Below are 230,686 nucleotides of genomic sequence, written 5' to 3'. Positions count from 1 at the left end.
CCCAGGCCGGAGAACCGATCCCGGCGGGGATCATAGACGGTAGCCGGTGGTTTGAGCGCAGCGAACACCACCGGAAATCCACAACGTATCGGCGACAAATGGACCGCGGAGCGGCCCCAGAAGGTAGCCGGTGGTTTGAGAGTAGCGAACACCACCGGAAAACCGATGCCATCAAAATCACCGCCCACAACGGGGTCGCACCTCGATCTGCGATCCCTCCGGGATCACCACGCGTTTCTGACGCAGCATTCCGGAGGTGCGCCGCTGCGCGACGACCTCCGGCTACCTTCTTGCATCCCTTCGGGATCGTCGCATCGGACGCAACCGCACGAGCATTCCACGGGCCGCACCAACGTCCCAACAGCCCATGGACCGCGGAGCGGCCCCAGGAGGTAGCCGGTGGTTTGAGCGTAGCGAACACCACCGGAATCCCAACGACCATCAAATCACCGCCCCCAACGGGGTCGCACCTCGATTGCCCTCGCGGAGTGTCACAATCATTAAAATCGGCCGGACGCTCGATGGGGAGCAAACGTAAACCGATAGATAAGCAAGGTGTGAAGCGAACGAGAACAAACTCACGTCAAATCCTCAATCCGCTGCAACAAATGATGCATTCTCTTGCAAAGAGTCATGCCGCGATCGTCATCGCCTGCATCGTTTCGGTAGCAGGAATCCTCTCGGTCAGGGCTGATGAGAGGCGGGCCTTCTGTGACGATGCGGCGCATTGTTGTGTCGATCCGGCGGGAAAAGACATCTGTGCACGGGAATACTTTTTGGGGGACTGGTGCGGCATCCGTCCTTGCCTGCAAGATTCCGGTATCACTCCGTTTCTCTATTACGATTCGATCACTGCGGCGAATGTTGACGATGGAATCGAAGCGGACCAGGACTTTACCGGGCAGGTTTACGCGGGTGCCGATCTCGATCTGGATACCCTGCTGGGATGGAACCGCACGACGTTGAAGATCTCCACGGTCCAGCGGCACGGCGACAGCATCAGCCCGTCGGTCGGCGGAATCTACGACCCGATGTGTATCTTCGGAGGGCAGGTCCTGTTCCTGTACCAGCTTTGGCTCGAGAGAGAGGTATGCGACAACTGGGCGATCAAAGCAGGTCGCGTCTCCGCAGACACCGATTTCTTGAACGATGGTCTCTACCGATATTCGCTTAGCACAGCGATCAACGGCCCTATTCGCGCCACGCTTCTGGAAAGCACGGTCACGTCGTTTCCGTTTCCTGTTTGGGGTGGCCGCGTCAAATACACGCCCGACGACAAACATCAATTCCAAGTCGGCGCCTATCAGATCGGCGACGGCATGTTCGATTTCACCAAACATGGGCTCGACTTCAGCATCCGCAGCGACGATGGCGTTTCGATCCTGATGCAATACGACTGGACGTCGACGATTTGCGAACGTCCAACGCATCTTTTTGTCGGAGCGGTCAACTCCTTTTTCGAATTCGACAACCACGACGGCGTGGGAACCACCGACTACGTGCTGCGGGTCTATGCGCATCTCGCGGTCGAGGTGTTTCCCAATCTGACAGTTTTTGGTTTCGCTGCCAATTCCGAACAGGATGAGGTCGCGTTGACGCCGCTGCAAATCAGTTTCGGCATCAACGGCAAGGGAATGTTCTCCAGTCGCCCCGACGACCACACGATGTTCTTTGCAACCTGTGGTGATCTCAGCCACGACTATGGCGATTCGATCGGTGAAGCTGTCGACCACGAAATCGTCTACGAAGTGGGGCATCGATTCCAGATCTTGCCCTCAGCCTACATCCAGCCAGCATTGCAATACATCGTCACCCCCGGCGGCACCGGCGATATTGCGAACAGTACGGTCGTGGGCGCGTGGGTCGGCGCCACCTTTTGATATCACCGAACGGTATGGTGCCTATGCATACATCACGTGAACTCAGCGTTCTCAGCGCCTCTGCGTTTCAAAATGAGCGCCTTCAAATCCGCGAGGGCATCAACCCGCCGCACTGTTGCCCCAGCGGCTGCGGAGTGCGTCGAGCAAGACGGCGACGACGATTACGCTGCCGGTGATGATCTGCTTCATCGGGTCGGAGACGCCGATCTGAGCTAGCCCGGTTTGTAGGACGGCGATGATCAACACGCCCAAAAACGAATTGATCACGTTGCCCCGGCCGCCCATCAGGCTTGTGCCGCCGATCACGCAAGCGGCGATCGCGGAGAGTTCGATGCCGATCGCAGCGTTGGGGTCGGCTGTCGATAATCGCGAAGCATAGGTTAATCCGGCCATTCCACACATCACGCCGCTGATCACAAACACACCGATCGCATACGGTGCCGGGCGGACTCCCGACATTCGAACCGCTTCTTCGTTGGTCCCGATCGCAACGCAGTAGCGTCCAAAAACGGTCCGCGTCAGCAGCAGTTGGCCTCCGACGACCGCGGCGATCGCCATCAGGAAGGCGGGCGACAGCGAGAGCCCTGCGATCGGCTGACCGATCGATTCGACGGCCGATCCGATGTATTTGGTTTGCGAATGCGTAACCAGCTTGGTCCCGCCCCGAGCGATCTCCAACATCCCCAGCGTGACGATAAACGACGGGATTCTTGCCAGCACCGAGACACAACCGTTAAACAATCCGCAGGCCGCCCCGGCCAGGATGCAGAACGGAATCGACGCCCACAGCGACCACTGCCAATCGACCATCAACGCTCCCAGGACGGCGGAAGAGAAGGCCAGGATCGAACCGACCGAAAGGTCGATCCCACCGACGACCAGGACCAACGTCATTCCAACGGCGACCAGCGTTAGGTCGGGAATCTGGTTGGCGATCGAGATGAAGGTGCGGGTTTGCAGGAAGTTTTCGCTCGACAACGCGAACACAACAATCAGAAACGCTAGCACGCCAAGCAGGCCGGCGTATTGGATCAACGATCGATAGGCGACTGTGTTTTTCATCAAACGGTGGTTGTAGGGGTGGTTGAGGCAGCTTGCGCCGCAACAGGCTTTCGGCGATCGATTCGATCAGCCGACAGCAACGGAGCTTGGGGATGCAAAGGCGGCTTGCATGATCTGTTCAGTCGACCAGTCGCCGCGAGCGAAACTGGCGACCAGTCGGCCCGCCGACATGACGGCGATTCGGTCGCAGGTTTCCATCAGTTCTTCCAGGTCGCTGCTAACGATCACCAGCGACTTTTCATCGCGAGCCAATGTTTCGAACAGCCGATAGATCCGCCGCCGTGCGGCGACGTCGATCCCTCGCGTCGGTTCGTCGAACAAAAAGATGTCGGCATCGCGAACCAGCCACTTCGCTACCGCAACCTTTTGCTGGTTGCCGCCGCTCAGCGTTCCAACGGTCTGTTCGATGCTGGTGCAACGGGTCTCCATCGACTCGCGCATCCGATCGGCCATCTGCCGCTCGGCGGCACCGCGAATCCATCCGCCTGCGGAGAAGAGTGTCTTCATCGAGGCGAGCGTTGTGTTGGCGCGGATCGATTGGGAAAGGAGCAGTCCGTTTTCCTTGCGGTCTTCGGTGACCATCGCCAATCCCGCCGCTACGGCATCGCTCGGATCGGCGAACCGTCGCGGTGCAGCTTCGTCGTTCAAGTAGACTTCGCCAGCGTCGGCCCGATCGGCGGCGAAGATCAGACGCAGCAGTTCGGTTCGCCCGGCACCGACAAGGCCGGCGATTCCGAGTCGTTCGCCGCGATGGACCGAAAACGAAACGTCGCGAACCCAGCGGCCGCGCGACATCCTTTCGACTCGCATCGCAACCCGATCGGTTTGGTGCGACGCGAAGTCGTCGGCCGCCTGTTGCTGCGTAGTTTCCCCGGTCATCAGATCGACCATCGCATCGCGGTCGACATCGGCGGTCGGCCGCGTGCAGATGAACTTTCCATCGCGAAGGACCGTGATCCGGTCGGAGAGCCTCGCGACTTCGTCCAACCGATGCGAGATGTAGATGATCCCGACGCCCTGCTGCCGCAGTTTGTTCAGCCAAGTGAAAAGCGTTTCCGATTCGCCCGCGCTCAACGCCGCTGTCGGTTCATCCAAGATCAGCAGGCGGCAATCGCGGTCGAGCGCCGTGGCGATCTCGATCATCTGCTGCCGCCCGACGCCCAATGAACCGGTGATCGCGTGGGTGTCGATCTCTTGCAATCCGAAGCGATCCAAGGCGATGCGGGCGCGGCGATGCAGTTCGCCGCGATCGACGACGCCAAACCGAGCGGGCAGGCGGCCGATCATGATGTTTTCAGCGACCGAGAGCGTGGCGATCTGGTTCAGTTCCTGTTGGACGATCTGCACACCCGCCGCTTCGGCCGCCCGCTTTCCCTGGGGCGAATAGACCCGGCCGTCGATCTGCATCGATCCCGAAGTGGATGCGGTCAGGCCGGCGATGATCCGGCACAGCGTGCTTTTGCCCGCCCCGTTGGCTCCCAACAGCGCATGGATCTCGCCAGGGTGGAAATCGATCGACACATCGTCCAAGACCTTGACCGCATAACGTTTGGTCAGACTTCGGACCGAAAGCAACAGCGGGGCACTCACTGCGACAACGACTCTTTCGTGACCAGATCGACAGGCGTCTGCACGTCTTCGGTCGCCGCGGCCGGATCTGCGAGGATCTTCAACGCCGTCTCGATTCCGAAGACCGCCAGTTGGTCGCCGTGCTGGTCGGCCGTCGCCAGAACCTTCTCCTCGCGGATCAATTGCTGGACCGCGCCGATGTTGTCGAAACCGACAACCAGGACCTCGCCCGTTTTGCCAGCCGACTTGATCGCCGCCACAGCTCCCAGGGCCATCGAATCGTTGGCCGCCAGGATCGCTTTGATCTGCGGATGTTCGCTGAGCATCGAAGCGGCGATCGTATTCGCCTTGTTCGTTTCCCAATCGGCCGATTGGCTGGAAACGATTTCGATTCCCGCCTGCTTCATCGCCGCTTCGAATCCCAGTCGCCGCTGGATGCCGTTGAAGGCGGTCGTCTTTCCTTCGAGGATCGCGACCTGATCCCCTTCGGCGAGTGATGCCGCTAGTAGATCGCCGACCTGTTTTGCGCCAGCTTGGTTGTCGGGACCAACAAACGGAATCGTTACCTGTTCGGACTTCAGCACTTCGGCATCCAGGCGATTGTCGATGTTGACGACAACCACGCCGGCCTGGCGAGCTTTGCGAAGCGCCGGGACCAACGCTTTGGAATCGGCTGGAGCGATCACGATCGCGTCGACGCCCGCGGCGACCATCTCATCGACCAACGCAACTTGGCGGCCGAGATCGGATTCGTCTTTGATGCCGTTGACCAACAGTTCGTATTGATCGCTGTTCGCCTGTTGATGCGTTTCGGCTCCCTTTTCCATCGTCGAAAAGAATTCGTTCGCCAGCGACTTCATCACGAGCGCAATCCGCGGCTTACCCGCCGCCGCGGGATCGCCGGAATCGTTTGTCGCGGTTTTGGAAGAGCATCCGCCCGCCAGCGTCATCAGTGAGGCGAGCGTCAGGATCAGCGGAAGGGAGCGTCGTTTGGTCGGTTTCATGATTTTTGACTTTGCAAGATTCGATCGATTTCAGTTCGTGTCGGCATGCCCGGCTGGGCTCCGGGACGCGTCGCCGCCAAGGCGCCGGCGACAGCCGCAAAACCGGCGGCTTCAAACAGGTTGGCTCCTTCGGCGATACGGACCGCCAACGCGCCGGCAAACGCATCGCCAGCGGCGGTTGTGTCGACCGGATCGATCGGCGTCGGGGCGATCCGCCGAGTCGTCGTCCCATCGCTGGCGACGGCGCCGCGGGACCCAAGCGTCAGGATCACCTGCCGGGCTCCGCGAGCGTGCAGGCTGGCGATCGCGCGGTCGATCTCTTCGTCGCTTGAGACCGGATGCCCGACGATCGCTTCGGTCTCCGATTCGTTCGGACAGATCAGATCGACTCGCAGCAACGCGTTGTCCAATTCAGCTGGCATCGGCGCGGGATCCAGCACGATCGTGACTCCCGCCTGTCGAGCGACATCGATCGCGGCTTGCACGGTTTCGAAAGGGACTTCCAATTGCAGCATCAGCACATCGGCGGTGCGGATCCGATCGGCAAACGCCGCGACGTCGTCGGGAGTCAGCTGCGCGTTGGCACCGGGGACGGCAACGATCGAGTTTTCGCCACTGCTTTCGACAGCGACGATCGCCAGCCCGCTGGGCGTTTCCGTTGTGGGGAGCACGCCATCCGTAGCGACCTGTTCGCGTTGCAGGTTCTCGACCAAGCGGCTCGAAAACGCATCGTCTCCAACGCGTCCGATCATCGACACGCTGCCGCCAGCTCGGGCAGCGGCGACAGCTTGGTTGGCCCCTTTGCCGCCGGGAACCTCCGCCGACGAATCGGCGATGATCGTTTGCCCCGGCCGCGGCAACTGGTTGCAGCGGATCATGAGATCCATGTTGATCGAACCGAGGACCACGATCTGTGCTCCGCGATTTGTTGCCTCAGGCGTGCTCATTGCTTCGGCGGCTCGCTGGACAACAGAACCAAGGTTTCAACGACGCGCAGCTTCTGGGCGTCGGTCAGCGTCAGATATTGATGCAATCCATCTTCGGCGGGAGCGAAGGTTGTCAGGCCATTATCGGCGACGGTGACGGTTCCGCGTGGGGAGAGTCCGAAATAATCGCGGTTGGGCCGGACGGCTTGCAGGACGCTGGTCAGATCCCAGGTCGGTCGATTGTGGGGCGGCGGATTGTAAGCGATGTAGGCTTCGGCCAGCGGATGATGCGGCACGTATCCGTAATCCTGCTCGATGCTTTCGTGCGGATAAGCGACGGCTAGCCCGATTTCAAAACCGCTCCAGAGGATGGGCGTTGGCCAATCATTGGCGAGCGATTGAGCTGCCGGAATGTCTTTGACGATGTTGTATTCTTTGTGATCGTATTTGCCTTTCGATCCAGAGATCTGAGTGAACGCGCCAGCCATCGCCGAGACTAGGCGGACCTTCTTTTTGACAAGTGCCATGCCGTCCAGCGGGCTCACGTCGTCCGGTTTTGACTTCAGCAGATCTGCCAGGTTCGTCGAAAAGCCGACTTGAGCGATCACAACGCTGCCATCCTCTGCGTCGGCCAGCGTCTTTCGCAAGACAGTCACCGCGTCGGGAGCGTCTTTGCCCGATCGCAGGTCGTGTGGGAAACGGAATTCATCGCCATCTTTGATCGATGCCAAGCCGTTGAATCGCCCGGTGCCAGGCGTCACGCCGCTGCGGCAGACGCCGATCGGAATCTCTCCCCGTCCATAAAACGTGTTGACCGCATCGGTGAAGGGAGCGGCCATCGGATCGTCTTTGGTGATCGTCACGGCAAGCAGTTCGCACTCGCCGCGAGACTGCAGCGAATGGATCATCCCCAACGCCAGCACATCGTCGACGTCGTTACCGATGTCGGTGTCGAAGATCAGCGGCACCGGACGCTTTACATCGTCGGCATTCGATACAGCCGGCAGACAGCACAACGATGCCATCATCAGCGAAAAGGCGAGATAGCGGAAACGATCGATCATCATGGGAAGAACCTCTGGGGTGTCGGATTTCGTAGCGTTCAACGTTGGGGCGGTTCGCTGGACAGCAGGACCAGCGTTTCGATCACGCGGAGCTTTTGGTCCTCGGTCAGCGTGAGGTATCGGTGGCGGCCGCCGGCCGACGGTGTGAACTGGGTCGATCCATCGTCGGCGACCGCAACGCTGCCGGGCTGGGAGATACCAAAGTAGTCGCGATTGGGGCGAACGACTTGCAGCACGCTGGTCAAATCCCAGGTGGGGCGATTGTGCGGCGGCGGCAGGAAGGCGACGTAGGCTTCGGACAGCGGATGATGTGGCACGTAACCGTAATCCTGCTGGATGCTTTGGTGCGGGTAGGGGAGCGAGATGCCGATCTCGTAACCGCTCCATAAAAGTGGAGTCGGCCAGTGGTGAGCGACCGTTTGCGCCGACGGGATGTCTTTGATGATGTTGTATCCCTTGTGATCCTTCAGCCGCCCGACCGCTTCGGCGGGCTTAGGGAATGCGCCAGCCATCAACGACAACAGGCGGACCTTCTGTTTGACAAGAGCTTCTCCGTCCAACGGGCTCGCGTCGTCTGGTTTTGATTTCAGCAGGTTCGCCAGGTTGGTCGAAAAGCCAACTTGAGCGATCACCACGCTGTGATCGTCCGCCGCAGCCAACGTCTCTCGCAAAACCGAGACCGCATCGGGAGCATCGTCTCCCGATAAAAGATCGTGCGGGTAGCGGAGCCGCTCGCCATCTTTCTGCGTCGCCAGTTGCGTAAACCGCCCCGGTTCGGGAGTTTTTCCACTGCGGCAGACACCGATCGGAATCTCTCCCCGCCCGTAAAACGTATTGACGGCATCGGCAAACGGAGCGGCCAGCGGATGATCTTTGGTGATCGTCACGGCCAACAGCTCGCACTCGCCGCGCGACTGCAACGCATGGATCATCCCCAGCGCCAACGCATCGTCGACATCGTTGCCGATATCGGTATCGAAGATCAGCGGCACCGGCCGCTTTTCATCGCCAGCAGCTAACGCGGGTAAGGCAACGGTCCAAGCCAACATCAGCGTGGCGACGGCGCATCGAAAACAATCGAACATCAGGTGGGAAACTTTCCAGGGGACGGAGGCGTAGTGGTTGGATCAGCATTGCAATCGGATCACCAAGGGAAGATTGGCTCCTCTTGGCAGTCGGACGTGACAGTATAAAACCGCCGCCACCAAAATGCCATCGCGTGATCGCAGTTGCCGAACGCGAAACCCTATTTCCATCGGGGCATTCCCTGCCTCTCTACTCTCGTCCTTTCCACCCGGCGATCATTCAGACTCCATCATTCTGCCAACCAGAGCATCGTTTGGCCCAATCTCACAAGCATCTGTTGCTGCGGCTTCGGACGATCGCACGCGCGGCCCGATGGGCACGCGGTTAAACAAAAAACGAAGGCCGTTTGGCGCGGGGGTGTCGCGGTGTCGCCTGGGTAACGTTGTTTTGCCGCCAAATCGGGTGCGAACGTTTTTCCACAACAACGGTCAGTGTAGGTGTTGTTCTTGTATCTAGGACAACAACCACGCCCCAAAAATTGAAGCTGTTACGAGCGGGAGTTAACTGATGGAATCGCTGGAAGAGAAGCTGCAAATGTTGCGTGAGAAGTATCCGTTGGTTCCTCATACGTCGGCCGGACAAATGTGGTCGTCGGTGCGGCGCATGAAAGCGGAAAAGGAGCTAGGGATTCCGATCGACCGCCGCACAGGATTTGCGTTTTCAATCGAGTCGGGGTTAGCCGCGAATCAGATGCAGGAGGAAGCGTGGGAGGAGTTTTACGCTGGGCTGTGCGATGACCTCCACCAGCGGTTTCCCGAGTTGTACCGGAGCATTTTTCGCGATGCCGCCGATGCAACCTAACCGCACCGCTCCGTCCCAACGCAGATCGCCCGAGATGCACAAGCGTGCGTGATTCACACGTCGACGCGGACGTTGCCGAGCAAGAGCAAAGCGATTGGGGGATCGTTGCCGATCCGTGGTTTGAACTTGACGGCGGCGGCTTTTTCGCCAGGGGCACGGTGGCTTGGGGTTTGCTTCGTCTGCATCATTGTGTTCGACACGTGCGATAGCTCATGGTACAAAACACCTCCCGGTGCGATTTCCAGGAGGTCATTTGTGACACACACCAAACCCTCGTCTCGTCTTTCATCAACGCTTCGCGCGACGGAGATCTTTCGCGCTCATGGCGGCATGATGAGGATGGCCGATGCCGTGCGGGTGGGGATCAGTCGTCGAACACTCTACCAAATGCGAGACTCTGGACAGCTGGAGCAGCTGGCCCGAGGTCTCTATCGGATCGCAGACCTGCCGCCGCTAAGCGAACCCGACCTAGTCACGGTCGCACAGAAGGTCCCCCAGGGAGTCGTCTACCTGATTTCAGCACTCGCGTTTCATGGGCTGACGACGCAGATTCCGCATGAAGTATGGATCGCGATACCGCGCAATAGCGAACCGCCTCGGCTGGCCTTTCCTCCGACGCGAGCGGCTCGGCTCAGCGACATCGCCTATCAACTTGGGATCGAAATGCAAAATTGCGATGGCGTGACCGTGAAGGTCTACTCTCGCGAAAAAACGCTCGTTGATTGTTTCTGTCGCCGAAACGAGATCGGACTCGATGTCGCGATCGAAGCGGTCAAGGCATACCGGACTCAGAAGCGGACCAACTTTGACTTGGTCATGGATTACGCCAAGAAGCTACGAGCGGCAAAGACGATGCGGCCCTACCTGGAGGCGTTGCTGTGACGCGCGATCTGGCAGCGTCTGTTCGCGGGCGTCTGCTTCGTCAGGCAAAAGAATCTGGCCGCCCGCTGCAAGAATTGCTTCAGTATTTTGCGATGGAACGCTTCTTGTTCCGGTTGTCTCGATCGGAGCACGTCGATCGTTTCGTTTTGAAGGGAGCGCTCATGTTTCGTGTTTGGGGCACACCCCAGACACGTGCGACGCGCGACATCGACCTGCTGGCTCGGGCCGACAATTCAGTCGACTCGATGACACAGATCATGCGGTCGGTTTGCGAACATGCGGTTGCACCCGATGGCGTTATATTTCACGGCGAGAGCGTGCAAGGCATCGCGATCAAAGAAGATGCCGACTACTTAGGCGTACGCGTGACGTTTCTGGCGACGATTCAAAACGCTCGCTTGCCGATGCAAATCGATATTGGGTTTGGGGACGTTGTGAACCCAGCGGCAAAAACGATCGGCTACCCCGCAATGCTCGACTTTGAACCGGCCAAGCTGATCGGCTACCCGCGAGAAACCGTGGTCGCTGAGAAGTTTGAAGCCATGGTCAAACTCGGGCAACTCAACAGTCGCATGAAAGACTTCTACGACATCCTTATCTTGTCCCGGCAGTTTGCCTTCGATGGCGAGTCGCTTGCCACAGCGATCTCCGCGACGTTTCGAAATCGAGCGACGACGGCCAAGGCGAATCCGCCGGCATTCTCCAATGAGTTTGCCAATGATCCAGGGAAGCAAATCCAGTGGGCCAGCTTCATTCGCAAATCCAAGCTTTCGGTTGTTCCCGATGCTTTAGCTGACGCGATTCGTGAGATCGCTGGTTTCCTGAACCCCATCGCAAAAGCAATCGAGTCAAACGAGCCTTTCGCCGCCACCTGGTCTCCCGGCTCCGGATGGATTAAGTCGCAACCGCCCGCCAGCAGCGGGTAGGGCTGTTGGAGGGACAGAGTGAATTTTTGCTGGTGCCGACATCGCTTGCCGTGGATGGTTGGTGGCGGGCTCCGCGGCGACGTGGGCTGTGGCAGAATTGTCCCACGAGAACGCGGGCCCCGGCGATGTTCTGTTGCGATTAGAATACGGTGCCGCGTCTTTAGTATTGCTTCACGTTGGTCGTCTTTCGCTCCGCGAAAGTACGCCCGGGAAACAACGCTACTTTCGCGGAGCGAAAGGCGACCAACCCCAGGCCTGCCCTCTTATTAGAACTGCAACGGGACCCCAACGATGAAGCCCACCTTCCTGCGAACCGTCTGCCAATTGGCGAGCTGCGTTTTTGCTACCGTCATCTTCGCTCAGGCCTTGGTCGCCGCCGACGCGGCGCGGCCCAATATCGTTTACATCCTGGCGGACGATCTCGGATACGGCGATCTGAGTTGTTACAACGAGCAGTCGAAGATACCGACGCCCAATGTCGACCGCTTGGCGGCAGAAGGGATGCGTTTTACCGATGCCCACACGCCGTCGGCGGTCTGCACGCCGACGCGTTACGGAATATTGACGGGACGCTATTGTTGGCGAACTCGATTGACCAAGCGCGTGCTCGATGGACTCGATCCGCCGCTGATCGACGCCGATCAAGTAACGGTTCCCGGCTTTCTTCGCGATCATGGCTACAGCACTCACTGCGTCGGCAAGTGGCATCTGGGAATGCAGTTTACCGATCGGGAGGGCAGGCCAGTGCCAGCCGTTTCGGTCGATCGACGATTTCCGCCGCGACCTGGGCGCGATGTCGATTACGAACAACCGATCACCGGCGGTCCGGTCGACCGCGGGTTTGATTCCTACTTTGGAATTTCGGCCTCTCTAAATATGCCGCCGTTGTGTTTTCTGCGCGACGACCGTCCGGTGATCGTGCCGACGATCGATTCGCCTCGCATGAAGACCGAATTCATTTCGGTCGATGCCGGGATGCGGTCTCCCGATTTCACGATCGCCAGCGTCATGCCGCGGCTGGCGGGCGAAGCGACCGACTGCATTCGGCAAGCTTGCGAAACTCCCGACACGCCCTTTTTCCTCTACCTGCCCCTCACCTCACCTCACCTGCCCGTCGTCCCCAATCAAGAGTATCTGGGGCTCAGCCAAGCCGGACTCTATGGCGACTTTGTTGTCGAGACCGATGCGTTGGTCGGCGCGGTGCTCGATGAGCTGGATCGCTGCGGGATCGCCGACAACACACTTGTCATTTTTACGTCGGACAACGGCGGTCTTTATCACGCCTGGGATGCTGCCGAAGCTGACGATTTGAAACACTACCGTCCCAGCAAACGGGGCGAGTCGGTTCGAGCGATGGGGCATCAGGGGAACCGGCATCTGCGTGGCACCAAAGCAGATATCTGGGAAGGTGGCCATCGCGTGCCGTTTGTCGTTCGCTGGCCAGGGAAGACGCCGGCGGGAACTGTCAGCGATGAATTGATCGAGTTGACCGATCTGATCGCCACCTGCGCGGCGATGCTTGGTAAACCGCTACCCGAGGGTGCGGGGCTCGACAGCTTTAACGTCCTGCCAGCGATGCTAGCCGCCAAGCCACCGCAACCGGTTCGCGAATTTGCAGTCCATCATTCGCTGTGGGGGCATTTTGCGATTCGCCAAGGTCCGTGGAAGATGATCCCGCAACGCGGTTCGGGCGGCTTTACCCGCCCGCGAGAAATCGATGTCAGCAAAGAGGGAGGCCCTGCTGGGCAGTTGTACCACTTGGCAGACGATCCCTCCGAAACCAAGAACCTCTGGGATCAGTATCCTGAGATCGTGGCGGAGCTGAAGTCGCGTTTGCGACAGATCCAAGGTGATGACGTCGCGCGGTGAACTGCAGAGGGTCGTCTTTCGCTCCGCGAAAGAACGTCCGAGAGGCACGCTATTTTCACGCAGCGAAAGGCGACGTTCCAAAAAGCTCGCGGCGGCTTGCATTCTCGACCACTCTGGGACACGCTGGGTGAATCATGATTGAAAATCCAACATCCCACCGAGAAGAAACATCGGAAGCGTGTGAAGCTCCCGATATCGCTGCGCATCTGCAGCTTGTCCGCCAACAACTGCTGAGCGCCCGCGGCGATCAAAAACACTGGACCGGCCGCTTGGCAGCTTCATCGCTGTCGACAGCGACGGCGATCAGTGCGCTGTCGGTCTTCAGCCGCGTCGGCGACGATGAACTTGCGGTGTCGGCACGCGATGCGGTTGCCAAGGGGCTGGTTTGGTTGGATGCCGCGCAAAACGAAGATGGCGGGTTTGGGGATACCGATCGCAGTCCGTCGAACATCGCGTCGAGTTTTTTGGCGTTGGCAGCCTGGCATCTTGGTGACGATCCGTCCAGCCGAACCGAAGCGATCGCGCGGCTGCAGAAATACATCGACGGCGAAGGCGGCTGGGCTGGGCTGAAGCGACGCTATGGTCGCGACAAAACCTTTGTCGTTCCGATCCTCTCGAATTGTGCGATCGCCGGCTTGGTCCCCTGGTCGCGCGTTCCCGCCTTGCCCTTTGAACTGGCGGCGTTTCCGCAGAGCATGTATCGGTTTGTGCAGATGCCGGTCGTCAGCTACGCCATTCCTGCCTTGGTTGCGATCGGGCAAGCTCGTTACCAGCACGCCGGCACCTGGAATCCGATCACTTGGTTGGCACGAGCCGCCACCCGCGGCAAGACGCTGGACGTGTTGCAGAAGATGCAGCCTGAAAGCGGTGGCTATCTGGAAGCGACGCCGCTGACAAGTTTCGTTTTGATGAGCCTGTCGTCGATCGGGCATGCTCAACATCCCGTCTGCCGCGACGCTGTAAAATTTCTGTTGGGCAGTCAGTTGCCCGACGGCAGTTGGCCGATCGACGAAAATCTGGCCACCTGGATCACTTCGCTTTCGATCGGTGCGTTGGGGAAGTCGAGTGCGAACGAACTGGCGCAGTTTGTCGACGACGGGACGCTCGACTGGCTGCTCAGTTGCCAGTATCACGAGCGGCATCCGTTCACCGGCGCCGATCCGGGCGGTTGGGGTTGGACCGATCTCAGCGGAGCGGTTCCCGATGCCGACGACACGCCGGCGGCGATCCTGGCGATCTCCAAGATCCAAGCGTCGGTCGATCTCGATTCCGCGCGGCGGCAGCAATTGGCGGACGCTTCTTTTGCGGGAGTCCGTTGGCTGTTGGGACTGCAGAATCGCAACGGCGGCTGGCCGACGTTCTGCCGCGGTTGGGGCAAGTTGCCTTTTGATCGCAGCGGCAGCGATCTGTCGGCGCACGCGATGCGGGCGCTACATGCTTGGCGAACATCGCTCGAGGGCGAGGCTGGCGGAGAGCCAACTGTCGAACCCGCCGAATTGCAAAAAATAAAGCGGGATGTCGCAGCGGCGATCGAGCGGGGGTTCGCCTATCTCCAAAAGACGCAGCGAGACGATGGCAGCTGGCTGCCGCTGTGGTTTGGAAACCACGACCTTCCCGACGACGAAAACCCCTACTATGGAACCGCTCGCGTCCTGCTGGCCTATCGGGAACTGGGCCGCGACGAAACTTCGGCCTGCCGCCGGGGTTGGGATTTCCTAGTGAAAACACAGAACGCCGATGGTGGTTGGGGCGGCGGCGCGTCGGTCGGCGACTGGTTGCGACAGCGCGGATTGCCCGATCGAAACGCTGAAACGGGAGAATTGATCAGCAGCAGCGTTGAGGAAACGGCGGTTGTCGTGGAAGCTCTGTCCGGGAGTGGCTATCCGCCCCACCGAGCAACTATAATCGAAGGCGTCCGATTCCTGTGTGATGCTGTCGACGCTGGTCGATGTGAGCATCCCTGGCCGATCGGATTTTATTTTGCGAAACTTTGGTATCACGAACAATTGTATCCGCTGGTCTTTACGACCGCCGCGTTGGGACAGGCCCAGCACGTCCTGAAGCCTGCCGAATCTAGTCGTTGACGCCACCTGCCACCTGCAAAATGATGCATCGTCCCGCCTGCTAGCCCGATCTGCACCGAAGAAGAACTGACGAGGAAAGCCTTTGTCCACTGTTACGCCCCCCGCCACGGTCGCTTCCGATGCTGAAAACCTCGCGTCAAAAGATGGTCGCCGAAAACGGCGCCGCAGCACCGGGCACTTAAAAATCGTTCCCGAGACGCACGAACTGCGGCAGCGGCTGCGCGATCGTTGTCGCGAGGTCGCGGCGAAGTTCGACAAGTCGACGCCGATGACCAAAGACGAGATGGAGACCGTCTCGCGCGGCCTGCTGGCTGAGATGGATATGCCCGAGGGCTATCTGGGCTGGATCATGGTCGTGTTGAGCAGCGAGTACTGGCGCGATCAGGTCGCCGGGGTGCCGCACAGCCGCCGGTTGTTCCTGCTGCCCCACTGCCTCAAGCACGCCGAGGGTTGCCCTGCCGATTACGACGAATTTGGCATGAACTGCAAGACCTGCGGTGCCTGTTCGATCGCCGACTTCCGGACCCGAGCCGAAGAGCTGGGGCATCGCGTGCTGGTCGCCGAGGGATCGCCGATCGTGATGAAAATCATCGTCAGCGGATATGTCGATGCGGTTGTTGGTGTCGCTTGTTTGAATGTGTTAGAGAAAGCGATCGACAAGATCTTGCTGGCTGGTATCCCGTGCATGGCGGTGCCGCTGTTGTCGAGCGATTGCCGCAACACAAGCGTCGATGAGGATTGGGTCCGCGAGATGGTGATGTTGGAACATCGCGAACCTCAGCAGAAGACGCGGTCTTATGTTCACCTGTTGCGCGGCGCGGCGGATATCTTTGAACCCGAACAGCTACAGAATTTGGTCCCCAAGTTGCGCGGTGAACTCTCGCTTCGGCAGATCAAAGAAAAATTGCACGACGGCAGCGACGCACTTGTCGGAATCGATCCGATCGCCGCGACCGAAGCTCTTGGGTTGGACTTCGTCTCTCGCGGTGGAAAGTACGCGCGGCCGTTCATCACGCTGGCGGCTTACGATGCGTTGACTGGCGACGGAGCGACCGAAGCGGGAGGCGCCGACGTGGTTGCCAAGATCCCCGACGGCGTCAAACGGGCGGCGCTGTGTATCGAAACGTTCCACAAGGCGAGCTTGGTCCACGACGACATCGAAGACGACGACACGTTCCGTTACGGCGAGCAATCGGTTCACAAATCGCATGGCATCCCGACGGCGATCAATGTCGGAGATTATCTGATCGGGCTCGGATACCGCTTGGTCGCCGGCGAAACCAAGACGCTGGGCCCCGCCGCGGTCGCCGATGTCTTGCACTGCCTGTCCAACGCTCACACGCGATTGTCCGAAGGCCAGGGAGCGGAACTTGTGTGGCGCGATAATCGCGACAAACGACTGAAACCTATCGATGCCTTGAAGGTCTACGCGCTCAAGACCGCACCGGCTTTCGAAGCGGCGCTCTACAGCGGCGTTCGGTTGGCTGGCGAAGCGGAAGCGTATGAAGAACCGATTCGCGGCTTCTCGCGAAACCTCGGCGTCGCTTTCCAGATCCTCAACGATCTGAAGGATTGGCAAGGAGATGCGGACAACAAACTGGAAGCTGGCGGCGACGTCTTGGGCGGACGGCCGACGCTGTTGTGGGCTCTGGCTCTGGCTTCGTTTGATGCCGACGACCAAGCGAAACTGCTCTCGATGGCTTCGGCTGATTGCGGGCTGACTGATTCGCAGCGGATCGCCACGGTCCGGACGCTGTACAACAAAGCGAAAGTTTTTGATCAGGCGAGTCGCTTGGTCGACAAGCATCAGCAACGGGCCGAAGAGATCGCCGACGCGATTGAGCCCGAACCGCTGCGTCGGTTGTTGTACCACTTGGTCGATACCGTTTTGGAACGCCCCAGCGAATCGGCGGTGCCGCTGGTTTCGATCAGCAGCTCGCTGCCGATCACTGCTCCAACAAAAGCGTAAGCGATCGATGCGGAGGGTCGCCGTGGAGGGCGGCTCTCGATTCGACCGATGGCCCCATTCCTGCTTCACTCACTGGAAAACCTGTGACATCAGAAATTGCCAACCTGCCGCCGTCGGTCGACTTACACGCTCTGATCGCGCTCTTCTATGACCGCAGCGAAGATCTCGGCGCGTTCACGCAACAGCCGGCCGAAGCGCTGCCGCCGGCGTATCAGCAATTGTTGGCGCACCATGCCCACATGACGGTGACGGTCGAGCGGTTTCACAACTCGTTGGTCGACGTGCACGTTCACCGCACCGACACCGACGAAAATCGTTACGCCCGCGAGATCACGTTGGCACGGCAGAGCGATGGCGAGGTCGTTCAATATGGAATCGTGCGATTGAACCACGAATATCTGGAGCCGCAGGTTTGGAAGGAGATCGCCAGCGAAGAGATCCCGCTGGGCCGTGTGCTGATCCAACACAACGTGCTTCGCGAAGTGGTGCTCGAAAAATTGTGGCGCGTTCAATGTGCCCCGCCATTGGCCCGGTTCCTGAACGTTTCGCCCGGCGACATCGTCTACGGCCGCACCGCGATGATCTTCTGCAACAAAGAACCCGCGATCGAGCTGTTGGAGATCGTCGTCGCATAAGGGGCGTCGCGGCCCACTCTTAAGCTGCTTCCCAATAAGAAGCCCAAAGCCGATCAGGGCATTGTTTCACGTTGCCTTATCGTTTCGAGAAACGAATCGTGTGCCACGGGCTTTGCCCGTGCTCCCCAAGCAGCACTGGCAGAGCCAGTGGCACACCGAACCATCCCAGCCACAAAGCCGGTCGAGCTAGCAAGCTCGGACTCGGCAGGCATCGTTTCACGTTCTCTTATCGTTTCCAGAAACGAGTCGTGTGCCACGGGCTTTGCCCGTGCTCCCCGGCGGCACTGGCAGAGCCAGTGGCACTCCCAATCATCTCAGCAACAATGCCGATGGAGGCAGCAAGCCTGGAGGGGCTGGGCATCGTTTGATATTGCCTTATCGTTTCGAGAAACGAATCGTGTGCCACTGGCTTTGCCCGTGCTCCCCAAGCAACACTGGCAGAGCCAGTGGCACTCCCAATCATCTCAGCAACAATGCCGATGGAGGCAGCAAGCCTGGAGGGGCTGGGCATCGTTTGATATTGCCTTATCGTTTCGAGAAACGAATCGTGTGCCACGGGCTTTGCCCGTGCTCCCCAAGCAACACTGGCAGAGCCAGTGGCACTCCGAACCATCCCAGCCACAAAGCCGATCGAGCCGGCAAGCTCGGACTCGGCAGGCATCGTTTCACGATCTTTTATCGTTTCGAGAAACGAATCGTGTGCCACGGGCTTTGCCCGTGCTTCCCAAGCAGCACTGGCAGAGCCAGTGGCACCCTGAACCATTCCAGCAACAATGCTGATAGAGCCAGCAAGCCTGGAGGGGCTGGGCATCGTTTGATGTTGCCTTATCGTTTCGAGAAACGAATCGTGTGCCACAGGCTTTGCCCGTGCTCCCCAAGCAGCACTGGCAGAGCCAGTGGTACACCGAACCATCCCAGCCACAATGCTGATAGAGCCAGCAAGCCTGGAGAGGCTGGGCATCGTTTGATGTTGCCTTATCGTTTCGAGAAACGAATCGTGTGCCACGGGCTTTGCCCGTGCTCCCCAAGCAACACTGGCAGAGCCAGTGGCACTCCGAACCATCCCAGCCACAAAGCCGATCGAGCCGGCAAGCTCGGACTCGGCAGGCATCGTTTCACGTTCTCTTATCGTTTCCAGAAACGAGTCGTGTGCCACGGGCTTTGCCCGTGCTTCCGGCAGCACTGGCAGAGCCAGTGGCACTCCCAATCATCTCAGCAACAATGCCGATGGAGGCAGCAAGCCTGGAGGGGCTGGGCATCGTTTGATGTTGCCTTATCGTTTCGAGAAACGAATCGTGTGCCACAGGCTTTGCCCGTGCTCCCCAAGCAGCACTGGCAGAGCCAGTGGTACACCGAACCATCCCAGCCACAAAGCCGATCGAGCTAGCAAGCTCGGACTCGGCAGGCATCGTTTCACGTTCTCTTATCGTTTCCAGAAACGAGTCGTGTGCCACGGGCTTTGCCCGTGCTCCCCAAGCAGCACTGGCAGGGCCAGTGGCACGCCCAACCATCCCAGCAACCATGCTGATAGAGCTCGAAAGCCCCGTCGGGCGAGCAATCCACTCGATTCGGTTTCGTGCTAACATGGAAAAGGTGAGGTCGGCATGATGGAATCGAGGATGAAAACAGCTCTCGGTTGGGTCCATGAACAGCAACGCCTCTTAAATCGCCGCGAATAACCGCCACTCTAGAGAAGACGTTTGCCAACCGAAAAACACCGTCGTGTTCTGATCTGTGGAGCGACCGGCTATGTCGGCGGGCGGTTGGTGCCAGAGCTTTTGAATGCCGGGTATGAGGTGCGGTGTCTGGTCCGCAGCCCCGAGAAGCTGCGGAGATTCCCGTGGTCTCAGCACGAGCGACTAGAGGTGATCCAGGGCGATCTGGAGGAGACGGGAACGGTGCGCCGCGCGGCGAATCAGACCGACGCGGCGTATTATCTTGTCCATTCGATGATCAGCGCCGGAAATGAATATGCCCAGCGCGATCGCGAACTGGCGACTCAGTTCATGCAAGGGATCGAGGGGGCCCGCTGCCAGCGGATTATCTATCTCGGCGGGCTTGGTGAAATGGGAGCGGACCTCAGCAAGCATCTGCACAGTCGCCGCGAGGTGGCGGAGATCTTGCAGAGCGGCGACGTTCCGGCCACTGTCTTCCGAGCGGCGATGATCATCGGTTCCGGCTCGGCATCGTTCGAGATCTTGCGGTATCTTGTCGAACGACTTCCGATCATGATCACGCCCAAGTGGGTCAAGATGGAGACGCAGCCGATCGCGATCCGCGACGTCCTTCGCTACCTGGTGCAGTGCTTGCAGGTTCCCGAAACCGCCGGACGCGTGATCGATATCGGCGGGCAGGATGTCTATTCGTATCAGCGGTTGATGCAGATCATGGCCGCGTCGTTGGAGTTGCCGCGGCGGGTGATCCTGCCGGTTCCCGTCCTGACGCCACGGCTCAGTTCCGCTTGGATCTCGTTGGTCACCCCCGTCAACGCTCGGATCGCGAGACCGTTGGCCGAAGGGTTGCGGAATCGAACCGTATGCCGCGACGACGATGCGCAATCGTTGATGCCGGGGCCGCTGTTTAGTGTTCGCGAAGCAATCGATGCCGCTGTTGGCAAGCTGCGGTCGGGCGAGATCGAGACCTGGTGGTCGGCGGCTGGCGAGATGCCAGGCGATCCCGAGTGGTCGGGAGGAACTGTATTTGAGGACCAGCGAACCGCAACCGTCGCCTCTTCAGCTGACGCAACCTTCGCAGCGCTCAGCCGAATCGGTGGACAGACCGGGTATTGGGGTGCCGATTGGTTGTGGTGGCTGCGTGGCTTGATGGACAAAGCGATCGGCGGCCCAGGACTGCGCCGCGGTCGGCGCCATCCGGATCAGCTGAACTATGGCGAAGCTGTCGATTTCTGGCGCGTCGATGGCTATGAGCTGCCGACCTGGTTGCGGCTGCGGGCGGAGATGAAGTTGCCGGGAGAAGCGGAGTTGGAGTTCCGCGTCGAGCCGATCGACGACAACGCGTGCAAATTGATTCAGACCGCTCGCTTTCGACCACGCGGCCTGCTCGGACTGGCCTACTGGTACGCAGTCCTGCCGCTGCATGCGTTTGTCTTTCCTCGCATGCTGCGTGGTATCTGCCGCGATGCCGAATCCGATCGGCAAACCGTCGACGCTTCGGCGGTAGATGAAGCTTGATGCCCGCCGTTTAAGAGAGTGCCCGATCGTAGGCTATGCTGCCTGACGCGACGCAGTGGCGGTGGCGTTTGAGGCGCGAGGTGATTCTCGCAGCGGAGTCCAGAAGGGGACGGCAAACGCTTTCATGCAGTGATGGCAACGAGCGAACTTGCACAACAACAGCCGCGAACTCCAGGAGTCACGACTTCGGCTCCGATAGATGCTTGAGGTAGAACCGCAGCGTTTGCACGAAGTCGACTTTTTCGACATGGATATGTTGGCTCCAACTTTGCCTCGAAGAAGGTAAGCGAGCTATTCCGATTCAGCCCTAACGGGAGGATCGGCTCGATCGCCTCGGTTGTTGAAACGAATCGCGAACATTCGTCCGGCATTGTGTCGAACGGAAGATATGTCCTTCGGGTCGGCGAAATTAAGCAAGCAGTCCGTGTTTAACTTGGTGTTGTGCGGTGCAGACAATTCGTGTCTGCAGTTGGTCGCGGCGCGAGTTGTAACCGTGTGGGCATTTCGAGAGTTGTTCGTGCTCTTGATATGGCGGAGCGAGCCATTTCGGATGGCCTCGTTTTCCCGCCGCGCCGCAACGCCGGAAACTAGAGATTATCGAGGAGTTCCCGCAAGCGACGGACAGCGCGGAGGTATCGCATGCTGGCGGCCGCCGGTTGCAGTCCCAAGACCTCGGCGACCTCCTGGTTCGACAGGTATTCAAAGTGACGCATCAGGATGATCTCGCGTTCGTTGGCATCCAGTTGGTCGATCGTTGCTTCGACGCGCTTCGTCAATTCCGACTGGATCGCCGCCGCGGCCGGCGTCAGTTCGGGATCTTGCAACTGGACAATCATTTCCATTGTCGAGCGATCATCGGCGACCGGTCCCACGATCGATTGCTCGCGATCCATGCTCCGTTTGGCGCTGCCACGATGGCGACGATAGGTGTCGATCATGTGATCCCAGGCGATCTGGCGCAACCACAGATGGAACGACATCGAGGGATTCGCCAGGTAGTCGGTCAGCCGCGTGCTCGCTTCGGTCAAGACATCCTGGACGACGTCGCTTACATCGACTCGCTGTTGGACGCGGCGGTCCAATCGCATCTGGACCAACCGCCGCAGGGCACTGCGGTGACGTGTGAACAAATCGTTGGTGGCCTGTGCGTTCCCGTCGCGAACACCTTGCAGAAGTTCCCCTGTCGGATCGCTCGCTGGCCAAATCGATTTACCCATCGTGCACCTCCACCTCGTCGCTCCACCGCACCACTTCGCCCGACCGCACCTCGACCACTTCGCCATCGTCGCGGCGGACCCGCAGCGCTCCCTCGCCATCGATCCCCAAACAGACGCCTTGCAGGGTTTGCCCTGCGGTCTCGATTGCGACGCGGCGACCGCGCAACAGGCAGACTTTGGAAAAATCGTCGGCGATCGCGGCCGAATCGGTGCGCCATGCCGCGATCCGCAGCGCGATCCGATCGATGATCTCGGGCAGGATCGCAAAGGTTTCGACAGCGTGATCGGCGTAGTCGCGGATCGAACGCGCCCGCTGCCGGACCTCTGGGGGCGCCTTGGTCAAATCGGTCGCAACATTCAGTCCAATCCCGATCACGACGTGGTCGTTGTCGCGGCCTGCGGTTTCGATCAACACGCCCGCCACCTTGCCGCCGGCAAGATAGACATCGTTGGGCCACTTCAGCTGCACGGCGACCGGTTCGACGACTTCGCCGACCACGTCGCAGACGGCCAGTCCGGCTACCAGTGCCAATTGCGGCCAACGGGTTCGGTCGACAGCCAGTTGCGGGGCGGCGAGCATCAGTGAGAAGGTGAGCGTTCCCGAATCGGAGAACCAGCTGCGGCCCAACCGGCCGCGTCCTTGAGTTTGCGATTTGGCAACGATCAGCAGCGGCGTCGGCTGGTCGGCTTGGTCGGCTATCGATTTGGCGAGCCGATTTGTCGAATCGACTTCCGGCACCCAGCGAATCGAGCGCAGCCAACCGCTCCGCGACAACAGCTGCAACACAGCGTCGGGGCCCTGCCAATCCACCTGCATCGATTCGCGATCCTGCGACAAAACACTACCCGATAAAGCGAAGAACTGGAAAAAGGGGAAGCCGACTTTGCGATCATACCAAATCGAACGGCGCAGCAGCACTTGAAGGATTTGGCGACAACGATAAGATAGAGCCCAGCCTAAGTGCCACGCCCCGTTCGTCTAGTGGCCCAGGACGCTGCCCTCTCACGGCGGTAACAGGGGTTCGACTCCCCTACGGGGTACTTCGTGCAATTTTCCCAGTGTTTTTGAGCTATCTGTAGCCAGAAACACTGGGTTTTTTTGTACCTCAATTGCTGTAAATGCCTGGGAAATAGCATCAATGTTCCCACCGGTGTTCCCACGGCGCTCTTTGTTTGGCGGGTTTTCGTCCTTGGGGGAGCTTTCTGCCCCGTTGGCTGTGTTTTGCTTGGCTCGCTCCCAATGTTCTGGGGTGACTTGCAGGTAGTGGGCCTCGGCCGTTTTGCCATCGTGTCCCAGCCATTCGTTGATTGCGTGGTTAGGATAGAGTTCTTCTAGCTCGGTCCGTCGGGTCGATCGCAACTGCTGCAATGTCTTAGGCCAGCAATTCCCAACGCCAACCACTCGCTCGATGTGCTTTCGCATCAATGTGGTCATGCTAGCAGCGTCGGAAAAGTGCTGGATAATCCTGCCTGGTCCCTTGGGGGCATTCTGGTAGGCCGCCCGCAGGAACGGTTCGGCCTCGAACATTGGACATTCTCGGTAGCCCGTTTTTAGCGAATCGATCAAAAGTCGTGAACGCTCCCAGTCGATCCAGTCCCACGTTGCAGAATAGACTTCGCAGCGTCTCAGCCCAATGAAGCGGGCCATCGCAAACGTCAGGGTGATATCGCCATCGGGCAGCCCCTCCAGGACGCGGGCAGTCATCGCGGCATCGACGAAGAATTGTCGCGTTCGGTCGACACGCATACCCTTGGGTGGTCGCTCTTGCGTCAGCTTCGTCGCTGGTGACTCCGACAACAGTCGATCATCCACAGCGGATTGAAAGAACTTGCGTGCTCGCTGGATATGCTTGTTGCGATTCGACAGTGCCAGCCCTTCGGCTTTCATGTGCCGGTGCCAGCGGTCAAGATCCGCAGGCGTGATGTCGATAAGCCTCGTCGAGTTCCCAAGGAAGCCAGTGAGCCACTGTTTGGTCTGCAAATAGTTTTTTTGGGTGTTCGCAGCAGCGTCAACCATGTTGTCGATGAATCGCTGTAGGAATGGCTCCAACAGCTTGTCGGCGTCTGTGCAAGATCTCGTGTTGCCGGTTAGGATTTCTAGCTTGAGAAGCTTGTCTCGCAGCTTGCCGGACAACTCGTTTGCCCAAATTTCTGTCGCCGAGTCCAATCGCAATCCGGTCTCGGCAGTTCGGATCAGCTCTGACACATGCCGAAAGATGGTCTCAGCGGATCGCTTGGACATTTTCCCCAGCCACAAGCCACGCTGCTTCTGTGCTGCAGTGTCGCGCCAACGAATCTTCCAGCCGGGCCGATCGCCCTTTTGTTGATGTAGTGATGTCATCGTGTCAATCTCCTGTAGATCGTCCTGAAGGTGAAAACGCCAACGGCAGCCGCTCAGGATGCGGTTTTCGGGAGCTACCCTAGCCGTGGCAAGTTTGAATCTATGGCGTCTGCTTCACGTTCGTCAAGCAGAGTCAACCTGTACGTCCAAAAACTTCGAAACGATATGCAGTTCGACTTGTAAGCACAGCGACGGTGGTTTGGTCTAGGGCTTGCCAGCATGAACCGACTGGTTTCAGTCTGTGCTTGGACACGCCAGCTTCGACTGCCTTGAATATTTCGAAGGAGTTGTTGCTGTTGCTGTGATGTCTGAAACGCCTTGCTCGGTAAACTTCGTAAATTTCGAATTGAAAAACATCGGCAACGCCCATCCACGTTCACCGTCTCGCCATTTGGCAAAGTACAGCTCACACTCGGGGTCGTCGGGGTACTCACGGTGGATGAATGTAACACTGTGGGCATCTTGCTCGATTGCTCCGGTTTCTTTCAGGTGGGACAGCTTAGGGCGTTCTGATCGCTTTCCTTGCTCGGCTTGTCGGTTTAATTGGCAAAGCAGAACCAACGCAATGTTCAGCTCTCGTGCCAACAATCGCAATTGCCGAACGCAATGGGTGTAGTGCAGGTAGTCCGTTTCGTTGTTGCCCCGTTCCCGTCCGATACAAGACAGATAATCAACAAACATTACGTCCAGTCCTGTTTCGTTGCGTTGCACTTTCGCGATGCCGCGCAATTGATTGACGGTCATGCCGGAAGCGTCTTGAATCGTCAACGGCAACGGCTCAAATCCTTGCACAGCTTTCTCCACCTTTTCCCGTTCCGAGTCTCGCATCTTTCGATTCGATAGAATCTTACTATTGACGTCAGCTCTTGCGGCCAAGGAGCGTTCCGCGATCTCAGACACTGCCATTTCCATCGACGCGAACAGAACTTGGTAGTTCAGTTCCGCCATGTTCTCGGCCATGTTCAACCCTAAGCTGGTTTTGCCATCCGATGGCCTTGCTGCGATAACATGCAGGGCACCACGCCGCAGCCCGCCTTGCTTGCGGTCGAGACCATCGAAACCGGTCAGGATCTTTGGCTTGTCGTTGGAAGTGGCATTTCGGATCGATTCAATCACGTCACCATAGGCGTCACCGATCGTTCTTCTGGTGACGCTCGACGAAAGACGTGAGTCGATCGCCACCAAATCAGATTCGAGTGCGGCTCGAACATCCGTTGCGGCGATGTCGTCCAGTTCCCGTAGACGTGTTGTAAGTGATGCCCTCAGCTGACGATCGATTGCTGCATCGCGTACGTCGCGGGCGTAGCCTTCCAGGTTTTCGGCCGTCCCGCCAGCTGATAAACGTTCAAAGCCAGCCGTCCCACCAATCGCGTCGTAAACGCCGCAAGCTTTGGCCTTGGAAATAACACGGGCATGGTCACTGACGCTTGTCTCGGCGTCGTTCAGGCGGCATAGGAGAGAGTACAGCTCTCCCCAGCCACGTTCGGTTAGGAAGTCTCCTTCACTGACGATCTGTTGAGCTTTCTCAATCGCTTGGCTGCCGCCATCCATACATGCCGCACATAGGCCAATTTCGGCTTCTTCGATCCGTTCTATCGACTGTTTCACAGCAGCACCTCTTCGATTTCAGCAGGGAGTTTGCATGGACTTTCGCTGTGATTCGAACCATCTTCAAGTACAGCGTCGTAACCGCCACTCTTTAGCCAGTTGGCCGGATAAGGACAGTACCGCCCCTTCTCACGCCCCAGCGGCGCAAACGTCAGCGTCCGATCAAGCAAGTACTTCAACGCTTCGTCTCGATTTCCAAATCGCTCAGCAAGTGCCTTAACCGCTTTTGGGAACGCTGATGCAGCATCGTTGGGCTTATCGTCCCGAGGGTAAAGCTCGAACCATATTTGAAATTCAACGGACCGGCCGAAGCGCTCTGCGTTGTTGAGAGTCTTGTCCGGATGGTTGGAATACTTCGCAAGAAAATCACTCGTCATGTGTTGTTCCTTTGTTGTTGTCTGTTGTTGGGTAGGGTCGTTTTGACCTGCCTTCTCCTTCTTTTGGACCCGCCTTTGGCGATTTTTCGACCCGCCTTTCGGATCTATTGGTGGTTCGTTTTGGCTCGCCTTTGTGGCAACTCGATAGATTGCGTTCTGCCCCACGAAGCCACCGCCAATATGTTCAACGAGTTCAGCTGCTTTCAAGGAAGCAATCGACTTGCGGACGTTATCGCCGTGAATTCCAGTAAGTTCGTGAATCGCCTTCGTGCCGGGAAACGCTGTGCCGTTTCGGTCGGCGTGCATTGCAATCGCGGCAAAGACCGTGACATCTCTGAATGTGATTTGGCCCTCAGTTCGGGCAATTAGCACACGCTCAGGAACGAGTGCATAACGGTTGCTCATTCGATGCCCTCCTGCCCGCAGCGCACTTGAGTGCACTGCGAGGTAGTTGCTGGACCGATCGTGCGATACTGGTCAGCTGAAGGAACGTCGGAGGGCAAATTCGCAACGATCCCATTGCCGGTGGTATCAACTGTCATGATTGGTACTCTCGGCGTCGTGGTTTCCGGCTGGTAACGCCGCGATCACAGCAGCTGGTTCAAACAGCCGACGCTTACCGATCAACTTGCTAGGGATCACGCCATCGCGAACCAACGAGTCCAATTTGGGAACGCTGATCCCCAGCAGTTCCGCCTGACGGTGTCGGTCGACAAGGCTTGGCTGTTGGCTCGCAGCGTGGACGAGGGACGTGATCGCCTTGACCACATCCGCTGTGATTTCGGCGCGAAGTCGGTTGCACAAGTCATCCGCCCATTTATCGAAATTAAGAGGCATCGTTCTGTGCCTCCTGTTTAAACAGCCAGTCTGCTGTCACGATGCCGTACTCCTTAAGTTCAGCAGCAACTGCATTCATGAGTACTTTGTCGCCTGCGGCCACCGCTCCTCGCAGAATGCGAATCAGCGTGGCGATTTTTTGCCCGTCTGTTGGGACTTTTGTTTTTTGAACCATGGTTGGGTCCTCCTTATATAAGTCCCAGCCCATGGCTTCCGAAGCGAGCGTTTCCCCCAGCAGGAAACCAAGAAAGCGTTATAAGGATTTTCGACCAATAAAAAAATCTACAGTTTCCACGGAAACCAACCGCTCATTCCTGCACCCGTTTCGGTATTTCATTATGCGTGCCCAGGCTCCGTCTTGCAGCTCACTAGTTTTCTGAAGTGTCTTCTTTGAAAAAGAATGCTGCAGTGTCTTCAGTTCATGGAGCCACTCCGATTGCGACCAGTGAAGCCGTGTTTCATCTTCATCTAGCATCTTATTCATGATAGCGCTACAGCGCACGTGGGCTGGGGCATCAGCCGCCACCGCAATCAGAGTTGAAAGGTTATTGTCAACTAGCGATTTCAGAATCTCTTGTTGGAGCACTACATCTGGGTGAGATTGAGTAACGCTGGGATCTTTCGGTTCATCTTGCTGGACGGTGTCCGGAATTAAGCTCTGCAAGAACAGCCAAATCTTTCGACGTTTCGATTCATCCAGCTCGTCTTCAACGTAAGACTTGAGCACTTCAGCTGATATCGCCCCCTGATTCAGCATCGATGCCTTTTTGGGAAAAGGCGAGACTCCAAAGTCATCGTTGCTTCCTCGCGTTCCAACGATTGCCAGGCACCATGCCGCTGCAACTTTTTCATCAACCACATGTGGAGATAGCACCAGGCTTCGTTCGACTAAGGGTGTGTCGTGAAACTCAGTGTGTGCCGCGCGGGCCAGCTTGAGTAACCGCTTACGCCCTTCAGCATTCGTTTCTAAAGTTCGGGATATCATGCTTGCAAGCTCGTTCAGTGAAGCAACCGGCTTATCCATCGGAATCTCTGTTTGGAAGAAGGACCTGTCACGTCCTGGCAATACGCGAACGTTTTAGTGCCGGGACCGTGAACCGAATAACTTTCGGCTATCGAGCTTCTGATATTACGATGTCGAGGCCGGAGCGCGAACGGCGGGAACGCAGGTTTGACACGCTGTCAACGGAGCGGCAACGTGTCAATTCACAAGCTGTTGTCAACTGTTGAAGACTGTTTCTAAATCTGTCGCTGCTAGAAGCCGTGTTGCGTTTGTGATCAGCGGGGCCATCCAGCCCAGAGTGCGCCCGCTTGTTCCAAAACCAACTTCGTTGCTTCGCTGTCCAAGTCGGGCGGATACCCGTGCTGCTTGAGAATCCTAAGGACATGGCGGCGGATGTTATCTGTGACGGCTGATTCCAACCGACGCTTCATTTTGAATGATTTATTACCCAGCCGATTGAAGTGACCGAAGCGCCTCATACAGTCTCGCCGGGCCGAGCAAGATATCGGTTAGGCCGCGCTGGGTCTCGGGGTTGTTGAGAGCTTGGGTGCTCATCTCCGTGTGGGCGTCGAAGGCGTTGATGATGGCTTCGATCAGTTCGGTTTTCAGATCCGGAGAGTTGGCGAATTGTTCTTTTGTGTTGCTGGAGGCTTGTTTGATCAGGATTTCCGATTCCAGTAATTTCCCTAGGATCACGTTGTTCACGTAGACCAGTTTGTCGTTGTCGGTCAGGTCGCCTTTGAACAGGTCGTTCACCTTCTGAATGATCTCCGCTAGGTACGCCTTCTCCTTTTCGCGAACCATCCCGCTGCCCGCTTCGCTCATCGGCTTGAGTTCGGGATAGGCTTGGTCGGCCAGTTTCATCGCCTGCTTCCCTTTGTCGCGTAGTGTGTGATGCGTCAGTACCACTTCGGACAGGTCCACCCCGTCGCGCTCACGTCCGAATTTCAGCAGCCGAATCAGGTACTTAAAAAAGATGAATCGTTTCTCAAAGTCGGTGTTGCCGTAATCGAAGATCTGCGACAGGAAGGTGTACGCGCTCTGATAGGTCGTGACGTCGGTTCGGAACATCAGCAACGCGTTTAACTTGTCTTTAGCCGCTTTGGCTGCGGGTTCGTCCTTCTGTTCCTCAGCTTCCAGGATGGCCAACTTGGCAGCAGCGTATTGCCGCAACAACCGATCCGCCACGGGAGCGATAGCGGCATCGAGTTGCTTTTGCTTGGCGTTGGGATCGAGTTGGATCGCGACGACTCGCTCGATTTCGGGTTCATCGTAATGTTGGTAGCCGTCCAATTTCGTCCGCAGATTCAGGATGATGTTTGGATCGGTCACATCCTCCAGCGTCGCGCGGGTGAAGTAGGTCTTGAACGCTTTGAGGATCTCATCGGGATCGTTTACGAAATCCAGGACGTAGGTCGTCTCCTTTTTTGACAGCGTGTCCGAATAACAGCGATTCAGTCGCGACAAGGTTTGCACCGCCTGAATCCCATCGAGGCGTTTGTCGACGTACATGCCGCACAGCAACGGCTGATCGAATCCGGTCTGAAACTTGTTCGCAACCAGCAGGATCTGGTAGGCGTCCCCCTTAAAGGCCTCGCGGATATCGCGGCCCTTGAGATCGGGGTTCATTTCCGTGCTGGTTTCCTTGAACGGCTCGGGGCCCGACTCCTTGTCGGAGACTTCGCCCGAGAAGGCGACCAGCGATTGGATCGGATACGCTTTCTGTTTCAGGTACTTATCCAGGGCCAATTGCCAGCGAACTGCCTCCAATCGGCTGCCCACCACGACCATCGCTTTGGCTTTGCCCGCCAACAACGGAGCGACGGTTTCCCGGAAGTGTTCGACGACGATCTGGACCTTCTGCGAGATGTTGTACGGATGTAACCGCACCCACCGCATGATCCCCTTCATCGCTTCGTCGCGTTGCACCTCTTTGTCGTTCCATTCCTTGCCGCCATTGGCCAGCTTGAACGCGAGCTTGTACGAGATGTAATTTTGCAGCACGTCCAGAATGAAGCCCTCTTCGATCGCTTGCTGCATCGAATAGACGTGGAACGGTTCGGGCAGATTGTCTTTCCCTTTGGGCTGTGTCGGATCGGGAACACGACCAAAGGTTTCCAGCGTCTTCGGTTTGGGAGTTGCCGTGAAGGCGACGTAGGTGATTCCGGCATCGTTGGCATTGGCCGCCATCTGCGACGTCAATAGATCCTCGGTGCTGATCTCCCCACCGTCTTCGAGATCCTTCAGCTCTTCCGCTGACAACACCTGCTTCAGCTTCGATGCCGCCTGGCCGGTCTGCGATGAATGGGCCTCGTCGGCGATCACCGCAAACGTCTTCCCTTCGGTTGCCATCAGCTCGCGGACCGCCGCCAATGCAAAGGGGAACGTCTGGATCGTGCAGACGACAACCTTCTTGTCTCCCGAGAGCGCTTCGGCCAATTCAGCACTCTTGCTCCCTTGGTTGCCTTTGATCGTGGCAACCACGCCGCTTGTCCGTTCAAAACTGAAGATCGCCTCCTGCAGCTGCCCATCGATCACGTTGCGATCCGACACGACCAACACCGAATCAAAGACCTTCTTGTTGTTGGCATCGTGCAGATCGCTCAGGAAGTGGGCTGACCAAGCGATCGAATTTGTCTTGCCACTGCCTGCGGAGTGTTGGATCAGATACTTGCTGCCGGGCCCCTCGTCCAACACCGTCGACAACAGGCGGCGGGTGACGTCCAACTGATGGAAGCGAGGGAAGATGATCGTCTTGATGTTCTTCTTGTCGTCGCGTTGGGCGATCATGTAGCGGCCCACGATGTCCAGCAAGCTGTCCCGCTGCCAAACCTGCTCCCAAAGATAGGCGGTCTTGTGTCCGCTGGGATTTGTGGGGTTCCCCTTGGCCCCCTCCTTGCCTGGACCATTGCTCCCCTGATTGAAAGGCAAGAAGTTCGTCGGCTTGCCTTCCAGCTTTGTCGTCATCCAAACCTCGCTGCTGCTGACAGCAAAATGGACCAACGCACCGCTGGGGAAAGTCAGCAACGGTTCGGCAGCCTGTCCTTTCGGGTTCGGGACGCGATCGAACCGGTACTGATCGATCGCATCGCCAATGCTTTGCGTAAAGTCGGTCTTTAATTCGACAGTTGCGATCGGGATGCCGTTGAGGAACAGAACCAGATCGATGCTGTTTTTGTTGTGCTGCGAATAACGCACCTGGCGAATCACGCGCAAGCGGTTGGCTGCGTACCGCTGCATGATGTCGGGATTCATTGCCAGGGCAGGCTTAAACTGAGCCATCTTGATCGGCTTGCGAAGCCCCAACACATCGAAGCCCTGCCGCAGCACATGCAGCGTGCCGCTTTGGTTCATCGAATCTCGCAACCGATTCAGCAGAATCGCTGCAGCCGCAGGGCCGTGGTTCTTGGTCAGCGAATCCCAGGCCTCGGGCTGCGTCTCCTGCACCCACGCCAGCACGTCGGCGGGAAACAGGGCTAGCTTGGCGTCGTAGTCGGTAGCGTCGGTGGGGCAATGCAGCCACCCGTTGGCAGCTAGCTGACCGCAGATTTCGTCTTCAAATTTGTCTTCGTTGTGGATGCCCATCGTTGCCTTGGCCATTGAATCTCGGGAGCGATCATACCGTCGGAGGGGGCGATTGTAGCGGGTCCACACGCCCCGATCGACTTGTCCCGTGGTTTGGTGTTGCCACCCGCCATAGGCCAATCGTTTGTGTGGTGAGCGAGATGCAATCATCGATCGCCTCGGCCATCGATGCGGTTTTTCGTTGACGAAACTACGTTTTGGGAGTCTTTCTTGCGTTCGAGTCGTCTGGACACGTTGTGGATCGTCTGTGATCCACAAAACGCGTTGTGGATCGTAGTTTCGTGAATTCGATCCACAATCGGCTTTGTGGCTCGTCAGCGGGCCGCGAAATGCTCACAGAACATCGCGTCCGTTCACCAGATTGAGTAACTGAATAACTCAGGACATGCAATGATGGAGGGACGACTTCCACTCGTCTGAGGACCCCAAGCCAGACAGGTCGCTGGGCGTCGTGGCTGGCGGCTTGGGAGGGGGGCATCGGAACCAACCGATAGCGGTAGGTAGGTCTCAGCTTTTGTCTTCGAGCTTGATGTCGTTACGCATGCCGATCAGATTAATGATCATCAAATAACCATCAAATAAGATTTCGTTGCAAAAACGCCGTAATTTACTGCGTTTTGTAAACTCGATTCAGGGAAATTGCCCGATTCAATGGTGCCGTGAAGAAACCGATCAATTAAGGCCTACGCCCAGAATGGCACATACTTTGCATACTTCTTGCTTTGCTCGGGGTTGTAGGGCTTGATCTTTCCATCTTCGAGCGCTTCCTTGATGATTCGCGAAGCTGTTGCGCTGTTCTTCTTCTCGATTCCAAAACGATTTCTAAGACTGGAATTGGTCATCGGGTCGCGTTCCACGTATCGGAGCGCCGCGTGCAGGAAACACGCTCGGACTCGCTCGGTTCGATCCATATCATTCAGTGCCTTGTGAGCGAACAGGACCGCTCGTGTCGAATCTTCGGGGGATTCAAAGCTTGGGGCGGGAAGTTGATAGAACTCGGTTTGAAAGACGACCTTGTCCACGCCGCTGCCACGCTCTTCACAAACGCCGATTCGCCGCATGAATGATGCCAGTGATTCATTGCGCGAGCGTGGCGGCGAATCGAGAAAGCGTTCTGTCTTAACCAGCGGCAATCCCGGATTGGTGATCTCCATCCGGTCGTCAAAGATCTCGATCATCGGACCTGCGCCCGAAATCGAGAAGTCTTGATGGATCAACGCGTTGGCGACCAATTCGCGAACTGCTAACTCGGGGTACATCGGCACTTCTTTCCTGAGCGCCGGGCCGATCACTTCATTGCGAGGCAGAAGCGCATTGATGAAGCCGATCAAGCCTTCGAAGCCGTTGGCGTAGCCGCGCTGGCCTTCCTGTTCCTTGATGGTATTGATCTTCCCCCGTCCGTCGTAAACGACGACCCGCACCGATTTGCGATTGAGCGGCTTGAACCGTTCCAGAGAGTTCGCAAACAGCATCACCCCAAGGTTCGTAATATTCCAGCTGCCCGAATCATCGCCGCAAATAAGGTCTTCGCTCGCCAATGCGCTCAAGATTCCGTCGCGATTATCGGGGAGCGGTTGATTGAGCAACTTGAAATAAGCGGGGTAGTCGAGCAACGACAAGACCGTAGCGGCGTCGACGTGTTCCATCGCAAGCATCGCCTCGAAGGGCGTTGTATCGAATACCCGCCAAAGATCGCGTTCATGTTGCGGATGGTCTTTCAGCTTCTTGCGGTAGGACCCAACACGGATGTACTCGACACCTTCGAACTGAGTCGGCTTCGCAGTTGCTCTGGGGACCTCCATCAGAACCAACGAATGGCCGTCGTAATCGAATTCATACCAGCGAAAATGCAAGCGTGGACTCAACAATCGGACGAGCCAGTTTTCAAGATCCTCGTTGCCTTTTTTGGCACGCGTCGGTTGGAACGATGTCCCGACAACGTCGTGCGTATCATCTTGAACGCCCCAGACCAGGTAGGCGTTTGCTTTCCCTTCCATGGCAGCGGCATTGCTCAACGCAGAAACGTATTGGCCAATATCCTCTGGCTTGGCGAGGTTCTCTTTAAATTCAACCCACGAGGTTTCTGCGGGAAGCTTTCGCAATTCGGTGACCAGTCCTCTCAGGTAGTCGGCAGTTTTGTCAGTGCTCACAGGCTAGCTCCCGCGTTGCGAACTCGCGCACATCGATCTTGCCGGTGACGGCTGCGGAGATCAGGGCGGTGCGGCGCTCTTGAAGAAGCTCGATGGCTCTTTCGGCTTCCGATTGAAGCTGGTCGAACTCTCCAATCTGTTTGTCCAACTCGGCAACCAAGTTGTCTTGTTCCGCTCGATCAGGAACAGGCACCCAAAAATTAACGGCGTGGGCAATGTTAAACTGCTTCTGGGCCGCACCATATTCGACGATCTCAACTTGAAATCGAATAACACGGGTGTTCATGACGTAACAAAGCCAATGCGAATTGAAGTCGCCTTTTCGCATAAGCATTACCGATGCACAATTCCCCCCCTCGCACTCTTCGGGCACCACTGCCGTTACTCCCGGTGCTCCAACGCGAACGACAAGCAAGTCGTTAGTCTCCAGTTGAGTCTTCTCTTGTGTAGCACTTGAATCACGATGGATTCGACGTGAGTTGGCCCAGTCGATGACTCCCTCTCGAATATCGCCCCCGTAGATGAACGGCAAGTCATTCGGGTCTTCGCTGACGTAGTTGGTCGGGTTTACAACGATTCCCACGGAGATGAACGGCGAAACGTGTTTCAGTCGCTTCACGCTCCAATGCTCCGGGACATCGCCGAGCCATGGGATGCCGGAGGGTTTCATGGGGACGTTTGGGTTGAGTCCTTTGGTAACCGCGTGACTGATCACCGCCTGACGCTTTTCCTTCAGCAACTCGATCAAGCGACGCTGCTCCGACACCAAACCGTCGATCTTCGCCGTCTCGACATCGAGGAACGCCGAGATCGCCTTTTGCTCGCGTTTGCAGGGTGGGAATGACACAGGAAAGTCAGTAAGCATAGGCCGCCGAATCGAATCTACGGTCGATTTGGCTCCGCCTTCCAAGGCGACTTTGTAAAAGTTCGACTTCAGGTAATGAAAAAGAAATCGGCCATCGACATCGCGAAAGTTGTTCATCATGTAAACACGCTGATGAAAGTCGAATGGTCCATGGTGGTAATGAAAGACCTTGCCGACACCGACGCCGTCACCTGCGGTGAGGATCGCTTCGCAGTCAAAGGTTTTCGTACTGATACGCTCGACGGTTTGGGAACGAACAAAGAACGGAAAGATACCGCTTTCTTCCGCATCAACAGTGTCCTTGTCCCCCGTTTGAATATCGGACACGAACTTCAAGCGGCGAATATCCCAACGCTCGGGAATCTCGCCCAGCCATGCGACGCCGCTGTCTTTGTAGTCGTCGTAAGCCGGGAAACTCATTGCGACAGCTCCCCAATCATCTGCACAATTCGATCGGTAACCCCTTTCAATTCCGCGTCGATCGCATCCAGCTCGCGAGGCGGTTTGAAGACGTAGAAGTGACGGTTGAAGGGGATCTCGTAGCCGATCTTCGTTTTGTCGTGGTCGATCCAGGCGTCGGGGACGTGCGGCACAACTTCTCGCTGAAAATAGGCTTCGACATCTTCGGATAGCGGTACCTCTTCGCTGTCGCGCAGCTTGCTGTCGGGCTTGGGCTGGCCTTTGCGTTTGCCGCGAGTTTCTTTGACGATCTCCCCTTTGTCGTCCCGCTCCGGTCGCTCGACGGTGATCGTCTGGTAGCCGAAGTCGGTGTTCTTGAAGATCCGGCTGATGGGCGTGGCGACAGATCCGGCGGCTTGCGCCGCTCGGCTTGAAAGCTGCTTGCCCGTTTCGGGGTCGACATAAACTTCTTTGGCATCGCCGAACAGACGCGTGATCTTGTCGATGTGTTCCCGGGAAAGCTCTTTGCGTTTGCTCCCCAAACTCTTTCGCATCTTCTGCCACATGTTGCTGGCATCGATCAATTGCACTTTGCCCTTGCGATGCTTCGGCTTGCGATTGGTCACGATCCAGACGTAGGTGCTGATGCCGGTGTTATAAAACATGTCGGTCGGCAAGCCGATCATCGCTTCCAACAGATCGTTCTCCAGCACGTAACGACGGATCTCGCTCTCGCCGCTCCCCGCGTTGCCGGTGAACAGGGGCGAGCCGTTCAGGACGATGCCAAACCGGCTGCCGCCATCTTGGGTCGGCCGCATCTTGGAGATCAGGTGCATCAGAAACAGCAGCGAGCCATCGCTGACGCGTGGCAGGCCGGGACCGAAGCGACCGTTGTATCCCTCCTGATCGTGCTCCTTTTTGATCTCCTTCTGAATCTTCTTCCATTCGACGCCAAAGGGCGGATTGGAGAGCATGTAATCGAACTGCTTCGCGGGCAGTCCATCCTCGGACAACGTGTTGCCGTGGATGATGTTGCTGATGTCCTGTCCCTTGATCAGCATGTCGGCTTTGCAGATCGCATACGATTCGCCATTCAGTTCCTGCCCATACATGACCAGCCGAGCATCGGGGTTCTGACCGCTCAGATGATCCTCGGCAACCGATAGCATCCCGCCGGTCCCGGCTGTCGGATCGTACAGCGAACGGACGATGCCCGGTTTGGTTAGCGCGTCGTCGTCTTCGATGAACAGCAGATTGACCATCAGTCGGATGACTTCGCGGGGCGTAAAGTGTTCCCCGGCGGTTTCGTTGGAAAGCTCGGCGAACTTGCGGATCAGTTCCTCGAAGACGTGCCCCATCTGTTCGTTGGTGACGATCTCGGGATGCAGGTCGATCTGGGTAAACTTCTCGGCGACCAGATACAACAGATTCGCTTTATCGAGCCGTTGAACTTGGGTATGGAAATCGAAGCATTCAAAGATGTCGCGGACGGCGGGGGAGAAGGCCTCGATGTACGAAAACATGTTCTCGGCGATGTTGTCCTGATCGCCCATCAGCGTCTTCATGTCCAAGGGGGACGTGTTGTAGAAGTGCTGCCCCGACTTCTTCAGCAGGAAGGGTTCGGGATTCAGACCGGCGGCTTCACGCTTTTCCTTCTCCTTCAGCGTCGCGGCCTTGGTCGGCTCCAGCACGCAGTCCAAGCGACGCAGCACCGTGAAGGGGAGAATCACACGTCCGTATTCCGATTGCTTGTAATCGCCGCGCAGCAGGTCTGCGACGGACCAAATGAAGGACGAAAGATTCTGTTGGCTCATGGAGCGTAGCCTCTCGGTGCGGATGCCAGAAAACAGACGGGGAAGCGGCGGCCGACGTGCCCCCCCAAAGGCACATAGTGTAGCGAGGCAGCAGAGGGAAAGCACCGGGGACCGCAGCAAACGCGTCAGCCAACGATCACAGACAGACCCCGGCAAACAGCGAAGCAGTTGTGCCTCCGTAGGATCGCCAAGTTCGAGATCCTGTGAGACTGCAACCACTCGCGATTGACACGGTGTCAAACTCAGTTGACAGGGCTCGTGCTGAAACGAAACTCTGCCGCGCGTGAACCAAGGTAGCTAGTGTACCTTCGAATCGCTCGCGAGGTTCGCCGGAAAACATCTGCTGGTCAGATGGGCCCCCCTGAAAAGCAAATCGATTTAACGGACTGCCCAAAATCAGCACCGCGCGGTAGCGGGGATAGCTAGAGTCCCTTGAATCCAGCGCGAGCTTGGCCGGAAAACATTTGCTGCTTGGATGGCCCCCCCTTTTTCGACGTGAGATGCTCTTGGCGTTACATCGCGATCATTTGGGGAGCGGCAGCTTGTTTGCCTCGCGGTGATTTGCAACCGGTTGCTACGACACTGAGGCTGCAGCATCGACACGCGTGCAACATCGACGGCAGTACGGTCGGCAGCACGCATAAGGTCAGCAATAAGCCCGAGGCGAAGGTTTGCCGGGCGTAGCTTGTCCGCCTGATGTCGTGGCCGATAACGGAAGGGATAGGAGCTGCTTTGGCAACGGGAGAGCGGGGGTGACAGCGATACTCGACGGAAACGACAAGCACGACGGGCCAGCGCAAGGATCACCTGTTCGTCGTTCTCACGCCAAAACGCTTGCGTCTTTCTCAATCTCGCGAGTTCCAGAGAAGCTTCGGTCTTTGGGGGCGGCCAGATGTTCTGGGACGTGCGGATTGCCTTCCGGAAAAGTGTAAAGGGTCATTCCTCGATCAATTCCAGGCAAAACTGTTGGCAATATTGGCGTATCTCGACCGGCTTGAGTGTCACTTGTGAAGTATGACTCACTGTTGACACTTTGCGATTTCAAGTTATCATTCCCTTGCACCCACACCACCGCGAGGAATCCATGTCTCAGCACATCGCCATCTATGCACGTGTCAGTTCGAAGAAGCAGGACACACGGAGCCAGCAAGCGGATCTCGACCAATGGATCTTGGCGTTCGCAAAGGATCATCCGATCAAGTGGTACAAGGACAAGTTCACCGGGAAGACGATGGATCGGCCCGGCTGGAAGCGACTGGAAGCCGACATGACAGCGGGGAAGGTAAGCAAGGTTGTCGTCTGGCGGATGGACCGGTTAGGACGCACCGCGTCAGGACTCACCGCACTGTTTGAAGACTTCCAGCGGCTCGGCGTCGGATTTGAGTCGTTGAAGGACAAAGTAGACCTGTCGACGGCAGCAGGACGTCTTCTGGCCAACGTCCTGGCCTCTGTTTCAGCTTACGAGAACGAAGTCCGATCCGAACGCGTCCTCGCTGGACAGCACGCAGCACGGGCCGCAGGCAAGACGTGGGGAGGTTCCGAGAAAGGGCGGCGATTGACGGTCACCGATGAACAGATCGCAACGGTACGTCGAATGCAAACCGACGGCGAGTCGAAAGCCGCGATGGCCCGAGCCACAGGACTCAGCCGCCCAACGGTCTATTCCATCCTTGCGGCTAAATAACGCGATGCAATCGCGAGGCAACACTGACAAGCGTCGAATTCCTGACAGTTTGTCAGCTTGCTTTTGACATCGTGTCAATTGAGTTTGCGTTTTGACATCGTGTCAATTGAGATTGCCTCGCGCGTGCGCGTGTGAGGCGAACGACGCTTTTTTGACACCCGCTCCCGTTTCGGGATAGCCTCACGCTGCAAATAGCTCTCGATACTTTCCAGACATCGCCAAGTCACGCGAGTTTTCAGCCTGGAATGCTTCGAGTCGTGCTCTCATGGGCTGGAGCGTATCGCAGAAGTGAGCAAGTGCGTCGATCTCAAGCCCCGAACTCCCATCGGTATCGATCAGCATCAACATCGAGGTTTCTACGCGAGCCTCGCAAACGTGGATGAAGTGCGATAGGTTTGCCACAGCCAATGTAGCCAACACCGCCTGATCCTTAGTTGTCCATTCATTAAGCAAGCGTTCTTCGATCTCAATATCTGCATCAGCGTCGTTGCGTTGGGCACAGATATCGCGGGCGACCAGATAGCGCAGCACCCACCAGTAGTCGTTAATGCTGTATCCCGCAACATCGTCAGAAATCAGCACGTCGCTCGAAAATCGTTCGATCCCGATCAGAGCCATGCTCTCACGCCAAGCTTTGTCGGCGGCCGACATGGGCGGGAAGTTTTCAATCATCCACTCCCATGCCAACGGGCTAGCCTGCCGTCGCGTCATCCCGGATTCGATCAGTCGATCCTTCTCGCGATCCTTCGCCGCAGCTGCCTCGTCCCATCGGCCATCGATCTGCAACCGGTGTGTAGCTTCAATTTTGCTTTCCATGACCCAAAATTCCATTCTTGGTGTGGTGTAACGTTTTTTGACGCCGCGTCAGAATTGTACCAGAGGCGACAAGAACACACCACTCAATGACGGAAAGTTCGTACACCATCACGTCTACCCGCGGAAAGTGTTTCACCAAACTGCCGGGCCGCTTCTGCACAATTGGGCAACGCAACGCAACGTCTCGCCATCGCCAGTGAGTCAGTCTTGGTGACTTCCTCCCTTCCTGATGGCAACGGCTCGAAATCGTTTCTCGACCCAAAATTCACCGACTAGGCCATTCGATTTAGAGCGATAAAATCAGGATGGCATTCCGGATGGCCGTACTTGCTGGAACGGAAGGATGTGGTCGAGGATTCCAATCTCTCTGGTTGCCCCGGTGTCGGCCACCGTAGCGCGTCGAGATTTGTTCGCCGACAACGTCCGTGAAATCGAAATACTACCCCCGTCTCTGGAAACTACCCTCGTCACATTTGATTTCTCCTATCGCCGCTTTGCATCGAAGAGCAAAACGATCCGGTCGGTCCAGATGCCAACGAAGCTGGCTCTCGTTGCAGCGACAAAGGATTTTTGGGAATGTCATTGGAAGACTATGTTGAGATGCTCGATTGAACGGCACGTCAAGTCGCACCAGGAAAACGAGGGCAGACGCCAGCAGGCATCCCGCCGATCCTGCGGCGGCTTGGTTTAGACCGGGCGTCTTGGTGTGAGTTGGTGAGTGACTTCGGCGAGCTGTTTTGTAGTGTTGCCGGGAAACCGGAATGTGTCGACGCGATGCGTAGTCACCGAACGCATCGGCGGTATCACTTGAAGCGTCGCGGTCGCTAGTTATTGGGCTCGCTGGACTAGGGATCCACGTCTCCAACATGGTAGTCAACGCGGGTTGTCGGCGATCGCTCTACGCCGACGGTGAGCTTCGATGGATTTTCAGCAGGGAAAGCCCGATCTTGAAGACATTCTGCACAAGAATCCAGCGTAGGCAGGCAGGGAAATCCGCAGATCCGTTTCACGAGAATCTATAAAGTGCTCTGTCCCTCTCTCTTCTGAGGGCTGGCTCTGTGCCCGCGAGAATCCGCTGGGCCTCTCGTTGGACTGACCGGACCCCAAATCCGCCGTTTTGAGTGCTAGTTGGGATGGCCGCTGCGCAGACCACAGCGGTGCCGCACCTTTTCCCCAGAGAACGGCTGTTCCCGGTCCGATTTCAGCGATGATGGATGCCTTTTCCCCTATAAATGCCCCGGTCATCAAAGCTTCAGCGGCGCGATATTAGGGTGGCCCCTACTTCTTAGAAAATCCAAGTCGCTGTTCCAGTGCCGCTGTGCCACGTTTGATTCTCACCCAACGTGAGATCGTAACCGGCTTGCATCAAGACCCCGCCGAAGCGACCGTACAGGCTCGGCGAAACGCGGAACAGATCGTTGTCCACGTCGACACCGCGTACGTCGAACGGTCCGGCGTTCGATCCGGCGAACGCAACGTTTTGCGTCAACACCGACTGGTTCAGGACATCGTGCATCCAAACGGTATCCAATGCCAAACCGAACGGCCCGGATGTCACCGGCGTTCGAACGCTGACGCCGAGCATCGTTCGCAAGGTTTGCACGGTGTCGCCGCGAACATCCAGCGACGCCACGCCGCCCGTCTCTTGCAAGTCGTCGCGGGACAAACCGTTGTACTGCAGGCCCAGGTACGGGATGAAGTCCAACATTCGCGTCGATAGCAATCGCCCGCGTTCGAGCCTCGCTCCCCATGTCGATCCGGACGCTTGGGACTCCAACCGCTCCGCGAACTCGCCGACCCGCACTACGCGGTCGAACTCCTGATCATTGAACCCGCCCGAGGCGGACAAAAAGTAATAATCGTCGCCGGTGCGGCGGCTCAAAAATCCGCCGAAGCGGTGCGTTTCGATATTCGCGACGCTGTTGACCGAATCGACATCGATACTCTGCCAATCGCCGTTGTAAAAGAATCCGCCGTGGGTTGCGGTATCGAAGCAACGACCGATCGTGACGACGGTGCCGCCACGGGTCACGTCGGCGGTCGACGCGTTGCCGTCGCCGGTAGTGTTGCCGCCTTGACCGTAACCGCTCGAACTGCCGAACCATCCGCCCGGCCCGCCGCACAACGGTTGATCGATGAACAATCCCGACCGCTGAGAATCGGCGAACGATTGATCGGTCAACGTGTTGTTTTGATTGGCCAACAACAGCGACGTCGCATAGATCTCGCCGGTCAATTGGTTCAGCGCCCTTCGAACGTCGGAATCTTGGGGCAACAAATCCAATTGATCGATCAAGGGAACGAACAACGGGTTGCCTGCCGCGTCGTCCTTGATCGCGTCGAGCGACATTCCGACGGAATCCTCGTTGAACGTCTGGCCGAGTTCGTCGTAAGCGACATCGCGGGCGACCAATAGCCAATAGTCCGTCGCATCGTTACGAAGCAGCATCCGCCGGGTGACCAAGTTATCGATCGGTGTCAGTCCGGAATTGATCGTCAATGCCGATGAGGTCAAGAACGTGTGCATGGCGCCGACGGTCGCGTCGTTTATCGTGGACGTGACATCCAAAACGCCGCCGTCGATGATCGCTTGATCCGTCACGACGATTCGGTCTTGGGTCGTTCCGGTCCCGTCGATGTCGATTTCCAACGTGCCGGCGTTGTTGTTAAAGTCACCGGCCGTCACGTTCAAATTCCCGAACGCTTTGGCTTCGTTGGTCCCGTCGAACGTGTCGCCGGGGGCGATTGTTCCGCTGTTGATGAAACCGTTGACGGTGGCGACGTTGCCGGTCCCAAGATAACGCCCTGTGGCGTTGTTGGTGATCGTATCGAACGAATGCGTCGCGCCTTCGTTGACGACCCGGCCGGCGTTGGTCATTGCATTGGTGCCGGTGATGTCGGCGTCGCCGGTCACGGTCGCTCCGGCTTCGACCGACATGTCATGGATCCCGCTGATCGATCCGGGAGCTTCGAAGCGTGATAATCCACCAATGAAACCTAGATCCCAATCTCCGGTTATATCATCGTTGAACGTAAAGTCGAAGGCGCTTTCGGCCGGGCCGATCGAGGGTGCGTTCAGATCATCATACGATGTACCGAATAACAATTCCGCTCGCAAACTAGGATCCGATCCGGTATAGCTGATATCGCCATCCACGATTGCGCCGGTCGACATCGCGATCCGGCTGTATTCGTTGTCAGTCGTGATCGCTGTCGTGGCGGACCCACCCAGATCTTGGGCCGAGATCGTTCCCGCATTGTTCATGTACAACGCACTTTCGGAATGCACTGCGGTCGAACCGATTCCGGTCGCGGTGATGGCACCGTTATTTCGAAGTTGCGTGAAACCTTCGGCGTCAATCGTTTTGACGTTCGCGCCCGTCGAGGCGATCGTTCCGTCGTTGACGAGGTCGAGGTTGCTCTCGCTGTGCAACGCCGTCGAACCTGCCCCTGTCGAACTGATCGAATCATTGTTTTGGATCGTGGTGATTCCTCGTCCGTGGATGGCTTGGGCGGTGTCCCCCGTCGAGGCGATCGTTCCGTCGTTGACGAGGTCGAGGTTGCTGAAGCTGCGCAACGCCGTCGACCCGTTCCCAGTCGATTGAATGGCACCCGAGCTGGTGATCTCACTGATCCCTCTCGTTGAGATGGAAATCGAGCCAGTGCCGCCACTCTGAATCGTTCCGTCATTGGTTAAATCAAGTTCGCCTTCGGCATCCACAGCGATCGAACTGCCTCCGTTAGCAGCAATGAGCCCATTGTTGACGACGGTCGACTTGAGCTCGCTTGATGCCACTTCGTGATTGTCAAACTTCACCGCGGTCGCTCCTTGCCCTGTGGCACTGATCGATGCTCCACTGTTGTTGTTCAATGAAAAGTCCTCGTCATCAATAACGAGCACTCCATAAACTCTCGCGTTCGTTGCATCAGGCCCAGTCGTTATATCGTTGACAGCTAAATCGCCTGCGTTGGATAGTGTATTGCCACCGCGAAGTAGAAGAAGGTTGTCCTCGGTCCCAACGATCACTACTCCGACAACCGCGTCGCCGGTTGCCGAAACATCGTTCCCCAACGATAGCGTGTTGAGGTTACCAATGACTTGAGCACCGCTCGACGACAGGCCTTGAGCTGAAATAGTGCCTGTCGTTGTGATGTCGGAATCGCTTCCGACGATGATCAACGATGCCGTGCCATCGGAGGATGACAAATTGCGAGTTTCAGTGGCCGTCACGTTGTTCCCGAAAAAGGAGGTCGTCGTAATCGTGCTCCAGCCGGAATCACGCAGCATCGCCATCTCGATTTCATCAAAACTGCGAATTGCGTTGTCATCAGGGTCACCGGAGTGACTCCGGTTCATCAACGTGACAGGCCGATCAGGGTGGCTCAATGAACTTCCCGAAGAATAGGGATTCGGCGAATAGATGGGAATCGGTGAACCGTGCAGAGCGTTCGCGATCGGCCCGGCCCAAACCACTCCCTCGTCGTCGGAAACAAACGCGGCGTTCCCAGCGGCAACACTGTTGGAATCTCGGAGATTCTTCTCGTATTCCTGGATGTCCTGTCCATTGGTGTAGTTCCCGGAGCTATCCGGCGACTTACCAAATCCTAAAGAGTGGCCGAGCTCGTGAGCGACGACCGAAGTCAGATCACGAGTCCCACTAGTTAATGAGTCTCGCACGTCTCGGTTTGAGTTAGCCACCGCGTTGGGGCTAAATCGGATCAACGTCTCGTCAGGCAGTCCGACATCGGTAGGAGCGACACCATCCCGCAGGACGTGCTCAATACGTGTCGCATGGATTCCACTAATCGTCGAAGTTTCTGAGCGGTTTGAGGCATTCCCAGAAACGGACGAGTCGATCATGAAGTTCAGGTCGACCGAACCTGGAGCAACGGACTGTTCGTTGATGTTGGCCAATTGACTACGGACTGCATCGCCAACCGCTCTGCGTTGATCGGCGGTCCAGTCGGCCGTTCCTGTTTCTCCATCAAACGCATCACCGTTGTTGTGAAAAACCAAACGGAATGGCCCGAGGTTAGGATCCGTTACCACGGTGGTTGCGGCTGATGCATTGACGGGCATAGTCAGCCCTAACACAATCGCTGCTAGGGCAGCACGGGTACGCCGGCGGGCGCAGAGCGAATGACGTTTAATCGGAAGGTTGGAAGCGGACTTTTTCACGTTCAATCCTTTGGTTGCCCCTCACTCATCAGCCAGATCGACCACACTGGTCGCACTGTTACTAGAACGCTGAGCCGGGTCCATTGGGGGTGGGGTGATGTGGTGGGCATCGACCAATTCGATGCTATCAAACCAGCATTTCTGGCGGGGCAACTGTTCCGCGATGTGGGGGGGGGCACTTGTATTGGTTGTTTGGACTGGGTGACTGGCTCGCGAGCTAATACGTCGATTCTCGACTCAGATCTGTAGAAATCTAAGGCCACCCACGAATGGCGTTGTTCCGTGTTTTGCAGGGTCTATCGATAATTTTAGAAAATGGACAAGGAAGGGACAGGAGAAACTTCCGGACAGAAACTTGGGGGCATAGCTTTATCTCAGCAGAAACTTGGGGAAGAAAAGGTACGCGGACTCTTTCGTGGAAATTCGGAGGTCAATATTGACTTCACCGGTGGCCGACGCCGGAGACGTTTTCCGAGTTTTTGGGCCTGCTTCCGGTTTCAGCGACCGGAGCATCTCGAAAGTACCAGTGGGCGGGCTGATCGCCATAGGCCTGATGCTCATTCTTTCGAAGTGACAAGTCGGCGCGAGGCAAACCTGAAGGCAGGTTTGACAGCGTGTCAATGCCGTTCGTCCGGCAAGAATGCAGTATGCGACGGCTCCGTGCAGCCTGGCTTTCACGCTGTGCACAATGGACACTGCATCGAGCAGCAGACTTCGCTGGAATTTAGGTGGACGCCCCGCTCTCATCGGCGTTGTCATTTCGCTTGCGTTGCAGGCTGCGTCCCACCGCAAGCAAGACTTCTTTGTCGGCTGAGGACAGGTTGTTCCAAATTGTTGTTAATTCAGCTGTATCTGGATCAGGTTCTGCAAGCCTGTTCCCACCGGTGTTCCCACAATTACAGTTTTCGTTAGCATTTCCTAGGGAATTCGCACCGAATCCGACTCCCCTACGGGGTACTTTTCTTAGCAAATAACCAGTGTTTTGGCGGCGTTTGTCGGCTGAAACGCTGGTTTTTTTGTGCCTCAAACGCTGTAAAAGCCTGGGAAATAGCACGAATGTTCCCACCGGTGTTCCCACGGCGCTCTTGCTCTGGTGGCTCTTCGCTCTTGAGGGAGGATTCTGCCCCGTTGGTGGCATTTTCCTTGGCTCGCTCCCAATGTTCAGGGGTGACTTGCAGGTAGTGGGCCTCGGCCGTTTTGCCATCGTGTCCCAAATGGTTCGTTGGCGACGTGAGACGCGAATTGTTCATGCATTCCGTCCTTCTTGTTGAACGAAGCTGCTGCGTTGTTGTCGGCCATCAGCCCGCCCCTGCCAAGAACTCGCACGATCTGCTTTCGCACGATTGCCAGGCGATGCTGGCAACATCATTAAGACGGGGAAGCGATCTTAAGCGACTTCTCGGCGGGACAGCCCAACCAACAACAGCTCGCCAAACCTCCGTCGTTGCTTGTTGGGATAGTCGAGGGCAACGACGGCGTTTGGTGCCCTCCATTCCCCAGCGATCGAGCCACCCGTGCGCGGTCGATCGACTCACCCTCCACGGAGGCCGCAGCAACGTCCAACGACTTATCCGCCGCGACAAGCTGGCACAGCGACAGAACAAACTCCGGCATCCGAATCCCCTGGCAAGCGATGTTTCAACGCAAAGAATCCTACCCGGTCGATTCGGAGCGGGAGGAATTTCCCCGCCGGTTCGATGTGCGGTGGAGGCGTGATACGTGACCCAACAACCCGCAAAAGCTTGTGTAAATGGGAGGTGGCACTATTGGTATGTCCAGTCATTGCGGGCGGGGGGGGGGGATGGCGAGAATTAGCGGTGCTGATGAAGCTGTTCCCGCTGGAACCACGTGAGAAATAAGAAAGACCATACATAAAACCTATTCTCAGCCGGGCTGCCGGTGAGATGCGTAGTTATCGGAAGTAAGGCGTCTTGGGATACGTTTGGAATAGTATAAAAAGAAATGGAATCATCGAACCCGTATACCGCTACCGATACTACGCCGCTCAAGGAAGGCGGTACTGTACGTTACATCGACCTGCCTCGACATTGCCCAAAATGCGGTAAGAAGTTCGGCGAAATTACGTTTCCAAAACGATACAAACGTCGGTTCAGCTGGGCTGCACGTTTGGCCTTTGCAGCCATGATGCTAGCGTACATTGGCGCGTTGCCAAAGTTGCTCGGATTGTTGCTTGTTGTGCCATTTGGATCGTGGGTCATGACTTGGAGCAAACGAGTCAAGATGTATTGCACTGAATGTAATTGGAAACAGACCTTCAGAATAGCGAAACGCGGCCAATAGAAATGCGATAACCACGCCATGAACCGGAGATCGCCATGACGCGATTACCCTTGGACATCACATTGGGCGATCCCGGTTATGGCAACCGTTACGCTTTGAATATGGCCAAGTATCTTCGATATGCCGAGGTTCGTGGGTTTCTGGGACGTTCTAGGCAACCGACGGCTGACGAACGGGACACGAACAGGCTGGCATATCTTGTCGGTTGCCCCAATTGGCACACCGGTGCCACCATGTATTTTCGCTCAGCTCTACCCGTTGAGTGCCCCCATGTCCAAAAACTCAACATCTACGGATGTCCTAATTCACCGACCTTATGTGATGAGCCTGTCCTGGGAATTGCAAGCGTCTGGGTGAACGTGCCTCCTGATCCGTCGAGCGGTTTAGGTAGTTGCAGGTTGCAGCAGGCGTTTGCGCTCGAGCTCGCTCATACAGCAGTCCTTTCCGCTGCCGAGCGTTTTTCCTTTGATGTGGCCCCATTCCTCGCGGCAAAGAAGCAGGTTGAGGAGAACGACTACGCGCTCAGGTACCAAATTGGCAAGACCAGGAAATCGCCAAACAGGAAATTCGCCGCGTCTGTGTGGTGCCATTTCGACACGCAATACCGAAGCGAGCTACTTGTGACCAGCAGCGATGGCAGCCTGCGTTGTCGATATCAATTTGCCACCGGCGACGAGAGGAGTATCGGACAACTGCGGTGGCATGGAAACGAGCAGGTGCATGTCCCTTTGGCGGCATTGCCCGGAGACGCTTACTGGGCGTGCTCGCTTGACGAAACTTTCTCGTTCCGATTCCCTAAATCTGAAGGCGGTTCGGCTCATCATTTGTACCAGCATGCGACAATGCTGCTTGACGGCCCCTGGGTAATGCCCGACAGCCAAAGAGGCATGCAGTTGCTTGAGAGTGCGGCCAACGCCGGCTACAAACATGCCATTCGTCGCCTTCAACATATGAAGCAGAACCATGCGGTGAACCCGAGCGGCGGATCGGGCGAATCTTGAAATCAACGTTGAACGTGCTCCGCGTAAACTTGGTCGTTCTGCCCTGCGGAGATTCCGTCTGTCTTCAAAACGTCAATTAGCGAACCAAGCCATTCTCAATGGCGGCTGTCGCTACGCAGCCTCTTGCTCGTGCTGGCATATGTTGCGATATGCTGCACAACCTATACCTGCTCGAACCTCTGTTGCGGGCCGTTGGCCCTTGCTTTGTTCGCGTGTGCGATGTGGTCCCAGGCCGATGGCCTGGGCAATGCAAATCGCCTGGCCTTCGGCACTCGATCGGTGCAGGTGTGACCGCGTTGTGAGCGTTTTCGCATTGGGGGCCGTGGTGGGTTTCGCTTCGCTCAAAACACGGTCTGCCTTCTGCGGGGGCGTTGCGATTGGTGGGAGGTTGACGGGCTGAACTCGGGCGTTCGATTGAATGTGGGCTCAAAAAGGTTAGGCTTTATTCCCTCCCATCAAATCCGTAGCGCACGCGATGGATTCCTTTCACTTGCCATCCTCGGTGAATGACTCGTTTCGTTCTCCGTGTGGCCTTCCACCAATTCTCCTGGCAGTTTGAAGCGATGAATGATTCTGCGTCTTCGAGTCCCGATGCAATTCCCGCAAGTCGTGGTCGCGTTCCAACGAACGATGACGCCGGTGGCAGTCATCGCTGGGGCGGGGGCGAGTTGACGTTCCGCGTGATCGTGTTGGGGTTGTTGCTGTCGGTCGTGATGGGAGCCGCGAACGTTTACGTGGGACTGAAGGCCGGGATGACCGTGTCGGCTTCGATCCCCGCAGCCGTCATGGCGATGCTGCTGTTTCGATTGCTGTTCCGCCGCTCCAGCGTGTTGGAAGCCAATCAGGTGCAGACCTGTGCGTCGGCTGGCGAATCGCTTGCCGCCGGGATCATCTTTACGATGCCCGCGATGATCTTGATCGGCCACTGGCAGTCTTTCGACTTCTGGACCGTTTCGATGGTCGCGCTGACCGGCGGGCTGCTGGGCATTCTGTTTATGATCCCGATGCGACGCGTGTTTGTCGTCAACAACGACGATCTACCTTATCCCGAAGGTGTCGCCTGTGCGGCGGTGCTGAAAGCCGGAGAAAGCGACGACCAACAGCAAGACGCAGCTTACAGTTTGATCATCGGCGGTATTTTGGGAGCCTTGTTCAAGATCGCCGCCGGCTTCCTTGGCATCATCCACGACACGTTGCAAGTCGCCAGGACGACGGGGGAGCGGATCTTTTATTTTGGTGGCGATCTATCCCCGATGCTGGTCGCCGTGGGTTTCATCGTGCGACTGCATGTGGCGATCCTGATTTTTATCGGAGGCGCGTTGGGCTGGCTGATCGGCATTCCTCTGCTCGGTGGCGCCAGCCAACACAGCGACCCCATCGCCGGAGCTTGGGCGATCTGGAGCAGCGAGATTCGCTACGTCGGCGTCGGTGCGATGGTGGTCGGCGGGATGAGTTCATTGGTTGCCGTCCGGGCGGGGCTGCTGGCCGCGGTTCGCGAACTCTCGCAAGGCTTCCGCAACAAGGGCCTGCCGCTGAAGAACACCGAACGCGACATTCCCACGGGCTTGATCTTAGCATTAGGTATCGCCTGCACCGTGATGTTGGCGATCCTGAATTTCCGCTTCACCGACAACGTCGGCGTGACCGTGCTGGCAACGGCAATCATGTTGGCGATGGGATTTTTCTTTTCCGCGGTGGCCAGTTACATCGTGGGGCTCGTCGGCAACTCCAACAGCCCGGTATCGGGGATGACGATCACCGCCGTGTTGGCTGCTGGCGGTTTGTTGTGGTTGTTTAATTTTTCAGGCACGCCCGGGATGGTCGCGACGCTGGGAATCGCAGCCGTCGTCTGCTGTGTCGCTTGCACCAGCGGCGACGTATGCAACGACTTAAAAACCGGTTCGATCGTCGGCGCTTCCCCGTTTCGTCAACAGATCATGCAGATCGCCGGAGTCGGTGTCGCTGCCTTTGTGATGGCGCCGGTACTGACGCTGCTGCACAACAACACGCCCGGTGGCATCGGAGGCGAAAAGCTCTCGGCACCGCAAGCGAGTCTGTTTGCCAGTCTGGCTCGCGGTTTTTCGGGCGAAGGCGAATTGCCTTGGCATTTGATTGGTATCGGAGCCGGATTGGGCGTGGTGATTTTGATCATCGACGAAATCCTCAAGCGTCGCACCACACATCGCGCTCACTTGATGCCGATCGCCGTCGGCATGTACCTTCCCTTCGGACTGGCCACTCCGATTTTGCTCGGTGGGCTGATCGCACATCTGCACACCCGGCGAACCGTCAAATCGGATCACGACCGCGTGTTGCATCGCGGCATCCTGTTCTCTTCAGGCGTGATTGCCGGAGAAGCGTTGACCGCGGTCGGACTGGCCGGGTTGGCCGCTGTGGGAATCACCTCGATGGAATTGCCACTCTCGCCGACCGCAGTGACCGCAAGCACGCTGGCGGTCGCGATCGCAATCATCGCCGCATTCCTGCTGATGACGCGGCCTCACAAGTCGTAGCGCGATTTATGAGGCAAATTGCCGGGCCGTTGGCCATATCTCCCGAACGGGGGCGGTGGGATGTTGGGGCCTTTGATTCTGGTCGAAACGCAGCGGCGGGAACGTTTCGGCTGAAGCCTCGACTCCAGCGATTCGCTGCGCTCAAACCGCCGACTGCCCTGTAAAAGTCCCTTTCGGAATCGCCGCTGGCATTGGTGGCGAGCGATCTATTTGGCGGTGACGCGGTACAGATCCGCGGTTTCGAACTCGGCAACACGCGACGAGGATTTCGCGTCATACAACGCGTCGAGCTGCAACTCGTGCAGGACATCTTCGATTGATTGTCCGTGGGCTCGGCTGGAGACGACGATGGCCGATGTGTTGTCGAACTTTTCCGCTGTGGGAGGCATGAAGTGGGCCCCCGGCAATCGTCCATTTCGAGCGTAATAGTGGATGGTGGCAGACGCCGGCGTGACGGCGATGATCGGTTCCGTGGGGCTGGCGATCGCTGAAAGAGTCGATACGATTTCATCGGCTTCAAAAAACAGACCGGTTTCGTCCGACTTGCGGATTGCGTCGCTGGTCACCAGCGAAAATGCAATTCCAGCAACGATGCCAACCGCTAGATATTGGCTGGGATCTTTGAACCACTTGTCTTTGGGAAACCAGCCGAAGAGTCTCACTATGCCATGCGCGCAAAGTATGGCGAGCAGCGGGAGGGCAAAACACCAGGTTCGCTCCGGTGGGAAAACGCGTTGCAGCAGCATGGTCAGCGATACAAGCACGACTGCGGCCCCCACAGGCCAGGGCACTTTGGAGCATCGCGCGATTGCGAGAACCGCGGATCCGAAGAGTATCAGTTGTGCCCAGATTGGGACGCTCCATGTGATCCAGTGGTAAAGGCCCATCGTCTTTTCGGGGACGCTCGATACAAACGATCCGAATGTCACGGGGTGGGAACCGCCGATGGAAAGCAAGCGATCGGTTCCGATGGAGAGGGCGATCGGCGCATAGAGCAGTCCCACGGTCGCAATCGTTGCCAATCCGATTCCAAACAATATTCGCCAATCTTTGGTTTCCGCCACGATCGACCTGCCACATAACCATGCGAAGATCCCGATCATCCCGTAGACCATCGTCGGCACGGTCCAGGTCGATAGTGAAAGGGTTATCGACAGCAATGCCCAGGCGACTGCATTGCGTCGCGCGATCGCCTCGTGGGCAGACAGGCATGCCAGCAAGAACAAGGCCGCCGTCGTTGTGTATCCGCGTGCATTTGTCGAATAGAAGATCAGTTGGGGCATTCCAGCGACAAGCAACGCGGCGATCCGCCCGGTTTGCACTCCGCAGCAGACCGTGCCAAGGCAATAAGTCAGGCCAACGAGCAGAATCCCTGATACCAAGGCGGGAAGTCGTACGATGGCAGGCTGATCTCCCAGTAGGTTCGTCGTGGCGTGGACCAGCAAAGAATGGAAGACATGGTTATTCGGCTCATCATATCGTGTCACGATCAAAGCGGCTGGCTTGCTGGCATATTGGATATAAGTGTGTGCCTCGTCATAACGCATCGGTTGGCTGACGTAGGGTAGCCTGAACATTGCGGCGACAAACATCAGCACAAGCAATGCGGCGCGATGCTGTCGCAGGAAAATGCCCGATCGACGCAGCAGGCGATGACCGTCGTTGCGGAGTTGCTTCGTAAGTAGATTTAGCCCAAGGGCAAGCTGTTTTTTGTATCGCTGCAGTACAGCCAACGCGGTGATCGATAACGCAAGCAGAGCATAGCCCGCTCCTTGGAATCTGGAATGTACTTGCCTGGTATAGAGGTCAGCTGAACCGTCGCCCGATAACGAATCAAGTTTGGAGCGAACCAGATCAAACGGGATGACTCCGATCGATAGACCTGTCGCGATGAGAACTGCCGTGACGACGCTTAGTACGAAGAGTGTGCGCGACTGTGGTTGGGAAGTTTTCATAAACCTGATTGATGGGGCGAAGCGAGTGCGTGGCTGTCCTAACGTGCAGGTTGGAAGCTGTTTTGCAGGGCATGCGTTAGTGGCTGTTATGTCCGTGCGTTTTTTGGAACATCGCTTGCGTATCGAGTCTCCTGTCAATTTAGCTGGTGGCGAACCAAAGTCACGTTTCCGACGATTCTTGTTCTCCCTCGCCGAGGTAGGGGCGACACAGAACCTCTGTTGAGGTTCTTGGAGTCTAAGTAGCTCTTGTCGGAGTGTAGGTTGGGGCTTTGTCTCTGCAAACCCAGGGACTGAAGGATTTTGCGGGGGGGCTTCTGTTAGCGAGAGGCCTTGGAAAGAGTTGTCAGGTTGCGGGTTCGAGACTGCCGGTCCGTTGTCGTGGCGCAGGAGTGTAACGCACAGGTTCGGTGTGTTTTCTGCAGGCGTTCATGTGGAGTAATCAACACAGTCTCCTCGGATCTGCATCGCCTCCTGCCGGGATGCTCGGCTCTGGTTCATCGTTGCAGTCTCTGCGAGAGAAGGGGAGGTTCGGGTGGTCCGTGTTCCGGTTGTCGTTGGCTTGAAATCGTCTGTCTATATCGAGTAGGAACTGTCCGAAGGTCAAGTAAGGTGCAATAGGATCGTTTTCTAACGATTCCCAACGGTGATGAAAAATGGCTGCCGCGATGACTGGCAGGTCGCGCAGTAGCAGCGGTGGCGTTCACTGCGTGGAGTTGGTGTCAGTGGTAGTTATTGAGTAGTGGGGCGGTGCGTTGAGCTCAACTAGTTTCCTGGGCTGAGCCGGTCGGCACGCTATTGCGCATTCGGAACGTTCTCAATTCGCACCAATGGTCGGGCGCGTGTTTTCGTGTGTTGCGTCGCCTCGGAGGGGAACTGCATGTTGGAGTTTGCTTCAAGCGTCGTACTCTCGGTTTGGATAGAGCTTCGTTTGCTGTTCATGTGTATATGGGAATGTGGGATGCCACCTTGTGTGGTGGTTAATGGTGTTTGTTTGGGTAGTTTTGGGCTGGGCGTTGGGAGATGTAACGTGACATCAGTTCACGTAGTGGCGATGACTGGGTGGTAATCCCCGTCATTGTGTAGTGGGAAGTATTGACTCTGTGTTTTTTGTCGCATCTAATCGGACAAGGCGTTAACGGATCGTTTCATCGACGATTCGCATCGCAATCGCGATCTATTCCACGCGCCTCTTCTGTTTCATCTACGTATTGGGAGTCACGTCATGCACTGTGTCCAACGTCCCCGTTCTCTTAAGACAGGTTTCACGCTTGTCGAATTGTTAGTCGTTATTGCGATTATCGGAATCTTGGTAGGCTTGTTGTTGCCGGCTGTTCAGGCGGCACGCGAGGCGGCGCGACGGATGAGTTGCGGAAACAACATGAAGCAGTTGGGGCTTGCTATCCACAACTATCATGACACGTTTAAGTCGTTCCCGACCACTGAAATCTGGGGGGACAAGACGGGCTTGAACGTAAGGAATTTTACTTGGTTGACTTTTATTCTACCGTTCATCGAGCAATCTCCTTTGCACGATCAAATTGATTTTTCAGAGTCGGTCATGGCTCAGACTGACGCCAGTGGGAATTTGATTCGAAGCACGGTCATCGACAGTTTTCTTTGCCCTTCGGATCCGGTTTGGGATACGCTTCCTCATGGTTTCGGGCTGACATCGTATGCGGGTGCATCTGGGTGGGATGAGCATGCGAGATCGGGCGATATTCATGCGGGCGTGTTTCCAACGGCTAGAACCACGCGGTTTTCTAACATTACCGATGGAACGTCCAACACGATTGCAATTGGTGAGGTGACAACGAATTCGTTCTGCTGTCGGCCTGCCGGCGTCGATGAGTCTGCTGGTGGTTCCGGGCAGTTTCGTCGAGGTTCGAGTCGTGTTGTGCGAGCATCTTTTGTGGCGGCAATGGTTGACGATGGTTACAACGACCACGCATTAGCGCTGGCCATGAACTCCGGCCAACCTCTGCTGAGTGCCGATGGGAATAAGGGGATCGTTTCGGCTTGGTGGAATGGCGGCCAAGCCCATATTTGGAAACCAACCTATCGCTCTCGAACCGGTATCAATGCAGATTGGCGAGGAGCGGGCAGCTACCATCCCGGTGGTGCTCTGTTCACGGTGGCTGACGCTTCGGTTCGGTTCATTGCCGAAACGATTGAAAGCAGCAATATGCACAGTGGCCAATCAAACAACAATAATCTGTGGCACGCCATCAACACTGTCGCTGGCAGTGGGCAAGGTTCTTACGAAGTCAGCAATAGTATTCCGTAGCTGTTGAAGTTAGCGGTTCGATTTTCTTGTCCTCGGCTGTGCAGGAATGGGCGGCCGGGAGACATTCTTCGATTGATTTGTAGTTCAAGTTAGAGGGTGATGTTGCATGTTGCGAATGATTGGCCGAACTGTATCAGCAGTCGTGGTCTCTTGCGTTCTGTTTGGGGTTTCAGGATGTGGGGACGCTAAGCCCGTTGCGTCCGAAGAGGAGGGGATGCAAGGGATGCAGGACATGGATTCTGGTGCGAGTACGGCTCCTGCAGGTTAGTGGATAGCTCTGAGTTAGGCCTTGTTACGCCTGACGATTTTTTCTCCGCCGGATTGGCTGTGCAGCAGTTGTCCGGCGGCGCTCGGGATAGCAAACCGACGGGCAGTGATCGATCAGAGGCCTTGGACGCAGAGTCTAGTCTAAGGAGGGCGATTTTTACTTCAGTGAGTAAACAGATTGCTCAAGCATGCAATCCGAGGAAATGCTAGGCGCATGCTGTTCAATTTCTTCCGCTTGGTCGTGATATGGGGTCTTGTGCGATCAACTGCTTGAATTGGAAAGTCGTTGTTGATTGGGAGTGCGTTGTGTCCCAAATACAACGGTGATTAACGTTTGAGTGATATTTGTATTGGCGATTCTAGCTTTCCCAATCTTGTGCCGTGATCTCCAAACTGCTGACTATCTTCAAGGGATCGTTGGTTTACGGAGTTGTCGACAGGCATGGTTTGCTGTCTGGCTCTGATTGAATTTCTAATTGTTCCACGTGATCATCAGTTGTAGCGTCGTCGCGATTGAAACCCAGATCAGGTACGGGATCTGCGCCACCGCGATCAGACGGTAATGCTTCCAGATCGCGAACATCATCCACAGGATCGTCGTCCAGACGATCAGGATGTCGACGGCGGCAAGCGGCAGATTGCGCAAGCCGAATTGAATCGGGGTGAAGCAGAGATTGGCGACTAGGTTGATCGCAAACGGCAAAGCGACAATCCATGGCAGCCGCTTGCGAGAGGCTTGCACGAAGACGAAGCCAAACGTCACGATGATCACCGGGTACAACAGTTGCCAGATCAGGCCGATCGTGGCGGGGGCGGGAGTCCACGAAGGTTTGTCCAGGCCGTTGTACCACTCAATCCATGTCATTGTGTCGGTTCACGTTGTTTGTAGGATTGGTGATCTAGTTCGTCGCCGCTGAGACTCTTGATCTTAACCGCCATCTCGCCGCCACGCTGGAGGGTCAGCAATAGGTAGCTGTCCTCGCCCGCGAGGAACTTCGAATGGGGATCGCGATATTGGGCGCCGCTGCCGCTGAGCGAGCTGTTGTAATAGGGAAAGCCATCGACTTCGGCTCGCTCTGCAAAATAGCCGTATCCGGTGACGCAACACGTTCCGCGGCGGAACAGGTCGTGCCATTGTTTGTTCGCCTGGTTGCGAATGCTCGCGTTGCGTTCGTTATAGAGCGTGACAACAAATCCGGGCGGGTTGGCCATCTGTTGTTGGTACCAGAGGAACTGAGGGGAGGCTTCGTCGAAGCGGTGGCAGGTTTGCCAAGTGGTTCCGAAGTCGGAGATGTGATTGAAGTCCAACGCGAGCACCCGCAGGTCAAACTGTGGGATGTCGAAGTGCCACTTCCACTCGTCCCCTGGCAATTCGAAGAATTTGCGAAACGCAGTCGCATCGACATCGTAGACGGCTTCCTCGGGGGGCATCTTCCCACGCGGGCGAATCTGGCGGTCGTGATTCCCCAGCGCCGGCATGAACGGTGTGGAGCGAAACAGATCGGGGTAGGCGTCGATCAGCGCAGCGTAGGGCTTCACGCAATCTTTGGTCCCCTCGCCGCAGGCTGGAAAGAGGTTGGCGATGTTGTCGCCAGCGGTCAGCAATAGATGGACATCGTCCTTTTGGATCGCCGACAAGTCGGGCTTGCTCTGCCAGTCGGCGACGATTGCAATCCGCAGTTCATCGCTCGGGTAGGCTTTGAAGGTGGCGTCCTTCGATCGTTGGTCGCCGCTGCTGACCGAATAGTGATAGACCGCATCGCGATGTTCCAGCGGAATTTCGACATGATGCAGCGTCGTCGTTTCGTCGACTCGGACCGTTTTGTCGTAGTCCGCAGTCAGGCCAAAGCGAACGACCGAATCCCCCGCACTCTCGCTCATCCAGTTCACAACGATGCGGCTCGGGTCGTTGCTCTTGTGCGTCAGCCAGATCCGCTGGATCTCGGTTGCGACGGCGAGATCGGAAGCGACAGACAAAAGCAACAGGATTAAGACGTTTCGCATCGGAAGACTTTTGGTAGAGGGTGAGGCGGCATGTTTCCGACGGCAGCGTCTGGGCAGGCGTTGGCGGCTAGCGGTATTTGCCCATCAGGGGCTTCATCGCATCCCAAGACCTCGCGTTGGCGACGTGTTGTTTTTGCAGCCCGGCTCGCCGCGCTTGCAGGATGCCGTACTGCATCACGTCGAGGCCATCGATCGAGTGCGCGTCGGTGTTGATCACGATGGGGATGTTGTAACGGCGCGACGCCGTTTGGCAATGGACTTCATGAAGATCTAACCGAGACGGGTTGGCGTTCAGTTCCAGCAGCGTCGACGTTTCGGCGGCGGCTTGGAAAACCGCGTCGATGTCGACTTGATACGCTTCGCGGCGATTGATCAAACGTCCGGTCGGGTGCGCGATCGCGGTGACATGTGGATTCGCGATCGCTCCCAAGATTCGATCGGTGATCTGTTCGCGACTTTGCCGTTGCCCATAATGCACGCTCGCCAGCACCCAATCGGCTTCGGCAAGGACATCGTCGGGAAGGTCCATCCCGCCATCTTCCAGGATGTCGCATTCGATTCCTTTTAGAATCGTCAGCCGGCCCTCGTACTGTGGTCGCAGTTGATCGATCCGCGCCCATTGTTCGCGCAGTCGCTGTGGGTCCAGCCCGCGAGCCATCGCGACGCGTTGGCTGTGATCGGTGATCGCGATCGCGGTCAGGCCGCGGGCGATCGCCGCGTCCGCCATGTCGCCGATCGTCGCTTCGCCATCGGTCGCCGTGGTGTGCATATGCAGGTCGCTGCAAATGTCTTTCAATTCGATCAGGTCAAACGGATCGCCACTTTTTGCCCAATCGAATTCCAACCGATCCTCGCGCAGTTCGGGCGGAATCCATGGCAGACCAACCGCCGCATAGACCTCCTGCTCCTCGGCGCCGGCGATCGATTTGTCTGGATCGTCGTCGCGAAAGACGCCGTATTCGTTGACCTTCAACCCTTTTGCTTTGGCCATACTACGGACGCGAACGTTGTGCGCTTGCGAGCCTGTGAAATACTGAAGCGCCGCGCCAAACTGATCATCGGCGACGACCCGCATGTCGACTTGGAACGCTTCGTCGACGCGGATCGAGATCTTTGTGTCGCCTCGCAGGATGGTCTCCTTTCGCGGCGGAAAGGTTTCCAGATGATCCATCGCCGCAGCGGCGGGATCGGCGACGACAAGGATGTCCAGATCGCCGCAGGTCTCGCGTCCGCGGCGGTAGCTGCCGGCAAACTCTATTCGTTCGATCGCATCGCAGCCGGATAGATGGGAACGCAGTCGAGCGACCCAGCCGTCGGCGTTGACCCACTTCTTCCGCTGCGCCGCCGCTTGTGCGATCGCCAAGCCGTCGAGGATCGTCTGCTGGCTCTTCTTGCCAAAACCTTTGAGGCCACTCACCTGATCCGTTTCACAAGCGGCCTTCAGTTCGGCGAGGTTGTCGATCCCGAGTTCTTGGTGCAGCCGAGCCGCCTTCTTCGCGCCAAGGCCGGGTACGCGAGCCATCGCCAGGACCGAGGCGGGGAACTGTTCTTGCAACTCCAGCAACTGGGGCAGGCTGCCGGTCGCGACCAGGACGGTGATCTTGTCTACCAAGGTCTTGCCGATCCCCGGCACATCAGACAGCTTGCGGCTGGGATCGTCGAGGATCTGGGCGACCGGTTCGTCAAGGTCGAGGATCGCTTTGGCCCCGTTGTGATACGCCCGGATCCGGAACGGATTTTCGCCTTTAAACTCCAGCAGTTCCGCCATCTGTTCGAAAACTTCGGCGATCGATTGATTATCCATTGGTTCCAGCATTCGTTGAACTCTATCGTATCGGCAGCAGGCCTTTTCCTCATCCTACGGAATTGCCAAATCTTTGCCCACGGGCGGCGTTTGAAAACGTCGGCCGAGCCGTCCCGTTCGCTTGCAAAATTTCCTCAATCGAGCGGTGCGGCAGGTATGATGACAACTATGAAGACTCGAATCATTTGTCGTCGCTTGATCATCGCATTGACTGCTATTTGTGGATCTCATGTTGCGGCGTTTGCCGTGGCGGACGATGGGTCTGCGGCGCCGTTGGCTGCGTTTTTGGATCAGCACTGCACGGCGTGTCATGGTGCGGATACGCAAGAAGCGGATCTGCGGTTGGATCGGCTGACAGCTGGTGGTGCCGGAGCGGAGGCGATTCGCCAGTGGACGCGCGTCGTCGATGCCATCGAATCGGGAGAGATGCCGCCCGAGGGTGAGGACCGTCCGAACGCCGCTGCGGTGAAGCGTTTTGTTTCGGAAGCCGGTCGGTTTGCGGAGCGGATGCGCGGCGAGCGGCCGCTGGCGCTGCGGCGGATGAATCGCCGCGAATATCAAAACACGGTCCACGATCTGTTGGGGATCGATGTCCCGTTGATGGATCTGTTGCCCGAGGATGGCAGCCTGCAGGGATTCGATAACGTCGCCGACGGGTTGAGCATTTCATCGGTCTTGATGGAACAGTACTTGGCTGCTGCGGCGGTTGCTTTTGAAGCGACGATACGGCGCGTACAGCCGCTGCCGGTAGCGACGCGTCGAGCCGATCTGATGCAGGTCAAAGAGAACATCGATTCGGTCGACAAGAAAAAGGGGGGCACGGTTGCTGTCGATGAATCGTTTGTGAAGTTCACTCCCGGTTGGCCTCCCGCGCGGATCGATCCCGCCCATCCGATCGAAGATGGACTGTATCGCTGTCGCGTTGCGGTTTGGCCCCACGATCCGGGAGAGCGGACGTTGTCGGTGGCTCTCTACGTCGGTTCGTTGTTTGGTCCCGATGCGCATCGATTTATCGGGATCTTCGATGCTACGGGCAGCTCGCAACAGCCGCGGGTGATCGAATGTACGGTGCCGATGCAGCAGGGGGATACGATTCATATCGTCCCACGGATCTGGCCCGAACACGTCACGTGGCGCGACAAACACGAGTCGCGTCCCGGTGTGGGGATCGCGTGGGTGGAGACCGACGGGCCGCTGGACCAAGCGTTTCCATCGCTCGCGACGCAGCGGTTGTTTGGCGATGTCGATCATATTCGGATGGAACCGGAGCGAACAATTTCGATGCGGCATCGCAAGCGAGTTCAGTGGCATCGCGTCGAATCGGAGCGGCCGCGCGAGGATGTGGCGCGGATCGTTCGCGATCTGTTGCCGCGGGCGTTCCGGCGCCCGGTCGACGATGCCGAAGCGGAGCCGTTCGTTCGATTGGCGCTCGATCGACTCGACGCTGGCCGCTCGTTTGAACAAGCGGTTCGCGCGGGGGTGACCGCCGTTTTGTGTGCCCCTCAGTTTTTGTTGCTCAACAGCCAGCCCGCGGTCGACGACTACACGATCGCTTCGCGGCTCTCCTATTTCCTTTGGTCTTCGCAGCCCGACCCGCAGCTGATCGATTTGGCGGCGGCCGGGAAATTGAAGGATCCCGCAATTCGACGCGCTCAGGTTCTGCGGATGTTAGCCGATCCGAAGCGGGAGCGGTTTGTCGACAACTTTCTCGGTCAGTGGTTGGATCTGCGGGAGATCGACTTCACGACGCCCGATAAAAAACTCTATCCCGAATTCGATCCGTTGCTGCAGGAAGCGATGCTTGGCGAGACACGCAGCTTTTTTGAGCACTTGATCGACGAAGATGGGAGCGTTTTGAATTTCATCGATTCCGATTTCACGTTCCTCAACGAGCGACTGGCCAAACATTACGGCATTGCCGGGGTGCGTGGGAACGAGCTCTTTCGCAAGGTCGCGCTGCCCGACGACAGTTTGCGTGGCGGGGTGCTAACGCATGCGAGCGTGTTGAAGGTGACAGCCAATGGCACGACCACGTCGCCGATCCAACGCGGCAATTGGGTTTTGGATAACCTGTTGGGCCGCCCTGCTCCGCCGCCGCCTCCAGGTGTTCCGGCGGTCGAACCCGATGTCCGCGGCGCGACCACGATTCGGGAGCAACTGGACAAGCACCGCGCGATCGATTCGTGCAACGTCTGCCATCGCCGGATCGATCCTCCGGGCTTTGCCTTGGAAGCGTTTGATGCGATCGGTGGCCAGCGGCAATGGTATCGATCGATTGGCGAGGGAGAGAAGCTTGGTCGCTTGCCCTATCGCAAAGGGCCCGACGTGGAAACGGCGTCGCGGTTGGCCGACGGCCGCTCGTTCGCCGACTTTGGCGGCTACCGTCAACGGTTGCTCGAAGATCGCGATCAGGTCGCTCGCTCGATCGCGACCAAATTGATCGTCTACGCGACCGGGCGGCCGCTGTCGCTGGCCGATCGGCCAGCGATCGATCGCATCGTCGCCGCGTCGGGGGACGACTTGGGGCTGCGGTCGATGATTTTGGCGATCGCCAGTAGCGAACTTTTTATCGAACCTTAGTGTTGGGAGCGTCATGATGAGATCTGTTTTGCGACGACGGACGATGTTGCGCGGCGGTGCGGTTTCGATGGCGCTGCCGATGCTGCAATCGATGTCCGGTAGCACTGCCGGAGCTGCGCCGGGGGAATCAGGGAAAGGGGATGTTCGCCGAATGTTGGCGATCTGCGCTCCGCTGGGAATCCACACGCCCTACCTGTTCCCCAGCCAATCGGGAACCGATTACGAAGTCACGCCCTATCTGGAACCGCTGCAGCCGCTGCGGGACAAGTTCACGGTGATCTCGGGGCTGCACCATCCCGATGTCGACGGAGGGCATAGCGCGGAGAAGAGCTTTTTGACCGGAGCGGCTCATCCCGGTCAGCCGAATTTCCAGAACACGATTTCGGTCGACCAGTTCGCCGCCGAACAGATCGGTCATCAAACGCGGTTTGCTTCGCTGGCCCTTTCGGCCGGCCGATCGAGTCTTTCGTACACGCGATCGGGCGTGCAGATTCCCGCTCAATCGCGTCCGTCGCAATTGTTTGCCAAGCTGTTTTTAGCGGGAACGCCGGCGGAGCAAGCCGATCAAATCCGGCGGATCGAAGATGGGCAGAGCATCATGGATTTGGTCCGCGATCAGACGCGTGGCGTCGCTCGTCGCGTGGGACGTCAGGACAATCAAACGCTAGATCAGTACCTGACCAGCGTTCGCGAGCTGGAACAGCGGTTGGTCAGCGCGGCGCAGTGGGCGACGCAGCCCAAACCGGTCGTCGATCGCAAGCCGCCGACCGACATCACCGATCGGGCCGATTTCACGGGGATCATGGGACTGATGTTCGAGATGATCTTTCTGGCGATTCAAACCGATTCGACGCGATTGATCACCTTGATCGGGGCCGGCGGCAACGAGGTTGTGTCGCTGAAAGGGGTCGACGACGGCTGGCACAACTTGAGCCATCACGGGCGGAATCCGGAAAAGATCGAGATGCTGGCGATCATCGAACGCGAGGAGATGCGGTTGTTTGGTGAGCTGTTGAGCAAGCTGGAAGCGGTTCGCGAGGGTGAGCACAGTTTGTTGGATCAGACCGCCATCTTGATGGGCTCCAATTTGGGGAACGCTTCGAGCCACAACAACACGAATCTGCCGATCATCGCCGCCGGAGGCCACTTCCGGCACGGGCAGCATCTGCGGTTTGAATCCGAGAAATCGCCACCGCTTGGAAATTTAATGGTCAGTTATCTACAGCACTTGGGGCTAGCGGTCGATCAGTTCTCTAGCGGCGTCGGTACGTTGACCGGTTTACAGCCGAGTTAGCCGATCGGGGCGAGTTGGTGTTTCGATTGGAGGTATTCGCTGGAGAAGAACCGCTTGATAGCCCTTGGTTAGCCGATCGAATCGGATCGCTTTTGCCCAGGCCGCGTGTTAGGATGGATAGTAGGCAAAAGGAAATACGGCGGTAGCGCCGCGAAGGTTATATGAGCGAATTACCAAAAGACGACAAGCCGTGGATCGATCGCCTGGGTGAGTGCACGGGGAATCACCACGAATCGATGGTTGCCGTTGCCGAAGGCTTGGTGATGGAGCTGCCCGACGTTTCGCAGCGGTTGCGAGTGGCGATCGCTGGCGGCACGCCGAAAGAGATCGAGCGCTACGGTCATACGCTGAAGTCGTGTCTCAAATATGTCTCCAGCGGAGACGAAGTCGCTCTGGCCGAAGAGATCGAACGCTGTGGCCGCGAGTCGCGCGTCTCCGACGCCGTCGCGTTGTACGATCAACTGCAACCGACCGTTCAAGCCTGGCAGGACCGAGTGCAACAGTGGCTCGATCGGCAGTAGGAAACCTTCTGGCTTCGCATAGCGTTCTGCCCCTATCATTCTGCCAAAACTTGCTGCCTGCGTTTGGCGTTCTGCGAGCGAACATCTGCCGTCGCTCCGCGACTTCGTTCTGCGATGTTGCCGTTTTCCTGGGACTCGCGTCCTGACAGTTATACGCAAGTCAACCTACGCCGAAAGCGTTAAAGCCATTAGCCGGCGGTCGAGCGCAGCGAACACCACCGGATGACGAAAAGCGACGCGATATACGACCCCGAAGATGGTCGCAGCCCGATCAGCCTGATTGCTGTGACACCCTTCGGCGTCGAAAACCTGTTTGTTTGGCATTTTCCGTAGGTGGCGCTTCGCTTACCTACGGCTAATGGCTGCAATCCCTTCGGGGATAAAAACTGACTTATGTATAACCGACAGGACTCGCGTCCCAGGCTTTATGCTGCCATGGCTCCGCCATTTAGGAAGATCCGCAATGGCTACAAAGAGAAGAGGATGGCAGGATGACGGGGGCGATATGACGAAGAATGAGATGTTCATTCTGCCCTTCTCTGTGCTATCCGCGCGGACTTCTCTGTTCGCGTCTGATATTTAGGTCCAGCGGCGGAGCCATTTTTCGAGGATCAGCAGGTTCCACAATCGGTAGCCGTGATTCACTGCGCCGGTCTCGTGATCGTGGACCATCTTGGCGACGACTTCGGGGCGGAAGAATTGTTGATGCTTGGCGTCGGGAGCCAGCAGGTGGTCGTGTAACATCGGCCGCCATTCGTTCTTGAACCAGGCGGCGATCGGGATGCCGAAGCCCATCTTTTTGCGAGTCCAGATGTTTTTGGGGATCATCGATCCGAAGGTGTCGTCCAGGATCAGTTTGCCGCGCTTGCCGCGGAACTTCCATTTCACCGGCATCCGCGCGGCGAGTTCCACGACGCGGTAGTCGAGCATCGGTTGGCGGACCTCCAATCCGTGAGCCATCGACGCGATATCGACTTTCGTGCACAGATCGCATGGCAGGTAGGTCATCAGATCGGCTAGCGATGCTTTGGTGACGTCGTCCCGATTCCCCGACTGTTTCCAGGCCATGTGGAAGAACTCGAACGGATCGTCCCCCGGCAACTGCTTAACGAAGTCCTCGTTGTAGATCTCGCCTCGGAGCGCTTCGGGGAAGATCTGCAACCAGTTCATGAAGCGCCGCGCCGGCGGTTGGCTGATCGCGTCGCAGAACCGCTTGCCACGGCGGATCAGGGAACGCTGCCGCGTCGAATCGGGGAGCCGCTGGATCCACTTGGCTCCCAGCATTCCGCGCATCGGCAACATCCGATCCATCTGGCGGCTGATCCACAACGCTCGGTAGCGATCGTAGCCGGCGAACAGTTCGTCGCCGCCGTCGCCCGAGAGCGCCACGGTCACTTCGCGGCGGGTCAGTTCCGACAGGTACCAGGTTGGAATGGCGCTCGAATCGCCAAACGGTTCGTCGTAGTGCCAGACCAATTTGTCGATCACGTCGACCGCGTTCGGCTGGACTTCGAACCGTGTGTGCTGGGTTCCCAGATGGTCGGCGACTTGTTTGGCGTAGTGAGTCTCGTCGAAATCCTTCAGCGGAAAACCGATGCTGAAGGTGCGGATCGGATCGTCGCGCTGCTGTTGAGCCAGAGCGACGATCAGCGACGAATCGATCCCGCCGGAGAGGAACGCTCCCAGCGGAACGTCGGATTGCAATCGCAGCCGCACCGAATCGGAGAGCAGTTCCCGCAGTTGCTCGGACGCCTCCTCCTGCGTCATCGGCGTTTCTTTGGCGAGATCGATATCCCAGTATCGCTTGACGCTCAAGTGTTCGTCTTCGAAGACAGCAAAGTGTCCCGGCGGCAGCTTGTGAATATCGCGATAAATCGTGTTCGGGTGTGGGACGTATTGGTAGGTCAGGAATTCATCGATCGCCGACGGATCGATCTCCCGGCGCAGCCCCGGCACCTCCATCAGCGACTTCAGTTCGCTGGCAAACAGCAGTCGATCGTCTTGCACCGTGTAGTGCAGCGGTTTCTGGCCCAAGCGATCGCGCGCCAGCACGATCCGGCGGCGGTTGCGGTCCCAGATCGCGACGGCAAACATTCCGTTGAGGTGCGAGAAACACTCGACCCCCAGGTCTTCGTACAGGTGCAAGATCGATTCGCCATCGCTGGAGGAACCAAAACGATGGCCGGCTCCTTCGAGACGTCGGCGGAGGTCGCCAAAATTGTAGATCTCGCCGTTGAAGACCATCCAGATCGAACCGTCTTCGTTGCTCATCGGTTGGTGGCCGCCGGCGAGATCGATGATGCTCAATCGCCGAAACCCAAGGGCCACGCCGGGGACGGGGCCCGACGGATCGGTCCGCATCGCTTCGACATGGGTTCCGCTGTCGTCGGGGCCGCGGTGGCGGATCGCTTCGGTCATCCGTTGCAGGACGTCGGCGGAGATCGAATGTTGCGGGTGAGTCCAGAGTCCGCCGGTGATGCCGCACATAAAGCTTTTTTGGGGTGATAGAGCAGGAACGAAAAGGAATCGCGAAAGGGACGGTTCACCGAACGCCGCCATTCCCATTGTCGTGGTTGTTGCAACAATGGAAAGCCGCCCAATCGAATGTCAATGTGCAACGCTTTGGGTAGACTGGTTTGCGACGTATGATAACAACTATTGGCTGGCTGAGCCCGGTGCTCTCTGCTTCCGGCGCAGCGTTTATAAGAAACCTTTTCAGGATAATCCGATGCGTTGGCGTGGAAGACGAGAGAGCGAAAATATTGAAGATCGACGCGCCATGGGGGCGGGGCCCGCGGTTGCCGGTGGGGGCGGGCTGATGATTTTGGTCATGGTCGTGTTGGGGCTGATGATGGGGAAAGACCCGCAGCAATTGATCCAACAGGTGCAACAGCAGCAGGCGCAACAGCAAGCCGGTGCGCCGCAAAACGTGCCGGTCGAAGATAGCGAAGCCGAACGCGAGCTGAAGCAGTTTGTCTCGGTGGTGTTGGCCGACACCGAAGATGTCTGGAACAAGTTGTTCACCGAGCAGATCGGGAAGCGGTATCCCGAACCGAAGTTGGTCCTGTTCCGCGATCAGGTCTCGTCGGCTTGTGGGATGGCCAGCAGCGCGACGGGCCCGTTTTATTGCCCTGGCGACGATCAGGTTTATCTGGACATGTCGTTCTTCGAACAGCTGCAGAATCAATTTGGAGCCAAAGGGGACTTTGCGATGGCTTACGTGATCGCTCACGAAGTCGCGCATCACGTGCAAAATATGCTGGGCATTTCCGACCAGGTTCACCGCAGTCAGCAGGGTGTCGACAAGGTGGCGGCAAATCGGTTGAGTGTACGGTTGGAATTGCAGGCCGATTTTCTCGCCGGCGTCTGGGCGCATCACGGCCAAAAGATGAAGTCCTTCTTGGACGCTGGCGATGTCGAAGAGGCGATGCGATGCGCTCAAGCGATCGGCGACGATCGCTTGCAACAACAGATGCAGGGACGCGTCGTTCCCGATGCCTTTACGCACGGAACCAGCAAGCAGCGAGCCTACTGGTTCCGAAAAGGATTAGAGACTGGGCAGATCGAAGTTGCCAACGAGCTGTTCGAGTTGCCATACGACCAGATCTAGTCGATCGTCGCGTTGGGACGGATTGCGAGCGATCGCAGCGGCGGAGTGAACCTATTTTGCTGTCGATGCGAGCGCTAGGTCGATCAATTCGTTCCCTTCGGCGACGTCGATCACGAGTGGCGACATCGTACCTGAGGCGTAGACGCTGGGGATCGCTCCCTTTGCCTGCTTCTTTTTCCTCGGCGCGGTTGGCATGAAGACCGCCGCCGCCGGTTCGTTGCTGTCGATTACTTGACCATCGCTAGCCGTCTTGAAGTCGGCATCGGTGATCGGGATCAACGGTTCGGAGACCGTTACGCGATAACGTCCCGGCGGGCAGCCATTGAAGTCTTGCACTGCGCCGGGAACCATCGCTAGGACTTGGTATTTCCCTTGGCCGTCGGAGTATCCCGAAGCACCATTGCCGGTGGTCCCTTCGATCGGTGTTAACGTCAGGCTCTTGAATGCCAGTGGTTCCCCATCGAGCGTCAGCGTCCCGGTGATCGGAACGCGTGGCGGCCCCGCGTCACCGCAGCCCGCAATCGCAACGACTCCCGCGATAAGACTGACTTTTACAAATTTGAACATCAAACTCACCTGTTAACTTTAAAAGACAAATCGGAATAGAGTGTTCGAGTGAAGAGTGGTGGGGAGTGCCCTTTTTAAATGCAGTTCCCCAATCCCACCCTCCCGCCGCGCCGGAGGGTGAAATGTAAGTTGATCTGTGAACGCCTACTACGGAAGCGTGACGACTTGTCCGTCGGCCATGACCGTTAGGTTCAACAGAGTCGGCTTGTCGATCGTTTCGTTAATGAACTGGACCGAAGCGTCCCCCATGACAAAGTGGCATCCGCCGGGATGCAAACTGGCCGACGAAACCCACCAACTGCGAGCGCGGCCGCGCATTGGGACGAAGGGTGGGCTCTGCCAGGTGGGGTGAACCCAAGGTTGGTGCCAGACGTTGATTCCGCCGTTGGTTCCGTTGTAATACGGGTCGACGCCCGTCATGACCCAGCCGCGATAGGACCAAGCCAGGGCGGCCCCATTGACGTGGTGTCGCGTCGTTTCGCCGACCATGAAGGTGTTTGTTAGCCCGTCGATGACTTCGGCCATCCGGGTGTTGACGTCGCCACCAAACATCCGCTTGGTTGTGCTGCTGGTGGTTGCGTAGCTGTTGCAGGTGCCGAATTCAGGGCTGGCTGCGACGATAAAGTCATAGTTGGTTGCGGCGCCCGAAAATCCTGGCGCAGGCCCGTAGTGGTTTCCAACCAAGCGACCTTTGACGGGGTTGCTGTCCGAAGGGCATGCGAAGACGTCGAGTTCCAGTTCGGCAAGGGCCGCATTTCCGTTGGTCGCTGGGTCGCCGATCACGGTTCCGGTCGCACGTTGCCCCGAACTGGTAACGGCAAAGGCTTCGTCGTGATTGAACTGGTCGTAGACGTTTTGCAGCTCGATGTAGGGAAGCAACGCAACGAGGCCGCTGGCGTTTTTGATCTCACCGTTGACTGCGTTGCCAACACATCCGCTGTATCCGCGGCTGGAGGCGGGGAACTTTTGGTAGGTGTCCACATAATTGTGCAGCGCCAGGCCGAGTTGCTTCATGTTGTTGCCACACTGCATCCGCCGAGCCGCTTCGCGAGCCGCCTGAACCGCTGGCAGCAGCAGGCCCACTAAGATCCCAATGATCGCGATCACAACAAGTAGTTCTACGAGGGTGAACGCTCTTCTTTTTACAAACATCGGACGTCTCCTGGGAGAGATGAGAAAAAAACAGATCGTGATTTGCAGCTTCGCTTACGATTCTGTGCAGCGCCGATTTATGTGGACTTCAATTGCGGTGTGGAATGACCCTGCACGGGATGGATTCGGGATTGGATATGAAACAATTGTCTGCCTTAAATGTTCTAATGTAAGACATGTCGGACTGTCTGAATGTAGCAGTCTCACGTTGGAGTGAAAACGTTTTCTTTCGAAGAAATGCGATGTTTTTCCGGGGGTGTATTCGATGCATGAACGAAAGGTCATGTGTCGTGTGTATCAGTGGATAGTGTGTTCGGCGGAGTGTGTAAGCTGTGTGGCTTGGGCGGTGTTGGTCCCGCTTGGTAGCCTCTGCCGCGGTTACTCATGACGGTTGCGGTGTGGTTAGCCGCATTGCAGCGTCGGGAATCACTATGGGTGGATGGTCCACCCTGCAGGGGCCTTAGTGTGGTTTGAGGTTCCGTAGCCAGGGAGGGTTCATCGGTTCTGGTTACTGTTCGCTACAGTCTGGAATCGTGGTTCGCATGTCGCGGCACCCATGAGGCATGATAAATGTTTCGGCGTTTGTCTTCGGTGCGTGTTTCTGTTGTTTGGCGTGTTGGTGTCTGTGTATGTGTCGTTCGTGGTAAGTGTTGTGCTGTGTGCTTTCTCTTTTGTGTGTCGCTGCTTGCTTATTCTGGAGTTGTCTCGTTTTGCTGTTCTTCGGAGGAGCTCTCTTGAGTGTCATTCGACGGTGGAGTCGCCTCGGGGGCGGCGCGGGGAATGGCTTTCGAATCGAGTTCGATAGCTAGCGTTTGGGTTTGTTGATCGATCACAATCTCTAGTGGCGAAGTGTGGTCGGTTTTGTAGGCGTCGGGGATGGTGCTGTTTGGGTTGGGTTCGGAGAGCAAGATCGCGACTTCGGGTTCACGGGCTTCCTCTATCATTTCCTGATGGGCTGCTTCGAAGTCCCGATCCGAAATTGGAATCAATGGTTCCGTGACCACGATGCGGTAGCGTCCTGGGGGGCATCCGGCAAAATCTTCGATGGCATCGGAGATGATCGCTTTCATTTGAAATCTCCCTTGTCCGTCGGAGAAGGCTGCCGCGCCGCGTCCGGCGGTTCCCGCGGTCGGGGATAATTGCACGCTCTTGAAGGGCAATGGCTGACCGTCGAGCGTCAACGTTCCTCGGATAGGGATCAGGACGGGGCCCGTCTCGACAGGCTGTTGGCCGCAACCCAAAATTGCGCCGAGTGTGATGAGCAGGCCTGTTTTGAAGTCAGCAAACATTGGAACGCATCTGCCCATGCGAAAGTGAATTTGCGACCGGGCTTCGGTTGTCCGGTCGCAACAAAACAGTAGGAGTTACGGTAATGTAACGACTTGTCCGTCGGCCATGACGGTCAAGTTCAATAGGGTCGGCTTGTCGATCGTTTCATTGATGAACTGGACCGAAGCATCGCCCATCACAAAGTGACATCCGCCCGGGTGCAGGCTGGCTGCTGGTACCCACCAGCTGCGAGGTCGGCCGCGTTGCGGAATGTAGGGTGGGTTTTGCCAAGTCGGTGCGACCCACGGTTGGTGCCAGACGTTGATTCCACCATTGGCGGTCGTGTAATGGGGATCGATGCCTGTCATCACCCAAGCCCGATACGACCAGGCGAAGGCTGCGCCATTGGAAAGGTACTTGGTGGTTTCGCCCATCATGAACGTGTTGCTCAGTCCGTCGGTTGCTTCGGCCATCCGAGTGTTCACGTCGCCGCCAAACATCCGTTTTTCATTGCTAGCGGTAGTTGCGTAACTGTTGCATGTGCCGAATTCAGTACCGCACTTGACGATGAAGTCGTAATTGGTTGCGGCGCCGGAGAAGCTGCCGCCGGGACCATACGCGCTTCCTACCAATCGCCCTTTGGCTGGGTTGGGGTCGGACGGGCATAGGAAGACATCGAGTTCCAGTTCCGCGAGCGCTGCGTTGCCGTTGGTGATCGGATCGCCGACCACGGTGCCGGTTGCCCGTTGGTAGCCGCCTGGGTTTACCGAAAAGGCTTCGTCGTGATTGAACTGGTCGTAGACGTTTTGCAGTTCGATGTAGGGAAGCAGTGCGACGAGGCCGTTTGCATTCTTGATTTCACCGTTAACTGCGTTTCCAACACATCCGCCGTACCCGCGGGCCGAAGCGGGGAACTTCTGGTAAGTGTCGACGTAGTTATGCAGAGCCAAACCAAGCTGCTTCATGTTGTTGCTGCACTGCATCCGCCGAGCCGCTTCGCGGGCGGCTTGAACGGCTGGCAACAACAGGCCAACCAGAATGCCGATGATCGCGATCACGACCAATAGTTCGACCAAAGTGAATCCGTTTCTGCGACGCATCAAATCTTCTCCGGGATGTTTTCAATAAGGCCGCTTTCAAGCCAGTTGTGCCTATCTTGAGGTGAACTGGCTTGCACGAACCGAAAGGAATGGGATCGCTGTGTGGGAACGAGAGGCAATGACTGGGATGAGATACCCGGCTTGCATGTTTAGCAAAAGGTGTGCCGGTACATGTCAGGGGGATGCTTGAAGGTCCGTATGTGCTGGAATTTGCAGTGGTTTTCGTTTTCTGGGTTTTTTCTGCCTCGAAGTAACCGCCGCGAGTAACCCCCCTCTTGCTTACGAAGCGTGCCGTCGACGCCTACCGATTGTGCGTTGATTGTCGATTGGGCGGGCAGCCGATTCGGGGTGCTTTCTGATAAACTCCGTGCATGGAAACCGAAGAACCTGAAAATCTGTCGATCGAATCGCAACTGCTCGCCGCCCTGGAGACAAGCTGGGGTTACGATGCCTTTCGCCCGCTGCAGCGCGAGGCGATGGAGTGTGTGATGCAGCATCGCGACAGCGTCGTCGTGCTGCCGACCGGTGGCGGTAAATCGCTCTGCTTCCAAGCCCCGGCGACCTGTCTCGACGGGATGGGCGTTGTCGTGTCCCCCTTGATCTCGTTGATGAAGGACCAAGTTGATGCGCTCCGCAGTTGCGGCATTTCGGCGGCGTATATCAACAGCACGCTCTCGGCTGACGAGCGTCGCGAGATCGCCGACCAGATTCAGGCGGGAGAGCTGAAACTGCTGTACGTCGCCCCCGAGCGACTTGTCGACGCGCGGATGATCGAGTTCCTGAAGTCTGCCAAGGTTTCGATGGTGGCGATCGACGAAGCCCACTGTATCAGCGCGTGGGGGCACGACTTCCGGCCCGAATTCCGGCAGTTGCGGTTCCTTAAAGAGGCCTTCCCTGGCGTTGGCGTGCACGCCTACACGGCGACCGCGTCGCAGCAGGTTCGCGAGGACATCGCCCAGCAGTTGCAATTGGAATCGCCGCAGATGTTGGTCGGCGGTTTCGATCGCCCAAATCTGGTCTATCGCGTTTTGGCGGCGAACAATCGGTTCGGGCAGGTCTGCGAAGTCATCCAGCGTCACGCCGGCGAATCGGGGATCGTCTACTGTATCAGCCGCAAAGAGGTCGATCGGACGACGGAGAACCTGGTCCGGTTGGGCTTCAAGGCCGCTCCCTATCACGCCGGTTTGAGCGATACTCAGCGGGCACAGAACCAGGAAGCGTTCCTCAGCGAGCAGGTCGATGTGATCGTGGCGACCGTTGCGTTTGGGATGGGGATCGATAAATCGAACGTCCGGTACGTGGTCCACGCCGGAATGCCGAAGTCGTTGGAGCATTATCAACAGGAGAGCGGGCGTGCCGGGCGCGATGGCCTGGAGGCCGAATGCGTGCTGATCTACAGCGGCGGCGATTTGGTGACATGGAAGCGGATCATGCGCGGCGGCGATCCGTCGGTCTTCGATTCCGCAGTGGCGTCGCTCGAGGCGATGAACCACTTCTGCGCGTCGGTCTCCTGCCGGCATCGATCGATCGTCCGCTACTTTGGCCAAGATCTCGAGGCGGAGAAATGCGGAGCCTGCGACGTCTGTCTGGACGAGATCGATTTGGTCGACGATGCGACGACGATCGGTCAGAAAATCTTGTCGAATGTGTTGCGGACCGAGGAGCGGTTCGGAGCCGACTACAACGCCAAGTGTCTGGTCGGATCGCAGGAGCAGCGGATCGTGCAGATGGGGCACGACAAACTTTCGACCTATGGACTGCTCTCCAGCGAGACCGTCAACACGGTCCGCGGTTGGATCGAACAACTGGTGGAACAGGGGTTCTTGTTGCGTAGCGGCGAATACAACACGATCAGCGTGACGCCAAGCGGTCGCCAGTTGTTGCGCCGCGAGGTGGAGCCGCGGTTGTTACGCCCCGCCAAAAAAGAGGCTCAGCCGAAGGCGGCGTCATCCGAATCGTGGGAGGGTGTCGATCGCGGGCTGTTCGAGCATCTGCGGCAGCTGCGCGGGAAGATCGCCGCGGAGAAGAAGGTGCCGGCTTATGTCGTCTTCGGCGACGTGACGCTCCGCGACATGGCTCGCATCCGTCCGTCGGACGTTCCTCGCTTGATGACGGTCTCGGGCATCGGCGAGAAAAAGCAGCAGGACTTTGGCGAGATCTTCCTCGCGGAAATCGCCAGCTACTGCGACCAACACGAACTCGATCGCGACATCGCCGTGGTCGATCGCCCGGCGAAACCCGTCGCTACGAAGCCGAAGGCGTTGGCTGCGTCGAGCCTTGCGGCGATGGATCTGTTTCGCAACGGGATGTCGTTGGACGACGCGGTCGTCGAACTCAATCGGGCCCGTTCGACCGTTGCCGGCTATCTGAACGACTACCTGAAGCACGAACGGGTCACCGACCCAACGCCATGGGTCGCGACCGAGGTGATCGAGCAGATCGAAAACGTGCTTGCCGAAACGGGGCTCGAGCGGCTGCGGCCGATCTTCGACGCCCTCGACGGGAAGATCGATTACGAATCGATCCGGATCGTCGCTAGTTGCTGGAGCAACCGGCAAGGCGAAGCCGGCTGATCCCGCTTGGGCTGATGGGGCGGTTGCCCGAACAGGGCGTATTGTATTTCGTTTAACCGCGTGCCCAGCGGGCCGCGCTTCCACGCGAGTCCCGAACAAATGCCGCGACGCCACCGCGTTAAACGAAGCGTGGGACTCGTCCTCTACGGGCCCCGTGTTTTGTGTCTCTTGTCGATCTTTGTGGCTAACGCGCTAGCCACGAAGAGGCACAAAGATCGCAAAGCGAGAAGCTTGAGTGACGCTAACGGTACGCGAAACCGTCGCTGTCGTTTAACCGCGAGCCCAGCGGGCGGCGCGGCGCTCAGAAACGCGGGCGGTTAAACGAGGAAGCTCCCTGTCTAGAACAGGCTAGCGATCGGGACGCCGCCATCGGTGATCGGAACGGGGCGATCGCCATCGTACAGGTTGATGCTGGTGTCGATTCCCATCGTCGCCATGATCGTCGCAAAAGCATCGGGAACGGAGACCGGGTTTTCGACAGCGTTCATCGCCAGTTCGTCGCTGACGCCGTAAGCCCCTTGGTGACGCAAGCCGCCGCCGGCCAGGACCAGCGAGAAGTTCTTGCTGTAGTGGCCGCGGCCGCCGCCCGAATCAAACTGGGCCGGGCGACCAAATTCCGTGTTGATCACGATCAACGTCTTGTCGAGCATCTTGTGGGCTTCGAGATCAGCCATCAGCGCCGACATCGATTGGTCCAGTTCTTTGATCAGTACGTGTTGGTTCAACTGGCCGTCGTTGTGCGTGTCCCAGCCGGTTCCATTGCGGAAGTTCATGTTGTGGGAGACTTCGATGAAACGGACGCCCGATTGGAACAGCCGCCGCGTCATCAGCAGTCGCTGGCCGAAGCCGTCGCCATATTGGTTCCGCAAGTCGTCCGGTTCGTTGCTGAGATCGAACGACTTCATAAAGTCGGGGCCGCTCAATCGCAAGCTCTCGGCGACCGCCGAATCGTAATCGGCGTACAGCTTGTCGCCGGCAAACCGCTTGTGCCCCGCGTTGCGGACGGTGGAGAGGAGCTGTTCGCGGCGAGCTTGCCGACTGTCGGTGATCTCCGCCGGGCGAGCCAGGCCGGCTGGACCCGATGCGATATCGGTCAGGTAGACAAAGCCTCCCTTTTGGCCGAGGAAGCCGGGGCCGCGAGTGAGGTTCGGATATCCGATCAGCATGTAGGCGGGAACGCCTTCGGCAGCGGCGCCGCGTTGGGCGGCGATGATCGATCCGATCGATGGGTATTGGACGGTGCCAGCCGTCAGCCGACCTGTGTGCATCCGGTTGGTCGCCGCGGCGTGTTCATCGATCACGTCGTGGTGAACCGTTCGCAGCGCAGTCACACGCTCCATCATCCGCGCGGTCCCCGACAGGTGTTCGCAAACCTGGACGCCAGGGACGGCGGTGTCGATCGCTTTGTAGTAGCTGCCCGCCTTCTTCGCCTTTGCGTCTCCCATCGCTTTGGGATCGAAGGTGTCGATCTGAGCCATGCCGCCACCGAGCCAGATCATCACGCAGTGTTCCGCTTTGCCCATCGGCATCGCGTTGGTTTGCGAGGCGAGTAGTGGAGTGGCGGCCGCAGCGGCGGCGGTCGATTGCAAAAAGTGTCGTCGTTTCATGGGTGGGTCGTTGGGTTGCGTGGTGAATGTGTCGGAGGTGAAGGTTCCTGGGGGGACGGAAGCGAGATCGGTTATGGGATCACGATCATTTCGGGGCTGTTCAGCAGCGACCAGATCGCATCTTCGGCTCGCAACCGCCAGGCTTCGGTTAACATTCGTGTCGGTGGATCGCCTTGGCGTGCGTAGGCTTCCATTTCGACTTTGATCACATTGGCCTCGGAGTTCAGGTGGTTTGACCACGAGACGTAACGGAACCGCTTGGGCGGTGCCGGAGCAAAGGCGTCGATGTCGCTGACCAATCGATCGGCGTAGCCAGGTTCCAGCAATTCGCGGAACTGGGCCCGTTCGGGATCGGTCGGTTGGCGAGTCAACAGTCGCAGATACAACGCGTCGATGAAGGCGTCGAGGTCTTGGTCCTGCAGCGCCAATTGCGTCAGTTCGCTGTGATCGCTCAGTCGCGTCAGCCAGGTGCCAAAGGTGGCGTTGGCTAGCACGCCCGGTTGGATCAGGTTGGGCGTCTCTTCGCGTTGGCTGATCGGTTCGGGGCGGGAGTTTCGCCAACCGAAGGCCTTCAAGACGTCGATGATCGCTTGGGCACGCGGCAGTGCCAGGCTGGGGCGATCGCGTTCGTTCGCCAACGTCGTGAACTCCCACGAGCGTTTGGGGAATCCAAAATTGACAAACGTGTTGGGGGGCAAAGTCCCTTCGACGTCCATCGTCAATTGTTCGGTACGCATCGTTTGGCCGACGGCGTGCAGCGACGTGTCGACAATCTGTTCGGCCGACATGCGGCGGCGGTAGGGGCCCGCGAACAGGCGTTGTTCGCCATCGGTTGGGATCGCGGCGCGTTGGTAGGCGTCGCTGGAAAGGATCGCCCGTTGCAATTCTTTCTGGTCGTAGCCCGACTGGATCAAACGATCGGCCAGCGCCGATAGCAGTGCTGGGTCGCTGGGCGGATTGCCTTCCCAGTCGTCGACGGGCTGGACGATTCCGGCTCCCATCAAACGGGTCCAGATTCGGTTGGCGATGACTTCGGCGAACCGTCGCGACGCAGTCACTTGAGCCGCCAAGACCTGCCGCGAATCAGCGGAGTCCTGGACGATGCCCGCTGCGCTGTCGGACGACAGGCTGGCGAAAGGCCATTCCGGTCGGACGGTCGATCCCGGTTTCAGGGTCACTTCGATCAGCGACTTGCGAGCCTGCTTTTCGAAGAATGCCGCCGGCACGGTGCTGCTCTCGGGCAGCTTGATCGATTTGCGACTGAGCATCGCCGCCATCTGGAACAGATCCCCCTGCTTCCACGAATGGTAAGGGGCATCGTGGCATCGGGCGCATTTCATTTCGACGCCCATGAAGGCGGTCCCGATCACGTGGGCTTTGGCAGCCATCGGCACGTCGTTTTGCGAGGCGATCGAAAAGCCAGCTGAACCGCCGTACCATTGGCTGCCCCGCATCATCATCAACTCGGTGGCAAACCGATCGATCGGCTTGTTGTCCTGCAACGCCTCGAGGATCCAGAACCGGAAAGGTCCGGTGTTGTTAAGTGTTGGTTTCAGCAGGTTCGGGTTTTCGGCGAACACGTCCTGCCAGTAGCCGACCCAGTTTTCCGCCCAGCGGGGATCGTTCAGCAAGCGATCGATCGCGTTGTCGCGGCGCGTGGCGGGATCGTCGCTGAAGAACTTGTCGATCTCTTCGAGCGTCGGCGAGAGCCCGATCGTGTCGATCGAGACGCGACGCAAAAAGGTGTAATCGTCGACGTTGTCGGTAAGTTCGACGGGCGGTTTGGGCGTCTGAGTCATCGTGGCGCCGTCGGTGATCCATTGGCGAACCGCCGCGATCTCGTCGTCGCTCAGCCCGTCACCCTTGGGCGGCATGCGGTAGTCGTCGGCATCGGCGGAGATCAGATCGATTAGATAGCTGGCATCGGGATCGCCCGGCACGACGGCTGGATCGCCCGATTCGCCACCTTCGAGCAGCGATTGGCGATCGACAACGCTCAGTTCTCCCTGCCGCTTTTCGCTGTGACAGCGAGCGCAGTGGGATGCCAGGATCGGTTGGATCCGCTCGCGATAGAAGGTGTCCGATGCGGTCGCCGCAGATGCGGATTGACGCTCGGCGTTGACGGCGTCGATCTTCGCAGCGATCAGCGTGTCGATCTCCCGCGATTCGGGTTCTTCGATCAGATTCTGCAACGCGTATTCGTGTCGCTGCTGCCAATAATCGGATTGGATCTGGTTTGCCGCGCGGCGGTGCTTGTGGTTCATGTCGCCGACCAATTGTTTGTGGTCGGCGGCAAAGGCCAACCAGCCCTCGTCGGTCAGCGGGTACGTTTTGCCTGGGCCAATGATTTCGAACATCTCGCCGGGACGAGCGATCGCGATGCACGATTCGCCAAACTCCAGCCGATATCGCGGCCCGCCAACGATCGCTTCAAACAGGATCTGGTGCGTTTTGCCGTCGCTGTGGAAGTCGACGATCCGTTCGGAATCGCTCATGAAGTGCGGACGCATTCCCGGCACGGGAACCTTCGGCAGCGGATCGACCACGTGGTGAGCACCGGCTCGGTTTGGTTGCCGCGGCGTCGTGACGACATCTTGGTCGTCGATCTTCAGCCGCGAGTAGCCGCGCGATCGAACCAGCAGTTGGTAGTCGCCCGGCGGCAGTGTCAATTCGGTCCATGCGCGGACGACCATCGACTTTTGATTGCCTTCAGTCCAATCGTCGCGGATGCCCCAGTCATCGTATTTGTAGGGGAGCTGGGAGAACGCGAGCGAGTCCTGGTGCCATTCCAGTTGCGGTTCGTCCATTCGTCGCGGGATCGAATCGAAGGTCGCCGTGGGGCCCAGCAGTTGGACGAGGACCTTGCCTTCGGGGACCTCCGGCTTTTTGATCGGTTGCGGAACGTATTTGTAGCGCGACGCGATCAGTTCGCTGGGCAGTTCGTTTCGGTACAGCTTCAGTTCATCGATCTCGCCGTTGAACGAACAACTGCGGGCTCCCTTCATCGACGACCCGATCCAGACCTCGTCTTCATCGACGACGGGGGCTCGCTTGGTCGGACCTCCCATATCCCAGGCACCTTTGACGGGCTTGCCATCGACGAAACCTTGGATCGTCTCTGGCTTGCCAAACTGGTAGGAGACTGCGATGTGATGCCAGCCGCTTCCCGGAGCGAAGCCTTTGGACGACGTCCAGCGATGCCAATCGGCGGGGCCAGCTTCGTCGGCGCGGCTACGGAACAAGAAGTTCACGCACGCTTCGCCACGGTGATTGCTCAACCGCACGGCCCAGTTTTGGTTGTCGGATTCGAAACCGCTGCGCCCGGTTCGCCCTTTGCCGATGATGTAGGCGTGCTGGACGATCGAATAGAGATTCACCCATGCTTCGACCGAGATCCAGTCGCCGTTGTCAAAATCGTAGCGGTCGTCCTCCTTGGTATCTTCAAGGCGGATGTAGGCCGGAGCGTTCAACGACAGCGCCTGGTTCTCCTTGGCAAAGTCGGGGAACTCGGGAGCCGCGGGGCCCCATGGTTCTAGGTTCGCTTTGCCGACGATCGTGCCGGGAGGCTGTTGATCGAAGGACCATCCGAGGATCGGTTGCCCGCTATTGTCGGCGGCTTGGCAAATCGGCTGGATCGCGATCGACAAAAGCAGGGTTACGGAAGCGAGCCAAGGCAGGCAGCTGTGGGAGAATCGCATATCGCATCGTCGGGGGCGCGAGGTGTGAAGGTGGGGGTGCTGGGAGGACATTATACCAGGTCGATGGGGGATCAGAACCCCAATCTTTTCCCGAGGAAGCCGGTCTGTCTGCGTCGGCGGACGGTCAGATGTCATGCATCTGGTGGAGGTGCTGGACTAGAGGCTTTAGCCGAATCGTATGAGTCGATCGATGGCCCTTCCCTGATTGGGCACGCAACGATCTGCGCTCCCTGCGGGATTGGGTGCGCATCGATCGCGGACCGCAACGCGGCCCCAGAAGGTAGCCGGTGGTTTGAGCGTAGCGAACACCACCGGTAACCGAATCGCGAAATCGAAGGCCGCCCCCGACGGGGGCGCACATCGGTCTGCGCTCCCTTCGGGAGCATCGCGCGTGTTAGGCGTCTTGTTCCGGAGGTGCGCCGCTGCGCGACGACCTCCGGCTACCATCTGGGCTCCCTGCGGGAGCGGCGTGCGCGTGGGCCTCGTATTCCGGAGGTGCGCCGCTGGGCGGGCGACCTCCGGCTACCATCTGCGCTCCCTTCGGGATTCGGTGCATCGATCGCGTCAACACGCGCCGCCCGCAACGGGGGCGTTTAGGAGAGCTATCGGTTGTAGGCCAGGCCAAAGCTGATGCCTTGGGTCCAGAAACCGTTCTCTTGCCACTGGAACTCCGGACGCAGCGGTTCGGTCGCTGTGTTGGTCGCTGGTGGCAGTAGGTTCGGGTTGACCGAGGTGTCGATCTGGTCGCCTGGACGAACGACGCGATCCCAGTAGATGATCGAATATCCGAGCGTGGCTTTCCAGTTGGGGCGGAAGGCGTACCCCACCGTGGCTCCCAGTTCGGGAATCAATGCGAATCGGTTCCGTGTGTAGGTGCCGATGTTCGACGTTTGGGCCAGCAGGCCGCCGGGGGCATCGACGACATCGATGCCGTCGGTCGCCAGGGTGCGGCCGGAGATCTGAACGGTTTGGCGGTTCGAGCCGAAGGCTAGTTTGCCCAGCATCTCGAGGCTGAATCGTTGGTATTGTTCCTGCCATCGGACACCCAGTTCGCCACCGTTGAAGCGGTTGGTGGTGGTGAATTGATCGAAGATGTCGAACGTTGTTTCCGGCGGCGTCACCTCTTGCAGGTTCTCGCGGATCAATAGGTTCTCGTCTAGGGATGCATAGCGGTATCCGATCAGCAGATCGAAACGGGACTTGTTGACGATCGGACCGCAGGGGCCACATCCTTCGCAGCATTGTTGGCACTGATTCCAAACCAATCGCACACCGGCGGATTGGAAGTCCCCTTCGGCTTGGACGCTGGCGGTGCCGCGAAGCACGCCGGGGAACGAGACCAGTTCGGCATCGGGCTGATTCGTCAGGACGTTGAAAAACGGGCGTGTGTAAACGGCGGATCCCGCCGTGCCGTTGTCACCAACGCTGTGGAATTCGTCGATCGTGTCGAGGAACAGATACTCGAATTCGATCCCCACGGTTTGGCAATTGTCCAGCCATGTACCACCGCGGACCCGCAAGCCCGAACGCATTCCTTCCAGCAAATCGCCAGCCGATCCGCCGACCAGCGGCGTGCCAACTGCCGGATTCTGTTCGCTTGCTCGGGCTAGCAGGGCGGGCGTAGGCATCCCGGCCGACCACCACATCAAATACTCTGCTTGTAACCATCCGTTTCCGCATCCCAGGCCGTTCGCTAGGCAGGCGGCGTCGGTACCGCATGTTGGCCCGTACAGGCTGTCGCAACCGAGCGTGGAGTCGCACCCACACGAGGTCTCGCCGCAGGTGTCGCAGTTCGGACTAAGCAGTGCGGCTTCGAAACGCTCGGTTTCGGCGTAATCGACAACGGCGATCGCCGGCGTTGCGCCAGCTTTTTCAGCGAAGGGTTCTTGTGTCGCGAAGACCACGTGTTGATCTGCGGCGTACGATTGGCCTACGAGAAATGCCGCCAGCAGCGATGATTGCAACAGCCGCGCTGCCAACTTAGAGATTGCGATATTCAATGGATTGTCCCCCCCCGGATCTATGCCAACTCCGTTTGGTTAGCTAGATCTGATATCGGCGGCAAAGTTGCTGCAATCGATAGAATCTGGGAATAACGCAAGGTTTACCTAGGCGGCAAAGCTTGCCATCGGTCGGCGGGCGGGAGATGTGCCCGCGAGAATCGTCGAGGGGCCGCGTTGGGAGCAATAACGCCAGCGATTGGCGGTCTACCAGTGGCCCGATACGACGTTGGGGGAGAGTTCGTGGCGGGGGGCCTGTGTCTGCAACGATTGCAGCGCGAGTTCCGCTTGGTCGCGTAAAAGCTCCGCAACCTCAGGGACTCGCGACGCGATATCGTTGCTATCAAATCGATCGTCCGGTTTGCGAAACAGGCCGGCCTCGGTTCCCGAACCACATAGGTTCCACCAGGGGGTTTGGAAGCTTGCCACCGCACCATCGGCGTCGGTTGCGAGGGCCCAGTTGACGGGGGATTGAGCATCGGTCCATCCGGCGGGCGTTGCGTCGGTCAACAGTCCTTGGGGCATCTGCTGCAGCCAACCGTCGATCGTGCTGGCAATTTCCCACGGTTGGCAGATCCGCAGCGAGCGCAATGGATCCTGGCGGGGGATGCGGAGGATCAGGGGGACATGCAGCGCAGCGCTGCGATAGTCGTCGGTTGGCAGTCCAAAACGATCGTTTTCACCCAGCGACATGCCGCCGGTGCCAGTCACGATCAGCAGCGTTTCGTCCCCCCCAGGGCTGGCGGTGATCGAATCGACCAGCACGCCAAGCAGCATGTCCAACAGACGCACCTGGCCGCCGTAGACCGTCATCCATCCCAACATCTGGTCGGGCTCGGTCGCGGCCGGATCGAACGACTGCGGTGGCGAGGCCTCGGTCGGCAGTTGCAGTTCATCGTCGGCGTGGCACAGCGAACGGGGAGCATCCCAACAGCGTGGCAGGCTCGACGCGTGCAACCAGCAGAGCTTTTGAGTGCTGTCGCTGATCGCATCGATCCCGGCGGCAAACAGATTTGCCAGCGACGTCTCTTCGACTTCTTCGCACGCAGCGGCGGGGACCTCGAATGGGACGACGATTTGGTTTTCGAACGACTTTGCCAACGGCAGGTCGCCTACGGCGGGAGAGTCGGTGATCAGCGTCGATCCGGTGGAATCGAACGGAGCTGTCGACGAGGCACCCGCGGCGGAGTGGGTTCCCGAAAGCATCGAGCAAAGCGAAGCGATCGGGTCGAGCGAATCGGCGTAGCAGCGCTCGAAGACCAGCGATGTGGCTGCCAGTCGATTGAAATTGGGCGTGGGTTGCCAGGAGCAGCCGTAGGGTTGCAAGCTAGCTGGGGCGAGCCCATCGATGGAGAGAACGACGGCGCGGGGAGGCATGTGTGTGAAGGATCCCAATGTCGGTGGGGAGACAATTGGGGTTCATCTTAAATCGGGAGGCATGGCGAGGTAAGTCGCCGCCGGGAGAAAGTTGGTTCAGGTAGGGTTGGAGACGGCTGGAGGCGAATTAACCTCGCGGCCCCGTTGTTCGATGATCGTGTATCGATCGCGGTGCATCCATCGCCGCAAGAAACCGGCGTGCCGCAGCCCGGGATCGGCCGAATCGATAATGTGTTTCTTGCCCCGGCGGGTCTTCAGCAGCAACCGGCCGTCGGACAAAATCTGGTCGACGATCCAGTATTTCTCCACCACATACGAATAATATTCCCCTTTGGGGGATGGGTGTACCTGTGTGGCTCGCGGGCCCGGTTGAGGGCCTGTCTTGCTTTTTCGGTAGACAACCCAGTCGCCTGGCACATAGGGGGGGCGTATCATTGACCTTGCTCCGTGAATAGGGAGCAGAGGAAACCGAATGCCTTCAAATCGATTCGTGTTGCTTCGGTTTCCGCTGCTTGCGTGACGGTCCGGTGCGGATGGAAACGGTTGCGTCGACCCGCCATACCTATATGATGTTGTTGATTGCGACTTTAGGCAAAGGCAATACGCTATAAAACCAAGGTGTTTAACCGTGTTTTCACATTTCGACCTGCTAGGCATCACAACCGAAGCGGCATTGTTCCTGGGCTTCGTTGTTTTCTGTCTGTTCTTTGGCTTGATCGCCGCCTTCTTCGGGCTGCGGTATGGCAAGTTGTGGTTCCAGGCGTGGATGAGCGGTGCCGATGTCAGCATCACTTCGTTGCTGCGGATGCATTTCTGCAAGGTCCATGCATCGACAATTGTTACCGCCAAGGTGATGGCGGCTCAGGCAGGGCTGGATATCAGCCCTCGCAGCGGCATCAGCACCCGCCGTTTGGAAGCTCATTATCTCGCCGGCGGCAACGTGATGAACATCATCAACGCGATCATCGCCGCTCACCGAGCGAACATTCCGTTGGTCTTCGATCAAGCCGCGGCGATCGATCTGGCCGGCCGCGATGTCTTGGATGCGGTTCGTACCAGCGTCTATCCGAAGGTCATCGACTGTCCCGATCCCAAGCGCAGCGGCAAGACGACACTTAGCGCGATCTCGATGGACGGTGTCGAATTGCGAGTTCGGGCGCGCGTCACCGTGCGAACTAATCTGGAACAGTTGATCGGCGGTGCGACCGAAGAGACGATCATCGCGCGTGTGGGCGAGAGCATCATCAGTTCGTTGGGATCGTCCAAGTCGCACTCGATGGTTTTGGAGAATCCCGATCTGATCACACGGGCTGTACTTAGCCGCGGACTCGACGCGCACACCGCGTTCGAAATCGTTTCGATCGATATCGCCGACATCGACGTCGGCGAGAACATTGGCGCTCGCTTGCAAGCCGATCAAGCCGAAGCCGACACGCGTGTGGCTCGCGCGAACGCCGAACGACGCCGCGCCGAAGCGGTTGCTGTCGAGCAGGAGAACAAGGCCAAGGTCGCTGAAAACCGAGCCCGTTTGGTGCTGTCGGAGGCGGAGGTGCCGCAAGCGATGGCCGAAGCGTTTCGTGGCGGTCGGATCACCGTAGGCGAAAGTAATGGCCGGATCTGAAGCTGAGGGGGCTCTCGCGCCGCGGCGCAACGAACGCGTCGAGTTTCCTGGCGGCAATGGGTTTACGTTGGCGGGTATCATCGAGATGCCCAGCATCCCGCCGATCGCACGGGCTACCTTTTCGCACTGCTTCACTTGCGGCAAGGATCTGAAGACGATCGTCCGGTTGAGCCGTTTGTTGGCGCAGCGTGGGATCGTCGTGCTGCGGTTTGATATGACCGGGATCGGCGACAGCCGAGGGGACTTTGCGGAGACCAACTTCGAAACCAACCTCGCCGACCTGCGGGCCGCTGTCGAATATTTTGATTCGCGGTTCGATCTGCCCGCGTTCCTGATCGGTCACAGTTTTGGCGGAGCGGCTTCGCTGGCGCTAACCGACACATTGGATTCGATTCGCGGCACGGTCAGCATCGCCGCACCAAGCGACACCTGGCACCTGGCCGATACGATGCTGCGGATGAACCCCGCGATCGAAGTCGATGGCGAGGGGCAGGTGACGATCGGTGGGCGGTCGTTTACGATCCGCAAACCGACGCTGGATCAATGGCGGCAGTACGATCTGGAATCGACGATCGCTGCGATCCGTAAACCGATCCTGGCGTTGCACTCGCCGACCGATGAGACGGTTGGTTATGAAAGCGTCTCGCAGATCGTGCCTCGCCACGACGGTGAGGCCTCCGATTCGCCGCTGCCTCGCAGCCTGATCACGCTCCCCGGATCGGATCACTTGCTGTTAAAGAATCCTCGCGACTTGGAGTTTGTCGCGACGGTGATCGCCGGTTGGATCGAGCGTCACGCGCACGACGCCGTCGCTGGCTAGCGGTTGTCGACCACGCGCCGCGCCTTGGCTTCGAAGCGTGGCAGCGAACCTTCGGGAACAATTTTGATTGCGATCCGCAATCCGATCGCCGTTTCAAACTGCTTGCCGATCCGCTGCGGATCGTTCTGTGGATCCTCGACCTCGACACTCACCTGGTCCATCTCTCCCTGTTTGCTCAACAGGATCCGAAACTCGCCGAGTTCGGGGATGCTGCGGATCACGCGTTCGATGCTGCTGGGGAAAACGTTGACGCCGCGGACCACCACCATGTCGTCGGCTCGCCCCAGAACGCCTCCCTCTAAGCGGACGAACCTGCATTCGTCGCGATGATCCCAGCGAGGGCGGACGAGGTCGCCGGTTCGGTAACGGATGATCGGAGCGCCGATGCGGCCGAGGTTCGTCAGTACCAGTTCGCTCAGCTGGCCCTCCGCGGTGGGAGTCCCGTCCTCCAACAAGAACTCCGCGATGAATTCGGTTTCGATCACGTGCAGCGACGTGCCGTCGGCGGTGCCGAAGCCCCAAGGGCCGATTTCGGTCGCACCGCTGTGGTCGATCACCTTGGCGCCCCAAGCCGCTTCGATCCGCTGGCGGACCTCGGGAATCGATCCGCCCGGTTCGCCCGCCACGATCACGCATCGGATCGCCGACGATTCGATTGGGATCGATTCGGCGCGGGCGACATCCGCCATATGCAGCGCGTAGGTCGGAGTGCAGCAGAGGATCGTGGCATCGGAATCTTGCAGCAACGTTAACCGCGCGGCTGTCGAAAGGCCTCCGCCGGGGATCACCATCGCGCCGCGAGCCGCTAGCGCATCGTTGGCACTCCAGAACCCGATGAAGGGGCCAAACGAAAACGCCATGAAGGCGCGGTCGTCAGCTGTCACATCAGCGGCATCGAGCACAAACTGCCAGGTATCGATCCACCATTGCCAATCATCGGCGGTATCCAACAGCGGCAACGGCCGGCCCGTCGTCCCGCTGGTTCGATGCAGGCGGATGTAACGCGATGCATCGAAGGTGTGGAAGCGTGGCGGAAAGGTGTCTCCCGCAGCGATCAGATCGGCTTTGGAAAGCGTCGGCAGGTGCCGCAGTTCGCCGAGCGCTTGCAGCGGGAACTGGATGTCGCCCAGGCGGTCGTCGTGGAATCGATTCTGCGGAAGGATCGCTTCGAGCAAGCGATTGAACCGCTCGATCTGCATCGCTTCGAGCAGGTCGCGACGGAGCCGCGTGAAGGAGAGCCGATCGGTAGCGTCGTAGGTTAACATGATCGCAACGATACAAATAAAGATGGCAACGAACAAGCTTGTGGCGTTCGCCCGATGGGCAACGCCGCGGTCCATTTTCTATAGAGTTTGACCATTTTGGCCGTAGCGGAAGTCGTCAAGACTTTCGATCCACACGGCCAATCCCTCCGAAACTCTTGGCCAGTTCCGCCGCCCAATGCTTCACAGCGTAGCCAATTGGGGCATAATAGGATTGGAATTATGGAGTCTTTTAGAGGATTCAGGGTCACTGAACGGGTAGATCACTTTTCACGAGCCATTCCATTCGACATGATTTCAATCAGGCGCAGTGTTCGTCGGCGGGATGTTTTGCGTCGCGACGGACCGCGGGAAAAACGATCTCCATCGATCCATTAAGGGAAGCAGCGTTGAGTAAATTGTCAGGCAAGCGTGCGTTGGTCAGCGGAGCGGGGCGCGGAATTGGTGCCGCGGCGGCGATCGAATTGGCGCGTGCTGGGGCGGATGTCGCGATCAATTACTTGGATGACGCCGAGGAAGCCGAAGGGGTTTGCGAGCAGTGCCGCGCGCTGGGCGTGCGTGCGGTAAGCGTTCAAGCCGACACGGGCGTTCAGGACGAAGCAGAACGGTTGGTCGACCAGGCGTGGGAAGCGTTGGGCGGGTTGGATATCGTCGTTTCCAACGCAGCTTACAGCGATCGAGAGCTCTTTTATCGCGCCGATCTCGACGGTTTCCGCCGCACGATCGACGTCACGATGTGGGGCCCCTTCTATCTATTGCGGTCTGCCAGTCGAAAGATGATCGACGCCGGGATTCAAGGGAGCGTGGTGGTCGTCAGTTCTCCGCATGCTGTACAAGCGATGCCTGGTGCGATGGCATATAATATGGCCAAGGCGGCGATCGATCAGATGGCGCGAACCGCTGCTGTCGAACTGGCTCAACATCGGATCCGCGTCAACCTGCTGCATCCCGGCTGGATCGACACACCCGGGGAGCGGAAGTTCTTCAGCGAACAGACGCTGCAGGAAAAGGGGGCTGAATTGCCATGGGGCCGTTTGGGACAGCCGCAAGAGATCGGTCGTGGGATCGTCTTCTTGAGCGATCCGGCCAGCGAATACATCACCGGCAGTACGCTGACAATCGATGGCGGCATTCAGTTGCCGTGGCGGGACATGTTCCGCATCGATGAAAAGCCGCAGGCCGTCTAATCAAAACTTGCAGTGTCGGCGTCGTTCGACGATCGTGACACTGTCGGTTCCCTTTTCGTAAACCCTCGACAACAGCAGACTCTATGTCCGATGAACCTCGCCTGATTTTGGTCGTTGACGACAGCGCGACCCAGTTGGCTCAGATGCGGATGCTGCTGGAAAAGGCGGGCTATCGAACGTTGACAGCGGACGATGGCGAACAGGCTCTCTCGGTCGCTCGCGAACACAATCCCGATCTGGTCGTCACCGATCTCGAGATGCCCGGCATGTCGGGACTCGATCTGGTGATGATGCTGAACATGGAGTCGCCGCAGTTGCCCGTCGTGCTAACGACCTCGCGCGGCAGCGAAGAATTGGCGGTCGAAGCGTTGCAGGCCGGAGCGGCCAGTTATGTCCCCAAACGCAATTTGGCGAAAGATCTTGCCGACACGATCGAACGGACGATTTCGGTCGCCGATTCCGAGCGCCAGCGATTGTCGTTTGCCAAATATATTCGCACCGTCGCGATCGAATTGGAGTTAAACAACGACGATACGCTGCTGTCGCAGATCCTGGCCCGACTGGAAGCGCCGTTGGTCGAACTGGGGATCGTCACCGAAGCGACGCGAATGCACATCGGGATCGCGCTCGATGAGGCGCTTCGCAACGCCATGATTCACGGCAACCTAGAGGTTCCCAGTTCGCTTCGCGATGAGAGCTGCGGGCAGGCATACATCGATCTGATTCAAGCCCGTCTGAAGGACGAACAATACGCATCGCGACGCGTCAATGTCTCGCTGACCGCAAACCCCGAACAGGCGGTTTTTGTGATCACCGATCAAGGCCCAGGGTTTGATGTCAACAGCTTGCCCGATCCGACCGATCCGGAGAATTGGGAAGCGGTCAGCGGTCGCGGTCTGCTTTTGATCCGATCGTTTATGGACGAGGTCCAGCACAACGATGCGGGGAATCAAATCACGATGGTCAAGCTGCGCGTCGATCCCGATGCGGTCGACGACGATGATGACGACGACGATTGCTGCGATTCGAGCGACGACGACTGATCGACTTGGGACTCGCTTCGAGGCGTCGGTGCTGCGACGCGGACGCAGTTTTCGCTAACGAAACGGGCAGGCGATCGGATAGACTTGGGGGCGGGGCCTTCTCTTTTCTCTGTTGGGACCGCGCGATGTTTCGCTTGTTTACCACGTTGTTCGTTCTGTCGATTGGATGCCTGGCCGCCGCGGCAGAGGAAAGCGAAGGCGAACCGCACGAAGCGTTTTATCAAGAGTTGGAGGTTCAGCGGCAGCCGCAGTTTCGGATGCAGGGAATCGAGCTCTCCCAGCAACTGCACTATCAAATCGTTTCCTGGTTCCAGTTGTATGAACCCGACGCGGCAGGGAATCAGTCGGTCGTGCAAGAGATCCGCGATGCAACACTGATTGCGGCTGACCCGTTGTCGCAAACGGTTTTTGCCGACGCCCTTGCACAACTGAAGGGACGTCAGTTGAAGTATCGTGTGGCGGCCGACGGCTCGATCTTTCAATTCACGGGATATGTTAACAGGCAGGATCCTGTGAACGTCGCCGCGGAGGACGTCACGGGAATGTTGGTTTCCAACGTGATCGATGAAGATGGATGGAAAGAGTTGGCTCTGTTGACACTTTTCCAGCCCCCCAAGGATTCTCCTGGGGCCAAGCCATTCGACCAACCGACGCGGCACGATTGGGGAAGCTTAGGCAGTTGGTATGGCGATACGCGCTTCCAACGTGGCAAGCGAAGAGGGAAGTTGCAGGGCTTCGGTTTTGTTCGTCAGTTGCAATATCTACCACCCGGCAACGACGCGAAGGACGCAAAGCCGGCGACGGCGTTGCAAGTTCGCGACGCCAAATTTGTCGCCGAACGAGCCGACGGACAGATCGTCTTTGATACGCGCAGCGAGCGTGTAACCACCGCGCACGAGTGGTTTTCGGCGAAGGGGACGGTGACGGCGAATGTGCTGGGCAGCGACATCGTCATTGAGCTGCACGAGCGGCAGCAGATGGCGATTCGTGTGAAAGCGGAAAGGTTCGTCCCGCGTCGTCCCTGAGCGGGCTGGCGCCAGATCGCGCTGCCACGCCCGTTGGAATGGCATTTCGTTCGTCGCAAGCTAGCTCGACGTTGGGTGCCGCGTTACGGCAGTCGGTTAGAATTTCACGTCAAAGCCCATCGACAGCGTATCGCTGACCTGGGTGATCTCGACCGATGAACCCGGAATCGGGCCCGCGGGCGTTTGGATCGCTCCGTTGCTGGAAGCCTCGAAGACGTGAACATAGGCCAGCGACATCGATAACGCGTGGTTCACCGGCAGCGTCGCTCCGGTGGTGACTGCGTGATTCCAAAGCGCCGACGACAGGACGTTGAACCCGGTCTTGTCGTTGGAGATCGGCGACTGGCCAAAGTCGTAACCGGCCCGCAAGCTGACGCCGTTTTGGAACTCGCGTTGCAGGCCCAAGGCGACCCCGACGGTGCTATCCCAACCCAGTCCCGGCACCGAGCCGTCAGCTTGGAATGCCGCATCGTCGCCGAAGACCGATGCGTTGGCGTAGTCGATGTAGCGGACGTCGACCGCGCTGACCCAACCTTCAAATCCGGTAAACGATGTGCCGAGGCTGATGATCATCGGATATTCCGGATTGGCGGTGAGTGTCCGTGGTGCCCCGGTCTCTCCGGCCGATTGGAATTCAAACTCTTCAAACCATTGCTTGCTCTTGAACGAAGCGCCAAAGTTCCAGCCCGACATTGTTTCCAGATAGACGCCAACTTGGAAGCCGAGCGCGTATCGCCAGCGTCCGTTCTGGGCGTCGGAATAGGTCGGCAGGCCGCCATCAGCATTGTCGGGTGCGGCGAACAGCGCTGGTGCCAGGGCCAGGTCGCCCATCGTGACGGTCGGGGCAAATCCGACCGACAGGCCGTCGATCAGTTGCACCGCGACGGTGGGGGCGATCTGCAGCAGGTTCAGTCGCGAGTAAGCGTTGCCGATTCCAAATCCGTTGGGGGGCTGAGGCGTCAGCAGCGGATTGGTTGCGCTGGCGGAGTAATTGACTCCAAAACCGCCGATCGTAAAGACGCCCAGGCCAAAGGCAAAATCCGAATCGGGCTCGGTGAAGACCAACGCAATCGTTGGCAGCACGGGAACGCCCGAGTGACTGTCGCTGGAGCCCCCGATCGGGACTGTGGGGATGGCGGGGCCAAACGCATCGGCTGGCAGCGACGAATCGAGCGTCGTCCGCGTGTACAGGAACTCGGCGCCAAACATCATCTGCGAACTGCCCAAAGCGGTGATCGAACCGGGATTCCAGAGCAACGCTCCGGCGGCGTCGATCGGAGCGGCTGTCGACGCGCCCCCCATCGAGCGATTGATTGGTCCTGCCCCAGGAAGCACGATCCCTTGAGCGGACAGTGAACCCGCGACTAGAAATGCCACTGTGGTGGCGAATATTTGGGGGATGATTAGAGTTTTCATGCAGCACTCAAAATGAAAAACGCTCACTACGGGGGGGCACGCCTCACCCTTCCTCTGGTTGTTTCGGTTGCAACGTTTGTTTCGGTGATTGCTATAGGGGCGATGGCAGCGAAACGCCCTGTTTTTCGGGGGGGAGGATCGTACAACCGGAACAGATTGCCATTCTGGGTGGTGCAATTACTAGGGAAGTCGCAGTGTTGGGGGGGGCGTTTGTTCCAGAGGTGGTGGGCGTCTGGATCATGCGATTTGTGGCGTTGCTATGGGAGGCATTGGGGGTGGAGGACCAGCCCCAGCTAGACCAGCCTGACGGCAAAAGCGTCGCATAGGGCTGTGGGGTTTTGAACCTTTTGCGCCAGCATCGCTTGCTGCCCGCTGCGGATCAGTTCATCGCCTTGATCGCCGCCTATCAGCTGCCCGCGTCGCCAACGCATGGCGGCGGCGAAGATCTGCATGTCGACAGCCAGATAGCCTTGTTCGGCTTGTTCCAACAATCCGGTCGCCGTCTCGCGGTTGCCCCGCGCCGCGGCGACTCCCGCCAACAGATGTTTTCCGTGGGGGATACAGTAGGCCATCTTCGAATGGAGGATCGATCGCGCGTCGCGTTCCACCCGAGCCAGCATCGCGTTGGCGTCGCGTCCGGAGATGTGGTTGCCCGATTGGGCGACCGCAGCCAGCGCCGCGCGACTTCGCAGATGCAGGTTGAACATCCGGATGGTTTGCACATGCAGCAGGTTGGACGCCTTTAGCAGAGGCCATTGCTGTTCGTAGCGGTTCCATGCATCGACGCCGTTTCCGCAGTAGAGATCGATGTAGGTGTTGGCCATCAGGGCGATACTGTGCTGAACATGGAATCCCGGGTAGGTCCATTTGTTTAGCGCATCGTTGATCGCAATCCGCCCGGCCGCTGGATCGTCATGCACCAATTTTGCAATCGGCACGCTGAACGAACCGTGGGTCGTTTCGGCGTACAGGTCTCCGCGCTGCTTGGCCTGGGTCATCCAGGCTTCGGAACGGGTGCTGAATTCATCCATCTGCCCCAGGTAGAAGAGTCCCCAGAGGATGAAGGTGTGGGCTGTGTCCAGTTCCCAGGCGACGCCGGCGCACTGGTTCCGCAGCCGATGTTCGGCATCGATCAATGCGTCGAGGGAATTTTGCCAGCGTCCGTTGGTCCAATGTTGGACGCCATCGGAAAGGGCTGTGATCACATGCACGTAGGGATCGTCGGTTCCGGCAGCTAGGTCTTTGGAAAGTCCTAACAGTTTGTTGACGCGACCTTGTGTGTGGCCTCCAGCGTTGGAGGTGTGTGCTGCTTCCCATGCCAGCGCGCGGGCCAGGCGAGTCGGCTCGCCAACCCGCAGCGCCATCCGCAGGTTTCGCGTTTGAAAGCTGGCCCCTTCGACGACATCAAACATGCTCAGGCCGGCCGACGCGGCCCAGGCGACGTCGATCCGCGTGAGGTCGGCCGGATCGACTTGATCCTCGTTGCGGGTTCGGAATTTCAGACCGCGCAGCCGCAGCATCGCTTGCTGGCCGAGCATCGACAGTAGCGCCCGACGCGGCGATTTCGAAAGCCGCATTCCGCTGTGCTGCAGAACGCGGGCGAGCGCCGCGCGGCCTTCGGGGATGTGTCCGCTGATGCAATATTGGTAGGCCGCTTTGCGTTCCAGCTGCAAGGCGGCGTCCGCGTCGGTCGGATCGATCGCCGCTTGGTACTGTTGGGCCGCTTCGCTGCCACGCCCCGCGTTGGCCAGCGCGTCGGCTAAACGAGTCCCCAGCTGGCGCGCTGCGGCTGGCGAGAGCTGTTGCAGCGACAGGCTCGATTGGTACAGCCGCACGGCGCGGTTGAACGCCAGCTTGTCGGCCGCCAGATCGGCCGCCGTGCAGTAGTAGATCCCCGCCTGGGCATGCTCTCCCGCCGATTCAAAGTGAACGCCGATCTGTTCGGGGTCGGAATCGGTCTCCTGTTGCAAGGCCTGAGCCAATCGCACGTGATGGCCGACGCGCCCTCCGCTCGATAGACGCCCGACGACCGTCTCTCGAATGCGATCGTGGTAGGTGCAGACGTCGTCACCGATATCGCGTCCGGTCGTGCGGATCAATCGCTCGGTCCGCAGCAGCCCCAGCAGACTCTCCTGGGAACTGTCCATATCGGACGACTGCAGTGCAACGCGGGTTCGGATCGGCTGGGCGGCGACCGAGATCACTTCCAAGAGTTTTTGCGCCTGTTGGGGCAGCCGACCGATCCGCTGGTACAGGACCTCGTCCAGATCGGCAGCGACGGGCGCGCTGTCGCCGTGGTGGCTGTGCGTCAATTCCGAGATGAAGAACGGAATGCCTTGCGATTCGCGGACGATTCCATCGGCAATCGCTTCGGCATCAGGAATCCCCGCCGGCAGCAACTCCAGCGCCAGTTGCCGCGCTTCTTCGATCGCAAGAGCGCCGACATGCAGCGTGATCCGATCGGCATCGCCCACGTCGCGCAGCGTCTGCAAGCACGGATTGTTCTCGGCATTTTCGCTGCGATAACTCAGCAGCAACATCAGCCGCGGCGGGTTGGGACCCGAGACCAGCTCCGACAGACTCGCCGCGCTGTCGATGTCGCCCCACTGCATATCGTCGACGTGCAATATCAATGGAGATCGTTGTCCGATGGCATGCAACAGATCCCGCAGCGCCTCAAACGCGATCCGGCGCTGCTCCTGGGCCTCTCGTTGGCGGCTGTCGTGCCGCGGTGATCGCGCGATCGCCTCCACCCGATTCAGCGTCGGGAAGATGCGGCAGAGCGAGGCGATGTTTCGGGGCAGCATCGACGCAACCTGATCTTCGGTCAACCGGAGCAGATACCGGCACAATGCGTCGACGAGTGCATCGATCGCTTTGTAGGGGACCGATTCACCTTCGTAACACCGACCGCTGAGGATGCAGGCTTCGGCCCCCAAGCGGTTGTGTTCGAGGAAGTGATCGATCAAGCGACTCTTTCCCGATCCTGAATTGCCCTGGACGTGGGCGATCACATTTTTTCCTTGCAGCATTTTGGCAAGGCCGTCGGTCAGTTTTTCCAGGTCGCTGGTTCGGCCAACAAAAGGGAGCTGTCCCGTCGGCTCGGGTGGATCGAATCGTTTGTTGTCCGTCGCTTGTCCCGTGGCCGCTCCCAAGACCTTCCCGATCACGCTGCCCGTCGGCCGCGCTGCCGGATCGCCGCTGAGCAGCCCGAGTCCCAGTTGCTTCAGATCGTCGGGGACGTCGTCGGGGAAATGGATCTCGGGGGTCGTGTAGTTTTCTCGCTTCTGCTGCAGAATCAATCCGCGCGCTCCCCGAAACAGCGGCTGCCCCGCCAAGGCTTCGCACAACATCACCCCGACCGAAAACCAATCGCTTGCCGGCGTTAGCTTTTCGCCTCGCGTCTGTTCGGGCGACATGTAGGGGACCGTCCCGGCGGCGTGCATGTCGGTGATTTCATTGTCCGACGCGATCCGCGGACGTTGGGAGCTGTCGTCGGCATCGTCCAACGGAATCGCCAGACCAAAGTCGACGATCACCAGGCTGCCATCCTTGCGAACGACGATATTCGATGGCTTCAAGTCGCGGTGCAGTTTGCGCGATGCATGCAGCACCCCGACCCCATCGGCGATCTGCGCGAACAATTGACGCAGCATACCGTAGTCCAGCGGCACGCGTTGGGTGGCGGAATGGCTGGCGACCGAATGGCTGCCCGGCAGCGGATGAAGGCGCGGGTCGGCAGCTTGCACACTGCTGATCTCCGACTTGGTTTGGTTCAACGAATCGGTGGAGATCAGCGCCCCGTCCAGTGGGATGAAATTCGACGCCCCCAGATGTTTCCACAGATCGCGGCCATCGATCAATTCCATCGTGTAGAACCAGCTGTTCGCTTCGACAAACAGTTCATACAACACGACGAGATTAGGGTGGACCAGATCCGATAGCGATCGGAATTCTCGTTTGAAATATTGCAGCGATCGACTGCTCGTCGTCGGCAATACCTTTAAGGCGACGCGTTGGGAGCGTTGGCGGTCGAACGCCATGTAGACGACTCCCATCCCACCGGATCCGATCTCGCGGAGCAGGAAAAAACGGCCGGTTCCTTGATAGCTCTCCTCCGCCCCCAACTGGACCCCGGTTTCGCATAGCGACTCGTATTCTTCGCTCGAGATCGCAAAATCGGGAAAACGTTGGTCGATCAGTTGCTGGGGGATCGGCCGGGCAAACGCCGCCCGAAACGTGATCTCAGCCGCTAACATCCGCCGGATCGCAAACGGGCGATCGACCAGCTGGGGCCATCGGCTCAGATAGGATTCCAGTTCCTTGCAACAACCGCTCCGCCAACCAAGCTTCATGTCTTGGATGATCAGATCGGTCAGAAGATCCAGCTGCTCTTCATCGGTTTCGTTCCGAAACTCGCTTAGAACCTGGGAAATCGCGTCATTTGAAGGACTGATGACCGGGAGATTGGCATTGGTTCCCCCTTCGACATCCACCCGGGTCAGAAGGGTCGTCAATGCGTTTTGCGCTTGTTGGGTTCTGTGTCCAAGACTCACAATCGCGTTCCTTACCTCCAAACGTCACCCCCCCCAGCAGGGCGAGACGCAACCGCAAAGGGTGTTGCCGCCATTTTAGGTTCCGGCATGCCTGGCTGCTAGTAGCGGATAAGTGCAGCTCCTGCGGACGCTCGACTGGCGTTGAATGTTTCCTGATAATGGGGATGTGCGGGATGCGCGTTTTAAATCGTTCAAATGGGTCGTTCAGGAGACCACAGGTGACAGAGCCGACTGGCGACAACGATATCGATAGCGATCAGCAGCTGGCTGAGCTGTTGTCCGATCTGGCCGACCGCGTAGCTCGCAACGTGCCGGTCGATTTGGAACAGGTTTGCCGCCAGCATCCTGGATTGTCCGACGATCTACGGAATCTTTGGGGGGCCGTTGTCGTCGCAGGTGCCGTGGGCGAGACGTACCAGGACGAGATCGACGGCGGCGCGAAGACCGCAGAGATCAACGATCGGATGTTTCAATTGCCCCAGCGTGTTGGCGATTATGAATTGCTGCAGGAGATTGGCCGCGGCGGGATGGGAGTCGTCTATCGGGCTCGGCAGATCAGCCTGGGCCGCGAAGTTGCTGTCAAAATGATGGCTCAGGGGCGTTTGGCTAGCGACAGCGATCAAGCTCGTTTCGATTCCGAAGCGATCTCGGCGGCCAAGTTGGAGCATCCGGGGATCGTCCCGGTATTCGACGTCGCCGAGTTTGAGGGGCGTTCTTTTTTCAGTATGCAATATGTTCCTGGTCCGACGCTGGCCGATCGGATCCAGGACGGCTTGCTGCCGCAGCGCGAGGCGGCGCGGATCGTTAGCCAGGTGGCCCGAGCTGTCGAGTTCGCCCATTCTCGAGGCGTTCTGCATCGCGATCTCAAACCGTCGAACATATTGATCGATTCTCATGGGCGACCGCTGGTCACCGATTTCGGTTTGGCAAAACAGATTGCCGATGAGACCCATGTCACCCGCAGCGGGGCGGTGATCGGGACGCCCTGTTATATGTCGCCCGAACAGGCCGCCGGCCGACGAGGATTGATCGGACCGGCAAGCGATGTCTACAGCCTGGGCTGCGTGCTGTATCACGCGTTGGTCGGCCGGCCGCCATTGGTTTCCGATTCGGTTGTCGAGATGGTGATGATGGTGTTGGAGCAGGAGCCGTTGCCACCACGCGCTTTGCGTCAGGGGATCGATCGCGATTTGGAGATGATCGTGATCAAATGCCTCCAGAAACCAGCGGATTTACGGTATGCCACCGCCGCGGAATTGGCCGACGATCTCGATGCCTTCCTGAACAGCGAACCGGTGGCCGCGCGGAGCGGAAGGTTCGCTCAGGTCGTCGCCCGGGCGCTTCGCGAAACGCATCACGCGGCGGTGCTAGAGAATTGGGGCGTGTTGTGGATGTGGCACAGTCTGGTGCTGTTTGTCGCGTGTGCGTTTACGTGGAGATTGCAAGCCTATGGGATCACGAACCATCTCGCCTTCGCCTCGCTCTGGACCGTTGGCTGGGTCGCTTGGGCGACCGTCTTCTGGGTCTTGCGACGACGGATGGGGCCGGTGACCTTTGTCGAGCGGCAGATCGCGCACGTCTGGGGCGCCAGCATGTTGGGGATCGCGGCGTTGTTTCCGATGGAGGCCAGTTTGGGGCTGCCGGTGCTGAGCCTGACGCCGTTGGTGGGCGTGATCGCGGCGATGGTCTTTGTCGTCAAAGCGGCGATGTTGAGCGGTGCGTTCTACATCCAAGTCGCCGCGCTCTTGTTGTCGGCTGTGGCGATGGCGGTTTGGCCAGCGCAAGCCCATCTGATCTTCGGCGTCGTCGCCGCCGGATCGTTCTTCTTTCCGGGGCTGAAGTACTATCGTCAGCGCCGCCGCAACGAGCGTCTCAATGCGGCGGCGCGTGGTCACGAGCCGAGTTAATTTTCCGACGGCTGCGGTGTGTCGCCGCCGCTTCGCAGATGGCGATCGAGGAATTCAAAGCTGCCGACGGCGTTGATCATGTGCGGTCCGTCGAACCATTCGATCTCGCATCGCTCGGGCATCTTCAACCGCGCCGCGTACAGGAATCTCGCTTTGGCAAACTCCTTCGCCACGCGATCGTCCGGCCCTACGCCATCGTAATGCCCTCGTTCGACCATGAACGGCCGCGGCGCGATCAGTGCCGCCATCTCTGCATAGTTGAAGGTCTTCCCCAGACCAAACTCATAGATCTCGTATTCCCCGGTGCCGATGTAGCTGTATCGGGCTCGGGTCGAGGCGTTTTTCCAGATCCAGTCGTTGAAGTCGGCGCTACAGATCGACAGGCAATAATCGGGCAGCAAGGCAGGCAATCGCATCGCCGATTTGCCCCCGTATGACAAACCGTAAAACGCGATCCGCTGGGGATCGACGCTGGGGATCGTTTTCAACCAGTCGAGTAACTGTTGGTGCTGCGACGCGATGATCGAAAACAGCGTCTTGCCGACGGGGTACGATTTACGTTGCAGCGTGCGGAACGCGTCTTTGCCTTTGTAAGGGTTCTGTGGCGCGAAGACGATGTAGCCCGCCTCGGCCAGTTTGGCCGCATAGTCGTGATAGGCGCGATGGTTGTCGGCAAAGGTGTCACGCGGTTGCCCTTCCAGTCCATGTTGGCAGACGACGACCGGACGCTGCTCTCCCGCGGGGATGTTGTCGGGGACTAGCAGCACGCCGTACGCAAAGACATCGGGGAAGACATCCAAGACGACGTCGTGCCCCGTCCAGCCTTCGCCTTGGTGGGTTGGCATCGATCGGGCGTTGGCCGCCAATCGCGGCTGGTCGTACCAACCGACGACTTCTTGGCGAAAGATCTGGCGGAACCGCTCCACCGATTTTTCGTAAGCGGCGGGGGAGGACGTATCGAGTTTGTTGTGAGCGTTGTTGGCGATCGTGCGCGAGTGTCCCAGGTTCATGAACTTGCCGCGCTCGTATTCGCTCTCTTCCAGCAACTCTTGGTTGTAGCGATCGATCATCGCCAGTCGTCGAGCTCGCCGATCGATCGCTGTTCGATCATCGGAAGCCTCCGTTCCGTTGGCCTCGGTCTTTGCGTACTTCACCGCGACCGCTGGCGGGACCGGCAGTTTTAGTGATGGGCAGATGATGTCGTTCAGTAGATCGGACGTTTCGTCGGAGATCAGTTTGGCGTGTGGCGGCGTCCCCGCTGGTTGGCCGATCCCCGCGAGCACGCTTGCGATCCGGTCGAACTCCCGCTGCGCTTCTTCGCGGCTGGGCGATTGCCATTGGGCGGGCGCGGCGCCGGCATCCCCCGATTCTTCGAGCGTGAAGCGGGGCTCGGTTTGGACGACAAGTTTTCGCGGCGCGATCGCGACGGCGAGTTCCGCGTCGGCGAATCGGTTCTGCAGACCGAAGACGTTGCGGTCGGCTGGCTCTTGCCAGACGAGGTCGCGCGGTCCAAAGTAACCGGCGACGATCGTCAGGTCGATCCGCGGTTCCAGCACTCCGCAAAGCAGCGCTGTTCGGCCCCCTTCGCCCCAGCCGGCGAGGGTGATTTTGGCGTCGGCGACTTCGGTTGCCGCAGGCTGTTGAGCCAGCCAATCGATCGCCGATTGGACGGTTTGAATTTCGTAGCCGACCAAGGTTCGCCCTAGTTCAAAGGCGGTTCGATTAAGGAATTCTCGCCGTGGCAATTTGGCTCCGCCATGCTGGATCCGGTCGTGTCCGGTCGTGGCAACTTCCAAAACGGTGAAGCCCTGGGCGGCGAGCGCCTCGCATCGGACGCGTTGGTCGACGGCAATCGGATCGGACCAAAGCGACGGTTCGCCATCGTGGGAGAGCATCACGACGGACGATCCGTTGGCTTGGCGAGGCAGCCACAGCAGGCCTTCGCCCCACAGCGATGGTTGCAGTTGCAAGCCGGCGGGCGTGCCCGGTTCGACGACACTGGGAGGGGCGGGATGAGAGAGGACGGGCCAGCGGACGGCATGGACTTCGAAGCGGTCGCTGCGAAGTTGCGGCGGGGAATCCCATTGCAGGTCGCTTGGGTAACGCTGCGGTTCCAGTCCCAGTTGCTGGCTCAGAAAGCGAACGTTTTTGGCGACCGAATCGGCATCTCGCCAGTGTTGTGGCCGCGACTGGGCCGCCGCATCGAGCTGGTGCAACAGGAACCGATCGATCCCGGCGACCATCGCCGCGGCGGGATCTTGGGGCCACGACACCAAACGCCGCTCCGGATCGTTGGACCACTGGAGATTGGAGGTTGCCGTTGGCGTTTGAGCCGCCGGCTTGAGAGACCTCGTTTGGATCGATTCGTCCGCCGTGGCGGTACCGAAAATTCCCAGCACTAACAGCAGCGCAGGCGGAACACTTTTCATTCGAGACTCCGGTGGGTAAGTCGAGGGAGGGGGGAGGCGAACTCGCTAACGCTCGTCGCCGGCGGGAGAATAATAATCGATGCTGGAGACGGCATCGGGATCGGTCTGTCGTCCCGACCGCAACGCGACCCGTCGCAGGCAGGTGTCGGTATCCAGCAGCCCAACCACTTTATGGTCGCTGTCGAGGACGGGGATTTGTGTGGTGCCACGCGGCATCCCGACCAAGACCTCTTCTAACAGGTCGTTTTCGTCGACTGTGATCGTGTCCCATTGCATGATCTGTCCGACGGTTTGCTGTGAGGTGTTGGTTTGCATCGCGGTGGCCAATTGTTCCAACGGCAGCACTCCACGATAGACGCCGTTATCGACGACGGGGAAGGTGCGTTGCAATTGATCTGCCGCGCGCTCCGCGAACTCGGCGACGGGGCTGTCGATCGATGCGACGCAGAATTGCCGCAGCATGGCATCGCGGACGCGAAGATCCTTCACTTGTGATGCGATATCGACCTGCCGATACTCCATCATTCCAACCCAGAAGATAAAGGCGGCGATCAGTGGAATGAAGGGCTGGTTGTAGGTTAGGCCGAGGACAAACAGCACGACCGCAATCACTTGCCCCAATCGCATCGCCATCCATGTGGCCCGGCGATGGTTGGTAAACATCGATGCGATCGAACGGAAGACGCGGCCGCCATCCATCGGGAAGGCGGGGATCATGTTAAACACGATCAGCGCGATGTTCACCGCAAACAAACGATGGGCGAACATGTTGCTGTCGCCGCTGTCGGAAAGATTGAAACCGTAGACCGCGATGATCCCGATCCCCAGGCAGGTTGCGATCAACACGTTGACGGCCGGCCCGGCAACGGCCACGATCAATTCTTGCCACGGTTCTTGCGGCATCCGTTCTAGTCGGGCGACACCGCCGATCGGCAGCATCGTGATGTCGCGCGTCCCGACGCCAAAGGCGCGAGCTGCCAGCACGTGTCCGTATTCGTGCAGGATCACACACGTGAACAGCAGTACGACAAAACCGAGAGTCAGCAGGACGTCGATCCATTGGCCCCCGTTGCTCCATTCGGAATACGCGATCCAAGCGGGCAACAGAAAGAAGCTCCAGTGGATGAACAGTGCGATACCAAAGAAAGTTCCCAGCTTGAAGCGGCGCGACATCATGGATGAGTTCTAATTTACTGGGGCTTAGGAAAATTGGTTGACGATCGCAGCCTGGCGTGTGCGTCGAGGATCGTCGCGGGACGGGCGTTGGGGGCGGTGACTTCAGCATACCGCCTGGACAGACGGCTGACAGCCACCGGGGATCAGCGTTCGATCGCAATCGGGTAGATCAATACTCGTTTGCTGTTGCGATCCTCGGCTTGCAGGGTCATCGTGGTCCCCAGCAGTTCCTTGCCGTTCTCCCAGACAAAGTCTTTGGCAACCTGTTGTTGAGGCCCCACGGTCAATTGGTGCCGCTGATGACGCCGCGTCTGCGACTGGGTCAACATATAGCAATTGTAGTCCTGTTGGTGGTCGGACAAGTTGATCAAATTGACGTTTACGATCAATGCGCCCGAGGGATCAAAGCGGATGCTCGGTTCGATTTGAATGTCTTCGGGGCCGACGTCCAGGTCGCGCCAGATGCTGAAACGGAAGCGTTTTTCGACATCGATCAGGAAGTCGAAGCGAACCCGTTCGCGGCCGATCGCCGCATTGCTGCGGAGCGCCACGTCGACCGACGCATCGACCGTCGCGTTGTTGGCGATATTGACGGTCGTCGGCTGTTGCTGCCCTTCCCAGGTGACGGGGGTCTGCAGCGTATAGCGACCGTTGATCGCCGATTCGAACGTGTTCTTTAAACGCAGATGCAGCGTTTGGCGTCGTCCGGGCAGACTCTCCAATCGCGTCGGTTGCAGATCGGCCGCCAAGCGGAATTTGGCGATCGCTGGGTGGATGTTGGTTAGAAACGTTGGCAGCGTTCCGACCGGAATGATCTGGCGTCCGTCGGCATCGGTGGCCACGTCGCTGGTCCGCCCCCAGACGTCGATCTGTTGGACGCGGTCGCCCAGATAGATTCGTTCCTCGGTCGGTTCTTGATTCCAGAGCACCATCACGGCTTGGTCGTCGCCGGACATCACGACATTGTTGCTGCGGTTGGGCATCTGAAGCGAACCCTCGTGCTTCATCGCACCGATTAGGGTTGCGGTCGTTCGCCAGGGCAACAGCATCTCGCCCGGCGTCGCGTCGGGATTTAAGATGCCCAGTTCCGAATTGAACGGGTTGGAGACAAATGCGATCGGCACGTTGTGGCGACGGACCGTCAGCATCCGACCGACCAGGTCGCGAATGCGATCCTCCAGGCTGTAGCGATCGGCGCGCAACGGGTCGAGCGTGAGCCATTTTTCCAAGCCGTCGGGATCCATCGCCTGCAAGTTCGCATCGAGTTCGGCGCTGGTGTACGGTTCGGTTTCGGACAAACAGATCGCTTTCCAGCCGCCGGTATAATCGGTTGGCATCGGATCCAACCACGGCCACGGCAGGGCGACGCGAATCGGTTGCCCAAAACCTTGCAGCCCGCGGCGGATCTCATCGATCGTGTCGGCGAGATTCGGATGTCGCAGGAAACTGTAATCCCCTTCGCCACCGATTTGCCACCATGTGGTTCGCATCGAGAGACGCGTTAATAGGGCTTCCAACTGGGGTTGCCAGTGGGCCGGGTCGCGCAGCAGCGGCGCCAACGGCTTTCGAGCCAGCGGGTCGTTGTGAGTGCGTGGTTCGTGAGGCGGTTGGTCCAACATCCCCACGCTTTTGATGCCCCGTTCCTGCAATCGCTCCATCAGCCAAGCCAAATCGTCGGCACCTTGGGCATCGTCCTGCTCCAGCCAGCAAGGATATTTCACCCAACCGACGCCACATTGTTGCAGCCACAGTGGCAGTTCGCGGCGGGAAACCGGCGCGTGTCCCGAACCGAGCGTCCATCCGAACGGACCGCTCTGCCCCGTCAGCGGCTCCAGGACGGCCAGCGTCGCCGTGGAGGTATGCGTTTGCGTTTGGTCGGCGTACAGGTCGACGTGTACTCGGTAAAATCCTGGCCCCAGCGATGGCAGTTTCCAGGTTTGTGTCAGCGATTGCTTTGTCGTGGCGGTGGGGTCTTGCTTGGGCCGCGGGCCATGTAGTTGTTGGGCTGTTGCGTCGTCGGTCAGCGGTGCCTCGTACTGGGCCAGTGGTTCCCCCATCGAGCCGTGCAATCGAAAACGCAAGCGCGTGACAGGTTCGGCCAATCCCGAGACGTGGCAGGTGGCCATGGCGGGTTGCCCGACCGAATAGATCCCTCGCGGTTGGTCGGTGGTAACTTGCAGTTGGGGCAAGCTTTCGATGCGAATGTTGTCGAAGCCCGCTTCGCCGTAGATGTCCGCTTCGCCACGCGGTTCGACGTGCAGTCGGGCGATGATGTTGGCGGCCTCGTGCGGCGGGGGGACCGCCGGCAGGGAGACCTGGGTCCAGTTGGTATCACCACTGAACTTGGGGGTCGCATGGGTTCCGACGACCTCGCCGTCGGCATCGACAAACAGGAACTCGATCCAGGCTGAATCGTGCTGCAGCCCTTTTGTGGAGATTGAACCGACAAAACGATAACTGTAGATCGAATCGACCGGGACGGGGGGGCTTTGCACCACCGCCGCTCCGCCGTTTAACTGGACTCGCAGGTAGCGGTCGACCAACTGTTCGGCAAACAGCCAATCTCGGGGCATCCCCATTCGCTCGGCGAACTTTCGGTAGGGCCTAAATTGGTGGTCCGCCCGAATCGCCGCTTCCATCAGTTCGGTCGACTTGGGGACGATTTCAATCGACAGGTAGGCCGGGTACTGCGGCCCCTGGCGTCGTCGCCAATTGTCGGGCCAGTTGTCGTAATTGACGTCGTTGCTTTGATCGAACGACCACTGGGTGACCGTTTTGGCAGCCGGAGTGGATCCCTTCGCAGCGGCGGGGCTGGCGATTAAAATTGTAGCGACGAATATCGCAAGCAATCGCACCGCCGCTGGCGGAACGAACCGGCAGCCTCTGGGGGCTGCGATCGATGCGTTGGGGAGCGATTTTCGTTTCAAAATCTCAATCCACTTTCTGTTGGCCTCGATGCCGCTTAAAGTGGCGCCTTTCTAGTATTGGGGCTGACACAAATCGGGTCAGTCCTCACCGCGCGGAGTCTAACGAAACTAACGTGTCTCAAACTCGTATCGCCGTCCGACTTGGATCTCTGAACCTGCCCTTTAAGAAAGCTTTGCTTATGGCGGCAAAGATGGGAGCCGGTGCTGTCGAAATCGACGCCAGAACCGAGCTGCGTCCAGCCGAACTAACCGATACAGGTGTTCGGCAGTTCCGGAAGATGCTGGATGATCTGAATTTGCGGATTAGTTCGATCCGTTTTCAAACCCGCCGCGGCTACGACGTCGCCGACGATCTGGACCGCCGCGTCGAAGCGACCAAGCAGACGTTGCGGATGGCGTTCCGGTTGGGGACCGATGTCGTCGTCAACCAAATCGGCCAAGTTCCCAGCGATCCGGAGAGCGCCGCCTGGGATCAGCTTCGCACCGTGTTGGATGATATCAATCGCTATGGCGCGCACATCGGTGCCTTCTTGACTCCCGAAACGGGGACCGAAGAGGGAGCGGATCTGTTGCGGTTGTTGGACGCCAACGAGGAATCGTTTACGCCGGTCGCCTTCAATCCGGGTAACCTGATCATCAACCGCTTCTCCGCCGGCGAAGCCCTCCGCGTTTTGGGCGATCGGGTTCGATTGATCTGCGCTCGCGATGGGGTTCAAGATCTGGCGGCGGGTCGCGGGATCGAAGTTCCTCTTGGTCAGGGGCTTGCCGATTTTCACGACATCCTCGGCTACATGGAAAACTATCACTATCAAGGTTGGGTCGTGGTGCAACGCAGCGGCGCCGCCGATCCAATCGCCGAGATCGCCGACGCCGTCGGTTATCTGGCCAATATGTAAGCTGGCAACCTTCGAAAGTCACCCTCTGTGCCTCTGATAGAAATCGACCTGCCGATCGATCTGGACCGCGAGCCCCCGCAGGCGACGATCGATTGGCTGCAGCGAGCTAGCGATCGAATCCAGCGTTTTCAAGATCGTTGGGATCGCGCGCCGATCGAACAGTTTGTCGCCTCCGATTTTGAACTGGTTCACCAGTCGCTCGACCTGATCCGCAGCCAGCGGATCGTCTCGGGGAATCGCTTCTGCGAATGGGGCTGCGGTTTTGCTGTCGTCAGTTGCCTGGCGGACGAACTGGGCTGGGACGTGATCGGGATCGAAGCTGAAGCCGATCTGATCGTCGAGGCGCGGCGGACGATCGCCGACCTGCAAGCGTCGGTCGAATTGTGGCACGGAAACTTTCTGCCCGATGGCAGCGAGCGACTGGCCGACGACCTGGGGCTACCCTCGCTGGGACATTCCGAGGATAGTGTGTATCCGGAAATTGGTTTGTATGTGGATGACTTCGATCTGATCTTCGCCTACCCTTGGCCGGGGGAAGGCGACTTTTTAGAGACGGTGTTTGAAAAGTACGCCGAAAACGGGGCCTGCTTTTTAACCTTTTGCGGCCCCTACGACATGAGACTCGTTCGCAAAGTGCCCAGATAAATATGACTGTGAATCAAATCGAAGGTGGCGTGATCATCTTTCACTTCCGCGACGGACCGCTGCAAGGCGACACGGTTCGATCCGACGTGGCGACCGATCGCGACAGCACCAACGCCGCGACTACCTTTTGGGCGATGACTCAAGGTGGCAAGATCGGGCGGACGCTGAAGACGACCGGTGGCGGCACGATCGGCGACCTGTTGGCGGGCGGAGTTCCGTTGGACGGCAAGCAGTCGGGCACCGCCAAGCATTTGTACCGCGTTGTCGATCGGACCGATTCGCCCAAGCAGATCGAGATCTTCGTGGAATTCGTCAAGTCGCTGGCGAAAGAGTAACGGAACCACCCAACCCTCAGGCAGGTACGCCGCATGAACACTCCAACCAACAAGCCACGCAACCTGGGCGACGTGCTGCGAGAATTCGCTCAGCATCAACAGACGATGCGGCAGGAATTGAGCAAGGTGATCGTGGGGCAGAACGAGGTTGTCGAGCAATTGCTGGCGGCGATCTTCACTCGCGGCCACTGTCTGTTAGAAGGTGTTCCCGGCCTGGCTAAGACGCTGATGGTCAGCACGCTTGCGAAGATCTTGGACGTCGATTTCAAGCGGGTCCAGTTTACTCCCGACCTGATGCCGTCGGACATCACCGGCACCAACGTGATGGAGGAGGACCCGAACGGCCGCCGCGAATTCCGCTTTATGGAAGGGCCGATCTTCACCAACGTCTTGTTGGCCGACGAGATCAACCGGACTCCGCCCAAGACCCAAGCGGCGTTGCTGCAAGCGATGCAGGAACGCGAGGTCAGTGTCGGCAATACGACTTACAGTCTGCCCGATCCGTTTTTTACGATCGCCACGCAGAACCCTGTCGAGCAAGAGGGAACGTATCCGTTGCCCGAAGCTCAACTGGATCGCTTCATGTTCAACATCAAAGTCGACTATCCGTCGGCGGCTGAGGAGGAACAGATCCTGACCAACTCCACCCGCGGCGAGATCGTGGTACCGAACAAGGTCCTGTCGGGGCGGGCGATTCTGAACGTGCAGAAGTTGGTGCAAAGCGTGGCGGTCAGCCCGTATGCGATCAAATACGCATCGATGTTGGTCCGCGCCACGCGGCCTCGCGATCCGTCGGCTCCCGATTACATCAAGGAGATGGTCGACTGGGGTGCTGGTCCGCGAGCTGGTCAGTTTCTGATCAACGGTGGCAAAGCGATCGCCGCGATGGATGGACGCTTCAGCGTCGACATCGACGATATGCGGCACGTGGCCGTTCCGATCCTGCGGCATCGCGTCAGCACGAACTTCCAGGCCCAGGCCGAAGGGGTGACGACCGACGACTTGGTCGCTCGACTGATCAAAGACGTCCCCGTTCCCGAAGCCCCCAAGTTCGCTCAATGATCCACCGTTAGGTTCGAAACCCAATGTCCGCCGAAAGCTATCTGAAGCCGGAAGTTCTGAACCAGATCAAGCGTCTGGATCTACGCGCTCAGATGGTCGTTCGCGGTTTTTTGCAGGGCCTGCACGCCAGCCCATACCACGGGTTTTCGGTCGAGTTCAGCGAGCATCGCCGCTACAGCAAAGGGGACGACCCCAAGACGATCGATTGGCTGGTCTACGCCAAGACCGACAAGTATTACGTCAAACGATACGAATCGGAAACGAATCTGACAGGCTATCTGATGATGGACCTCAGTCGATCGATGGGGTTTACGCATCGCCAGCAGTTTTCGAAGTTTGAATATTCGATCTGCCTGGCCGCGTCGCTCTGCTATCTGATGATCATGCAGCAGGATCCGGTGGGGCTGCTGACGTTCAGTGACAAGTTGCGAGCGAATCTGCCGGCCCGCAGTCGTCGCAGCCAGGTGACCGATCTGTTGGCCCAGCTTTCGCGGCTGAAGCCCGAAGGGGAGACCGACCTCGGCGACAGCTTGCACCGCGTCGCGGCGATGTTGCCACACCGCAGTCTGTTGATGATCTTCTCCGATCTGCTGGGTGATCCCGAGCCGGTTTATCGAGCCCTTGCGCAATTGCGACACGCCGGGCACGACGTGATTCTGTTTCACATCTTGGACGAATCCGAAGTCCATTTCCCGTACGATGGGCCCGTCGAATTCGAGGATCCCGAAACGGGACAAAAGATGCCTGTCGATGCGACCGAGATCCGCCAGGATTACCTGGAAGCGATCGAAGAGTTTCGCGAAGGCTATCGCGAGCGGTGCAGCAAGTTGCGAGTCGATTACGTGCCGCTGGACACCAGCATGCCCTTCGACAAAGCCCTCACGGAATACCTCGCCAGCCGTCAATCGCGGTTTTAGAGCTCCGGTCCAATGGCCGTCGGAACGTTTGGAGCCTGGTTGGGTTTGGCGGGGCGAAGCTCCAGCAATTTGCCTAGCCCAGGCCAACGGCCTGGGAATGGTGATCGTAGCATCCGATCGGTAGGGCCAATGGCCCGGCAATTTGTTGCGTTCGGATCGATCGGCGAACAAATCGCCGGACCGTTGGCCCTCGCGGTGCCTGGGCGCGATGTGTTCCCAGGCCGTTGGCCTGGGCAAGGCAAATCGCCGGGCCTTCGGCCCGGCATCCGGAACACTGAGATAACTCCGTTCGTCGCTAGACCATTCATTCGCTCAGCGAAGGCGACATCTTAGCGGTTCGCTGCTGCAGCAGGACTTCAGCGGGAATGCCCAGCTGGTTGACTAGATTTCGAATCATCGTCAGCGAAAGCTCTCGTTTGCCGTTGAGGACTTCGGACACTTTGCCCTTGCTGCCAAAGATTGGCACCAGGTCTTTTTGCTTAAGGTTTCCCTGCTCCATCCGAAAACGGATCGCTTCGATGGGGTCGGGCAAATCGATCGGGAACTCCTTGCTCTCATAAGCGCCGATGAGTAGCAACCAGAGCTCTAGCTCGTCGCCTTCGGCTGTGCCCGGCTTTGCGGTGAACAGTTCTTCGACTCGGGCGAGCGCGCGATCATGCTCCGCGGCCGACTTGATGAGCCTTGGATGTAATGGCTCAGACCTTTTGCGCGTCGATTTTGTCATATTCTGCATGCGTTCCAATGAAGCGGATATAGACGGTGTAGTACTCGTATTTGATCCAGGCGACCAATCGGTAACCGTTGCCGCAGATATTGAACACAACTCGTCCGTCCTTGAGGATGCTTGCGTTGCCATACTTGGCTTTGACGTCGGCAGGCGAGGTCCAGCTGGCTGCGTCGGCTTCTGCATACCAGGCCTTCAGTTGCTCCTCAGCCCGAGGGTATTTCGTCCAGAACTCGACCAAGGTTTTGCGGGCGATGATCCTCATGAATTATCGGTTGCTCCCTGGGCGAAGTCAATGTGAAAGTTCCCGTTTTGGGAACTTCTGTCCCCCGGGCCTGCCCTTTCTCCACGGGTATATCCTAGCAAATCGTTCTACTGGATGGTCGATCCGCCACTTGCTATCTGCGAATATGTGGAACGCAACCCGTCCCCGAAGGGATCGCAGATCGATGTGCGCCCCCGTCGGGGACGGCGTTCGATTTCGCGATTCGTTCCGGTGGTATTCGCTGCGCTCAAACCACCGGCTACCTTCTGGGGCCGCTTCGCAGTCCATTGGCCGCCGAACGCTATTCGGGCCAAGGGCCGTCGGCGGTCATTTCGGCGCCGGTCTTGGGGCAGCGGGTGGCGCCTGGTTTTCGGTTGATCTGTTCGACCGATGGGATCGCGTGCCACTGCTGGCACTTTGGGCAATAGAGTGCCGGTTGCAATGTCCGTTTGCCGGTGACCGGGTGGACGGCGGGAGTTTGCATGACGGTGTCGGCGACAACCGCTTGCATCGTGTCGATGTCGACGTAGACCGATTGAGTGACCTCGGCGACCGGCGGTGCGGTCTCGCCGCAGCCGATTGCAGTTAGCAGAAATAGGCAGGCGGCAGCTTGGCGGATGTTTACTTTGGCGGACATCGATCGAACTTCCAGGGAAGGCGTTGGGTGCGAATAGGAACTCGGCGGGCTGGCGTGCCTACTCGCGATCGTACAGTTCGTCTTGCAACGCAGGATCGTCCAAGTGTCCGCCGCTGACATAACCCAGCTTTTTCTCGTCGATTAGTGCGGCTTGTTCGGCTGACATGTAGTTGGTGCCGGGGACATCGATCTTGAAATGTCGCTGCCGCGATTCGACGTGTCCGTCCAGGAAGGCAACGTTCGCTGCGCCGTGATGGCGGAAGTGAACGTTGGGGAAGTTGTGGCTGGGAGGGTCCAACAACCAGTTCTCTTCAAAGCTGTAAGCTGGCGGCGAGAAGGAGACAAGTTTGACTTGGGCGCTGTCGGCAAAAGCGACTGTTGCACTCATCGAACGGACCTCGGCAAAACGGCGGACCATCGGTTCGGGATTGGGGACCGCGGCGTAAGTTGGCGGCAACCAATCGACCCCCGAGGACCGCGAGAGGTTGTAGCCGTTGAATCCAAAGCCCGACGCGGGCAAGCCGTATTTGACGGTGTCCATCTGGCCGGGGCCAAAGTCGGGGCATTGGAACGATGTGTAGCTGGTCTCGATGAACGGGGCCAAAGGGCCTTGGGTGTAATCGAGTTGTTGGTTCGGATCGGGTTGGTCGTAGTCGACGGTTCCGAACCAGAACTGTGCCTTGCCCTGAGCTCCCGAGTAGGTCGCCAAGTAATTGATCCGGGCTTGATCTTCGACGACGTAGGGGATCATCGTCTCGCGGTAGGTGTCGGCATAATTATGCAGCGCCAATGCGATCTGTTTCAGTCGGTTTTTGCACTGCATGCGGCGAGCTGCTTCACGGGCTTGTTGCACGGCGGGTAACAGCAATCCAACTAGGATGCCGATGATTGCGATCACGACCAGCAGTTCGACCAGCGTGAAGCCGGCGCGGCGCGTGTTGTTCATTTTCATGGATGGAAAGATCTTTCGAGCCGACTGCCACGGTGGCTCTACGGTTCGCAGCCCCTACCGGCACAGAGCATGAGCGAAGATCGAGATCTTTCGTCGCTCGCACGATTGCCGGCCAGTGCCGTTGCAGCGCGAGCGCGTCTGAAAAATCACGTCCGCTCCCTGTTCCCCGAGGGTACGACGCTATTGTGCGATGACAGCTGGGCAGGTCTTCTGGCTCCCGGTTCAGCCTCGGCTTATGCCTTCCCGCAACCGCGATCTTCATGATCGCATCGGTCACAGTGGCAGTGAGTTAAGCCTCGTCCCCGGTTACAGCGGCGGGACCGCAACGGATTTGCACCGTTTTCCCTATTCTCCGAGCGGACCACAAGTCGACGCCCGGCACCCATGTCGCGGTCGATTCTAACAGCGGCCCTGCGACAGTCAATCGCTGATCTCGCGTGGCAGCTTGCGGTTGGTCGGCCGATTCGCGAACGCAGCATCTTCCGCGGCGGGGATGGATCCCCCCCGGAAAGCACGCTCATCGCGGGACGCTCAGACAACTAAAATGATCCATCGACAGCGTCGCCAGGATCGCTTCGATCTGACTTTGCATGCTTGGATCTTGCTGCATCGCGGCCCTAAATTGCTCGGCCGCCAGCCGCGTCTTTTGATGCTCGCGATAACACTGGGCCAACAGAAAGTGATGCTCGCCAGTCGGTGCGATTTCGACAAGCTGCTGATACGCCTGCTCTTCCAGCAATCGCATCTGCAGTCGCCGGGCGGCGAATCCAACACCTTTGTATCCGCTGACCAGTCCCGACCGCTTGGCATCGCCATCGGGCTGCGACATCCAGAACTCCAGCGACCGCCGGTAAGCCGCCATGCTCTCTTCGGGCCGCTCCATCCGCTGGAAACAGAGCCCCTGATAATCGAGGGCCACCGGATGGAAGTTGGCTCCGCGGGTCAACGGCTCGATCCGCCGCAGCGCTTCGTCGTGGCGTTCCAATTGGACCAGCGTCGTGATCTGCTGGGCAAGCTCTCCCAACGAAGTCGGCTCCGTCGCGGTTGCCAGTTGATCGATCAATTGAGTGCGTCGCTGTTGCAACTGCGGCAACAGAGTCACAAGCGGAGTCCCGTCAATCGTTTGCGTTGGCGCCAGCTGACTCAATTGATCCGCTTGTCGCGCGGCCAACGCAATCCGCTGGTTCTGCAGCGATTCGGTCAACGCTTTCTGTAAGTCGGTGGCGACCGCGTGCGCGTAAACTGCGGGAACCAAGATCCACAGCCCCGCAAAGATCGCCCGACGCGGCCACGCCGAAACGACGCGTTCGATAGCGCCGTGAAACGACTGTGGCTGGTCGCGCTTGCGACGATCGCCAGCGAGGCGAGCGACCAGGTTCGCAAAACCAACCGAACCGCTAGCCACACACAAACCGATCGCTCCCCGAATCGCAACGAGACTCCACTCGCTGATCTCACCGCGCGGCGGGGTACTGCTGGCCCAAACCATCAGCGCGACGGCGCTCCCCCAGCCGCAGAACATCGCCGCGGCGCTAATCCCCAGCGAAGCGGAACGCCCACGGCGCAGTAACTCCAACGCCAACGGAAGACTCAAAAATAGCGAGCACACCAAAACGTCGACTCGCGCAAAAACGAGGATCGCATCGCCGGCTGGCGTCCGCCATTGCAACAGCAGACCGACCGACGAGGCGACCGCGAGCAACGCGACCGCGTGGGGGAGTAACATTCTAACGGCAGGTTGAACCGGCGACATCATGCAGCCTCCACCGCCAGGTCCGCGCGGGATCGTTTGGGCGACTTCCAGATCAGGCCGTCGAAACAATAGTGCCAAAAGGCAACGATCATGTTGACCAACAACCAGACCTCAAAGTAACCGCGTGACAACAGGTAATTGCCCACGCCGATCAGCACTACAAACGCGACCAAGAACAGCATCCACATCCCGGCCAGATAAGCGAACACGCCAGGCTGGGCTTCGCCAGCACTCGCGGTCTTGCCTCGCGACTGCTGCACGCTCCAGGTGACGATCGCCAGGTATTCCAGCGAATGGAAGATCGCCGACGCCAAGGCGAGGCGGAGAACCAATTGACTGTCTTGCAGATGGCTTGCGTACAACATCGCGGTGAACAACCCCATCATGCTGGCCAGGTAGGCAAAGCTGGCGATACCTGAAGCGGCTAGCGAATGCATCTGGAACAACTGCCGCAGCACGAAGTAGAGCGGGATGCCGGCAACGATCAGATCCAGCGGCGCGAAGGCATCCGATCCGGGAAAGGGTCCCTCGGTCCATCCCCACCCGGCCACGCGAGCGATCACATACAACACGAATCCACGAAACAACGCCTTCTCGCCCCAAGACGCTCCGTTATCGCGATGCTGCGGTTGTCGACGCTGGTAGATCCGATAGATGCCGTGATGTTGAGACGAAAAGTGCCAGGCGTTCCAGATGTAATCGATCACGCCCAGGCACAACAGCGTGCCGGTTCCGAATCGCAGACACAAACAACCGGCAACGATCGCTAGCGCCAGTCCGATAAAGAGCCCTCGCCGGTCGGCTGTCTTCTTTTTGTCCAGACCCACGAGAACCAACGTGATCCATCGATGCGGCGTGGTGATAAAGTAGATCTGCCAAAACGTGAGGCTCTGATGCGTCGTCGCGCCGCCGAAACCATCGATAAACAGGATCAACGGCCAGCAGATGTTGGCGATGAACAGCAGATCGATCAGCGGCGAGAACAGGAAACCGCTGGCCTGATCCCGCGCCGCGGGAACTGCTGCGACGCGCGATCGCACGGGCATCGGGGAAACTTCGGCGCTCAAGGCTTCACCTGCGGCGTGGAGTGTTTTGGTGCGAGAGCCTCGTGAATTCGGATCTCGTGATCATGGAACGCGATCCCCGCCGTCCACTCGGTGGCGGGCATATGACAATCGATGCAATCCCCTTGGGGGCTGGCGGTGCACAATGAATCGCGGCCCGGTTGATGGCACTGCTGGCATTGCTGGATGTAGACGGTGCGGTCGTGCGAGACGGTGTCGTGAGGATCGTGGCAGGTCGAACAGGTTAGTTTGTCGGGCGATTCGAGATAACAACGACTGCGTTTCAAACCATACGGCTGGAAACGAACCAGTTCGTGCGGCTGCGCCGTCGGCGAGACCGAACTCTCGTCGCGATGACACTGGGCACAGGCATCGATATAAGCCTCGGCAGATGCATACTGGACCAACGGTTTGGATTCTTCGCCGCGTCCCTGATGCGCGAGTAAAGCGTGCTGCTTCCGCGGCCCGTGACAGCGTTCGCAACCTACGTTGGCGACATACAGATCGTTTTGAATCGGCAGCTGAGCCGGCGGGCCGACGGTGGTGTGGCAACCAAGGCAGCTGCGAACATCACCGGCGTCCATCGGCCGACCGTAACACTGCAGCGATTTGGCTTCGTATTGATCGAACTTTTCGTGTTCCGGTGTCAGCCCGATCCCGTCTCGATTGGCAAGGAAGGACCAACGCATTTCCACCCCGCGTTGAGCTTGTTGGTCGACGAAGATCGGCGTCTGAGCATGCGTCCCCGAACCGAGCAGCCAGGTGACCGGCAGCGCTGGCAGATCGGGATCGTCGGCGTCGCGAACCATGAAGCGATTGCTGTGCGAAGTGAACTCAAACGTCTGGGAACGCCGCGAGTCGCGGTAGGGCTGGCCCGCCAGCAGTTCGGATGCGAAGTCCGATTCGAGCATCGCCACTGCGGTGCGAGAGTGTCCCGAGCGTCGCTGCGCCGCAGCCTGCTTGGGATGACAACTGGCACACGCCGCATCGCCGGCAAAATGCTGGTCGATCATTCGCTTCCAGGCGGCCGCTTGTGGGGATTCCGCCGGCGATCCGGATGTCGACGCAACCGCCGACGCGTCGGCCGATTGGACGGGGGGGACCGGCCAGATTGCATCGGCCACAAAGATCGCGACGACGCCAAACGCCAACAAGATTCCGATCGCCGCAGCGGCCGGAATCTTGGTCGTCGGACGAATTCGCGGCGAGGCGTTTTCACCCGCCGCTGCAACCGTCCGCGTCTTTGGACTAACTTTTTCGCGTTTCAACGACTAGCCCAACGGTGCGTCTTTGATCTTCCAAGTGTCGCCATTTCGCTGCAATGTCCAGACCTGTTCGGTCTCGGTTGCATCGGAAGGCTTTTTGCTGCCACCATCTTTTCCGGTTGTGCTGTAGACACCGCCGAAGATTTTGACTGGCACGGTTGCGCTGTCACCGTCGACTGTCGCATCGCCGACAACTTGGAAGCCACGCGCTCCGTAGTCTTTGCGATTTTCGGGAGCAGCCCCGGCGACAAATGCTTTGGCAAAGCTTGCTTCATCGCCCGCGGCGTCGCCCAAGCCTTCGACTTGAGCATTCAAGTTTTGAGCATCGGTCACTTGGACCGGATCGGTTGAACCGCAGCCGATCAGGACGGGAGCGACCAACAGAGCAACGATAAACAATTGGCTAACGTTTTTCATGGACCTAAAAGTGTTTAAGGGAGTTTGAGTTTTATGGGGGAGGATTCATGGGGCGACAACAAACAACTAGCGGCGCGGGCGATCGTTGCCTCGCGACCGAGGTCGGCTGCTGGAATCCCAGCAGCTCGCCCCGTGTGTCGCCATCGTTTCGTTGTGACTTATTCCGCGACGACTTCGCCGTTTTGGGCGGTGTTCAACGGACGCCAGACGGCGACGTTATCGACGGTCTCGGAGAAGAAACGAACCGATCCATCGGCCATCGCGGTGTTGACGCCTCCGGGATGAAAGCTTCTCGCCGCGGCATAGACGTTTTCGGTGTCGCGTTCTTCGGTACAAGCCAACAGAGGAAAACGGTCGTCTGGGATCGTTTCATCGCAGGCGGCGATCACATCACGCTCGCGCGAGTTGGGATTCAGGAAGGCGCTGAAAATCGTGGCTCCCATCGCTGGCGACATCCAAACGCCGCGGATGTCGGTGCTGGAGGTTCCCGTCAGCCCGTCGCTGCCAATGATCTCGCTCAATGCCACTGTGTTGCTCAAGCCATCGATAAAGTCTTGGCTGCCCATCCCCTTGGAATGCTGGTAGCGATCGGCTCTGGAAACAGCGGGAGTGTTAAACTTTTCCTGCGTCGTGTAGTAGGTGCCAAATGCACCGCGGGTGGCACTGCTTTCCCAGGAGAGCATGTTGCCCGATCCCCAGCTGGCAGCATAGTTGCTACCTTTGCCCAGAGCTTCGAGGCCGTAGCCGCCGTCGCTGAATTGCTTGGAGAGCGTCACTGCCGATGGGCATCGCGAAAACGCAGGCAACTGTTCACGCCCGAAATGGTTTGGATCCATCGATTCGCAGTGGTCGCATGGATTCTGAGTTCCGGTCGGCCGAGCGGCTTCACATTCTTCCACCAGCTCCCACAGCCCGGGTTGTTCGACGTATGGCAGCAGCATTGCCAGCCAGTGCCACCCCATTTCATTCTGGCCGTGTTGCCATCCGCCGGTCTTATACCGGTTTGCCGATTCGTCGTAGTTGACCCAGCCCGGTGGCAGGGAGTTGTAGGTATCCATGTGGTTGTGCAACGCCAACCCAAGTTGCTTCATGTTGTTCTGGCATTGCATCCGCCGAGCCGCTTCGCGAGCCGCTTGGACGGCGGGCAGCAACAGCCCGACGAGGATGCCGATGATCGCGATCACGACCAACAGTTCCACCAAGGTAAAACCAAGACGCTTGTGACTTCTCGAAGCCGAAGCTTTCTGTTGAAAACGATCCACAGTGAGGGTGCTCCTGATATGAGTTCGGATGAAAGGAAGTCGGCGCTTGGGGAGAGTGAACTAATTAGCGCAGAGAGCGCAACGACCGTTGCGCGTGACTTCTTTCGACGGGAGCAAGCTAGATGAAGATTGTGAGACGAACGTTGCGTTTGTGTGAAGATAGCGTTAACGGCAATCTTCAAGAATCAGGCAACATCGCAGCGGGGAAATCGACAGCACACGCATCGAATTACAGTGGGGAATGAGACGGTAAGGTGCGCTCCCCCGACATGGAATTTCAAATAATTTTCCTGCGAGGCAACCCTGTGTTGGCCCGGTTGTTCGCACTGTGGTGCGCAGTGGTGTTCCATCGTGGTGGGTTCTGGGGGCGTTTTGTCGGCAGCGTGAGCTAGGGGCGTGCGGTGACAGTCAGCTTGGTTTGATATTGTTTCCCCTCACGCAGTAGAACCACAGCCACCTCTTGGCCGATAGGAGTTAGCCCCACTTGGTTGACCAGGTGGTCATCGTCCTCGATCTCAACGCCATTAAACGATTGGATCAGGTCGTCGTGTTGCAGACGCCCCTGCGCCGCTGGCGAATTGGGGGTGACCTTCTTAACTAATGCCCCCCGTGGTCGTCGAACACCCAACCGAGTGGCTGTCTTGGGGCCAAAGTCAGGGTCCAGTGAAACCCCTAGGTAGGATCGCTGCAGTCGTCCGGTAGTGGCAAGTTGGCGGGCCACCAGCATCACCATGTTGATCGGAATTGCAAAACCGATCCCCTCGCTACCGCCGCTGCTGCTGGCGATCGCGGTGTTGAGACCGATCACTTCCCCTTGAAGATTCAACAACGGGCCACCGCTGTTGCCGGGGTTGATGGCAGCGTCGGTTTGAAAGAAGTCCTGCAGTTCAATCCGTTCTTCACCCAAGGTCAGGTCGCGACGTCCCTTGGCGCTGATGATACCGAAGGTGACCGAGTGGCTGAGGCCAAAGGGGCTGCCGATCGCGAGGACAAAGTCGCCGATATCGACAAGATCGCTGTCGCCGAGTTGGGCGATTTCCAGATCTTCCCCACGGATCTCCATGATCGCCACGTCGGTACTGGGATCGCTGACGATCCGGATCGGGTTGAGTTCGCGACCGTCGTTCAGGCGGATCGTGACTTGCGACTCTTTGGCACCGAAGACGACATGCCGGTTGGTGACGACGTAGTTCCGGCCATCGATTGCCACAATCGCTCCAGAGCCGGCTTCGTCGAATTCCTCGCTACGGCCTCGCTTGGTTTCTGTCTTGCGCGCTTCGAGATGGACCACGCAAGGTTTGGCTGTCCGGGCGACGTGTTTGACGACCCGGCTCATGCTTTGCAAGACCGCGATTTGGCCTGGGATATCGACCTCGGGGCGGGGGGAGGGGCGATCGTTGACCAGGCTCGCTGGTTGCAATTGAGCGAAGGTTGACGACGTCGAGCCGCAGATGATCGCGACTGCCAGGATCCATCTCGAAAGGTTCATTATTCTGTTTGTCCTGAAATACGAAAGCGTCGATGAGCCGAAGAACATTCACTGCTGCACTGAACATCGGTATTGTGGAGGGCTAGACTTCGCTGGCGTCGATCTAACGTGGACGATATGCAGCATCGACATAACATGAAAAAAGCGAAGCGTTTCCCAAACAGGGAACGCTTCGCTATCAATGATATTTCATGCCGTTGGCGGAGCCAAGTTTGCAACCTATATATAGCTGATCGATAGGTCGCGTTGCTGGCGATCGCGGTTCGCCCACTTTATCCGTTCAGAAATCGCTTCGCGACCTAAACGCTATCGACTTCCGCACCGCCCTGTGGTTGGTTCCAAGACCATCCACCGCCAGTATTGCTCCCTTCGCTTTTGCGTTTGCACTCGATGCACTCAGTCGCATAGGGGACGATCTGGAGCCGGGCGACGGGGATCACTTTGCCACACCCATCGCAGCTGCCGTACGAGCCGTCTCGCATCCGCACAAGCGCTTCGTCGATCTGGCCTAGTTCACGACTTTCGACTTCCGCCAACTGGCTGCTCAATTCGTCCCGCGCGGTGTCCGACGCGGCATCCAACGCATCGCCATGGCTTTGCTCACGCAATTCGTTAAGCGAACTCAAGTCGCCCGCCAGGACTCGGCGAAGTGCATCCCGCCGTCGAACGAGCAATTGTCGCAACTTCAAGATAGCTTGTGTACGTGCCATATCTCTAACAGCCTCAGTTCATTGATGGTTAATCTTTGGATTGCCAGCAGCCGTCTCGATTTCTGCTGTTGAAGACGTCGCTTTGAAGCGTTTTCCGCCAGCGGTTCAACATGTCAGACAGCATTCCGCAGGCTCGTGTTCCTCGGCTTGGTCCGTTGGGTTGTCCGCAGGCAAACTTAACTATAGTGCGCTTTCGCCAAATGGCTTGACTGCGATTCTCGAATTCATCTGGTCGGGGTGGTAAAGTCGGGTCGCAAGTCCTTCACTGACGGATACTTGCGATAGCGTTTCCAGGGTGTCTAGCGTTCTGCTCCGGGAACTTTTTGTGTGGGACAGTTTGAATTCCGTGCTATCACACTCTCTTTTCAACCTAGCGGTTTCTGGGCTGGTTTCTTGGGTTGAGTCGAATGAATTCGACGGGTAGGCAATTGCTAGCCTGCCCTAATCGGCATTTTTAGGACAAAAGGAGGTTGAGAAATCCAAGGAAAGTCGGATCAGTCTGGTTTGGAGGAATGTACGAGCGTTATCGTTCCGATAGAAGAGATGAAGGGATAATCCCCATTGAAGGAATCAATCGGAAGGCAACGACGTGTCCGCACCAGCTAACACCCAAAAGCCAACACAAGATCTGGGCTCCGGTGGCCCCGGTAACGAAGACTATCTGGAATTCCAGGTCGACCGCGTCGGGCATCCCCGCCGCCGGTTGCGATTGAGCGGCCAGAGCTACACCTTTGGGTCGGGCGACGGTTGCTCGGTCCGGCTGGAGGACTCGTCGCTGCGAAAGACGCACGCGATCCTGATCCGCCAACAGGATCGATTGCTGGTCCGCGGGTACGGTATCGCCATCCTGGTCAATGGGATTCGCGTCACCGAGGCGTGGTTGGAAGAGGGGGATAACCTTCAGCTGGGGGACTATACCCTGACCCTGCTGCAAGGGGTGCGGGACTCATCGGTTGTGCAACCGCCAGCCGAACCGGGGCAGGCACCCGCAGCGATGACAATGCCTCCGGGCTCGCCCTTCGCTGAAGCCGCTCGTCACTTTATTCATTCGCCTCGCGAGGGGGCTGAAAGCAGCCGGCTTTCCCGTAATCCTCGCAAGGAGGAGGCGTCCGCCTCCAGCCGTCTGTCGTTTGCTGATGGAATGCGGTTGGTATCCAAGACGACAGCGATGCCGTTTGATGCCGAAGACTATTTTCACCGCGCCACACCGTTGGCCGCAGCTCGCAAGCCCGCCGCGGCCAAGCTTCGCCCAACCGATCCTCAGGAAGTCGCGCGGCTGAAGCGACTCGAGCGGATGCAGGAGCAATCGTCCAAGCATGCCGAAGCGGCGATGGCGTCGAGCGCCGCGTCGACACACGCCGTGGAAACGTTGGCCGACAAGCTGGATTCGCTTTTCGAACAACTGGCCGACAACTCCGAACGGATGCGGTCGGACGCTTTGCAACAGCAATTGGAAACCGCCAACGCCAAGCACGCCTCTCAATTGGAAGCGTTTGTCCAGTTGACCGATCGCGTCAGCGTTTTGGAGACCGCGGTCGATAGGGCTAACCGAGAGGCTCGCCAGCACCGCGAGAAGCACGAACAAGCGCTGATTCGCATCCAACAGCTCGAGTCTCAGCTGAGCGACGCGATCGCAGCACACAGCGAGCGGCAAGCCAGTTGGGAATTGGAGACGGCCGGTCTCCGCGACGCGATCGCCGACCTGAACCGCCAGTTGTCGATTGCGCAGGACGAACTTGCGCAACAGCAGAAGTCGGCTTTGTCGTGGCGTAAGCAGTTGGACGATGCGATCGTTAGCGCCGACAAGTCCGCGGCGGAGCATGCCGAAGCGATTGCCAAGCAGGTCGCCCGGCAAGAGGAGTTGCAGGCGGAACATGCACGCGTTGTCGAAGAGCTTGCGTCGCAACACCGGCAGCAGAACGAAGCGTTAACAGCAGCCCATGCCCAGACGATCGAAGATCTGCGGGCGCAGCAGCAGCGGCTCGAGGCCCAACTGGCCGACGAACTGGCGCAGCACGAAGAGGCTTTGGCCCGCGAGCAGGCTGAGTATCAGCAGGGGATCGCGAATCACGTCGAGCAAAATGAAGCGGCGGCGGCGAAGATCTCGCATCTGGAAGCCGAGCTGTCCGACGCGGTGACGAAATACAAGAATCACCAGCAGGCGTGGGAGTCGGAAGCGAAGGAGCTGAACGCGACGATCGAACAGATCGGTCGCCAGATGGCGCTTTCGGAAACCAAGTTTAATGAACAGCGCGAACGAGCCGATCATCTGCAGACCGAATTGGCGGAGGCCGAGGCGGCTAGCAGCGAAGCGGACGCCGAAGTGCTCGACCAAACCGCGAAATTGAATGAGGATCTGCAGAAGGCACACGATCGCTTGGCGGCGCTGCGCGTTGAACAGGCCGCGCGGCAAAGTTCGTGGCAGCTTGAGCGCGAAGAACTCGAATACAAAATTTCGCATCAAGCGGCTGAGTTGTCGCAATTTGCCGCGCTGCGAGAATCGGTCAATCCGCAGGAAGAAGCGACTGTTGCCAATCGCTTGGCCGCTCGCTTGCAAGCGGAGGTCAATCGCTTGCACCAGGATCAATCGCACGAAACCGAGGCTCCATCGCAGTCGGTTGACGGTGAGACGGATGGTCGGATCGATTCCGGGGCCGACGACGAGCCGTTGGCGTCGAGACAAGATGATTCGCCGTTCGGCGACTCGCACGATTCAGCATTCCACAGCGACGACGACCCCTCCGCAATGGCGCCTCTCGCTGCGTTTTCGATTCCATCGGCTAGCTCCATCGCGGAACCGGAAGTGGACCTGCAAGCAAGCGACCTGGAGAGCGAAGCCAGTTCCTTCGAGGCTGTGGAAGCTCCTCTCGAGCAGAGCGGATCGGAGCCATCGTTTGCAGATTGTGCCACGCCGGATGCATTCGACGGCTCGCGGCCGGAAGACTCCCATGGTGAGGATGGGGTGGATGCGGCGCGCCAGGCGAGCGAAGCTGGCTTGGCCGGGCCTTCCGGAGCCCCGGTTGTCGACGAGGATTCCGACAGCCAACGCAGCGTCTATCACAGCATGACAGCTCCCGATGCCGACTCCGACCACCAGGGGACGTTGCAGATCGATGGGGGCGAAACAACTTGGGAAGCGGGGGCCGATGACGAGGATGTCGCGAATACTTACGTTGTTCAAGATGCCGGTCAGTTGGGGATTGTTGGCAGCGACCCCTCCGCCTTTGCTGAGGGTTTCGAGATCGACGCCGAAAGTTCGGCGGCGTACGGTGAAGAAGCCGTCGCGGGGGACGATGGACGCGAGGCGGTAGAAGGGAATGTTAGTGAGAGTTCGTTCGGCAGCTACGACGAAGCCGCTTGGGGCGACGCTGCGGATGGGCTTGTCGTCGATCAAGGGGACGACGCCGACGAAATCTCTCCTTGGGGCGAGGATGACGATGAGGCGTTGAGTGGTTTGGCGGCGGAGATGATTGGCGAATTCAATCGCGACGCACCTCAAGCTGGGTCGTTTGCTGATTTGTCTGAATCGAGTACCTACGATCCGACGGCTCTGGAATTTGATGCTTCGATGACGATGGGCTTTTCGTTCCCGGTCCCAGCGGATTCGCCGGAGTCGGAGGACCTCGCTTCGGATGATGGGAGTTCGGCTTCAGAAGCCTTCCCAAGCATCCAATCGGCTGCCTCGCTCGATCCGCCGACCGACGAGGACGCGCCAGCGAACGAAGCCGTTTCAGCAATTGCGGACGCCGCGACGGATGAAGCTGATTCGTCGAATGATTTAGCCGACGAAGACTTTGCCGGGCAGACTCAGATGATGCCCGAGGGAGGGTATTCGGTCGCCGCTCCACAAGACGATGTGGAGCCGACTGATGCCGCGTTTGGTCTGCGTCCCGAAGAGGAGTCGAGCCAGGTAGAGTCTCACCGCGAGCCTGTCGAAGAGTCGCAAGTTGTCGATTCCACGATCGACGATTCGCACAGTGCGTCCTACCAGGAGCCACCTCAGGAAGAGTCGTATTACGGTTCGTACGCTCAGGAGTCGCAGGAGGAAGAGTCCCGCGAAGTCGAGTCGTCTCAGAAGCCAGCGCTTCTGCAACGCGAAGTCCCGCTATACGAACCGAACCAGCAATCGGCCCTCGTTCAGGAGGGGATGGGGGCGACCGCTAGCGATGCCGCTGGTGAGGAGGATGAGGATTCGATCGAAGCCTATATGAACCGCTTGCTCAAGCGGATGCATGGCGGGGCGGATGAGCCCGAACCACCAGCTCCCGCAGCACCGCAACCGGGGGCGACTCCGGTGGTGCAGCGACCCGAAGCGGCGACGGACGTCGTCGCTGCGGAGGTCGTTGAGGAGGTCAAGCAGGAGGTGATGCATGAATCGGAGTATGTTCCCCGTAGCGCCGCCCCCGAGCATTCGGCCAACCTGAATGCGATGCGTGAACTGGCCAACAGTTCTGCACGGCAAGCGATCGCCAAAAGTGTTCGCAATCGACAGCGCAGCCAGGCGATCCTGAAACTGTTCCTGTCGGGAGCGTTCATCATGGGCAGCGGCACCTTCGCCGTCCTCGCCCAGCGTCAATTGATGCCTTACAGCCTGGCAGCGGGTGCTTGCGTGCTGCTGGCAGTTTACTGGGGGCTCGGCGGCCTCAAGCTGCTCAAGGGAAGCGGGCCTTCCTCGGGCCGCGAAACCGCTCCCGTGCAGCGAACTGCCGCACCGATCGCTGTCGATGAACAACCGACCAGTAGCGTCGATCAGTAACATCGCCATTGAAACCGGCGACTCTCTCGCGAATCCCCGATGCGGCGGCTGCCAAACCGCTGCTCTCGGTTGGGATTGTTAATATCGCGTGTTATCTGCCCGATTTTATCGTCCGTTCTGAAGAAGAACCGTTGACGAATCGGGATTCTGTCGATTAGGTTGCATCACAGTAATTCAAGCTACGGCAACCTTAAATTAGAGCAGCTAATACTACAGCCCAGCTAATATCACGAGACAATCTTCCGTATATGCAGATCCGAGCACTCCGAGTTTTTTGCGACATCGCCAGCCAACGCAGTTTTTCGCGTGCGGCTGCGGCTCATGGCATGACTCAGAGCGCGGCTAGCCAGATCGTCCATCATCTGGAACAGGATCTATCGGTCCAGTTGATCGATCGCTCCAAGCGTCCGCTGGTCTTGACCGCCGCCGGACAGCTCTATTTCGAGGGGCTGCAGCGGGTTCTGTTCGACCTCCAAACGCTCGACCAGGAAGTTCGTTCGTTTGGCAAACGGCTGGCCGGCCAGGTCGAGGTCGCTTCGATCTATTCGGTAGGGCTCAGCTACATGCCCTCGGCCAAATCGGAATTTGCGGAACGTCACCCCGACGTCGACCTGCATATCGAATTTGTGATCCCCGAGCGGGTTCACGAATCGGTGATGGAAGGGACCGCCGACCTGGGGCTGATCTCGTATCCCAAGAGCACGCGGACGCTGAACTGCGTCACCTGGCAGCGCGAGCCGATGAAGTTGATCAGCGCTCCGGATCATCCTTTCGCCAATCGCCGCGAGGTCCGTCTGGCGGAACTCGACGGCCAACTGATGATGGGTTTCGATCCTTCGTTAAAGGTCCAACGCGAGATCGCTGCCTACTTAACACGAAACGGTATCCGGCCCAAATTTGATACCGGCTTCGATAATATCGATTCTTTAATCCGGGCCATTCAATTGAACAGCGGGATCGGGATTCTGCCCGAGCCCGCGATCCGACGCGAGGTCGCCAACGATTCACTGCGTGTGATTCAGTGCCCCGACCTCGAAATCACTCGACCACTTGGCATCATCTGGCGTCGCGGAGCCCGACTCGGGCCGGCAGCGTTGGAATTTGGTGCTCTTCTGTTGGGTCGTCCTCTAAAACCGGACGAATCGAGTTCTGAAATTCGCCGCCGTGCCGACGCTGAATTGAAACAGCCGGCCGCCTCGGCCGCGACCTAGGCCAGCGCGGGACCCTCTCGGTTCCCGCCACCGCCTCTGCACGATGGATCGCTGCAGATCGTTGCTCCACGGACGGCTGCACCGAACGTAACCGTTACACGTAAACATGAAAGTTAGCCCTATGAATACCGACTTCCACTTTCCGCCAAAGCAGGGACTCTACGACCCAGCCCATGAGAAAGACAGTTGTGGTGTTGGCTTTGTGGCGCACATCAAAGGCCAGCCCAGCCACCAGATCGTGTTGGATGCCGACACGATCCTGAAGAACATGGACCACCGCGGCGCCTGCGGTTGCGAAACCAACACCGGCGACGGATCGGGAATCATGATGGGCTTGCCCCACCGCTTCCTGGCTCGCGTGGCCAAAGCTGAATTTGGCGCAACGCTTCCCGAACCGGGGCGTTTCGCCGCCGGTTTGGTCTTCCTGCCGCAAGACGACGCCGAACGAGCGCATTGCAAGCAGGAGATCGAAAAGCTGATCACCGAAGCGGGGCAGACCCTCGTCGGTTGGCGTAACGTTCCCCAAAACACCGATGCCGCCGATGTTGGCCCCACCGCCCGCAAGAGCGAACCGAACATCGAACAGCTGTTTGTCGCTGCGGCCGACGGCATCGAAGGCGACGCGTTTGAACGCAAGCTGTACAGCATCCGCAAGCGTGCCAGCCATCAACTGCGTGGCAGCGAGACATTGGTCCAGGCGAAGATGTTCTACATCTGCTCGCTGTCCACCAAGGTCATCATCTACAAGGGCATGCTGACACCGGCACAGTTGCTGCCGTATTACCCCGACCTCACCGATCCCGACTTTGAAACCCATCTGGCGATGGTTCACAGCCGGTTCTCGACGAACACCTTCCCCAGCTGGGATCGCGCCCAACCGCTGCGATTCATGAGCCACAACGGCGAGATTAACACGGTCCGCGGCAACAAGAACTGGATGGCCGCTCGCGAAGGAACCGCCCGCAGCGAAGCCTTTGGCGACGAACTGCAAAGTTTGTTCCCTGTCGTCGAGCCCGAGTGCAGCGATTCGGGCACGTTCGACAACGTGTTAGAGTTCCTGTTGATGAACGGCCGCACGCTGCAAGAAGCTGTCATGATGATGGTTCCCGAAGCTTGGCAGAAGCACGACACGATGCCCGAAGAGAAGCGTGCCTTCTACGAATACTTCAGCGGCATGATGGAACCGTGGGACGGCCCCGCGTCGATCGCGTTTACCGACGGCCATTACATCGGTGCGGTTCTCGACCGCAACGGTCTGCGACCTAGCCGCTATTACATCACGACCGATGATCGCGTGATCATGGCCAGTGAAGTCGGCGTGCTGCCAGTCGATCCGGCGATCGTCAAAGAGAAGGGCCGTCTGCAACCTGGCAAGATGTTCCTTGTCGATTTCGAAGCCGGTCGCGTGATCGCCGACGAAGAACTGAAGACCGAATTCGCCAAGCGAGCTCCGTACGGCAAGTGGCTCAAAAACCAACGCATCCAACTGTCGGACCTGCACCCCGAACAGGAACCACACGGTTTCGACGCCGACACCTTGCTGCAGCGGATGCAAGCGTTTGGATACACAATCGAAACGATGCAGTTCATGTTGCGTCCGTTGGTCACCGAACTCCGCGATCCGGTCGGGTCGATGGGGAACGATTCCGCGTTGGCCTGTCTGAGCGACAAGCCGCGAATGATCTACGACTACTTCAAGCAGCTGTTTGCTCAGGTGACGAACCCCGCGATCGATTCGATCCGCGAAGAGATCATCATGTCGCTTGAGTGTTACATCGGGCCCGAGCTGAACCTGCTTGAAGCGACCGAAGAACACTGCCATCGCTTGCTGGTACCTCACCCAATCCTGACCAATGAAGAATTGGCGGCACTCAAGCACCTGGACCATCGCGGCTGGAAGTCGCAAACGATCGACATCACCTTCGATCGATCCGAAGGAACCGATGGCCTCCGCAACGCCTTGCTGCGAATCGCTGCCGAAGCGGAAGCGGCCGTCGACGCTGGCTTCTCGATCATCGTGCTGTCGGACCGTGAGGTCAGCCACGACCGCGTTCCAGTCAGCTCGCTGTTGGCTGCTGGTGCGGTCCACCAACACTTGGTCCGCAAGGCCAAGCGTACGCAGATCGGCGTCGTTGTCGAATCGGGCGAAGCTCGCGAAGTCCATCACCACTGCCTGTTGATCGGCTACGGTGCCGACGCGATCAACCCCTACTTGGCCTTCGAATCGCTGTGGCAATCGCGTCGCGACGGCCTGCTAACCGGCAAACTGGACGACGACGACAAGATCGTTGCCGCCTACCGCAAGGGTGTCGCCAAGGGGATGCTCAAGGTGATGGCCAAGATGGGCATCAGCACGCTGCAAAGTTACAAGGGTGCTCAGATTTTCGAAGCGATCGGTTTGAATCACGACGTGATCGACCTCTGCTTCACCAACACCGCCAGCCGCATCGAAGGCGTCAACTTCCAACTGGTCGCCGAAGAGACGCTGCGTCGCCATCACCTGGGATATCCCGACGTCAAATCGGCTCAGCTGCCACAGCTGCCCAACGTCGGTGAATTCCACTGGCGTGCCGAAGGCGAAAAGCACGCTTGGGCTCCCGAATCGATCGCATCGCTGCAAGCCGCCGCTCGAACCGGCAACAAGGATGCGTACTGGAAGTTTGCCAACTTCATCAACCACGACAACAAGACCCGCTGGACACTGCGTGGCCTGCTCGACTTCAACGAGGCCGGGGCGGGTCCCGAGGTGCCGTTGGACGAAGTTCAGCCCGCGTCGGAGATCGTCAAGCGATTCTGCACCGGGGCGATGAGCTTTGGTTCGATCAGCGCCGAATCGCACGAAACGCTTGCCGTGGCGATGAATCGCTTGGGCGGTAAGAGCAACACCGGCGAAGGCGGCGAAGATCCGACGCGGTTCCTGCCGTTGGCCAATGGCGACAGCAAGCGTTCGGCGATCAAGCAGGTCGCCAGCGGACGCTTTGGCGTGACGATCGAATATCTGGCCAACGCCGACGAGATTCAGATCAAGGTCAGCCAGGGTGCCAAGCCGGGCGAAGGTGGAGAGCTGCCGGGCAAGAAGGTCGACCAGAACATCGCCCGGATTCGCTACAGCACCCCGGGTGTTGGCTTGATCAGTCCGCCGCCGCACCACGATATCTATTCGATCGAGGATCTGTCGCAATTGATCCACGACCTGAAGAACAGCAACCCCGCGGCGCGGATCAGCGTGAAGCTGGTCAGCGAAGTTGGTGTTGGCGTGGTCGCTTCGGGCGTGGCGAAAGCACACGCCGATCACATCCTGATCTCGGGCGATTCGGGCGGTACGGGTGCCTCGCCGCTGACCAGCATCAAGCATGCCGGTCTGCCATGGGAATTGGGAATTGCCGAAACCCATCAGGTTCTGGTTCTGAACAACCTCCGCAGCCGCGTGGTTCTGCAAACCGATGGTGGTCTGAAGACCGGCCGCGACGTCGTCATCGCCGCGTTGCTGGGAGCTGAAGAGTTCGGCTTCTCGACCGCGCCGCTGATCGCGCTGGGCTGCATCATGATGCGTAAGTGTCACTTGAACACCTGCCCAGTCGGCATCGCGACGCAAGATCCCGATCTGCGAAAGAAGTTCGCAGGCAAGCCGGAACACGTGGTCAATTACCTGTTCATGGTCGCCGAGGATGCACGTCAATTGATGGCCAAGCTCGGCTTCCGATCGATCGACGAAATGGTCGGCCGCAGCGACGTGTTGAAGACCGACGATGCGATCCGCCACTGGAAGTCCGACGGATTGGACCTGACTCCGATCCTACGCCCAGCGACCAAGATGCACGCCGACGTCGAAACGCGTTGCACCATCGCTCAGGATCACGGACTCGAGCACGCCTTGGACAATACCGTCATCTTGCCTCAGGCGATGAAGACGCTGGAGACCAAGGAACCTGTCGTGATCGAATCGCCGATCGTGAACATCAACCGAACCGTCGGTACGATCCTCAGCCACGAGGTCGCCAAGCGGTACGGCCAAACGGGTCTTCCCGAAGACACGATCCACATCAAGCTGACCGGTTCGGCCGGACAGAGCTTGGGAGCGTGGTTGGCCAAGGGAATCACGATCGAACTCGACGGCGACGCTAACGATTTCGTCGGCAAGGGCCTCTCGGGCGGTCGGATCGTGATCTACCCACCGAAGGTCAGTTCGTTCACCGCCGAAGACAACATCCTGGTCGGCAACGTCTGCCTGTATGGTGCCACGATGGGCGAAGCCTTCTTCCGCGGTCGGGCTGCCGAACGCTTCTCGGTTCGCAACAGTGGTGCCAACACCGTTATCGAAGGTGTCGGCGATCACGGCTGTGAATACATGACCGGCGGTCGCGTGGTGATCCTCGGTGCCACCGGACGCAACTTTGCTGCCGGTATGTCGGGCGGTATCGCCTACATCTGGGACAAGGCGGGCGACTTCAGCCTGAACTGCAACCTGGGAACGGTAGAGCTCGAGAAGATCGAAACCGAAGCGGAACAGGACGAGATCAAGGAATTGATCGAGAAGCATGTTCGCTACACGGGCAGCACGGTCGGGCAGGAAGCCCTGGACGATTGGGACACCTTCGTGAAGCAGTGTGTCAAAGTTATGCCAACCGATTACAAGCGTGTCTTGCAAGAACTGGCCGAAGCAAACCAGACGGTCAACGTCTAGTCATAGCCAAGCAACACGTGGACGCAGCCTGGGCAGTCGATCTGCCCAGGCACGCACAACGGGGCCGACGACGCCTCACACAATTCGCCTTTTAAAATTGAGAGTATCACGATGGGTAAGCCAACTGGATTCAAAGAGTTTGACCGCAAAAAAGTGCCTTGGCGACTGCCAGTTGTCCGCATCAACGACTACCAGGAAATCTACACCGAACCCAAAGAAGAACTGCTCCGCGAGCAGGGTGCCCGGTGTATGGATTGCGGTGTGCCGTTCTGCCAATCGTCCAGCGGTTGTCCGATCGACAACCTGATCCCCGAGTGGAACGACCTGGTCTACAACGGTCGCTGGGAAGACGCGATCCAGCGTCTGCACAAGACGAACAACTTCCCCGAGTTCACCGGTCGGGTCTGCCCCGCGCCGTGCGAAGGGTCGTGCGTTTTGGGCATCACCAATCCGCCCGTGACCATCAAGAACATCGAGAACGCGATCGTCGACCGCGCTTGGCAGGAGGGCTGGATTAAGCCCGAACCGCCAAACGCACGGACAGGCAAAAAGGTAGCGATCATCGGTTCGGGACCCGCTGGCCTCGCCGCCGCGGATCAACTGAACCGCGCCGGCCACCTGGTCACCGTCTTCGAACGCGCCAGCCGCATCGGAGGGTTGCTGATGTACGGCATCCCTAACATGAAGCTGGACAAGAACCAGGTCGCTCGCCGCGTCGAGAAGATGACAGCCGAAGGGGTCACCTTCAAGACCAACGCCAACGTCGGCGTCGACATCGACCCGAAGGACTTGCAGAAGGATTTTGATGCAGTCCTCCTGTCGACCGGTGCGACCAAGCCACGCGACCTGCCGATTCCCGGCCGCGACCTGAAGGGCGTCCACTTTGCGATGGATTACCTGACCGGTAACACCAAGAAGGTTCTCGACAAGACCGACACGGCCGAGTTCATCAACTCCGAAGGGAAAGATGTTATCGTGATCGGCGGTGGCGATACCGGCACCGACTGTATCGGCACTTCGATCCGCCACGGCTGCAAGAGCATGGTCAACTTCGAGCTGCTGCCTCAGCCGCCCGAAGAGCGTGCTCCCGACAATCCTTGGCCCGAATGGCCGCGCGTCTTCCGCACCGATTACGGTCACGAAGAAGCGGCAGCCAAGTTCGGCAAGGATCCGCGGACGTATTGCATCCTGTCGAAGGAATTCATCGACGACGGCCAGGGCAACCTGTCGGGCATTCGCACCGTGGGTGTCGAATGGACGAAGAAGCCCGATGGCGGCTGGGCGATGAGCGAGATCGAAGGCTCGGAAAAGGTTTGGCCCGCACAACGCGTCTACCTGGCGATGGGCTTCCTGGGCCCGGAACAGTACCTTGTCGAATCGATGGGCTTCGAGACCGACAACCGATCGAACTACAAAGCCGAGCATGGCAAGTTCACGACCAGCATCGAAGGCGTCTTCGCCGCCGGTGACTGCCGTCGCGGACAGAGCCTTGTCGTCTGGGCGATCAACGAAGGCCGCGGTGCCGCCCGTGCGATCGACATCTTCCTGCAGGGCAGCAGCGTTCTGCCAGCTCCAGGAACGACGATGGGAACCGAACTGTCGGCAACTTAAGCTGTCAGGTTCCGAGCACAAAAGAAGGTCGCGGCAGCATCAGCCTGCCGCGACCGATCGATTCACTTGTTGCAAGGATCTCGCCTTGCAACAAGTCGTCAAACGGTGGCCGCTTGGGGGCGGACTAGTCTTTCTTCGGTCGCAGGTTCTGCGGCATCTCGACTTCGATTTCAACCATCTTGTTGATCTCGCCATCGCCTTGCTTGTACAACTCGAACGCGTCGTACAGCTCTCCGATCGCCGTGCGCGCTTCGAAACGAAGCTGATCGCCATCGATGTGAATCACTTGATACAGTTGAGTATCCTCGGCCAAACGCTTCATGAACGGCCAACGCGTATTGTCGTACATCTTCGGCCCGCTGACCGAAACGACGTAGACAGTCCCGTGCTCGGGATCGACGCTTTGCACGCCCGTGGGAACGTTGACCGTGCCGACGCTGATCTCCTTGTCGCCAGGCTCGGTCGCCGCCTTGTCGTCGGCTCCAAACGTCGAGAACTCTTTCTCTGACACCTCGACTCCGGGAACGTTGAAGCCGGTCCGGCCGTAAGTGTGGTCGTGCCCCTGCAGCACGAGGTCGACTTTATATTTGTCCAGGATCGGTTTCCAAGCGGCTCGCAGCGAGCTGTTGTCGCGTCCCTTGCCGGTCGAAAAGATCGGATGATGAAAGGTGCAGACAACCCACTCAGACGTGTTACTGGCCAAGACCTCTTCGAGCCAAACCGCCTGCTCCTTCTGCATTTCGTTGCTATTCAGAGCGATCACGCGAAGGTTCTGATAGACGAGCGTGTAGCAGCTTTCCTCAAGCCCCTTGGGGCCGTTTTGAGGCAGCGTGAACGAAGGACGCCAATGCGATGTCAACTGTCGCTTTTTCCCATCGGGCGTCTTGGATTGCTCGTGGTTGCCAGGGACTGCGATGCTGGGAGTCATCGCGTTGAGCCACGCTCCAGCGCCAAACCACTCGCCCCACTCGGCGTCCGCATTGGCTCGGTTCACGAGATCGCCAGCGTGCAGCAGGAACGCCGCCTTGGGAGCGTCGCGATAGGCTTCGCGAATCACGCGCGACCACATCGAACGCAGGTTGTTTTGCGCGTCGCCAAAGTAGACAAACGAAAACGGCTCGGGCTTGTCGGCCGCGGTGGAGAAGTGAAACCACTCGCTCCAGTTCACGCCATCGCCGACGCGATAGGCGTAACGCGTGCCTGGGGTCAGGTCGCGAAAGCTGACGCTGTGAAAGTGCGCCGTGTTCAGGTCGGTCTTCAACGCCTCGGAGACCGCCGCGATCTGCTCCGCTTTCGCCGGGAAGCCGGGGCCCGCTTCAGCGACGGCGATTTCGGCAAGCCCGATGTTGACAGCGGTCGATGTTCGCCAAGTGACAGCCTGGGAGGTGCGTGGATCGCCGTCCCAGGTCAAGATGATCCGATCGGGCATCGCCGTCGGTTCGTACATTTCATCGGGCTTCACGGCGATGGGAGCGTGCGAATGGCCATGTTCTCCCTCGTGCGCGATGCCCCACTGGGGAATCTGCAGCAGAGCGAAGCAGGCAAGTAAAAATGTTCTCGAGAGCAGCATCGGTGATCCTTGTTAATGTTTAGTTAAATAGTCTGGTTGGTTGTCGGTTAGAAGCGTTTAGTCTTCGATGGAGTATGACGCGGTGAAATTCACTTCGGGAACCGCTTGGGTTAACTGTAGGTACGCCGACTTGGTAATCTTTGTGTCGCGCAAGTCGACCACCGCCAGGTTGGGAAGCTCAGCCAATCGTTTCAGCGGCTCAACCGCGACGTCGGACAATGGCGTCTGTTGAATCGCCAGCCCACGCAATTCGGGGCACGAATCGATCAGTATTTCTAAGAACTCAGGAAGCATCGTATCGGTCAGCATCGTATGCCCCAAATGCAGTCTGTCCAGCCGTGGAAAGAATCGCAGCGCCTCGATCGTTGCTTGGTCGATTTGCGAATCGCCAAGATCCACCAATCTTAGTTCCGACGAATTCCGTAGCATCGCGAAACCATCGCCTGTAACCGAGGTTTCCCGCAAGTAGAGGGTATGCAATCGAGTGAGTGTTTCCAGGTGAGACATTCCCGTGTTGGTGATCGCTGTTTTGCTAAGATCCAGCAGTTTCAAGTGTTTCATTTTTGCGATCGCAACGAGCGCTTCGTCATCGATGGGGCATTGCGACAGGGTCAATTCTTCGATCGTCCCACAACTGGCTAACGCGGCAATCCCCTTGGATGTTACGCCCGTCTGGTTGAGGTAGATCGACTTCAGCTCCGGCAGTTCGCTGATCGCCGCCATTGCCCCGTCGCCAACGCCACTCTGGTTGAGATCGATTCGTTGCAGAAAATGCAGCTTTGCCAGATAGGGTGCTGCGGCGTCGGTCAACGCTGGTGAATTGGCTTTCAACGCTATCACCGAACCCGAGTCGTTCGTTGTGACATCAACCGGCGCCAGTTGATTCAGTGCGGCGACAGCTCGGCGTTCACCTCGTGGCATGCCGCCATAGAAGGCCTGAAATGCCCAGCCACCTCCAACGAAGCATGGCAACAAGATTAGCGTTGCAGCAACAAGGTTTCGACGGCGCGGCGCGTTCACGCCAAGGCTAGCTTCAGAGGACATGTTGTTGCACCTGGAGGGGAGTCGGACGTGGAGTTTTAATGGAAGGCAAGGCGAGTCGCTATCGAACTTCATCATCGGAGCAATAGCCGAGCTTACATACGTGCAGCGTTTGAGAGCATCTCCGTGTGAATTCTTGGCCATGCTATCGATGCTGCACCACCACGGACACCACCAATATGGCTGCCGGCAGAATGCAACAGTAACTGATTGCATTTAAGCCACTACGAATATCTCGCAGCTATCGCAATTACTAGCGGAGTCTTAACGGAACCTTCGCTAAGTTTCGAGAGGCAGTCGCTAGAGTACCTACCAAATCAACCGGCAGTCACACGCTGACGCGTCGTGTTGGCTATCTGTTGTGACGTGCGGTTCGGTCGCTTTCCCCTCAACCTCGACTTTGACAACTCGTGTCGTCGTGATATTGGGGAACGACTTGCCTTTAAAACACAACGACCACTCTCCCTCTACGAACAACAAAGGAAAACCGATGCGAATCATGGACACGCGAGCACAAAATCGCGGCTTCACCCTCGTCGAACTGCTAGTCGTGATTGCCGTTATTGGAATCTTGGTTGGCCTGCTGCTGCCTGCCGTGCAAAGCGCACGCGAAGCCGCACGGCGGATGCAATGCAGCAATAATCTCAAGCAAATCGGCCTTGCCTTGCACAATTACCACGATTCGGTTCGCTCATTCCCGCCGGGAAGTCTCTACGGTGACGACGAATACGGTTGGGCCTGCATGATCCTGCCGCAACTGGAGCTAAGCACCCTCTACGATCAGATCGATTTTACAGCGCAAGCGCCGGACGTGGCGCTCAAGCTGCAGGTTGGCGTCACGGATCAGGTGGTCAGCACCTATATCTGCCCGACAAATTCAATGTCGTTGATGCACAGCCCCTACCAGTCGGATACTCAGGGCGGTCATGCACGCAACGATTACAGCGGCAGCTTGGGATCGGGAGGCGGTTCGATCACGGGAATGTTTGGAAAGATCGGGACCACCTATCGCACAACGAAGATTCGCGACGTGCTCGATGGCACCAGCAATACGATCGCTGTGGGCGAAGCCTATACCGAATTCCAACGCCAGATCGACGGCCCATCGCACAGCAACTCGCAAGACTTCAAAGTCTGGATCGGTACCAATAACCAGCACCAGAACGTCGTCGCCGAAGCGGGGATCGCGCACGTGTTGAACGGAACGCGCGACGACTCCTTTGCTAGCCAACATCCCGGCGGTGTGCAATTTAGCTTTGCCGATGGTTCGGTGTCTTTCGTTTCGGAAAACATCGATATGGTCACCTTTGGCCGTCTGGCCGACAAAGCGGATGGAGAAGTCGTTCAGCGACCGTAACTCGCACTGAATCGCCGCAGCGCAATAGGTGGTCCTCTCTCTATTGCGCTGCGTTTCTTGCCCCCCCTTTCACCACGCCCCGCGAACCGGCCAGCTTCCCGTCCGCGGTGAGCCCGCCGATTATTGGAGCCTTGGGAATCTACGATGCTACGAAGAATGATGACAACTTGCGCCGCCTTCTTAATGGTTTTGGCAGCGATCGGTTGTGGCCGCGAAGCCCACATGATGGAGGTTTCGCCGGTCGACGGCACGGTGTTGCTGGACGGATCGCCGGTCACGGAAGGTTACGTGATGTTCACGCCAGACGTATCGAGCGGATCGGATCCGCTCGAATCGGGCAAATCGGCCAGCGGGACGATCGACAGCGACGGCAGGTTTCAGCTCTCAACCTACGGCGACAGTGATGGAGCTGTTATCGGCATGCACACTGTCAACTTCTTCCGCCCCGACCCTGAAGACGACGACGTGATCCTGAAGGACCCTTATATCCCAGGTGGAACATCCTTAAAGGTTGAAGTGAAGCCAGACGGCAACAACCTGGAGATCCACCTGCACGCGAAAGGGGAAGCCGAAATCACGCACGGCAGCTAAGTCGCCCCCGCTCTCCTGATCGTCCCGCCGCCAATATTCGCTCCCTGCCACAGGCAACTGCGAAAGTCGTCTCAACTTCAACGCCTGGATACGCACGTGGCGATCGCAGAAGCTGGACCGGAACCACAGATATCCGAACCAACCGCAAGTCCTCGGGCAGCGACTTGCGGATCATTAGACGTGGTGGGGCGACTCTTCTCGCCTCAGTCGATCGCCCCGCTGGTTCTGTTCCGCATCTTCTTTGGCGGGATGATGCTGTATCACCTCTACTGCATGACGATCGACCACTGGATCCATTTCTTCTACGTCTTGCCCGATTTCCATTTCACCTATCCCGGTTTTGAGTGGGTTAAGCCGTGGCCTGGGGATGGGATGTACTACCATGTTGCCGTGATGGGGATTGCGGCCGCAGGGATTACCGTCGGGCTATTTTATCGCTGCAGCGCGGTCGCCTTTTTCTTGGGCTACACCCACCTGTTTCTGATTGAAAAGGCGCTATATCAAAACCATTGCTACCTGATCTGCCTGCTCAGCGGCCTGATGATCGTGATCCCCGCACACCGCGCCGGGTCGCTCGATGCCTACTTTGGAATTGTCCGGCAGTCGAACGCGGCGCCAACTTGGGCGCTGTGGTTGTTGCGTCTGCAGCTGGGCATCCCCTATTTCTATGGTGGCTTGGCAAAGCTGAATTACGACTGGTTGCACTCGCAGCCACTCACGCTCTGGCTGGCCCGGCGGCACGACGCGCCCCTCGTCGGCAGTTTGTTGACAAACGAACAGGCCCCGTTCCTGTTCTCCTACGGCGGCATCTTGCTCGACCTGCTTATTGTCCCTGCACTGCTGTGGCGACCAACGCGACCGTTGGCCTATCTCGCAGCACTCTGTTTTCACCTGATGAACGCGTTGCTCTGGGACATCGGGATCTTTCCATGGTTCATGATCGGCGCGACGTTGATCTTCTTCCCGGCGGAGAGCCTGCGGAAGCTGTTTCGGTTTCCACCGATCGATGTACAATCCGACCCGCCGCCGCGATCGACGACACGTTTACAGAAGCTTCAATTGGCGGGGCTCGCGTTGTTTTGCAGCTGGCAATTGTTGCTGCCGTTTCGACATTATCTCTACCCAGGCGATGTCAGCTGGTCCGAGGAAGGGCACCATTTCGCCTGGCACATGATGTTGCGCGAGAAGGATGTAGGGATTCGCTTCTACGTCGTCGATCCTTCCTCTGGCGAGCGCGGTTTGATTCGGGTCGAAGACTTTCTGAACGAGCGACAGTTGAGTCGGATGGGAAAAGACGCCGACATGGTAATCGATTTTGTCCACCATGTTCGTGATCACTATCTCGAACTGCAGGACCGAAAGCTGGAGATCTACGTCCTTAATCTCGCCGCATTGAACGGCCGCAAGGCGCAACTGCTGATGGACCCGACGATCGATTACGCTGCGGTCGAGCGCCAATGGGCTCCGCAGCCTTGGATTGTTCCACTATCGGAACCTTTCCGATCGGAAGGTTGGACTGCGCCGTTGGATCAGTGGGAGACCGTGCTCGATTTGGACCTGCCTGCAGTAATGCAAATTCGGCCTCAAGTGCAGCGCCGTCGCACAGACAAGCCCTAACCGGTGAGCCCGCGTTTGTGTTTGTGCTCGGATTGCATTACCACCCAACATTAAGCTCTGGTGGAAGGACTTTCCTGTATGGACTGGTGCGTTTGAGGGCCGAATCGGACGGCGTTAGAGCTTTCGATCCGATACGGCTTTGGAGGATTGGAGAATGTGATCGAGGCGTTCCGGGGCGAGGGTGAGCAGTCGGTCCAGGAGCATCTCTGCGACAGCTTCCCCCGCGATGATCGACGGGATCTCGGCCTTGATCGGGTCGCGATTTGCGGTGGTGATCAGCGAAATATCCGCTATTTGACTGAGCGGTGAGTTGGGGAAATTTGTGAGGGCGATCACCGTTGCCTGCTGTGTTTCGGCAACGCTCGCCGCGTGCAGGATGTCCTTCGTCGCGCCCGATGAACTGATCGCGATGAGGACATCCGATTCGTCGAGCAGCGTCGCGTTGACCGCCATCACATACCCTTCGGTCGATGGGCGGGCGTCGATACCAATCCGGACGAGCTTCCAGGCCAATCCTGTCACCAACGGTGCAGAGCTGGCAACACCCACGATTTGAACAACTCGGCAGGCCAGCAGACGCTCGGCCGCCAATTGCAAGTCGTGGTCGTCCAGCAGTCTCAGGGTTTCACTGAGATCGTTCTTCAGCCGTCGCTCAACCTCGCTCCCCTGGCGATCGTTCGGATCGCGTTCGGCGCGCACGTTGACCGCTTCGTCGGTTGCCAGCATCAGCTTGAAGTCTTGAAAGCCCTTGCAGCCCAGCTTCTGGCAAAAACGAATCACGGTTCCGTATCCGATCCCACTGATCGCAACGACTTCGGTGATCGAATGGTATGCCGACTCGGGATGCTTCTCGAAATATTCGCCAGCCCGCTGTTCTGCGTTGGTCAGTTCGCCATGCAGGCGACGAAACTTCTTCCGCCAGGATTCATCGGGGTAGGAGGAGCTTTGGGCGGCAGGGGTACTCATCAAAAGTTCACAGCGTCGGTTAGGGAGAGATCGCGGGGACAGGTTAGGGGTGAACGGACATGGATCGCACGCTCGCTTCATCCATTTTGACGCGACGAACCGCCGAGCGTAATCGTACCGGGGATCGTCGTCGACTCCTTCACACGAACTTCATCTAAACAGGGGCTAATAAAGTGTTGGGGCTCGGGCGAATGAACGAAGGCACGCGCGAGCGCGGCGTTCTTCAGGGGAACCGGACGCTGGCGCGTGCCGACTGGTGCCGCAAATTGAAACACGGATTTGCCCTGTTCGTCTGACGCCATCCGCTTCCCGGTGCCATCGCCGGGCCACTAGGGAGGATTTAATATCCAGTGCAGGTTAAGTTGAAGTGAATTGTCGGGCGGGCTAGGTGTTTTGAATTGTCGTGCCAAAATTCTTGATATAGAAAATGCGATCGAAATCGGCTTCCGTGCAGTCGAATATAATGTCCAGCCGATGCCGTCGCAAACGATCGGTCACGCCTCAACCGTGGAGAAACAGTATGTCCGACGTCCGTCTTTGGGCCAGCGGAGCCACCTTGGTAAATCTAGCGAGTGTTATTGCGATCATGACTGCCAGCCTTTTTGGGAATCTGTCTTCCCTCGATGCCGCAGAAAAAGCCCCTGCTGTTGTCAAAGCGTTTGTCTGGGACTATCTCGATCCATGGACCAACCGCGTTGGAGCGTCCCAGTTGTTGACCGAAGCCGGATTCGAGGTCCATCCCTTGCCAAAGGCCAGTTCTCCCTGGGGCCTCTCGGGGCTGGTTTTTATCGGTAGCTTTGCCAGCGAAGACCCCGCCTACCAACCCTACATGAAGAAGTACGCCAAAGACCTCTATAAATTCGTCGACGACGGCAATGTCCTGGTCCAAATGACGCAGGCCGATCAGACCGAAGATCGCCCTCCGTTTCTACCCACAACGCTGGAAGCGCGGCGGTGCGATGTGGATTCGGGGAAGATGCACGTGCTCTCCGAAGGCCACACGCTCGCGCAAGGGTTTGCCAAAACCGACGGCTCTGCTCAACTGACCGGCGACCGCCTGGGGTGGGAGACGTTTGATCGGCACGGGGGATTTGAAGTCGTGATCAGTTCCGACGCTTACGCCAGCCACCCGATCTTGATGGAAGGGGCCTACGGCCAGGGGCGGATTGTGCTCGCGGCGATGCACTTCGATAAGCGAATCGACGCCGACGGCAAGCCTTCCGCCGAAGAACATCTCGATCGGCTGGGGCAACAGTTTGCCAAGAACCTGCTGCAACACGTCCAGGATGTCGAAGCCCGTCGTGCCGTTCCGATCCAGGTCACGCCGGCACCTCGCGTTCAAGGCAGCTTTATCGAGGGCTCCTGGACTTTGGCCCTACTGCCCGACACACAAGTCTACTCGGTCCGCTTCCCGGGTTTGTTTTCAGCTCAGACAGCTTGGCTGCGTGCTCATGCGAAACAACGCAACATTCAATACGTTCTGCACCTGGGTGACATCACCAACAACAACACCAGAAAGGAATGGGAGAGAGCGGCCGAATCGATGCAATTGCTCGACGGCCACGTCCCCTATGCGATCGTTGGTGGCAATCACGATTACGGCCCTTCGGGCGACGCATCGACGCGCGACACGCTGTTGAATGAGTATTTTCCTTACGAAAAAACAGCCGCGATGCCAGGGTTTGGCGGAGCCTTCGAAGCGGGAAAGCTTGACAACACGTACCATCTGTTCGAAGCGGGAGGTCAAAAGTGGATCGTCCTGGCGTTGGAATGGGGGCCGCGCGACGAGACGATCGCATGGGCTAACGATGTGATGACCAAGCATCCCGATCACAAAGGGATCCTTGTGACCCACGCCTACCTCTTCTCGAACTCTCGTCGCTACGATGCGACCGACAAGGTAAATCCCAATCACTGGAATCCGCACCACTACCGAACTCCCGGTGGCGTCAACGACGGCCAGGAATTGTGGGACAAATTGGTTCGCAAGCACAACTTTGTCTTCACCTTCAACGGCCATGTGCTCAACGACGGAACGGGCTATCGCGCCGACCCCAACGACACCGGCCAGCTGGTCCACCAAATGTTGGCGAACTACCAGATGCGAGAACTTGGCGGCGAAGCCTACCTGCGGCTGTTGGAATTCGATCCCGATGGCAATACGGTGCACGTGCTCGCGTACAGTCCGCTGCACGACCGCTACATGCTCGAGCAAGATCAATCGTTTACGATCCGATTGGACCAAGCTCCGGCGGAACAACCCGAGATGAAAGATTCGGCTCCCAGTCAACCCAAAGACCAAGCCGCTTCGGCAGCATTGGTTCCAACGGAGTGAGCGGTCTGCGTCGGCATGCTTATAAATGTCGCGTTCGACCGATCCTCGCAACCATTCACCCCGGCGTGGCCGGGTGTTGAAGTGACGGTCGCTGAACTCACCTCGGTTCGATAAAGCTTGCCGTTGGAGTCCTCTTCAGGATCGCAATCGCGTCGATGCTCGCATCGGAAAAGCTGCATTGAACCGAGGTGTGGGCAGTCCTAGGGGGAATGCTCCAAGGACACGTTCTTCAGACGCTCACCTCTTCCTTGCGATCGATGGTTGTAACAGCACCAGCTGTCGATGGTGATGTGTCGGCCGTCTGCTTTGCTCGCTGCTTGTGTTCCCGTTCGGCGCGCATCATGATCCGCGCGACACCAAGTCCCAGCGGGGCCAGTAAGGTTCCGGCTGTCATCACGCCTGACATCAGCGCACCGTTGACACCTGGAATTCCCACATCGCTGCCGGTCAGATACAGATTCTTGACCGATGTCTTCACTGGCCAGCGGTCGCGATACAGTCGATGTTGATTGCAAACGCTGCCGTAGATCGTGCCGTGCCAGTGGTCGGTAAAGGTTTTTACGGTTAACGGAGTGGAGAGTTCTTGGTAGTCGATCAGCTCGCGAAAGCCGGAAAAAAACAGCTCCACGTGATCCAGTAACGCCTCGGCCGTCGCGGCTTTCTTCTGTTCGTAGTCCTCGCCGCGACGCTTCCATTTCGTGTTGTCCCACCGCGACCAGTGTCGGTCCTCGCTGAAGCTGATGATCTGCGCGGTGTGCGGTTCCTGTCCTGGATTGCGCAGCGAACCGAAACCGAAGTAACATCCATCGACCTGTTCGGGATTGTTCGGATCGGCTTCCAAGTTGTGGTCGGTCCGCGCGTACAACCAATAGTTGCCGGCGTCGAAGCCATGCTTCCGCGGATCCTCTTTCAGCCCCAAGTACAAGACGTTGACCGATGGGCCAGGCGTCATTCGCGCGATGCGTTTACGCTCGCGGATGCCATGCCCTTCGGGGCACAGTTTCCCAAACGTGATCACGCCACCAGCGTTCGAGATCACGATCGGTGCTCGGTAGGTCACTTCCTTCTCTTTATGAATCGCCACAACACCTGTCGCTTTCCCATTTTCGATCAGGATGTTTTTCACCGACCGATTGATCAAACAGGTTCCACCACGGTCTTCGATCACTTTTTTTGTATGCTCCGCCAGCACCGTTCCACCGCCGGCGGGAAAGTAGCCGCCGTTGAGGAAGTCGCCGCTGACGATCCCATGAAAGGCGAAGCTGCTGTCCGACGGCGGCGTCCCAAAGTCGGGCCACTGAGCTGCGATCACCGCGCGGAGAAACGGATCCCGGAATTGCTTGGCTAGATATTCTCCCGTGTTCATCGTCGCCATCCGGCGTCGAAACATCGTCAACAGCGACGCCATCCAATCGGGCAGCGTCTTGCCGACGTACCAACGGACCATCCAGTCGCGCATCTTTTGAATGTCGCGGAAGTATTGTTCCAACGCAGCTTGTTCGTCGGGGAAACGTTTCACGAGCGCTGCGAGAATATCGGGCTGGTTGTCCGGGAGATCAAACGTCTCTTGAGGAAAGACGAAGTGTTCGAAGGGATCGCCCAGCGAGTTCCATTGAATCCCGCCGCCGGTGACAAAGTCCATCACCTGGCGGGTTTGCGATCCATATTGCATCTCGCCGACGTAGTGGACTCCGGTATCCCATTCGTGATGCTTGCGGCGGAAGCAGTGCGTAAAGCCACCCAGCTTTGAGTGGCGTTCCAACACCAGCACGCGTTTTCCAGCCATCTGCGCCAACAGGCTGGCGGTCGCCAGTCCGCCCAAGCCCGAACCGATGATGATGGCATCGTATCGATCTGTCTGTTCGTTTTTCATCGGGTTTCATCGACCTCGGAAGAGAAGTTGTACAGACGCGAGATTGTCTGCGAGGCATCACGCCGGATCGCATCACCGCGCGGGCGACGCTGTTTTTGCCAGACGATCGTTTTGCCACGCGGCAGGCCAACGACCTCGCCACGGGTGGCCAGATGGTTCATGTAGCCGACCGCTTCGGGGAACAGCAGCGTTCGTTCTGCAAGGCTTAACGTCCGTCGATAGATCGCCGCCAGGCAATCGATCGCCGTCCGAGGACGCTGCAAATGTTCCAGCAACCGAGACGCGACCGCTTCTTGGCTGGCGATCATCTGCCGAGATCGAATCGCGATTCCCGTGAACGGAGTGTGGTGTCCGGGCAGGCAGATCGATCGGTCGTCGATCCGTTCTCCAATACGGCGGCAGGTGTATCGCCAGGCGGCGATGGGATCCAGATTGGGGTGGTCCGCGGGAACGTTCAGGTTCGTCGACATACCGGGCAAGATCTGATCGCCGCTGATCACCAGCCCGTCGTTGGAGCAGAGCGTCAGGTGATCGACCGCGTGCCCGTTGCCAACGATGGCTCTCCAGCAACGTCTTCCAATTTGTAAGGTTTCCCCGTCGGCGATGACGCTGGTCGCGTTGGGCAACATAGCCACCGCATCGGCATACCGTCGCTTGGGACGTCGGATGAAGGCAGCCAATTCCAGATCCTTCATGCCGGATAGTACCGCAAAATCGATCTCTTCGGGCGTCCGCAGCAACGTCTTGTCGTGCAACATGCGACGCGCCACGGCGAGGGTGCCTCGCGTCGCCACGATCTCGGCTCCTTGCTCGGCGAACCAGCCCGCCAGCCCGATGTGATCGGGATGGTGGTGCGTCATCACAACGCGGCGAACCGTGCCGCAGCTTGATTTTAAAAATCGAAGTGCCTCCGTCAAAGCCTGCAGTGTTTGCGGCGCGTTGGTTCCGGTGTCGACCAACACGATGCCATCGCGATCTTGCAACGCATAGACATTGACATGCCCCGGACCCGCAGCAACGGGCAGACGAATCCACCAGACGCCTTCGGCGACCTGCCCCGCGGTACCGGTTGCGGGAGCGATGGCGTCGATCGCGCGAACTGCTTCCACCGTCGTGGGCGCAGCGTCGGCATGGTGCTGCGATTTGGCAGCTTCTTCGGATGTCGGCAGGCGTTGGGTTCTTTGCATTGGGAAATCAAAATCAGGCGGATTGTCCGGCGACCGAAACGATCACTTTGCCACTGCGGCCCGGTTCTTCGGCGCGAGCCAGCGCGGCGGCGATCTCATCCATCGCGAAGGACGAATCGACTTCGAATTGCAGCGTCTTTCGTGCGATCATCTCGCTGATCGCGTCGTAGAGTGCCGTTCGCTGTGGCAAGGTCATGCGATTCAAACGCTTGGAAAGCCAGAAGCCCTCCAGGCGGATGCCGCGGAAGATCAACTGGTCGCCGCCGACGCTACACTCCTCGCCCGACAGCATTCCATAGTTGACGATCGTTGATCCTTCGCTAAGACACGCGGCCAAGCGACTGGTGCTTGTTCCGGCGACAGCATCGAGTCCCAGTCGCAAGGGTTGGTTCTTGATCGCTTCGCGGACGCGTTGTTCCAACTGGGGCCCGTCGACAACCGCGACATCGCCACCGAAACGTTTGACGTGGTCGATCGATTCGGGGCGTCGTACGACATTGATCGTCCGCAGTCCTTGGACCCGCGCGATCTGCATGATGCAGCGACCGACGCTCGATAGCGGCGCGTTCTGAATCAACCAATCCTTGGGCTTCAATTGACCATCGTGCTCTAACAACAGTAGCGCCGTCGCCGGATTCACTTTCATCAACGCAAACTGATGCAGATCCCCGTCGGCAGGCAATTTGTGCACGGCCGCGGCGGGGACCTTTCGCTGTTGAGCCCAGTTGTTGTTGGCGGTCACCATCACGCGGTCGCCGACTTGCAAATCTTTGACAGCTTCGCCGCACCGCGCCACCCGTCCGACAGCTTCCATCCCGATCGCGGCGGGCAATTTGGGAAGCGATCCGTAGCGGCCCGCCAATGTCGCCAGGTCGGCTGGGTTGATCGGGAACGCTTCGATGTCGACAACCACCTCCCACGCCGACGGTTCCCCCACCGCATCGACGGTCACGCATTTGGCGACTTGGCTTGGCGGGCCAAATTTTTCAAATCGAATCTGTTTCATGCCGGACACTAGAACACCCCCTTCGACTTCGGTGCGACTCGCAAATTGTCGACGATGCACTGGATCGTGTAATCGAGTTGTTCGTGCGTATGAAACGTGTTGATGAAAAATCGCAGGCGAGATTTGTCGCGAGGGACGATCGGATGCAGCATCGGGTAGACGCAGATTCCCTGTACAAACAACGCCATCGAAAGCCATAACGCCAGTTCAGAATCGCGGCACATCAGCGGAACGACTGCCGAATCGTGGCTGTTGTAAGTGTCTAGCCCCGCGGCTTTGGCACGCTCGATAAAGTAGCGGGCGTTGTCGACAAGCCGCCGCGCCCGCTCGGGTTCGGCCCGCATAATCCGCAGCGATTCCAGCCCCGCAGCGGTGTTGGCGGGGGTCGGCGCGGCGCCGTACAACAACACGCCAGGAGCGAAATACTTGAGCATCGCGATCAGCGGCCCCGGGCCAGCGATGTAGCCTCCGCACGTTCCAAACGATTTACTCAGCGAACCAAAGTAGATGTCGACGTCGTGCGGATCGAAGTCAAAATAGTCGGTGACGCCTAAACCGTTGGGGCCGATGATCCCAAAGGAATGTGCTTCGTCGACCATCAACAACGCCTTGTACCTTCGTTTGATATCGATCAACCGAGGCAGGGCGGGGATGTCGCCATCCATGCTGTAGACCCCTTCGACCAGGATCAACACGCGTTCAAATTTACCGCGGTTCTCGGCTAGCAGAGCCTCCAACGCTTCGTAGTCGTTGTGTGGAAAACCGATTCGTCGCGCCGCGGTCATCTTGCAGCCGGCCAACGCCGAATTGTGGATCAGTTCGTCGTAGAGGATTAAATCTTTGTTGCGACACAGATAACCGATGGCAAACGTGTTGGTGCTGTATCCGCCGACCGACAGCACGGCATCTTCGGTTCCCAGAACCTCGCAGATCTCTGTTTCAAACGCACGGTGCAATTCGATCTCGCCGGTGATCGAACGCCCCGAACCGGTGCTGGTTCCAAAAGTGTCGACCGCTCGTTTGGCCGCCTCTTTCACACGGGCGTCTCCAGCCAGCCCGAGGTAGTTGTAGGTCGAATAGTTGATCATCTCGCGACCTTCGAGATTCACTGTCGCATCGGAAGCCGACAGCCGCTTGAGGAACTGGGTGCGTGGATATTTCTCCTTATCCAGGTACCACTCCATCGTGGTGAATTCTTTGTATTCGGGAAACTTGTCGAATTGATAGAAGGCTGGCGAAGCTTTGACTTCGCCGCGCGATTGGGGCGGTTTGTTCGCGGCGTTATCCTCTTCCGAATCGGAACTCTCCCGCCGGATCTGCATCTTCAATCGCTCGAGGCTCGATTTAACGCTCATCTTGGTTGTCCTCTTGTTGCTGCATCTTCATGTTGTGGTCTGGCGTCGCGGCGGAACCGGTCACTGGCAATTTTAGGGCAGGCGTTTACACAGGAGCGGCCGCTGTGGGATCCAGCGACGCTGCCGGTCGACTGTCCGACTTGCTTGGCAGCGAGGTTGCCGTTCCAAGGGAAGCGAGTGATCCGACGGCCAGCGATCGGATCGTGGCTTCACCGACCAATTCGAGGACCGAGACTTTTAATCCCAGCTGGCTATCGAACATTTGTTGGATCTCGGTCGCCATCAACGAATCGACTCCCAATTCGCTGACCGGCCGATCCACGGCGATCGCTTCGGGAGCCGACTTGAGGACGACGCCAACGATCTCGCGAATCAGGCCGGCAACCAGATCGATCTGGTCGGCGTCGCTGAGCCCCGAGAGTTCTTCGATCAATTGATCGCGCAAGGCGTTGTCTTGCGGTGCCGAATCGGCTTCGATCAATGCGGCAAAGCGAGGCGACTTGCCACCCAAGGTTTCGAACCTCGCCCAATCGGCCCAGGAGGTGATCAGGACCATGCCGAACTGCGTCACGTCGCGCGCGAGCCCTTGCCGCAGCAAGCCCAACGCCTCGGCCGATGGCAGCCCACGCAGACCGACATACCGCAGGAACTGCTCCAGTTTTTCATCTCGAGCGACGACGCCGACATCCGAGATCGCTCCCCAACAGACGCTTGTCGCGGGCAGCCCGATCGCCTTGCGATGATGAGCCAAACCGTTCAGGAAACCGTTGGCCGCACAATAGGCCGCTTGCCGGCTGTTGCCAACTTGATTGGCCAGCGAGGAATAGAGCACAAAGTGATCGAGGTCGAGATCCTCGGTAGCGAGGTGCAGATTCCATGCGCCCAGGGCCTTGCTGCGCAGCACGCTTTGCAGGTTGGAAAGCTCGATGTCAGCAATCGCTTGATCCATGATCACCGCTGCCGAATGGAAGACTCCTTTCAGTGCAGGCATCTGGTTTTGGATCGCACCCAACAGCGACTGGACCTGGGAAAAATCGGATGTATCACACGCTGCAGCTTGAACCGATGCGCCGAGGCTTTCGAGTTCCTGCACGAACGCTTTTTTGTCGTCATCGTCGGCGCTGGCGCGTCCGGTTAACACGAGATGCCGGGCGCCTTGTTCGATCAACCAACGAGCGGTCTTGCGGCCGAAGCCCCCAAATCCACCGGTGATCAGATAAGTTGCGTCGGCTCGCAAACGCAGATCGTCGCGTTGCACAATCGGCAGATCTTGGCCGCGGGTGTCGTAGGAGATCACAACTTGCGTTTTGGTTTCACGCAGCGGCAAAACTTGCCAAGCGACATCGACCACCGAAACTTCTAGCGCTGAACACTCGGGCGATTCGTTTTTCAGCAGCTCGCCGACAACATGCTCCAGCGCCGCGCGAAGCCGTCCCGGTTTGGCCGCCAAGACGGACAGAGCGGTTCGGGCAATCGAGGCGACGGTCGGCGGCAAGGAGAACGCTTGAGGCGTGTCGTCGGTATCGATCACCGCTCCTCCAGCGACGATTACACGTAGATCAAACGATGCCAGCCAAGCCTGCATCCCCGCGACCAGAACCGCAAAACCACGCCCTCCCGTTTCCTGCTGCACCGCGTCATGAAGGCTCTCCGGACAAGCGGGGACGATGTTGTAATTCGACGGCAGATTTTGCATGGCCGACGCTGTGTCCTGTGTCACCACCGTGACGCGAACGCCGCGGGCGGCGAGCAATTCAGCAACAGCCAGCGACATCGGGTTCGTATCGACGAGCGCCGCGTCGCCCGATTCGAGATCGATCCCATGCAGGGCACATCGTGCTCGAACACGGATCCCAACGTTGGCAACCAACTGGGGTGCATGGTCCGTCGATGGAATTTCGACCAGATGAAAGCGATCTCGGCGACCGGATAGCTGGCTAGCGAGATCGGCGGGCGCAAACCCGCAGACCTGCATCCCGGCACGCAAATCGTCGACTTCGTCGCCTGCTTCGAGAATCGTCCCGACGATTTCGATCAGCGGTTGTTCGATATGATCCGCCAATTGATCCAAAACCAAATTCAGTGGCAGCAACGACTTTTCCACGCGAACCCGCACGTCGCTGGGACCGATCGCCGGTTGGGGAGCGGCTAGAATTCGGACCGTTCCAACCTGTTCGGTATCGGGCCGCAGCGGTCGGATCAGAATCGGATGCTGATCGTCGGGGATTCGATATTCGATTCGATCGTCGTCCAGGCAAGGCGATTCCAGCAACTCGCTGGTCCAACGGGCCAGATTGCGAATCGCAACTTCGTCTTCCACGGCGTCGCACAACAGTTCCAACGCGACGGCGTCGCAGGTCGCCGAATCGGTCGATGCCGGTAGATCGACCGACGTGAACTGGAAGCCTTCGAGTTCGTTGGCGGCGACGCGAACGAATCCGTTCACAGCCGTCTGACGTGGTTCGACTGGGGTATCTTCTTCATCGACAGCAAACGCCGACTGAGTGACAACATAGGCTCGTGGTCGTTTCGTGGGATCGATCTCCAACATCGCTTGTGTCATCGTGACGAGGGCTGCGATCGATTGTTCCCCCGTCGGATCTTGCTCGGCAACCATCACGTCGAGGCTGTTGAAGAAGACGACGCCGTCCAGTTCGCCACAGCGATTTAATACCTGCCGCGCATCGTCGATCGAATCGGGACGGATACAAAACAGGCCGCCGTCGTCGACAAAGGCATCGCCAAACTCGACTCTTCCCGAAATCATCGCGCCGTAGTTTTCGATCTGCATCGAAACCTGTTGAGCCACATCGTTGGAAGCTCCCACCACCAACCAATGCCCCAGTCGCCGTGGCTCGTCGAGTGTGTCGGCGATTCGCCATTGGTAATCGAGGATCTGTCGCTTGACGACGTCGCCGAACTGGTCGGTCCGTTGAGGCCGGTTGGCGGCGGTCGCCAGTAGCGAACGGACCACGCCGACGACCTGCCCCTGGTCGTCGCAAAGGGTCAGGTCGCAAGTGATCTGCCGATCGGTTTGGGCTGTCATTTTGCCGAGGCACCAGATCGTGTCGGGCAGCGAATCGACATACAGGCAGAGTTCACCGATCTGTGTTGGCAGATAGGTTGTCTCCGAATGGACCAACAGCGACATCAACGTTTGGAAGCAACCATCCAACAGCGTCGGATGCATTTTGTATTTGGCAGGATGTTCGCGTAGCGTGTCGTCGATTTCGACCCGGGCCAGCACCTGACGATCGGTTCGACCGATGCGAAGCTCTTTGACCGCTTGGAAATAGGGCCCATACATCAATCCGACCTGCCGCAGTTCCCTGTAAAACGAATCGACATCCGCCGGCTTGGCGAACTTCGCAAGCAGGTCGGGCAGATCGATCGCCTGCGTTTGCGAATGTGGAAGCGGAGCGATCGACGCGGTGACATGGACCTGCCCCGTGCCGAGACGTCCATTTTCCAAGCTGCGGATTTGGGCGGATTGCCGGGACGCGTCGTAGGTGGTCGTGAAATCGAGTCCACGGTCGGGAGCGATGATCATCGGCGCCGCGATCTGCAAATCGCGAATCGCCAACTTCGCCGCGTCGGGGAACTGGATCGCCGCAAGTTCCAGCAGCGATTCGATGTAGGCAGCCGCTGGCAACACGGGGATGCCGGCGACGATGTGATCTCTCAAGTAGGCAACGGCTTCGTGGTCGAAGTCGTTTCGCCAAACGGGAGCCGAGAGCGCTTCTTGGGTTCCCAAAATGGGATGGATGATCGGGTTGATGCGGTCCTGCGCGGCGCGGTCGTTTTCCAACCACAATCGCTCGCGCTGCCAGGCGTAATTGGGCAACGAAACCAGTTTTCCGGTGCGATACAGGCGGGACCATTCGTATTCGCATCCGGCCGTAAAAACTCCGGCGATGGAGCGGTGAACGCTTTGGATTTCGGGCTGCTTGCGATGCAGCGTGTGCACCAACCGACATTCCTTCCCCGCGGCATTGATGCAATCGCGGAGCGCCGACGACAGCACGGGGTGCGGACCGACTTCCAGAAACGTGTTGTATCCGTCGTCCAGAATCGAATCGACCGCATCGGCAAATTCAACGGGCTGGCGGATGTTCAGCGGCCAATACGACGCGTCGAACGAAGCCTCGGTCACCAAGCGACCGGTGACTGTCGAATAGAGCGGGATCTTGGCAGCGCTTGTCTGCAAACCGGACAGCCGGCGTTCCAACGCTGCCATCAATGGATCCATCAACGGGCTGTGGTAGGGAACTTCAACGGTCAACATTTTGTTGAAGATCTCGGCCGCCGTAAATTGACGCGACAGTTCGGTCAGCGTGTCGGTGTCCCCCGCCAACGTTACGGTGTTGGTTCCATTAACAGCTGCCAGCGAAACGAGATCGCCCATTCCCGCGATTCGCTGCAACGCTTCCTGTTTGCCAATCCCGACCGCCAGCATCGAACCGGTTCCGGCCGTCGTCGCTTGCAATTGGCTGCGATGAAAACTGACAGTCAAGACATCTTCGAGACTCAGCATCCCCGCGGCATAGGCCGAACCGAGTTCACCAACCGAATGGCCGACACAGGCGGCGGGGGTGACGCCGGCGTCTTCCAACATCTCCAACAGCCCGATTTGGATCAACAGGTTCGCTGGTTGAGCGTATTGGGTTCGCGAGATCCGCGAGCTCGATTCGCCCTTGAGCATTTCGGTCAGGATCGAAAAGCCAGCGATCTCCTGGAAGAGCATGTCGGCTTGCGCGACCGCTTGCTGGTAGATATCCGATTTTCGATAGAGTTCCCGCCCCATGCCCCACCACTGCGGCCCCATCCCGGTGAAGACAAAGACACACTCGCGACGTCCTTGGAATGGCTGCGAATCGACGACGACATGCGGTGAGTCCTGCCCTTCGGCGAGCGAGCGAAGCCCTTGCCGCAATTCGTTGCGATCGTTTCCGATCACAACGGCCCGTTGGGCAAGATGCGGCCGACGCCGAGCGGCGGTATACAACACATCGTGCAATTCGACGTGATCGGCCAGGCGAGCTTCGAGGTTCCCTGCGTTAGCTCTTAAGGCTTCCGTGCTACGCGCGCTGACCGGCAACATCAGCGGCAGTTCGTGTGGATTGAGACTCGCATTTCCCGAAAGCAAAGCGACCCCATCGAGCGGCTTTCCATTACCATTACCGTTACCGTTGCCGTTGCAATGGACCGATCCGTTGCCCTGCGGATGCCCGTTTGCGTGTGACTTTCCATTGCAATGGTGTTTTGCGAGATTTGGCTGGGGGTGGTGAGCCGGCGCCGATTGCAAGATCACGTGCGCGTTGGAACCGCCGTAGCCAAACGAATTCACTGCGACACAGATCGGTTCGTCGCCGCGGCCCAATGGAATCAGATCGTCCGCCAGACGGAGCCCCAGTTTTTCAAACTCGATCGCTTCGTTGGGCGTTTGTAAATTGGCTAGCGGAGCGGCTTGGCGATAGATCGTCGTCAGCACGCCTTTGATCACGCCGGCGATCCCCGCGCACGCTTCCATATGTCCGGTGTTGCTTTTGATCGAACCGATCACGACGCGGTCTTCGCCATGGCGGCCCTGGCCATAGATTTCGCCGATCGCTTGGCATTCGGTGGGATCGCCGATCGCGGTCCCGGTGCCGTGGCATTCGACATATTTGATCTGCAGCGGATGGATCTGGTAACGCTGGCAAACCGACTGGATCAACGCGCGTTGGGCATCGCCGCTGGGCATCGAGATCCCCGCCGTGCAGCCGTCTTGATTGGTTCCCGATCCGATCACTGTCGAGAGGATTTCGTCTCCGTCGCGGAGCGCGTGTTCCAACGGCTTCAGCAGCACAACGCCCGCTCCTTCGCCACGCCCATAGCCATCGCCGCGAGCGTCGAACGATTTCGATTCGCCATCGCGCGACAAGAAGTGTCCCTTGCACATCCCCATCGGATATTCGGGGCGCATCATCACATTCACACCCCCGACGATCGCCATCTGCGCCGTCCCACGCCAGAGATCTTGGCAGGCATAGTGGAACGCGACCAATGACGACGAGCAGGCGGTGTCGATCGATAGACTGGGACCGCGAAGATCGTAGGTATGCGAGATGCGGTTGGAGAGCATCGTCATCATCATTCCAGCGGCACTGTGCTGGTTGATCTGCGAACGATTCCGCGACGACATCTGCGTGATCATGTGGTCCAACATGAAACCGCCGACGTAGACACCGACCGATTTGCCTGCTTGATCGGGCAGCGGGATCCCCGCATTTTCAAACGCTTCCCAAACGACCTCCAACATCAGGCGTTGCTGCGGGTCCATGTTCTCGGCTTCGCGCGGCGAGATCCCAAAAAACGAAGCGTCAAAGGTTGTTGGATCTTGATGAAGAAAGCCGCCACGCCGAATGTACGCCTTCCCTTTGGAGACTGGATTCGACGAATAATATCGATCGACATCCCAACGATCCGCCGGGATCGTATCGATCGCGTTGAACCTCGATTTCAGGGCTTCCCAGAGTTGCGTGATACTATCGAGTCCCTTCGGAAATCGGCAGGCCATCCCTACGACTGCAAGCGGTTGATCGGTCATTGGAAGTTCCTCTCGAGTGAATCACCTGCTGGTTTGCCGGTACGCGAACCTGCACACTGCAACACCAGCCGGCAGCTCATGTTGCATGAATGGACGGGCTGATCTCCGGCTGCTCTTGAGCCGCTGCGATCAAGACATAAACTGCGGGGACAAAAAACAATGCGATCAGGGTCGCACCGCCGACACCGCCAGCGATCGTGATCGCCAACGGCGGCCAGAAACCGCCACCGGCCAAAAACAGGGGCGTAAAACCAGCGATGGTGGTCAGAGTGGTTGCCGTGACGTGCCGCGTCGATCGCATCACGACATCGACCAACGCGTCGTGGTCGCCGGTTCGCGCCGCGGGATCCTGACGGATCGCTGCCAGCACGACGATCGAATCGTTGATCGCAACGCCGACCAAACCCATCGATCCGACGATCGCCATGAACCCAAAGGGATATCCGGAAATCCAGACGGCAAGATGGCTGATGCCGAACGAGAGACCGGCGACAACAAAGATCAACGCTGCCAACCGAAACGATCCGAAAGTCAACACCATCGCTGCGACCATCAGCACGACGATCACCACGACGCTGGCCATCAGGTTGTCGACGGCGGTGTTGCGGGTCTTCTCTTCGCCTCCAAACGAAATGCTGTACCCCGTGGGCAATTGAATGTTGGCTCTTGCGATCCTGCGTTTGAAATCGTCGATGACTGTCGAAGGCAGCATGCCCGCGGGGATGAAGCCTTGAATCTCGTTCATGCGCTGGCCATCGAGTCGCGGGATCTCGGCGCTGTCGGCTTCCAATCCGATCGTGGCGATCGCGGAGATCGGAATCGACGACCCGCTGCGCCCCGGTTGTGAAGCCAGCAGATTGATCGACGCGATCTCGGACATGCTGGAACGGCGTTGATTCCCCGCGCGGACGCGGACCGGCAACTGCTCGGTCGTTTCGACGACCGCCCCTCCGGTGCTCCCTTCGAGCGTGGTCTGCAATTGATTGGCAATCGCTTCGTGGCTGAGCCCCGCGATCCGAGCTTCGGCTTCGTCGATTGAAAACGCCACTTTGGGAACCGCTTCGTCCAACTGCACTCGGCTGTGGATCACGCCCGGCGTCGAGACCAGCAGGTCGCGGAACTCGGTTCCCAAGCGACGCAGTTGATCGAGGTCGGGGCCGAGGACGCGAACCTCGACCGGAGCATCGAAGCCGGCCCCCTGTTCCAACTGGCGGACCAAGACGCGAGCAAAAGGGCAGCGATTGTCGACCAACGCTTGCAAGTCGTGGATGATCTCGGGAGTGGCAACGTCCGTGCGAAGCTTGACGATCGCTTGTCCATACGAAGGCAGGTTCCGTCGGCTGCGAACGACGTTGTAGTAGAACGTGGGAGCGGATTCGCCCAAGAACCAATGGACTGCGTCGACCGCCGGATGCGCGGTCAACGTCTCGGTCAAACGACGCGCGGTGTCGCGCGTGTTGTGGATCGAAGCATGGGCGTTCAATTCCAGATCGATGTAGACCTGATCGCGATCGGCCGGCGGGAAAAATTGGATCGGCAAGCTTCCGACCATCAAAAATCCCAGAATCGGAGCGACCAAGCCCAGCGCGATCCCTAGGGCTGGCACGGCAAGCGACATCTGAAGCAGCGAGCGATAGGCAGCGGCTAATGGTTTGATCGCCAGCCCGCGATCGAACCACGCAAACCAATGCGACCTGTCTGGCCGAACTCTTCCCATCGCTGCCAGCGCGGGAATGATCGTCACCGCCAACAGGAAGGAACTGGCGATCGCAAGGATCACGCTGACACCAATCGCTCCCACAAACTCGCCATCGGGGCCGCGCATGATGGCGATCGGGGCAAACGACAACGCCGTTGTCAGCGTCGAACCAAACAACGGCACCAACAGATGTTGGACTGCGGCGGCGACGGCATCGGCTGGAGCGGAGCCCGCGCGAATCCGATGACTGGTTTCGTCGACCACAACGATCGCATTGTCGATCAACAGGCCAAGCGAGATGATCAACCCGGTGATCGAAATCTGGTGGATCGGAATCTCCCAAAGACGCATCCCAGTCAGGACCATCATCGACGATAGCGGGAGCGAAAAGGAGACGACCAGCGCGTTCCTCAAGCCCATCATCAAAAAGGTGATCAGAAAGACGGCCAGACATCCCAACAACAGATTCTGGCCGAGACCCGCCAAGCGTTTGTCGACGTAGTCGTTCTGGTCGAACAGTTTGTCGATGCCGATTCCTGGCGGAAGAGAGGATTCAAATTCAGCCAATCGCCCGGTGACATCGCGATTCCAGGTACCGATCTGATACTCGGAACGAACGCGAATCCCCAGCACCACCGCATCCAAGCGGTCGATCACTGCCACGTTTGTCAGCGGACGGACGACATCGCGTTGGATCTCCGCGACATCGCCCAAGTGCACGACAGGTCCGTCGTCGGAGGTCCGGATCGGCATCCCGGCGATTCGACGTTCGGAATCGAGTTCGTTGTCGATCCCCATCAATAGATCGCTGCTGGCGCCGCGCAACTGGCCGGCTGAAACTTTGGCGTCGCTGCGGGCCAATTGGTCGGCGATATCGCTGGCCGTCAACTTCAGTGCCGCCAACTCTTCCGGTTTAACCGTCACCAAGAACTCTTCGTCGGGAGCCCCATACAGATCGACCGACTCGGTTCCGGCGATGCGTTCGAGTTGTTCCTTCAGCTGTTTGGCCAGTCTGCGCAACAGCGAATAATTCGGATCTCCGTCGCGTTGCCAAGTGATCCCAACGAGCATCGCGTTCGCCTTGATCTTGACCTTTTCGAAGACGGGATCGAGCGTTCCGGCGGGTAATTCGTGGGCCACCGCGTCGATCTTGTCGCGGACCCGCGACCAAACCTCATCGACAGCGTAAACGTTGGCGTTGAGTTCGATTCCGATTGTCGACACCCCGGCGCGGCTGGAGGACGTGATCTCTTTGACCTCATCGATCTCGCGGATCGCTTGTTCGACGCGTTCGGTCACCAACGCTTCGACACGGGTCGCGTTGAAGCCTGGCACGACGGTGTTCACGATCGCAAAGCGTGGCGTCAGTTCAGGATCCTCGGCCCGCGGCAGGACGCTGTACGACGAGAGCCCTGCGACAAAGATCAGCCCCACCGCCAGCCACAGCAGTCGTCGATTCCGGTAGAAGAGGTTGGAGAGCATGGATTATCGAGGTTGGCGTTTAGCTGGCGGTCGGGGCGAGCGAAGCGATCGGACGATCCGAGCGTGGCGTGGGGACGAGGTCCAATGGTTCGGGAGGTTTTTCGGCGGGCGACATCACATCCTGCGACGCGGGTTCGGTCGCGGGGAAGGGGGCCGATTCGTCGACGTCATCAGTCGGTTCGGGAACGCGGATCGCTTGCTTGGTCGTCAGCCGATGCGTTCCGCTGGAGACGATCCAGTCGCCGGTTTCCAGCGTCCCGCGGACCAGCGCCCGTTCGCCTTGCGTTTCGATCAGATCGACATCGCGTCGCTCCGTCGTCGTGGTTGCATCGCCATCGCCGACGACCGCGAGCACCGACCACAGTCCCTGGCCGCCGCGCGAGATCGCCGCCAACGGGATCCAAAAACCATCGACCGGAATCTCTTGAGTGAACGCCAACCGAGCGACTTCGCCCGGGACAATCTGCTGCGGCGAGACGTTGTCGAGCGTCAAGACGATGGTTTGGGTGAGCGTTTGATGATCAAGGTCCGCGATCCTCGATCGGACCGTCGCATCGAACGATTGCTTGCGAACGATCACCGGCAATGTTTCGCCCGTTTGGATCGATGCGGCGATCGCTGCCGGAACACCGACCCAAACTTCCAGCGATGTGTCTTCGATGATCCGGAAGATCGTCGAACCCGGTTGGGCTATCGATCCCTCGTCGACCGACCGCTCGGTTACAAACGCGTCGTACGGGGCGACTATCTGGCTCTTTTCAATCTCGATATCAATATCTTGAATCGACGCGTCGAACTGGGCCACGATCGCCTTCTGGGCGTCCAACCGTTCCTGACGCGTACCGGCTGTCAATTCATCGAGTACCTTCTGAGCCGATTGCAATCGAGCTTCCACCGCCGTCAATGAAAAGGCCGCCTGTTCGGCTTCTTCGCGTGACGAAGCACTCGCCAGCAACAACCGCTGCCGCCGCTTGGCCATCTGGTCGGCGGCGTCGACCTGGGCGGCAAGGTCTTGAACTGTCGCACGTTGAGCGGCGATCGATTCCTTGCGCGGCCCGGCTTTCAGTTCGGCCAGGACCGCCAGCGCTTCGCGGTGCTGCGCTTCGAGCCCCAGTCGTTTGACTTTCAGTCGACGATCGCCGATCCGCGCCAAAGGCTGCCCCTTTTCGACCCGATCGCCCAGATCTGCGGAGACTTCAACGACCTCTCCCAGCCGTTCAAAACTCAGCTCGCTCTGACGCGCCGGTTTGATGATTCCGGTGAACGTTCGCTCGCGAGCGTAGCTCTCCACGCGTTGAACCTGCATCGTTTCGACCGGCAACGTCGACGCGTTTCTTGCCGCTGTGTGCGGTCGCGAGCTTTCGCCCAGTCTGCGGTCGGTTGCCGGATGATCGGAACGCTGCATCGACGACGCGGCGAGCCCGGCGCCGATCGCCACGGCGACCAACAACATCGTCGCCAAGGCAACTTGGATTCCTCCCCCGCGACGACGTCCAGCGGTCGGAAGCGGCGCTCGATAGGGGGCCTCTTGTTCGTTCATGGATCTTGATAACGTTGGATTCTGGATAGCTTTTGGGAGGGGAACGCGTGCCTACAGCGTGGCAACGACCCCACCGATCGAAAACGAGGTTGTTGGCGGGGCGGTGACGTTTGTCCAGCATGTGGGCGGAACCCAGCTTACCTAGACGTTCAGGGTTTAGCACCTGGGATAACGGCCGAAAGAAAGCAAATCCGGAAAAAAACTCAGTTTAGATAGGCATCAAAGAGTGCAAAGAATGCAGCAGCACAGCAAGAGGGGGGGGCTGGGGCGAGATTGAGACGGGGGCGGATCATGCCAATTTTAACCAGGCCTTTGTGCCGAGATAAACTATATAAAGGTCGGGACCGGACCGACCGGACCTGCGCCACTGCCGGCAGCCTGCCCGCGATCTCCAGAATCCACTGCCCCATGCTGTCGAACGAACCGAAACGCCCGATCGCTGCCGCTGCCTGCCCGATGGGTGGGCGGATCCGCGCGGTCGGTCTGGCGGCTTGGTCGATCGCTTGGCTGCTCTCGCTGGGAGGCTGCGGCTTCCTGGCTCAATGGAAGACCAACGGGCACAAGGTCGGCCCCGATCATGTCGCTCCCACTGCCGCGGTCGCCGAGCATTGGATCGATTTCAACAATCCCAAGCTGATCAGTTCGCAAAATGGTGTCGACGATGAGAACTGGTGGAAGATGTTCCGCGATCCGGAGATCGAGCAGATCGTTTCGGCCGCCAACAGCAACTACCTGCCATTGCGGATCGCGATGCTGCGAATCCAAGAGGCCCGATTGCAGCGGGCGATTGCGGTGGGCAATCTTCTGCCGCAATCGCAGGAGTTTTTCGCGGAGTTCCAGCGGATCCAAAACAGTGACAACGGGAACCAGATCGGAATCGCCGATCTCGGCAACACGTTCGACCTCTATCAATTTGGCTTTAACGCCAACTGGGAGCTGGATGTTTGGGGGCGTTTGCGGCGTCAGATCGAATCCGAAGGAGCCAAGGTGCAGGGGACGATCGAAGACCGCCGCGACGTGAAACTGTCGCTGGTCTCCGATGCGATTTCGGCTTACATCGAGATCCGTACCAACCAAGATCGCCTCGTTTTCGCTCACGCCAATATCAAAGCCCAGCAGAAAACATTGGAGCTAGCCGAATCGCGATTCAAGAACGGTTCGGTCTCCAAGCTGGATGTGACACAGGCGCGGGCCAATCTGGAAGCGACGCGGGCCGCGATCCCCGAACTGGAACGGAGTCTACGCGTTGCGAACAACCAACTGTGTGTTCTGCTGGGGCTCTCCCCACGCGATCTGATCGCGCAGATGGGGTGGGCCGGCGTCCCAAACACTCCCGATGCGATCATGGTCGGAATGCCAGTCGATCTGCTGCGTCGGCGTCCCGACATTCGCAGCGCCGAGCGGGCGATCGCGGCGCAAAGTGCGCTGATCGGCGTCGCCGCAGCCGATCTATTTCCGACCTTTTCGCTGCGTGGGACCATCAATTGGCAATCGTTCAATTTTCCCGACCTGTTCGAATCGGCATCCAATGCCGGAGCGATCATCCCCGGGGTTCGCTGGAACTTGTTGAACTATGGCCGTCTGATGAACAACGTCCAGATCCAGGAGACGCGGTTGGAACGGACGATCGTCGAATACCGCCAGGCGGTTTTGAAAGCGGGAAGCGAGGTGGAGGATGCGATGATTCGATTTGTCAAAGCGCGGGAGCAGATCGCGAGTCGCGAGCGAGCGGTTGCGGCGACCGCTGAATCGATCGAAATCGCCACGCTGCAATATGAAGAGGGGACTGTCGAATTCGATCGCGTCAACGAATTGCGTAAAGACCTCGTTCGCCAGCAAGATCTGTTGGCCCTGGCTCGTGGCGAAGCGGCCCTTGGGATCGTCGCGATCTACCGAACGCTCGGCGGCGGTTGGGGCTCGGCGGATCAAGTCGATGCAAATTGTGAGCCCTCACCGCCGCCGCCGGAGACACTCGCCCCGCAAAGCCCGACCATGACTTCGCTGGAATTGAACCCGCCGACCACAGCCGACCGATCGCCAACAGTGACCGTTCGTACGATCGGCAACAAGACGCTGGTCCCCAACAACCCCTACCAACCGCTCCATCCATCGGTCGACGCCAGGCAGCCCGTTTCTCTCGGTCGGCCCCAGCCACTGCGGTAGCAACGGCAAGCCGGTGTTCCACACCGCGACGTGAGCGCTAAGACGCTAGCCGTCGCTCAGTCCAAAGTAAGCTGGCAACGACCGACAGACCATCACGTCCAACACGGGGTGGCGATCATATGGCTGTCCGGGTTTGGGCTGCTCTTCTATCTCAAAAAACGCCGCTTCGCCGGAGTCCTCACCGCCCTGGCGGGAACCATCGCCGTGTTGGCGGTCTGGATCCTCGGCGTCGCCTGAGTATCCAAAACAATGGAATTGGGGAAGCTGCCCTGTGTCGGCTTCCGGCTTGTGAGGAATGCACGCCCATCGTTGGAACCGGAACGAAGCCGCGGCAGCGGCGGTCGCATAAAGCCTGCGGCGCCAGCCGCAGGTGCTGTAGATGTCGCCTGAAACACAAGCCCCGGTCAGGGGCGACAGGATTCGAATCTGTCGCCCCTGACCGGGGCTTTGTTCTTGTTTGTGGGACGCTGTCCTGCGGCTTGCGCCGCAGGCTTTATGCGACCGCCGCAGCCGCGGCTTTGGGAATTGGGGTGCTGGAAATGCCCGGACGCGCGGGGCGATGCCCACGCGGTTAAACGAGAGAGGGGCCGCGAGATTGTTTAACCGCGAGCCCGCAGGGCCGCGCGCGAATGCTGGTTCGAGTACCTGGACGCGCGGGGCGATGCCCACGCGGTTAAACGAGAGAGGGGCCGCGTGATTGTTTAACCGCGAGCCCAGCGGGCCGCGCGCGAATGCTGGTCGAATGCCCGGACGCGCGGGGCGATGCCCACGCGGTTAAACGAGAGAGGGGCGGTGAGATTGTTTAACCGCGAGCCCAGCGGGCCGCGCGCGAATGCTGGTCGAATGCCGGGACGCGCGGGGCGATGCCCACGCGGTTAAACGAGAGAGGGGCCGCGTGATTGTTTAACCGCGAGCCCAGCGGGCCGCGCGCGAATGCTGGTCGAATGCCGGGACGCGCGGAGCGGTGCCCAGGCGGTTAAACGAGAGAAGGGCCGCGAGATTGTTTAACCGCGAGCCCAGCGGGCCGCGCGCGAATGCTGGTCGAATGCCGGGACGCGCGGGGCGGTGCCCACGCGGTTAAACGAGAGAGGCGGCCTGATTCGGCTACGCTTTCAGTTCGCTGAGGACGCGGCGGACGATGGCGTCGATGCTTTCGGGAGTCGCGGAGGCGGAGGTTACGGCGCCGTTGGTGTACGACGTCAGCATTCCTTTGATTTTGGCTTCGGTCTGCGCACTCTTGTCGTATTGTGCGGCGGTCATCGGTTGACGACTGCGGCCCATGTCCCAGCCGCGAGTTCGCAGGCCGGCGCGGAAGCCTTCAGGGAATTCGCCCGTTCCGATCATCGTATCGAACAGCGGCGTCAATTCGTTTTGCAAGCGAACCGCTTCGCTCAAGTCGCCCGCTTTGCAAGCCTTGTAGACCGCGGCGGTCAGTTCGGGGACAACACCGCTGGTCGCGTTGGTGCCACCATCGGCTCCCATCAACAGCATCGCTGACAACGAAGCATCCCAGCCCGTCAAGAAACTGAACTCCGGTCGCTGCGGGCGAATCGCGGCGATCATCCGCATCATGTGTGGCAGGTCGCCCGAGCTGTCTTTGATGCCGACGACGCGAGGGCACTCTTCGGCCAGACGGCGGGCCGTGGCCAGATCGATCTCTGACGCAAACAGCGGAATGTTATAGAGCGTGACGTTGACCGAAACGGCGTCGGCGATTTCACGGAAATAACTGTAAACGCCTTCGTCGCTCAACTTGAAATAATAAGGAGCGACGATCGCAACCGCTTGGGCACCCATTTCGCCATACGCGTCGCAGGCCTCGATCGTTTCGCGGACGTTCGCTTCGGCGGCTCCAACCAAAACGGGAACGCGACCGGCGGCTTGATCGATCACGATTCGAGCGATCTCGCGGCGCTCGGCTGCGGTAAAGCGAACGAACTCACCCGTGCTGCCGTTGGGATACAGCCCATCGACGCCGTGGGCGATCAACCAATCGACGTAGCCTCGTAACGTTTGTTCATCGACGTTGCCGCGAGGGTCCAGCGGAACGATGTTTGGAGTCAGGATGCCAGTGATGCGATTGGATTGGGCCATCGATTCGCTAAGGGAAGGAGGGAGAGTATGGTCAGCGGGCAAGGAACAATGTAGCCTGAGCCAGCCCGATAGGTCGAGTATCGTCGCGATCGATCCTGATCGCGATGGGTTACTTACAATAGTAGTTTGAACCTATTGAGTTGGTACTGCCGAAGTTTCCGAGAAACGCAACAAAAATGACTTCCCGTCGCCGTAAACCGAAAACCCAGGGCGACCCACATCCACTTCCCCCTCCAGCGGTCGAGCCCGCCGAGCCTTCTTGGCTCCGTCTGGTCTACCAGATTGCGATTCCCGCCCTTCTGGGAGTTTGGCTTTGTGTGTGGGTCACACAGATACTGTATGACGGCGGTCAAACCGATCGCTCTCACCCCCGCTGGCATCTGCTGTTCAGCCTGTTTTTCTTGCCCGATGAGATCTTCGCCGCCTGGACCGATGGCGTGGTCAGCTGGCGCGGTTTGGTCGATCGGCTGCGGGTTTTGATGATTGTGACCGCTGTGACCTTGCCCAGTTGGCTGCTGGGAGGGCAATTGCTGCGAGTCAGCGGGATTGCTCGCCGGATGCGAGGGATCGAAGTCGCGATCCTTGGCCTGGCGATCGGGCTGTCGCTTCAAGCGACTGCAACACTGATGTTGGGGCTGGCCGGCTGGGTCAGCTATCGCACGGCGATGCCGATGTTGGGAGCCATCCAGATTGCGATCGCACTCGCACTGGGTGCCCACCGATCGATAGGTCGCGACCAAATTTGCGACGTCTGCAAACAGATGGCACGCCCCGCGGGAGAGCATCCGTTGGCGGTGGGGTTAACGCTGATTGGGATCGCGTTGGTCGCGATCCGCTGTCTGTTGCCGAGCAATGAATTCGACGTTTTGGAATACCACCAGGGGGCTCCGAAGCAGTGGTTTCAGGAGGGGCGGATCGGATTCGCCGAGCAAAACATCTATGCCAACATGCCGATGGCAGCGGAGATGCAGACGCTGGCGGCGATGTCCTGGGCCGGGGCTCTGGGAGTCGAAGACGCTTGGTGGTGGGGCGGCTTGGCGGGCAAATCGACGATGTTTCTGTACTGGATCGTGGCGATCGGAGCGACCGGTTGCTTGGCGCGACGCTGGGTCGGCGGCCAAGCTGCCTGCTGGTTGATGGCGGTCGCCTGCAGCGGTTTGGCGTTTGCTGAAGTCACCGTCTTGGGGCTGATCGAACCGGCGGTCGCCTGCTATTTCGCAGCCGCGTTGTTGGCTCTGGCCGCGCTGCGCCGCCAATTGGCAACGCAGCCGGCGGCGATGTTTTGGGTCGGCTTTTTGGCTGGCAGCGCGCTGGCCTGCAAATACCCGGCGCTGCTGTTCGTTTGCCTGCCCGTCGGCTCGCTGGCCGCGTGGCAGATCTTTCGCCAGCGATCGACAGTTCCGATCGACTTCCGTGTTCTGGGGATGTTTGTCTTAGGATGCGCCATCACTGCGGGACCTTGGTTGGCGAAAAATGCGGTGCTGGCGCATAACCCCGTCTATCCGTTGGCGGCTGGTTTGCTGGGCGGCTACCAGTTCTCCGAAGCCAAGATCGCTCAATGGCAAGCGGCCCACGCGGTTCCGACACGCTCGCTCTCGGCGCTGGCCGATTCACTGTTCAGCATCGCTTGGTCCTGGAAATCGCAAGGAGCGATCCTGCTCCCGCTGGCGCTGATCGGTCTGCTGCGGATCAAGCGATCCCCGGCGGTGCGGATTGCCGTGGCGATCGCGATCTTTGCGTTTGCTGTCTGGTGGTTGCTGACTCACCATCTGGAAAGGTTCCTATTGCCGGCGATCCCGCTGGCGATGCTGTTGGCTGGTTTTGGAATCCGGACGATGTTCCAGCAATTGGGGCGCCCGTTGGCCAGCATTTGCCTGACCGTGGGGATACTGTGCAATCTGGTCTTGATGGCTGTTTCGCCGACGATGGGAGACCCGCGGCTGTTAGTCGACACGAGTGCGATTCGCCGCGAGGGGATCGAGCCGACCGATTCGATTCGCGTTCCCGAACACGTCCTGTGGGCGAACCGGAACTTGCAATCGACCGATGGAGTGCTGTTGCTGGTCGGCGACGCAGCGATCTTTAATTATGAAGTCCCGCTGCGGTACAGCACCTGTTTCGATGTTTCGGATCTTTCGGAGATCGCCAGTCTGCCCGCCGATCAGTGGCGAGGGGAGTTTGAACAACGGGGGATTCGCCACGTATTGGTTCATTGGGGCGAGATCGATAGGTATCGCGGCGAGGGGAATTACGGCTTCGATCCGTCGATCACGCGGGAGCTGATTCGAGCGATGGTCGACCAAGGGGTACTCAAACCACTCGACACCGGACTCGATCCGCAGCGGGTCGAAGTCCTTGCCGTCAGTCCATAATACGGAGTGTCCCGAGAACGTGGGGCACTGGCGTTGAGTGAATCCCCGCCCCACGTAAAAACCTTTTCACGACAGCTGTCGGTTCTGCGATGCGAAGTCCCAGTCAAATTTTCGATTTCACGCCCAGCGGTTTGCGGTTGGGGCGTTGGCGTGGGACGACCTACGCGATCGGGTGGAGCTATCTGGGGCTGGGAGCGGTGTTGTTTGTCGCCGCGTGGTGGCTGAAGGTCTGGCCGGGGAACCAGGATTTGCCCTGGTTGGCACTTGTCGTTTGGTTGGCGATCGGAATTGTCGGCGGCTTGCAAGAAAGTGCTCACGCGGTGACGGCGTGGCTGTTGGGGGGCAAGTCGCGGTTGATGATGATCGCGGGGCACGGCGGTGCCGGTCAGTACCGAATCTTTGGCGGGCCGAGGCAAGCGATCGTCGCGGCGGCCGGTCCGGTAAGCAGCTGTCTGCTGACGCTGCTTGTCGCGGGGATCTTGATGTTTCGTGGCGAGGCGTCGTTGTGGCAGATGCTCGATCCGCTGCGGCCTCCCGAACTGGTCGGCCGGTTGAACCTCGTGTCGGTCGGAAAAGTTGTTGCCTGGATCGCGATGACACTCTCGGTTGTCCAGATGTTACCGCTGTGGCGATGCGACGGCCGGACATTATTAGACGGATTGGTGGCGACGTTCCGGCCGCACTACACGCCGTCGGCGAGAGCTCATGCCGCGGCAGTTGTGATCGGCTGGATCGCGTTTGCGATGGTCGGTTTGTCGCTGGGAGTGGCGATGTTTGAAGATCGCCAGGGGGTGCCGCGATGGCCCGTGCTGGCAGCGGTGGGACTGGTGCTGTGGATGTCGGGGCAGAAAGTCGATCCGCGGATTCGAGTGATCGATGCGAAGCACCAGCCGATCGGATGGTTGGGCGCGCGGCGGATTCGGCAAGCGCACCACCGCGAGGTTCGCGAAGCCTCCGACATCGCCAAGCTGGATGCGATCCTCGACCGGATGACCCAACACGGTGCCGATTCGCTGAGCCATGCCGATCGCGCGGTGCTGAAGCGGGCGAGCGCCGCTTTGAAGAAGCACTCAGGTAAATCGTAGTGAAGTCAAACTTCACCCTCCCGGCGAAGCAGGGAGGGTCGGAAAACGAGCGTTTAGCAAGTTTTCCGGGGAGGGATTCGCCGCTGGGGCGAGGGTGACAAATTTACTTGGGACGCCCCTCCCCGAACCTCGCTTCGCTTGTTCGACCCTCCCCTTCAAACTTCGTTTGAGGGAGGGTGTAGGGTGTTGTGAGGGGCGGCGAATGTGCACCCACCCGGCGAACTAACGGACGGTTGGGAAGCGATTGCCAAGCTGGTTTTTCGGGGAGGTCCGAATGCAAGGATCGGGCGGATTGGAATCGGCGTGCATCGCTTCATTGGGTGGTTTCAGCTTTGCGAGACTTTCCCGGGCGTGGTGGCTGGCATAGGATGAAGCGACCGATTCCACCCATGCTTTTCGAATATATCCCTATAGAGCTCGATGAACGACACCACTTCAAAATCCTCTTCCAGCCGCAAGTCGCCGACAAAGCTGACCGCTGGCGGTGGAGCGATCGGCATCCTGGTCGTTCTGTACGCGCTGCTGCAGCCGATCCTCAGCAAGCAGCTGGGAATCGACCTGCCGAAGATTCCGCTCAACGCCGGTGCCGACGCTCCCGCGGTCGCGGATGCTGATCGTTCGATCAAAACGACCGATGCTCCGTCCAAGTCGACAGCTCCCAAGATTCAAGTCACCTCGGGACGGGCTGATTCGCCGACCAAAACTGCTGCCGATGAAGGGGCTGCGGCTGGCGAGAGTTCGTCCAAGTTGGACCCGCAGAAGTCGGCGGCTCCCCAAACCGGCAGCGGTCCGCTGTCGCAGTTCAATCGCAGCAGCAAGAGCGACGATGCCAAACTGTCGCCGACAAAATCGGCACCTGAAAAAACGTCGACTGCAAAATCGGATCCCTCTCTAAAGTACGGGATCTTAAAATCGATCGGCCGGGATACCTACATGTCCCCCGCCGGTTTGCGTTACACACCGGGGAGCCAAGAAGGGCATCGGTTAAAGCATTTGGAGCGGCACACCGCCGATCAACCGAGCCGACCGGGAAAGCACGGCGTCTTTGATGGCGGGATGGAAAAGACGCTGTTGGTGCTGGATCAGGCTTATGAAAAAGGGAGCAAGGGAGGTCATGGAACAACTAAGACCCAAGACGACGGCCGCACGATCTACACCGTCGACATGGGGAAGCGGGTCGGATACATCGGCGGCCGCGATGGCAATCGGATGCGGAAACCGATGGCTCGCCGCGTGCGAATCGTGTTGGATGGCGATCGCGTGATCACCGCTTATCCGTTGTAGCGCCTCCGAAACAGCCGGAGCTCGTCGAAACCAATCCTGTTGTTCCCGACGTCGATTGCCGGATCGACCCCTGCGGCGAAAGCCTGTCGATTTCTCTCACCACACAAAATTTCAACGCCCATTCCGCACGTGTTGCGGCGACGTTTCCTGGAGACTGCATTGATGACGCCCCATTATTCGATCGATTATTGTCCGCGATGCGGTGCGGGCCTGTTGGGAATTCGAATCTGCGGCCTGGGAACCGACGAGCCTCACGGTTTAGTGGTCTGCGACGAATGCGAATCGATCTGGTTGGAACCGGATGTCACGACGCCGCATCAATATCCCGATGCATCCGACGCGCGATGCCCCAAGTGCAGCGATCCTCTGTGGGGACCGCAAAGCCGCTGGGCGACGAGCGCAGACCTGGTGCAACTTGGTTGGCAAGATCGCGTTGATCCCCAATTAAACGGCGAACCGGACGATCACATCGCCTAGCGATCGGTCGGCGTTTCATCGCAATACCGTTCAACGAAGGAGCCTCGGACCATCGTAAAGAATCAGCGGCGGGATGTAGTGGACGAGGTTACGAGTCCCAGCGATTTGGTCTGATTCAAAAGGACTCGTAACCTCGTCCACTACACTTCGTTGAACGGTATTACGTTTCATCGAATGGAAGTTCATCGGTTTGTCGCGACGCCATACCCTGTTTGAAGTGCCGCCGGCAGACCGACAGATAGCGTTCGTTGCCGCCGATCTGAACTTGGTCTCCCTGTTGGATCGGAGCTCCGTGCTGGTCGATCCGCAAGACCATCGTCGCTTTGCGACCGCAGTGGCAGATCGTTTTGACTTCGGTCAGCACATCGGCCCAGGCAAGCAGTTGCATGCTGCCGTCGAACAGCTTGCCTTGGAAATCGGTCCGCAGCCCGTAACACATCACCGGCACGCCCAACTGGTCGGCGACATCGCTCAACTGTCGCACTTGTTTGGCTGTCAAAAACTGAGCTTCGTCGACAAAGACGCAGTGCAGCGGAGCGACTTCCACTTGCGTCTTGACGCAGTGGTGGAGGTTTTCGACTTGATCAAAAACGATCGCATCGGCTTCCAGTCCAATCCGCGAACTCACCTTCCCAGTGCCGAATCGCGTATCGAGCTCGGGTGTTAAAATCAGCGTGTTCATACCCCGTTCGCGATAGTTGTAGCTGGATTGCAACAATATGGTTGACTTGCCAGCGTTCATGGCGGAGTAGTAGAAATAAAGTTTTGCCACGGTTGCCGATGTAAAGGTGGGTTAGTGGTGCATCTTTCGCTGGCGCAGTGTAAAGCGTACGATAGGCATCGATACCGACGAACCGTCGGTGGACTGTGCGAATTAAATTTGTGGGACCAAGCTTACACGGAACTATGAGTCGAAACCAGATTCTACTGTTGATCGTCATCGGCCAAGGGCTGGTGATCGCGTTGTTATTCGCGGTGCGTTACAAGCGCGATCTCGCCGACTCCAGCGATTCGGTTGGCGCGGTCCCGGTGGCTGAACGGATGGCCGACATCGCCGCTGGTGCACAAGAGTCGACGCTGGCCGAGGCGTTGACGATCGCTCGGCAAGGGTTGGCGGAGATGCGTGCGAATCTGATCGATTACCGCGGTCGAGTCGTCAAGCGGGAGCGGATCGATGGTCGTTTAGCCGCCGAGAGCGAGATGGAGATCAAGGTTCAGTGTCGTCGCTTTGAACAGGATCAGGTCGTTGCGCCGATGCGCGTCTACTTGAAATTTCTGCAGCCTCCAAGCGTCGCGGGGAGGGAAGTGATTTGGGCAGAAGATCAAAACGAAGGCCGGTTGATCGCCCATGAACCCGGCCTGCTGAACGTTGCTCAGGCGTCGTTGGATCCTCGCAGCGAGCGAGCGATGGATGGCAATCTGTATCCGATTACCGAGATCGGTTTGGTCAATCTCGTGGAACAGTTGATCGCTCGCGGAGAAAACGATCTCCAGGAATCAGATGTTCGGGTGACGCTTGTCCCCGAGCAGATGGTTGGCGATCGGGAGTGTCAACAGATTCGCATCGAATTGATTCAGCCGCACGACGAATTAAATTTCCAATACGCCGAAATTTTTATCGATAACCAGCGACAGATTCCGCTTCGCTATGCAGCCTACGGTTGGCCCAAGGGGGCGGCTGAAGAAGGTCGCGACGGATCGCCGGAGGTTCTCGAGGAATACACGTATTTTGACATTGAAACCAATGTGGGTCTCAGCGACGCGGACTTCGACCCCAGCAATGAAACGTATGATTTCCCGGCGTTTCGGATCAATCTGTAGCTGGTCTGTCCCCAGTGGAGCATTGAGGCTGCGGTCAATCTAACACCGTCTGCTGATTGAATATGTCGTATCTGAATCACAAATTCGCTCGCCCTCCTTCGACGGATGGTTCCCCGGCAGGTCGCCCGCAGGTCAATGCGGTGATTCCTCTGGTCTTGCTGGTCGCTGCGTTGATCGCCGGAGTCGTGATTCAAGGGAAAGTCGCCGATGTGACGATGGGAGTGGTCGGCAATCACTTGTCGACGATCCGCAATTCCAGTGTGTCGGCGGTGCGGTTGTGGTTCGGTGTCCAGGAATCGTATTGCCAAAGGGTCGCGGATTTGGTTCGTGCCCAAGCCCTCGCTTTTGAACGCCGTTCATCCTCGCGGGCGCTTTCGCCGCGTGTGCTCGAGACGGATACCCATTATCAAGAACTGCGGAATTTGCTGGCTCGGAATGTCGATTCCAATCGATACGTCGGGTGGACGCTGCAGTCGTCGGCTGGAGTAGTGTTGGCTGCATGGGATGATACGTTGGTTGGCCGCAGTGGATTTCCGTTGCCGTCGGATGCGATGAACCGCGCTGTTGGTGGTCGGGCGACGGTCAGTGTTCCGTTTCGCTCGCCCGTTCCGATCGCAAGTGGCGAAGAGGGAGGGGAAGCTGGCGCGGCGGTGATGGCTGCGATCGCGCCGATCATCGACGACAACGGGCGATGCGGTGTCGTGTTAGCGATCCTGCTCTCCCCCGACAACGATTTCTCGGCGGTGTTCAAGGCGTCGCAGATCGGTGACAGTGGGGAGACGTTCGCCTTCAATCGCGAAGGGATGATGATCTCGCGGTGTCGGTTTGAGGAAGAGTTGAGAGGGTTGGGGTTGCTGTCGCAAGACCCGGCTTTTTCGGCAGTTTTGAACGTTCAATTGCGCGATCCCGAGGTCGACATGCGGTCGGGGAAACGAACGCTCAAGCCAATGGATCAGCAACCGTTCACGCGGATGGCGTTGGATGCGACCCGTGGTGGGACCGGCGTCGATACCGTCGGCTACAACGATTGTCGCGGAGTCCCAGTGCTGGGTGCCTGGAATTGGTTGCCAGAGTACGGGATGGGGGTCGCCACCGAAATCCCGGTCGACGAAGCTTATCGACCGTTGAGCGTTTTGCGGTGGTCGAATTTTGGTCTGCTGTCGTTGCTGTTGTTGACCGGGGCGATGGTTGCGACAAACGCAATTCGGATCCGCAGGACGGAAAGCCAAGCGAGCAAAGAGCATCGATTGGCTCGGAAGCTTGGCCAGTATCGGCTCGAAGAAGTTCTTGGTGCTGGGGGGATGGGATCGGTCTACAAGGCGCAGCATGCGATGTTGATGCGCCCCGTTGCGATCAAGGTGCTCGATACGAAGGGGAGCGACCCGCAGCGACTGCATCGCTTCAAGCGCGAGGTCGAACTGACCAGCCAATTGCAGAACCCGCACACGATCGCGGTCTTCGATTACGGGCAAACGCAAAACGGCGATTTCTATTATGTGATGGAATATCTCGACGGCGTCGACTTGAGCGAACTGGTGCGGCAGTATGGCGAACTGCCAGCGTCGCGAGCGATCGCGATTCTGTTGCAGATCTGCGGATCGTTGATCGAAGCTCACGGCAAAGGTCTGATCCATCGCGACATCAAGCCGGGAAACATTATGCTGACCGAGTGTGGTGGGATCTACGACTTCGCCAAACTGCTGGACTTTGGGTTGGTGAAAGAATCGAGTCCCAACAGCGCCAACGTGACGCACGAGGGATCGCTGACCGGGACGCCGATGTACATGTCTCCCGAAGCGATCCGCAACGCAAAAAGCGTCGACCCCCGCAGCGACATCTATTCGATCGGCGCGGTCGGCTATTTCCTGGTCACCGGCAAACCGCTGTTCGATGCCGCCGGAACGCTCGACGCGATCCTGAACCAAGTGCAGGAGGAACCGCTGCTGCCGAGCGAGCGAGCGGGAAAAACGATCGACGGCAAGTTCGAAGCGGTGATCATGCAGTGCCTTTCCAAGAATCCAAACGATCGCCCCGATTCGGTTGACGACCTCGTCGACCTGTTGGAAGCCTGTCCCGACCAAGGGGATTGGAATCAAAACGTCGCCCAACAGTGGTGGCGCGACGTGTTCACCGGAAGCCAACGCCGATCGACAATCCTGAGCGGGAAGGATACGATCATTCCGACCCACGGCGACAACGAAGGTCTGCTCGACGCGCGGCTGACCGGGCCGGCGCAAGAGCAACCGGCATCGCGGTGATCTGGAATCTGTCTCCCTCTCGCCCGCCCACAAAGCAGCCCGATCCCAATGACGTCTCGCATCGAATGGCCGCCGATCCGCGAACTGCTCGAGGACGCTCAGCAGCATGCGGCGATCGAATCGTATTTCCCCGACACGGGACGGATCAGTTTTGTCGATGCCCTGCAGCAATGGGCTCCCGATCGGTTGACCGAGATCCGCGCCGCCGGCCGCCGTTTGGAGGTCGCCGCGCAGCTTGCCGATTTCCCGATCATCGCGATCGCAGGGATGCTCAACAGCGGCAAAACCAGCTTGGTCAGCACCTTCTTGAGCGACGCCGGTCGGCAACGGTCGCTGCGCGGTGAATCAAACGATGCCGGTACGCACCGGTTTGTCCTCTGGCTGCCACAAAGCTGGCGAGCCGATGCGGAGGTCTGGGGCCTGTTGATGTCGCGACTGGGCGAAGCCCTTGGCCAGCCGCCGCAGATGTTGTCCGACGATCCGGCGGCCGCGCACGAACAATACAACAACGCCGAGGGACAAGCCGATGCGCTGGCGATCCCGTTGGTCGCAACCGATCCAGGATTGGACAAAGCCTGCGTCGGATTGTTAGATTGCCCCGACATCGTGACCAGCGAAGCGTTTGGCCGCGGTGCGTTGGAGGTTCGCAAGACGCTGCTGTGCCGCGCCGCAACACTCTGTTCCGCCTTTGTGATGGTCACCGACTTCGCTTCGCTGCGAGCCAACACTGTCGGCGAACTGCTGGATGTCGCGGCGACCAGCATGTCGGGAGTTAGCCGTTATCTGGCGATCAACATGATCCGCCCCAAGTATCGGCCGCACGAGGTCTTTGAAGATCTGCAGCCTCTGGTCAGTGGGCACGGGATCACCGCCAGCTATCTTGCATACGACTTTGAGATCCCCGCCAGCGAAACCTTTGTGCCTGAGGTTGCGGATCGAGGAACCGAAGACGATCCGATGCCGGTCTTCTTCGAAGCCTCCGCGATCGAGCCCGATTTGGTGAAACAGATCGATGCGTCGCAGCTGCTCTCGTCGCTGCCGACACGGCTGAACCGATCGGCGTTGTTCGATGGGTTCCGACGATCGCAAGCGACTTCATTGGCGGAACGCGTTTGGTCCGATGGCGTCGATTTCCTTCGCGACCAAACGGCAACGCAAGCGACCTACGCGCGGCGGGCTCGGCAAGCGATCTGCGATGCATCGCTTGAGTTTTTCGCGCGGCGCGACTTTTCCAGCGGAGCGATCATCGAATTGCGGCTGCACCAATCGGCGCGGATCATTCACCAATTGACCGACGCGTTTTCGCAAGCCGCACCGTGGTATGCGCGGCTGGGAATGAAGATGAACGGCTTCGTATCCAAGCTGACCCGTTCGGCCAGCGAATTGATGCAGAGTTTCAATCTGACCGGAGCGGCTCAGAAGAAGGCGGAACAGATTCGCGACGATTTCCGCAAAGGAGCCAAGGGATCGGTCCTCTCGGGCGAACGACTTTTCGAGAGCTATCGCCGACACGACCTCACTGGCCAGATGCGGACCGAGATCCCCGATTCGCAACTGCTCGAGATCTGCAACCACGCGGTGGAGCGGTTCGACGCGGAAGACCAAACCGCATTGGACCCGCAGCAATTGCGACGGACCGCCGAAGCGATGTGGCAAGAGATGTCGATGGTCAAGAAACTGCAGCACGGCCTGACGCCGGTCGCCGCTCTGTTCGCTGCGTTTGCGGCGGTGGTGATGGTCCCGGTCGATGGCGGCGGGACGCTGGTCCTGATGCACGCGTCGATCGCAGAGCTGTTGCTTGCCACAGGATTCGCCGGACTGGTGACCGCGTGGAACAGCCACGGGGCGCTGAAGGCGATGGAATTGCAAGCCGCTCAGCAACAGCTGGCCGACTTCATCGCCGTGCAATGCGATTCGTTAGGCGTACCGCGCGGGATCGACGATCAAATCGAACCGCTACAAATCCAGATCGGCCCCCGCGAACACGTCCTTCCCACGGCCAAGGTTGCACTGCGGCGATCGGACAGCACCAGCATCCGAATCTGGAAGCTGCGGCAGTCGTTCCTCGATTCGCTGCACCAAAAGCTGCCGCGCGACTGAGCCGACCGGCCACAAGACTTTTCGCCGGCGCTTCGTTCGCGTAGAAGTCGTCCCTAACATTTCCTACGGCTGACGCCGCAGGATCACTTCCCGACAGGGTCGATGCGAGGGCAAGTATCGTGAGAAGTGACCAGGCGCTCTGGAAAAGCATGTATTGGTGGAGCGTGACGCCATCAGTGCAGTCGGGCGTTGCAAATGGGGGTGAGTCAGCGAGAATCAGAGCATGAAACCTATTCTCAGCCGGGCCAACTACTGAGAATCATAAGTTATCCACGCCAACTAAATCGCCAATGAGCAGCTCCCGCCCCCTTCCAAGCGAAGCCCAATTGCAACGACTCGTTTTCGCGATACGTGATTTGAACCATGCTAATTCCGCGATCCAATTCCTGCTTGAGGAATGCGACTTCTCAAAATCCTATCCCAGACTTGCACTTCGCAAATTCAAACTGCTGGAGTCCGCCGCAATAGTTGCATTTGGAAGGCTATTCTCCGTCTCAGGGGGCGGTACAACCCCAAGTTTTCGACTGGCCGGAATCAGATTTTCACCGGCTGATGAGCGAATAAAGAAACGCATCATGGATCTGCGAAACACCACAGTTGCACATTCCGATGAAGAAATGATGCATTATCGTGTGGATTTGATCAGGCCAATGGAGGACAACCTCGAATTGGCGATGCCCCATTTGCAAATTGACGACACATTACACCTCGACGAAAACGAACTAGGGGAATTTGACCGACTGGTGCGAGAATTGGTATACAAATATGTCTTTGATATTTCCCAAACGCACCCAGAACTAGTAGAAAAATACGTTACCCCAGCCGCATCTGCCAGCAATGGGGGATAACCATCGGTTTCAACGGAGCTGGGCTTGCAAGCGTTTTGATGATGGACGATCAACTCTCCCGGCCCGCTGAACCGTAACGTTATTCGTGCTACACTTAACGCTCGCTTGATACGGAGACACAAATGCAACTTCCATTGGAAACGATGACCACCGCGCAGAAGCTGGATGCTATGGAGCAACTCTGGGCTTCGCTTCGTTCCTCGGCAGATTATTCGCCCCCCGACTGGCACGGCGAAATCCTTGCTGAGCGGAAACGCCGAGTCGAGAATGGCGAAACAACCTTTTCATCGCTTGACGACGTGGTTTCGCGAATCAAACAAGGCCGCAAGTGAATGTCCAGCTTTCAGGCGAAGCTGAACGCGACTTGCTGAATGGCGTCGCGTTCTACGATGGCGGCGACCGCCATGCTGGTGACCATTTTCTTGAATCGCTCACCACGGATCTTCGCTCCCTGTCGTTTCTCGGGGGTGTCCATGCGATGCGCCATGGTTACCACTGCATGTCGGCGAGTCGTTTTCCGTTCGCAATCTACTATGCAGTCGAGTCGGGCTCCATTTTGGTCATCGCAATCCTTGACGAGCGCCGCGACCCTGGGTGGATTGCGAATCGTTTACAACTCGGATAACCATCGCATACAAAGGATTGGGGCTTCACTCCTCGGGCAACGCACAAGCCGCGGAGGCGGCGATCGCATAAAGCCTGCGGCGCGAGCCGCAGGATCGGACAAGCCGCAATCATTAAAAAGCCCCGGCAAGGGCGACAGGTGCGCTGAATCTGTCGCCGCCTGCGGGGGCTCATGTCGAGATTATCCCTAACACTTCCTACGGCTGGCGCCGTAGGCTTTATGCGGCCGCCGCATCCGCGGCTACGGAGGTGCTTTGAGCGTAGCGGACACCGTTCCCCAGGCCTGCACTTCGCTCGCAAGGCTCGCTCCGCTTGACCTGGGCTATGCAAAGGATCGGAGCTTCGCTCCTCGGGCAGGTTGCGAACTGCGGGAGCGGCCGACGGACGGCGTTTGCATGCGCTACGGGGTGAGCCAGAGGGCTTCTTTCAGAGCATGGCAGGTGGGTAGAAACCACCAGGTGCGTTTCTTTTCGGGTTCGCAAGCCTGCGGACAACAAGCGACATCGCCCGCCGGAACACACTTGTACCACGACGGATAGGCCGGGAAACAAGAGCGAGGGTAGGGACGAGGAGTGTAGTCATCGCAGCAGCAGTTGGGCGGAAAGCAGTTGCCCGAGCATGCGTCGCCGTTGGTCCGGCAATCGCACGCTGTCCCTGCAAGTGAATCACAAGGCAGGGTGTGAGAGTCGACCGGCGCGTGCGGCGGCTGTTGAGCAACGGCCAAGTTTCCGACGCCCCACGCGGTCAGAAAGCCGAGCAGACAAACCAAAGCTTTTGTCATCGAATCTGTTTCCTATTCTGTCGTTATGAGCTCGGGAGCTTCTACCACAACGGAAGTCGCCGGCACCGTTTCAATCATCCCCACGGTCGCAATCGCAGGGTCGGACAATCGCAACTGCCAACCGCCACCGAGCGATCGATAGACAGTGATCAACGCCAGGGCGACATCTCCCTGGGCCTGAGCTAACAGGTTCTGTTGCTGAACCAAAAACTGTTCCGCGACGAAGACCGAGGTGAAATCGATGACACCTGCATTAAATTGATCGGTGGCCAACTTCACGGCGCGTTCGGCTGCCGCGACACTTGCCTCGAGACGCTCAGCGGTCACCTTCGAGTTGACGTAATCGATGATGCCATTCTCCACCTCTCTCGCCGCCACCAGAACTTTCTGTTGGTAGACAGCCACCAATTCTTGCGTCTTGAATTCCTGCAGCCGGACGTTGTTCACGATCCGTCCGTAGTTCAGCACATTCCAACTGAAGCCCGGCGTAATCTGGCCGATACCACTGCGCGGACCAAACAGGAGATCGAGATCTTTGGCTTGGTAACCGATGTCGCCGCTAATGAAAAACTGAGGATAGAAATCGGCTTCCGCGACACCGATCTGCGCATTCTGAGCCGCGATGTATCGCTCGGCTGCGCGAAGGTCAGGCCGGCGGCGAATCAGATCGGCGGGGATGCCGACGAGCACTTCGGGGGGCGATTCGGGGATAGGAGCCGTGCCGAGCATCTCCGCCAGATCGGTTGGCGGCATGCCGAGCAACAGACAAAGCTGGTTTTGAGAAACGCGAATCCCCGTCTCGATGGTCGGTTGCGTCGCTCGCAATTGTTCCAACAGCGAGTTGGCCTGGACCGTGCCTAGTTCGTTGGTCTGCCCCGACTTCCATCGCTCGGTGGCGATCTTGAGCGTCGATTCTTGCAGAGTGATGTTCTGCTGCACATACAAAAGTTGTTGCTGCAGGATTCGGTAGGTTACGTAGGTCGATGCGACGTCGCCGATCAGCGTCACCATGACGTTGTCGTAATCATCGACCGAGGCATCGACGACGTCATCGGTCGATTCAACGATGCGACGGATCTTGCCCCAGAAATCAATTTCCCACGACGCGCCAAACGTGGCACTCCACGTACTGAAGTGGCTTACCGGAGATGGCACGGCAACATTCTTACTCAACTGAGAACGAGTGAATGATCCGTCGATCGACTGGCTTTGTGGAAACAGGCTGCCAACGGCGATCCCTTTTTGGGCGCGGGCCTCGAGCACACGCGTTGCGGCAACTCGCAGGTTAACGTTCTGTTGGTACGCGGTAACGATCAATCCATCGAGAACGGGATCTTCGAAAACGGTCCACCAATCGCTGTAGTTCACCGAGCTGGTGTTAACGCCTTCGTGGTCGCTGTCGATCCATTGGTTTGCCAACGGGACCGGCGGGCGACGGTAATCCGGGCCTACTTTGAACCCGTTGTCGACAAATTCTCGCAGCGGCGTCGAACAACCGCTCAAGAGCGTCAAACCGATAGCACAAACGACCACCAAAGACTGGGGCAGCGACCGGCGATCCAGCATCATCCTGAAACAGGAGCGTGACGTTAAAGCGTTCATCGCGAATCCATTGCGCACCAACACGGTCAGCTCCGCATCGTGCAAAGCACGCGACGGGTCATCCCAGTTATACAGGTCTGCCCCGTTTTACGGTTTCACCTTCGATGGTCGTATCGGTTGCTTCTCTTGATCTGGTTGAGACCGATACTCAAGAACTACGCAACGCACCAGCGGCTGATGAGCTAGGAAAAGTTTGCCGCCGCAGAACCCGCTTAACCGCGCAGGCCAAGCCCAGTTTTGAGAACCTTGCGTTAACTTGGCATGATGTACAGAAGCCACTTCTGCATGCGGATAGCGACCTTGGAGATGATGTGAACCGGCTTGCCATGATCGGTATAAATGGCCACCGTCCCACCAGCACCAAGCGGCAGACTGGGGATCGTTTGGTCCTGATCCAACAGGATTTTCACAGCCAAGAAGCCATGAGAGCCAACCTGCGAAGCAAGCGGAACCGATTTGCTGGGGTCAAACTGGCCTTCGCCAGTCGCCGGAATCACTTGGTCCACCTTGCCTTTGAATAGTCGGCCGGGGAAGGGATTCAGAACCAATTCCACATCATCCCCGCTCTCGACGTTCATCAACCAGTTTTGTGGATACGATGCGACGATAAACGTTTGTTCGGTGTTGATGAATGTTCCGGCAGCCGCCAACGGCATCGGGACCAACATCGTCCCCTCCTGCACCGTCCAGTTCACAACATAACCATCCGCAGGGGCCAACATTTTGCATTGCTCCAAATTGAACTGGGCGTCGCTGACCTGCGCCTCGGCGGCTTGAACCTTGCTTGCGGCGATCTTCACGCCGAGCATCGCCTGACTTTCCGAAGCGTCCGCCTGCTGCTGGACGGCTTGAGCGGCGACCAGCCCGGCTGCCGCCTGTTGCTCGGCCGCTTGGGATTGGCTGAGTCCTGCTTCGGCTTGCAGCAGTGCCGCTTGAGCCTCGTTGACTCCGGTTTCCGCAGCTTGCAAGGCTGCGTCCGCTGCTTGCCGACTCTGCACCGACTGAGTCACACGGAGCGCACTGATCGCTCCGGCGTCGGTCTTCTGCAGGTTCACGGCAATCTGTTCTTCGGTCTTCGCCAAATCGTCAGCCGCCTTGGCCTTGGAAACTCCCGCTTCCGCGCTGGCGATGCCCGCTTTGGCTCGTTTGATACTCGCCAACGCGTTGGAAACTACAGCCTTCGATTGGCCGACGGCCGCAGTGGCTTGCTGCACGCCAGCCGCCGCGCTTGCCACACTCGCCTTGGCGACGTCCACTCCCGCCTCGGCTTGTTTGAGTCCCTCGCGGGATGCCTGCAGCTGGGCCGTGGCTTGGTCGAGCGCGTTCTGATAAGGCGTCGGATTAATCTCCAACAGTAGGTCGCCCTTCTTCATCGGCACGTTGGCTTGGGCATGCACCTTCGCAACTTGCCCCTTCACGTAGGGAACCAACTGGACAACATATTGCGTCGTGACGACGCGCGGACTCACCGGAGCGGACAACGTCCAGGCGACCGCTGGCCCGCCGATCACAAAAACCCCCGCCACCAAGATCAAGGCGATTGGATAGGGATTGGGTTTGACCAACTTCATTTTAAAAAGCAGGACCACCACCGCCACGTAGATCGTCAACATAAAAGCAATCACGGCGTCATATCCTACTTGGCGTTGAGTTTATTGAGAGCAGCTTGCAAGGAATCGACCTGCGCCTGCATTTTTGCAAGCTGAGCTTGCCCGTCGCCGCTGGCGGACGATTGCGATTCCCGATCGGAATTCGCTCCGTTAGCTGCTGCAGGAAACGGTTTCAGATACGCCCAGATCATGGCGAACGGCCAGAGAATTCCGAGCGTAGCAACGCCCAGCCAACTCGCGACATTGATCGCCGCGGCTTGAGGATGATTGCGTTGCTTGGCAATCTGGCCCGGCAGCTGTCCCAGGGTGACCACAACGATCACAACCGCCGCTAGCAGAACGCCAAATACAGCAAAGGCAAATATGTCGAAGACGTCGATTGTTCTGCTCCTATCGATGGAAGAATAGCTTCGCGTGCTCAGCCGATCCGACTTTTCCGATGGCTCCCACGTCGAGCCTGATAATCTAATCAACTAACAAATTTATAGCGAGTAGAAGCTGCCATCGCGGGCGTCGTGATCATTACGTCCCCACCCAGCGACAGGCCTCTGGCGGGTTGTAGCGATTCGAGTTGTGAGGTGCGCCGGCGCAAACGAGGGGCACGAGACCAAGTTTCCCTGAGCGTCTGCCTGGTGTTGGGGAGCCCAAGGTTATCGGTGTTCGTATGTTGAAGCACCAACGTTGGAAATGACCAGCCCGGAGTCGCCAATGCTGCCGATGGGGGCACATTCGCGTCGCTACGTCTTGAGAGGGCGACGTGCCGCAAATGTGAGGCGCGTTAATTTTATCCCCAAATAGTGGAACAATGGCATTCCGTACCCTAAATTGCGATTGGTTTCGAATCCGATGTCGGAATGCCAACGTTGAAACAACGAGGACAACATCATGAATCACAGATTTCTGACCTTCATCGTGGTTGCGATGCTGGGTGCTCTCCACTCACCCGCAGGCTTTGCCCAGCAGCCAGCGATCGCTCCGACGGGTCAGAAATCGGCAGCGCCGCCGAATCCCTCGGAGGCCGCGATTCGCGCCGAATCCGAAGCGTTTGTGGCCGCCTTCAACAAGGCAGACGCCAAAGCGATCGCGGCGTTTTGGACCGAGGAGGGTGAGTATATCGATGCCAGCGGCCGGCAGATGGTTGGACGCGAAGCGATCGAGCAAGACTACTCCGAGTTCTTTGCCGCGAACCCCAATGTGAAAATCCAAATCGCAATCGACTCGTTGCGGTTTCTTAGCGACAGCATCGCAATCGAAGATGGACGCGCAATTGTTGCTCCGCTTCCCCAGGGAGCTCCCGGTGTCAGCAAATACACAGCGGTTCACACCAAGGTCGATGGAAAGTGGTTGATGGCGTCGGTGCGAGAAACGTGGATCGAGACGCCGATCACTCGCCAAAGCATGGCTGACTTCGAATGGCTGATTGGTGCCTGGGTCGCTGAAGAGCATGGAAACCAGTCTGAATCGGTCTACAGCTGGGTGGCCGACAAAAGCTTCGTCCAACGCACCTACACGACCACGCATGTCGATGGCACAAAGACCTCGGGAGTGCAATTGATCGGCTGGAATCCGGTTCAAGGACGTGTGCAGTCATGGAGCTTTAGTCCCGATGGCGGCCATGCTTCGGGGCTCTGGTCACCAAATGAACGTGGATGGACAGCCGAGATGATCGGAATGACCGGCGACGGAACACCAACGACGTCGCTCATCCGAATCGCACGACTCGACGACAACGCATGCGTCTGGCAATCGATTCAACGTACGCTCGGCGGCGTCGCGATCCCCGACACCGACGAGGTGGTCATCAAACGCCAATCGCCACCGGCCGCAAGCCAACCGACCGAACGCTAAATATCCCGTAGATGCTGAATGCACTTTCGCCTATCAAAGAGATCCCCATGTACCAACAGCCGCTCCTTACCCTGCTGACGATAAGTTTGATGTTCTCATTGCCACTGGCTGATTGCTGGGGGCGCGGCCGAGGCGGCGGCGGCTTTGGCGGTGGGCATGGCGGCGGCTTCGGAGGTGGCGGCGGCGGCTTTGGCGGCGGTGGACATGGAGGTGGTGGCTTCGGCGGCGGCGGTAGCTTTGGCGGCGGACATGGAGGCGGTGGCGGTGGACTTGGCGGCAGCGGTCTAGGCGGCGGACTTGGCGGCGGTAGTCTAGGCGGCGGACTTGGTGGCAGTGGACTTGGTGGCAGTGGACTTGGTGGCAGTGGACTTGGCGGCAGTGGACTTGGCGGCAGTGGACTTGGCGGCAGTGGACTAGGCGGCAGTGGACTAGGTGGCGGTGGTCTTGGTGGCGGTGGACTAGGCGCTGACGGGCTTGGCGGAACAGGATTAGGTCGCGGTGCGAGTGGCTTGGGTGGCCGCGGAGCTGGAGGGCAAGACGCTGGGAGCAATCGATTCTCCGCGCCAACTCGAAACCAACTCAGTGGATTTCTTGGCCTTCCATCCGACGACGGTCTACACAGCCTAGGCGGAAAGCCTGGTGACAACTTTGACGTTAATCACGGTACGGCGGAAGGACCGCGGGGAGGCAATGCAGCAGGTGTCGCGGTAACGGGCCCGCAAGGCAATACGGCAGGCCGCGCCGTAGGTGTGGGGCCCGATGGCGGCGTCGCTACAGCGGGTGGAGTGCGAGGTGCTGACGGTGGAGCGGCGGCGCGTGGCGCTGCGGTTGGCCCCAATGGAGGAGTTGCAGCGGGCAGCGCGGCGCGAGGCCCCGACGGCGGTGCGGCAGCGCGAGGCGCTGCGGTTGGACCCAATGGAGGAATTGCAGCGGGCAGTGCGGCGCGAGGCCCCGACGGCGGTGCGGCAGCGCGGGGCGCTGCGGTTGGCCCGAACGGAAGAGTTGCAGCAGGCAGTGCGGTGCGAGGTCCCAACGGCGGTGCGGCAGCGCGGGGAGTCGTCGCCGGCCCAGCCGGTGCGGCAGCAGGATTTGCACGAGTAACCCCATCGAATCGCTACACGACAGCGGTCGGAGTTCGCACCAATTACAACCACTGGGACATCTACGGCGGACGATGGTATACCGATCATCCCGGAGCCTGGTTCGCGGCTGGATGGGCTACCGGCGCCGCTTGGCGAGCAGCCTCTTGGGCATCCGTCGGCGCATGGATGGATTACTATCCAACGACACCGGTGTATTACGACTACGGCAACAACATCACCTACGAAAATAACAATGTGTATGTTGATGGCCAGGACGCTGGAACGACAGAGCAGTATTACGCGCAGGCAACCGAACTGGCGAAGTCGGGTGCCACAGCCAAGGCTCCGTCCGACGGCGACTGGTTGCCACTGGGAGTGTTCGCGCTGACCAAGAATCGTCAAACAAACGCGATCGTTACGATCCAACTGGCGGTGAATAAGCAAGGTGTGATTCGCGGGAATTACACCGACACCAAGACCGGTAAAACGATGGTGATCCAAGGTGCCGTCGACAAGAAAACTCAACAAGTTGCATTTACAGTCGGCGACAATCAATCGAACTTAATCGAGACCGGACTTTACAACTTGACGAAAGACGAAGCTCCCGCTTTGGTTCACATTGGGGACGGCAAAACGGAGCAGTATCTTCTCGTTCGGCTTAAGAACAAAGACCAAGATTCGGCAGACGCAGATAGTTCGCCAACATCTTAGTCTTCGCGCGGCTGCGGTTTGCGAGACCAAGGCAAATCCACTTTTCCAAAGTGCGATATGCCCGGCAAAGCGATATCCGCTGGCCCACGACCGGCAGACTTTTTGAAAAGCGGGTAAAAAGCGGGGACAGTCCATATTCCTAGGTAGAGTGCTCCCCGCACCCACCCAAGAACACACAGTTCAGGGATGCCCCATACGCCCCCAGGCCCTGAGAGCTATCACCGCTAGGAATGGCCTGCTTTCGTAAGTTTGTGGTATACTTCGGGCATGATAAAACTCTCGCGTGAATTGACCGAGCAGGCACTCCTGCATCCCAATGGCGTGCAATGTCAGGGTGACGGCGTTGACAAGACTTTCTTCATCATTGACGCAGAAGTCATGCTGCAGATGCGCGAAGCCATTTCACGCAACGACCACGCGGAAATCCAGGCCGGTATCAACGACATGGAAGCTGGTCGAATGCAGCCGGCTGAAGAAGCTCACCGTCACGGGCGGGAAGATTTGATTTCCCGCTTCAAGCAGTGAGTTTTCGGCTGAACGTCACGAATCGAGCTCGCGACGACATCACTCGCAACGCCAGTTGGTGGGCTGAAAACCATTCACTCGACGAAGCCTTGACGTGGTACGACTCTGTCTACGACCAGTTGAACGAATTGCTGGCGTTTCCGGAAAGCCACGGTCTGGCTGCCGAGAACGATGCATTTCCGTATGAGCTACGCGAAAAATTGGTCGGCGGGAAAAAGCGAACATACCGGGCCATTTTCACAATCGAGGGTGCCGAGATTCGCGTTCTCACAATTCGCCGTGCCGCGCAACGTGCGATCACTCCGGACGACGCTTGATTCATTCTCGTTCCAATTCCGCACGGATCCGAAACGCCTCGCATGAATGGGGCAGCAGAAAGGAGGCATGAAGGGGGACTTCCCCGGCTATTACCTGCGATTCCTTCGGAGGCATTTTGCGTCCCGGTCGATGGCGTAATGTGGACTGGGTCGGCGGGATAGAGACCATGCGTTATCATGCCCACTGACTGACCCGCGAGGTGGGGCCGCTCGATCGCTCTTTCCTCCGGCGTCCTGAGCCTCGGGCTTCAAATTAGAATAGCTTCATGAACGAAACCAACGAAATCGCACCGACCTCTGGACGTCCCGACCGCTTTGTCGCAGGAGTTCGTCGGGCGGCGTCGCGCGTGCTGGGGACCAGCCCAGTCGGCGAACGGGTGCTCGAACTGTGCGATCGCTTCGAAGCTCAACGGGCCGCCATTCTGCAAACCCGAGCCCCCGATGCGATCATCGTCGGCGTGGTCGGTCCAACCGGGCAGGGGAAGACTTGGTTGGTCCGTCAGTTCATCGAAGATGCCAGCTTGCGACAGGCGTTGCCAAGTGGAGATCGAACCCGCGAAGCGACAGTCCGCATCGCCTGGGTCGGTCCCTATCCGCCGGCTGATATCAACGACCGCTACGAACGGTACCTGCACTGCGAAGCGGAGAAGATGTTTCCGCTGGGGGTCGAATATTTGATCCTCGACACGCCGGGAGCGACCGATCAAGATCCGCATGTCGTCGAGATCTCCAAGCAGACGCTGTCGCTGGCATCGGTGCAGATCCTTGTCGTCCGCCGCGATCAATTGCGGTCACAGGTGGTCCACGATCTGGTCAACGCCAGCGAGGGGACGTTGGTGCTGCCGGTGATCAACATCGTCCGCCAACACGACGACAAACTCTCCAGCGACATCGACGCCTACTGCGCCGCGATCCACGCCGCCGCTCCGTCATCGGAAATCTTGCCGCCGGTGATCGTGCATGATTTTGATGTGGTCGACGACGAAGCTTCGATTGCGCGGACGGCACGAGAAGCGATCGGGCACGCGCTGCGGCCTCGGCTGGTCGAAGCGGGTGGAGCGGAACGGCGGCAACGAGCGCGACTGGCCGCAGCCGATCGCCGCTTCCGACAATCGCTGCACGAGATGATCAGCGACGAGCTGCCCTATCTGGTCCGCGCTGTCGATCATCTGCACGAAGCCGCCGACCGGTTGCCTGTCGATGTCGCGAACAGTCTCGTCGGCAGTGGCGGATCGCTGCGAGCGGGGATCCGTTCGCGGTTGCGACTGGCACTGCTGACCGATACCGCCGCGATCTGGTTTCCTTACAAGACGTTGATCGGGCTGTTGAACCTCACCCACGGTGCGTGGGACCGATTGGTACTGAGCCTGTCGGGCAGCCTGCCCAGTTTGATCAGTTCGGCCTGGACGACGGCGACAAATATCGGCCAGATGCAATCGATGGAGGCAGAGATGCGGGGAGGCGTTCGCGAACGCTCGGCTGCTCTGGTTCGCGATCGCTTGGGCCCGTTGATCCGTTCGTTCCAGCAGGAACTTGGGCCGCTGAACGCCCAGGCACCGCAGGCGATGGCGAACGAATCGCATCACGCCCACCTTCGCGGCATCGACCAACTGCAACATTCCTCGCAACAGATTTTGGAAGAAGAGATCGACCGCGGGGCGATCGGCGGCGCGACGGCTCAGCTGTTGGGTTTGGTCGGCACACTGATCTTTTGGGCACTGTTTGCCGGCCCTGTCGTGGGGCTGTACTCGAAGTATTTCCGCGCCTCGTCCGCGGTGGCGACCGATCTGCACGATCATCTGGAGCAATTCCCGGCACCCGAGTTGGCGATGCTGTTGACCAGCGTGCTGTTGTCGGTGATGCCGACGGCGGTCTATGCGATGTTGGTGATCACGATGACGCAGAGCAATCGGCGGGTGCAGAAGTGTGCCAGCAAAATTCACGATCGGCACTCGCAGGAGATCGTCCGCTTGCAACGCGAAGGGGTGCTGCGATTGGAATTGGACGATCCGATCTTGGCCGATGCCGAGTTTTTGGTCCGCGCGGGGAAGCAGCGCGACACGGCTTAACCCAGCAAACGACTGCGCGGCCGCGCTATGCCGTCGCAGGGAATTTCTTCGCGTTCGATCGTTTTATGGCGGTTGTGCTGCGGTTGTCGCAAGCGCTGCATCCGCTGCAATCGCACCCCGGTGCGACGATTCTTTAGCCGGATGCTATGATTACGGTAACCTTCGTTGTTTTCCGAAGGCCTGCCTGCCAACGTGCTCAGGATTGCTCGATTCGATTTCGCGGTCCGCAACGACGTTACTCGACAAACCTCCATGCAACACCTTTCCCAGATCACCGTCACCTGTTTTGTCGGCAGCTATATCGTGGCGCTGCTGCTGGAGATCACGCGCGGCATGTTCCGACTGCCCGGACGGATGGCCGGTGTGATCGGATTCACGGCGGCGGGACTTTATACGCACGTCGCCTACCTGACGATGAGCGCTCGCCAACAGATGGACGGTCGCGGAATGGGCCTGTTGGCCAGTTGGTACGACTGGACGCTGTTGCTGGCTCTGGGGGTGGCGATCTGTTACGGGATTCTGTTGTTGCGTCGGCCCGATTCGACGCTCGGATACTTCCTGTTGCCGCTGGTCCTGAGCCTGATCGGATTGGCCGGCGTGCTCCGCAATTCACCTCCGTTTTCGCGCGACGAAGCTACAGGTTTCTGGTTGAACGTGCACGCCGGGTCGATGCTGCTGGTGACCGTCGCGGTCCTGCTGGGCTTTGTCGCTGGCGTCGTCTACCTGGTCCATTCGTATCGTTTGAAGCACAAGCGGTTGTCGTCCGCGGGGATGCGATTGCCGAGCCTTGAATGGTTGCAAACTGTCAACCGCGTCTGTCTGCTGACCAGCACTTGTTTGATGGCGGTCGGATTATTTGCCGGAATCGCGATGCATCTGAATCGCAGCGGCGAGAGCGTCTGGACCAATCGCGGAATCGCGCTGTCGTGTGTGTTGTTCATTTGGTTAGTAATCGCGACGCTATTCGAAGCGTTTTACAAACCGGCTCGCCGCGGTCGCAAGATCGCTTACCTCACGCTGGCTAGCTTTGGATTCCTGGTCCTTGCGATGGCCGGGCTGTTTACGTCAAACCATGGCGCGACCAGCGAGCCACCGACGGACAAGGCGCGGGTGACCGAACAAGCCACGCTGCTGGGCGTCAAAGCCAAGCAGGGAGGCGCGGTATGAAACTGCAAATGATTGGCTGCAGCCACCATCAAGCAAACGTCGAATTCCGCGAGCGGTTATCCTTCACGGGAGATCAGGCACAGCTTGCATTGGATGCGTTCCGCGACAGGTTTCCAAAAACCGAAGCGGTGCTGTTAAGCACCTGCAATCGGGTCGAATTCTACACCGCGACCGATGACGACAGCGGAGTCGAGCAGGCTCAATTCATTGACTTCCTGGCCGACCAGCGCGGATTGGCTCAGGACCAATTGATGGAGCATTTGATTTGTCGCAACGGCAACGAAGCGATCGAGCATCTGTTTACCGTCGCTGCCAGCCTCGACAGTATGGTCGTCGGCGAACCCCAGATCTTGGCTCAAGTGAAGCAGGCCTACGAGCTGGCCTGCACGCAGGGATCAGCCGGGCCGTTGACGCATTCGATCTTCCAGACCGCCAGCCGCGTCGCCAAGCGAGTCGCCAGCGAGACGGCGATCCACAAGAAGCGAGTCAGCGTTCCCAGCGTGGCGGTCGGCGAGATCGCTGTCGAATTTTTCGAGCGGATGGACGACAAGCGAATCGTCCTGATCGGCGCTGGGGAAATGGGGCGAGAAACGCTGCAGTATCTGCGCGATAAAGGAGCTCGCGACGTGCGGTTGATCAATCGCCATCGCCAGCGTGCCGACGAAGCGGCGGCCGAACTGGGCGCTCGCAGCGCCGCTTGGGAAGAGATGCACGATCTGCTGGCCGACGCCGACCTGGTCGTCAGCACCACTGCGGCGACCGAACCGATCATGGACGTGCAGCGTTTTGGCGCGATCCATCAAGCTCGCTACGGCCGGATGCTGTTGATCCTCGACTTGGCGGTCCCCCGCGACTTCGATCCCAAGATCGGCGAACTCTCGGGCGTCTACCTCTATTCGGTCGACGATCTGCAAGCCGCCTGCCATCGAAACCAGCGGGAACGCGAAAAGGAATGGCCCAAAGCGAAGCGGATCATCGAAGACGAGACTCGCGATTTTGTCACGGCGCTGCACCACCGCGCGACTGGTCCGGTGATCAAGCGATTGCGCGAACAAACCGAACAAGTCAAACAGGATGAGTTGGCAAGATTGATCGGGCGGCTAGAATCTGCCGGTGCCAGCGATGAGATTCGACGCGAAGTCACTCAAGCGTTCGATCGACTGGTCAACAAGATGTTGCATCCACCGATGGCTTCACTGAAAGACGACGTTGCCAGCGGCGGCAACCACGGCCTGTTGGATGCGCTGCGGAAACTGTTTCAATTAAACGATGAATAACCCAAACGCGATGCCTCGAAAACGCCGCCATCGCAGACATCCGAATTGGCCATTGATCGGCGTGGTCGGCGGACTGACAATCGCTGCTGTGTTATACGTGATCGCAGCGGTCAGCCTGCACGGCCATCATCACCACAACCCTAGCGATCTGATCGTTCCGCGCTTGTTGGATCTGTTTGTCGTCGCTTGGTTCTTCTGGTTCGGTTCGTCGATCGGCAGCTTTTTAAACGTCGTCGCTTGGCGGATGCCACGCGGCCGATCGATCAATGGATTTTCAGCCTGTCCGTTTTGCGCGGTCCCTATCCGGGCGTACGACAACGTCCCCGTCTTTGGATGGTTGAACCTGCGCGGCCGCTGTCGCGCGTGCCGGTTGCCAATCGCCGCTCGGTATCCGATCGTCGAAGCGTTGGTTGGAGTCTCGATCATGCTGGTCGGTCTGTTGGGGCTGTACAGCGGTGGCGAGAATCTGCCATTTAGCGGCGCTCGCGGTCACGGCCATGGACCGCTACGGATGCCACACATCACCGCGGAGACCATCGCGATCAACGTCTACCAGATCGCGATCTTGACCGGCGCGTGGGCGTTTGCATTGGTCCGCGTCGATCGGTTTCGGTTGCCCGGCCGGTTGGTGACGTTCTTTTTAGCGCTGGCGATCGTGCCGCTGCTTGCCTGGCCGCCCTTGCAACAGGTTCCTTGGCAATTGCGAACCGAACCGGGCTGGAACGATGGTAGCCGTCTGGTGGCGTTGTTTTATCTCATTACCGCGGTCGCGGCGGCCTGTGTGCTAGCCCGGATGTTGGCCCGTTATGTCTGCCCCGCTGCCGATCCTAAGCTCGATCCGTTGGGCAAGGATACGGCGCGGTTGATCGATCTGATTTGCATCCTGACGCTGCCGGGAATCGTTCTGGGGTGGCACGCGTTGATCGCGGTCTGCGCCGTTTCGATCGTTGCAGCGATCCTGTTCCGCGGCGCGTTCCCATCGCGCGGTGGGTACGAATGGTTGATGGCTGTCGTCCCCATGGTGATGGCGCTGCACTTGGCATTCTGGCGACCGCTGGCCCAGTGGTCGCTGTGGCCCGCTCCCGATCATTCACCAGGCGTCATCCTGTGCTGGTTAGCTGCGGTGCTGCTGCTGTCGGCCGGCCTGCGAACCGTCGTCGTTGAACCGCTTGCCGGCGCGCTTCCTGCCGATGCTGCGTGCGAACCACTTGTGGATTCCGAATCGGATGCGGAATCGGATGAAAATGAAAGGACTTCCGTATGAGCGTTCTACCGACCGACATCGCCCGCATTGCTAGCGGATTGCGGATCACTTGGTCCGACAACTTGGTGACCGAATTCACCGCGCGACAATTGCGCGACGCCTGTCCCTGCGCGACGTGCCGCGAGAAACGCCGCGACGCCGAACCCGTAGACGATGATGGCGACGCCGCTGATGAGAACGCAGCGTCGCCGCCGCCGAAGCCATTGATTTTGCCTGTGCTATCGCCGCAGGAGACGCGCCCGATGGCTGTTCTGGGAATGCGTCCGGTCGGCAATTACGCCTACAACATCGCGTTCAGCGACGGTCACGATTCGGGGCTGTTCACGTTCGATTTCCTGCGCAAGTTGAAAGGTTCGTCGGAGTCCTGAAGTCTCCGCTGCGGGAAGATCTTTCCTGCCTGACGGCTATGGGCCTCAGGTCAGCGGAGGATGCGCGACAGCAGGACGCCGCTGTAGACGACCACGGCAAAGACGATCGCCGTGCCAGCGATCAACAGACGTCGGGCCTTGGTTAGATCGCGGACTGCAATTTGTTGGACCACGACGACGACAAATGCGACCGAGCCCATCTTCAACGCAATCATGCCATCGAAGCCCCACCGCTGCAAAAAATAGTTGGCGATCGGATTCGTCTCGATCCCGCCGAACTTCAGCAGCCCGTAGGTCATGAAAATATCGAGAAGATTGGCTAGCAGGAAATAGGTCGTTTCCTGTTGCAGCGGCAGTTCGCGAAAGAAGGCTTGCCAGACGAGATGCGGGGGATTTTTTGCCGACTCCGGTTCGGGGGGGCGTCGGTCGAATGGCCGTGGTGGCACCGAGGTGTCCGACTGGATCGTCTCCTCTTTTTTTGCTGCTAGCGTGGAGGGGGATGGTGGCTTGGTGGTGGCTGATGTCGCGGTGCGGAGCGTCGCCGAGTCGCGTTTGCGTAGCGTTTGGTAAGCCTCTTTGACCTGCTGGAAATCCCAGGGGTCGCTGCCGGGATCGGCTTGATATTCCGCTTCTTTTCGACGGAAAGCGGCTTCGATCATCCTCCCTGATGCGGTTGGAGGAACCCCCAGAATTTGGCAGGCTTGTTGAAAAGCGTCCACGCCTGCGATCTCCTGAATTCATAACTATACGGAACTACACTACCGGATTTGAAAACTAATTATAGTTTTTGATTTCCGATTCGACACACGCCTACAATACGTTATCCTATGCCTCCGAGAACTACAGGATCTCGGGGGGGCGGTGTGGTTCTTTCGGCGGTACGTGAGCGCCTTTCTGGTGGCTATCGCTCGTCGCAGATAGGTACTATGAATAACAGTCGTTGATAGATGGAAACTAGGTAATAGGTTGGTATGGCCAAAATGATGCCTAGTTTTTCGGTGCACCTAGCTTGAACTTTCCACCACCATTTTAAGTAACTGGTTCAGTCGAGACGAACTAAAAAAAAGCGACGCGCGGAAAAACGTTGAGTACGTTATCGATGGACATCAAACGCAATGAGGACATTCCGTTGTCAGACAGTAATCCCCAATCGAACAGCCGCGTGTTGCGTGGTACTTTGAACATGTTGATCATGCGTGTTGTCAGAGATTCGCCAACGCATGGTTATGGAATCATGAAACAGATCGAGGCGGAATCGGGCGACGTTTTGAAGCTTGAGGAAGGTTCGCTCTACCCCGCTTTGCACCGGCTGGAAAAAGAGGGTCTGTTGACCAGCGAGTGGCGTCAGAGCGAATCGAACCGACGCGCCAAGTTTTATCATTTGACGCAAACCGGCAGCACCGCGCTGACGGCGGAGATCGCGAACTGGGACATCGTTTCAGCCGCGGTGAATCGCGTCGTCCAAGCATAGCCGAGTTCGTGTGGCGAAAAAAAACGTCACACAATAAGCGCAGGCCCCGTGCTGCGCTTATCGCATGACGCATTGCTCGGATTAGCACGCGTTGTTCGGATCGAACAACGCCGCACATTCCAGCACGGCCGCGACCGGCTTATTCGTCGGCGTAGACCATCGTGCTCTCTTCTTTGGTTACTGGCACACGCGATTGATCGCTGGTCAGCACCGCTTGTAACACGTGCGTTCCCGTCGCCACGCCTTTCACCGTTACTCGGAAGGTGTGCTCGTCTTGAGCTGTCATGCGTGGCAGTGGAGCGAAAGAAACGATCCCGCGGCCATCGACCTGGGCCTGTTGGTCGGATCGCACAAATTCCAGCCCCGGTGGAACCGCCACCTGCAGTTGCACGTTGGTGTCTTCACGCGATCCCGAGTTGGTGATTCGGATCTCATAGGTGGTCAACGAGTTCGTTTCGATGGGGTCGTGATCGTCGTTCACGCTGAACGTGATCTCGGCCAATGTTTCCACGGTGATCGGTTTTTCGTTGCGGGCCTGGATTCCCAGGTCGGCTTGGGCTTCGAGCCGGACCAATTGTTCGCCCGGTTCGATCGGCAACAGCACCAACGGCACCTCTCCCGCTTCGCCGACTGGCAATTCGGCTAGGCTCCAGAAGACCGCATGTCGCGTCGCGTCGTATTGACCTTTGAATTCGGTGCTCACAAACGACAGGCCGCGATCCAGGTAGGCGACGACGTCGACGTTCGTTGCCGACGCGGTTCCGTTGTTGGCGATCTGCAGCATGTACTTGGCTTGGCGTTCCAGGAATCGCCGGGTTGGCCCTTCCATTTGAATCGCCAACTGGGGCGAGATGACTTCGATCGGCAGGGCGTTTTTGGCGACGACCTGATCTTCGGAGATCAATTGGATGTAGTTGTTGGCTACGCCCGGTTTGGCGGCTTTAAGGATCAGACGTTGTCGGCGGACTTGTCCCGGCTGGATGTCGCCCAACAGATTATCCAACTGCTTGCCCTTGGGATGTTCCAAGCCTTCGGGAACGTCTTCTTGCAACACGACACCATAAGCGGTGCCGGTGCCTGGATTGGAGACTTCGATCTCGATTTCGACCTGTTGTCCAACCAGCACCTGTTCGGATGCGCGTTGGACGATTTTCAATTCGGGGCGAGTGCTGAGTGTTCGCACGCTGGCAGCCGCTTCAAAGCTCAGTCGAGCCACGCTGCCCAGTTCGCCTTCGGTCAGTGGCATCATCTGCAGCGTGATGGTTCGTTCGCCAGCGGGCTCCAGATCGCCAAACTGCCAGGTCATCAGTTTGCCTTGAATCTCCGGTGCGGGAGTCGCTTCGATCAATTCCATTCCTTCGGGAATCGCATCGGTGACGACGACGTTCAACGCGTCGCTGACGCCGGTGTTGCGGATTTGAATTGCAAGCGTCGCCTGTTTGCCAACATTGATTTCTTCGGGAGCCCGTTTGTGGATCGTCACGCTGGGCGCTTGGGCACCTTCCAACAATCGGCTGCCGGGTTGAGCCAACACGTTGCGTGCGTCGGCGGGGCGACCGGAAGGTTGGGCGGTGCGAGCGATCGGTGCGGCCGTGGCGATCGATGCTTGTGGTGCCGGTGCGATTCGCGGGGCTGGCGGTGGAGTCGCGATTGCTTCGCGTGGGATTGCTGGCGCTGCGGCGGCTTGGGGTTGGATCGGCGCTGGTGCTGCCGAACGCATGGGGGCAGGTGCTGCGGTTGGCGGTGCCGAGTCACTGGGCATGTCAAAGCCGGGGGAGGTCAGCGTTGGGGTGGCGGCCGGGGACGCACCGCTCGCTTCGGCTTGATAGCCTTCGGGCATGTCGACCAACGGGCTGCCACCTTGAATGCCAATGCCACGCTGGGTCATGACCGATTGGGCGTCGGCGGTCGGGGCTGGTTCCGTCGCAGGAGCTGCCGCCGCAGCGACAGGAGTCGCCGCAGGGCTGTCTTGGCCGACCCCTTCAAATGCCGAGTCGGGCATCTGGATGGTTTGAGGTTGAGCAGCGGCAGGGCTTGGCGACAGGGCCGTTGGAGCTTCGCTCGCGTTTGGTGCGGAGAAGGCTGGCATCGCGGCTGGTGCTGCATTTGCGACTCCCGTGCCGATCTGCGAATCGTCTGATTCGGTTGGCAAGGTCGCTGGCAAATCGAAGCTAGGCGATGCGGGGGCGCTGAATTCCGGCGTCTCGCTGCTGTCCTGGATCACCGGCATCGAAAAGCTTGGAGGGGCGTTGTTCGCCCCATCCTCGATCGGTTCTTGATGCGAGGCCAATTGGATCGCCGGCGCAGCGGCTGGGCTGGTTGCGATCGGCGCAACGCCACTGTCGCTGCCACGCACGATGTGAGTGTCCGGTGGCGCAGGCCACGAACTACCCTCGAACCCTTCGCCTCCGATTGGGCGTGGTGGAGCTAATTGGTTTTTGAGATCGACGAACTCTAGCGAGCTAGTCGAAGAATAATCTTTCTGAGCCTGCGTGATAGCCATGACAGCTAGACCAACCACGCCGACCAGCATGCCCAAACGGGTACCGAGCCGTTTCATTGTTCTCGAATCCTTTCACAAACAATGCGCCGATGTTGCGACTGAACCCACTACCTATCAAATCCAGGCTGCTATCGATAGACCGATTGGGAGAAGTTCTCGCCAAGAGGGCGTGTGAGGTGTCGCCGGCGGGCTAGCATTTTCGTTCGCGGGGCCGAAGAGTCCCACTGGGGCGTCCCATCCTGAACGCGTGGGGGCGTTCGGTTTTCGGGCTTCGAGAGGATCCGATCGACGAGCCGCTGGCGGGCGAAGCCAGCAGCGAGAGGAGCCCATAAGTTTAGGCGTTCGACGTCGGGCGATCGGTTTCGGCAAAGAGGATTGGAGGCAGCCTGCGCCAGCGGTACGGCTGGTCGCAGGGAAATCGGTCGATGCCGACGTTGCGGTCTCCGCCTTTTTTAAGAAGCTTGTTCCAGCAGACGGACCAAGGTTCGAACCATCGCGCCGGTGCCGCCGGCGTCGCGCCATTCGTTGGGCGAATCGGCAAACGCGGGGCCAGCGATGTCGATGTGAACCCAAGGGATATCGCCGACAAAATTTTCCAGGAACTTGGCTGCGGTGATCGCACCGCCCCATCGCCCTGCACCGACATTTTTGATGTCGGCAACTTTGCTCTGGATCTGCTCGCCGTAGAAATCCCACATCGGCAGTTCCCAGACCTTTTCGTCCTCCAGTTCGGCAGCCTTCTTGATCTGGTCGCACCACGACGTGTCATTGGTCATCACGCCGGCGACGTCCATCCCTAACGCGACCAAGCAGGCGCCGGTGAGGGTTGCCAAGTCGACGATGTTGCTCGGTTCCTGTTCGACAGCGACGTCCAGCGTGTCGGCCAGCACAACGCGCCCCTCGGCATCGGTATTCAGGATCTCGATCGTCTTGCCGTTCCGCGTTTTGATGACGTCGCCCAGCTTGTAACTGCTGCCCGAGAGCATGTTTTCGGACAGTCCGACCAGGCCGACGACGTTCTTGGAAAGCTTCAGACGGGAGATCGCCGCCATCGTTCCCAGGACGGTTGCCGCCCCCGCCATATCGCACTTCATATCTTTCATGCCTTCGCTCGGCTTGATCGATAGGCCGCCGCTGTCGAAGGTCACCCCTTTGCCCACGATAGCGATCGGGGCTTCGTCGGCGGGGCCGCCGTTGTAGCGGAAGATCGCCAGTCGCGGCTCGCGATCGGATCCCGCCGATACGGCTAGGATCGCATTGCAGTTTTCCGCTTGCAGTTTTTCCTTGTCCCAGGCTTCGACTTCGAACCCGCATTCGCTGCCTAATTGTTCCGCTTGAGCGACAAAACTCTCGGGATAGATTTTGTTTGGCGGCTCGTTGACCAATCGCTTGGCGATGCAAATCCCCTCGCCGACCGCTTCGCCCGCTTGCACGATCGCATCGCTGACGCCGATCCACGAGACGCGTCGGGCTTCGACCAGGCCGGTCGCCGATCGATAGAGGTCTTGGCCGGGGATACCGGCGACAGCCCCCGCGACTGCGGCGCGGGCCAGGTCATCGTCCCAACCCTTTGCAAATCCAATCGCCACATGTTTGCGTGTGCGGTCGGCCAACATCCGCATCGCCGTGGCGGCGGCGCGATAGGCGAGGCCATTGGTGCGCGCGGTCGGGTCGCCCGTTCCAACGACAACGATCGATTCGAGATCGCCCGCGTCGGGGGCGGCAAACAATTTTGCGGTGATCGGTTTGCCCGGCTGCGTTTCTCGAGCCAAAACGCGTCCCAGCCAACCGGAGAGTCGTTGGTCCAGTTGTTGTCCTGCATCGTCGAGGTTCCCCTCATCGTCGACACCGACGACGATCGCGTCACAATCTTCAACCATCCCGTCAATAGCAGCCATTTTCATCGTCGTTTTCCTCGTTGGTCGTCTTGCAATGAAGTTGTCAAATGTAGCGTAGCGATTGCCCTGTCAAGATGCGAAGGGGAACGGCTAAAAACGTTCCGACCGACAACAGAGTGAGAATCCGCGACCAATCCACCGGCTCCCTAGCGGACTCTCACTCTGTCGTCACGGTCGGCCTGTCGGCGGCAGGGTTGATCAAAACCTGCCGCCAGCGTATCCCGTGCGGTTTGGGGTCAAGGCAGCGATCGCTACAGCGCCGATGCCAAGAAGCGGCGTTTGCTGAAGGAGCGTTCTTCGCCGAAGTTGAAGTCGACGCCCTGATCGCTGGGGCTGAAATTGATCGATGCAAAGACATCGTTCATGACATTGGTCTGCAGCGACGGATTGGATTCCTCTTCACCGTCGTCAAACCCGGTCGGTTGCGTTTCGCTCAATTGATACGTTCCGGCGGCCAGGTTATCGAACAGGTAGTCGCCGTTGGCGTCGGTCGTTTCGGTTCGATTGACCGCGTTGCCCATCAGATCGGTACCGGTCAGGGTGATCAAGACATCCGCGATTCCGACTTCGCCAGTATCCTGTTGCCCGTTGCGATTGGCATCGAAGTAAACCGTTCCCGCTAGCGTGCCATCGACCGGATCGACCGTGGTCGTGTCGGATGCCGAATTGTTGGCCGTGTTGGTTTCGGTTTGTGTCGCCGAAACCGTGGCGGTGTTGATAATCGTGCCCGTCGTACCCGAATCGACTGTCGCGAGAACCGTGATCGTCGCCGATGCCCCCGGTGCCAGTGTGCCGATTGTTCCAGACACGTTGTTGCCCGTGTTGGTGACTGTTCCCACCGTGCTGGTGACCGAGGTGACGGTGACGCCCGAAGGGAATGGATCCGAGAGCGTGACACCGGTCGCCGTGGATGGTCCGGAGTTGGTGACCACGATCGTGTAGGTCAGCGTTTCCCCGTTGCGAACCGTCGTCGACGAATCGGTCTTGGTGATCGAAAGATCGATCGATGGGGTGAGGGCTGTCGTTTCGGTATCGGAGTTGTTTGTGACATCCAGTTCGGTTCCGGTCGTCGTGGAAACCGTGGCGGTGTTGCTGAGCGTGCCGTTGGCGGTCGGGTCGATGTTGACCGTCACGGTGAACTGCGCCGAAGCTCCCGAGGCGAGCGAAGCGATGTTGGCGGTGACGACCGATCCATTGGCTGTCAAACCATTCGAACCGCTGGCGAACGTAACGCCCGCGGGCAACGTATCGGTCAATGTGATCGCGGTGGCATCCGACGGTCCGTCGTTAAATACATCGATCGTGTAGGTCAGGGTTCCGCCCGGAGTGGCGGGGTCGGCCGAATCGCTTTTTTCCACCCGCAGATCGAATTGTCGATCGACCTCGGTTGGTTCGCTGGCGGTGTTGTTGGCCGGCACCGAATCGGTTTCGTTCGCCGTGACCGTCGCGGTATTGGTGAACGCAGCGGCGACCGAAGAGGCGACGTTGACTGTCAAAGTGACCGTTGCGGTGGCTCCCGATGCTAGGGTGCCCAGGTTGGCGGTCACGGTGTTGCCCGTATTCGAAACCGATCCTTGCGTCGTGGTGTTGCTGGCCAGGGTCAGACCGGCTGGCAAGGTGTCGGTCAGCAGCACGCCCGAAGCATCCGATGGTCCGTTGTTGGTCACGACCAACGTGTAGGTCATCTGGTTTCCGGGGACGACCGGGTCGACGCTATCTTGTTTTGTCACCGCCAGATCGACCGTGCGGCCGATCACTGTCTGTTCGGTCGTGGTGTTGTCGGCGGGGGTTGTTTCGGTGCCATCGGAGGTGACGGTCGCCGTGTTGGAGATCGTTCCCGAAGCGGATGAAGCGACGTTGGTCCCGATCGTGATCGTTGCCGATGCACCGCTAGAGAGCGTTCCCAGCAATCCCGTGATCGCTTGGCCCACATTGCTCACGCTTCCTTGAGTCGCCGTTCCGGTGTCGTAAGTCAATCCCGCTGGAAGTGTGTCAGTGACGACGACGTTGGTCGCAACCGAGGGGCCGTTGTTGGTGACTGTGATCACGTATTCCAGCGTTCCACCAGCCGAGGCCGGGTCGGTCTGGTCGACTTTGGTGATCACCAAGTCGACTTCCGCGTTGACGTCGGTCGGTGCGTTGGCGGTGTTGTTGTTGGGATCATCGTCGGGTTGATCGCCCGAGACCGTTGCGGTGTTGGAAATTTGTGACGTGACATCGGCATCCACGATCACCGTGATCACGATCGTTGCGTTGCCCCCGTTGGCGATGTCGCCCAGATCGACGGTCACGATGTTTCCGTTGGTGGTCGACGTTCCTTGGCTGGTGGTGATCGTGTCGATTTGCACGTTGGTCGGAAGGGTGTCGACCACGGTCACTCCCGTGGCGTCGACCGGGCCATCGTTCAGCACTGTCAGGGTGTAGGTCAGCGTGTTGCCAGCGACCACAGGATCGGGGCTGTCGGCTTTGGTGATCGAAAGATCGGCCGAAGCGAAGAAGCCAAAGTCAACCGAAAGATTGGTGTCGGTGTCGGTGTCGCCATCGTCGCCCGGTTCGGTGTTGGCAGCCAATGCGACAGCCAACGAGACCGCTCCTTGGCCTGCTAGCAGAACCCCGTTGTCATCGTTGTCGACGTCGTTGTTCGGGTCGGGGTTGCCCGGGCTGGAGAGGAACGAGGCCAGCGGATTGCCGGTCGAGAAGTTGCTTTCATCGACCTGGACGATATAGCTGCCTGCAACGAGATTGGTGAACGTGTAGATGCCGCTTGCATTGGTCGATGTCGTCGCGACCTGCGTGTCGGTTCCTGGAGTGAACGCACCATTTCCGTCGGTGTCTTCGTACAAGGTCAGATCGACGTTCTCGATGCCGACATCGGTGCCGCTGTCGAAAACGCTGTTTCCATTGAGATCGTTGAAGACCAGGTTGCCCAGCGTCAACGGTTCAAACATCGCGAAGTTGGCTGTCTGGTTGGTTTGCCCCAGCGTTCCGATTACGGCCACCTGGCTGTCAAACGCAGCCGAACCGGTAATCGCAACGCGGATCGCTCCCACGTTGCTGAAGTCCGCTCCGTTGCCGGTATCGACGAATGAGTTCAACGGGATCAGCAGTTCGTCGGTCGCAACGCCGTCAGCCGTTTGGGGAACTGTCGTCGAAAAGGTGGAGAAATTTGCGTCGTCGGAGAAAATCGTCAGCGTGATCGGAACGCCGGCGGCGTCTGCGCCGAGCATCAGTTGCAGAAACTCTGCGCTGCCGTTGTCGTCCAAATTCGCCCCGCCAAGCCCGGTCGCGTTGATGTTCGTGGAGCCGTCGACGCCATCGTAGACGATCTCAAAACCACCGAACGCCCCACTGGCAGAACTGTACGAAATCAATCCCGAGGCTGGGATCGTATCGAGATTCACTCGCAATCCCGACGTGTAGGTCAACAATAAATCGCGTTCGCCACCGAGAATCGTTCCGTCGGAGAAGTAGCTTTCGTCGGTTGTCGTCGCCGAAGTGGCTTCCAGGGACTGTGTGCCCGCAAGGAAATCATCGACAAGGGTCCCCGATGTGGCGCCCGAGGCGTCGGCTGGGGTGATTGTGAACTGCACCGCATTTTCGCCACTTCGCTCGATGAATCCCGCTGGCAGGATGCGTTCCACGAAATAGGTTCCCGCCGTTAGGCGATTGAAAGCATAGTCGCCCGAAGCGTCGGTCGTTGTGGTTGTGAGAAAGGTGTCGTCGCCAGCCGTCCCGCCACCGGAAGAGCTGAGCACGCCGTCGCCCCCATCGCGATACAGATGCAGCGTGACCGCCGCGGTGGGTGGCAGGTCGTCGCCGGAAAGGCCGTCCCCGGTCAGGTCGTTGTAAACCGTGCCGGTCACGCCGCCAAAGTCGCTGGCCAGTGGCAGGCGTGTTTCCAGCATTTCGGTTCGCAGGGTGCGGCGTCGACGTTTGGTTTGTTGCTTGCGGTTACGATTCCAGAACATATCCATCGCCTTTTGATTCGTTGGGTGACCAAGGTCGCAAATCCTTGCGACCGCCTGGGGGTGTTGTTGCGACCAGCCGTAGAACGTTCAGACTAGAATCGGTACTCTGCACCGATGCTCCATCCCTGGACCCAATAATCGGTCTCGTTGAATTGGAATCCGGGACGTTGCGAAACGTTGGCACCAACGATCGCTGGAGGGAACTGGCTGGGATTCAAGTCCAGGTCGACTTGGTCGCCTGGGCGGACCACATTGTTCCAGTAAATGAAAGTGTAGCCAAGGGTGAATCTCAGATTAGGGGTCCAGTTGTAACCACCTGTGATTCCGATTTCGGGGATGATTGCAAAACGGTCTCGTTCGTAGTGTCCGCTGTTTGATGGTCCCGCCAGGATTCCGCTATCAAATTGTTCCGCCGTGTCGGTGGTGATCGCCGTGCTGCCGGCAACCGTTACGGATTGGCGGTTTGAACCGATCGCGAACTTGCCGGTCAGGTCGAGCGACCAAGGGCCGCGTTGACGGTGATACAGGACGCCAAAGTTGAAGCCGTTAAAATGGGTTCGCGTCTCAAATTGATCGTTGATGTCGAAGCTGCCCGATCCATCGGCGGCGTCCAGGTTTTCAGTGATCTGAAGCGTTTCGTTCAATTGCAAGCGTCGCCAGCCAACAAGTCCTTCGATGCGGCTGCTGTAAGCTAGTGGCAGACAACATCCCGCCAGTTCGGCGCAACCGGTGCTGCAACACCACAACCGTCGCAGATGAACCGCAGTTCCTTCCAACGAACTTGTCACGTTGACGCCAACGGTTCCGTTAACAACACCTGGGAAGGAGACCAGTTCGGAATCGTTCCCGTTGATTTCCATGTTGAAGAAGGGGCGAGCCAGAATCGGCGAACCGTTCCCCGAAGCGCTGAACGAGTCGCGTTCGGTGTCCAAACCAAAATGCTCCGCTTCGATTCCCCAGCGGTGGCAAGCATCCAACCAGAATCCCAATCGGAAACGCATCCCGTTGAGGTTGTCGGTGACGTAGTCGTCGTTGCCGCCAAACAGAGTTCGTGTGGTGTCGCGTCCCAATACGCCCGCGTCGGCGGTCGTGGCACTGGTGGTAACCAAAGGAGGCAAGCGCATTCCCTTCTGCCACCACATCAGATACTCCGCCGAGAACCATCCGTCCGATGGCACGCCGACGCAGAACAATGGGTTCCAGACGCGGCCGCGGCGACATGAATTGCAACCACTGCTGCATCCGTCGCATCCTTGGCTGCCCGCGTCGCCGTAGTACGCACCCTCGCGATAGCGATCGTCGTAGTCGTAGTAATCACCCTCTTCGACGATCACCTCGCCATCGGCGAATGGGACCATTTCCGAAGAGATCACCTCGGGCTCGGGGCTGGGCAGTTCTTCCAGCGATTCTTCGACCGGTTGGCGAATCGGTTGCCAGCGGGCACGAGCAATTCGCTCTGCGGATGAACCGACTTTTTCGCGGGGCTCGTCCGCCAACGCTTGAAATGCTGTCAAGCAAGCAAATGTCGCGATGATGATAATGCGTTTTTTAGACACGGCGTGACCGGTGGATTCAGGGTTTACGAAGCAACCGGACCATCGGATCTCGCTAGCAAACAAGCCCACGCAGAGGTAGTTCCTCCGACGCACCTATTGGCAACGAGTCTGGTCCAGATGCGATGCGAGCCCCCCGGCTTCCGCTACCGCTTTTTTGAGAACATTTCTGTTCCAGAGAACCTATCGGCAGCCCTTCAGGTCAAACTTTGCTGCAAACTCGAATTAATCCGAAAATTCTTCGCAAGCTGCCTAACCGTTACTCGGCTGGGCGGAAAAGAAGCGACGCTCTCTCGAAAGGAGCAGTTTCGCGAACAGACTCGAGAACGCAGTTCGAGTCGAGAAGTGTGGCAAGCCACAAATGATGGAAGCAGTACGCCCAGGTGGATTCGAACCACCGACCTACGGATTAGAAGTCCGTTGCTCTATCCAGCTGAGCTATGGGCGCCGATTGGTGCAAGAAAACACTACGCTAACCGCGACATCGCAAGTCCGCAAGCGGTTTGATGAGCCTGATTGCAGACCGATAGGGCAAGGCAACCATCCCCTCGGTTGTCGGTAAAGATCGAATCGTGCGAAATTTACGCATATCGAACCGGTTTAAAATAGGCGATAATTTGTACAGGTATTCGAGGTAGCCTAGGCACTCTTTCGGTTCTTCCGTCGCTTGCCCCGTGGCGGATGGGCTGGAGCCCAGGCGTTATTCTCGTACTACCTGTCGAGGCCGCCGCAGGAATTGCCCCTCCTGTGGCGGCTTTCTTTTTTCCCCATCTCAGACAGGGAACCCCAGCGATTCAAATATGTCTGCCGGATTGACCTTCTATCTCATTTCAAACTTTGATCCAAGCGTTCGAGCTGTCGTTCAATCCGCTGCCAGCAGTGGCAACGACGCAACCGTCCGAGAGCTTTCCCACTGGGTGCTGTTTCAAGCGGAACCGACCGCGATTCGTTCGGCCTGTATCGTAATCGATATCGATCAAACCAGCGGGCTGGAATCGATTCGGAAGTTCATCCTTGCCAATGTACAAGGCAATCGGATCATTTTGCTTTCTCGGCACGCCGACCTGGAATTGGCCCGTCGCGCGTTTCCTATCGGAGCTTTCGATTGCCTGTCCAAACCGGTCGATGCCGGTCAGTTGCTCGAATCGGTCGAACGCGCGATCGATTCACTCCGCAGCGAACAGCAGATGTGGCAGGTCGACCGCAGCGATGCCGATGCCATCGATACCCTCACCCCTCGGGAACTGGAGTACTTTGCCAAATTGCTCGAGGGCTGGGCGATTAAGACTTTGGCGACCCACTTTCAGGTTTCGATCCAAACCGCGGCGAAGCACCGCGCGCGAGTGCTCGCGAAACTAAAAGCGGACAACGAAGTGGAGCTTGTTCTTCGTTTTGGCAGAGTCAAAACGATGCTCCCCACCGAACCGAACGGCGACAATTAGCACCGTTTTGTCATTCGGATTCCCCAGGGCCCGCCAACGGTCTCAAGGCGGGGCGTCTTGAGGTTTGGCAATTGGCGGCCTGGCAGCAAGCTTCTGGCTATGCTGCCGCTTGCAGTGGGCTGCTCGCGATTTCCCCAGCCAGCTCGCTAGGGTCGATCAAATAGAGATTGTTTGTTTGCGAATCGGTGGCGATCACGATCGTGTCGGAATGCACCACACGCGGCAGAAAGTTCTGGATCGATGGATCGCTCAAACCGTCGCGATCTTGGTCCAGGATCAACAGATCGACCGCACCAATCGTGTGGGCGACGCGTGGCAGCCCGGTCGCCAAGTTGCCGGGGACCGGCATCGGTTTGATTCCCAGGCCGGTCAGCTTGGCGTGAAACTGCTTCAGCGAAATCCCGCCGCCAGCCTCGAATTGATCGATCGCTGCGTACCGCGTTGGAATGCTGTCGTGGTGTTCGAGCCACTGCAGCAAACGATCGCAACGGCTTCCATCGCCAAGGCCTGCTTCAAGGACCGATTGAATCTTGCGATTCGCTGTCGCCCGAAAAAGGACCCGATCCTCGGCTGGCTTGGACAATCGAGTTGTCTGAAACACATACCACCAGTCTGCCAGTCCCATCGCGCTGAGTCCTTCCAATCACGACAAAATCGGTTCATCCGTAACAACACACACAGAAATAATGTCGGGTCGATTTCGGTCGCAAATCAAGCAGATCTTGCTTGAATCGCGAACCTTTACCTTTTTCGACACTTCTTCAGGTGCCCAACCACCGCTGCCCGCACCAAACTTCCTTGTGAGACAGCCGGTCGACTTGTTGTTGGGGCGTTGTTTAGGTTCCAAACGGATCGCTGCCGCCAAACGGATCGCTCATGTTGCCGTCCCCCGCGGGAGCGGGAGCTGCATCGCCACCGAACGGGTCGCCTCCGCCAAACGGATCAGCCGCAGGGGCTGGGGCCGGTGCTGGATTGGGGGTTGCTGGCGCGGCCGGGGCACCGCCAAATGGATCGGCATCCGCTGCCGGAGCCGCTGGTTCGGGCGCTCCACCGAACGGATCGGCACCCGGGGCGGGGGCTTCCGGCGTCGCCGGATCATCTTGGAACGGATTGTTTTTCGCATCCGGAACTGGCTCGCCTGGGGCGTCAGCTTTGTCGCCAAACGGATTGTTCATGTCGTCACCAGCCGCGGGAGCTGCGGGTGCCGCTGGGGTGGGGGCTGCTGGGGCCGCAGGAGCGGCTGGCTTGTTGCCTCGCAAGACCTCCCCTTCAGCTGCCTTCAGGTCGTTGTAGCGAGCTTGGTTCTTGGCCGATTGGTTGGCGCGATATTCCAAGCGAGCCAACTGGCGAATGTTCTCCATCTCCATTCGAACCGGACCTTGCACGCGTTGCAACGCGCGGCCGATACCCGCCCCGTATTCGCCTTCGATCTCAAGCTGAGCACCCAACTGCCAATCCGCTTCGGCTTCCAACTGACGTCCAGTCGCCGCGTTGACGACGCCGCGGAAGTAATGGGCACGCGGATCGCGGGATCCGTTGTCGATCGCCATCGAGAGATAGCGGTGGGCGTCGATCAGATCGCCACAGTAGTAGGCATGTACACCGCGACCGTATAGCTCAGCGAGAACAGGGCTTTGAGCTTGGCTGGGCGATTGGAAACCGAAAGATCCGGCAACCACGAGAATCATCAAAAACAGGGACCGAGCCATGGTGAAACACCTTTCCGACCGTGGGATTCGACTGACAAGTAACAAACATTGGGAATCCGCGACGCGGCATGATGCCTCGCCAGCGGAAAAAGTTTTCGCACCGGAGATCGGTTGCTTTTTGCTTGGAGATTAGCAAGAGCATAATCACAACGATTCGCCATACTACTCGCAAATCGCCCCGTTCACAACAAATTTAATACTCTATGCACCTGCCCTGGCTCGCCTAATCGTTTCAATCGGACCGTCGATTCATGCGGCGATTGGTGAGGCCTTAACCGCCGACTGCTTCAAGAACTCGACAGCTCGCATCAGCTGCGGATCCTGCTCGATCGCGCGGCGATCCGCTGGCGTCTTTTCCCCCGTGTTGTCGGTCGCTGCAGCCTCATCGGGCGATTCTGCCGTGTCGGTCGTGTCGGCTTCCGTCTCTTCCTCCGTCGCAGCCTTCGCGACGGGAACCTCAGCCCCGCCGGGCATGATCGGGTAGGCAGCGCTTTGCAGTCGCTTCATCGCCGCGATCCGCTGGTCGTCGGACATCTTGACCTCGAAACCGTCGCTGGGACGAACGCCCCAAGCGTCTTCGTCAGTCGAACCCTCCAGGCGATGGATGTTCTCGCCGTTGGGGCGGTAGTAGCGGGCGGTGGTCAGCTTCAACGCGCTGCGTCCCGATTCCAGCGGCAGCACGTTCTGAACGGTTCCCTTGCCGAACGTCCGCTCGCCGATGATCGTTGCTCGGCGGTGATCCTTCAAGCTCGCAGCGACGATCTCGCTGGCGCTGGCCGAATCGCCATCGATCATGATCACAAGCGGTTTGTCGTCGTCGACCAGTACTCCCGAGGTCGCCGAAAACTCCGCCTCCAGCTTGCCGCCGCGGCCGCGGGTCGTCACGATCACTTCGTCTTCGAGAAACATGTCGGCGATATCGACGGCGGCCGACAACAGCCCGCCCTGATTCTGCCGCAGGTCGATGATCAACGAATCAAAATCGTTGTCCAATTGTTCCAGTGCCGCAGTGACCTCGTCGACGGTCTGTTCGGCAAACGTCGTCACGCGGATGTAGGCGATCCGCGGCTCTTCACGCAGTCGGAAGACCCAGTTGTTTTCGGAATCGCGGTAGTCTCCCAGCACCGATTCCAGCGGGATCCAAGCTCGCTGCACTTCGACTTCCAGAGTTTTATCGCCTCGTTGGACCAGGATCGAAACGACAGTCCCCTCGGGGCCACGCAACAAATCGCTGACCTTTCCGATTTCGAGCCCTTCGGTTGTCGTCCCATCGACTTCCATGATCCGGTCCCCCGGTCGCAGCCCCGCCTTAAACGCGGGCGTTGCAAATAGAGGCGTCACGACGCGCACGCGGTCCTCTTTATCGGGCTGTTCGACGATGATCCCGATCCCGGCAAACCGCTGCTGCAGAGCGTCTTGGAAATGGCCGTAGGAACTGGGATCGATGAACTGGGAATAGGGATCCAACTGGCTCACCACCCCCTGCATCGCTCCATCGACCAAGGCGCGGTGGTCGACCGGATCGACATAATAGCGATCGATCATCGAGATCGCGTCTCCGACCGGACCGGCGTGTTTCATTCGATCGGCCTTCAAATAACAGGCGATCGAGACGATCATCACCGCCACAATGACATAGGTGTTGCGAACAGGCATTATCAATCCGACCAACGATCAGCAAGAGGAAAACAAAGGCGATTCGGGCGGCGACCGACGGGAAACGGCCGCGCCAAAGGAGCGGCAATCCGTCGCGGCCCCCACTCTGTTGAGCCTATCCGATCGCCGCATCTTTTGCCAGCTTCGAAGGCTTGCACGATGCGTGAAACCTCCCACCCGTAGCGGAAAAGCCGCGGAAGCGGCGGCAGATTACGCTTGCGTGTCGCCGCTACCGCGGCTTCGATTCGACTTGCACGCGATCGCGTTGTGCGGCGGGTTCACCTTGGACGCGAAGCCCAAACTACCGGGGGCGTTTCCAACCGATTTCGGGCCCGCCGGGGCGGGTGATGAAAAGAGTCAGCAGTAGGCCCGAGACCAGCCCCACACCGATAAACATCACAAACGGCAGCGGCGAATCGGACAGCCGCCAGCCCTCGGTGAAGACAGTGCTAAACATCGCCGCCAGCGTGGCGATCGGGAAGAACATCGCCAGCAGGACATTCAACCGGTGAGATGCCCGAGCCATCCGGTCGCTCGCTTCGGCCTGCTGTTCGGCGCGGCGAACCACCGCGACGTCCATCGCATTTTTGGCGTCGCCGTACAGCAGTTCCGCCGTCCGCGAAATCTCGTAAGCCCGGTCGCGGCATTCGATCAGGTCGCGGTCCTGAGGAACCTCTTTGCGAGCCTCCTCCAAGACCTGCAACATGTTTCGCGACGCCCGCAGCAAGGGCGATAGCCTTTCGAGCAACTGCAGGTACTGGTCGGCATGCAGCGCCTCGGTCTCCCGCTGCTCCGACGCATCCAACGCCGCAGCGTATTGATCCAAGTGTTTGTGCAACGCCGCCGGGCCAGCTCCCGAATCGGAACTGTGCCACGTCCCCGAGTCTTCGCGCCAGAAGAAACGCCCCGTTCGCGTCGTATCATCCGCTCCGGGAACGACGTGCAGCACCAACAACAAATGACCGTCGGCCAACATCGCCCGCTGCCGGCCCGCAGTCGATCCCAAGCGATGCCGAAACTCTTCGGGCAACTGCCACATCGGCGGCAACAGCTGGCGTTTTGGCTTTGTCGGACTCATCAGTTCCCCCTCGTTCAAATCGATTCAACCGGCGGCGTTGTCGCACCGCTTCAATCGACGCCCCACGTAATGAAAAGGCCTACACATTTCCTGCTTCCCGCGCCACGCTTCCTTGTCGCTCGCCGACAACCTGCCCGGCTTGCAGTTGGATCTGGCGATCGGTCATCCGGTCGATCTGCTCGCTGCTGTGGCTGGTCCAAACGATCGACCGCTGTAGATCCGCCGCTTGCCAATCGCTAATCATCGCTTCGACGCGACGAGTCAATTCGGCATCCATCGACGCCGTCGCTTCATCGAACAGCACGACGATCGGATCCAACTGCAGCGCTCGCAGCAGGGCAAACAACTGTCGCTCGCCGCCGCTGGCTTGCATCATCGGCCCTCGCGGCAAATCGACATTCAACCCACACGCGTCGATCCAATCTGCGATCCGATCGGCGTCGTATCGGCGATCTCGATGGATCTTCCAATCAAACGGCGACCGCAGAAACTCTTCGACAGCCCCATCGGTGACCGGGACCAATTGAGGCAGATACATCGCGCGGCTGCGGAATCCGGGCACCTCGCTTCCAACAACCGGTTGCCCCTGCCATAGGATGCGGCCTTCTTGAACAGGATCCAATAAAACCATCGACCGCATCAAAACGGTCTTCCCTGCGCCGCTGGAACCGACCAAACCAATCCGTTCTCCGGCAGCGATCGAGATCGAAACCCGATCGATCAACACGCGACCGGTGGCGGAATCGCGGCGAGTGATCTGTTCGGCGGTCAGTAGCGGTGCAGCCAAGGCGATAAAACTCAAGTGGTGTCGTTCTGGAAGTTCGCCGATTATAAGCAGCCAGCAAGCAGCCTTCTAGGTTTAACCGCAATACCGTTCAACGAAGCGTAGTGGACGAGGCTACGAGTCCTTTTGCATCAGACCAAATCGCTGGGACTCGTAACCTCGTCCACTACGTCCCGCCGCTAATTCTTTCGACGGTCCGAAGAGCCTGCGGTTTACCCGGAAAACATATTGCGACATGCTTAGCCGACACCGCCCCGGGCGATTAGACCAGCCAACCGCCGTTAACGTGCAGCGTCTGGCCGGTCATGTAATCGGCCAACGGACTGCACAGAAACAAGATCGCGTTAGCAATTTCCGCTGGTTCACCAAATCGTCCCAAAGGGATTTGCTTCAGCATCTCGGCGCGAGCCGCTTCGGGAATCGAAGCTCCCATCTCGGTCAGCACCACGCCGGGAGCGACCGCGTTGACGGTGATCCGTCGGCTGGCCAGCTCCTTGCTGATCGCTTTGGTCAGTCCGACCACGCCCGCTTTGGCAGCTGAATAATTCGCCTGGCCGAAGAAGCCAGTAAAGCCGGAGATCGATGTCATGTTAACGATTCGCCCGCCATCGGCGATCCGCTCCGACGCCTCTTTGCAAACGCGATAGACGCCCGACAAGTTCGTATCGATCACCGAACCCCATTCGTCATCGGACATCTTCTTCAGCGTGCGGTCTCGCAAGATCGCCGCGTTGTTGACGACGATATCCAACGATCCAAAGTGACCGACCACGGCATCGAACATTGCTGCGATCGAATCGCGATCGCGGACGTCTCCTTCGACCGCCTTCGCCCGCGACCCCAAGCCGCTGGCCGCCTGCTCGGCTCGCTGCTGGTTCACCCCCGCAGCGTCCTGGAAGTAGGTCAACACGACGTTGGCCCCAGCGGCGTGCAGCGTCGTCGCGGTCTGCAGTCCCAGCCCTTGTCCGCCACCGGTAACCACGGCTGTTTTCTGTGTCAGGTCGATGCTGATCATTGTCTTTTATTCGTTTGTAGAGGAAGGGATCTCATCGCGACGAAGCGTCTGCTGTCAAACCAATCCGGTCCATTGATAGATCGCAATCACGACAAAGACCGCCAGTGTCTTGATCAATGTGATTCCAAAGATGTTGCCATACGCTTGGCGATGTGTCAGCCCGGAGACAGCCAACAGCGTGATCACGGCACCGTTGTGAGGCAGCGTGTCCATCCCGCCGCTGGCCATCGAAGCGACTCGATGGAAGACCTCCAACGGAATCCCGGCGGCTTCCGCATTGGCGATGAACGTTTCAGACATCGCCGCCAACGCGATGCTCAAACCGCCCGATGCCGATCCAGTGATCCCGGCCAATGTCGTCACGGTCACCGCTTCGTTGACCAACGGATTGGGGATCCATCGCAGCGCATCGGAAACGATCAAGAAACCGGGCAGAGCAGCGATCACTGCGCCAAATCCGTATTCCGATGCCGTGTTGGTCGCGGCCAACAACGCTCCTGCGATCGCCGGCTTCGTTCCCTCGGATAGCTTTTTGAACAGATGCCGCCAAGCCAGCAACATGACCGTCAAGATTCCCAGGATCAACGCCGCTTCGATCGACCAGATCGCCGAGATTTTGGCGACGTCCTGAACGATCGGTTCCGATGTCCCAACAACCGCTGGAATAAATGCGTGCGATTCACCGTACAGTCGCGGGATCGCACCGGTCAGGATTTTGTTAGCGACCGCAACGACCAGCAGCGGCAGCATGGCGAGCCAGGGGGAGGGAAGCCGATCGTGCTCAAACGCCGCCGGTTCGTTCAACAAGACGTCGCCATATCCCTCTCCGCTTGCGGCGGCGACGCGGACGCGCCACTCTAAAAAAAACAGACCTGCCAACAGCGTGAACAGCCCGCCCAGGATCCCCAACCACGGCGCTGCGTAGATGTCGGTCTTGAAGAATGCCGCGGGGATCACGTTCTGAATTTGAGGCGTTCCGGGAAACGAATCCATCGTGAAACTGAACGCTCCCAAAGCGATCGTCGCGGGGATCAATCGCTTCGGAATCCCGCTCTGACGAAACAATTCGGCGGCAAACGGATAGACGGCAAAGACCGCCACAAACAGCGACACGCCGCCATAAGTCAGCAGCGCACTGACGATCACGATCGACAGCACCGAGCGTTGCCGTCCCAGTAATTCGATGATCGCCGACGCGATCGATTTCGCAAATCCCGACAGTTCCATCGTTTTGCCGAAGACCGCACCGAGCAGAAAGATCGGGAAGTAGAGCTTAAAGAAACCGGCCATCTTGTCCATGAACAGCCCCGTGAACATCGGGGCGACTTCCGCCGGGGAGGTCAACAACACGGCTCCCATCGCTGCCAGCGGAGCGAACAGGATCACGCTGTAGCCGCGGTAGGCGGCGAGCATCAAAAAGCCGAGTGCCGCTAAGATGATCAGAAGGTTCATTGCGCGGTCCAGCCACCATCGATTGTGAGCGTTTGGCCTGTGACGTTCCGCGCCAACGGGCTGGCCAGATATTCGATCGCCGCAGCGACCTCATCGCATTCGATAAACGCCTTCTTCGGCATCGGTGCCAACATCACTTGATCGATCACTTCGGCTTCGGTTATCCCGCGTGCGATCGCTTGGTCGCCGATCTGCGCGTCGACCAGCGGCGTCCGAATGTAGGCGGGGCAGATGACGTTGCTGGTGATCTCCGAACCAGCCGTCTCGAGCGCCAACACTTTCGAAAATCCAAGGATCGCGTGTTTGGCAGCCGTATACGCCGTCTTGTACGGCGACGCCACCAGCGAATGAATCGAACCGATATGAATCAGTCGGCCATATCCGGCGGCTCGCATTCCCGGCAACACGGCTCGCGACATCAGGAACGTTCCCTTGACCATCACGTCGAACAATTGCTCCCACTTCGCCAGCGGGAAATCTTCCAACGGGGCGACATGCTGCAAGCCGGCGTTGTTGATCAAAACGTCGATCGGGCCGACGCGAGCAAGCAATTCCTGGGCATCCTGTTCACTCGACACATCCAATTGATGAGCCTGCGCCGCACCTCCCGCAGCCACGATCTCCGCAGCCGTCTGTTCGGCTCGCGACAAATCGAGATCGGTTGCCAAAATCGTGTGCCCTTGCCCAGCCAGACAGATCCCAAGCCCACGTCCCAATCCGCTGCCAGCACCGCTGATCAAAATTGTACGCTTCACGAGCAACCTTTCGCATGTTGGAGGTATTGATCGCGGAGCACGCGTCGCATGACTTTGTTCGACGCGGTTCGTGGCATCACATCGACAGGAATGATGTCGTGGATTTTGAACAACGGATTCAATTCTTTTCGAATCGCCGATTGCATCGCCGCCATCAGCTCCTTCTTTTCGACCGTCACGTCTTTCGCAAGCACCACGTAGATCACCAGTTGGCTAGGACCACCGTCGGGCGCGACGCCGATCGCCGCCGTTTCGGAGAGCCCCGCGACGCCTTGCAACACGCGTTCGATCTCCGCCGAACCGACTTTGATCCCACCCAGGTTCATCGTATCGTCGGCTCGCCCCATCGCTCGCCAGCCCCCAGCGGGAATCCGCTGGATCTGGTCGCCATGCCGTCGCAAAACGTCCCCTTCGTGACGGCACGGGGTCGCTGCGTAATACGATTTGTGGTGGTCCCTGTTCAATAATTGCGTCGACATCCCGATCGTCGGAGGGACAAGGAACGCCTCGCCGCTGTCGGCTGGTTGTCCCTCGGCGTCCAAGATCACCATTTCGGTACCAAGCGTCGGCGTGTTGAACTCACCGACTTTGCAAGGCAGCGCGAGCGTCGATGCGATGTAACCGCCGCCGAGCTCCGTGCCACCACAATATTCGATGACCGGTCGACCGCCAGCCTGCTGCATCAACCACTGCATATCGTCCGCGGCGGAGCATTCGCCGGTCGTGCTGAACAGCTCGATCGAACTCCAATCGAGCCCTTGAGCCGCGTCCACTGCTCGCCACGTTTTCACCAGGCTGGGGATCACTCCCAACATCGTCGTCCGCGCGTCCTGAACAAACCGGCAGAACTCCGCACCGGTGGGCGATCCGTAGTAGAGCCCCATCGATGCCCGATTCATCAGAGCAGAGAAGATCAGCCACGGGCCCATCATCCAACCGATATTAGTTGGCCAAACAGCGACGTCGCCCGGCTGGATGTTCTGGTGGAAGTGGGAATCGGCCGCGCATTTAATTGGCGTCGTATGCGTCCACGGAATCACTTTGGGATCGCCCGTCGTACCCGAAGAGAACAGGATGTTCATCGGATCCGAGGGCTCGCAAACCGCAACCGGCGCGTCCTCGTCATCGCCAAGAAAATCGCTCCAGTGACAATCGCCATCGCGCAGTTCGGCTGTCGAGCCTTCGGAGACGACGATCGCTGCCGGCGCCCCGGCTTGCTTGACGCCAGCGAACAACGGATGCGATTTCCCACCGCGGCGGAAGACATCTTGAGTGAAGATTCCGACGGCGCCAGACAGTTTCAGCCGCGTCGCGATTTCTTTGGGTTGGAAGCTGTCGGCGATACTGACAGCGACACAGCCAGCCCACGCGATGCCGAGATAGATCGCAACGCATTCGACAGTCATCGGCATCAAGATCGCGATCGCATCGCCCGGCTTGAATCCGCGTTGTCGCAGCCCATCGGCGACTCGCGACGCAAACGCCCGCAATTCACGAACGGTCAGCGTTTCCAATTCGCCCGCTTCGTGCTGATAGATGATCGCCGTCGAATCGGCAGCCGCGTTAAAGCAGCTCTCGACAATGTTCAGCTTCCCGCCGGGGAACCACTTCGGCGAGGCGACTCCTTCGGAAACATCGACGATCCGATCGAACGGCGACTGGAAAGGAATCGCCAATCGTTCGACGACCGACTCCCAAAACAGTTCGCGACGCTGGATCGACCAATCGTGCAAGGCTTCGTAATTGTCGACGCCGGCGCGCTGCATCAGCCAAGCCACGTTAGTGGCGTCGATCGTTTCCTGGGTTGGTTCCCAGATCCCACATTGTTTCACTTCGACAGCTTTCACTCTGGTTTACCCAAAACAACGGCACATCCCATCCCACCACCGACACACAGCGTCGCCAGCCCGCGTCGGGGCCGGCGGTGTGCCAGATGGACGATCAACCGCGCTCCGCTGGCACCAATCGGATGCCCCAATGCGATCGCGCCGCCGTCGATGTTGACCTGGGCTTCATCTAGTTTCAATTCACGCATACAAGCCAGCGACTGCGCCGCAAAAGCTTCATTTAATTCGATCGCATCAAACGACTGCGGATCAACGCCCATTTTTCGCACCGCGTGAACCGGGCCGAGGCCCATCAATTCAGGCTCGCAGCCCGCGACGGCGCTGGCTGTCAGAACCATCATCGGTTCCAAGCCGCACTGGCGTCCCCAGTCTTCGTCGCACAACAGCAACATCGCCGCGCCGTCGTTGATTCCCGAAGCGTTCCCCGCGGTCACGGTGCCATCGCTTTGGAACGCTGGCGACATTTTAGCCAGCTGTTCGACAGTCGTTCCCGGCCGCGGATGTTCGTCTTCGACGCAGCCATCAACAGCGACGATCTCGTCGGCGAATCGCCCCGCTTGCTGCGCCGCGGCGTACATCGTTTGGCTGCGAACCGCAAACGCGTCTTGCGCCGCGCGGGAGATCTCGTACTTGGCCGCCAACCGCTCGGCGGTTTGGCCCATGTGATCGCCGCTGAACGCGTCGGTCAGCCCGTCGCGCAAAACCGAATCGACAAGCACCGCGTCGCCCAACTTGTATCCCCTGCGGGCCCGCTGCATCAAGTGGGGTGCGTTGGACATCGATTCGGTCCCGCCGCACAGAACCATTTTGGCCGATCCGTTCTGAATCGCTTGAGCCGCCAGGATCACCGCCTGCATCCCCGAACCGCACATCATATTGACGGTGAAGGCGGGCGTACTCACCGGCAGATCCAACCGCACGCCAACTTGCCGCGCGACGTTCATCCCCAGCCCCGCACTCAGCACATTGCCAACGATCACCGAATCGATCCAACCGGGATCGACCGATGCCACGACCTCGCGTCCGGCCGCGACAGCCAGGTCGACGGCCGATTGTTTTGCCAACGCGCCGAGCAAGCGTCCCTGAGGAGTCCGCTTCGCTGCGACGATCCATACCGATTTTTCAGACTTCGCCATCCGACTACTTCTTCCCTATTGTTTCAAGTACGAATTCGGAGGCTCGCTTGCCAGCATCTCCACCGGCTCCAGCAACTCCATGATTGGCTCCCGGCACCACAACAAGTTCCGCTGTGACACCTGCTTCTTGCAATTGTTTGTCCATCCGCCGGGCATGTTTGATCGGCACGATATCGTCCGCATCGCCGTGGACCTGCATGATCGGCGGATCGTCGCTGCTGACAAAGCTGATCGGCGAGACGTCTTTCATTTTGTCGGCATCCATTTCGGCAACCGCCGTTCCCGGTTGATAGCCCAGCAATTGTCGGTAGGCGGGATGCTTGTGTTCGATATCGGACAACAGCGACCAATCGGTGGGGCCAGCAAAACTGACAGCGCACGCGACGCGTGACGACTGTTTTTTAATCGGATCGGTCGCCTGGGCATCGGCCACATCGTCGTGCAATGCAACCCACAGCGAAAGGTGTCCGCCAGCCGATCCGCCGGTCACGCCGATCCGATCGGGATCGATGTTCCACGCTGCGGCGTTGCTGCGGACAAACTGAATCGCTCGCAAGCAGTCGTCGGTCTGGGCCGGATGCGGCGCGACGTCGGTGAATCGGTATTCGACCGAGACGACCGAGAGCCACCCTTGCGCGACCGCGTTGCTGAGCCATTGGGGCAAGCGATTCTTCGATCCTCCCCGCCAACCGCCACCGTGGATGTAGACCATCGCCGGGACCGGCGTTTCCGACTTCGCCAGATAGACATCCAACCGCTGCGACGCGTGCTGGTTGTCGTAGGCGAGATCGCGATGCGTCGGCGGAATCTGCTGGCAACTGGCCGTCATCGGCACGAGGACCAATAGCAACAACGGTAAACCAATCGACAGTGAGAGTCTCTGGAATCGACGCATCGTTTTCGCCTTGAGGAAGGTGGGGGTGGAGAGAGTGGACGGATGATTGTAGCTGGAGGGAGGGGAACAAGAAACGCGTCGGTCGCACCGCATACCAGGCCGACTGACAAACAATGGTTCCCTTGCCCAACGTCGCTCATTATTATGACGGGTCCTCAACTTGCGACCCTCCACCACGGCGACTGCTGTCCAGGCGATGCCGCCTACGTGGGGGGGCCATCCGTTCCCCTTCACTCCGCCGCACGCAGCGGTGGCAACCGAAACAAACCATGACCAAAAAGCAGCGGATCCCGCACAAATTCCAACCGTGGATCGCCGTCCGCAAAAAGTATCGGCTGACCGACGCCCAGGTCCAGATGGCCCGCGAACTGGGGCTGAGTCCGAAGCGATTCAGCAACTACGCCGACCGCAAGGATCAGCCTTGGAAGCTGCCGTTGCCCGAATTCATTGAAGCCCTGTACGAAAAGCAGTTCGGCCGCGTCGCCCCCGAAGTCGTCCAGACAATCGAAGCGATGGCCGCCGAACACCAAGCCCGACGCGAAGCCAAGAAACTGGCCAAGCAAGAAGCCTTGGCGCAAGAAGAATCGCAGTCCGAACAAACCGCCACGGACGATGCGGCATCGCCCGAAGCAGACGATCAATCAATGTAAAACTTGTCAATCCAAACTCGCCGTTACAACGATCGTAAGTTCGCTGCCGGATGTATCCGGCAGCTTGATCGCGACGACCGCCCGGAAAATTCTAAGCCCTGGCGGTTGTCTTCACGGGGCCGGGGAAAAAGGCGTTGGTCCGGGCGACGTAGTCGGCGTAGCCCGGCTTCGACGTCGACAACTTCGTCTCCAGTAATGTCACTCCCGAGACGCGCATCAGCAGCACCGACATTAACAACGGAGCGATCACCGTCCACCAAGCGGCTGTCAGAGAGCAGCTGACCAGAAACAGGCCCCACCAAACCAGGACGTCGCCAAAATAGTTCGGGTGCCGCGTGTAGCGCCACAAGCCGCTGTCGAGCACTTGCCCCGCGTTGCCCTGGGCGGCTTTGAAACGCGCCAGCTGCCAGTCACCAACCGACTCAAAGCAGAGACCGGCAGCCCAGACGATCACGCCGATGATTTTGAGCCAGACCAGATCCCGACCGGCCAGTGCGGTTCCGATTTGAATCGGCAACGCAACAATAAACATCACCACACCCTGCAGGCCAAAGACTGTCAGCAGACTGATCCAGCGAAAGGCCGATCCCCACTTCTCCCGCATCGCCCGATAGCGATAGTCTTCCGGTTGACCATGGTTCCGCCAGAACAGGTAGCCGCTGAGTCGCAGGCCCCAGAGCGTTGTCAGCGCGGGCAACAGCCAATCGGCCGAATCGCGATCGGCGATGCCGTACGCCGTCCAAGCGACCAGCACAAAGCCGAGGCCCCAGCCGATATCGACGATGCTGGCGTCGCGCCGCCAGAGACTCAGTATCCAGATCGCGAGCATCAGACAGGTGATCGCGGCGGCACAGGGGAGCATGACGTTCAACAAGGGAGTGCTCATCGCTGGAACAGATAATGGGAAACGAACCACTCATTGCCGCCGTCGTAGGCGAACAACTCTTCACACGCCATAAAAAACATTCGCCAGCGATTCTGCCACATGATCGCTTGGTCATCGCCGTACGTTAGCTTCATCATTTGCAACAGCGACTCGCTGCAACGGTCGTGATTCTCCAGCCACGCGCGACTTGTCTTCGCATAGTGCATGCCGCTCCACCGCCACTTGGAGACCAAGGTCAGTCGCGAGCCGACGTTTTCCAGCAGATTCTCGCTGGGCATCATCCCGCCGGTGAAGAAGTAGCGTCCCATCCAATTCTGCTCGCCGTCGGACCGGAAAAGATAAGGCGTCTGTTTGTGGCAGAAGATATGCACAAACAACTTCCCGTCGGGGACTAGCCAGTCGTGGATCCGGTTCATCAATTTGCTGTGGTTCCGCATGTGTTCAAACATCTCGACCGAGACGACGCGGTCGAACCGATCGGTCGGGTGAAAGTGATTCATGTCGACAGTCAGCACTTCCAAATTCGTGAGCCCCGCCTCGTGGGCTCGGGCGGTGATGAATTCACGCTGCGAATGGGAATTTGAAACCGCAGTGATCTGGCTGTTCGGATAATGTTCCGCCATCCATAGCGACAGCGATCCCCATCCACACCCAAGCTCCAAGATGCTCATGCCATCTTCTAATTGAGCGTTCTCGCACGTCTCCCGCAGCGATTGCTCCTCCGCCTGCTGCAGTGAAAGAATGCCTTCGGTCCAGCGGCAGCAACTGTACTTCAACCGCGGCCCCAACACCTGCCGAAAGAACTCCGCCGGGACTTCGTAATGCTGATCGTTTGCCTTCTCCGGCACCACGGCGATCGGTTGCGGACGCGTTGCCCGCAGAAAGGCTTCGCAATCGGCATCCTCGCTCGACGCGTGAAGGTCGCGCAGCCGCGTGCGCAACAGTCGCCGGATGCCAGCCCGCAGCAGCGGATCGGGCAACCAGCCGGCTTCCGCTTTCCTCATAAAAAACCCGAAGAACGATTGCAGCGTGTTCTCGTCGATCGCCGGATCTATCGCTTCGGCTTGTCCCACACAACTTGAACAACCCGAACCGCTTGTTCGCTGAACGCCGCTTCGCAATAACACAAATAGTACTCCCACATCCGAATAAAACGATCATCGAAGCCAAGCCGTCGCACATCATCCAGTCGCCGCATGAACCGCTGCCGCCAGGCGTGCAACGTGCGAGCGTAATGCGGCGAGAGATCCTCGACCGTATGCAGCCGCAGATCCGTCGTCTGGCCAACCGCCTGTTGCATCGCAGCCACGGAGGGAAGGAAGCCGCCCGGAAAGATGTACTTTTGAATAAAGTCGGCGCCGCGGCGGTAGGCGTCGTAACGCGATTCGGGCATCACGATCCCCTGCAACACAAACCGGCCACCCGGCTTCAACAGGCTGCCGCAGCGTTGGAAATAAGTCTTCAGGAAACGCTCGCCCACCGCTTCGATCATCTCGATCGAAACCAGTTTGTCGTAGCTGCCGACGAGATCGCGATAGTCGCTGTCGAGCAGTTCGACTCGATCGGCGATCCCGGCCGCTTCAAATCGCTGGCCAGCTTTTTGGTACTGAGCCGATGAGATCGTTGTCGTCGTTAATCGAACGTCATAGTTCTGGGCCGCATGCAACGCAAAGCCGCCCCAACCGGTGCCGATCTCCAGCACATGATCCTGCGGCTGTAGATCGAGTTTCTCGCAGATCCGTTGCAGCTTGGCCTCGGACGCCTCATGCAGCGAAAACGTATCCTCGGCAAAGTAGGCCGAGGAATACATCCCCGTCGAATCGAGGAACAAGTCGAAAAATTCGTTGCTCAAATCGTAGTGGGCCGCGATGTTTCGACGACTACCGTGCAACGTGTTGCTGGCCAGTCGATGGGAAAACGACGCGAGTCCACGAGTCAGCTTGGCGATCCACGACGTGTCGCCAGTCGTTTGGCAATCGTTGCGATAGAGGATCCGCAACAACGTCGTTAGGTCATCGGTCTGCCAGTGATTGCGGAGGTACGATTCGGCAAAACCCAGCGATCCGCCGGTTGCCAATTGAGAATAGAACTCGGGCGTGCGAACATCGAGACTCGCCTGCAAACCATCCTCGTCCGCGGTTCCGAGCACTCGCCGCTGACGGCTGTCCGAAAATCGAACGACTCCGCCGTCGGCGGTCGACAGCCAATCGATCAGCTTGCCGCGGGCGGACCGCTGCAGCCAGGAGAGCGACGGGGCCGCGGGGTGTGGAAGCGTGGTTGCAGTCGTACTCATCGAGATCCCTCGCGTTGGCGGCCTGGATGCGGGACAAACGGAACTTTTTTCCACCACAATCGCAACGCTTGCCAATAGATCGCTGCGACCACTTGGAAGGTCATCAAAGGAAAACGGACGACGGCCCAGACCAACCGGCGGTAGGAAAACGGTTGGCGTTTCAGCTGTAGCGTTGCATCAAAAACTTGCGTCGCTTGGTCGAAGTTTTCGATCTGTACTGACAACTGCTGGGCCGGCGTGGAGATTCGCCAGCGATACATCATCTGCATCGGCATGAAGGGCGAGACGTGGAACACTTTGCGACTCTGGTGGCGGTGGATTCGTGAAGCGCCATCGCACGGAATCACATAACAATGCCGCTCGCCCCACGGCGTGTTGGTGACTTCGGCAACGATCGCTTGCAACCGTCGACCGTCGGCGTGGTAGCAGAAGTAGAACGAGACGGGATTAAACGACAGACCGAAGAATCGCAGATGGGTCAGCAAGCGGATCGGCCCGGTGATTGTCAGCCCGACCTGTTGTTGAACCAATTCGCGGATGCAATCGGCCAGCGGACGCTCGGGATCGCCCATGTAGTCGCTGCGGCGAAAACGGAGCAGACTGAAACGCGATGTGCTGCAGAACAAGGGGAATCGAAACAGCGAATCGACTTCGTCCAGATCGATCAGCGCCAAGAACAACGAATAGCAGAACTGATGCCCGACGGGTACAAAGCGACGGTGGCGGATCGTGCCGAAATAGAGACAGCTGACGCGAGCCGGCGGCGACGATTCGCTTGATTCCTCCGCTGCAAACTCGCCGTCGAGTTTGCTTGCCAGCGAAACGTCGCTTGGAATGATGGCCGATGTACTCATGATGCCGTTCCTCCACTAGCCGCGGTTTCTGGCGATGACGGCACCCGCGACGTGACGGTTCGCTGTCCAGTCGCCGTCGACTCGGGCAGACGCTGTTTGGTCTGCAGCGACCAATCGGGAATACCAAACTCACGGCAAACCGCCAAACCGCTGACCACTCCATCTTCGTGAAACCCGTTCCGCCAATAAGCTCCGCAGAACGAAGTCTTGCGGCGGCGAATCACTTCGCGGTGTCGCTTTTGAACCGCCGCGCGTTGAACTGTGAACAGCGGATGCGAATACTTGAACCGAGCGATGACCTTCTCCTCCGCGATCCGTTGATCTTCGTTTAACGTGACACAAAAAGTCTGCTCCGAATCGATGTGCTGCAACAGATTCATGTTGTAGGTCAACGTCGGTCGATCGACTTGCGTTTTCGGGAGATGGTAATTCCAACTGGCCCACGCGCGGCGCCGCTTCGGCAGCACGCGCTCGTCGGTGTGCAGGACCGCGGAGTTCTCGCTGTAGGGAAACGCCGACAGCAGTTCCCTCTCCAGCGAATCGGCATCGGCCAGTAATCGCAAAGCTTGATCGCTGTGGCAAGCGAAAACGATCTCATCGAAGATCTCCTCACCTCCGCGAAAGTTCACGCGCACGCCATCGGCTTGGCGGACAACCGATTCGACGGGGCAGGCCAATCGAATATTGCGGCGGAACGGTTCGACCAACCGCTCCACATATCGCATCGATCCGCCGCGGATCACCTGCCACGTCGGCCGGTCTCGCAAGCTCAACAGGCCGTGATTGACATAGAACTCCAAGATGAAGCGGATCGGAAAATTGGCGAAGTCGGCGCAGGGACAGGACCAAATCGCCGCTCCCATCGGCAACAGATACTGCTGAGCAAACTCATGAGAGTAGCGATGCTGGGCGAGGAACTGGCCGACCGTTTCGCTTTCGGTGACCGTTTCGAGATGCTGAGGCCCTTCGCGATTGAACCGCAAAATGTCGCGAAGCATCCGCAAGAAGGAGGGCCGCAGCAGATTTCGCCGCTGGGCGAAGACGCCGTTGAGCGAGGTCCCGTTGTATTCCAGCCCGGTCCGATCGCAACAGACGCTGAAACTCATCGAAGTCGGGTCGGTCGGGACGTCCAGATCGCGAAGGATGCGTGTGAAGCTGGGGTAGGTGCGGTCGTTGCAGACGATGAACCCGGTGTCGATCGCGTGCCGCTGTCGGCCGGACTCCGCCGTTTCGATTTCGACGGTCTGCGTGTTGACGTGGCCGCCCAGTCGCCAGTCGGCTTCGAAGACGACAACATCGTGGATCGCGGAGAGCATTCGCGCTGCAACAAGTCCCGAGACTCCCGATCCGACGATGGCGATTCGCACATTCAACTCCGCTGAGATTTGCTGGCGTCACGCGATGCTGCGGCCACCCACGTGTTTGTAGAGCGAACCGCTGGATTGACCAATGAAATTCTTTCTCCCGGCGAGAAACGCTTTAATTTTGTGGTCAACCCAATGGGTGACGCTATAAAGGATGCGGGGTCGAGAGTCGGGCGACTCTCACCACTACATCAACCCACGCACTGGCAATCGACTTGGGCCGTACAGAAATCGCCTACATCCCGAACGAAGACTTTGATACGGCGTCCGAACAAGACTTTGCCGAGATCGATGGTCAGTTGTATGCCGACGAAGAGGATTTCGGACGCAGCCGCCGCGATGCCGAAGCGTTTCTGATGGCGATCGAAGCGTCCCGTCTGTTGACGGTCGAAGGGGAACGTTTTTTATTCAAGCGGTTGAACTTCCTGCGATTCCGAGCCAACGCCTTACAAGCTTCGCTGGGGCGCGGCCGAGCTGCCAAGCGGGCTCAACAGGAGATCGATCGGCTGCTCTGCGAAGCGAATCAGACACGCGACCAGATCGCTTGTGCAAACCTTCGGTTAGCCGCTTCGATCGTTCGAAAACTTTCGAACTCGCAAGACGATTTCGACGAGTTTCTGGCTGAAGCCAATGCGATCTTATTAAACGCAATCGACAAGTTTGATTACTCCCGGGGCTATCGATTCAGCACGTATGCGACTCACGCGATTCAACGACACACTTACAGGTTGCTGCAGAAGACACGGAAGGCTCGCGACCGGCAAACGGCCGACGGCAACGACCAGATCCTACAAATCGAAGCGTCCCCCTATGCTGACGAAGCGGCTTGCGAGGACGCAGCCAAAGCGATGAAGAAACTGATCGCCAGCTTCGATCGCGTGCTGGACGATCGCGAACAGGAAATTGTCCGCCGCCGGTTTGGGCTGAACGCTTCGGGCAAAGGGTTGTCGATGCGGGCGATCGGCGACGATTTGGGGATCAGTAAAGAACGCGTCCGACAGCTCCTGAACAGTAGTATCGAAAAGCTGGCAAAAATTGCTGAGCCGCTGGAATCCATTCTTCAACAAGACGGTCCATGACATACGCAGACGTTCCCATCGATCGGGATTCGATCAATCCCGCCTACAAGCCACGCGGCTGGATGCAGTATGCGCTGTGCGTTGCTGCCGTCTACCATCTCGCCTGGGGTGCGCTGGCGATCATGATGCCCGCGACGATGCTCGGCTGGCTGGGGACCGACGGCGACGGCTTGGCGATCACCCTTTGGCAATACATCGGCTTGCTCGTCGGGCTGTTTGGAATCGGGTGTGGCATCGCGTCGCGAAACCCGACCGGGCACTGGCTGCTGCTGGCGATCGGGTTGATGGGAAAAATCTTCACAGCCACGGGATTCGCGCTGGCGTTTTCAACTGGTGCGGTTCCTATGGCGATCGGTTGGACCGTGCTCACGAACGATCTGATTTGGATCGTTCCGTTGGCGTTGATTCTGTGGGAATCGGCGCACACCGCGCACGCCGTCGATTCGGCGCACAGTGAACCGGAAGCCGACGATCCGATGGATGATCTGCGAACCAACACCGGCAAAAGTTTAAACGAACTCGCCGACGCCAACCCGCAAATGATCGTCTTCCTGCGTCATGCCGGTTGTACTTTTTGCCGGCAGACGTTGGCCGATATCTCGCTGCAACGGGCGTTGATCGAAGCGACCGGATGTCGGTTGCTGTTCGTCCACCTGGGACCCGAAGACGCTCAAGCGACCGAAGTCTTTCGTCGATATGATGTCGACGATGTCCCCAGGATCTCCGACCCTTCGTGTCGGCTGTACCGTCAGTTTGGGCTGGAGCTCGGCGGCTTCTCGCAACTGTTTGGACTGCGAGTCTGGCTGCGAGGCTTGATCTATGGAGTCGTCAACGGCCATGGGATCGGCGCGATCCAAGGGAACAGTTTTCAGATGCCGGGAGTCTATCTGTATCACTGCGGGATGATCCTCGACGGCATCCGCCACGAACTCGCGTCGGATCGCACCAACTACGTCGACTTCGCCCGCCAGATCGAACAATCGCCTCCCGCAGTCTCCGCATAGGCGTACGCAGGCGAGCGGATTCCCAAGTGATTCAGGGAAAAAATTTGCATAGCGTTCTTCCGGCATCCGGGGAAGCATCGATAACAGGACACCATCGAACTAACGAATAGTCGCTTGCCTGCGTAAGCCCAAAGCACGACAATCGTTATAAGAGACTCTTTACTGCGATCCCTATCGCCCCGCACAGGGCAAAACTGAATCCCCGTTCGAAGGAATTTGCATGCTGACTCCCAACTTCAATGCAGTAATTCGCCGTGATGGCCAATGGTGGATCGGCTGGATCGAGGAGATTCCAGGCGTCAATTCACAAGGTGCAACTCGGGATGAGTTGATAGCGAACCTACGCGATGCGCTGGCGGAGGCGATCGAATTGAATCGCGAAGACGCTCGAAGAGCTGCAGGCGAATCATATGAAGAGGTGGCGATTCAGCCGTGAAACGTCGCGATCTTATCCGACACCTCGTTGACTGTGGCTGTGCTCTGATCCGCGAGGGTGGCAAGCATTCTTGGTGGGCAAATGTGGACACCGGCGCGCGTTCTGCAATTCCTCGGCACCGCGAAATATCCGATCAACTAGCGCGTAAGATCTGCCGTGATCTTGGAATTTCAGAACCGCGCAGCCCCTGATGAATTCATCGCGGAGCTTTTTAGTTCCTCTGCCTCCCGTTTTTCGATCATTGCCCACGCTTCATCGCTAGCTTGATCCCACGCTTGCATCTCGGCACGCAAATCCGCCGGAATAGATTCCGGCTCGACCATGATCTCAACATGCGTCCCTTCAGCCAACGGCTGGCGTGATTGCGGAACAACCACACCATCTTTCACGATTCTAGGAATGCTCGCTCGACTGTCTGTGGACATCTTTTCTTTCCTCCCACCAGCTCTTTGTTCCGTCTCCGTCGCCCACGCTTGATTTGAACAAGCCTATCGGTTCCCCACCGAAACCTTCTAACCTAGTCTAGCTGGACATCTTCCCTCGAGTCCACAAGGAAATCAGGCCGGCGGAAGTCGATCCAAGCCGGCAACATCGCGGACGGTTCCATTCGCGTTCCCGATCGCCTCGGGATTCCAGGCGTCAAACTTCAGATTGACCGAATGTCACGATCGCCTGCGATCACACGCACGACTTCGATCCCGCCAACGATCGTTCGATGGAAAATAACGTACCGCCCAATGATGCTACTGCGAATGTCGCTACCATACTCCGGTCGGGCTTCTCCGACATCTGGCGTTGCCGCAATCCGTCTGCACTTTTGCTCAACCTTCTCAATCCACATCGCGGCCGCGACAGGCTTGTCTCTTGCGATGTAATCGAAGATGTCGGTCAAATCTTGCTGCGCCGATGGCGAAACGACTAACGTCGCCATTCAAGTGGCCTTTTCGATGGCGGCCCTTGCGCGTTCTTTTAAGCTGGCAAACACTTCGTCGCCGTTTATGCCCAACCCCGCATCCAGTTCAGCAATCCCCTTCTGGATGTCAGATCGCAACTGTTGCCGGCCCATCAACAATCGCACGCCATCGACAACGGCCTCATTTGCCGAATCGTATTCGCCGGAGGCGACGAGCCCCTCAACAAACTGCATTGCTTCGCGTGGTAGTTCGATGTTCATTCCAAACCTTTGCTGTTGAGACCAGGAGACTGAATGTGGTTTCTCACTCGGCATCCTTGATTCTACGCCACCGAGATTCGATTTGACAGAATCCGCTTGGTACTACCAAATCCTCAAGCCTATTTGTCGACGCGGCCTGGTGAACGTGCTCCGGTGGGCGGGCGCTTGGTCAGTTTGTCGCCGAGGTCGCTGCGAGCGGCTTCGGCGTGTTGCTTCAACATCGCCACGACTTCGGGATGCTGATCGATCACGTTGGTCGTTTCGTTGACGTCGTTGTCGAGGTCGAACAGCTCGAGACCGATCTTCGTCTGCTGGTAGTTCGTCGGCAGACCCTCGGTTCCTCCCGGCTTGCCGGCAAGCGTTCGGTAGCGATGGGGAAAGTGCAGCTTCCAACGATCGTTGCGAACCGCGTGCAGTTCGCCACCACTGTAGTAACAGTAGAACGCTTCGTGAGGCGATTTCGCTTGCCCCTCCGCTTCGAACATCAGCGGCGTGATGTCCTTGCCATCGATCTTGTGCTCGGGCAATTCGGCTCCGATCAAATGTGCGACTGTCGGCAGGATGTCGATCGTCGATGCCAATTGATCGCAGGTCGTCCCCGCAGGAATCTTGCCGGGCCATTTCATCAGCGTTGGCACGCGGTAGCCTCCCTCGAACATCGTTCCCTTCCCTTCGCGGAGGCTCGTCACGCCGGCGTGATCGCCGTACGACAACCAGGGGCCGTTGTCGGAGGTGAAGATCACGAGGGTATCGTCTTCGATGCCGTTCTTCTTCAACGCCGCGTTGATCTGACCAACCGACCAATCGACTTCCATCACGACATCGCCGAACAGCCCACGCTTGCTTCTCCCTTTGAACTTTTCCGAAACGTACAGGGGGACGTGGACCATGCTGTGAGGCACGTACAAAAAGAAGGGCTTCTCTTTGTTGCGTTCGATAAACGAAACCGCTCGCTCGGTGTACTGCGTCGTCAGTTGAGCCTGATCTTCGCCACTGACCTGCGAGTTGATCGTTTCGTTCCCTTCGATCAACGGCAGATGTGGCCAGCGTTTCACGCGTTGTTCCATCGGCAGATGTAAAACGTCGGGATGGTAGGGCCACATGTCGTTGCTGTAGGGCAGACCGAAGTACTCGTCAAAGCCATGTTGCAGCGGCAGGAAGGGTTTCAAATGTCCCAGGTGCCACTTGCCATAGATCGCAGTTGCGTAGTCCTTTTGTTTACAGAGTTCTGCGATCGTCATCTCATCGGGATTCAGCCCCACTTTGGATCCTGGTCCAAACGCGCCACTGATTCCCAACCGCCGGTTGTAACATCCGGTTATTAGCGCCGCGCGCGACGCCGAACAGACAGCCGATGAAACAACAAAATCGGTAAACCGACGCCCTTGCTGGGCCATCGCATCGAGGTTCGGCGTCTCGATCCCATCGGCACCAAACGGACCGATGTCTTCGTATCCCATGTCGTCGATGAAGATCACGACCACGTTGGGCAAACGCTCCGCCGCGGCGACGCGCTGCGATGACGCTCCGCCGACCAACAGACAGATCGCCAAGATCAGCGGTGTTGCGATCGTTGGGGAACATTTCGCAATCGCCCGCGACTGGCGCGTGCGGCGGCGATTTCCCGACGACAGGATTGAAGGAAGGCTCGAGAACATGGGAATCCCGGTTGGCTGAAGGTCTTGGGGGTGAGGTGGGGACCAAAATCGGCAGCCCCCAGTTTTATTGCTCAGCCGTGCCCGGTCAATTCCCAGCCGTAATTCACACGATTGGGTTGTGAGTTGCCACGTTGACAATCATGGTTTAATCTCAACGATCCCCCCAAACCGTGTTCGACTCCTGCCGAGGTGCTTTGTGAAGTCTATTGCTGCGTTGATTGTTCTGTTGCTGGCCAGCACTGCGGTTTCCGAACAACCGAACTGGAACCAGTTCCGCGGTCCCGATGGCGACGGCAAGACCGCGGCGACAGGGCTGCCGATCACCTGGAGCGATACCGAAAACGTCGTCTGGAAGACGCCCATTCACGGCAAGGGTTGGTCTTCGCCGGTCGTTTGGGACGATCAAATCTGGATGACAACGGCATCCGAAGATGGCAAGCAGATGTCGGCGGTCTGCGTCGATTTCGAAAGCGGCAAAGTCGTGCACGATGTGCCGCTGTTCGAAAACGCCGAACCGCGTTACTGCCATCCGCAAAACAGCTACGCCTCGCCAACCCCGGTCGTCGAAGCGGGCCGACTGTACGTCCACTTCGGCAGCTACGGAACCGCGTGTGTCGATACGGCCAAAGGTGCCAAGATCTGGGAGCGACGCGACCTGGTCTGCAACCACTGGCGTGCTCCCGGATCGTCGCCGATCGTGCATGGCAACCTGTTGATCGTCGCCTACGACGGATACGACAACCAATTTGTGATCGCGTTTGACAAACAGACCGGCGAGACGGCGTGGCAGGTCGATCGCAACATCGAATACGGCACCGACAACGGCGATCACAAGAAGGCGTACAGCACGGCCCTGATCATCCAACACGAAGGCCGAGCGGAGATGATCAGCCCCGGCGCTGTCGCCACAATCGCTTACGATCCCGAGACCGGCAAGGAGTTGTGGAAGGTCTATCACGGCGGGATGAACGCGGCCCCGCGTCCGCTGTTCGCTCACGAGATGGTCTACATCACCGGTGGGGCGGGAGATCTTGGGTTGATCGCCGTTCGGCCCGGCGGCGACGGCGACGTCACCGATTCCCACATCGTCTGGGGCAAGGGGCGCGGGATGCCCAAACGCGGCTCGCAGATCATCGTCGACGACCTGATGTTTGCGATCACCGACGATGGAATCGCGATCTGTCTGGACGCCAAGACAGGCGATCAGATCTGGAAGCATCGGTTAGGAGGCGACTTCTGGGCCTCGCCGCTGTACGCCGACGGTCGCATCTACGGTTTCAACAAAGATGGCGATTGCCCCGTTTTTGAGGCGAGCGACAAGTTCAAACTGCTGGCCGAGAACAAGCTGCCCGAAACGATCTGCGCCTCGCCGGCAGTCGTCGGCAAGAGCATGATCATCCGCACGCAATCGCACCTGTACCGGATCGAGAAGTAACGGTCGGACGTCACTTACTTCAACAGTCGCAGCGTGAAGGGATAGCGATACATCTCTCCCTCGTTCGCAGCCAGGGCGGCTCGGATTGCAAAGTAGACGTGGAAGACGACCAACCCTAGGCCCAGCGGAACTGTCAAAAACATCCCAAAGCCAAAGGTCAGGAAAGTGACGACGACCAGAGCGATACCATACAGCATCACCGAGATGTTGAAGTTCAACGCCTCCTTGCCGTGCGCGTCGACAAACGGCATCTCATCCTTCTTCAAGATCCACACGATCAACGGCCCGAAGATGCTCCCCAGACCATTGGCCAGGTAGCCCAACAGTCCACATAAATGACATGCCATGGCGATCGTATTTGCATTCATGGACTTCGCTCCTGTGCCTTAATTTTTACTGAACCGTCGATACAACGCGGTGAGCGGGTGGTCGACCACGGTTATTCGTCACCTCGAGCTGGATCTTGGGACCGCGGGGGCGGATTATATCACGCGACGACCGCGATCCGATGCCGGGCTTGTCGTTCGACCAAGGCCATTGAGTGTTTGGGGTTAGGCACTCTTGATAGTTCGACGCGTAAGCGAGGCATCGGGTGAATTCTTCGCTAACGTGTCGGGTTACCATTTTCGGAGACGCTCCAAATTGAAACAGTGATTCTCCCCGGTGCGTTCTGCAACGGGCTCACTAGCAATGGGCTCGATTCTCGGTAGGATGACCTGCATGGACTGCTTGCAAGATTGGCCGGCAGCCCGCGAGGCTGGAGCGGATACGAATCAGCCGTTAGCGAAACGCAATCCCAACGCGCCGCGAGAGTCATCGATGAGTAAGCTGGTTGTTGAACAGGTCTGCAAAGAATACGAAACACGCACCGATCCGTTGGTCGTATTGCGGGATGTTTCGCTGCAATTGGCGGCGGGAGAAAACGCGGCGATCATCGGCCCCAGCGGGTCGGGGAAAAGCACGCTGCTGCACATTCTCGGTTCGCTCGATCGGCCGACTTCGGGCAGTGTGAAGCTGGACGGTGTCGACCCCTACGCGTTGGATGAGGAAGCGATTGCACGCTTTCGCAACGAGCGGATCGGTTTCATCTTTCAAGAGCATCATCTGCTGCCACAGTTGTCGGTGATCGAAAACGTGCTGGTCCCGTCGCTAGCTCACGGCAAGCCGTCGGCGGCGAGGGTTCAACGGGCCGGGGAGCTTCTGGATCGCGTGGGGTTAAGCGGTCGCTTGGAGCATCGGCCGAGTGAGCTTTCCGGCGGCGAGCGCGAACGCGTCGCGGTCGCGCGGGCTCTGCTGTGCGAACCAACGCTTGTTCTGGCCGACGAACCGACCGGCAACCTCGATCGCAATACCGCCGAAACCGTGGGGCGGTTGCTGGTCGATTTGCAGAAGCAAGAAAACGCGATGTTGATCGTCGTCACGCACAGCATGCAACTGGCCGACCTGATGCAGCAACGCTACGAATTGATCGATGGTGGGCTGCAGGCTGTCGATCGAAGCAGCGCCTGACAGCAACGCGCTGCGGGCTGGTTTCCCAGCTATTTGGCATCCGCTGTCGCTTCGGCAGCTGCTTTGGCTTTGGAGGGGAGCGGTTCCCCTTTTTCCGCGGCGATCAGGTCGCGCTGCAGTTCGGTGATCAACGCATCGGAGATATGTTCCTTCAACAGTTCCCGCGTGCGGCCAAACATCTTTCGGATCGACGCATTTTGGTACTTGCTGTCGGATTGGATGATCGTCGATTGGAAGTCCATGTCGTCGGCGATCAAGGTGTAACTGGGTTGTTCCTTGAGCGACCGAAACAGGTCTTGAGCCGATTTTAGATCCCCTTTCTCCAGCTTGATCCGGATTCTTGCCGCCAGCAGCGTGCGGATCGCGACCAGGTCGACGATTTGATTCTCCACGCCTTTGAGATACGCTTCGGCTCGCAGGCGGATATCGTCGCCGGGGATATCGGCAACTTCCATCTCGGATTGTCCGGGGACGACGGGGAGTCGTGCCAGGACGGATCGGCCGTTTTTGACATACAGCAACAGCAGCGGCTGGTCGCTCTTCTTCAACCAAATCCGGCCGTCCCAGTCGGTGCGGCCAATCAGTTCCATTTCGCGCGATTCCAATTCCTTGCTGAAGATGTCGTACCCGATCAGCGGCACGTCGGGCTCACGTTGGGCGTGCAAACGGACCACCGTTTCGTCCAAGTACGGACGGATCTTCATTGCCGTTCGCGTGGTCCGGCGATCGGATCGACCTTGCAGCGTGCCGACGCGACCGGCGTACGCGTCCATATCGATCTTGGCCTTGTCCAGTTTGGTCGCCTTCAGGTAAGCGAAATCGACGATCTCCAGCATGACCGGGTTGCCAAAGCGATCGATGCGGCGGATCACGGGTTGCAACAGATCGCCCGGTTTGATCGCTGCAGGGGAGGATTCGTCGAGGACCAGTTCCCCTTCGGCGTTTTCGATCATCAACAGCCCACCCGCCCGGACGCGTCCGGTGGCCGTCTTTTTTCCAACGTTGTCCAGACGCACGATCGGCGAAAACGCCTTCAACGTGGCGCGGGCGATCGCATCGCCCAGCGTCCGTTGATCGATCGCGGTGGCGTCGACCATGGGACCCATCAAACGCATTGGGCAATCGAGTTCGCGAACGGTGACTTCCATCGGGGTCGCTTCGGTGCGAATTCGGACGACAAAAACTTTGTCGGGCGATTCGATCATCGGTGCGACGGCCCCAGGTATTTTGGGGTCGATGATTTTTGCTTCGGGCTGCAGGTTCAAAGCGATCCCGCGAGGCAGGATCATCGCGTCCATCAGGTCGTTGTTGACGATCTTTTTCTTCGCTTTGCGAGCCGCCTCGTAGACTTCCTCTTCTTCGCCGACCGCCCACTGCGATTCCAGGAACAGGACCCCCTCGGGCTGCGCCACCAGTCGGGTCGCAAACTTGGTCCAGCCGTTTCCCTCGACGATCATCTCGCGCAATTGATCGATTAGGATCTGTTGGTTGACAAATTCATCCTGCTTGTCGATCCCGACCGCACCGTCGGGTGTCTTGATCCCATCGGGACGCGCCGTTTTGAGATAGAAGTCTTTGAAGACGCGGTTGGGGAGCGGCAGGAACGTCTGCGTGCCGGGAAGCAGCATGTGCAGGTTGTCGTCTTCGTCGATCTTCCATTGTTTCACGAACTCCGCCCACGGTTGCCGCTGTTCTAGCGCCGCCCGGATCGGTTGCAGGATGATGTCGGTCGGGATCGTGATCTCCTGAGTCTCGCTGAGCTTCAGGATCAGCTCCTGTTCTTCAGTCAGCGTCGTCATCTCGCTGATCGCCGCCCAGGCCTCGCTTTCGGCGATGATCTTGTTCAGTCGTTGGGCTTCGGTGGGGGAGGCGGTCGGGAGCGATTCCTTGTACTTTTCGGCCGCGCTGCGAAGTCGCGGGGCGTTTTCATCGAGCGCGTTCTTTAATCGAGCGATGAATGTTTGGTCGAAGTAGATCGCGACATCGGATCCATCTTGAGCGGCTGCGGCGATTCGAAGACGCTCGGGACTTTCGAAGGTTAACGAATCGAGGAACCGGTTCCAGTTTGCTTTGGGAATTTGGTCGGCCGCTTTGGACATCGTCTCGATGGCCACTGGATCGCCGGGGATCTGTTCCAGCTTGTCACCGGCCGTTGCGATCGACCGCACCGACGAGGCAAATAGATGGTTCCGCTTCATTGCCAAGACATAATCGCGGGCGGCGATGTCGTCGTATTGCAGCGATTCAAAGTTGCGATACAGGATCGAATGGATCTCTTGTGGTGGTTCTTCGACGACCGGGCTCCAGGCGGCTCCGGGGGATTTGTAGAACGATTCGTCCAGGCTGTGGATCAAGTCGGGCATGTCGAGCGCCATCGGATCATCGGCGACGATCCAGACGACAACGCGATACGGCTTGAAGTCCCACGGCAACGGGTTTTCCGCGATCGCGGCGCAGGCCAGCACGGCCAGCCATGGGAGACAGGAGATTCGGACGATACAGTTCACCAGAGATCGCATGCGTTATTTCGTGCTCGAGGAGAGACGCCAATTGTCCAACGATTGGTAGAGCGTGACGTTGCTGCGGCCGATACCGCGGATGTCCTTGCGGAAGGCATACGAATCGACCAATTGCCACAGCGGCAGGACGGGCAATTCGTGATGCGAGATGCGGTGGAGTTCGCGCAAGCCGTCGCGGACATCTTTCCAGTTTTTGGACATTTCCAACATTCGCAACCCCATGCCAACCAATTGGCTGTCCGATTTGGCCAGTCCATCGGGGCCGACGATCCGGCGGGCGTCGGCCACCGGTTCCCAAACGCTTGCCATCACGTAGACCAAATCGCACTGACCGGGCTCGGGCCAGGTTTGCCCAGGAGGCAGCTTGACCGTTTCGACTTCCAA

164 protein-coding genes, 2 tRNA genes and 1 riboswitch (1 of these 167 running past the window's edge) are annotated in these 230,686 nt (G+C 58.6%); of the genes, 68 read left to right on the top strand and 98 right to left on the bottom strand.

All coding sequences use genetic code 11. The features are described from left to right. Nucleotides 1-608 precede the first annotated feature (608 nt). Complete coding sequence (locus EC9_RS24800) at nucleotides 609-1,880, top strand: carbohydrate porin (RefSeq protein WP_145348679.1); 1,272 nt, start codon at nucleotides 609-611, stop codon at nucleotides 1,878-1,880. A gap of 99 nt (nucleotides 1,881-1,979) precedes the next feature. Here EC9_RS24800 and EC9_RS24795 read toward each other — a convergent pair whose 3' ends face one another. The 6 genes from EC9_RS24795 to EC9_RS24770 form a co-directional block, all read right to left on the bottom strand. After that, nucleotides 1,980-2,942, bottom strand: coding sequence for an ABC transporter permease (locus tag EC9_RS24795; protein ID WP_145348678.1), 963 nt, complete (start codon nucleotides 2,940-2,942; stop codon nucleotides 1,980-1,982). 66 nt (nucleotides 2,943-3,008) lie between these two features. Beyond that, on the bottom strand, nucleotides 3,009-4,532 hold the full coding sequence (locus EC9_RS24790) for a sugar ABC transporter ATP-binding protein (protein WP_246105864.1): 1,524 nt from the start codon (nucleotides 4,530-4,532) through the stop codon (nucleotides 3,009-3,011). Next, a complete protein-coding gene (locus tag EC9_RS24785) occupies nucleotides 4,529-5,515 on the bottom strand; it encodes a sugar ABC transporter substrate-binding protein (protein ID WP_145348677.1) in 987 nt (328 codons plus the stop codon). The genes EC9_RS24790 and EC9_RS24785 overlap by 4 nt, the downstream gene beginning before the upstream one ends. Beyond that, the gene (rbsK, locus tag EC9_RS24780; protein WP_145348676.1) at nucleotides 5,512-6,462 is read right to left on the bottom strand and encodes a ribokinase; all 951 of its coding nucleotides are present in this window, start codon (nucleotides 6,460-6,462) and stop codon (nucleotides 5,512-5,514) included. Before rbsK ends, EC9_RS24785 begins: the two co-directional genes overlap by 4 nt. Continuing rightward, entirely contained in the window at nucleotides 6,459-7,508 is a 1,050-nt protein-coding gene (locus EC9_RS24775) for a nucleoside hydrolase (protein ID WP_145348675.1), read from the bottom strand. Before EC9_RS24775 ends, rbsK begins: the two co-directional genes overlap by 4 nt. A gap of 35 nt (nucleotides 7,509-7,543) precedes the next feature. Continuing rightward, complete coding sequence (locus EC9_RS24770; RefSeq protein ID WP_145348674.1) at nucleotides 7,544-8,590, bottom strand: nucleoside hydrolase; 1,047 nt, start codon at nucleotides 8,588-8,590, stop codon at nucleotides 7,544-7,546. Nucleotides 8,591-9,098: 508 nt separating this feature from the next. On the opposite strand from EC9_RS24770, the gene EC9_RS24765 reads away from it, so the two are divergent. The 8 genes from EC9_RS24765 to EC9_RS24730 all read left to right on the top strand — a co-directional run bounded on the left by EC9_RS24765 (nucleotide 9,099) and on the right by EC9_RS24730 (nucleotide 20,948). Beyond that, on the top strand, nucleotides 9,099-9,392 hold the full coding sequence (locus tag EC9_RS24765; RefSeq protein WP_145348673.1) for a hypothetical protein: 294 nt from the start codon (nucleotides 9,099-9,101) through the stop codon (nucleotides 9,390-9,392). Between the two features lie 255 nt (nucleotides 9,393-9,647). Further along, nucleotides 9,648-10,274, top strand: a complete 627-nt coding sequence (locus EC9_RS24760; protein WP_246105863.1) for a type IV toxin-antitoxin system AbiEi family antitoxin domain-containing protein — start codon at nucleotides 9,648-9,650, stop codon at nucleotides 10,272-10,274. A 92-nt stretch (nucleotides 10,275-10,366) separates the two neighbouring features. Further along, the gene (locus EC9_RS24755; protein WP_145349340.1) at nucleotides 10,367-11,200 is read left to right on the top strand and encodes a nucleotidyl transferase AbiEii/AbiGii toxin family protein; all 834 of its coding nucleotides are present in this window, start codon (nucleotides 10,367-10,369) and stop codon (nucleotides 11,198-11,200) included. Between the two features lie 291 nt (nucleotides 11,201-11,491). Then, the gene (locus tag EC9_RS24750; RefSeq protein WP_145348672.1) at nucleotides 11,492-13,069 is read left to right on the top strand and encodes a sulfatase family protein; all 1,578 of its coding nucleotides are present in this window, start codon (nucleotides 11,492-11,494) and stop codon (nucleotides 13,067-13,069) included. A 134-nt stretch (nucleotides 13,070-13,203) separates the two neighbouring features. After that, the gene (locus EC9_RS24745) at nucleotides 13,204-15,153 is read left to right on the top strand and encodes a prenyltransferase/squalene oxidase repeat-containing protein (protein WP_145348671.1); all 1,950 of its coding nucleotides are present in this window, start codon (nucleotides 13,204-13,206) and stop codon (nucleotides 15,151-15,153) included. Nucleotides 15,154-15,235: 82 nt separating this feature from the next. Then, the gene (locus tag EC9_RS24740; protein ID WP_145348670.1) at nucleotides 15,236-17,122 is read left to right on the top strand and encodes a polyprenyl synthetase family protein; all 1,887 of its coding nucleotides are present in this window, start codon (nucleotides 15,236-15,238) and stop codon (nucleotides 17,120-17,122) included. A gap of 83 nt (nucleotides 17,123-17,205) precedes the next feature. Continuing rightward, entirely contained in the window at nucleotides 17,206-17,757 is a 552-nt protein-coding gene (locus EC9_RS24735) for a hypothetical protein (protein WP_246105862.1), read from the top strand. Nucleotides 17,758-19,457: 1,700 nt separating this feature from the next. After that, on the top strand, nucleotides 19,458-20,948 hold the full coding sequence (locus EC9_RS24730; RefSeq protein WP_246105861.1) for an SDR family oxidoreductase: 1,491 nt from the start codon (nucleotides 19,458-19,460) through the stop codon (nucleotides 20,946-20,948). 587 nt (nucleotides 20,949-21,535) lie between these two features. Here EC9_RS24730 and EC9_RS24725 read toward each other — a convergent pair. Together EC9_RS24725 and EC9_RS24720 are read right to left on the bottom strand one after the other, a co-directional pair. Beyond that, on the bottom strand, nucleotides 21,536-22,165 hold the full coding sequence (locus EC9_RS24725) for a sigma-70 family RNA polymerase sigma factor (RefSeq protein ID WP_145348669.1): 630 nt from the start codon (nucleotides 22,163-22,165) through the stop codon (nucleotides 21,536-21,538). Continuing rightward, entirely contained in the window at nucleotides 22,158-22,982 is an 825-nt protein-coding gene (locus EC9_RS24720) for a biotin--[acetyl-CoA-carboxylase] ligase (protein WP_145348668.1), read from the bottom strand. The genes EC9_RS24725 and EC9_RS24720 overlap by 8 nt, the downstream gene beginning before the upstream one ends. 151 nt (nucleotides 22,983-23,133) lie before the next feature. Here EC9_RS24720 and EC9_RS24715 point away from each other — a divergent pair. After that, nucleotides 23,134-23,206, top strand: a tRNA-Glu gene (locus EC9_RS24715). Here EC9_RS24715 and EC9_RS27425 read toward each other — a convergent pair. The 11 genes from EC9_RS27425 to EC9_RS24665 form a co-directional block, all read right to left on the bottom strand. Next, nucleotides 23,169-24,407, bottom strand: coding sequence for a tyrosine-type recombinase/integrase (locus EC9_RS27425; protein WP_391556737.1), 1,239 nt, complete (start codon nucleotides 24,405-24,407; stop codon nucleotides 23,169-23,171). The two genes, EC9_RS24715 and EC9_RS27425, sit on opposite strands and share 38 nt — an antisense overlap. 333 nt (nucleotides 24,408-24,740) lie before the next feature. Continuing rightward, nucleotides 24,741-26,114 (bottom strand): replicative DNA helicase, encoded by a 1,374-nt coding sequence (locus EC9_RS24710; protein ID WP_145348667.1) that lies wholly within the window; start codon nucleotides 26,112-26,114, stop codon nucleotides 24,741-24,743. Further along, nucleotides 26,111-26,896: a helix-turn-helix domain-containing protein gene (locus tag EC9_RS24705; RefSeq protein ID WP_145348666.1), complete on the bottom strand. Its 786-nt coding sequence runs from the start codon at nucleotides 26,894-26,896 to the stop codon at nucleotides 26,111-26,113. Before EC9_RS24705 ends, EC9_RS24710 begins: the two co-directional genes overlap by 4 nt. Nucleotides 26,897-27,022: 126 nt before the next feature. Beyond that, nucleotides 27,023-27,328 carry a helix-turn-helix domain-containing protein gene (locus EC9_RS24700; RefSeq protein WP_145348665.1) on the bottom strand — a complete coding sequence of 102 codons (306 nt, stop codon included), beginning with the start codon at nucleotides 27,326-27,328 and terminating at the stop codon, nucleotides 27,023-27,025. Then, nucleotides 27,318-27,503: a hypothetical protein gene (locus EC9_RS24695; RefSeq protein ID WP_145348664.1), complete on the bottom strand. Its 186-nt coding sequence runs from the start codon at nucleotides 27,501-27,503 to the stop codon at nucleotides 27,318-27,320. Before EC9_RS24695 ends, EC9_RS24700 begins: the two co-directional genes overlap by 11 nt. A 78-nt stretch (nucleotides 27,504-27,581) precedes the next feature. Continuing rightward, entirely contained in the window at nucleotides 27,582-28,352 is a 771-nt protein-coding gene (locus tag EC9_RS24690) for a hypothetical protein (RefSeq protein ID WP_145348663.1), read from the bottom strand. A gap of 254 nt (nucleotides 28,353-28,606) precedes the next feature. Beyond that, on the bottom strand, nucleotides 28,607-28,762 hold the full coding sequence (locus EC9_RS27420; protein ID WP_218934416.1) for a type I restriction enzyme endonuclease domain-containing protein: 156 nt from the start codon (nucleotides 28,760-28,762) through the stop codon (nucleotides 28,607-28,609). A gap of 13 nt (nucleotides 28,763-28,775) precedes the next feature. Continuing rightward, the gene (locus tag EC9_RS24680) at nucleotides 28,776-31,931 is read right to left on the bottom strand and encodes a type I restriction endonuclease subunit R (protein WP_246105860.1); all 3,156 of its coding nucleotides are present in this window, start codon (nucleotides 31,929-31,931) and stop codon (nucleotides 28,776-28,778) included. Between the two features lie 668 nt (nucleotides 31,932-32,599). Beyond that, complete coding sequence (locus tag EC9_RS24675) at nucleotides 32,600-34,066, bottom strand: ATP-binding protein (RefSeq protein ID WP_145348661.1); 1,467 nt, start codon at nucleotides 34,064-34,066, stop codon at nucleotides 32,600-32,602. Beyond that, complete coding sequence (locus EC9_RS24670; protein WP_145348660.1) at nucleotides 34,056-35,351, bottom strand: restriction endonuclease subunit S; 1,296 nt, start codon at nucleotides 35,349-35,351, stop codon at nucleotides 34,056-34,058. Before EC9_RS24670 ends, EC9_RS24675 begins: the two co-directional genes overlap by 11 nt. After that, nucleotides 35,348-37,144, bottom strand: a complete 1,797-nt coding sequence (locus tag EC9_RS24665) for a type I restriction-modification system subunit M (RefSeq protein WP_145348659.1) — start codon at nucleotides 37,142-37,144, stop codon at nucleotides 35,348-35,350. Before EC9_RS24665 ends, EC9_RS24670 begins: the two co-directional genes overlap by 4 nt. Before the next feature lie 1,084 nt (nucleotides 37,145-38,228). Here EC9_RS24665 and EC9_RS24660 point away from each other — a divergent pair. Further along, a complete protein-coding gene (locus EC9_RS24660) occupies nucleotides 38,229-38,828 on the top strand; it encodes a recombinase family protein (protein ID WP_145348658.1) in 600 nt (199 codons plus the stop codon). Nucleotides 38,829-39,008: 180 nt separating this feature from the next. On the opposite strand, the gene EC9_RS24655 is transcribed toward EC9_RS24660, so the two are convergent. The 3 genes from EC9_RS24655 to EC9_RS24640 all read right to left on the bottom strand — a co-directional run bounded on the left by EC9_RS24655 (nucleotide 39,009) and on the right by EC9_RS24640 (nucleotide 46,073). Next, entirely contained in the window at nucleotides 39,009-39,500 is a 492-nt protein-coding gene (locus tag EC9_RS24655; RefSeq protein WP_145348657.1) for a hypothetical protein, read from the bottom strand. 1,429 nt (nucleotides 39,501-40,929) lie between these two features. Further along, nucleotides 40,930-44,322 (bottom strand): autotransporter outer membrane beta-barrel domain-containing protein, encoded by a 3,393-nt coding sequence (locus tag EC9_RS24645; RefSeq protein WP_218934415.1) that lies wholly within the window; start codon nucleotides 44,320-44,322, stop codon nucleotides 40,930-40,932. A gap of 1,448 nt (nucleotides 44,323-45,770) precedes the next feature. Further along, a complete protein-coding gene (locus EC9_RS24640; protein WP_145348655.1) occupies nucleotides 45,771-46,073 on the bottom strand; it encodes a hypothetical protein in 303 nt (100 codons plus the stop codon). Nucleotides 46,074-47,159: 1,086 nt separating this feature from the next. On the opposite strand from EC9_RS24640, the gene EC9_RS24635 reads away from it, so the two are divergent. Then, the gene (locus EC9_RS24635) at nucleotides 47,160-48,125 is read left to right on the top strand and encodes a hypothetical protein (protein ID WP_145348654.1); all 966 of its coding nucleotides are present in this window, start codon (nucleotides 47,160-47,162) and stop codon (nucleotides 48,123-48,125) included. Nucleotides 48,126-48,688: 563 nt separating this feature from the next. Beyond that, complete coding sequence (locus EC9_RS24630) at nucleotides 48,689-50,638, top strand: OPT family oligopeptide transporter (protein WP_218934414.1); 1,950 nt, start codon at nucleotides 48,689-48,691, stop codon at nucleotides 50,636-50,638. A 206-nt stretch (nucleotides 50,639-50,844) separates the two neighbouring features. Here the strand turns inward: EC9_RS24630 and EC9_RS24625 are convergent, their stop codons facing one another. Then, nucleotides 50,845-52,371, bottom strand: a complete 1,527-nt coding sequence (locus EC9_RS24625) for a glycosyltransferase family 39 protein (RefSeq protein WP_218934413.1) — start codon at nucleotides 52,369-52,371, stop codon at nucleotides 50,845-50,847. 1,444 nt (nucleotides 52,372-53,815) lie between these two features. Here EC9_RS24625 and EC9_RS24620 point away from each other — a divergent pair. Continuing rightward, on the top strand, nucleotides 53,816-54,877 hold the full coding sequence (locus EC9_RS24620) for a DUF1559 domain-containing protein (protein ID WP_145348651.1): 1,062 nt from the start codon (nucleotides 53,816-53,818) through the stop codon (nucleotides 54,875-54,877). 739 nt (nucleotides 54,878-55,616) lie between these two features. Here the strand turns inward: EC9_RS24620 and EC9_RS24615 are convergent. From EC9_RS24615 to polX, 3 genes are all read right to left on the bottom strand, one after another. Beyond that, nucleotides 55,617-56,009 carry a TspO/MBR family protein gene (locus EC9_RS24615; protein ID WP_145348650.1) on the bottom strand — a complete coding sequence of 131 codons (393 nt, stop codon included), beginning with the start codon at nucleotides 56,007-56,009 and terminating at the stop codon, nucleotides 55,617-55,619. Beyond that, nucleotides 56,006-57,148 carry a metallophosphoesterase gene (locus EC9_RS24610; RefSeq protein ID WP_145348649.1) on the bottom strand — a complete coding sequence of 381 codons (1,143 nt, stop codon included), beginning with the start codon at nucleotides 57,146-57,148 and terminating at the stop codon, nucleotides 56,006-56,008. The genes EC9_RS24615 and EC9_RS24610 overlap by 4 nt, the downstream gene beginning before the upstream one ends. 67 nt (nucleotides 57,149-57,215) lie before the next feature. Further along, a complete protein-coding gene (polX, locus tag EC9_RS24605; RefSeq protein ID WP_145348648.1) occupies nucleotides 57,216-58,952 on the bottom strand; it encodes a DNA polymerase/3'-5' exonuclease PolX in 1,737 nt (578 codons plus the stop codon). A 168-nt stretch (nucleotides 58,953-59,120) separates the two neighbouring features. On the opposite strand from polX, the gene EC9_RS24600 reads away from it, so the two are divergent. The 3 genes from EC9_RS24600 to EC9_RS24590 all read left to right on the top strand — a co-directional run bounded on the left by EC9_RS24600 (nucleotide 59,121) and on the right by EC9_RS24590 (nucleotide 63,347). Further along, nucleotides 59,121-61,532: a DUF1592 domain-containing protein gene (locus EC9_RS24600; protein ID WP_218934412.1), complete on the top strand. Its 2,412-nt coding sequence runs from the start codon at nucleotides 59,121-59,123 to the stop codon at nucleotides 61,530-61,532. Between the two features lie 13 nt (nucleotides 61,533-61,545). Further along, a complete protein-coding gene (locus EC9_RS24595; protein ID WP_145348646.1) occupies nucleotides 61,546-62,826 on the top strand; it encodes a DUF1552 domain-containing protein in 1,281 nt (426 codons plus the stop codon). Nucleotides 62,827-62,987: 161 nt separating this feature from the next. Further along, on the top strand, nucleotides 62,988-63,347 hold the full coding sequence (locus EC9_RS24590; protein WP_145101836.1) for an Hpt domain-containing protein: 360 nt from the start codon (nucleotides 62,988-62,990) through the stop codon (nucleotides 63,345-63,347). Between the two features lie 579 nt (nucleotides 63,348-63,926). Here the strand turns inward: EC9_RS24590 and asnB are convergent. After that, nucleotides 63,927-65,834: an asparagine synthase (glutamine-hydrolyzing) gene (gene asnB / locus EC9_RS24585; protein WP_145348645.1), complete on the bottom strand. Its 1,908-nt coding sequence runs from the start codon at nucleotides 65,832-65,834 to the stop codon at nucleotides 63,927-63,929. Between the two features lie 241 nt (nucleotides 65,835-66,075). Between asnB and ypfJ the strand changes: the two genes are divergently transcribed. Beyond that, on the top strand, nucleotides 66,076-66,957 hold the full coding sequence (gene ypfJ, locus EC9_RS24580; RefSeq protein ID WP_145348644.1) for a KPN_02809 family neutral zinc metallopeptidase: 882 nt from the start codon (nucleotides 66,076-66,078) through the stop codon (nucleotides 66,955-66,957). 51 nt (nucleotides 66,958-67,008) lie between these two features. Here ypfJ and EC9_RS24575 read toward each other — a convergent pair whose 3' ends face one another. From EC9_RS24575 to EC9_RS24560, 4 genes are all read right to left on the bottom strand, one after another. After that, nucleotides 67,009-67,524, bottom strand: coding sequence for a hypothetical protein (locus EC9_RS24575; protein WP_145348643.1), 516 nt, complete (start codon nucleotides 67,522-67,524; stop codon nucleotides 67,009-67,011). A gap of 147 nt (nucleotides 67,525-67,671) precedes the next feature. Beyond that, nucleotides 67,672-68,676, bottom strand: coding sequence for a DUF1559 domain-containing protein (locus EC9_RS24570; protein WP_145348642.1), 1,005 nt, complete (start codon nucleotides 68,674-68,676; stop codon nucleotides 67,672-67,674). A gap of 689 nt (nucleotides 68,677-69,365) precedes the next feature. Continuing rightward, nucleotides 69,366-69,965, bottom strand: a complete 600-nt coding sequence (locus tag EC9_RS24565) for a hypothetical protein (RefSeq protein WP_218934411.1) — start codon at nucleotides 69,963-69,965, stop codon at nucleotides 69,366-69,368. 75 nt (nucleotides 69,966-70,040) lie between these two features. Continuing rightward, the gene (locus EC9_RS24560; RefSeq protein WP_145348640.1) at nucleotides 70,041-71,045 is read right to left on the bottom strand and encodes a DUF1559 domain-containing protein; all 1,005 of its coding nucleotides are present in this window, start codon (nucleotides 71,043-71,045) and stop codon (nucleotides 70,041-70,043) included. A 371-nt stretch (nucleotides 71,046-71,416) separates the two neighbouring features. Here EC9_RS24560 and recQ point away from each other — a divergent pair, with 371 nt between their 5' ends. Further along, nucleotides 71,417-73,618 carry a DNA helicase RecQ gene (gene recQ / locus EC9_RS24555; RefSeq protein ID WP_145348639.1) on the top strand — a complete coding sequence of 734 codons (2,202 nt, stop codon included), beginning with the start codon at nucleotides 71,417-71,419 and terminating at the stop codon, nucleotides 73,616-73,618. 338 nt (nucleotides 73,619-73,956) lie between these two features. On the opposite strand, the gene EC9_RS24550 is transcribed toward recQ, so the two are convergent. The 5 genes from EC9_RS24550 to EC9_RS24530 all read right to left on the bottom strand — a co-directional run bounded on the left by EC9_RS24550 (nucleotide 73,957) and on the right by EC9_RS24530 (nucleotide 82,735). Then, on the bottom strand, nucleotides 73,957-75,225 hold the full coding sequence (locus EC9_RS24550) for a DUF1501 domain-containing protein (RefSeq protein ID WP_145348638.1): 1,269 nt from the start codon (nucleotides 75,223-75,225) through the stop codon (nucleotides 73,957-73,959). A gap of 71 nt (nucleotides 75,226-75,296) precedes the next feature. Then, nucleotides 75,297-78,923 (bottom strand): DUF1553 domain-containing protein, encoded by a 3,627-nt coding sequence (locus tag EC9_RS24545; RefSeq protein ID WP_218934410.1) that lies wholly within the window; start codon nucleotides 78,921-78,923, stop codon nucleotides 75,297-75,299. Between the two features lie 602 nt (nucleotides 78,924-79,525). After that, nucleotides 79,526-80,923, bottom strand: coding sequence for a BBP7 family outer membrane beta-barrel protein (locus EC9_RS24540; protein WP_145348636.1), 1,398 nt, complete (start codon nucleotides 80,921-80,923; stop codon nucleotides 79,526-79,528). 207 nt (nucleotides 80,924-81,130) lie between these two features. Next, complete coding sequence (locus EC9_RS24535) at nucleotides 81,131-82,300, bottom strand: alkaline phosphatase family protein (RefSeq protein WP_145348635.1); 1,170 nt, start codon at nucleotides 82,298-82,300, stop codon at nucleotides 81,131-81,133. Between the two features lie 96 nt (nucleotides 82,301-82,396). Further along, the gene (locus tag EC9_RS24530; protein WP_218934409.1) at nucleotides 82,397-82,735 is read right to left on the bottom strand and encodes a hypothetical protein; all 339 of its coding nucleotides are present in this window, start codon (nucleotides 82,733-82,735) and stop codon (nucleotides 82,397-82,399) included. Between the two features lie 244 nt (nucleotides 82,736-82,979). Between EC9_RS24530 and floA the strand changes: the two genes are divergently transcribed. Next, on the top strand, nucleotides 82,980-83,921 hold the full coding sequence (floA, locus tag EC9_RS24525) for a flotillin-like protein FloA (protein ID WP_246106162.1): 942 nt from the start codon (nucleotides 82,980-82,982) through the stop codon (nucleotides 83,919-83,921). Continuing rightward, nucleotides 83,908-84,741 (top strand): alpha/beta hydrolase family protein, encoded by an 834-nt coding sequence (locus EC9_RS24520; protein WP_145348633.1) that lies wholly within the window; start codon nucleotides 83,908-83,910, stop codon nucleotides 84,739-84,741. Before floA ends, EC9_RS24520 begins: the two co-directional genes overlap by 14 nt. Here EC9_RS24520 and EC9_RS24515 read toward each other — a convergent pair. Beyond that, nucleotides 84,738-86,006, bottom strand: a complete 1,269-nt coding sequence (locus EC9_RS24515) for a phenylacetate--CoA ligase family protein (RefSeq protein WP_145348632.1) — start codon at nucleotides 86,004-86,006, stop codon at nucleotides 84,738-84,740. The genes EC9_RS24520 and EC9_RS24515 overlap by 4 nt on opposite strands. 386 nt (nucleotides 86,007-86,392) lie before the next feature. Between EC9_RS24515 and EC9_RS24510 the strand changes: the two genes are divergently transcribed. The 3 genes from EC9_RS24510 to EC9_RS24500 all read left to right on the top strand — a co-directional run bounded on the left by EC9_RS24510 (nucleotide 86,393) and on the right by EC9_RS24500 (nucleotide 89,258). Continuing rightward, entirely contained in the window at nucleotides 86,393-87,190 is a 798-nt protein-coding gene (locus EC9_RS24510) for an SDR family NAD(P)-dependent oxidoreductase (RefSeq protein ID WP_145348631.1), read from the top strand. Between the two features lie 83 nt (nucleotides 87,191-87,273). Further along, nucleotides 87,274-88,233, top strand: coding sequence for an ATP-binding response regulator (locus tag EC9_RS24505; RefSeq protein WP_145348630.1), 960 nt, complete (start codon nucleotides 87,274-87,276; stop codon nucleotides 88,231-88,233). A gap of 125 nt (nucleotides 88,234-88,358) precedes the next feature. Continuing rightward, nucleotides 88,359-89,258 (top strand): hypothetical protein, encoded by a 900-nt coding sequence (locus EC9_RS24500; protein ID WP_145348629.1) that lies wholly within the window; start codon nucleotides 88,359-88,361, stop codon nucleotides 89,256-89,258. A gap of 96 nt (nucleotides 89,259-89,354) precedes the next feature. Here the strand turns inward: EC9_RS24500 and EC9_RS24495 are convergent, their stop codons facing one another. Beyond that, nucleotides 89,355-90,674, bottom strand: coding sequence for an OmpP1/FadL family transporter (locus EC9_RS24495; RefSeq protein ID WP_145348628.1), 1,320 nt, complete (start codon nucleotides 90,672-90,674; stop codon nucleotides 89,355-89,357). Between the two features lie 293 nt (nucleotides 90,675-90,967). Then, complete coding sequence (locus tag EC9_RS24490) at nucleotides 90,968-95,191, bottom strand: serine/threonine-protein kinase (protein WP_145348627.1); 4,224 nt, start codon at nucleotides 95,189-95,191, stop codon at nucleotides 90,968-90,970. A gap of 257 nt (nucleotides 95,192-95,448) precedes the next feature. On the opposite strand from EC9_RS24490, the gene EC9_RS24485 reads away from it, so the two are divergent. Continuing rightward, nucleotides 95,449-97,137 (top strand): serine/threonine protein kinase, encoded by a 1,689-nt coding sequence (locus EC9_RS24485; RefSeq protein ID WP_246105859.1) that lies wholly within the window; start codon nucleotides 95,449-95,451, stop codon nucleotides 97,135-97,137. On the opposite strand, the gene EC9_RS24480 is transcribed toward EC9_RS24485, so the two are convergent. The 3 genes from EC9_RS24480 to EC9_RS24470 form a co-directional block, all read right to left on the bottom strand. After that, on the bottom strand, nucleotides 97,134-99,566 hold the full coding sequence (locus tag EC9_RS24480) for an alpha/beta hydrolase family protein (protein ID WP_145348625.1): 2,433 nt from the start codon (nucleotides 99,564-99,566) through the stop codon (nucleotides 97,134-97,136). The genes EC9_RS24485 and EC9_RS24480 overlap by 4 nt on opposite strands. A 45-nt stretch (nucleotides 99,567-99,611) precedes the next feature. After that, a complete protein-coding gene (locus tag EC9_RS24475) occupies nucleotides 99,612-100,742 on the bottom strand; it encodes a site-2 protease family protein (RefSeq protein WP_145348624.1) in 1,131 nt (376 codons plus the stop codon). A gap of 143 nt (nucleotides 100,743-100,885) precedes the next feature. Further along, nucleotides 100,886-103,669, bottom strand: a complete 2,784-nt coding sequence (locus EC9_RS24470) for a hypothetical protein (protein ID WP_145348623.1) — start codon at nucleotides 103,667-103,669, stop codon at nucleotides 100,886-100,888. Between the two features lie 113 nt (nucleotides 103,670-103,782). Between EC9_RS24470 and EC9_RS24465 the strand changes: the two genes are divergently transcribed. Genes EC9_RS24465 through EC9_RS24445 form a run of 5 tightly spaced genes read left to right on the top strand, consistent with a single transcriptional unit; the run spans nucleotide 103,783 to nucleotide 107,524 of the window. Beyond that, a complete protein-coding gene (locus EC9_RS24465; RefSeq protein ID WP_246105858.1) occupies nucleotides 103,783-104,565 on the top strand; it encodes a sugar phosphate isomerase/epimerase family protein in 783 nt (260 codons plus the stop codon). A 27-nt stretch (nucleotides 104,566-104,592) separates the two neighbouring features. Continuing rightward, a complete protein-coding gene (locus tag EC9_RS24460; protein ID WP_145123713.1) occupies nucleotides 104,593-105,210 on the top strand; it encodes a methyltransferase domain-containing protein in 618 nt (205 codons plus the stop codon). A 2-nt stretch (nucleotides 105,211-105,212) separates the two neighbouring features. Next, nucleotides 105,213-105,545, top strand: a complete 333-nt coding sequence (locus EC9_RS24455) for a hypothetical protein (RefSeq protein WP_145348622.1) — start codon at nucleotides 105,213-105,215, stop codon at nucleotides 105,543-105,545. Nucleotides 105,546-105,578: 33 nt separating this feature from the next. Then, entirely contained in the window at nucleotides 105,579-106,607 is a 1,029-nt protein-coding gene (locus EC9_RS24450) for an AAA family ATPase (protein WP_197451446.1), read from the top strand. 23 nt (nucleotides 106,608-106,630) lie between these two features. Beyond that, nucleotides 106,631-107,524, top strand: a complete 894-nt coding sequence (locus EC9_RS24445; protein ID WP_145123711.1) for a DUF58 domain-containing protein — start codon at nucleotides 106,631-106,633, stop codon at nucleotides 107,522-107,524. Nucleotides 107,525-107,828: 304 nt separating this feature from the next. Here EC9_RS24445 and EC9_RS24440 read toward each other — a convergent pair whose 3' ends face one another. The 11 genes from EC9_RS24440 to EC9_RS24390 all read right to left on the bottom strand — a co-directional run bounded on the left by EC9_RS24440 (nucleotide 107,829) and on the right by EC9_RS24390 (nucleotide 118,062). Next, entirely contained in the window at nucleotides 107,829-108,257 is a 429-nt protein-coding gene (locus EC9_RS24440) for a helix-turn-helix domain-containing protein (RefSeq protein ID WP_218934408.1), read from the bottom strand. Beyond that, nucleotides 108,220-108,513 carry a type II toxin-antitoxin system HigB family toxin gene (locus tag EC9_RS24435; RefSeq protein ID WP_145348620.1) on the bottom strand — a complete coding sequence of 98 codons (294 nt, stop codon included), beginning with the start codon at nucleotides 108,511-108,513 and terminating at the stop codon, nucleotides 108,220-108,222. The genes EC9_RS24440 and EC9_RS24435 overlap by 38 nt, the downstream gene beginning before the upstream one ends. A gap of 301 nt (nucleotides 108,514-108,814) precedes the next feature. Continuing rightward, nucleotides 108,815-109,150: a hypothetical protein gene (locus EC9_RS24430; protein WP_145348619.1), complete on the bottom strand. Its 336-nt coding sequence runs from the start codon at nucleotides 109,148-109,150 to the stop codon at nucleotides 108,815-108,817. 58 nt (nucleotides 109,151-109,208) lie between these two features. Next, nucleotides 109,209-110,096 (bottom strand): DUF1559 family PulG-like putative transporter, encoded by an 888-nt coding sequence (locus EC9_RS24425; protein ID WP_145349334.1) that lies wholly within the window; start codon nucleotides 110,094-110,096, stop codon nucleotides 109,209-109,211. A gap of 189 nt (nucleotides 110,097-110,285) precedes the next feature. After that, a riboswitch (cobalamin riboswitch) is annotated at nucleotides 110,286-110,503 on the bottom strand. A gap of 116 nt (nucleotides 110,504-110,619) precedes the next feature. Further along, the gene (locus tag EC9_RS24420; protein ID WP_145348618.1) at nucleotides 110,620-111,828 is read right to left on the bottom strand and encodes a tetratricopeptide repeat protein; all 1,209 of its coding nucleotides are present in this window, start codon (nucleotides 111,826-111,828) and stop codon (nucleotides 110,620-110,622) included. 26 nt (nucleotides 111,829-111,854) lie between these two features. After that, on the bottom strand, nucleotides 111,855-112,901 hold the full coding sequence (locus tag EC9_RS24415; RefSeq protein WP_145348617.1) for a hypothetical protein: 1,047 nt from the start codon (nucleotides 112,899-112,901) through the stop codon (nucleotides 111,855-111,857). Between the two features lie 17 nt (nucleotides 112,902-112,918). Continuing rightward, complete coding sequence (locus EC9_RS24410; RefSeq protein WP_246105857.1) at nucleotides 112,919-114,187, bottom strand: multiheme c-type cytochrome; 1,269 nt, start codon at nucleotides 114,185-114,187, stop codon at nucleotides 112,919-112,921. A gap of 3 nt (nucleotides 114,188-114,190) precedes the next feature. Next, nucleotides 114,191-114,601, bottom strand: coding sequence for a hypothetical protein (locus EC9_RS24405; protein ID WP_145123643.1), 411 nt, complete (start codon nucleotides 114,599-114,601; stop codon nucleotides 114,191-114,193). A gap of 158 nt (nucleotides 114,602-114,759) precedes the next feature. Then, nucleotides 114,760-115,863 carry a DUF1559 family PulG-like putative transporter gene (locus tag EC9_RS24400; protein ID WP_145348616.1) on the bottom strand — a complete coding sequence of 368 codons (1,104 nt, stop codon included), beginning with the start codon at nucleotides 115,861-115,863 and terminating at the stop codon, nucleotides 114,760-114,762. Between the two features lie 388 nt (nucleotides 115,864-116,251). Continuing rightward, a complete protein-coding gene (locus EC9_RS24395) occupies nucleotides 116,252-117,352 on the bottom strand; it encodes a S1C family serine protease (RefSeq protein WP_246105856.1) in 1,101 nt (366 codons plus the stop codon). 299 nt (nucleotides 117,353-117,651) lie between these two features. Beyond that, on the bottom strand, nucleotides 117,652-118,062 hold the full coding sequence (locus EC9_RS24390; protein ID WP_145348614.1) for a TraR/DksA family transcriptional regulator: 411 nt from the start codon (nucleotides 118,060-118,062) through the stop codon (nucleotides 117,652-117,654). 589 nt (nucleotides 118,063-118,651) lie between these two features. Here EC9_RS24390 and EC9_RS24385 point away from each other — a divergent pair. From EC9_RS24385 to EC9_RS24370, 4 genes are all read left to right on the top strand, one after another. Beyond that, on the top strand, nucleotides 118,652-122,818 hold the full coding sequence (locus tag EC9_RS24385) for an FHA domain-containing protein (RefSeq protein ID WP_145348613.1): 4,167 nt from the start codon (nucleotides 118,652-118,654) through the stop codon (nucleotides 122,816-122,818). 248 nt (nucleotides 122,819-123,066) lie between these two features. After that, the gene (locus EC9_RS24380) at nucleotides 123,067-124,029 is read left to right on the top strand and encodes a LysR family transcriptional regulator (RefSeq protein ID WP_145348612.1); all 963 of its coding nucleotides are present in this window, start codon (nucleotides 123,067-123,069) and stop codon (nucleotides 124,027-124,029) included. Between the two features lie 121 nt (nucleotides 124,030-124,150). After that, complete coding sequence (gene gltB / locus EC9_RS24375) at nucleotides 124,151-128,713, top strand: glutamate synthase large subunit (protein WP_145348611.1); 4,563 nt, start codon at nucleotides 124,151-124,153, stop codon at nucleotides 128,711-128,713. Between the two features lie 111 nt (nucleotides 128,714-128,824). Then, a complete protein-coding gene (locus EC9_RS24370; RefSeq protein ID WP_145348610.1) occupies nucleotides 128,825-130,324 on the top strand; it encodes a glutamate synthase subunit beta in 1,500 nt (499 codons plus the stop codon). A gap of 124 nt (nucleotides 130,325-130,448) precedes the next feature. Here the strand turns inward: EC9_RS24370 and EC9_RS24365 are convergent, their stop codons facing one another. Next, nucleotides 130,449-131,894, bottom strand: a complete 1,446-nt coding sequence (locus tag EC9_RS24365) for a purple acid phosphatase family protein (RefSeq protein WP_145348609.1) — start codon at nucleotides 131,892-131,894, stop codon at nucleotides 130,449-130,451. A gap of 57 nt (nucleotides 131,895-131,951) precedes the next feature. After that, complete coding sequence (locus EC9_RS24360) at nucleotides 131,952-132,938, bottom strand: leucine-rich repeat domain-containing protein (protein ID WP_218934406.1); 987 nt, start codon at nucleotides 132,936-132,938, stop codon at nucleotides 131,952-131,954. Between the two features lie 487 nt (nucleotides 132,939-133,425). On the opposite strand from EC9_RS24360, the gene EC9_RS24355 reads away from it, so the two are divergent. From EC9_RS24355 to EC9_RS24345, 3 genes are all read left to right on the top strand, one after another. Continuing rightward, nucleotides 133,426-134,292, top strand: a complete 867-nt coding sequence (locus tag EC9_RS24355; protein WP_218934405.1) for a DUF1559 domain-containing protein — start codon at nucleotides 133,426-133,428, stop codon at nucleotides 134,290-134,292. Between the two features lie 156 nt (nucleotides 134,293-134,448). Further along, the gene (locus tag EC9_RS24350; RefSeq protein ID WP_145348607.1) at nucleotides 134,449-134,883 is read left to right on the top strand and encodes a hypothetical protein; all 435 of its coding nucleotides are present in this window, start codon (nucleotides 134,449-134,451) and stop codon (nucleotides 134,881-134,883) included. A gap of 183 nt (nucleotides 134,884-135,066) precedes the next feature. Then, nucleotides 135,067-136,500: an HTTM domain-containing protein gene (locus EC9_RS24345; protein ID WP_246105855.1), complete on the top strand. Its 1,434-nt coding sequence runs from the start codon at nucleotides 135,067-135,069 to the stop codon at nucleotides 136,498-136,500. A 114-nt stretch (nucleotides 136,501-136,614) separates the two neighbouring features. Here EC9_RS24345 and EC9_RS24340 read toward each other — a convergent pair whose 3' ends face one another. Continuing rightward, a complete protein-coding gene (locus EC9_RS24340; protein ID WP_218934404.1) occupies nucleotides 136,615-137,466 on the bottom strand; it encodes a MurR/RpiR family transcriptional regulator in 852 nt (283 codons plus the stop codon). Between the two features lie 520 nt (nucleotides 137,467-137,986). Between EC9_RS24340 and EC9_RS24335 the strand changes: the two genes are divergently transcribed. Further along, nucleotides 137,987-139,801, top strand: coding sequence for a metallophosphoesterase (locus EC9_RS24335; protein WP_218934403.1), 1,815 nt, complete (start codon nucleotides 137,987-137,989; stop codon nucleotides 139,799-139,801). A 229-nt stretch (nucleotides 139,802-140,030) separates the two neighbouring features. Here the strand turns inward: EC9_RS24335 and EC9_RS24330 are convergent, their stop codons facing one another. The 7 genes from EC9_RS24330 to EC9_RS24300 form a co-directional block, all read right to left on the bottom strand. Next, nucleotides 140,031-141,674, bottom strand: coding sequence for a phytoene desaturase family protein (locus EC9_RS24330; protein WP_145348604.1), 1,644 nt, complete (start codon nucleotides 141,672-141,674; stop codon nucleotides 140,031-140,033). Continuing rightward, on the bottom strand, nucleotides 141,671-142,861 hold the full coding sequence (locus EC9_RS24325) for an MBL fold metallo-hydrolase (RefSeq protein WP_145348603.1): 1,191 nt from the start codon (nucleotides 142,859-142,861) through the stop codon (nucleotides 141,671-141,673). Before EC9_RS24325 ends, EC9_RS24330 begins: the two co-directional genes overlap by 4 nt. A gap of 13 nt (nucleotides 142,862-142,874) precedes the next feature. Continuing rightward, nucleotides 142,875-143,867, bottom strand: a complete 993-nt coding sequence (locus EC9_RS24320) for an MDR family NADPH-dependent oxidoreductase (protein ID WP_145348602.1) — start codon at nucleotides 143,865-143,867, stop codon at nucleotides 142,875-142,877. 8 nt (nucleotides 143,868-143,875) lie between these two features. Beyond that, nucleotides 143,876-145,222: an aminotransferase class I/II-fold pyridoxal phosphate-dependent enzyme gene (locus tag EC9_RS24315; RefSeq protein WP_145348601.1), complete on the bottom strand. Its 1,347-nt coding sequence runs from the start codon at nucleotides 145,220-145,222 to the stop codon at nucleotides 143,876-143,878. An 85-nt stretch (nucleotides 145,223-145,307) separates the two neighbouring features. Continuing rightward, nucleotides 145,308-151,811 carry a type I polyketide synthase gene (locus tag EC9_RS24310; protein ID WP_145348600.1) on the bottom strand — a complete coding sequence of 2,168 codons (6,504 nt, stop codon included), beginning with the start codon at nucleotides 151,809-151,811 and terminating at the stop codon, nucleotides 145,308-145,310. 76 nt (nucleotides 151,812-151,887) lie between these two features. Continuing rightward, a complete protein-coding gene (locus tag EC9_RS24305) occupies nucleotides 151,888-154,992 on the bottom strand; it encodes an efflux RND transporter permease subunit (RefSeq protein WP_145348599.1) in 3,105 nt (1,034 codons plus the stop codon). A 19-nt stretch (nucleotides 154,993-155,011) separates the two neighbouring features. Continuing rightward, a complete protein-coding gene (locus tag EC9_RS24300; RefSeq protein WP_145348598.1) occupies nucleotides 155,012-156,532 on the bottom strand; it encodes an efflux RND transporter periplasmic adaptor subunit in 1,521 nt (506 codons plus the stop codon). Nucleotides 156,533-156,940: 408 nt separating this feature from the next. Between EC9_RS24300 and EC9_RS24295 the strand changes: the two genes are divergently transcribed. Both EC9_RS24295 and EC9_RS27210 read left to right on the top strand, forming a co-directional pair. After that, nucleotides 156,941-158,695: an efflux transporter outer membrane subunit gene (locus EC9_RS24295; RefSeq protein WP_218934402.1), complete on the top strand. Its 1,755-nt coding sequence runs from the start codon at nucleotides 156,941-156,943 to the stop codon at nucleotides 158,693-158,695. Between the two features lie 108 nt (nucleotides 158,696-158,803). Continuing rightward, the gene (locus EC9_RS27210) at nucleotides 158,804-158,932 is read left to right on the top strand and encodes a hypothetical protein (RefSeq protein ID WP_261342912.1); all 129 of its coding nucleotides are present in this window, start codon (nucleotides 158,804-158,806) and stop codon (nucleotides 158,930-158,932) included. Between the two features lie 867 nt (nucleotides 158,933-159,799). Here EC9_RS27210 and EC9_RS24290 read toward each other — a convergent pair. Next, nucleotides 159,800-160,789, bottom strand: a complete 990-nt coding sequence (locus tag EC9_RS24290) for a dihydrodipicolinate synthase family protein (RefSeq protein WP_145348596.1) — start codon at nucleotides 160,787-160,789, stop codon at nucleotides 159,800-159,802. Between the two features lie 317 nt (nucleotides 160,790-161,106). Between EC9_RS24290 and EC9_RS24285 the strand changes: the two genes are divergently transcribed. The 4 genes from EC9_RS24285 to EC9_RS24270 all read left to right on the top strand — a co-directional run bounded on the left by EC9_RS24285 (nucleotide 161,107) and on the right by EC9_RS24270 (nucleotide 166,007). Further along, nucleotides 161,107-163,161 carry a hypothetical protein gene (locus tag EC9_RS24285; protein WP_218934401.1) on the top strand — a complete coding sequence of 685 codons (2,055 nt, stop codon included), beginning with the start codon at nucleotides 161,107-161,109 and terminating at the stop codon, nucleotides 163,159-163,161. 89 nt (nucleotides 163,162-163,250) lie between these two features. Further along, nucleotides 163,251-164,246 carry a hypothetical protein gene (locus EC9_RS24280; protein ID WP_145348594.1) on the top strand — a complete coding sequence of 332 codons (996 nt, stop codon included), beginning with the start codon at nucleotides 163,251-163,253 and terminating at the stop codon, nucleotides 164,244-164,246. 420 nt (nucleotides 164,247-164,666) lie between these two features. After that, nucleotides 164,667-165,530 carry a hypothetical protein gene (locus tag EC9_RS24275; RefSeq protein ID WP_246105854.1) on the top strand — a complete coding sequence of 288 codons (864 nt, stop codon included), beginning with the start codon at nucleotides 164,667-164,669 and terminating at the stop codon, nucleotides 165,528-165,530. A gap of 162 nt (nucleotides 165,531-165,692) precedes the next feature. Next, on the top strand, nucleotides 165,693-166,007 hold the full coding sequence (locus EC9_RS24270) for a hypothetical protein (RefSeq protein WP_145348593.1): 315 nt from the start codon (nucleotides 165,693-165,695) through the stop codon (nucleotides 166,005-166,007). Between the two features lie 160 nt (nucleotides 166,008-166,167). Here EC9_RS24270 and EC9_RS24265 read toward each other — a convergent pair whose 3' ends face one another. Then, complete coding sequence (locus tag EC9_RS24265; protein ID WP_145348592.1) at nucleotides 166,168-166,779, bottom strand: thymidine kinase; 612 nt, start codon at nucleotides 166,777-166,779, stop codon at nucleotides 166,168-166,170. 134 nt (nucleotides 166,780-166,913) lie between these two features. Between EC9_RS24265 and EC9_RS24260 the strand changes: the two genes are divergently transcribed. The 6 genes from EC9_RS24260 to EC9_RS24235 all read left to right on the top strand — a co-directional run bounded on the left by EC9_RS24260 (nucleotide 166,914) and on the right by EC9_RS24235 (nucleotide 173,659). Then, on the top strand, nucleotides 166,914-167,828 hold the full coding sequence (locus EC9_RS24260) for a DUF1571 domain-containing protein (RefSeq protein WP_145348591.1): 915 nt from the start codon (nucleotides 166,914-166,916) through the stop codon (nucleotides 167,826-167,828). Between the two features lie 140 nt (nucleotides 167,829-167,968). Further along, complete coding sequence (locus tag EC9_RS24255) at nucleotides 167,969-170,086, top strand: serine/threonine-protein kinase (protein WP_218934400.1); 2,118 nt, start codon at nucleotides 167,969-167,971, stop codon at nucleotides 170,084-170,086. A 48-nt stretch (nucleotides 170,087-170,134) separates the two neighbouring features. Beyond that, nucleotides 170,135-172,186, top strand: coding sequence for a hypothetical protein (locus tag EC9_RS24250; RefSeq protein ID WP_145348589.1), 2,052 nt, complete (start codon nucleotides 170,135-170,137; stop codon nucleotides 172,184-172,186). A 290-nt stretch (nucleotides 172,187-172,476) separates the two neighbouring features. After that, nucleotides 172,477-173,034: a hypothetical protein gene (locus EC9_RS24245; RefSeq protein ID WP_145348588.1), complete on the top strand. Its 558-nt coding sequence runs from the start codon at nucleotides 172,477-172,479 to the stop codon at nucleotides 173,032-173,034. Between the two features lie 143 nt (nucleotides 173,035-173,177). Further along, entirely contained in the window at nucleotides 173,178-173,366 is a 189-nt protein-coding gene (locus EC9_RS24240) for an addiction module protein (protein WP_218934399.1), read from the top strand. After that, complete coding sequence (locus EC9_RS24235) at nucleotides 173,363-173,659, top strand: type II toxin-antitoxin system RelE/ParE family toxin (RefSeq protein WP_145348587.1); 297 nt, start codon at nucleotides 173,363-173,365, stop codon at nucleotides 173,657-173,659. Before EC9_RS24240 ends, EC9_RS24235 begins: the two co-directional genes overlap by 4 nt. 399 nt (nucleotides 173,660-174,058) lie before the next feature. Here the strand turns inward: EC9_RS24235 and EC9_RS24230 are convergent, their stop codons facing one another. The 4 genes from EC9_RS24230 to EC9_RS24215 form a co-directional block, all read right to left on the bottom strand. Further along, nucleotides 174,059-174,439, bottom strand: coding sequence for a hypothetical protein (locus EC9_RS24230; RefSeq protein WP_145348586.1), 381 nt, complete (start codon nucleotides 174,437-174,439; stop codon nucleotides 174,059-174,061). A 12-nt stretch (nucleotides 174,440-174,451) separates the two neighbouring features. Next, nucleotides 174,452-176,041, bottom strand: a complete 1,590-nt coding sequence (locus EC9_RS24225) for an efflux transporter outer membrane subunit (protein ID WP_145348585.1) — start codon at nucleotides 176,039-176,041, stop codon at nucleotides 174,452-174,454. Between the two features lie 251 nt (nucleotides 176,042-176,292). Further along, complete coding sequence (locus tag EC9_RS24220; RefSeq protein WP_145348584.1) at nucleotides 176,293-177,666, bottom strand: HlyD family secretion protein; 1,374 nt, start codon at nucleotides 177,664-177,666, stop codon at nucleotides 176,293-176,295. A gap of 11 nt (nucleotides 177,667-177,677) precedes the next feature. Next, nucleotides 177,678-178,124: a DUF3302 domain-containing protein gene (locus EC9_RS24215; RefSeq protein WP_246105853.1), complete on the bottom strand. Its 447-nt coding sequence runs from the start codon at nucleotides 178,122-178,124 to the stop codon at nucleotides 177,678-177,680. 412 nt (nucleotides 178,125-178,536) lie between these two features. On the opposite strand from EC9_RS24215, the gene EC9_RS24210 reads away from it, so the two are divergent. The 9 genes from EC9_RS24210 (at nucleotide 178,537) to EC9_RS24165 (ending at nucleotide 188,279) form a co-directional block, all read left to right on the top strand. Continuing rightward, nucleotides 178,537-179,499, top strand: coding sequence for a YybH family protein (locus tag EC9_RS24210; protein WP_145348583.1), 963 nt, complete (start codon nucleotides 178,537-178,539; stop codon nucleotides 179,497-179,499). An 89-nt stretch (nucleotides 179,500-179,588) separates the two neighbouring features. Continuing rightward, nucleotides 179,589-181,292 carry a protocadherin gene (locus tag EC9_RS26780; protein WP_218934870.1) on the top strand — a complete coding sequence of 568 codons (1,704 nt, stop codon included), beginning with the start codon at nucleotides 179,589-179,591 and terminating at the stop codon, nucleotides 181,290-181,292. 267 nt (nucleotides 181,293-181,559) lie between these two features. Then, entirely contained in the window at nucleotides 181,560-181,817 is a 258-nt protein-coding gene (locus EC9_RS24195) for a hypothetical protein (RefSeq protein WP_145348581.1), read from the top strand. Continuing rightward, nucleotides 181,814-182,134 (top strand): type II toxin-antitoxin system RelE/ParE family toxin, encoded by a 321-nt coding sequence (locus EC9_RS24190; RefSeq protein ID WP_145348580.1) that lies wholly within the window; start codon nucleotides 181,814-181,816, stop codon nucleotides 182,132-182,134. The genes EC9_RS24195 and EC9_RS24190 overlap by 4 nt, the downstream gene beginning before the upstream one ends. Before the next feature lie 266 nt (nucleotides 182,135-182,400). After that, nucleotides 182,401-184,203 carry a hypothetical protein gene (locus EC9_RS24185; RefSeq protein WP_145348579.1) on the top strand — a complete coding sequence of 601 codons (1,803 nt, stop codon included), beginning with the start codon at nucleotides 182,401-182,403 and terminating at the stop codon, nucleotides 184,201-184,203. A 252-nt stretch (nucleotides 184,204-184,455) separates the two neighbouring features. Then, complete coding sequence (gene ccsA / locus EC9_RS24180) at nucleotides 184,456-185,370, top strand: cytochrome c biogenesis protein CcsA (protein ID WP_145348578.1); 915 nt, start codon at nucleotides 184,456-184,458, stop codon at nucleotides 185,368-185,370. After that, nucleotides 185,367-186,647: a glutamyl-tRNA reductase gene (gene hemA, locus EC9_RS24175; protein WP_145348577.1), complete on the top strand. Its 1,281-nt coding sequence runs from the start codon at nucleotides 185,367-185,369 to the stop codon at nucleotides 186,645-186,647. The genes ccsA and hemA overlap by 4 nt, the downstream gene beginning before the upstream one ends. Continuing rightward, complete coding sequence (locus EC9_RS27205) at nucleotides 186,640-187,911, top strand: prepilin peptidase (protein WP_315852303.1); 1,272 nt, start codon at nucleotides 186,640-186,642, stop codon at nucleotides 187,909-187,911. The genes hemA and EC9_RS27205 overlap by 8 nt, the downstream gene beginning before the upstream one ends. Continuing rightward, nucleotides 187,908-188,279 carry a DUF971 domain-containing protein gene (locus tag EC9_RS24165; protein ID WP_145348576.1) on the top strand — a complete coding sequence of 124 codons (372 nt, stop codon included), beginning with the start codon at nucleotides 187,908-187,910 and terminating at the stop codon, nucleotides 188,277-188,279. Before EC9_RS27205 ends, EC9_RS24165 begins: the two co-directional genes overlap by 4 nt. Nucleotides 188,280-188,329: 50 nt before the next feature. Here the strand turns inward: EC9_RS24165 and EC9_RS24160 are convergent, their stop codons facing one another. Further along, nucleotides 188,330-188,938: a DUF5658 family protein gene (locus EC9_RS24160; RefSeq protein ID WP_145348575.1), complete on the bottom strand. Its 609-nt coding sequence runs from the start codon at nucleotides 188,936-188,938 to the stop codon at nucleotides 188,330-188,332. A gap of 470 nt (nucleotides 188,939-189,408) precedes the next feature. On the opposite strand from EC9_RS24160, the gene EC9_RS24155 reads away from it, so the two are divergent. Further along, the gene (locus EC9_RS24155; protein WP_218934398.1) at nucleotides 189,409-189,750 is read left to right on the top strand and encodes a PadR family transcriptional regulator; all 342 of its coding nucleotides are present in this window, start codon (nucleotides 189,409-189,411) and stop codon (nucleotides 189,748-189,750) included. 139 nt (nucleotides 189,751-189,889) lie between these two features. On the opposite strand, the gene EC9_RS24150 is transcribed toward EC9_RS24155, so the two are convergent. The 5 genes from EC9_RS24150 to EC9_RS24130 form a co-directional block, all read right to left on the bottom strand. Further along, nucleotides 189,890-192,310 carry a DUF11 domain-containing protein gene (locus EC9_RS24150; RefSeq protein ID WP_145348574.1) on the bottom strand — a complete coding sequence of 807 codons (2,421 nt, stop codon included), beginning with the start codon at nucleotides 192,308-192,310 and terminating at the stop codon, nucleotides 189,890-189,892. A gap of 395 nt (nucleotides 192,311-192,705) precedes the next feature. Further along, entirely contained in the window at nucleotides 192,706-194,157 is a 1,452-nt protein-coding gene (locus EC9_RS24145) for a leucyl aminopeptidase (RefSeq protein ID WP_145348573.1), read from the bottom strand. A 245-nt stretch (nucleotides 194,158-194,402) separates the two neighbouring features. Next, on the bottom strand, nucleotides 194,403-198,119 hold the full coding sequence (locus tag EC9_RS24140; protein ID WP_218934397.1) for a DUF11 domain-containing protein: 3,717 nt from the start codon (nucleotides 198,117-198,119) through the stop codon (nucleotides 194,403-194,405). Between the two features lie 92 nt (nucleotides 198,120-198,211). Then, on the bottom strand, nucleotides 198,212-199,675 hold the full coding sequence (locus tag EC9_RS24135; protein WP_218934396.1) for a BBP7 family outer membrane beta-barrel protein: 1,464 nt from the start codon (nucleotides 199,673-199,675) through the stop codon (nucleotides 198,212-198,214). 371 nt (nucleotides 199,676-200,046) lie between these two features. Beyond that, nucleotides 200,047-200,120: transfer RNA gene (locus tag EC9_RS24130), tRNA-Arg, on the bottom strand. Nucleotides 200,121-200,472: 352 nt separating this feature from the next. Here EC9_RS24130 and EC9_RS24125 point away from each other — a divergent pair. Beyond that, nucleotides 200,473-201,114 (top strand): response regulator transcription factor, encoded by a 642-nt coding sequence (locus EC9_RS24125; RefSeq protein ID WP_145348570.1) that lies wholly within the window; start codon nucleotides 200,473-200,475, stop codon nucleotides 201,112-201,114. Between the two features lie 97 nt (nucleotides 201,115-201,211). Here EC9_RS24125 and EC9_RS24120 read toward each other — a convergent pair whose 3' ends face one another. From EC9_RS24120 to EC9_RS24070, 11 genes are all read right to left on the bottom strand, one after another. After that, nucleotides 201,212-201,739, bottom strand: a complete 528-nt coding sequence (locus EC9_RS24120) for a hypothetical protein (RefSeq protein WP_145348569.1) — start codon at nucleotides 201,737-201,739, stop codon at nucleotides 201,212-201,214. A gap of 211 nt (nucleotides 201,740-201,950) precedes the next feature. Then, nucleotides 201,951-202,823: a hypothetical protein gene (locus EC9_RS24115; RefSeq protein WP_145348568.1), complete on the bottom strand. Its 873-nt coding sequence runs from the start codon at nucleotides 202,821-202,823 to the stop codon at nucleotides 201,951-201,953. A 249-nt stretch (nucleotides 202,824-203,072) separates the two neighbouring features. Beyond that, nucleotides 203,073-204,479: a S41 family peptidase gene (locus EC9_RS24110; protein WP_246105852.1), complete on the bottom strand. Its 1,407-nt coding sequence runs from the start codon at nucleotides 204,477-204,479 to the stop codon at nucleotides 203,073-203,075. 301 nt (nucleotides 204,480-204,780) lie between these two features. After that, the gene (locus EC9_RS24105; protein ID WP_145348567.1) at nucleotides 204,781-205,557 is read right to left on the bottom strand and encodes a hypothetical protein; all 777 of its coding nucleotides are present in this window, start codon (nucleotides 205,555-205,557) and stop codon (nucleotides 204,781-204,783) included. 79 nt (nucleotides 205,558-205,636) lie between these two features. Then, entirely contained in the window at nucleotides 205,637-206,359 is a 723-nt protein-coding gene (locus EC9_RS24100; RefSeq protein ID WP_218934395.1) for an ABC transporter ATP-binding protein, read from the bottom strand. Between the two features lie 244 nt (nucleotides 206,360-206,603). Further along, entirely contained in the window at nucleotides 206,604-207,356 is a 753-nt protein-coding gene (gene fabG, locus EC9_RS24095) for a 3-oxoacyl-ACP reductase FabG (RefSeq protein ID WP_145123698.1), read from the bottom strand. Nucleotides 207,357-207,410: 54 nt separating this feature from the next. Then, entirely contained in the window at nucleotides 207,411-208,808 is a 1,398-nt protein-coding gene (locus tag EC9_RS24090; RefSeq protein ID WP_145348565.1) for a GntP family permease, read from the bottom strand. Continuing rightward, entirely contained in the window at nucleotides 208,805-209,563 is a 759-nt protein-coding gene (locus tag EC9_RS24085; RefSeq protein ID WP_145348564.1) for a 3-hydroxybutyrate dehydrogenase, read from the bottom strand. The genes EC9_RS24090 and EC9_RS24085 overlap by 4 nt, the downstream gene beginning before the upstream one ends. Further along, entirely contained in the window at nucleotides 209,560-211,410 is a 1,851-nt protein-coding gene (locus EC9_RS24080) for an AMP-binding protein (RefSeq protein ID WP_218934394.1), read from the bottom strand. Before EC9_RS24080 ends, EC9_RS24085 begins: the two co-directional genes overlap by 4 nt. Continuing rightward, the gene (locus EC9_RS24075; RefSeq protein WP_145348563.1) at nucleotides 211,407-212,546 is read right to left on the bottom strand and encodes a thiolase family protein; all 1,140 of its coding nucleotides are present in this window, start codon (nucleotides 212,544-212,546) and stop codon (nucleotides 211,407-211,409) included. The genes EC9_RS24080 and EC9_RS24075 overlap by 4 nt, the downstream gene beginning before the upstream one ends. 4 nt (nucleotides 212,547-212,550) lie before the next feature. Continuing rightward, nucleotides 212,551-213,441, bottom strand: a complete 891-nt coding sequence (locus EC9_RS24070) for an alpha/beta hydrolase (protein ID WP_218934393.1) — start codon at nucleotides 213,439-213,441, stop codon at nucleotides 212,551-212,553. A gap of 269 nt (nucleotides 213,442-213,710) precedes the next feature. On the opposite strand from EC9_RS24070, the gene EC9_RS24065 reads away from it, so the two are divergent. Continuing rightward, complete coding sequence (locus EC9_RS24065; protein WP_145348561.1) at nucleotides 213,711-214,091, top strand: hypothetical protein; 381 nt, start codon at nucleotides 213,711-213,713, stop codon at nucleotides 214,089-214,091. 91 nt (nucleotides 214,092-214,182) lie between these two features. Here the strand turns inward: EC9_RS24065 and EC9_RS24060 are convergent, their stop codons facing one another. The 5 genes from EC9_RS24060 to EC9_RS24040 are packed head-to-tail and all read right to left on the bottom strand — an operon-like array spanning nucleotide 214,183 to nucleotide 219,491. Then, on the bottom strand, nucleotides 214,183-214,977 hold the full coding sequence (locus EC9_RS24060; protein ID WP_246105851.1) for a DUF1295 domain-containing protein: 795 nt from the start codon (nucleotides 214,975-214,977) through the stop codon (nucleotides 214,183-214,185). Beyond that, the gene (locus tag EC9_RS24055; protein WP_246105850.1) at nucleotides 214,974-216,050 is read right to left on the bottom strand and encodes an SAM-dependent methyltransferase; all 1,077 of its coding nucleotides are present in this window, start codon (nucleotides 216,048-216,050) and stop codon (nucleotides 214,974-214,976) included. The genes EC9_RS24060 and EC9_RS24055 overlap by 4 nt, the downstream gene beginning before the upstream one ends. After that, nucleotides 216,029-217,270 (bottom strand): SAM-dependent methyltransferase, encoded by a 1,242-nt coding sequence (locus EC9_RS24050; protein ID WP_145348560.1) that lies wholly within the window; start codon nucleotides 217,268-217,270, stop codon nucleotides 216,029-216,031. Before EC9_RS24050 ends, EC9_RS24055 begins: the two co-directional genes overlap by 22 nt. After that, complete coding sequence (locus EC9_RS24045; RefSeq protein ID WP_145348559.1) at nucleotides 217,267-218,124, bottom strand: DUF1365 domain-containing protein; 858 nt, start codon at nucleotides 218,122-218,124, stop codon at nucleotides 217,267-217,269. Before EC9_RS24045 ends, EC9_RS24050 begins: the two co-directional genes overlap by 4 nt. After that, complete coding sequence (locus EC9_RS24040; protein ID WP_145348558.1) at nucleotides 218,121-219,491, bottom strand: NAD(P)/FAD-dependent oxidoreductase; 1,371 nt, start codon at nucleotides 219,489-219,491, stop codon at nucleotides 218,121-218,123. The genes EC9_RS24045 and EC9_RS24040 overlap by 4 nt, the downstream gene beginning before the upstream one ends. A 212-nt stretch (nucleotides 219,492-219,703) precedes the next feature. Between EC9_RS24040 and EC9_RS24035 the strand changes: the two genes are divergently transcribed. The 4 genes from EC9_RS24035 to EC9_RS24020 all read left to right on the top strand — a co-directional run bounded on the left by EC9_RS24035 (nucleotide 219,704) and on the right by EC9_RS24020 (nucleotide 222,198). Beyond that, on the top strand, nucleotides 219,704-220,567 hold the full coding sequence (locus EC9_RS24035; RefSeq protein ID WP_145348557.1) for a sigma-70 family RNA polymerase sigma factor: 864 nt from the start codon (nucleotides 219,704-219,706) through the stop codon (nucleotides 220,565-220,567). Continuing rightward, nucleotides 220,564-221,571, top strand: a complete 1,008-nt coding sequence (locus EC9_RS24030; protein ID WP_145348556.1) for a thioredoxin domain-containing protein — start codon at nucleotides 220,564-220,566, stop codon at nucleotides 221,569-221,571. Before EC9_RS24035 ends, EC9_RS24030 begins: the two co-directional genes overlap by 4 nt. Nucleotides 221,572-221,791: 220 nt before the next feature. Beyond that, complete coding sequence (locus EC9_RS24025; RefSeq protein ID WP_218934869.1) at nucleotides 221,792-222,007, top strand: type II toxin-antitoxin system HicB family antitoxin; 216 nt, start codon at nucleotides 221,792-221,794, stop codon at nucleotides 222,005-222,007. Beyond that, on the top strand, nucleotides 222,004-222,198 hold the full coding sequence (locus EC9_RS24020; RefSeq protein WP_145348555.1) for a type II toxin-antitoxin system HicA family toxin: 195 nt from the start codon (nucleotides 222,004-222,006) through the stop codon (nucleotides 222,196-222,198). The genes EC9_RS24025 and EC9_RS24020 overlap by 4 nt, the downstream gene beginning before the upstream one ends. Here the strand turns inward: EC9_RS24020 and EC9_RS24015 are convergent. From EC9_RS24015 to EC9_RS24000, 4 genes are all read right to left on the bottom strand, one after another. Continuing rightward, complete coding sequence (locus tag EC9_RS24015) at nucleotides 222,178-222,432, bottom strand: hypothetical protein (RefSeq protein ID WP_145348554.1); 255 nt, start codon at nucleotides 222,430-222,432, stop codon at nucleotides 222,178-222,180. The two genes, EC9_RS24020 and EC9_RS24015, sit on opposite strands and share 21 nt — an antisense overlap. Nucleotides 222,433-222,653: 221 nt before the next feature. After that, nucleotides 222,654-222,938, bottom strand: coding sequence for a type II toxin-antitoxin system RelE/ParE family toxin (locus EC9_RS24010; RefSeq protein ID WP_145348553.1), 285 nt, complete (start codon nucleotides 222,936-222,938; stop codon nucleotides 222,654-222,656). After that, complete coding sequence (locus EC9_RS24005; RefSeq protein ID WP_145348552.1) at nucleotides 222,939-223,181, bottom strand: ribbon-helix-helix domain-containing protein; 243 nt, start codon at nucleotides 223,179-223,181, stop codon at nucleotides 222,939-222,941. Nucleotides 223,182-223,300: 119 nt separating this feature from the next. Then, complete coding sequence (locus EC9_RS24000; RefSeq protein WP_145348551.1) at nucleotides 223,301-224,839, bottom strand: sulfatase family protein; 1,539 nt, start codon at nucleotides 224,837-224,839, stop codon at nucleotides 223,301-223,303. Nucleotides 224,840-225,035: 196 nt separating this feature from the next. Between EC9_RS24000 and EC9_RS23995 the strand changes: the two genes are divergently transcribed. After that, nucleotides 225,036-226,274 (top strand): outer membrane protein assembly factor BamB family protein, encoded by a 1,239-nt coding sequence (locus tag EC9_RS23995; RefSeq protein WP_218934392.1) that lies wholly within the window; start codon nucleotides 225,036-225,038, stop codon nucleotides 226,272-226,274. Nucleotides 226,275-226,288: 14 nt separating this feature from the next. Here the strand turns inward: EC9_RS23995 and EC9_RS23990 are convergent, their stop codons facing one another. After that, the gene (locus tag EC9_RS23990) at nucleotides 226,289-226,642 is read right to left on the bottom strand and encodes a DUF4870 domain-containing protein (protein WP_218934391.1); all 354 of its coding nucleotides are present in this window, start codon (nucleotides 226,640-226,642) and stop codon (nucleotides 226,289-226,291) included. 451 nt (nucleotides 226,643-227,093) lie between these two features. Between EC9_RS23990 and EC9_RS23985 the strand changes: the two genes are divergently transcribed. Continuing rightward, on the top strand, nucleotides 227,094-227,783 hold the full coding sequence (locus EC9_RS23985) for an ABC transporter ATP-binding protein (RefSeq protein ID WP_145348550.1): 690 nt from the start codon (nucleotides 227,094-227,096) through the stop codon (nucleotides 227,781-227,783). 29 nt (nucleotides 227,784-227,812) lie between these two features. Here EC9_RS23985 and EC9_RS23980 read toward each other — a convergent pair whose 3' ends face one another. Together EC9_RS23980 and EC9_RS23975 are read right to left on the bottom strand one after the other, a co-directional pair. Beyond that, the gene (locus tag EC9_RS23980; RefSeq protein ID WP_145348549.1) at nucleotides 227,813-230,302 is read right to left on the bottom strand and encodes a hypothetical protein; all 2,490 of its coding nucleotides are present in this window, start codon (nucleotides 230,300-230,302) and stop codon (nucleotides 227,813-227,815) included. A 3-nt stretch (nucleotides 230,303-230,305) separates the two neighbouring features. Then, a protein-coding gene (locus EC9_RS23975; protein WP_246105849.1) for an ABC transporter substrate-binding protein crosses the window boundary here: on the bottom strand, nucleotides 230,306-230,686 show its 3' end. Its footprint extends 1,998 nt past the window's final position; only the last 381 of its 2,379 coding nucleotides appear in the window; its start codon lies beyond the right edge, outside the window; it ends in the stop codon at nucleotides 230,306-230,308.

This window comes from Rosistilla ulvae (genome assembly GCF_007741475.1).
Classification (GTDB): Bacteria; Planctomycetota; Planctomycetia; order Pirellulales; family Pirellulaceae; genus Rosistilla; species Rosistilla ulvae.
The sequence above is the reverse complement of the archived record's forward strand: the minus strand, read 5'-3'. Positions and strand labels throughout refer to the sequence as shown.

Excerpts from the sequence above, each read along its gene's own strand:
- EC9_RS24800 (WP_145348679.1), top strand. The coding sequence starts at position 609 with ATGATGCATTCTCTTGCAAAGAGTCATGCCGCGATCGTCATCGCCTGC.
- EC9_RS24795 (WP_145348678.1), bottom strand. The coding sequence starts at position 2,942 with ATGAAAAACACAGTCGCCTATCGATCGTTGATCCAATACGCCGGCCTG.
- EC9_RS24785 (WP_145348677.1), bottom strand. The coding sequence starts at position 5,515 with ATGAAACCGACCAAACGACGCTCCCTTCCGCTGATCCTGACGCTCGCC.
- rbsK (WP_145348676.1), bottom strand. The coding sequence starts at position 6,462 with ATGAGCACGCCTGAGGCAACAAATCGCGGAGCACAGATCGTGGTCCTC.
- EC9_RS24775 (WP_145348675.1), bottom strand. The coding sequence starts at position 7,508 with ATGATGATCGATCGTTTCCGCTATCTCGCCTTTTCGCTGATGATGGCA.
- EC9_RS24770 (WP_145348674.1), bottom strand. The coding sequence starts at position 8,590 with ATGTTCGATTGTTTTCGATGCGCCGTCGCCACGCTGATGTTGGCTTGG.
- EC9_RS24765 (WP_145348673.1), top strand. The coding sequence starts at position 9,099 with ATGGAATCGCTGGAAGAGAAGCTGCAAATGTTGCGTGAGAAGTATCCG.
- EC9_RS24755 (WP_145349340.1), top strand. The coding sequence starts at position 10,367 with ATGGAACGCTTCTTGTTCCGGTTGTCTCGATCGGAGCACGTCGATCGT.
- EC9_RS24750 (WP_145348672.1), top strand. The coding sequence starts at position 11,492 with ATGAAGCCCACCTTCCTGCGAACCGTCTGCCAATTGGCGAGCTGCGTT.
- EC9_RS24745 (WP_145348671.1), top strand. The coding sequence starts at position 13,204 with ATGATTGAAAATCCAACATCCCACCGAGAAGAAACATCGGAAGCGTGT.
- EC9_RS24725 (WP_145348669.1), bottom strand. The coding sequence starts at position 22,165 with ATGGGTAAATCGATTTGGCCAGCGAGCGATCCGACAGGGGAACTTCTG.
- EC9_RS24720 (WP_145348668.1), bottom strand. The coding sequence starts at position 22,982 with ATGCAGGTGGATTGGCAGGGCCCCGACGCTGTGTTGCAGCTGTTGTCG.
- EC9_RS27425 (WP_391556737.1), bottom strand. The coding sequence starts at position 24,407 with ATGTCCAAGCGATCCGCTGAGACCATCTTTCGGCATGTGTCAGAGCTG.
- EC9_RS24705 (WP_145348666.1), bottom strand. The coding sequence starts at position 26,896 with ATGAGCAACCGTTATGCACTCGTTCCTGAGCGTGTGCTAATTGCCCGA.
- EC9_RS24700 (WP_145348665.1), bottom strand. The coding sequence starts at position 27,328 with ATGCCTCTTAATTTCGATAAATGGGCGGATGACTTGTGCAACCGACTT.
- EC9_RS24695 (WP_145348664.1), bottom strand. The coding sequence starts at position 27,503 with ATGGTTCAAAAAACAAAAGTCCCAACAGACGGGCAAAAAATCGCCACG.
- EC9_RS24690 (WP_145348663.1), bottom strand. The coding sequence starts at position 28,352 with ATGGATAAGCCGGTTGCTTCACTGAACGAGCTTGCAAGCATGATATCC.
- EC9_RS27420 (WP_218934416.1), bottom strand. The coding sequence starts at position 28,762 with ATGAAGCGTCGGTTGGAATCAGCCGTCACAGATAACATCCGCCGCCAT.
- EC9_RS24680 (WP_246105860.1), bottom strand. The coding sequence starts at position 31,931 with ATGGCCAAGGCAACGATGGGCATCCACAACGAAGACAAATTTGAAGAC.
- EC9_RS24670 (WP_145348660.1), bottom strand. The coding sequence starts at position 35,351 with ATGAGTTTCCCGGCTTACGACGACTACAAAGACAGCGGCGTCGCATGG.
- EC9_RS24665 (WP_145348659.1), bottom strand. The coding sequence starts at position 37,144 with ATGAGCCAACAGAATCTTTCGTCCTTCATTTGGTCCGTCGCAGACCTG.
- EC9_RS24660 (WP_145348658.1), top strand. The coding sequence starts at position 38,229 with ATGTCTCAGCACATCGCCATCTATGCACGTGTCAGTTCGAAGAAGCAG.
- EC9_RS24655 (WP_145348657.1), bottom strand. The coding sequence starts at position 39,500 with ATGATTGAAAACTTCCCGCCCATGTCGGCCGCCGACAAAGCTTGGCGT.
- EC9_RS24640 (WP_145348655.1), bottom strand. The coding sequence starts at position 46,073 with ATGAACAATTCGCGTCTCACGTCGCCAACGAACCATTTGGGACACGAT.
- EC9_RS24635 (WP_145348654.1), top strand. The coding sequence starts at position 47,160 with ATGACGCGATTACCCTTGGACATCACATTGGGCGATCCCGGTTATGGC.
- EC9_RS24630 (WP_218934414.1), top strand. The coding sequence starts at position 48,689 with ATGAATGATTCTGCGTCTTCGAGTCCCGATGCAATTCCCGCAAGTCGT.
- EC9_RS24620 (WP_145348651.1), top strand. The coding sequence starts at position 53,816 with ATGCACTGTGTCCAACGTCCCCGTTCTCTTAAGACAGGTTTCACGCTT.
- EC9_RS24615 (WP_145348650.1), bottom strand. The coding sequence starts at position 56,009 with ATGACATGGATTGAGTGGTACAACGGCCTGGACAAACCTTCGTGGACT.
- EC9_RS24610 (WP_145348649.1), bottom strand. The coding sequence starts at position 57,148 with ATGCGAAACGTCTTAATCCTGTTGCTTTTGTCTGTCGCTTCCGATCTC.
- polX (WP_145348648.1), bottom strand. The coding sequence starts at position 58,952 with ATGGATAATCAATCGATCGCCGAAGTTTTCGAACAGATGGCGGAACTG.
- EC9_RS24600 (WP_218934412.1), top strand. The coding sequence starts at position 59,121 with ATGAAGACTCGAATCATTTGTCGTCGCTTGATCATCGCATTGACTGCT.
- EC9_RS24595 (WP_145348646.1), top strand. The coding sequence starts at position 61,546 with ATGATGAGATCTGTTTTGCGACGACGGACGATGTTGCGCGGCGGTGCG.
- EC9_RS24590 (WP_145101836.1), top strand. The coding sequence starts at position 62,988 with ATGAGCGAATTACCAAAAGACGACAAGCCGTGGATCGATCGCCTGGGT.
- asnB (WP_145348645.1), bottom strand. The coding sequence starts at position 65,834 with ATGTGCGGCATCACCGGCGGACTCTGGACTCACCCGCAACATTCGATC.
- ypfJ (WP_145348644.1), top strand. The coding sequence starts at position 66,076 with ATGCGTTGGCGTGGAAGACGAGAGAGCGAAAATATTGAAGATCGACGC.
- EC9_RS24575 (WP_145348643.1), bottom strand. The coding sequence starts at position 67,524 with ATGTTCAAATTTGTAAAAGTCAGTCTTATCGCGGGAGTCGTTGCGATT.
- EC9_RS24570 (WP_145348642.1), bottom strand. The coding sequence starts at position 68,676 with ATGTTTGTAAAAAGAAGAGCGTTCACCCTCGTAGAACTACTTGTTGTG.
- EC9_RS24565 (WP_218934411.1), bottom strand. The coding sequence starts at position 69,965 with ATGTTTGCTGACTTCAAAACAGGCCTGCTCATCACACTCGGCGCAATT.
- EC9_RS24560 (WP_145348640.1), bottom strand. The coding sequence starts at position 71,045 with ATGCGTCGCAGAAACGGATTCACTTTGGTCGAACTATTGGTCGTGATC.
- recQ (WP_145348639.1), top strand. The coding sequence starts at position 71,417 with ATGGAAACCGAAGAACCTGAAAATCTGTCGATCGAATCGCAACTGCTC.
- EC9_RS24550 (WP_145348638.1), bottom strand. The coding sequence starts at position 75,225 with ATGAAACGACGACACTTTTTGCAATCGACCGCCGCCGCTGCGGCCGCC.
- EC9_RS24545 (WP_218934410.1), bottom strand. The coding sequence starts at position 78,923 with ATGCGATTCTCCCACAGCTGCCTGCCTTGGCTCGCTTCCGTAACCCTG.
- EC9_RS24535 (WP_145348635.1), bottom strand. The coding sequence starts at position 82,300 with ATGCCTCCCCGCGCCGTCGTTCTCTCCATCGATGGGCTCGCCCCAGCT.
- EC9_RS24530 (WP_218934409.1), bottom strand. The coding sequence starts at position 82,735 with ATGATACGCCCCCCCTATGTGCCAGGCGACTGGGTTGTCTACCGAAAA.
- EC9_RS24520 (WP_145348633.1), top strand. The coding sequence starts at position 83,908 with ATGGCCGGATCTGAAGCTGAGGGGGCTCTCGCGCCGCGGCGCAACGAA.
- EC9_RS24515 (WP_145348632.1), bottom strand. The coding sequence starts at position 86,006 with ATGTTAACCTACGACGCTACCGATCGGCTCTCCTTCACGCGGCTCCGT.
- EC9_RS24505 (WP_145348630.1), top strand. The coding sequence starts at position 87,274 with ATGTCCGATGAACCTCGCCTGATTTTGGTCGTTGACGACAGCGCGACC.
- EC9_RS24500 (WP_145348629.1), top strand. The coding sequence starts at position 88,359 with ATGTTTCGCTTGTTTACCACGTTGTTCGTTCTGTCGATTGGATGCCTG.
- EC9_RS24495 (WP_145348628.1), bottom strand. The coding sequence starts at position 90,674 with ATGAAAACTCTAATCATCCCCCAAATATTCGCCACCACAGTGGCATTT.
- EC9_RS24480 (WP_145348625.1), bottom strand. The coding sequence starts at position 99,566 with ATGAAAAGTGTTCCGCCTGCGCTGCTGTTAGTGCTGGGAATTTTCGGT.
- EC9_RS24475 (WP_145348624.1), bottom strand. The coding sequence starts at position 100,742 with ATGATGTCGCGCCGCTTCAAGCTGGGAACTTTCTTTGGTATCGCACTG.
- EC9_RS24455 (WP_145348622.1), top strand. The coding sequence starts at position 105,213 with ATGACTGTGAATCAAATCGAAGGTGGCGTGATCATCTTTCACTTCCGC.
- EC9_RS24450 (WP_197451446.1), top strand. The coding sequence starts at position 105,579 with ATGAACACTCCAACCAACAAGCCACGCAACCTGGGCGACGTGCTGCGA.
- EC9_RS24445 (WP_145123711.1), top strand. The coding sequence starts at position 106,631 with ATGTCCGCCGAAAGCTATCTGAAGCCGGAAGTTCTGAACCAGATCAAG.
- EC9_RS24440 (WP_218934408.1), bottom strand. The coding sequence starts at position 108,257 with ATGCAGAATATGACAAAATCGACGCGCAAAAGGTCTGAGCCATTACAT.
- EC9_RS24435 (WP_145348620.1), bottom strand. The coding sequence starts at position 108,513 with ATGAGGATCATCGCCCGCAAAACCTTGGTCGAGTTCTGGACGAAATAC.
- EC9_RS24430 (WP_145348619.1), bottom strand. The coding sequence starts at position 109,150 with ATGTCCGCCAAAGTAAACATCCGCCAAGCTGCCGCCTGCCTATTTCTG.
- EC9_RS24425 (WP_145349334.1), bottom strand. The coding sequence starts at position 110,096 with ATGAACAACACGCGCCGCGCCGGCTTCACGCTGGTCGAACTGCTGGTC.
- EC9_RS24420 (WP_145348618.1), bottom strand. The coding sequence starts at position 111,828 with ATGTTACTCCCCCACGCGGTCGCGTTGCTCGCGGTCGCCTCGTCGGTC.
- EC9_RS24415 (WP_145348617.1), bottom strand. The coding sequence starts at position 112,901 with ATGCCCGTGCGATCGCGCGTCGCAGCAGTTCCCGCGGCGCGGGATCAG.
- EC9_RS24405 (WP_145123643.1), bottom strand. The coding sequence starts at position 114,601 with ATGAAAAACGTTAGCCAATTGTTTATCGTTGCTCTGTTGGTCGCTCCC.
- EC9_RS24395 (WP_246105856.1), bottom strand. The coding sequence starts at position 117,352 with ATGAACCTTTCGAGATGGATCCTGGCAGTCGCGATCATCTGCGGCTCG.
- EC9_RS24390 (WP_145348614.1), bottom strand. The coding sequence starts at position 118,062 with ATGGCACGTACACAAGCTATCTTGAAGTTGCGACAATTGCTCGTTCGA.
- EC9_RS24380 (WP_145348612.1), top strand. The coding sequence starts at position 123,067 with ATGCAGATCCGAGCACTCCGAGTTTTTTGCGACATCGCCAGCCAACGC.
- gltB (WP_145348611.1), top strand. The coding sequence starts at position 124,151 with ATGAATACCGACTTCCACTTTCCGCCAAAGCAGGGACTCTACGACCCA.
- EC9_RS24370 (WP_145348610.1), top strand. The coding sequence starts at position 128,825 with ATGGGTAAGCCAACTGGATTCAAAGAGTTTGACCGCAAAAAAGTGCCT.
- EC9_RS24365 (WP_145348609.1), bottom strand. The coding sequence starts at position 131,894 with ATGCTGCTCTCGAGAACATTTTTACTTGCCTGCTTCGCTCTGCTGCAG.
- EC9_RS24360 (WP_218934406.1), bottom strand. The coding sequence starts at position 132,938 with ATGTCCTCTGAAGCTAGCCTTGGCGTGAACGCGCCGCGCCGTCGAAAC.
- EC9_RS24355 (WP_218934405.1), top strand. The coding sequence starts at position 133,426 with ATGCGAATCATGGACACGCGAGCACAAAATCGCGGCTTCACCCTCGTC.
- EC9_RS24350 (WP_145348607.1), top strand. The coding sequence starts at position 134,449 with ATGATGACAACTTGCGCCGCCTTCTTAATGGTTTTGGCAGCGATCGGT.
- EC9_RS24340 (WP_218934404.1), bottom strand. The coding sequence starts at position 137,466 with ATGAGTACCCCTGCCGCCCAAAGCTCCTCCTACCCCGATGAATCCTGG.
- EC9_RS24335 (WP_218934403.1), top strand. The coding sequence starts at position 137,987 with ATGTCCGACGTCCGTCTTTGGGCCAGCGGAGCCACCTTGGTAAATCTA.
- EC9_RS24330 (WP_145348604.1), bottom strand. The coding sequence starts at position 141,674 with ATGAAAAACGAACAGACAGATCGATACGATGCCATCATCATCGGTTCG.
- EC9_RS24325 (WP_145348603.1), bottom strand. The coding sequence starts at position 142,861 with ATGCAAAGAACCCAACGCCTGCCGACATCCGAAGAAGCTGCCAAATCG.
- EC9_RS24320 (WP_145348602.1), bottom strand. The coding sequence starts at position 143,867 with ATGAAACAGATTCGATTTGAAAAATTTGGCCCGCCAAGCCAAGTCGCC.
- EC9_RS24315 (WP_145348601.1), bottom strand. The coding sequence starts at position 145,222 with ATGAGCGTTAAATCGAGCCTCGAGCGATTGAAGATGCAGATCCGGCGG.
- EC9_RS24310 (WP_145348600.1), bottom strand. The coding sequence starts at position 151,811 with ATGACCGATCAACCGCTTGCAGTCGTAGGGATGGCCTGCCGATTTCCG.
- EC9_RS24305 (WP_145348599.1), bottom strand. The coding sequence starts at position 154,992 with ATGCTCTCCAACCTCTTCTACCGGAATCGACGACTGCTGTGGCTGGCG.
- EC9_RS24300 (WP_145348598.1), bottom strand. The coding sequence starts at position 156,532 with ATGAACGAACAAGAGGCCCCCTATCGAGCGCCGCTTCCGACCGCTGGA.
- EC9_RS24295 (WP_218934402.1), top strand. The coding sequence starts at position 156,941 with ATGCTGTCGAACGAACCGAAACGCCCGATCGCTGCCGCTGCCTGCCCG.
- EC9_RS24290 (WP_145348596.1), bottom strand. The coding sequence starts at position 160,789 with ATGGCCCAATCCAATCGCATCACTGGCATCCTGACTCCAAACATCGTT.
- EC9_RS24280 (WP_145348594.1), top strand. The coding sequence starts at position 163,251 with ATGCGAAGTCCCAGTCAAATTTTCGATTTCACGCCCAGCGGTTTGCGG.
- EC9_RS24275 (WP_246105854.1), top strand. The coding sequence starts at position 164,667 with ATGAACGACACCACTTCAAAATCCTCTTCCAGCCGCAAGTCGCCGACA.
- EC9_RS24270 (WP_145348593.1), top strand. The coding sequence starts at position 165,693 with ATGACGCCCCATTATTCGATCGATTATTGTCCGCGATGCGGTGCGGGC.
- EC9_RS24260 (WP_145348591.1), top strand. The coding sequence starts at position 166,914 with ATGAGTCGAAACCAGATTCTACTGTTGATCGTCATCGGCCAAGGGCTG.
- EC9_RS24250 (WP_145348589.1), top strand. The coding sequence starts at position 170,135 with ATGACGTCTCGCATCGAATGGCCGCCGATCCGCGAACTGCTCGAGGAC.
- EC9_RS24245 (WP_145348588.1), top strand. The coding sequence starts at position 172,477 with ATGAGCAGCTCCCGCCCCCTTCCAAGCGAAGCCCAATTGCAACGACTC.
- EC9_RS24240 (WP_218934399.1), top strand. The coding sequence starts at position 173,178 with ATGACCACCGCGCAGAAGCTGGATGCTATGGAGCAACTCTGGGCTTCG.
- EC9_RS24230 (WP_145348586.1), bottom strand. The coding sequence starts at position 174,439 with ATGACAAAAGCTTTGGTTTGTCTGCTCGGCTTTCTGACCGCGTGGGGC.
- EC9_RS24225 (WP_145348585.1), bottom strand. The coding sequence starts at position 176,041 with ATGAACGCTTTAACGTCACGCTCCTGTTTCAGGATGATGCTGGATCGC.
- EC9_RS24210 (WP_145348583.1), top strand. The coding sequence starts at position 178,537 with ATGAATCACAGATTTCTGACCTTCATCGTGGTTGCGATGCTGGGTGCT.
- EC9_RS26780 (WP_218934870.1), top strand. The coding sequence starts at position 179,589 with ATGTTCTCATTGCCACTGGCTGATTGCTGGGGGCGCGGCCGAGGCGGC.
- EC9_RS24195 (WP_145348581.1), top strand. The coding sequence starts at position 181,560 with ATGATAAAACTCTCGCGTGAATTGACCGAGCAGGCACTCCTGCATCCC.
- EC9_RS24185 (WP_145348579.1), top strand. The coding sequence starts at position 182,401 with ATGAACGAAACCAACGAAATCGCACCGACCTCTGGACGTCCCGACCGC.
- ccsA (WP_145348578.1), top strand. The coding sequence starts at position 184,456 with ATGCAACACCTTTCCCAGATCACCGTCACCTGTTTTGTCGGCAGCTAT.
- hemA (WP_145348577.1), top strand. The coding sequence starts at position 185,367 with ATGAAACTGCAAATGATTGGCTGCAGCCACCATCAAGCAAACGTCGAA.
- EC9_RS27205 (WP_315852303.1), top strand. The coding sequence starts at position 186,640 with ATGAATAACCCAAACGCGATGCCTCGAAAACGCCGCCATCGCAGACAT.
- EC9_RS24165 (WP_145348576.1), top strand. The coding sequence starts at position 187,908 with ATGAGCGTTCTACCGACCGACATCGCCCGCATTGCTAGCGGATTGCGG.
- EC9_RS24160 (WP_145348575.1), bottom strand. The coding sequence starts at position 188,938 with ATGATCGAAGCCGCTTTCCGTCGAAAAGAAGCGGAATATCAAGCCGAT.
- EC9_RS24150 (WP_145348574.1), bottom strand. The coding sequence starts at position 192,310 with ATGAAACGGCTCGGTACCCGTTTGGGCATGCTGGTCGGCGTGGTTGGT.
- EC9_RS24145 (WP_145348573.1), bottom strand. The coding sequence starts at position 194,157 with ATGAAAATGGCTGCTATTGACGGGATGGTTGAAGATTGTGACGCGATC.
- EC9_RS24140 (WP_218934397.1), bottom strand. The coding sequence starts at position 198,119 with ATGTTCTGGAATCGTAACCGCAAGCAACAAACCAAACGTCGACGCCGC.
- EC9_RS24125 (WP_145348570.1), top strand. The coding sequence starts at position 200,473 with ATGTCTGCCGGATTGACCTTCTATCTCATTTCAAACTTTGATCCAAGC.
- EC9_RS24120 (WP_145348569.1), bottom strand. The coding sequence starts at position 201,739 with ATGGGACTGGCAGACTGGTGGTATGTGTTTCAGACAACTCGATTGTCC.
- EC9_RS24115 (WP_145348568.1), bottom strand. The coding sequence starts at position 202,823 with ATGGCTCGGTCCCTGTTTTTGATGATTCTCGTGGTTGCCGGATCTTTC.
- EC9_RS24110 (WP_246105852.1), bottom strand. The coding sequence starts at position 204,479 with ATGCCTGTTCGCAACACCTATGTCATTGTGGCGGTGATGATCGTCTCG.
- EC9_RS24105 (WP_145348567.1), bottom strand. The coding sequence starts at position 205,557 with ATGAGTCCGACAAAGCCAAAACGCCAGCTGTTGCCGCCGATGTGGCAG.
- fabG (WP_145123698.1), bottom strand. The coding sequence starts at position 207,356 with ATGATCAGCATCGACCTGACACAGAAAACAGCCGTGGTTACCGGTGGC.
- EC9_RS24090 (WP_145348565.1), bottom strand. The coding sequence starts at position 208,808 with ATGAACCTTCTGATCATCTTAGCGGCACTCGGCTTTTTGATGCTCGCC.
- EC9_RS24075 (WP_145348563.1), bottom strand. The coding sequence starts at position 212,546 with ATGGCGAAGTCTGAAAAATCGGTATGGATCGTCGCAGCGAAGCGGACT.
- EC9_RS24070 (WP_218934393.1), bottom strand. The coding sequence starts at position 213,441 with ATGCGTCGATTCCAGAGACTCTCACTGTCGATTGGTTTACCGTTGTTG.
- EC9_RS24065 (WP_145348561.1), top strand. The coding sequence starts at position 213,711 with ATGACCAAAAAGCAGCGGATCCCGCACAAATTCCAACCGTGGATCGCC.
- EC9_RS24060 (WP_246105851.1), bottom strand. The coding sequence starts at position 214,977 with ATGAGCACTCCCTTGTTGAACGTCATGCTCCCCTGTGCCGCCGCGATC.
- EC9_RS24050 (WP_145348560.1), bottom strand. The coding sequence starts at position 217,270 with ATGAGTACGACTGCAACCACGCTTCCACACCCCGCGGCCCCGTCGCTC.
- EC9_RS24045 (WP_145348559.1), bottom strand. The coding sequence starts at position 218,124 with ATGAGTACATCGGCCATCATTCCAAGCGACGTTTCGCTGGCAAGCAAA.
- EC9_RS24030 (WP_145348556.1), top strand. The coding sequence starts at position 220,564 with ATGACATACGCAGACGTTCCCATCGATCGGGATTCGATCAATCCCGCC.
- EC9_RS24025 (WP_218934869.1), top strand. The coding sequence starts at position 221,792 with ATGCTGACTCCCAACTTCAATGCAGTAATTCGCCGTGATGGCCAATGG.
- EC9_RS24015 (WP_145348554.1), bottom strand. The coding sequence starts at position 222,432 with ATGTCCACAGACAGTCGAGCGAGCATTCCTAGAATCGTGAAAGATGGT.
- EC9_RS24010 (WP_145348553.1), bottom strand. The coding sequence starts at position 222,938 with ATGGCGACGTTAGTCGTTTCGCCATCGGCGCAGCAAGATTTGACCGAC.
- EC9_RS24005 (WP_145348552.1), bottom strand. The coding sequence starts at position 223,181 with ATGAACATCGAACTACCACGCGAAGCAATGCAGTTTGTTGAGGGGCTC.
- EC9_RS24000 (WP_145348551.1), bottom strand. The coding sequence starts at position 224,839 with ATGTTCTCGAGCCTTCCTTCAATCCTGTCGTCGGGAAATCGCCGCCGC.
- EC9_RS23990 (WP_218934391.1), bottom strand. The coding sequence starts at position 226,642 with ATGAATGCAAATACGATCGCCATGGCATGTCATTTATGTGGACTGTTG.
- EC9_RS23985 (WP_145348550.1), top strand. The coding sequence starts at position 227,094 with ATGAGTAAGCTGGTTGTTGAACAGGTCTGCAAAGAATACGAAACACGC.
- EC9_RS23980 (WP_145348549.1), bottom strand. The coding sequence starts at position 230,302 with ATGCGATCTCTGGTGAACTGTATCGTCCGAATCTCCTGTCTCCCATGG.